At 64.3% G+C, this 228861-nt stretch carries 197 protein-coding genes, 1 tRNA gene, 2 other RNA genes and 6 pseudogenes (1 of these 206 running past the window's edge); 81 read left to right on the forward strand and 125 right to left on the reverse strand.

What is annotated here, in order from left to right:
* Positions 1 to 63 precede the first annotated feature (63 nt).
* Both AC5V87_RS30435 and AC5V87_RS30440 read right to left on the reverse strand, forming a co-directional pair.
* Positions 64 to 1182, reverse strand: coding sequence for a glycosyltransferase family 2 protein (locus tag AC5V87_RS30435; RefSeq protein ID WP_495368689.1), 1119 nt, complete (start codon positions 1180 to 1182; stop codon positions 64 to 66).
* Positions 1145 to 2215 (reverse strand): glycosyltransferase family 4 protein, encoded by a 1071-nt coding sequence (locus tag AC5V87_RS30440; protein ID WP_495368690.1) that lies wholly within the window; start codon positions 2213 to 2215, stop codon positions 1145 to 1147. The genes AC5V87_RS30435 and AC5V87_RS30440 overlap by 38 nt, the downstream gene beginning before the upstream one ends.
* 449 nt (positions 2216 to 2664) lie before the next feature.
* On the opposite strand from AC5V87_RS30440, the gene AC5V87_RS30445 reads away from it, so the two are divergent.
* Positions 2665 to 2943, forward strand: a complete 279-nt coding sequence (locus AC5V87_RS30445) for a hypothetical protein (protein ID WP_495368691.1) — start codon at positions 2665 to 2667, stop codon at positions 2941 to 2943.
* Between the two features lie 81 nt (positions 2944 to 3024).
* Here AC5V87_RS30445 and AC5V87_RS30450 read toward each other — a convergent pair whose 3' ends face one another.
* The 3 genes from AC5V87_RS30450 to AC5V87_RS30460 form a co-directional block, all read right to left on the reverse strand.
* Positions 3025 to 3717, reverse strand: a complete 693-nt coding sequence (locus tag AC5V87_RS30450) for a class I SAM-dependent methyltransferase (RefSeq protein ID WP_456836749.1) — start codon at positions 3715 to 3717, stop codon at positions 3025 to 3027.
* Between the two features lie 79 nt (positions 3718 to 3796).
* A complete protein-coding gene (locus AC5V87_RS30455; protein ID WP_456836748.1) occupies positions 3797 to 5017 on the reverse strand; it encodes a glycosyltransferase family 4 protein in 1221 nt (406 codons plus the stop codon).
* A gap of 97 nt (positions 5018 to 5114) precedes the next feature.
* Positions 5115 to 5957, reverse strand: coding sequence for an FkbM family methyltransferase (locus AC5V87_RS30460; RefSeq protein WP_456836747.1), 843 nt, complete (start codon positions 5955 to 5957; stop codon positions 5115 to 5117).
* Positions 5958 to 6192: 235 nt separating this feature from the next.
* Here AC5V87_RS30460 and AC5V87_RS30465 point away from each other — a divergent pair, with 235 nt between their 5' ends.
* The 8 genes from AC5V87_RS30465 (at position 6193) to AC5V87_RS30500 (ending at position 18785) form a co-directional block, all read left to right on the forward strand.
* Positions 6193 to 8157, forward strand: coding sequence for a hydrolase (locus AC5V87_RS30465; RefSeq protein ID WP_495368694.1), 1965 nt, complete (start codon positions 6193 to 6195; stop codon positions 8155 to 8157).
* Positions 8158 to 8277: 120 nt separating this feature from the next.
* On the forward strand, positions 8278 to 9684 hold the full coding sequence (locus tag AC5V87_RS30470; protein ID WP_495368695.1) for a hypothetical protein: 1407 nt from the start codon (positions 8278 to 8280) through the stop codon (positions 9682 to 9684).
* Complete coding sequence (locus AC5V87_RS30475; protein WP_495368697.1) at positions 9681 to 11738, forward strand: glycosyltransferase; 2058 nt, start codon at positions 9681 to 9683, stop codon at positions 11736 to 11738. Before AC5V87_RS30470 ends, AC5V87_RS30475 begins: the two co-directional genes overlap by 4 nt.
* 100 nt (positions 11739 to 11838) lie before the next feature.
* Positions 11839 to 13260 (forward strand): lipopolysaccharide biosynthesis protein, encoded by a 1422-nt coding sequence (locus AC5V87_RS30480; RefSeq protein ID WP_456836745.1) that lies wholly within the window; start codon positions 11839 to 11841, stop codon positions 13258 to 13260.
* 65 nt (positions 13261 to 13325) lie between these two features.
* On the forward strand, positions 13326 to 14228 hold the full coding sequence (locus AC5V87_RS30485) for a glycoside hydrolase family 16 protein (protein WP_495368698.1): 903 nt from the start codon (positions 13326 to 13328) through the stop codon (positions 14226 to 14228).
* A 9-nt stretch (positions 14229 to 14237) separates the two neighbouring features.
* Positions 14238 to 15389, forward strand: a complete 1152-nt coding sequence (locus AC5V87_RS30490) for a glycosyltransferase (RefSeq protein ID WP_495368699.1) — start codon at positions 14238 to 14240, stop codon at positions 15387 to 15389.
* Between the two features lie 286 nt (positions 15390 to 15675).
* Entirely contained in the window at positions 15676 to 17916 is a 2241-nt protein-coding gene (locus AC5V87_RS30495) for an AAA family ATPase (protein ID WP_495368701.1), read from the forward strand.
* A 179-nt stretch (positions 17917 to 18095) separates the two neighbouring features.
* Entirely contained in the window at positions 18096 to 18785 is a 690-nt protein-coding gene (locus AC5V87_RS30500; RefSeq protein WP_495368703.1) for a sugar transferase, read from the forward strand.
* Between the two features lie 295 nt (positions 18786 to 19080).
* Here the strand turns inward: AC5V87_RS30500 and AC5V87_RS30505 are convergent, their stop codons facing one another.
* The gene (locus tag AC5V87_RS30505) at positions 19081 to 20382 is read right to left on the reverse strand and encodes an NAD(P)-binding protein (protein WP_456836741.1); all 1302 of its coding nucleotides are present in this window, start codon (positions 20380 to 20382) and stop codon (positions 19081 to 19083) included.
* A 608-nt stretch (positions 20383 to 20990) separates the two neighbouring features.
* Here AC5V87_RS30505 and AC5V87_RS30510 point away from each other — a divergent pair.
* On the forward strand, positions 20991 to 22061 hold the full coding sequence (locus tag AC5V87_RS30510; RefSeq protein WP_495368704.1) for an acyltransferase family protein: 1071 nt from the start codon (positions 20991 to 20993) through the stop codon (positions 22059 to 22061).
* Between the two features lie 321 nt (positions 22062 to 22382).
* On the opposite strand, the gene AC5V87_RS30515 is transcribed toward AC5V87_RS30510, so the two are convergent.
* The 7 genes and pseudogenes from AC5V87_RS30515 to AC5V87_RS30545 form a co-directional block, all read right to left on the reverse strand.
* Positions 22383 to 22868 (reverse strand): hypothetical protein, encoded by a 486-nt coding sequence (locus tag AC5V87_RS30515; RefSeq protein WP_456836739.1) that lies wholly within the window; start codon positions 22866 to 22868, stop codon positions 22383 to 22385.
* Positions 22869 to 23045: 177 nt separating this feature from the next.
* A pseudogene (locus tag AC5V87_RS30520) lies at positions 23046 to 23242 on the reverse strand (ParB N-terminal domain-containing protein); the annotation flags it as partial.
* A gap of 248 nt (positions 23243 to 23490) precedes the next feature.
* A tRNA-Lys gene (locus tag AC5V87_RS30525) sits at positions 23491 to 23566 on the reverse strand.
* A 168-nt stretch (positions 23567 to 23734) separates the two neighbouring features.
* On the reverse strand, positions 23735 to 24331 hold the full coding sequence (locus tag AC5V87_RS30530) for a Spy/CpxP family protein refolding chaperone (protein ID WP_495368705.1): 597 nt from the start codon (positions 24329 to 24331) through the stop codon (positions 23735 to 23737).
* Positions 24332 to 24574: 243 nt separating this feature from the next.
* Positions 24575 to 25591: a TRAP transporter substrate-binding protein gene (locus AC5V87_RS30535; RefSeq protein ID WP_495368706.1), complete on the reverse strand. Its 1017-nt coding sequence runs from the start codon at positions 25589 to 25591 to the stop codon at positions 24575 to 24577.
* Between the two features lie 285 nt (positions 25592 to 25876).
* Entirely contained in the window at positions 25877 to 27439 is a 1563-nt protein-coding gene (locus AC5V87_RS30540) for a 2-isopropylmalate synthase (RefSeq protein WP_495368707.1), read from the reverse strand.
* A gap of 518 nt (positions 27440 to 27957) precedes the next feature.
* Entirely contained in the window at positions 27958 to 28221 is a 264-nt protein-coding gene (locus tag AC5V87_RS30545; RefSeq protein WP_495368708.1) for a hypothetical protein, read from the reverse strand.
* Between the two features lie 301 nt (positions 28222 to 28522).
* On the opposite strand from AC5V87_RS30545, the gene AC5V87_RS30550 reads away from it, so the two are divergent.
* The 9 genes from AC5V87_RS30550 to AC5V87_RS30590 all read left to right on the forward strand — a co-directional run bounded on the left by AC5V87_RS30550 (position 28523) and on the right by AC5V87_RS30590 (position 39080).
* Positions 28523 to 29761: an SMP-30/gluconolactonase/LRE family protein gene (locus AC5V87_RS30550; protein WP_495368709.1), complete on the forward strand. Its 1239-nt coding sequence runs from the start codon at positions 28523 to 28525 to the stop codon at positions 29759 to 29761.
* A gap of 95 nt (positions 29762 to 29856) precedes the next feature.
* The gene (locus AC5V87_RS30555; protein ID WP_495368710.1) at positions 29857 to 30960 is read left to right on the forward strand and encodes an NAD(P)/FAD-dependent oxidoreductase; all 1104 of its coding nucleotides are present in this window, start codon (positions 29857 to 29859) and stop codon (positions 30958 to 30960) included.
* Positions 30961 to 31214: 254 nt separating this feature from the next.
* The gene (locus AC5V87_RS30560) at positions 31215 to 32459 is read left to right on the forward strand and encodes an ABC transporter substrate-binding protein (RefSeq protein ID WP_495368711.1); all 1245 of its coding nucleotides are present in this window, start codon (positions 31215 to 31217) and stop codon (positions 32457 to 32459) included.
* Between the two features lie 101 nt (positions 32460 to 32560).
* Positions 32561 to 33436 (forward strand): branched-chain amino acid ABC transporter permease, encoded by an 876-nt coding sequence (locus AC5V87_RS30565; RefSeq protein ID WP_283084867.1) that lies wholly within the window; start codon positions 32561 to 32563, stop codon positions 33434 to 33436.
* Between the two features lies 1 nt (position 33437).
* The gene (locus tag AC5V87_RS30570) at positions 33438 to 34364 is read left to right on the forward strand and encodes a branched-chain amino acid ABC transporter permease (protein WP_456836731.1); all 927 of its coding nucleotides are present in this window, start codon (positions 33438 to 33440) and stop codon (positions 34362 to 34364) included.
* Positions 34364 to 35845 carry an ATP-binding cassette domain-containing protein gene (locus AC5V87_RS30575; RefSeq protein WP_495368712.1) on the forward strand — a complete coding sequence of 494 codons (1482 nt, stop codon included), beginning with the start codon at positions 34364 to 34366 and terminating at the stop codon, positions 35843 to 35845. Before AC5V87_RS30570 ends, AC5V87_RS30575 begins: the two co-directional genes overlap by 1 nt.
* Before the next feature lie 40 nt (positions 35846 to 35885).
* Positions 35886 to 37121, forward strand: a complete 1236-nt coding sequence (locus AC5V87_RS30580) for an ABC transporter substrate-binding protein (RefSeq protein WP_495368713.1) — start codon at positions 35886 to 35888, stop codon at positions 37119 to 37121.
* Between the two features lie 184 nt (positions 37122 to 37305).
* Entirely contained in the window at positions 37306 to 38616 is a 1311-nt protein-coding gene (locus AC5V87_RS30585) for an ABC transporter substrate-binding protein (protein ID WP_495368714.1), read from the forward strand.
* A gap of 281 nt (positions 38617 to 38897) precedes the next feature.
* Positions 38898 to 39080 (forward strand): hypothetical protein, encoded by a 183-nt coding sequence (locus AC5V87_RS30590; RefSeq protein ID WP_495368715.1) that lies wholly within the window; start codon positions 38898 to 38900, stop codon positions 39078 to 39080.
* 182 nt (positions 39081 to 39262) lie between these two features.
* On the opposite strand, the gene AC5V87_RS30595 is transcribed toward AC5V87_RS30590, so the two are convergent.
* The 9 genes from AC5V87_RS30595 to AC5V87_RS30635 all read right to left on the reverse strand — a co-directional run bounded on the left by AC5V87_RS30595 (position 39263) and on the right by AC5V87_RS30635 (position 48230).
* Positions 39263 to 40432: a Gfo/Idh/MocA family protein gene (locus AC5V87_RS30595; RefSeq protein WP_495368716.1), complete on the reverse strand. Its 1170-nt coding sequence runs from the start codon at positions 40430 to 40432 to the stop codon at positions 39263 to 39265.
* A 49-nt stretch (positions 40433 to 40481) separates the two neighbouring features.
* Positions 40482 to 40796, reverse strand: a complete 315-nt coding sequence (locus AC5V87_RS30600; protein WP_456836726.1) for a septal ring lytic transglycosylase RlpA family protein — start codon at positions 40794 to 40796, stop codon at positions 40482 to 40484.
* Positions 40797 to 40900: 104 nt separating this feature from the next.
* A complete protein-coding gene (locus AC5V87_RS30605; protein WP_456836725.1) occupies positions 40901 to 41746 on the reverse strand; it encodes a CmcJ/NvfI family oxidoreductase in 846 nt (281 codons plus the stop codon).
* A gap of 369 nt (positions 41747 to 42115) precedes the next feature.
* On the reverse strand, positions 42116 to 43051 hold the full coding sequence (locus AC5V87_RS30610; protein ID WP_495368717.1) for an ABC transporter substrate-binding protein: 936 nt from the start codon (positions 43049 to 43051) through the stop codon (positions 42116 to 42118).
* The gene (locus AC5V87_RS30615) at positions 43048 to 44142 is read right to left on the reverse strand and encodes an LLM class flavin-dependent oxidoreductase (RefSeq protein ID WP_495368718.1); all 1095 of its coding nucleotides are present in this window, start codon (positions 44140 to 44142) and stop codon (positions 43048 to 43050) included. Before AC5V87_RS30615 ends, AC5V87_RS30610 begins: the two co-directional genes overlap by 4 nt.
* A 24-nt stretch (positions 44143 to 44166) precedes the next feature.
* Positions 44167 to 45339, reverse strand: a complete 1173-nt coding sequence (locus AC5V87_RS30620) for an acyl-CoA dehydrogenase family protein (protein ID WP_495368719.1) — start codon at positions 45337 to 45339, stop codon at positions 44167 to 44169.
* Positions 45333 to 46133 (reverse strand): ABC transporter ATP-binding protein, encoded by an 801-nt coding sequence (locus AC5V87_RS30625; protein ID WP_456836722.1) that lies wholly within the window; start codon positions 46131 to 46133, stop codon positions 45333 to 45335. Before AC5V87_RS30625 ends, AC5V87_RS30620 begins: the two co-directional genes overlap by 7 nt.
* Entirely contained in the window at positions 46127 to 47149 is a 1023-nt protein-coding gene (locus tag AC5V87_RS30630) for an ABC transporter permease (RefSeq protein ID WP_495368720.1), read from the reverse strand. The genes AC5V87_RS30625 and AC5V87_RS30630 overlap by 7 nt, the downstream gene beginning before the upstream one ends.
* Entirely contained in the window at positions 47127 to 48230 is a 1104-nt protein-coding gene (locus AC5V87_RS30635) for an ABC transporter substrate-binding protein (RefSeq protein ID WP_495368721.1), read from the reverse strand. Before AC5V87_RS30635 ends, AC5V87_RS30630 begins: the two co-directional genes overlap by 23 nt.
* 475 nt (positions 48231 to 48705) lie before the next feature.
* On the opposite strand from AC5V87_RS30635, the gene AC5V87_RS30640 reads away from it, so the two are divergent.
* Positions 48706 to 49686 (forward strand): ABC transporter substrate-binding protein, encoded by a 981-nt coding sequence (locus AC5V87_RS30640; RefSeq protein WP_456836719.1) that lies wholly within the window; start codon positions 48706 to 48708, stop codon positions 49684 to 49686.
* A 297-nt stretch (positions 49687 to 49983) separates the two neighbouring features.
* Positions 49984 to 50235 (forward strand): hypothetical protein, encoded by a 252-nt coding sequence (locus tag AC5V87_RS30645; RefSeq protein ID WP_495368722.1) that lies wholly within the window; start codon positions 49984 to 49986, stop codon positions 50233 to 50235.
* Position 50236: 1 nt separating this feature from the next.
* Here AC5V87_RS30645 and AC5V87_RS30650 read toward each other — a convergent pair whose 3' ends face one another.
* Positions 50237 to 50665, reverse strand: coding sequence for a hypothetical protein (locus AC5V87_RS30650; protein WP_456836717.1), 429 nt, complete (start codon positions 50663 to 50665; stop codon positions 50237 to 50239).
* A gap of 334 nt (positions 50666 to 50999) precedes the next feature.
* Here AC5V87_RS30650 and glgC point away from each other — a divergent pair, with 334 nt between their 5' ends.
* The 4 genes from glgC to AC5V87_RS30670 all read left to right on the forward strand — a co-directional run bounded on the left by glgC (position 51000) and on the right by AC5V87_RS30670 (position 55008).
* Positions 51000 to 52262, forward strand: coding sequence for a glucose-1-phosphate adenylyltransferase (gene glgC / locus AC5V87_RS30655; RefSeq protein WP_456836716.1), 1263 nt, complete (start codon positions 51000 to 51002; stop codon positions 52260 to 52262).
* On the forward strand, positions 52259 to 53716 hold the full coding sequence (glgA, locus tag AC5V87_RS30660) for a glycogen synthase GlgA (RefSeq protein WP_495368723.1): 1458 nt from the start codon (positions 52259 to 52261) through the stop codon (positions 53714 to 53716). Before glgC ends, glgA begins: the two co-directional genes overlap by 4 nt.
* A gap of 37 nt (positions 53717 to 53753) precedes the next feature.
* The gene (locus AC5V87_RS30665) at positions 53754 to 54014 is read left to right on the forward strand and encodes a SemiSWEET transporter (RefSeq protein ID WP_495368724.1); all 261 of its coding nucleotides are present in this window, start codon (positions 53754 to 53756) and stop codon (positions 54012 to 54014) included.
* A gap of 316 nt (positions 54015 to 54330) precedes the next feature.
* Positions 54331 to 55008, forward strand: a complete 678-nt coding sequence (locus AC5V87_RS30670) for a nucleoside deaminase (RefSeq protein WP_495368725.1) — start codon at positions 54331 to 54333, stop codon at positions 55006 to 55008.
* Positions 55009 to 55032: 24 nt separating this feature from the next.
* On the opposite strand, the gene AC5V87_RS30675 is transcribed toward AC5V87_RS30670, so the two are convergent.
* Positions 55033 to 55803, reverse strand: a complete 771-nt coding sequence (locus tag AC5V87_RS30675; protein ID WP_495368726.1) for a phosphorylase family protein — start codon at positions 55801 to 55803, stop codon at positions 55033 to 55035.
* A gap of 410 nt (positions 55804 to 56213) precedes the next feature.
* Positions 56214 to 57011: a DODA-type extradiol aromatic ring-opening family dioxygenase gene (locus AC5V87_RS30680; protein ID WP_456836712.1), complete on the reverse strand. Its 798-nt coding sequence runs from the start codon at positions 57009 to 57011 to the stop codon at positions 56214 to 56216.
* A gap of 156 nt (positions 57012 to 57167) precedes the next feature.
* On the opposite strand from AC5V87_RS30680, the gene AC5V87_RS30685 reads away from it, so the two are divergent.
* Positions 57168 to 57347 (forward strand): hypothetical protein, encoded by a 180-nt coding sequence (locus AC5V87_RS30685; RefSeq protein ID WP_456836711.1) that lies wholly within the window; start codon positions 57168 to 57170, stop codon positions 57345 to 57347.
* A 135-nt stretch (positions 57348 to 57482) separates the two neighbouring features.
* On the opposite strand, the gene AC5V87_RS30690 is transcribed toward AC5V87_RS30685, so the two are convergent.
* Both AC5V87_RS30690 and AC5V87_RS30695 read right to left on the reverse strand, forming a co-directional pair.
* On the reverse strand, positions 57483 to 58943 hold the full coding sequence (locus AC5V87_RS30690) for a carboxylesterase/lipase family protein (RefSeq protein WP_495368727.1): 1461 nt from the start codon (positions 58941 to 58943) through the stop codon (positions 57483 to 57485).
* Positions 58944 to 59056: 113 nt separating this feature from the next.
* Positions 59057 to 59233, reverse strand: a complete 177-nt coding sequence (locus AC5V87_RS30695) for a hypothetical protein (protein WP_231164101.1) — start codon at positions 59231 to 59233, stop codon at positions 59057 to 59059.
* Positions 59234 to 59479: 246 nt separating this feature from the next.
* On the opposite strand from AC5V87_RS30695, the gene AC5V87_RS30700 reads away from it, so the two are divergent.
* The 3 genes from AC5V87_RS30700 to AC5V87_RS30710 all read left to right on the forward strand — a co-directional run bounded on the left by AC5V87_RS30700 (position 59480) and on the right by AC5V87_RS30710 (position 62997).
* Positions 59480 to 62170: a flavin-containing monooxygenase gene (locus AC5V87_RS30700; protein WP_495368728.1), complete on the forward strand. Its 2691-nt coding sequence runs from the start codon at positions 59480 to 59482 to the stop codon at positions 62168 to 62170.
* Between the two features lie 132 nt (positions 62171 to 62302).
* A complete protein-coding gene (locus tag AC5V87_RS30705; RefSeq protein ID WP_495368729.1) occupies positions 62303 to 62578 on the forward strand; it encodes a hypothetical protein in 276 nt (91 codons plus the stop codon).
* Positions 62579 to 62691: 113 nt separating this feature from the next.
* Positions 62692 to 62997: a hypothetical protein gene (locus AC5V87_RS30710; RefSeq protein ID WP_495368730.1), complete on the forward strand. Its 306-nt coding sequence runs from the start codon at positions 62692 to 62694 to the stop codon at positions 62995 to 62997.
* Positions 62998 to 63369: 372 nt separating this feature from the next.
* On the opposite strand, the gene AC5V87_RS30715 is transcribed toward AC5V87_RS30710, so the two are convergent.
* The 15 genes from AC5V87_RS30715 to AC5V87_RS30785 form a co-directional block, all read right to left on the reverse strand.
* A complete protein-coding gene (locus AC5V87_RS30715; RefSeq protein ID WP_235544433.1) occupies positions 63370 to 63525 on the reverse strand; it encodes a hypothetical protein in 156 nt (51 codons plus the stop codon).
* A 210-nt stretch (positions 63526 to 63735) separates the two neighbouring features.
* Entirely contained in the window at positions 63736 to 64257 is a 522-nt protein-coding gene (locus AC5V87_RS30720; protein WP_495368731.1) for a septal ring lytic transglycosylase RlpA family protein, read from the reverse strand.
* A 378-nt stretch (positions 64258 to 64635) separates the two neighbouring features.
* Entirely contained in the window at positions 64636 to 66231 is a 1596-nt protein-coding gene (locus AC5V87_RS30725) for an NAD-dependent malic enzyme (RefSeq protein ID WP_495371976.1), read from the reverse strand.
* A gap of 529 nt (positions 66232 to 66760) precedes the next feature.
* The gene (locus AC5V87_RS30730; protein WP_456836705.1) at positions 66761 to 67759 is read right to left on the reverse strand and encodes a tripartite tricarboxylate transporter substrate-binding protein; all 999 of its coding nucleotides are present in this window, start codon (positions 67757 to 67759) and stop codon (positions 66761 to 66763) included.
* Between the two features lie 90 nt (positions 67760 to 67849).
* Positions 67850 to 70180 (reverse strand): mechanosensitive ion channel domain-containing protein, encoded by a 2331-nt coding sequence (locus AC5V87_RS30735; protein WP_495368732.1) that lies wholly within the window; start codon positions 70178 to 70180, stop codon positions 67850 to 67852.
* Between the two features lie 971 nt (positions 70181 to 71151).
* Positions 71152 to 72072: a polyphosphate kinase 2 family protein gene (locus AC5V87_RS30740; RefSeq protein WP_456836703.1), complete on the reverse strand. Its 921-nt coding sequence runs from the start codon at positions 72070 to 72072 to the stop codon at positions 71152 to 71154.
* Positions 72032 to 73051: a branched-chain amino acid ABC transporter permease gene (locus AC5V87_RS30745; protein ID WP_495368733.1), complete on the reverse strand. Its 1020-nt coding sequence runs from the start codon at positions 73049 to 73051 to the stop codon at positions 72032 to 72034. The genes AC5V87_RS30740 and AC5V87_RS30745 overlap by 41 nt, the downstream gene beginning before the upstream one ends.
* Positions 73048 to 73929, reverse strand: coding sequence for a branched-chain amino acid ABC transporter permease (locus AC5V87_RS30750; protein WP_456836701.1), 882 nt, complete (start codon positions 73927 to 73929; stop codon positions 73048 to 73050). The genes AC5V87_RS30745 and AC5V87_RS30750 overlap by 4 nt, the downstream gene beginning before the upstream one ends.
* A 5-nt stretch (positions 73930 to 73934) precedes the next feature.
* Complete coding sequence (locus tag AC5V87_RS30755; protein WP_495368734.1) at positions 73935 to 74639, reverse strand: ABC transporter ATP-binding protein; 705 nt, start codon at positions 74637 to 74639, stop codon at positions 73935 to 73937.
* A complete protein-coding gene (locus tag AC5V87_RS30760) occupies positions 74639 to 75409 on the reverse strand; it encodes an ABC transporter ATP-binding protein (RefSeq protein ID WP_495368735.1) in 771 nt (256 codons plus the stop codon). Before AC5V87_RS30760 ends, AC5V87_RS30755 begins: the two co-directional genes overlap by 1 nt.
* A gap of 31 nt (positions 75410 to 75440) precedes the next feature.
* On the reverse strand, positions 75441 to 76751 hold the full coding sequence (locus AC5V87_RS30765) for an ABC transporter substrate-binding protein (protein WP_456836698.1): 1311 nt from the start codon (positions 76749 to 76751) through the stop codon (positions 75441 to 75443).
* Positions 76752 to 76846: 95 nt separating this feature from the next.
* Positions 76847 to 77551, reverse strand: a complete 705-nt coding sequence (locus AC5V87_RS30770; RefSeq protein ID WP_495368736.1) for an NUDIX hydrolase — start codon at positions 77549 to 77551, stop codon at positions 76847 to 76849.
* Positions 77552 to 77580: 29 nt separating this feature from the next.
* A complete protein-coding gene (locus AC5V87_RS30775) occupies positions 77581 to 78606 on the reverse strand; it encodes an ABC transporter substrate-binding protein (protein ID WP_495368737.1) in 1026 nt (341 codons plus the stop codon).
* A 268-nt stretch (positions 78607 to 78874) separates the two neighbouring features.
* Positions 78875 to 79663: an ABC transporter permease gene (locus AC5V87_RS30780; protein ID WP_456836695.1), complete on the reverse strand. Its 789-nt coding sequence runs from the start codon at positions 79661 to 79663 to the stop codon at positions 78875 to 78877.
* Positions 79663 to 80481, reverse strand: a complete 819-nt coding sequence (locus AC5V87_RS30785) for an ABC transporter ATP-binding protein (RefSeq protein ID WP_456836694.1) — start codon at positions 80479 to 80481, stop codon at positions 79663 to 79665. The genes AC5V87_RS30780 and AC5V87_RS30785 overlap by 1 nt, the downstream gene beginning before the upstream one ends.
* Before the next feature lie 151 nt (positions 80482 to 80632).
* On the opposite strand from AC5V87_RS30785, the gene AC5V87_RS30790 reads away from it, so the two are divergent.
* On the forward strand, positions 80633 to 81415 hold the full coding sequence (locus AC5V87_RS30790; protein ID WP_456836693.1) for an ATP-binding cassette domain-containing protein: 783 nt from the start codon (positions 80633 to 80635) through the stop codon (positions 81413 to 81415).
* Positions 81412 to 82971 (forward strand): glycine betaine ABC transporter substrate-binding protein, encoded by a 1560-nt coding sequence (locus tag AC5V87_RS30795; protein WP_495368738.1) that lies wholly within the window; start codon positions 81412 to 81414, stop codon positions 82969 to 82971. The genes AC5V87_RS30790 and AC5V87_RS30795 overlap by 4 nt, the downstream gene beginning before the upstream one ends.
* Positions 82972 to 83083: 112 nt before the next feature.
* Here AC5V87_RS30795 and AC5V87_RS30800 read toward each other — a convergent pair whose 3' ends face one another.
* The 10 genes from AC5V87_RS30800 to miaA all read right to left on the reverse strand — a co-directional run bounded on the left by AC5V87_RS30800 (position 83084) and on the right by miaA (position 93960).
* Positions 83084 to 84796 carry a sulfatase-like hydrolase/transferase gene (locus tag AC5V87_RS30800; RefSeq protein ID WP_495368739.1) on the reverse strand — a complete coding sequence of 571 codons (1713 nt, stop codon included), beginning with the start codon at positions 84794 to 84796 and terminating at the stop codon, positions 83084 to 83086.
* Between the two features lie 387 nt (positions 84797 to 85183).
* Complete coding sequence (locus AC5V87_RS30805; RefSeq protein WP_495368740.1) at positions 85184 to 85306, reverse strand: hypothetical protein; 123 nt, start codon at positions 85304 to 85306, stop codon at positions 85184 to 85186.
* Positions 85307 to 85809: 503 nt separating this feature from the next.
* A complete protein-coding gene (gene ilvC, locus AC5V87_RS30810; protein WP_495368741.1) occupies positions 85810 to 86829 on the reverse strand; it encodes a ketol-acid reductoisomerase in 1020 nt (339 codons plus the stop codon).
* A 133-nt stretch (positions 86830 to 86962) separates the two neighbouring features.
* Positions 86963 to 87565, reverse strand: a complete 603-nt coding sequence (locus AC5V87_RS30815; protein WP_456836689.1) for a LysE family translocator — start codon at positions 87563 to 87565, stop codon at positions 86963 to 86965.
* A gap of 7 nt (positions 87566 to 87572) precedes the next feature.
* Complete coding sequence (locus tag AC5V87_RS30820; RefSeq protein WP_495368742.1) at positions 87573 to 88448, reverse strand: EamA family transporter; 876 nt, start codon at positions 88446 to 88448, stop codon at positions 87573 to 87575.
* 68 nt (positions 88449 to 88516) lie between these two features.
* Entirely contained in the window at positions 88517 to 89206 is a 690-nt protein-coding gene (locus AC5V87_RS30825) for a class I SAM-dependent methyltransferase (RefSeq protein WP_456836687.1), read from the reverse strand.
* Between the two features lie 3 nt (positions 89207 to 89209).
* The gene (gene ilvN, locus AC5V87_RS30830; RefSeq protein ID WP_027572493.1) at positions 89210 to 89752 is read right to left on the reverse strand and encodes an acetolactate synthase small subunit; all 543 of its coding nucleotides are present in this window, start codon (positions 89750 to 89752) and stop codon (positions 89210 to 89212) included.
* Positions 89753 to 89775: 23 nt separating this feature from the next.
* Positions 89776 to 90747, reverse strand: a complete 972-nt coding sequence (locus AC5V87_RS30835; RefSeq protein ID WP_495368743.1) for a threonine dehydratase — start codon at positions 90745 to 90747, stop codon at positions 89776 to 89778.
* Between the two features lie 4 nt (positions 90748 to 90751).
* Positions 90752 to 92527 carry an acetolactate synthase 3 large subunit gene (locus AC5V87_RS30840; RefSeq protein ID WP_456836685.1) on the reverse strand — a complete coding sequence of 592 codons (1776 nt, stop codon included), beginning with the start codon at positions 92525 to 92527 and terminating at the stop codon, positions 90752 to 90754.
* 491 nt (positions 92528 to 93018) lie between these two features.
* Positions 93019 to 93960 carry a tRNA (adenosine(37)-N6)-dimethylallyltransferase MiaA gene (miaA, locus tag AC5V87_RS30845; RefSeq protein ID WP_495368744.1) on the reverse strand — a complete coding sequence of 314 codons (942 nt, stop codon included), beginning with the start codon at positions 93958 to 93960 and terminating at the stop codon, positions 93019 to 93021.
* A gap of 11 nt (positions 93961 to 93971) precedes the next feature.
* Between miaA and serB the strand changes: the two genes are divergently transcribed.
* Complete coding sequence (serB, locus tag AC5V87_RS30850; protein WP_456836683.1) at positions 93972 to 94880, forward strand: phosphoserine phosphatase SerB; 909 nt, start codon at positions 93972 to 93974, stop codon at positions 94878 to 94880.
* Between the two features lie 95 nt (positions 94881 to 94975).
* Here the strand turns inward: serB and AC5V87_RS30855 are convergent, their stop codons facing one another.
* The 10 genes and pseudogenes from AC5V87_RS30855 to AC5V87_RS30900 form a co-directional block, all read right to left on the reverse strand.
* The gene (locus AC5V87_RS30855) at positions 94976 to 96472 is read right to left on the reverse strand and encodes a Do family serine endopeptidase (RefSeq protein ID WP_495368745.1); all 1497 of its coding nucleotides are present in this window, start codon (positions 96470 to 96472) and stop codon (positions 94976 to 94978) included.
* A gap of 157 nt (positions 96473 to 96629) precedes the next feature.
* A complete protein-coding gene (locus tag AC5V87_RS30860; protein WP_057747247.1) occupies positions 96630 to 96836 on the reverse strand; it encodes a DUF2065 domain-containing protein in 207 nt (68 codons plus the stop codon).
* Positions 96837 to 96938: 102 nt separating this feature from the next.
* A complete protein-coding gene (gene hflC, locus AC5V87_RS30865; protein ID WP_092212557.1) occupies positions 96939 to 97835 on the reverse strand; it encodes a protease modulator HflC in 897 nt (298 codons plus the stop codon).
* On the reverse strand, positions 97832 to 98968 hold the full coding sequence (gene hflK, locus AC5V87_RS30870; protein WP_456836680.1) for an FtsH protease activity modulator HflK: 1137 nt from the start codon (positions 98966 to 98968) through the stop codon (positions 97832 to 97834). The genes hflC and hflK overlap by 4 nt, the downstream gene beginning before the upstream one ends.
* Positions 98969 to 99127: 159 nt before the next feature.
* Positions 99128 to 99637 (reverse strand): dihydrofolate reductase, encoded by a 510-nt coding sequence (locus AC5V87_RS30875; RefSeq protein WP_456843250.1) that lies wholly within the window; start codon positions 99635 to 99637, stop codon positions 99128 to 99130.
* Entirely contained in the window at positions 99637 to 100122 is a 486-nt protein-coding gene (locus tag AC5V87_RS30880; protein WP_495368746.1) for a GNAT family N-acetyltransferase, read from the reverse strand. The genes AC5V87_RS30875 and AC5V87_RS30880 overlap by 1 nt, the downstream gene beginning before the upstream one ends.
* 5 nt (positions 100123 to 100127) lie before the next feature.
* The gene (locus AC5V87_RS30885) at positions 100128 to 100922 is read right to left on the reverse strand and encodes a thymidylate synthase (protein ID WP_456836678.1); all 795 of its coding nucleotides are present in this window, start codon (positions 100920 to 100922) and stop codon (positions 100128 to 100130) included.
* Positions 100923 to 101092: 170 nt separating this feature from the next.
* Positions 101093 to 102075 (reverse strand): annotated as a pseudogene (locus tag AC5V87_RS30890) (tripartite tricarboxylate transporter substrate binding protein BugD).
* Between the two features lie 151 nt (positions 102076 to 102226).
* Positions 102227 to 103741 carry a tripartite tricarboxylate transporter permease gene (locus AC5V87_RS30895; protein WP_027560523.1) on the reverse strand — a complete coding sequence of 505 codons (1515 nt, stop codon included), beginning with the start codon at positions 103739 to 103741 and terminating at the stop codon, positions 102227 to 102229.
* A gap of 7 nt (positions 103742 to 103748) precedes the next feature.
* Positions 103749 to 104510 (reverse strand): tripartite tricarboxylate transporter TctB family protein, encoded by a 762-nt coding sequence (locus tag AC5V87_RS30900; RefSeq protein ID WP_495368747.1) that lies wholly within the window; start codon positions 104508 to 104510, stop codon positions 103749 to 103751.
* A 486-nt stretch (positions 104511 to 104996) separates the two neighbouring features.
* Between AC5V87_RS30900 and ssrA the strand changes: the two genes are divergently transcribed.
* The 7 genes from ssrA (at position 104997) to feoB (ending at position 110548) form a co-directional block, all read left to right on the forward strand.
* Positions 104997 to 105363: a transfer-messenger RNA gene (ssrA, locus tag AC5V87_RS30905) on the forward strand.
* Positions 105364 to 105480: 117 nt separating this feature from the next.
* The gene (locus tag AC5V87_RS30910; protein ID WP_456836675.1) at positions 105481 to 105999 is read left to right on the forward strand and encodes an SspB family protein; all 519 of its coding nucleotides are present in this window, start codon (positions 105481 to 105483) and stop codon (positions 105997 to 105999) included.
* Between the two features lie 89 nt (positions 106000 to 106088).
* Positions 106089 to 107534: a class II fumarate hydratase gene (gene fumC / locus AC5V87_RS30915; RefSeq protein WP_495368748.1), complete on the forward strand. Its 1446-nt coding sequence runs from the start codon at positions 106089 to 106091 to the stop codon at positions 107532 to 107534.
* 276 nt (positions 107535 to 107810) lie between these two features.
* Positions 107811 to 107999 (forward strand): DUF4169 family protein, encoded by a 189-nt coding sequence (locus AC5V87_RS30920; RefSeq protein WP_130364945.1) that lies wholly within the window; start codon positions 107811 to 107813, stop codon positions 107997 to 107999.
* Positions 107996 to 108250, forward strand: coding sequence for a ribbon-helix-helix domain-containing protein (locus tag AC5V87_RS30925; RefSeq protein ID WP_456836673.1), 255 nt, complete (start codon positions 107996 to 107998; stop codon positions 108248 to 108250). Before AC5V87_RS30920 ends, AC5V87_RS30925 begins: the two co-directional genes overlap by 4 nt.
* 112 nt (positions 108251 to 108362) lie before the next feature.
* Entirely contained in the window at positions 108363 to 108638 is a 276-nt protein-coding gene (locus AC5V87_RS30930) for a FeoA family protein (protein WP_456836672.1), read from the forward strand.
* A gap of 38 nt (positions 108639 to 108676) precedes the next feature.
* Positions 108677 to 110548 (forward strand): ferrous iron transporter B, encoded by a 1872-nt coding sequence (gene feoB / locus AC5V87_RS30935; RefSeq protein WP_495368749.1) that lies wholly within the window; start codon positions 108677 to 108679, stop codon positions 110546 to 110548.
* Between the two features lie 287 nt (positions 110549 to 110835).
* Here the strand turns inward: feoB and AC5V87_RS30940 are convergent, their stop codons facing one another.
* The 3 genes from AC5V87_RS30940 to AC5V87_RS30950 all read right to left on the reverse strand — a co-directional run bounded on the left by AC5V87_RS30940 (position 110836) and on the right by AC5V87_RS30950 (position 112415).
* Positions 110836 to 111594 carry an outer membrane protein gene (locus AC5V87_RS30940; protein ID WP_495368750.1) on the reverse strand — a complete coding sequence of 253 codons (759 nt, stop codon included), beginning with the start codon at positions 111592 to 111594 and terminating at the stop codon, positions 110836 to 110838.
* Between the two features lie 162 nt (positions 111595 to 111756).
* The gene (locus tag AC5V87_RS30945) at positions 111757 to 112023 is read right to left on the reverse strand and encodes an uL10 family ribosomal protein (protein WP_456836669.1); all 267 of its coding nucleotides are present in this window, start codon (positions 112021 to 112023) and stop codon (positions 111757 to 111759) included.
* A gap of 173 nt (positions 112024 to 112196) precedes the next feature.
* Positions 112197 to 112415 carry a hypothetical protein gene (locus AC5V87_RS30950; RefSeq protein ID WP_495372042.1) on the reverse strand — a complete coding sequence of 73 codons (219 nt, stop codon included), beginning with the start codon at positions 112413 to 112415 and terminating at the stop codon, positions 112197 to 112199.
* On the opposite strand from AC5V87_RS30950, the pseudogene AC5V87_RS30955 reads away from it, so the two are divergent.
* Positions 112326 to 112603: pseudogene (locus AC5V87_RS30955) on the forward strand (GNAT family N-acetyltransferase). The gene AC5V87_RS30950 and the pseudogene AC5V87_RS30955 overlap by 90 nt on opposite strands.
* 411 nt (positions 112604 to 113014) lie before the next feature.
* Complete coding sequence (locus tag AC5V87_RS30960; protein WP_495368751.1) at positions 113015 to 113248, forward strand: hypothetical protein; 234 nt, start codon at positions 113015 to 113017, stop codon at positions 113246 to 113248.
* A 179-nt stretch (positions 113249 to 113427) separates the two neighbouring features.
* Here AC5V87_RS30960 and AC5V87_RS30965 read toward each other — a convergent pair whose 3' ends face one another.
* From AC5V87_RS30965 to AC5V87_RS30980, 4 genes are all read right to left on the reverse strand, one after another.
* Positions 113428 to 113673: a hypothetical protein gene (locus AC5V87_RS30965; protein WP_495368752.1), complete on the reverse strand. Its 246-nt coding sequence runs from the start codon at positions 113671 to 113673 to the stop codon at positions 113428 to 113430.
* Positions 113674 to 113701: 28 nt separating this feature from the next.
* Positions 113702 to 114820 carry a DUF2336 domain-containing protein gene (locus AC5V87_RS30970; RefSeq protein ID WP_495368753.1) on the reverse strand — a complete coding sequence of 373 codons (1119 nt, stop codon included), beginning with the start codon at positions 114818 to 114820 and terminating at the stop codon, positions 113702 to 113704.
* A gap of 271 nt (positions 114821 to 115091) precedes the next feature.
* Entirely contained in the window at positions 115092 to 118709 is a 3618-nt protein-coding gene (locus tag AC5V87_RS30975) for an AsmA family protein (RefSeq protein ID WP_495368754.1), read from the reverse strand.
* Positions 118710 to 118841: 132 nt separating this feature from the next.
* Positions 118842 to 120068: a cytochrome P450 gene (locus AC5V87_RS30980; RefSeq protein ID WP_495368755.1), complete on the reverse strand. Its 1227-nt coding sequence runs from the start codon at positions 120066 to 120068 to the stop codon at positions 118842 to 118844.
* Positions 120069 to 120210: 142 nt separating this feature from the next.
* On the opposite strand from AC5V87_RS30980, the gene AC5V87_RS30985 reads away from it, so the two are divergent.
* The 3 genes from AC5V87_RS30985 (at position 120211) to AC5V87_RS30995 (ending at position 123468) form a co-directional block, all read left to right on the forward strand.
* Complete coding sequence (locus AC5V87_RS30985; protein WP_495368756.1) at positions 120211 to 120822, forward strand: TetR/AcrR family transcriptional regulator; 612 nt, start codon at positions 120211 to 120213, stop codon at positions 120820 to 120822.
* Positions 120823 to 121089: 267 nt separating this feature from the next.
* Positions 121090 to 121479: a hypothetical protein gene (locus AC5V87_RS30990; RefSeq protein ID WP_456836662.1), complete on the forward strand. Its 390-nt coding sequence runs from the start codon at positions 121090 to 121092 to the stop codon at positions 121477 to 121479.
* A gap of 156 nt (positions 121480 to 121635) precedes the next feature.
* Positions 121636 to 123468 carry a peptidoglycan-binding protein gene (locus tag AC5V87_RS30995; protein ID WP_495368757.1) on the forward strand — a complete coding sequence of 611 codons (1833 nt, stop codon included), beginning with the start codon at positions 121636 to 121638 and terminating at the stop codon, positions 123466 to 123468.
* 267 nt (positions 123469 to 123735) lie between these two features.
* Here the strand turns inward: AC5V87_RS30995 and AC5V87_RS31000 are convergent, their stop codons facing one another.
* Entirely contained in the window at positions 123736 to 124386 is a 651-nt protein-coding gene (locus tag AC5V87_RS31000; RefSeq protein WP_495368758.1) for a MarR family winged helix-turn-helix transcriptional regulator, read from the reverse strand.
* Between AC5V87_RS31000 and AC5V87_RS31005 the strand changes: the two genes are divergently transcribed.
* Positions 124346 to 125245, forward strand: coding sequence for an alpha/beta fold hydrolase (locus AC5V87_RS31005; protein ID WP_495368759.1), 900 nt, complete (start codon positions 124346 to 124348; stop codon positions 125243 to 125245). The genes AC5V87_RS31000 and AC5V87_RS31005 overlap by 41 nt on opposite strands.
* A gap of 68 nt (positions 125246 to 125313) precedes the next feature.
* On the forward strand, positions 125314 to 126117 hold the full coding sequence (locus AC5V87_RS31010) for an isocitrate lyase/PEP mutase family protein (protein ID WP_456843249.1): 804 nt from the start codon (positions 125314 to 125316) through the stop codon (positions 126115 to 126117).
* On the opposite strand, the gene AC5V87_RS31015 is transcribed toward AC5V87_RS31010, so the two are convergent.
* The 3 genes from AC5V87_RS31015 to AC5V87_RS31025 form a co-directional block, all read right to left on the reverse strand.
* Positions 126047 to 126247 carry a hypothetical protein gene (locus AC5V87_RS31015; RefSeq protein ID WP_495371977.1) on the reverse strand — a complete coding sequence of 67 codons (201 nt, stop codon included), beginning with the start codon at positions 126245 to 126247 and terminating at the stop codon, positions 126047 to 126049. The two genes, AC5V87_RS31010 and AC5V87_RS31015, sit on opposite strands and share 71 nt — an antisense overlap.
* A gap of 134 nt (positions 126248 to 126381) precedes the next feature.
* The gene (locus AC5V87_RS31020) at positions 126382 to 127683 is read right to left on the reverse strand and encodes an MFS transporter (RefSeq protein WP_495371978.1); all 1302 of its coding nucleotides are present in this window, start codon (positions 127681 to 127683) and stop codon (positions 126382 to 126384) included.
* Positions 127684 to 127994: 311 nt separating this feature from the next.
* A complete protein-coding gene (locus AC5V87_RS31025; protein ID WP_495368760.1) occupies positions 127995 to 130424 on the reverse strand; it encodes a bifunctional diguanylate cyclase/phosphodiesterase in 2430 nt (809 codons plus the stop codon).
* Positions 130425 to 130715: 291 nt separating this feature from the next.
* Here AC5V87_RS31025 and AC5V87_RS31030 point away from each other — a divergent pair, with 291 nt between their 5' ends.
* Positions 130716 to 131894: an ABC transporter substrate-binding protein gene (locus tag AC5V87_RS31030; RefSeq protein WP_456836657.1), complete on the forward strand. Its 1179-nt coding sequence runs from the start codon at positions 130716 to 130718 to the stop codon at positions 131892 to 131894.
* Between the two features lie 36 nt (positions 131895 to 131930).
* Here AC5V87_RS31030 and AC5V87_RS31035 read toward each other — a convergent pair whose 3' ends face one another.
* The 3 genes from AC5V87_RS31035 to AC5V87_RS31045 are packed head-to-tail and all read right to left on the reverse strand — an operon-like array spanning position 131931 to position 135812.
* Positions 131931 to 132908: a hydroxyacid dehydrogenase gene (locus tag AC5V87_RS31035; RefSeq protein ID WP_456836656.1), complete on the reverse strand. Its 978-nt coding sequence runs from the start codon at positions 132906 to 132908 to the stop codon at positions 131931 to 131933.
* An 11-nt stretch (positions 132909 to 132919) separates the two neighbouring features.
* Positions 132920 to 134773: a TRAP transporter large permease gene (locus AC5V87_RS31040; RefSeq protein ID WP_495368761.1), complete on the reverse strand. Its 1854-nt coding sequence runs from the start codon at positions 134771 to 134773 to the stop codon at positions 132920 to 132922.
* Between the two features lie 7 nt (positions 134774 to 134780).
* Positions 134781 to 135812 carry a TRAP transporter substrate-binding protein gene (locus AC5V87_RS31045; RefSeq protein WP_456836654.1) on the reverse strand — a complete coding sequence of 344 codons (1032 nt, stop codon included), beginning with the start codon at positions 135810 to 135812 and terminating at the stop codon, positions 134781 to 134783.
* A 425-nt stretch (positions 135813 to 136237) separates the two neighbouring features.
* Here AC5V87_RS31045 and AC5V87_RS31050 point away from each other — a divergent pair, with 425 nt between their 5' ends.
* Positions 136238 to 137746, forward strand: a complete 1509-nt coding sequence (locus AC5V87_RS31050; RefSeq protein ID WP_495368762.1) for a caspase family protein — start codon at positions 136238 to 136240, stop codon at positions 137744 to 137746.
* A 151-nt stretch (positions 137747 to 137897) separates the two neighbouring features.
* Entirely contained in the window at positions 137898 to 139583 is a 1686-nt protein-coding gene (locus tag AC5V87_RS31055; RefSeq protein WP_495368763.1) for a SulP family inorganic anion transporter, read from the forward strand.
* Between the two features lie 233 nt (positions 139584 to 139816).
* Here the strand turns inward: AC5V87_RS31055 and AC5V87_RS31060 are convergent, their stop codons facing one another.
* The 3 genes from AC5V87_RS31060 to AC5V87_RS31070 form a co-directional block, all read right to left on the reverse strand.
* Entirely contained in the window at positions 139817 to 140179 is a 363-nt protein-coding gene (locus AC5V87_RS31060; protein WP_495368764.1) for a hypothetical protein, read from the reverse strand.
* A gap of 117 nt (positions 140180 to 140296) precedes the next feature.
* Positions 140297 to 141631 carry a Spy/CpxP family protein refolding chaperone gene (locus tag AC5V87_RS31065; protein WP_495368765.1) on the reverse strand — a complete coding sequence of 445 codons (1335 nt, stop codon included), beginning with the start codon at positions 141629 to 141631 and terminating at the stop codon, positions 140297 to 140299.
* A gap of 90 nt (positions 141632 to 141721) precedes the next feature.
* A complete protein-coding gene (locus AC5V87_RS31070) occupies positions 141722 to 143146 on the reverse strand; it encodes an FAD-binding oxidoreductase (protein WP_456836649.1) in 1425 nt (474 codons plus the stop codon).
* Positions 143147 to 143232: 86 nt separating this feature from the next.
* On the opposite strand from AC5V87_RS31070, the gene AC5V87_RS31075 reads away from it, so the two are divergent.
* Positions 143233 to 143739: a thioesterase family protein gene (locus AC5V87_RS31075; protein WP_456836648.1), complete on the forward strand. Its 507-nt coding sequence runs from the start codon at positions 143233 to 143235 to the stop codon at positions 143737 to 143739.
* Positions 143740 to 143926: 187 nt separating this feature from the next.
* Here the strand turns inward: AC5V87_RS31075 and AC5V87_RS31080 are convergent, their stop codons facing one another.
* Positions 143927 to 144100 (reverse strand): DUF1328 domain-containing protein, encoded by a 174-nt coding sequence (locus AC5V87_RS31080; RefSeq protein WP_008556598.1) that lies wholly within the window; start codon positions 144098 to 144100, stop codon positions 143927 to 143929.
* Positions 144101 to 144339: 239 nt separating this feature from the next.
* Here AC5V87_RS31080 and AC5V87_RS31085 point away from each other — a divergent pair, with 239 nt between their 5' ends.
* The 9 genes from AC5V87_RS31085 to AC5V87_RS31125 all read left to right on the forward strand — a co-directional run bounded on the left by AC5V87_RS31085 (position 144340) and on the right by AC5V87_RS31125 (position 152716).
* Entirely contained in the window at positions 144340 to 146925 is a 2586-nt protein-coding gene (locus AC5V87_RS31085; RefSeq protein WP_495368766.1) for an ATP-dependent helicase, read from the forward strand.
* 6 nt (positions 146926 to 146931) lie between these two features.
* Positions 146932 to 147222, forward strand: coding sequence for a type II toxin-antitoxin system HicB family antitoxin (locus AC5V87_RS31090; protein ID WP_495368767.1), 291 nt, complete (start codon positions 146932 to 146934; stop codon positions 147220 to 147222).
* 88 nt (positions 147223 to 147310) lie between these two features.
* On the forward strand, positions 147311 to 147727 hold the full coding sequence (locus tag AC5V87_RS31095; protein WP_456836645.1) for a hypothetical protein: 417 nt from the start codon (positions 147311 to 147313) through the stop codon (positions 147725 to 147727).
* The gene (locus tag AC5V87_RS31100) at positions 147727 to 148401 is read left to right on the forward strand and encodes an OmpA family protein (RefSeq protein WP_456836644.1); all 675 of its coding nucleotides are present in this window, start codon (positions 147727 to 147729) and stop codon (positions 148399 to 148401) included. Before AC5V87_RS31095 ends, AC5V87_RS31100 begins: the two co-directional genes overlap by 1 nt.
* 152 nt (positions 148402 to 148553) lie before the next feature.
* Positions 148554 to 149090, forward strand: coding sequence for an Mpo1 family 2-hydroxy fatty acid dioxygenase (locus tag AC5V87_RS31105; protein WP_495371979.1), 537 nt, complete (start codon positions 148554 to 148556; stop codon positions 149088 to 149090).
* Between the two features lie 29 nt (positions 149091 to 149119).
* Positions 149120 to 150151, forward strand: coding sequence for an NAD-dependent epimerase/dehydratase family protein (locus AC5V87_RS31110; RefSeq protein WP_495368768.1), 1032 nt, complete (start codon positions 149120 to 149122; stop codon positions 150149 to 150151).
* A 27-nt stretch (positions 150152 to 150178) separates the two neighbouring features.
* Positions 150179 to 150805 carry a methyltransferase family protein gene (locus tag AC5V87_RS31115; protein WP_456836642.1) on the forward strand — a complete coding sequence of 209 codons (627 nt, stop codon included), beginning with the start codon at positions 150179 to 150181 and terminating at the stop codon, positions 150803 to 150805.
* Between the two features lie 278 nt (positions 150806 to 151083).
* Positions 151084 to 151293, forward strand: coding sequence for a hypothetical protein (locus tag AC5V87_RS31120; protein WP_456836641.1), 210 nt, complete (start codon positions 151084 to 151086; stop codon positions 151291 to 151293).
* A gap of 118 nt (positions 151294 to 151411) precedes the next feature.
* The gene (locus tag AC5V87_RS31125; protein WP_456836640.1) at positions 151412 to 152716 is read left to right on the forward strand and encodes a PQQ-dependent sugar dehydrogenase; all 1305 of its coding nucleotides are present in this window, start codon (positions 151412 to 151414) and stop codon (positions 152714 to 152716) included.
* Positions 152717 to 152719: 3 nt separating this feature from the next.
* Here AC5V87_RS31125 and AC5V87_RS31130 read toward each other — a convergent pair whose 3' ends face one another.
* Both AC5V87_RS31130 and AC5V87_RS31135 read right to left on the reverse strand, forming a co-directional pair.
* Positions 152720 to 153544 (reverse strand): aspartate dehydrogenase, encoded by an 825-nt coding sequence (locus tag AC5V87_RS31130; RefSeq protein ID WP_495368769.1) that lies wholly within the window; start codon positions 153542 to 153544, stop codon positions 152720 to 152722.
* 39 nt (positions 153545 to 153583) lie between these two features.
* On the reverse strand, positions 153584 to 154501 hold the full coding sequence (locus AC5V87_RS31135) for a LysR family transcriptional regulator (RefSeq protein WP_495368770.1): 918 nt from the start codon (positions 154499 to 154501) through the stop codon (positions 153584 to 153586).
* Between the two features lie 221 nt (positions 154502 to 154722).
* Between AC5V87_RS31135 and AC5V87_RS31140 the strand changes: the two are divergent.
* Positions 154723 to 155144 (forward strand): annotated as a pseudogene (locus AC5V87_RS31140) (MFS transporter); the annotation flags it as partial.
* 118 nt (positions 155145 to 155262) lie between these two features.
* The gene (locus tag AC5V87_RS31145) at positions 155263 to 156336 is read left to right on the forward strand and encodes a tartrate dehydrogenase (protein WP_495368771.1); all 1074 of its coding nucleotides are present in this window, start codon (positions 155263 to 155265) and stop codon (positions 156334 to 156336) included.
* 50 nt (positions 156337 to 156386) lie between these two features.
* Here the strand turns inward: AC5V87_RS31145 and AC5V87_RS31150 are convergent, their stop codons facing one another.
* Both AC5V87_RS31150 and AC5V87_RS31155 read right to left on the reverse strand, forming a co-directional pair.
* Positions 156387 to 157334, reverse strand: coding sequence for a LysM peptidoglycan-binding domain-containing protein (locus AC5V87_RS31150; protein WP_495368772.1), 948 nt, complete (start codon positions 157332 to 157334; stop codon positions 156387 to 156389).
* A gap of 151 nt (positions 157335 to 157485) precedes the next feature.
* Positions 157486 to 157731: pseudogene (locus AC5V87_RS31155) on the reverse strand (CGNR zinc finger domain-containing protein); the annotation flags it as partial.
* Between AC5V87_RS31155 and AC5V87_RS31160 the strand changes: the two are divergent.
* Positions 157706 to 157822 (forward strand): annotated as a pseudogene (locus AC5V87_RS31160) (alpha/beta hydrolase); the annotation flags it as partial. The pseudogenes AC5V87_RS31155 and AC5V87_RS31160 sit on opposite strands and share 26 nt — an antisense overlap.
* Positions 157823 to 157891: 69 nt before the next feature.
* On the opposite strand, the gene AC5V87_RS31165 reads toward AC5V87_RS31160, so the two are convergent.
* Entirely contained in the window at positions 157892 to 158611 is a 720-nt protein-coding gene (locus AC5V87_RS31165) for a hypothetical protein (RefSeq protein WP_456836635.1), read from the reverse strand.
* 285 nt (positions 158612 to 158896) lie between these two features.
* Here AC5V87_RS31165 and AC5V87_RS31170 point away from each other — a divergent pair, with 285 nt between their 5' ends.
* Positions 158897 to 159820, forward strand: a complete 924-nt coding sequence (locus tag AC5V87_RS31170; protein ID WP_495368773.1) for an ABC transporter ATP-binding protein — start codon at positions 158897 to 158899, stop codon at positions 159818 to 159820.
* Positions 159817 to 160578, forward strand: a complete 762-nt coding sequence (locus AC5V87_RS31175) for an ABC transporter permease (protein WP_456836633.1) — start codon at positions 159817 to 159819, stop codon at positions 160576 to 160578. Before AC5V87_RS31170 ends, AC5V87_RS31175 begins: the two co-directional genes overlap by 4 nt.
* Here AC5V87_RS31175 and AC5V87_RS31180 read toward each other — a convergent pair.
* The gene (locus AC5V87_RS31180; protein WP_456836632.1) at positions 160560 to 160724 is read right to left on the reverse strand and encodes a hypothetical protein; all 165 of its coding nucleotides are present in this window, start codon (positions 160722 to 160724) and stop codon (positions 160560 to 160562) included. The genes AC5V87_RS31175 and AC5V87_RS31180 overlap by 19 nt on opposite strands.
* 278 nt (positions 160725 to 161002) lie before the next feature.
* Between AC5V87_RS31180 and AC5V87_RS31185 the strand changes: the two genes are divergently transcribed.
* A complete protein-coding gene (locus AC5V87_RS31185; RefSeq protein WP_495368774.1) occupies positions 161003 to 161812 on the forward strand; it encodes a L,D-transpeptidase in 810 nt (269 codons plus the stop codon).
* 2 nt (positions 161813 to 161814) lie between these two features.
* Here AC5V87_RS31185 and AC5V87_RS31190 read toward each other — a convergent pair whose 3' ends face one another.
* On the reverse strand, positions 161815 to 163071 hold the full coding sequence (locus AC5V87_RS31190; RefSeq protein ID WP_495368775.1) for a hypothetical protein: 1257 nt from the start codon (positions 163069 to 163071) through the stop codon (positions 161815 to 161817).
* A 273-nt stretch (positions 163072 to 163344) separates the two neighbouring features.
* Entirely contained in the window at positions 163345 to 165624 is a 2280-nt protein-coding gene (locus tag AC5V87_RS31195) for a fused MFS/spermidine synthase (protein ID WP_495368776.1), read from the reverse strand.
* Between the two features lie 268 nt (positions 165625 to 165892).
* Here AC5V87_RS31195 and AC5V87_RS31200 point away from each other — a divergent pair, with 268 nt between their 5' ends.
* Positions 165893 to 167503 carry a phytoene desaturase family protein gene (locus AC5V87_RS31200; RefSeq protein ID WP_495368777.1) on the forward strand — a complete coding sequence of 537 codons (1611 nt, stop codon included), beginning with the start codon at positions 165893 to 165895 and terminating at the stop codon, positions 167501 to 167503.
* Positions 167504 to 167789: 286 nt separating this feature from the next.
* Here the strand turns inward: AC5V87_RS31200 and AC5V87_RS31205 are convergent, their stop codons facing one another.
* Entirely contained in the window at positions 167790 to 167945 is a 156-nt protein-coding gene (locus AC5V87_RS31205; RefSeq protein ID WP_456836627.1) for a Flp family type IVb pilin, read from the reverse strand.
* A 166-nt stretch (positions 167946 to 168111) separates the two neighbouring features.
* Here AC5V87_RS31205 and AC5V87_RS31210 point away from each other — a divergent pair, with 166 nt between their 5' ends.
* The gene (locus AC5V87_RS31210) at positions 168112 to 168999 is read left to right on the forward strand and encodes a 50S ribosomal protein L11 methyltransferase (protein WP_495368778.1); all 888 of its coding nucleotides are present in this window, start codon (positions 168112 to 168114) and stop codon (positions 168997 to 168999) included.
* A 108-nt stretch (positions 169000 to 169107) separates the two neighbouring features.
* Here the strand turns inward: AC5V87_RS31210 and AC5V87_RS31215 are convergent, their stop codons facing one another.
* The gene (locus tag AC5V87_RS31215; RefSeq protein WP_495368779.1) at positions 169108 to 169287 is read right to left on the reverse strand and encodes a hypothetical protein; all 180 of its coding nucleotides are present in this window, start codon (positions 169285 to 169287) and stop codon (positions 169108 to 169110) included.
* A 188-nt stretch (positions 169288 to 169475) separates the two neighbouring features.
* Here AC5V87_RS31215 and AC5V87_RS31220 point away from each other — a divergent pair, with 188 nt between their 5' ends.
* Complete coding sequence (locus AC5V87_RS31220) at positions 169476 to 171305, forward strand: aminopeptidase P family protein (RefSeq protein ID WP_495368780.1); 1830 nt, start codon at positions 169476 to 169478, stop codon at positions 171303 to 171305.
* A 334-nt stretch (positions 171306 to 171639) separates the two neighbouring features.
* Positions 171640 to 172917 (forward strand): multidrug effflux MFS transporter, encoded by a 1278-nt coding sequence (locus tag AC5V87_RS31225; RefSeq protein WP_495368781.1) that lies wholly within the window; start codon positions 171640 to 171642, stop codon positions 172915 to 172917.
* A 116-nt stretch (positions 172918 to 173033) separates the two neighbouring features.
* On the opposite strand, the gene ligA is transcribed toward AC5V87_RS31225, so the two are convergent.
* The 19 genes from ligA to rsmH form a co-directional block, all read right to left on the reverse strand.
* Positions 173034 to 175190, reverse strand: a complete 2157-nt coding sequence (ligA, locus tag AC5V87_RS31230; RefSeq protein ID WP_495368782.1) for an NAD-dependent DNA ligase LigA — start codon at positions 175188 to 175190, stop codon at positions 173034 to 173036.
* Positions 175191 to 175352: 162 nt separating this feature from the next.
* Positions 175353 to 177026, reverse strand: coding sequence for a DNA repair protein RecN (gene recN, locus AC5V87_RS31235; protein ID WP_495368783.1), 1674 nt, complete (start codon positions 177024 to 177026; stop codon positions 175353 to 175355).
* A 25-nt stretch (positions 177027 to 177051) separates the two neighbouring features.
* The gene (locus tag AC5V87_RS31240) at positions 177052 to 177939 is read right to left on the reverse strand and encodes an outer membrane protein assembly factor BamD (RefSeq protein WP_456836620.1); all 888 of its coding nucleotides are present in this window, start codon (positions 177937 to 177939) and stop codon (positions 177052 to 177054) included.
* 243 nt (positions 177940 to 178182) lie between these two features.
* Positions 178183 to 179145 carry a UDP-3-O-acyl-N-acetylglucosamine deacetylase gene (gene lpxC / locus AC5V87_RS31245; protein WP_495368784.1) on the reverse strand — a complete coding sequence of 321 codons (963 nt, stop codon included), beginning with the start codon at positions 179143 to 179145 and terminating at the stop codon, positions 178183 to 178185.
* 363 nt (positions 179146 to 179508) lie between these two features.
* Complete coding sequence (gene ftsZ / locus AC5V87_RS31250; protein WP_456843244.1) at positions 179509 to 181305, reverse strand: cell division protein FtsZ; 1797 nt, start codon at positions 181303 to 181305, stop codon at positions 179509 to 179511.
* An 87-nt stretch (positions 181306 to 181392) separates the two neighbouring features.
* Positions 181393 to 182715 (reverse strand): cell division protein FtsA, encoded by a 1323-nt coding sequence (gene ftsA, locus AC5V87_RS31255; protein WP_456843243.1) that lies wholly within the window; start codon positions 182713 to 182715, stop codon positions 181393 to 181395.
* Positions 182712 to 183737 (reverse strand): cell division protein FtsQ/DivIB, encoded by a 1026-nt coding sequence (locus AC5V87_RS31260; protein WP_495368785.1) that lies wholly within the window; start codon positions 183735 to 183737, stop codon positions 182712 to 182714. Before AC5V87_RS31260 ends, ftsA begins: the two co-directional genes overlap by 4 nt.
* 349 nt (positions 183738 to 184086) lie before the next feature.
* Entirely contained in the window at positions 184087 to 185073 is a 987-nt protein-coding gene (locus AC5V87_RS31265; RefSeq protein WP_456843241.1) for a D-alanine--D-alanine ligase family protein, read from the reverse strand.
* Between the two features lie 74 nt (positions 185074 to 185147).
* On the reverse strand, positions 185148 to 186092 hold the full coding sequence (murB, locus tag AC5V87_RS31270; protein WP_456843240.1) for a UDP-N-acetylmuramate dehydrogenase: 945 nt from the start codon (positions 186090 to 186092) through the stop codon (positions 185148 to 185150).
* 4 nt (positions 186093 to 186096) lie between these two features.
* A complete protein-coding gene (murC, locus tag AC5V87_RS31275; RefSeq protein WP_456843239.1) occupies positions 186097 to 187500 on the reverse strand; it encodes a UDP-N-acetylmuramate--L-alanine ligase in 1404 nt (467 codons plus the stop codon).
* Positions 187501 to 187651: 151 nt separating this feature from the next.
* Complete coding sequence (murG, locus tag AC5V87_RS31280) at positions 187652 to 188752, reverse strand: undecaprenyldiphospho-muramoylpentapeptide beta-N-acetylglucosaminyltransferase (RefSeq protein WP_495368786.1); 1101 nt, start codon at positions 188750 to 188752, stop codon at positions 187652 to 187654.
* A 178-nt stretch (positions 188753 to 188930) separates the two neighbouring features.
* Entirely contained in the window at positions 188931 to 190082 is a 1152-nt protein-coding gene (gene ftsW / locus AC5V87_RS31285; RefSeq protein WP_495368787.1) for a putative lipid II flippase FtsW, read from the reverse strand.
* 197 nt (positions 190083 to 190279) lie between these two features.
* Positions 190280 to 191680: a UDP-N-acetylmuramoyl-L-alanine--D-glutamate ligase gene (gene murD / locus AC5V87_RS31290; RefSeq protein WP_495368788.1), complete on the reverse strand. Its 1401-nt coding sequence runs from the start codon at positions 191678 to 191680 to the stop codon at positions 190280 to 190282.
* Positions 191681 to 191792: 112 nt separating this feature from the next.
* Positions 191793 to 192896, reverse strand: coding sequence for a phospho-N-acetylmuramoyl-pentapeptide-transferase (gene mraY, locus AC5V87_RS31295; RefSeq protein WP_495368789.1), 1104 nt, complete (start codon positions 192894 to 192896; stop codon positions 191793 to 191795).
* 170 nt (positions 192897 to 193066) lie between these two features.
* Complete coding sequence (locus AC5V87_RS31300) at positions 193067 to 194446, reverse strand: UDP-N-acetylmuramoyl-tripeptide--D-alanyl-D-alanine ligase (RefSeq protein ID WP_456843235.1); 1380 nt, start codon at positions 194444 to 194446, stop codon at positions 193067 to 193069.
* A complete protein-coding gene (locus AC5V87_RS31305; RefSeq protein WP_495368790.1) occupies positions 194443 to 195897 on the reverse strand; it encodes a UDP-N-acetylmuramoyl-L-alanyl-D-glutamate--2,6-diaminopimelate ligase in 1455 nt (484 codons plus the stop codon). Before AC5V87_RS31305 ends, AC5V87_RS31300 begins: the two co-directional genes overlap by 4 nt.
* Before the next feature lie 83 nt (positions 195898 to 195980).
* Positions 195981 to 197747: a peptidoglycan D,D-transpeptidase FtsI family protein gene (locus AC5V87_RS31310; RefSeq protein ID WP_495368791.1), complete on the reverse strand. Its 1767-nt coding sequence runs from the start codon at positions 197745 to 197747 to the stop codon at positions 195981 to 195983.
* On the reverse strand, positions 197744 to 198136 hold the full coding sequence (ftsL, locus tag AC5V87_RS31315; protein WP_456843232.1) for a cell division protein FtsL: 393 nt from the start codon (positions 198134 to 198136) through the stop codon (positions 197744 to 197746). The genes AC5V87_RS31310 and ftsL overlap by 4 nt, the downstream gene beginning before the upstream one ends.
* A gap of 3 nt (positions 198137 to 198139) precedes the next feature.
* Positions 198140 to 199129, reverse strand: a complete 990-nt coding sequence (rsmH, locus tag AC5V87_RS31320; RefSeq protein ID WP_495368792.1) for a 16S rRNA (cytosine(1402)-N(4))-methyltransferase RsmH — start codon at positions 199127 to 199129, stop codon at positions 198140 to 198142.
* A gap of 447 nt (positions 199130 to 199576) precedes the next feature.
* Between rsmH and AC5V87_RS31325 the strand changes: the two genes are divergently transcribed.
* Complete coding sequence (locus AC5V87_RS31325; protein WP_456843230.1) at positions 199577 to 200434, forward strand: N-acetylmuramoyl-L-alanine amidase; 858 nt, start codon at positions 199577 to 199579, stop codon at positions 200432 to 200434.
* A 122-nt stretch (positions 200435 to 200556) separates the two neighbouring features.
* On the opposite strand, the gene AC5V87_RS31330 is transcribed toward AC5V87_RS31325, so the two are convergent.
* Positions 200557 to 201789 (reverse strand): RNA polymerase sigma factor, encoded by a 1233-nt coding sequence (locus tag AC5V87_RS31330; RefSeq protein ID WP_495368793.1) that lies wholly within the window; start codon positions 201787 to 201789, stop codon positions 200557 to 200559.
* A 142-nt stretch (positions 201790 to 201931) separates the two neighbouring features.
* On the reverse strand, positions 201932 to 202282 hold the full coding sequence (locus AC5V87_RS31335; protein ID WP_495368794.1) for a YciI family protein: 351 nt from the start codon (positions 202280 to 202282) through the stop codon (positions 201932 to 201934).
* Positions 202283 to 202431: 149 nt separating this feature from the next.
* Here AC5V87_RS31335 and rnpB point away from each other — a divergent pair.
* Positions 202432 to 202863, forward strand: an RNA gene (rnpB, locus tag AC5V87_RS31340) — RNase P RNA component class A.
* 129 nt (positions 202864 to 202992) lie between these two features.
* Here the strand turns inward: rnpB and AC5V87_RS31345 are convergent.
* The gene (locus tag AC5V87_RS31345) at positions 202993 to 203427 is read right to left on the reverse strand and encodes a DUF983 domain-containing protein (protein WP_495368795.1); all 435 of its coding nucleotides are present in this window, start codon (positions 203425 to 203427) and stop codon (positions 202993 to 202995) included.
* A gap of 79 nt (positions 203428 to 203506) precedes the next feature.
* On the opposite strand from AC5V87_RS31345, the gene AC5V87_RS31350 reads away from it, so the two are divergent.
* Complete coding sequence (locus AC5V87_RS31350; RefSeq protein WP_495368796.1) at positions 203507 to 204877, forward strand: aminotransferase-like domain-containing protein; 1371 nt, start codon at positions 203507 to 203509, stop codon at positions 204875 to 204877.
* Positions 204878 to 204882: 5 nt separating this feature from the next.
* Here the strand turns inward: AC5V87_RS31350 and AC5V87_RS31355 are convergent, their stop codons facing one another.
* The gene (locus tag AC5V87_RS31355) at positions 204883 to 205143 is read right to left on the reverse strand and encodes a hypothetical protein (protein WP_495368797.1); all 261 of its coding nucleotides are present in this window, start codon (positions 205141 to 205143) and stop codon (positions 204883 to 204885) included.
* 224 nt (positions 205144 to 205367) lie between these two features.
* On the opposite strand from AC5V87_RS31355, the gene AC5V87_RS31360 reads away from it, so the two are divergent.
* Positions 205368 to 206111, forward strand: coding sequence for a sulfite exporter TauE/SafE family protein (locus tag AC5V87_RS31360; protein WP_495368798.1), 744 nt, complete (start codon positions 205368 to 205370; stop codon positions 206109 to 206111).
* Positions 206112 to 206191: 80 nt separating this feature from the next.
* Here AC5V87_RS31360 and AC5V87_RS31365 read toward each other — a convergent pair whose 3' ends face one another.
* The 4 genes from AC5V87_RS31365 to AC5V87_RS31380 all read right to left on the reverse strand — a co-directional run bounded on the left by AC5V87_RS31365 (position 206192) and on the right by AC5V87_RS31380 (position 213078).
* A complete protein-coding gene (locus AC5V87_RS31365; RefSeq protein WP_495368799.1) occupies positions 206192 to 207598 on the reverse strand; it encodes an MATE family efflux transporter in 1407 nt (468 codons plus the stop codon).
* 64 nt (positions 207599 to 207662) lie between these two features.
* Positions 207663 to 209462, reverse strand: coding sequence for an ABC transporter ATP-binding protein (locus AC5V87_RS31370; RefSeq protein WP_495368800.1), 1800 nt, complete (start codon positions 209460 to 209462; stop codon positions 207663 to 207665).
* 509 nt (positions 209463 to 209971) lie between these two features.
* Entirely contained in the window at positions 209972 to 211555 is a 1584-nt protein-coding gene (locus AC5V87_RS31375; RefSeq protein WP_456843221.1) for a DHA2 family efflux MFS transporter permease subunit, read from the reverse strand.
* 212 nt (positions 211556 to 211767) lie between these two features.
* Positions 211768 to 213078, reverse strand: coding sequence for an HlyD family secretion protein (locus tag AC5V87_RS31380; protein WP_495368801.1), 1311 nt, complete (start codon positions 213076 to 213078; stop codon positions 211768 to 211770).
* Between the two features lie 197 nt (positions 213079 to 213275).
* Between AC5V87_RS31380 and AC5V87_RS31385 the strand changes: the two genes are divergently transcribed.
* The gene (locus tag AC5V87_RS31385) at positions 213276 to 213911 is read left to right on the forward strand and encodes a TetR/AcrR family transcriptional regulator (RefSeq protein WP_495368802.1); all 636 of its coding nucleotides are present in this window, start codon (positions 213276 to 213278) and stop codon (positions 213909 to 213911) included.
* 52 nt (positions 213912 to 213963) lie between these two features.
* Entirely contained in the window at positions 213964 to 214311 is a 348-nt protein-coding gene (locus AC5V87_RS31390; protein ID WP_495371980.1) for a DUF6665 family protein, read from the forward strand.
* On the opposite strand, the gene AC5V87_RS31395 is transcribed toward AC5V87_RS31390, so the two are convergent.
* Positions 214308 to 215510: an extensin-like domain-containing protein gene (locus AC5V87_RS31395; protein WP_495368803.1), complete on the reverse strand. Its 1203-nt coding sequence runs from the start codon at positions 215508 to 215510 to the stop codon at positions 214308 to 214310. The two genes, AC5V87_RS31390 and AC5V87_RS31395, sit on opposite strands and share 4 nt — an antisense overlap.
* Before the next feature lie 486 nt (positions 215511 to 215996).
* Here AC5V87_RS31395 and AC5V87_RS31400 point away from each other — a divergent pair, with 486 nt between their 5' ends.
* The gene (locus tag AC5V87_RS31400; protein WP_495368804.1) at positions 215997 to 216761 is read left to right on the forward strand and encodes a DUF2147 domain-containing protein; all 765 of its coding nucleotides are present in this window, start codon (positions 215997 to 215999) and stop codon (positions 216759 to 216761) included.
* 274 nt (positions 216762 to 217035) lie between these two features.
* Complete coding sequence (locus AC5V87_RS31405) at positions 217036 to 218457, forward strand: FecR domain-containing protein (RefSeq protein WP_495371981.1); 1422 nt, start codon at positions 217036 to 217038, stop codon at positions 218455 to 218457.
* Between the two features lie 183 nt (positions 218458 to 218640).
* On the opposite strand, the gene AC5V87_RS31410 is transcribed toward AC5V87_RS31405, so the two are convergent.
* A complete protein-coding gene (locus tag AC5V87_RS31410; RefSeq protein WP_495368805.1) occupies positions 218641 to 219204 on the reverse strand; it encodes an NUDIX hydrolase in 564 nt (187 codons plus the stop codon).
* 69 nt (positions 219205 to 219273) lie between these two features.
* On the reverse strand, positions 219274 to 220137 hold the full coding sequence (gene asd, locus AC5V87_RS31415) for an archaetidylserine decarboxylase (protein ID WP_495368806.1): 864 nt from the start codon (positions 220135 to 220137) through the stop codon (positions 219274 to 219276).
* A 35-nt stretch (positions 220138 to 220172) separates the two neighbouring features.
* Here asd and AC5V87_RS31420 point away from each other — a divergent pair, with 35 nt between their 5' ends.
* Entirely contained in the window at positions 220173 to 221837 is a 1665-nt protein-coding gene (locus AC5V87_RS31420; protein WP_456843214.1) for an aminotransferase class III-fold pyridoxal phosphate-dependent enzyme, read from the forward strand.
* Between the two features lie 218 nt (positions 221838 to 222055).
* Here AC5V87_RS31420 and AC5V87_RS31425 read toward each other — a convergent pair whose 3' ends face one another.
* The 3 genes from AC5V87_RS31425 to AC5V87_RS31435 form a co-directional block, all read right to left on the reverse strand.
* Positions 222056 to 222715, reverse strand: a complete 660-nt coding sequence (locus AC5V87_RS31425; protein WP_495368807.1) for a hypothetical protein — start codon at positions 222713 to 222715, stop codon at positions 222056 to 222058.
* Between the two features lie 154 nt (positions 222716 to 222869).
* Positions 222870 to 223559 (reverse strand): class I SAM-dependent methyltransferase, encoded by a 690-nt coding sequence (locus tag AC5V87_RS31430; protein WP_495368808.1) that lies wholly within the window; start codon positions 223557 to 223559, stop codon positions 222870 to 222872.
* Between the two features lie 33 nt (positions 223560 to 223592).
* Positions 223593 to 224645 (reverse strand): glycosyltransferase family 4 protein, encoded by a 1053-nt coding sequence (locus AC5V87_RS31435; protein ID WP_495368809.1) that lies wholly within the window; start codon positions 224643 to 224645, stop codon positions 223593 to 223595.
* A gap of 272 nt (positions 224646 to 224917) precedes the next feature.
* On the opposite strand from AC5V87_RS31435, the gene AC5V87_RS31440 reads away from it, so the two are divergent.
* Positions 224918 to 225616, forward strand: a complete 699-nt coding sequence (locus AC5V87_RS31440; protein WP_495368810.1) for a L,D-transpeptidase — start codon at positions 224918 to 224920, stop codon at positions 225614 to 225616.
* A gap of 201 nt (positions 225617 to 225817) precedes the next feature.
* Here the strand turns inward: AC5V87_RS31440 and AC5V87_RS31445 are convergent, their stop codons facing one another.
* Together AC5V87_RS31445 and AC5V87_RS31450 are read right to left on the reverse strand one after the other, a co-directional pair.
* Positions 225818 to 226084 (reverse strand): hypothetical protein, encoded by a 267-nt coding sequence (locus AC5V87_RS31445; protein ID WP_456843209.1) that lies wholly within the window; start codon positions 226082 to 226084, stop codon positions 225818 to 225820.
* Entirely contained in the window at positions 226081 to 226863 is a 783-nt protein-coding gene (locus AC5V87_RS31450) for a DUF899 domain-containing protein (RefSeq protein WP_456843208.1), read from the reverse strand. The genes AC5V87_RS31445 and AC5V87_RS31450 overlap by 4 nt, the downstream gene beginning before the upstream one ends.
* A 153-nt stretch (positions 226864 to 227016) precedes the next feature.
* Here AC5V87_RS31450 and AC5V87_RS31455 point away from each other — a divergent pair, with 153 nt between their 5' ends.
* Positions 227017 to 228237 carry a helix-turn-helix domain-containing protein gene (locus AC5V87_RS31455; protein ID WP_495368811.1) on the forward strand — a complete coding sequence of 407 codons (1221 nt, stop codon included), beginning with the start codon at positions 227017 to 227019 and terminating at the stop codon, positions 228235 to 228237.
* A gap of 30 nt (positions 228238 to 228267) precedes the next feature.
* Positions 228268 to 228861: the 5' portion of a Vgb family protein gene (locus AC5V87_RS31460; protein WP_495368812.1), read on the forward strand. Its footprint extends 45 nt past the window's final position; only the first 594 of its 639 coding nucleotides appear in the window; the start codon lies at positions 228268 to 228270; its stop codon lies off the right edge, out of view.

Here is a 228861-nt window from a genome sequence, read left to right on the forward strand (position 1 = left end):
AATGATCCCTTCGCACTCCTCGGTCACATGGCACAGCCCTGCCATTGAGAGGAGGCCCGACAGCTATTCTCGCGTTAGACTACTGCGGAAAGCAACTGAGATCGCGCGAACATAGGTTTTGGCCGATCGATGTCCGCTGTGGGACCGAATGGCGAGCAATGCCTTGGCTGCCCTGGTCGGCAAAAAAGCCCCGAACACGAAGAACGCGGCCATCGCAAGCTTTCGAGCGTGCCCATAGGGTTCCACGAGAAGCCCTACGAGTAGCGCCGCAACGCTGATGGATCTTCGGGCTCTCCCCGTCACGATCTCAAGGCAATATTCGCGCTCACGATAGTAGAAGGCTTGTTGCGGCTGGATCAGCTCACGTCCGGGCGCGAAGCGCCTCACAATGTCACGGAGGTGCTCTGTGCGAAGCACGAATCGCCTCATATCACGCTCGAGCACGGGTGCCGTCGGAAGCTGCCCGAGCTGAGAGTCATTTCGGCCATGCACGCGATAATGCCCCAGCTCTTCGGAAAGGCTTACAACATCGCCAAACAAGGGCGCAGCAAACAGAATCACCCCGTCAACTGCTTTGTCGTAGTTAACTTCCCGCAGCAGTTCGCACACGTCACGGCGAAATACATTGCCGGAGGTTGGCGGCGTCTTATACACACCGCGCCTGAGCACTTCGTCCAGCACGCGGTCTCGCTCTCGAAACGAATCTAATGAGCAAAATGGACCCAAAGGATTGCCGTCAGCATCGATCAGTGTAAGCCCAAATTGCACCTTCGCAACGCGCTCGTCCAACTTGTCGAGGAGCTTCGTCAGTGAACCTGGCTTCAATTCGTCATCGGCATCGAGGAACAATATGAAGGGTGCTTGCGTGCTTGCCAGACCGTATAGGCAAGCCCCCAGCTGCCCCCGATTCTCGATCTTGAAAGCTTTGACGCCGGAGCGGGAAATAGCCTCCCAAGAATGGTCAGTTGAGCCGTCGTCAATGACCACAAGTTCGCAAGCATCGCACTTCTGGTCCAAAACGCTTCTGATCGCGCGTTCGACGAAAGTTTCATAATTGAAGCAGGTAATGATAACAGCCAGCTTGGGAGCAAGACTTGCACCCGTTCGCGTGAGGGCCTCGAATGGATTGCCCAATGTGTCTGTTTCAAGCGCGTCCATGAACATGCCGGGAAGCTTCTTCATAAATCTGAAGCGTTTCACGGGCCACCCGATCTATTGTAAGAAAATCGAGATTGATTTGACTGTTTTTCTTCCACTCCAGCACGGCTTGTTTGTCCTCCAGCAAGGAGCGCAGCACTACGGCAAGCCCCGCCGGATCGCCCGTCGGAACGAGGATCCCCGCTCTGCCGCCATCGAGCATTTCAGGAATTCCATCCACGTTACTCGCGACAATAGCGCAACCAGCTTCGCGCGCCTCCGATAGTACCAGAGGAGCGGGATCGGCATGCGACGGAAGCACGAAAACATCTGCCCCGAGCAGAAATGGAAAAGGATTGTCTTGAGCACCCATGAAGGTGACCGCCTCCGCACACGCCATCGAGCTCACTTGCGTCAAATACTCGGCCCGGTGCGGACCATCGCCAACGATGTACAAATGCGCGGTATGGATGACCCTGTGCACCGCCTCGAACGCGGAAAAGAGGTCAGCGAGACCCTTTCTCGGATGAAGGCCGCCGACAAAAACCACTGCGGGCGATCGAAGTGAGGCGGGACTACGATCCTGTTTTTCGAGCCGTGCCGCACCGATTGTTCCATTAAGCACAACGCGGATCCGCGATTGTGGGACACCGCGTTTTCGCATTGAAGTCCCGACGGCAGCGCTGACGGCGATTACTCGTGCGCCAAGCCCCATGAGAATTGCACTTCTCTCAAATTCGTTGTGCACGGTTGTGACCAGTGGAATCTTGAGCAGTTTGCAAATTGGCCAGGCAAGCACGGCACTCGTCATCATGTGGGCGTGCACGATGTCCGCTCGCCAATCACGCGCGAGCCGATACAGCAGTGATGCGCCGTCGACGAGCTTCTTCGGTCGACGCTCAATGCTCACCTGCATTGTTTCTACGTTGTTCGAGGCGAGCAGCAGATCAAAATCGCCTCCGCTGCTCGCAACAGCAACCTGATGGCCCAATTTGGCCTGGGCACACGCTAAGTCCACGGCGGCATGAACGTGGCCATTCAGGCGGCGCGTATGGTTGAGCAATTGCAAAATGCGCATCGAAACCTGCTTGAACCCACGTCCCGATCAAGATGAGCCTAATGTTCGGCTTGGCAATGGCAAAGCACAGTTTATAGGCTGAGAGTGCGACGTCCATTTGCATGACCACCCGACGCGCAAATATGCAGCAGCCCGCGAGACGCCGGTTGGCTGCAAGCGAACAGCTCAACCGAGAGAAGAAAGGTACGAGTTCTGTTGCGAGCTACGTGGCTCTGAGGTATCATTATGCCAGGGTCGGGTGGCAAGAGAATGCTGACGCGCTGGAGTACATCCACAGAATCTCCGTTTTCGCCCCAAGTTTAGGCTGTCTAGTATACGGCAGGTGTGATCTTGTCGTGTGGATCAGGTTTCGTTAGACGATCGATCACCGCCGGGCAGAGTTGCTGGCGCGCGGTGACGCACCCACCTCAATTCTTCTGAAGAGGCTTCGCACGCCTCGAAGGCACAGCATGGAATACGCCGCAGTTGGGCTGGCCATTTTCGGAGCGCTCTTTGGACTCCGTTTCCGATTCCGCGTATTACTACCCTTCCTTTTGCTCTTGTTGTTTGTCTCGCTCTTTGTTGCGTTCGGGCAGCGGCTCGGTACGGGTGAAACTGTGCTGCTAATCGCAGCCGCCCAGGTCATTTTGCAAGCCAGCTACGTCATTGGACTCGCAGCTCGCCGCATTTTTCCCGCGACGCACCACAAGCTGCCTGCGACAGACAAGCTTCCAGTGACGGAAAAGTAGTTGACTCCCGATAACGGCGGCCGGTTGAGCCAGTCCGTGGCGTGATAGCCATGATTGCGATGGATGAGGCGGCGCGCATCCTCACGTCGCAACGACTAGCAGCGAGTATCCGCCAAGCAATCGGACTGCAAGATCAGGTTCAGCAGCAAAGAGCAACCGACGCGGCAAGCGCATCAGACGACTGGTCAAGGCTTGGTTCGGCAATTCCAGGCGGCTGGCCGTATAGCAATGGTCTACAATCGTGTAACCGCAATCCTCAAGGGTCGCCAGCGCAGACTGTTTGAAGAAATAATGAATGTGGCCCACGTTTCTTCTGAGTTCAGCAATCGGCCACGCTCGCAGAATGGATTGCGCGGATAAATCCAAAGGGATGTGAAAGACCTTGAATTTACCAAAAGGTCGCAATCGCTTAATGAACGAAATGTAGTCCTCCACATGCTCTATGACATCAATGATAAGCACAACGTCGAATTGCAAGTTGGGTTCGTTCAGCAGGTCCTTCAAGTAGAATTGCGTGTGCTGCGTCGCTTTCGGTGCTGCCCGCCGGAATGCATCAGGTGAGACTTCGTAGCCTGACAAGCGCGCTGTAGGAAACGTTCTTTCTAGATTCAACAGAATCTCACCGGTCCCGCACCCGATTTCGCATATATGCTCGTGCGGCAGGTTGTTTCTTTTCATTATGCGCTCGATTTGGCCGGCCTTCCAAGGCGCATCTTCCTCGTGCCACGTAGGGTTGTTCTTACCATAGCCGTCCCCTTCGTATAGCTCTTTCATTGTAGAGATCCCTTCTTGCTTAAACTGTCACGCATCAAATTCGGCAGATGAAGCAGGGCCGCATATTAGAAGACAAAGCTCAATCAACGCGGAGCCGGTATCGATCGACCGAGCTGCGCAAACTGTCCGCCAACTGAGCATACAGTACCTTGGCGTCATAGTGCGTTCGTACGGTCTCGATGGCGGCCCGACCAAGCAATTGACGATTTTTCCAGGCGTCAAGGATGGCCGCAGCCAATGCCTTCACGTCGCCGACAGGGAACAGAAGGCCATCGACACCAGGCGTCACAAGCTGCTCGAATGCTCTGATCCGGCTGAGAACCACGGCCGCGCCACACGCCATCGCTTCTAGTACTGCGAGAGCGACCGCCTCGTTAGCCGAGGGCATCGCATAAACTCCGCAATTGCGAAGAAACTCGCGCACGTCAGATCGACCGACAAACCCGCGAAATCGAACTCTGCCGGACAATCCGAGACTTACAACAAGCCTATCCAAAACGTCTCTATCCGGCCCTGTGCCCACGATATCCAAGGTCCATTCGTCCGGCAGTTCGGCTAAAGCCCGAATGAGATCGCTGGTCCGCTTTTGCCTGTTCGTCAACCGCGCAATTGTCAGGATAGTCTTGCCCCGCGTTGCGGCGGCGTCCGGAAAGAATTGGGCGACGTCACACCCATTCGGCTGCAGTCGGGATCGACCACCATAATGCCTGACGACGTCGCATTCGCGTTCGGTCTGGCTGTAGCAAAGCGCCGCACTCGAAAACGCCCGGCGCTTGAAGAGCTTTACGACACGGTCCGGCAACCCGCCGTGATCTGCGCCGACTACCGGCACATCGACTCGCCCTACCAGATGATCGAACCTTCCACTCCAGTACTCTTGAACGTACAGAAGATCGATCTCGTCTTCTCTCAAGGCATGGTTAAGGGATTGCATGAAGGCGATCGTGTTCAGCCGTTCCTCGGCATAGAGAGACCAACGCGTCCGGCGGATCAGCCGCTTCACCCATATGCGCTCGATCAGATTGTACCATTCGTCGAGCGGCAAAAACCGGACGGCTATGCCGAGATCCGTGTCATATCTCCCGGCCTCGCGGAGTGACGGAATGTAGAGCAATGGACTGATGCCATTTTGCTTCAAACCGCGCGCGTAGTACCACGCCCAGTCATTTCGGTAGCTCGCAAGATAGCTCGATCGCGTCTGATGCAGGACCCAGCCGAAGAACCCTTCGAACGAACTGCAGCTGAGCAACATTGCAACGTTGATGGAATTTCCCCCACCCATGGGTTCAAGCGCCGACATGGCGAACACACCCCACATGCGTCGCTTGCGCCTGGTTCATCGCAATACACCCCAGCTCATCGACTGCTGCGCATTGGCGGATAGGGCGGACGAGCGATCAAGCGTCGCGGCCGGCCATTGTTCGCGATCCATTTCGGTCGCTCCCCGCACCCGAGCGTACGTACCAGCCATCCCATTGAGAGAACTCTTTGAAAACCCGTGTGTATCCGTGTCTCGTCAAAATCGCGTCAATTGCCGCCTCGGTCTTCCTGTTCTGCTCCACCGAGATAAGATCTATTGCGTACCGCGAGAAGTCGAAGGCACGTAGAATGTCGTATTCGCTGCCTTCGGTGTCGATGGACATGTAGTCGATCTTCGCAGGCGCGTCGTGATCGACAAGAAGCTGATTGAGGGTCACAGTCTCGACTTGTATTTCCTGGCCCGCCGATCGCACCTCTGCGAAATGATCGCCACCAGCGAACTCGGCGACGCCGCTCAGCTCCGGATCAACAGAGTCCGTTATCAAGAAGCGTACCTTCGTACCCGAGCTTGAGCTGACACAGCGTCGATCGATGCTCGAACTGCGATTTTGCATGAGCGCCGAATGCCAGAGTGGATTGGGCTCAGCTACAATGCCTTTCCAGCCGTACTTTTTCTCCAATAGCCAGGTGTTACTATTCAAAATTCCATTGGTTGCTCCAAACTCGACAAAATAGCCTCCGCGCCTCTCGCCAAGCTCGTACCCCACCCAGAGGTCCTGGAGTATCTGTGATCGGGATTGATGGCGGTTCAAGAAGCAATACGCCAAGAACCGAATCTCCTCCATTTGGCTAAAGCGCTCAACCTCAACACGTTGCAGGCGGATCGCATTAAACATCATCCTACGGAGCGAAGGACTTTTCGCCGCCTGACTAGCAAGGGACGCAAGCGCCGAGAGGCCGCGCTTCGCAAAAACTGTCATCGTCTTGCTCTAAAAAATTCGCCCAAACAACTCGTCTTCAACATCGACCAAGCACATCAGCACAACTCTCATCAACGCTACTCAGCGTGGTCGACTTGAATTGGCACGCAAAATGCTACAAGGGATCAGTTGATATGGGCAACAGCTAATTTTGGAACCTTGTAGTGCAGATCATAACTGCAGGCATTCGGTGTTTTGAAGTGAGGTAGTCGTCACCAGTTTGGAGTTTTCGATTATGAGTCCACAGGAACTTGCTGCGTCCATCAGCTCTTCCGGTGCGATCGATCTGATTTCGACTGATGTTTTCGATACGCTTCTCTTGCGAACAACGAGATCCGCTCGCTCACGCATTAGGCAAGGTGAGCATTTATTCAGCAGATCTCTTGCCGCGCGCGGGTGGCAGATTGAGCCATCCTTGCTGATGACCGCGCGAGCTGAAGCGGAGCGGCTGGCATTTAGGGCACTCGAAGTCGGTAGATCCGGCGAGGTCCGATTGACGGACGTCATCGGACGGCAACTCAAAATGTTGGGCCTTCCAACCTCGGAGGTTGCAACGAGATTGGCGATTGAGCTGAACGTCGAAAAAACGTCGCTTATCCTAAACCGCCATTTGGCCAACGTTCTGCTCGCGCAGCGTTATGCAGGTCGTCGTATCGTTGCCGTCAGCGACACCATGCTGTCGTCCGAAAATGTGCGCGAACTAATTCGTCACTTTTACGTCCGGGATCTCATCGACCAGATCTACACCAGCGCCGATTGTGCACGTACGAAGCGGCAGGGCGATCTATTTCCTCATGTTGCGGAAACAGAAGGCGTCTCGTTGAGCCGCATCCTGCATATCGGCGACGACGTCCGAGCCGATGTGAGGAACGCGTCAGCACATGGCATCACCGCCATCCATACACCTCGCCCGATTTGGCTTGGCCATCTTCGCAAGGCAAACGGCGCCTTGGCCATGATGAGGGTCGCCCTCTCGTCCAAGAACCGCTTTGCAAGACGACCGCCGGCGACTCTGGAAAATGCCTATGCGTTTGGACGTTTCGTCCTTGGGCCGATCGTTACGCAATTTTGCCTGCGCATTTGGCTTTATGCCGCCGAAGTTGAGGCCCACGACAGATCTGCGTTGTTGTTCTGCGCCAGAGGGGGTGTCGGAATTAGGGAAGCCTTCGAGCGGGTGCTCGCAAGACTTTCTCTTCCCCTGGGAATGCGGCGGGACAATATCATGGTTTCGCGACTGGTCGCCGCGCGAGCCGCAATTCTAACGCGCAGTTCTTCAGCGGTTGAGGAAATTGCCCGTGAATTCCGCGGTCGCTCGTTTTCAGACGTAGCGAGCGCACTCGGCGGACGCCGGTACAGCCTTCCAGACCGATGGAACAAGCCGTTTGTCGCGAGTGACTTTCTCGAAATGCTTTTTGATAATTCCGCTAAAGAGGTGTTGTCCGACATACGGCAGCAAAATGCCCTGTTCGAGCGCCACTTTTCAACGCTTCGTAACGATTCCTCACGGATACTACTTTGTGACACAGGCCTTTATGGCAGCACTCAGCGCCTGCTGGCGAGCGCCTTCCCCGCACTTAATATCGAAACCATTCAATTCGCGCGGGCGAACTACAAACAACATGGAGAGGAGCATTTCCAAAAGGTCGCTGGCCTAGTGGTAGAGCGGAATTGCTATAGCCCTCTCGACGTTCACTCATGCGTGTTGCGGTACTGGCATCTCATCGAGAGCCTTTTTGAGCCGGCGATTCCTTCAGTTCGGTTGTTCACGGAAGGCGGAGGGGACGAAGTTGCGGCCAACTGCGGCGACATCCGGTACGGGTTCATTGATCCAAGCCACAGAAACGATCTCCTCTCGGGAACACTGACTTACATCGATGAGCTTTCGATCGAAGGCGCAGCCAAAGCATCGGCGGATGCCGAGTTGGCTTGGCTTCGCCTGAAGAAGGCCATCACACGGCCGACCGCCGGAGTGTTGCGTTGCCTCGACCTTCCCGGCCGATCGGTGGACTTTGGCCGGCCAGATGTCCTGAACGTGTTTGGCCCACGTCAAGCTGAACCGACGTTTAGCAGATTGGCATCGCTCCGAGCCGAATTGTGGCGCGAAGGCGCGATAGCTCGGGAATTTCCCATCCTAAAGCATGCTCTCCTGCCTATGCTCGATTCCGTGCACTCAGTGCGAGCGGTGATAGCGCGCCCATGATGAAGGTTGTCACAAATTGAAAAATGACTCAGCGAGTCTGCAACATCGATCTGACCAGAGCACGATTTGATTACCGAGGACGTCATGGGAAGCAGTCAGGACTATCGAGGTTAGCGCGCAATGAGTGTAGAACCGATCGGAGTGTTGACCATCCTGCTCGGTTTGCTTTGCCTGCCTCTCGGCCAGCGAGCCACGTTCAGCGTGCTCATCTGCACAACGCTATTCGGAGCTGCCGCCGCCATTCTCGTCGGCGGTGCGAACATACAACCAGCTCACCTGTTTCTGGTTTTTGTGCTTGCAACGGTGCTTGCCCAGCGGAACGTGGCCGCGGCGGCAATCAGGGCCGTGAGCTTCGGCCAGCCCGGCTTTTGGCTGTTATGCTTGGTTGTTTATGGAGTTGGCTCAGCCGTCCTGCTTCCGCGGCTGCTGGCTGGGGGAACGCCGATTGTTCCGTTGGGAGCGTCGGAATATGCCAACACCGGGTCAACCGTCCCTCTTGGCCCAGTGTCAAGCAATTTTACGCAATCCATTTACATGATAGCCAATCTCGCCTGTTTTGGCATGACAGTTGCGACCGGTTCGAGCCTCGGCGGCTTTCGGACCATTGTCGCCGCGCTGCTGAGCTACTCGGCGGGCAACGTCCTGCTAGCGTTGCTGGACATCGGCACGCACGCTACCGGGACGCAGGCTCTTCTCAGTTTCATGCGTAATGCTCAGTACGCCATGCACTTCGACGATGAGGTGAACGGCGCAAAGCGCATCGTCGGTTCTTACCCGGAAGCATCCGCCTTTGCGCGCGCGACACTGGGTGCCCTCGCATTCACGGGTACGCTCTTTCTCTTCGGCCGCAACATCGCCTTGACCGGCCTTCTGGCTGTCGCCTCATTCGCTCTCGTAATCCTATCTACGTCTTCTACCGGGCTCGCGAGCGCTCCGTTGGTGCTCTTGATCCTATACATCTCGATGCTGTGGCGCACTGGCTTTGACCCTACTCGCCCTTTCAGTTCGGCGGCTGCAATATGCGCCCCTGTCCTTCTGATCACATTGATCCTAGCTGTGCTTCTCGATGAGAGAACCTCGGAAATCGTGCAGCGCTACGCGGACACGCTCATCCTCAACAAGTCGTCTTCGACTTCAGCTATCGAGCGTAGCTCCTGGAATACCTATGCGATGCAGAACTTCTTTGATTCTCTCGGATTGGGTGTTGGGTTGGGCACCGTGCGCACCTCGAGCCTTCCGATCGCACTCCTCTCAAACGTCGGAATCCCCGGAACGGTCTTCTATTTGCTTTTCGTGGCGACAGCTCTGTTTGGGCAACGAAACGCGCCCCATACGATTGAGGCGGACGCTTGCATTGCAGCCCGGACCGCCTGCCTGGCGCTCATGATAGGAGACACTTTGGCTGCTCCGACCGTGGAGCAAGGCCTGCTGTTTTACGCTCTTGCCGGGCTTGCGTGCTCCTCCCCCCGTGATCAGCGTGCACCCGTCCTGCTCGCGTCTTCCCCCGCGTCAGGAGCCAACGCATGAACTCGTCCGCCGGATTCGGAATAAATGGCCGGTTCTTGACTCAACCGCTAACGGGTGTTCAGCGATACGCCCATAACGTCAGTGCCGCCATGAATAGAGGACTCGCCAGGCGGGGCAAAGCGGCGGCGATCATTGCTCCAGCTGATGCCGCCGATCCGGGATTCCAGTCGATCCCCCTCCTAACCGCCGGGCCGCTTGCCGGTCACCTCTGGGAGCAGGTGGTACTTCCGGCGCGATGGCCGGACCGGCTCCTCAATCTTTGCAACACCGCGCCAGCGATCAAGTCCGATCAGGTCGTATGTATCCACGACGCGAACGTCTTTGTTGCGCCGCAGAGCTATCGCTCACTGTTTCGCATGACGTACCGAACCCTGCAGCCGTTGCTGGCGAAGCGCGCTGCCAGGATTGCGACCGTCTCGGCCGCCTCAGCCCGCCAAATTGCTTGTCACCTTCCCGTGCGCGCCGCCGACATTGCGGTCCTTCCAAACGGCCACGAACACGCATTGGCTTGGGAGCCAAGGCGCGCCCACATCGCCCCCTCGTCCGTGCCCGACGGACGTTTTGTATTGGCGCTGGGATCGCGCGCGTCCCACAAAAATCTGCAGCTCGTTCTCAAAATCGCACCGGAACTTGCAGCGATGAATCTCAGCGTGATTATTGCAGGAGGAGGCGCGGATATTTATACCCCCGAGAGCCTGACCAGCGCGCAAGGGGTAAAACTGCTCGGCTACGTTACGGATGACGATCTCGCGTATTTAATGGAACGAGCCTTGTGCTTGCTGTTTCCGTCGTGGACTGAGGGATTTGGACTTCCCATCATTGAAGCAATGGCCCGCGGATGTCCGGTTATTTCATCCAATCGCGCCAGCATGGCTGAAGTGTGTGGCGATGCAGCCCTTCTTGCCGCGCCCGACGATCCTGCCGAATGGGTTCGACAGGTTCGACAGCTCGCAAGTTCGGCGGACCGAAGAACTGAACTGGTCGGAAGAGGACGACAGCGGCTCCGACTGTTCTCATGGGAGAGTACCGCGGCCGGCTATCTCGAGCTCATGCAAGAGCCGAAGCGTTCCCTGAGCGCACGCGTAGCGAAAGAGCAGCCCCTACCGAGCATTGCCGTCGCCGTAGCAACACGAGGCCGCCCTGAAATCGTCACGGCCACCCTTACGCACCTGCTCCGGAATCAGACGCTGCAGCCTAAGTCTGTCGTCGTCTCCAGCGTCGTGCCGGAGGACGCCGGCGAAGCGGCGAACCTGCCGGGGATTCGAGTTGTCCTTGGTCCTCCTGGATTGCCGGCTCAGCGAAATACTGCCCTCGCTGCCCTGGGTAATGCGGCCGAGGTCGTGGCTTTCTTTGATGATGATTTTGTCGCGGATCCGGACTGGTTAGCGGCCGCCGCGATGATTTTTCGCGACGAGCCGGATGTCATCGGGCTTACGGGCTATCTCCTTGCTGATGGCATTCACGGGCCGGGATTAAGCTTTGACGAAGCGCTGAGCATCCTTGCAGCAGAAAGCGGCCCGCAAGCCCCGATACGGATCGAGCCGTTTAGTCCATATGGCTGCAATATGGCTTTTCGTGCCTCGGCGATCGGCGATACGAGGTTCGACGAGCGCCTTGTACTCTACGGTTGGCAGGAAGACAGGGACTTTGGTGCGGCGCTCGCGAAGCGGGGGGGACGCCTGATCAAATCAGCGCGTGCGCGCGGTGTTCATATGGGTGTCAAGGGCGGACGGGTTGCCGGAGACAAGCTTGGCTACTCCCAGGTGGTCAATCCAATTTACTTGGTGGGTAAAGGTACAATGACCGCCCGTCAGGCCGCGAGCCATATCTTTCGGAATGTCGCCAGCAATCTTGCACGTTCCGCGAAGCCTGAACCCTTTGTCGATCGGCGAGGCCGGTTGCGAGGAAATATTCGCGGCCTCTCTGATGTATTGCGAGGGCGCATTGAGCCAGAACGTGCGGCAACGATCATAGGCGCAGGTGACAAGATGAAGTCAGCCTCGCAAGTATCTCTCTCAGCGAAAGGCAATAGCGATGGGTCTGCAGATTTGTAGCGCGGCTCAGTGCGCAACCTTCCGGCGTAATGCGGGCTGGTTTGCGATAAGCGTGCAACGTCCGCAACACGCCACGGTCGTGAAGGACTAGGCGCAGCTCGTGCTGACTCGCAAGACCATCTTGGGGGCGGCGTGGACGGTCTCGTCCAGGTTGTCAGGCCGACTCATCGACTTCTTTACTCTTCTTGTTCTGGCTCGGCTTCTGACACCTGGCGACTTTGGGCTTACGGCAATCGCCGCTACGTTGATTACGATCGCGGACATGGTGCTCGAGGTACCAACGCTCCAAGCCCTTACACGACTGCCCCATGTGAAGAAGTCGCATCTGGATACAGCATTTACCTTGAGCATGATCAGGGGCGTTGTGCTGGGCTCGGTGCTGTTGCTCGCCGCATGGCCGTTTGCACATCTTTACAAGGATCCCCGGCTCGTCGCGCTGATTCTGGCGAGCGGGATCGGACCTTTAGCACGCAGCCTCTACAGCCCGGGCATGGTTGAATACGTCCGCAGCATGAGTTTCAGGCAAGTGTTCGTTGCTGAGATCGCCGGCAAGCTCATCGCTGCTGCAACCGCGATCGCCCTGGTGTCACTCGGAGCCGGTTATTGGGCAATTGTGGCCAGCGGCATGTCTGCGGCCATAGGGGCCACATCGGTGTCATACCTGTTGGCACCTTATAGGCCGCGCCTGACGCTCTCCGAGTTTCAGGAATTCTCGACTTTTCTCGGCTGGCTCAGCGGAGCGCAGATCCTAATTGCCTTGAGCTGGCAATTTGACCGCATCCTCCTCGGGTTCTCATTAAGCAAAGCCGCGCTCGGTCAATACACGATCGCCAGCGATCTCTCAGTCATGCCCACTCAAAGCCTGATTGGCCCGGCCATGCAGCCTCTCATGGCGGCATTAGCACAGATCAATCAAAGCGTGGACCGACTCCGTAACGCATATTCAAAGGCATCCCGCTTTACCATGCTCCTCGCAGCACCAACCTGCATCGGGATGTCTCTGACATCTGATCTGATCGCCGACGTCCTGTTGGGCCCGCAATGGCACGATGCCGGCCTCTATCTGCGGTGGCTTGCTCTCTCGACCGTTCTCAGCGCCTTCTATCAGCCTCTGCATTCTCTAGCGCTTGCGACCAACCAGACCAGTTTCGTGTTTCGTCTGACCTTTGTTGAACTGTGTTCCAAGGTCATTCTGATGTCTCTTGGTCTATATTTTTACTCGCTGATCGGGGTCATCGCCGCGCGCGGCCTGGTCTCCTTCATCTTGTTTGTCCTTTCACTTCTCGCCGCCCGACAACTTGTCGGCACCAGTGCGGCTTCGGAACTAGCCAAGCTCTGGCAAGTGGCCGCTGCATGCGCAGTCATGACCATTTTGGTTATTGCCTTGAGACACACGCTTACTTGGACACGTATCCCTGCTCTGTTGGAGCTGGGGACGGTCTCGCTATTTGGCAGCGCAGTCTACGTGGCCTCGCTGTACGGCTTTGGAATCCGACTCACAAAAAGTTTGAAGGCCGTGTAATTCATGACCGGAATTAGCGCATCTGCTGGTGATATCCGCGGCCACCATCAAACGGAGCCTGTCACATGAATGGCAGTATGCTTGCAGGAGGCGGCGCCCTCCTTGCCCTCGGTGTTTCCATCCGTTGTGTATTGGCAGCCGAGCCGTCACAGTCATGCGAATTCCGCCCCGTATTGCTCGAGGAGTTCGACGAGCTCCGTGCTTCGGCCAACCGCATCGGCCCCGCGCGGTGGACGGCGCACACGCCGTGGGCTGGCGATTTTGGCGACGCTACATTCGCAAACCCCGGACCGAAAGGGCCGTTCAAGGTTGAGAATGGAATTCTTTCCATCACCGCTTCGAAGGATCAAAACGGCCGGTGGACGTCAGGACTTCTGGCCGCCGCCGATGCGTCTGGCGCAGGGACCGGAACGCGCTACGGCTATTTCGAAGCACGAATGAAGATGCCTGCAGGCCGCGGCACTTGGCCGGCATTCTGGCTTGCCGCCTTGAAGCCGGCGGCGATGGCCGAGGGCAATGTCGAAATCGACGTCATCGAATACTACGGGCAATTTCCGTCTGCTTATCAAGCCGCGACGCACATCTGGTACAAGGATCCGCAGAAGACGCGCGGCCAGGCTCAGAGGATCGATATACCCGCCGATACTCTCGTTAACGAGTTTCACACCTTCGGCGTCGACATCTCGCCGCAGGCTATTGTGTTCTTCTTGGATCGCAAGCCGGTATGGACGCAGCCAACTCCTCCCGAGCTCGACGGCCCGCTCTATCCTCTTGTGAATCTTGCGCTCGGTGGAGGGTGGCCGATCGACCAGACCCCCAATCCCTCCACACTGCTCATCGACTATGTTCACGTATTCGCACGCGACGCAGGCCCACCCGAGGGCTGCCCTCCAGGCCCCGCGATGCTCCCCCCTGAGTTCTACGAGTTCTTCGCGACGGCGAGCAGCCGATTTATCTTGCTTGCATGAAGTGACGCCATGAAAGTTGCCATCGTACACTATTGGCTCGTTGGAATGCGCGGCGGCGAGAAAGTCGTTGAAGCGCTGTGCGAAATGTATCCGGGCGCAGACATCTATACACACGTCTATGTTCCGGAGATGGTCTCGGAGACTATTCGCAAGCACCGCGTTGCTTCGACATTCATAAACAGGCTTCCGCGCGCGCGGCAAATGTACAAGTCCTACCTGCCTCTGATGCCGATGGCGCTGGAGCAGCTCGATCTGCGGACATATGACCTGATCATCAGCAGCGAGTCGGGGCCTGCAAAGGGCGTCATAGCGCCGCCCGGCGCGTTACACGTCTGCTATTGTCACACACCGATGCGCTACATCTGGAACATGTTCCACGACTATCGGGAGACTGCAGGTTTCCTCACTCGGTTGGCGATACCGCCACTTGCGCATTACTTGAGGCTTTGGGACGTCTCCTCAGCCGCCCGCGTCGACAGCTTCGTTGCAAATTCCGCAACGGTTGCAGCGCGTATCCGTCGCTACTATGGCAGCGATTCCACCATTATCCACCCTCCCATCGATACCAAGGCGTTCTCACCGGTGCCATGCTCCGAACTGGCGGACTACTACCTGATGGCCGGCGAGCTCGTCTCCTATAAGCGGCCCGATCTTGCGGTACGCGCCTTTAATGAAATGAAGCTGAACTTGGTCGTAATAGGCGGCGGTGAAATGCTTCCTGAGGTCTGCCGCCTTGCCGGTCCGACAGTCTCAGTACTCGGACCGCAGCCGTTTGCAATCCTCAAGCATCACTACGCGCGCTGCCGCGCGTTGATTTTTCCCGGTGAGGAGGATTTCGGAATGGTTCCCGTCGAAGCCATGGCGAGCGGCCGCCCCGTTGTTGCCTTTGGACGCGGGGGCGCGACGGAGACTGTCGCAAGCGACCTGACCGGCGTTTTCTTCCATGAGCAAACCGTCGGTGCGATCGCGGACGCCGTTAGTCGACTTTCCACTATGGAATTCGACTCCGAGGCCATCGTTGCACATGCCGCGCATTTCAACCGCGAGCAATTCGTCCGGAAGATGCGAGCCCACATCGACGCCCTTCTCGCGCAACGCGATCTTGCTGGACAGAACCTGCGGGACCAATCCTCGTTTCGCCGCCAAAGGGCCGCCACTTGAGGGGATAATTGGCCCGTCTTTGTAGCCGCACCATCATGGGGGGCGTCATCAGTCTGTGTTGGACCCGCCCTAGGCTGACGATCGCGGTCTGCTGGCGAAGCATTCGCAGGCACGGGTTCGCTGCAGCCGGCACCGCATTGATCAAGCAGCAGGCAATGCTGCACTTTCTTTGTGCTCCGAACGCGCGAGTTGATCAGCAATACTGGCTTGTACAGAGCTACCCCTAAATGGGCTTGCACTCGGCCCCATTTCTGCAAGCAGGTCTCATTTGAGGATATAATTTCAATTGAGTGAGGGCAGCAGCGCGATGAACATTGCCGGCGACCTTCGGCCCCTCGTTAGCCTAGCAGACAGCGGCTTGGATGCCCAGACGAAGTCGTTGCTCCACTTGCGGGACTTCCTCCGTCGCGAGTGGCGTCTCATCGCTTTTGTGACGGTTTTGTCATCGGCGCTTGGAGCCACCTATGTTGGACTCGCTCCGCGCAAATTCACCGCACAGACCGATATGTTCGTGGACACCAAAGGTATCACCTCGCCCCAGTCCGAAACCTCACAGGAAACCCGCGGAGTAGACGACTCGATCGTCGAAAGCGAGATTGAAACCACAAAATCGGAAAAGGTCGGCAAGTCCGTCATACGCCAATTGCATCTCACCGAGGACCCGGAGTTCGTCGGATCTGGGCACGGACTCCTTGGCCGCGCTGCCGGACTATTTGGACTGGCTACGAAGTCTGATGAGCGCCTCTCCTCTGCCGAGCTTGAGCGTCGAGCACTCGCAACCCTCAGCGACAATTTGCGAGTTACGAGATTGGGCCGCAGCTATGTCGAAGAGATTGCCTATACCTCCTTAGATCCAGATAAGGCTGCGCGAATTGCCAACGCCTTTGCCGAGGCCTATATCGAATATCGGCTGGAGGCCAAGTATGAGGCCACGCGTCGCGCTAGCGTTTGGCTTGAAGAGCGGATCAGCGAGCTTCGCCAACAGGCCAGCAGAGCCTACAAGGCGGTTCAAGATTTCAAGGCCGAGAACGGCATTATCATCGGAGTGGAAGGAAAGCTCGCGAGCGACGTCGAGCTCGACCAGCTCGGCGTGGCGCTTGCAAAAGCCCGCGCTGATACCAGCCAAGCGCGGGCCAAGCTCGATCGGATACAGCTCATACTTGAACAGCGTCCAGAGAAGGAAAATTTCACCATTCCCGATCCGGTTGTCACGGACGCCCTCAACAGCCAGGTCATCACCAAGCTTCGGCAGAAGTTCCTCGAGAATCAAAACAGGCAATCCGAATGGAGCACCCGGTACGGTGTCGACCACGAGGCAGTGAGAAATCTTCGCTCTGAGATGGCGGCGCTGCAGCGTTCGATTTGGGACGAGATTTCGCGTATCGCGGAGAGCTATAAAAGCGAGCTGCAGATCGCGAAATCCCAGGAAGAGGCCATCGATAAGCGAATGATCGAGATCTTCCAACAGTCCGGATCAACGCGACAGGCGCAGGTCAGACTCCGCGAACTGGAGACTGGAGCAAACACATATCGCGGAATTTACGAAGCCTTTTTGTCGCGGTTTACGCAATCGGTTCAACAGCAATCATTCCCGTCGACCGAGGCTCGCGTAGTGACGGAGGCCTCGGCTCCGCGCAAGCCAAGCTCGCCCAAAGTAGCGATCACTATGGCCTTTGCCGTCATGTGCGGATTGGGACTTGGTGCACTGAGCGCAATAGCCCGCGAGCAGTTCATGCATCGTCGGGTCCATACGCGTGATCAGCTTGAAACGCTGTTGGGGACGAGTTGCCTCGCCGCTTTTCCTCAGCTATCCAGACTCAAAGCCAGATTACGCGGTAGACCTTCAGCGTTTCGCCAAATCAACGACGCGCCTCCTTTCTCGGCTACCGCTGAGGCGCTGCGCTATATCAAGGTTGCGATTGACCTTTATCCCGGCGGCGCCAAAATCATTGGCGTCACTTCAGCGCTCCCCGGCGAGGGCAAGACGACGGTCGCGGCTGCGGTTGCAGCTTTCCTGGCAAAGACCGGAGCGCGCACACTCGTTATTGACTCCGACTTGCGCAGTCCCGCTCTGTCGCAAACGCTTGGTTATATCGATGAACGCGGGTTGCAGAGGATGGCCGCAGAGGGCTTGGCAGTGGCCGACGTCGCTATCCCTGATCCCAACTTCAAATTCGATGTCATACCGTCCTCCGCTACCGCGAGGCCCTCGAACAGCTCCGACGTTCTCAGTGCGCCTTCGATCAGGAAAGAACTGGAAAGGGCCCGCCAAGACTACGACTATATCCTATGCGATCTGCCGCCGATCCTACCGATCGTTGACGTAAAGGCGGTCGCGGGGCTGTTCGACGCATTTATCATGGTGGTGGAATGGGGCAACTCGACCGATGAGGTCCTCAAAGCCGTTCGTTCATCGCCTCTGCTTTCGGAGCGACTGGTTGGCGCGGTGCTGAACAAGACTGACGAGACGTTTATGCGTCGCTTCGAGGGCTATTCCGATCGGCGCTACGCCTACTACACGAAATAGCCCACAGCGCCGAAACACTGGTCACAACCTCAAGCTAAAAAAGACGCTGCTGCTGCTAAAACTTTAACCTTGCGTTAACCGATCGGCAGCCGCAAGCTTCGCATTGCACAACACGAGGAAGAAAATCTCGAGCTGTCTATTTTCAAGAGTTCATAAGTTCTGCTTGATGGAGTACCGCAATGGCCGATTTGGTCGATACTCGCGGCAAGCTGTCTTTTATCGGCGAGACGTCTCATCCGGCGCAAACGGTGAAGTGCCCCACAGGTTCAGCAACGAAAAGAGTGCTGGACGTTATACTAGCAAGTTTCGGTGTGCTGCTGTTATCCCCCCTATTCTTGATCTGCTACACAGCCACGGTACTTTCTTCGCCAGGTCCAGCACTTTTCCGCCACCGGCGGGTCGGTTTCAATGGCGAGACTTTCGCTTGCTTAAAATTTCGAACTATGGTCCCGGACGCGGCCGAACGACTCCAGCGATTATTGGACTCTGATGCTGCCGCCGCTGCTGAATGGAACGCCGCTCGCAAACTGCGTTGCGATCCTCGCGTAACGGCCATCGGCACATTGATGCGGAAATCCAGCCTCGACGAATTACCCCAATTGTTTAACGTTTTACGCGGCGATATGAGCATCGTCGGACCGCGGCCGGTGACCGAAGAAGAATTGGTTCGCTATGGGCACAATGTCGGTGCCTACCTTGCGTGCCGGCCAGGTATTACCGGGCTCTGGCAAGTGAGCGGTCGCAGTACCACCACGTATGGCAGGCGCGTGGCGTGTGACACCTATTACGCCCGAAACTGGTCCCTAGTACTCGACACCAAGATCATGCTCGCAACACTACCGGCCTTGTTCGAGGATGGAGCTTACTGACTCGGCGCTTCGAACGGTATTCGATGGGACTGCACGAGGATCGGAGAACAGAGATGAGCGCATATCCTCCAACCTCTATAGGTCCGGCGATCTTCGAGGCCGTTTGCGCTCAATGCGAAACTCTGGCCGTCACATTTCAACGCGCCGAGGGTGCGCTCGATAGCGCGCCGGTCTTTTGCAGCAATTGCGGTCGTCTGCGCGGTCTAATGGGAAGCATCAGAAAAATGGCTCATGAACCTGCGGCTGACCACTCCTCTGGTCGTCTGAACCAGCCCTAGCTGGAACTCTCAGCCGATCAGCGCCGAAGTGCGGCTTCCGCCTTCAAGGTCGAATCCCGAGCCGTTGGTTGATAGTCAAAGCTGCCTTGGCGTCCGATGGACTCAATTCCGAGTTTAGCCAGGACGGCCATCGCATGCTTGGCGTTCTCATCAGCGTTCTCAGTATAAATCGGATATGCGTTAGAAAGCAGGTGAGAGCCCTCCAGGCGAAGGTCACCCGAAAACAGTCGATTGGCTCTTGTATGCTCTCTGAAATCGCGGTCAGCCGCGCCTGCGTCCTGAGCAACATGCTCAGCATTGAGTTCTACTGAGAAGAATTCGCGTCCGCCGCATTTGCCGTAGAAATCGGAGTGCATCGTGAGGCGTTTCCACGCGCCCTTGCTCGAAAAGTTATACAAGATCGATTGCTTGAATCCACGTTGACCCGAATAGCTGTAAAAGAGGCTCATCAAAGTAACCGTTTTAAGCTCTCGTTGCGCCTCTAGACCGCATAGGGCCTGAATCTGAAATAGAGGGATGGTCGACACCAGACGCTCCGCGACAATCCGGCGGTCTCCCACGGCTATCGAAAACCTTCCATCATGGCTCTCAAGGCGGCCCATCTTCACGCCCAACAGAAAGCGCGCGCCCTGAGCCTCGAGCCGCTCCCTTGCCTTGTGATAGAGATATGAAAACCCCTCGCGCGGTCGAGCGAGTTGTTGATTGGGCGGCGACGGGGGAGCGGACGAAACGCATCGCCGAAGGACATTGCGGAGACGTGCGTGCTCCTGGATCCAGAGCATTCTCTTCTCCGCGAACTTTGCGTCTACTTTGTCGGCTGGGAAACCATAAAATCGATCCAAATAGTAGCCAAGGCCCGAGCGCATCAACATCCGCGCGCCAATCCAGAAAGTCGCGAAGTCTTCCGCACTGCGAATGTGGCGACGAGACAGACGGGCCGCGACAACGGAGCCCAAAATCAAAATCCATTCGATCGGACCAGCTCGCAGCAGATCATCTGCGATGGACAGCGGGTAGTGAGTCACAAATCCTTGTGGTGTCAGACGGCCCCACGATGGACTGATCGGGATATAGAGCGACAGCAGCTCCGGAAAGTGCGCCAACAGAGGCGAGTCGTCTTGGAAGATGTAGCTGCCCACATCGAAGGTATAGTCTCCGATTTTGCAGTCGATGTGATTGCCGCCGAGCCAAGAATATTCATCGATGACGAGCACGCTCCGCGCGCCTTGACGCTGTAAAATTGAGGCAGCAACCAGGCCGCTAATTCCAGCTCCCAGAACGACCGCATCAAACCGCTCACAGTCAGTGCTATCAGCCATCAGAGTGACATGTTCAAAAGGATCATCCCTTAAATCAACGTAGTGAACCGCACCTCGAGAAAAAACACCAGCATGATCGATGTAACTCCCAAAGATGCGACAGAGAACTGGCGGCCGAGCCAACGACGAGTAGAACGCGTTTCGCCGTCAGCGTAGGTTCGACTGTTCAAGAACAGCTCGGACCTCTGCGTCCATGAAAGTTTGGAGGCCTCTGCAAAGCAGCAAGCCTGCCAATTCGACTGTTTCGTTGTCGGTAATAACAGCGAATTTGACAAGCTCCGAGCACATCAATTCCGACAAGTCTACAGTAGCTCCGCAAGAAGCCGACGGAAATCCCTATCGATGCGCAATCATTATGCGGTCCGGCGAAAGAAGAAGGGCTGCTCGTTATGGGCGGCGGCGGGATGGCTGGACCACCGCCGAGGAGTGGCTCAATTTTGTGCATCGAGCGCCTACGATATCGCCTAGCCTCTTCGAGAGAGCGAATGCATTCTACCGGAATTTCAAGCTGCAGTCTCGAGGCCGGCGTTGGCCATCACGCCGCGCCTATCGCCTGATGCCGGTAATTTTTCACGAGTACATAGTCGGCCAGAATATCGAGGTATCAATTGACAGAAGAGAGGTTTGAAGTCCTAGACGCACTTCGGGGCTTCGCCGCCATTGGCGTCCTGCTCTTTCACCTTTCGATCGTCGGTGCACCGCAGTTGGCACCTCATGGTTATCTGGCGGTGGACTTCTTCTTCATGCTTAGCGGGTTTGTGCTTTCGCACTCCTATGCGAAGCGTCTTCAGTCTCGCAGACTAACAGTCGCCAAATTCCTTCTAATTCGCATGAAGAGGTTGTTGCCGCTTAGCCTGTTAGGGCTCTTGTTGGGAACTGGTTATTTCTTGCTTCGATTGGCGATGCAGACATATTCGCAGTACGCACTGTCTGACATTCTCGCCGGGACAGCCTTCAACGCGGCTTTGCTGCCTAAGCCCTGGGTAAGTCAGGCTCCTACAGATACGACATTTCCCACCAACACCCCGATGTGGTCATTGTCATTTGAAATCGCCGTAAACGTGCTTTGGGCGGCGTTGATATCCCGGCTAGATGCAAAGTGCGTTTGGACGATCACTGCTGTCACTGGCGGACTACTTACCCTAGTGATCCTCAATAGCGGTACCGCCGATCTCGGGGCTACGTGGACGACTTTTTTTGGAGGTGCTGTTCGCACCCTATTCGGTTTCTTTACCGGCGTCCTTGTTTGGTATTATCGCCCCAAACCATTCCTATCCACATTTCTACTTTGGCCAATCATCCTTCTGCTCGCCACCGTCTTTTGCCTTCCGATCCGAAGTTCTGTGTTCGATGCTGTTTCGATCGTCCTTATCTTTCCACTCCTTATGTGTCTGTCTGTCGCTTACCATCTCCCACAAAAGCAGCGTCTTCTTGGTGTGCTAGGCCGCCTGTCGTATCCACTCTATATCGTTCACGTTCCAATTCTCATGTCGACGGTCGGCCTTCTAAAGGCCACTCATCTTGAGCAGACAGCGTCTTGTTACCTCTTTGCGCTAGTACCAGTTTGCATTCTGGTGGCGATCGGCCTGGACAAGTATTACGATTACCCAATCGCATCGGTTCTTGGAAAACAAAAGGTCCGGATCCGCGCTGTAGCTTCAGACAGTACGCTGCCCTAAGGCCTCCTCCGTCGGCAGAAATGAGATGCTATAACGATGTGAGCGCTCGCATTTGTCGCTATGCCGACTAGTGCAATAGGCGCGTACCCGACGGCGATGGCGACGAAAAGTCCGGCGCTCGGGACCAAGACATTCGACGATAACCCATGCTGATCGGCGATCCTCATCAGACGAGGAACGCCAGCTCGAGTGGCGGTCAAGCTCGTGAGGGTAAGTCCGATAACCCACACTAAAAGCGGGAGGATGGTCTTTCGTGTCTGCTCGACTGACCAAGACCGATTGAGGTCACGAAACGCAATTCGCGGCCGCAGAACTCGGCACTCACTGAGCGCTTCTCGCAAGTAAAGCAATCGTCGCGGCGAATGCGACCTGCGAGCCGATGCCAAATACCCCAGTCAACGCACGCTTGGAGTGTATCCACCAATGAAAGCGTTGGATCGCGTGAACTAGACCACGAGGGTACAGCGTGTGGATGAATTGCAACGCGTCCGGCAACATCGCAGTGAAGGCGCCGATTGCAATCGTCAAAATCGATCCTTCCGCTGCAAACATCCAAAGCGCAAAGCCGAACCCGGCGCACGCGTCTATTCCGATGATTGCGAAATCGATCACCGTCGCTTTACACAAGGACAGACGGCGATTGTTAGCGCCTCGTCCTAGGTTAATTGAGCGAAGGGGGTAGTCCCAGTGCGGGATAGCATCAATTGCAAAATGGCTGGCAAAGCCGGCGAGCGCCGCCAACACCGGATGCGATGGAATCAGACTGGCGATCGCACCACCGACGATTGCATGCGTACTTAGAATCATCAAATCAGTTCTTTTCTTGCTTCGTCGGCTTGGTGCTCCCGTTCAGGGGCAGAGATTGGCAAATGAACGGGAGCTTGGCAACGCGGTCGTCGGATGAGAATGGCTCTCGAATCAACCGGCGGGTCTCATAAAATTGAGAGTTTTACAGACTAAACTGCGAAGCAGAACATCACCCGCGAGCAGCTGGGCAAGCCGCCTGCCCTCGCCGATGGTCACGAGATAGAACCCGGTGGCCGTCCCCTCTCGGTCCAACTCGGGTTCAACGACCAGATTTTGCAGGATGCCTTTGCGGCGATACTTGCCGCACAGCCCTCGACCGCCGTCTCGCTAGGCGGCATCTTGCGCGCATTGTTCGGTGACTTCTTCAACTTGTTGGTGCAGCGCGCACTCCGCGCCTGCGTCCCTGCCCGTCGGCGAAACCGGGGGTAGCAAGTGCCAGGGGTGACCCGAGCGGAGGGGATTACCTGCCCGCCAAAGACCGCTCGAAGAGCGGGTCTGCGCGGGCGCGTGTCAGCCGTTCGCGAGAGCGAGCGAGCTCCGTTCGAAAGCACCGAAGGCCGGGGGAGACTGCTCGGGGCGGCGACGGCGAGGGCCGGCGCCCTTGCGGGCCAACGCCTTAAAATGGTGGGCGCACCAGGGCTCGAACCTGGGACCCGCTGATTAAGAGTCAGCTGCTCTACCAACTGAGCTATGCGCCCGAAAGGCGGTCAAATGCCTTGCGAGGCCGGTCGTTTAGCAAAGCGATCCGGGTCTGGCAAGCGATGTCGCGAAGGTTTTCCAAGGTTCTTCCACAGTCCCCAAAAAGCGAAAAGCCGCTGGATTCCAGCGGCTTCGCCAAGGTTGATCCCCGTAAAATCCGCGCTGGCTCAGAGCCGGCCCTCGCGGTCTCGGTCCGAACCGCTATCGCGGTCGAACCGGTCACGGTGGAAGTGCTCCATGCCGCGCTCCATCATCCGGTCCATGCCCCGTTCCATGAAGTGCCGGGGCGGGCCGTCCTCGCCGCCGCCGAACGGGCCGCGGTGACGGGTCAGCACGGCGAGGCGCCGCTTCTGGCCCTCGTCGAGCGTCTTGTAGAGCGGATCGGCGGCGTCGGCGATCTTCTTCAGGGCCGCGGAACTGGCGCCCATGTCCTCGGCGCGCTGGCGCAGGCGGGCGATCGGATCGTCCGGCTTGTCAGCGTCGCCAGGGCCGGCATTCATCCGCGCGTTGGCGCGGTCGATGCGCAGCTTGGCGAAATCGCGCACGGCGGCCTCGACGGGCGGCCACAGCTTCTCCTGATCGGCGTTGAGCTTCAGCCCGGCATGGACGGCGGCGATCCGCGCGTCGACGAAGGCGGCGCGGTCTTCCGGGTTCATGCGGATGTGGCGGAAGTGCTCCATCCACGGATGATGATATTGGGCATAGACCGCGCCCGAGCCGGCGATGCTGAGCGCGGCGATGGCGGCGACGGTGAACTTCCTCATGGCGGACCTCCTCTGGAAGGATGGGCGTGAGGATGAGCGCCGAGCGGCTGACGCGCAACTTACAACTTGGACAGGGAGCCCGTTCTTACGGAGATGTAACTACCGTGAATGTCCGTTCAGATGCACATTGAAACGATTTGCAACAAAAGGGCTTCCGTGCCGGCACGGAAAGCCCTTTGTTCATGCATGATCTATCCGTGCATGACGCCACTTGGTTTGCCGCGCGGCTCGTTCGTCGCGCTCTTAGTTGGTCGCGCTCTTGGCTTCCTTCTGGAACTCGTCGATCAGCGGCTGGCCGACACGGCTCGCGGCATCCTTGTAGACCGGCTCCATCGCCTTGCGCATCGCGGCATCCTGCTCCGGCGTCAGCTTGATGATCTCGCTCTTGCCGCTCTTCTTGATCTCGGCGAGCGCGTCGTCGTTCTCCTTCTGCGACTGCGCGTTGTTGAAGTCGGTCGCCTCCTTCATCGCCTTCGACAGTTGCTCGCGGATGTCGGCCGGCAGATCGTCCCAGAACTTCTTGTTCACGATCACGACGTAGCCGATGTAGCCGTGATTGGTTTCGGTGATGTACTTCTGCACCTCGTGCATCTTCTGGGTATAGATGTTCGACCAGGTGTTCTCCTGGCCGTCGACGACGCCGGTCTGGAGCGCCTGGTAGACTTCCGAGAACGCCATCACCTGCGGCAGCGAGCCGAGCGCCTTGAACTGGGCCTGGAGCACGCGCGAGGATTGAATGCGGAACTTGACGCCCTGGTAATCGGCGGGAGCGATCAGCTTCTTGTTGGCGCTCATCTGCTTGAAGCCGTTGTCCCAATAGGCAAGGCCGGTGATGCCCTTGGGCTCGAGCAGCTTGAGCAGCTTGGCGCCGAGCGGGCCTTCCGTCACCTTCCGCAGCGTCTTCAGGTCGGGAAGGATGTAGGGCAGATCGAACACCTCGAATTCGCGGATGCCGAGCGGGCCGAATTTGGAGTTGGACGGTGCCAGCATCTGCACGCTGCCGAGTTGGAGCGCCTCGAGCTCTTCCTTGTCCTTGTAGAGCGTCGAGTTCGGGTAGACCTCGACCTTGACCCTGCCGTTCGTGTATTTCTCGGCAAGCTCTTTGAACTTCTCCGACGCCTTGCCCTTCGGCGTGTCGGTCGCGACCACGTGGCTGAACTTGATGATGATCGGCGATTGGGCCGATGTCGGCCCGGTCAAGCCAAGACTCAGACCAAGTGCCAGTGCCGCAATGGACGCGGCGATCGCAAAGCTGCGCATAATCTCTCCCTGTTGTTATTTTGGGCCGCCCGCGGGCGGCCGATCTTGAGCCGGCTGCATCAATAGCGGCTGGGAGAGCGAGCCGCTATTGGCCGTTAGCAGGGCAGCTATTCATCGTGAATGATGCTGCGCCCCCTCTTCCGCTTGCCGGAGAGGATTGGGAAGAGGATGTCTCCACAATGGGACATTCCCTGTGAGGAATCCTCACCCGCCGCGCGCTTCGCTCGCGTCGGCCTCTCCCGCAAGCCAAGCGGGAGAAGCGAAGCCCACGCGCAGCAGCGTTCGTCAGCTCGCCGCCGCCGTCGTCACCGTGTCGCGCTGGCGCTTCATGACGATCTTGTTGAGCGCACCGAGATACGCTTTCGCGGAAGCCACCAGCGTGTCGGGATCCGCCGCGCGAGCCGTCATCGAGCGGCCGTCCTGCGACAGGCGCACCGAGACTTCCGCCTGCGCGTCGGTGCCTTCGGTCACCGCATGGACCTGATACAGCTCGAGCTTGGCCTCGTGCGGCACCAGGCGCTTGATGCAGTTGAACACGGCGTCGACCGGTCCGTTGCCCTCGGCCTCCTCGATCTTGATCTGGCCGTCGACGTCCAGCTTCATGGTCGCGCGCTGCGGGCCATGGGTGCCGGCGATCACGGTCAGCGAGGTCAGCTTGATGCGGTCGTGCGAGGCCGCCATCTCCTCGTCGACCAGCGCCTCGATGTCCTCGTCGTAGATGTCCTTCTTGCGGTCGGCGAGCGCCTTCATCCGCGTGAACGCATCTTCCAGCTGGTTCTGGCCGAGCTTGTAGCCCATCTCCTCCAGCTTGTGCACGAAGGCATGGCGGCCGGAGTGCTTGCCCAGCACCAGCGAGGACTGCTTCAGGCCGACCATCTCGGGCCGCATGATCTCGTAGGTCGAGGCGTCCTTCAGCACGCCGTCCTGGTGGATGCCGCTCTCATGCGCGAAAGCGTTCCGGCCGACGATGGCCTTGTTGTACTGCACCGGAAACGAGGTCGCGGCCGACACGACCTTGGAGGCGCGGGTCAGCTGCGTGGTGTCGATCTTGTTCCAGTACGGAAATTTGTCGTTGCGCACGTTGATCGCCATCACGATCTCTTCGAGCGCGGCATTGCCGGCGCGCTCGCCGATGCCGTTGACGGTGCACTCGACCTGACGCGCGCCGCCGACGATGCCGGCCAGCGAGTTCGCCACGGCCATGCCGAGGTCGTTATGGCAATGGACCGAGAACACCGCTTTATCCGAGTTCGGCACGCGCTCGATCAAGGTCTTCATGAAGTGGGTGTATTCCTCCGGCACCGTGTAGCCGACAGTGTCGGGGATGTTCACCGTGGTGGCGCCCGCCTTGATGACCGCTTCCACGATGCGGCAGAGAAAATCCATCTCGCTGCGGGTGCCGTCCTCGGCCGACCATTCGACGTCGTCGATCTGGTTGCGGGCGCGCGCGACCATGGCAACCGAGGTCTCGATCACCTGCTCCGGGGTCTTGTTCAGTTTCACGCGCATATGCAGCGGCGAGGTCGCGATCACGGTGTGGACGCGGCCGCGTTTTGCAAATTTCACGGCTTCGGCGCAGCGGTCGATATCGGCCGGATGCGCGCGGGACAGGCCGGCGATGACGGAGTTCTTCGAGCGCCGTGCGATCTCGCTGACCGCCTGGAAGTCGCCTTCGGAGGTGATCGGAAAGCCGGCCTCGATGACGTCGACGCCCATATCGTCCAGCAGCTCTGCGACCTCGAGCTTCTCCTCGAATGTCATGGTGGCGCCGGGGCACTGCTCGCCGTCGCGCAACGTGGTGTCGAAAATGATGACGCGGTCCTTGTCGGACTTGTTCGCGGGGGCCATTTCAAATTTCCTTTTGAGCTTTGGCGCCCTTCATCTGCCTTGAGCGCCTGAGGTTGTCCGGTGATCTCGTACTAACCCCTGAGTGCCCAGGCGCGTGGCGCCCAGCCGGCCCTCAGGGGCAAGTAAGAAGAAGGCCGCCAATAAGCAGGGTGGGCAGCAGCGCGGCCGGGATCGTGGCGGCGGCCAGAGCCACCTCCCCCGAAATCCCATCGATTTGGCCGCGAATCAGCATTGCCAGACCCTTTTGAGCCCCGAATCCTCGTTCAAAACCGTTGCCGGCTGGTTGCCGGGAGGCCCGATGCGTCTGTTTTTAGACGACAAACGGGCGCAACTGCAACGCCAAAAGATGGTCAGCTAGGCTGACCTGATTGTAGGTGCGTGGGCGTTGCAGTTCAACCGTACCGCCCGGGCCCCCGTCATCCTGGGTGCGAGGCGCGGGGCGCAACGCGCATCCCAGGGTGACGGTGATGGATCGTGGCGCTTGCGGCGGCCTTCATCGAGCAAGAGACAACGTCACGCTATCCCGCGCGGCGGGCGCGGGCCCGGGTCTCCCAGCGGTTCAGCATCTGGCCGAGCTCGCCGGTGGGCACGGGCGCTGCCGGCCTGGTGCGCGATATCTCGTTGGTGTTGGCGGGCGCGGTTGCGCGGTCCCAGTCCGGCTTTGCGTAGCCGCGCATGCGGCGCGCTTCCGCATGGCGCTTGCGGGAGATCTGGTCGCGCGTGAAATAGCCGGCCGAGAACGCGATCCCAAGCAACACGATCAATATGACAACGCCAGCCACGACCAACTCCGACCTGCGCCCCCAGGACTTTTTGTGCGCGGCAATAAGTGCGAAATCAAGGCTTGAAAAGCTCCGGCCGTATTCGCGGACGAGAACCCATATTCGTTCACACGTCGAGCAACTATATGCAGGTTCCTGCGCAGCGCTGCCCGCGTTTTAGACAGACTTGCGACGAAATCGCGACATCCGCAATCGCGCAGAACATGCAAAGCCGGCTCTCGCAACTAGCTGCGGACCGCATTAACCTCCGCTCCTGCTCGGCCGGATCAACCGGCCAGCCGAACATGATCGGGAGGACGCGATGACACGCCAAGAGGCTCGTGACCACGAGCAGCGTGACCGGGATGCTGCGCTTTCACGACGAACCCTTGTCCAAGGACTTGCATTCGGTGCCGTGGCCACAGCGGCTGCAACCGGCGCCGCGCTGGCACAGACGGGACCAGCCGCACCGCCAACGACGATCACCACACCGCCGCGCGATTTCGGCCCGCGCGGTGCGCCGACCACTTATTTCTGGGACCCCGACATCATCGCGGTCGATCCATCCTTCAACGATCTCGCCCAGCCCAACACCGCGATCAAGCGCCTCTACACCGGCCTGTTGTGGGCCGAAGGTCCGGCCTGGAGCGCGCAAGGACGGTATCTGCTCTGGAGCGACATTCCCAACAACCGGCAGATGCGCTGGAGCGAGGACGACGGCCATGTCAGCGTGTTCCGCTCGCCCTCCAACAATTCCAACGGCAACTCGTTCGACTTCCAGGGCCGCCAGCTCTCCTGCGAGCACCTGACGCGCCGGGTGACGCGCTATGAGCATGACGGCACCGCGACCGTGCTGGCCGATTCCTATCAGGGCAAGCGGCTGAACTCGCCGAACGACATCGCCGCGCATCCCGACGGCAGCTACTGGTTCACCGATCCGCCCTACGGCGGCCAGCTGTACGAAGGCGAGCCCGACGGTCCGGGCGGTCCGAGCAACACGAGCGGCAAGCTCAATCCGCGCATCGGCCAGCCGGCCGGCTTTGCTCCGGGCAAGCGCGAGCTGCCGACCAATTGCTATCGCATCGATCCCTCCGGTCGCATCGATCTCGTCGTCACGGAGGAGCAGGTGCCCGATCCGAACGGCCTGTGCTTCTCGCCCGATTTCAAGAAACTCTACATCGCCTCGACCGGCAAGGGTCCGGGCGACACTGGCCCCGGCGGCAAGGGCGAAATTTTCGTGGCCGACGTCGGCGCGGACAACAAGCTGTCCAACGTCAAGAGGTTCAGCGATTGCGTGATCGACGGCGTGAAGTGCGGACCGGACGGCCTGCGCTGCGATGTCAACGGCAATGTCTGGGCATCCAGCAATGCCGGCCGTGCCGTCGGCTATAGCGGCGTCACGGTGTGGTCGCCGGAGGGCAAGCTGCTCGGCCGCATTCGCTTGCCGGAAGTCTGCGGCAACATCGCTTTCGGCGGCCCGAAGCGCAACCGCCTGTTCATGGCGGCGAGCCAGTCGCTCTATGCAGTGTATACGGCAACACAAGGCGCCGGGCCGGGCTGAGGCCGCACGAGTCTCCAACGCGGCGCCGGCGCGTCTCGCCGGCGCCGCACTTTTGGATAGTCCTTCCGATGCAAATGAGATCATCAGGAAAAAACATGCGCGTCGTGATCTGCGGCGGTGGCGTGATCGGGGCCTGCACGGCGTATTTTCTTCGCCGCCACGGCGTCGACGTCATCGTGGTCGAGCGGGCCGAGGTGGCCGCTGCCGCATCCGGCAAGGCCGGCGGCTTCCTGGCGCGCGACTGGTGCACCGGCTCGCCACTCGATGCGCTGGCCCGGCGCAGTTTCGCTCTTCATGCGCAACTCACGGGAGAGATCGCTGGCGACTGGGGCTATCGCCCGATGAATGCCTATAGCGGCTTCGTTGCTTCCGACGCCGATCCGCGACGGACTGCACCATCCGCGCTAGGCTGGCTCGCCGATGGCGTCGTCATCGCGCAACGCATCGGCACCACAGAGACGACCGCGATCGTTCATCCCCACAAGTTCTCCTCGGCGATGATGGATGCAGCGATCGGGCTAGGTGCTCAGCTTCGCCGTGGCCGGTTCACGGGCATCGTACGCGATGCGGATGGCAGGACCGTCAAGGGCGTCGGGGTAGAAGACAGCATCATCGAAGCGGATGCAGTCGTGATTGCGATGGGACCTTGGTCGCTGCTCGCCGCGACATGGATGAGCCTGCCCGCCCTCTACGGCCAACGCAGCCCCAGCATCGTGTACGATACCGGCACGCATGTTTCGGCCGACGCCTTGTTTCTGGAGATGGAGGTCCACGGCGAGACCGAGCCAATCGAGGTGTTTCCTCGGCCGGACGGCAGCACATATGTCACCGCTTGTCCCGACACGAGCGGGTTTCCGACCGATCCGACCGACGTGAAGCCGGAACCCAACCGTCTGGAGAGCTTGCAGCAAATGTCGGAGCGGCTATCGCCGCTATTCCGGCCGGAGAAAATCATCGCACAGCAGGCCTGCTTTCGTCCGGTGACCAAGGACGGCTTGCCGTTGATTGGCCGCGTACCAGATGATGAAGGCCTCTATGTTGCGACCGGACACAGTGTCTGGGGTATCCTCAACGCTCCCGCGACTGGCGAAGCACTGGCCGAGTTGATCGTCGGAGGCGCAACGCGCAATGTCGACCTCTCGCCGTTCGATCCCGCGCGACTAGAACCACTCAATCTACCTCGGCGGTCATGGCGATGAGCCAGATCGACGGCGTCGCGGCGCGATGACTCGACATCGTGTGCCTTCGACGCTCACGCATGCCCATCGACCAAATCTGCATGTCTGCGCGTGCAGCAGGTCTTCCGCACCTCTCCGGCCTGCAATTTACGCAGCGCTAGACTTTAGTCCCCTTCTCATATTCCTGAACGCGGTTTCACTTGCCGAGAATTCCCTCGCCGTTATAGTCGCGCCCCAATAGCTCAAAGAAGCTTGGTTCAAAGGGAGAGAACAATATGAATAAAGCACTCTCTGTTGCATTGCGAATGACGGTTGGTGCGGCCGCGACGGGCGCGGTGATGGCGGCCTCAGGCGCAGCACTTGCAGCCGATCCGGTTCGGATCGGTGTGATCGCGGAAGCGCAGGCGATTGCCGGCGCCTCAATTCCGCAGGCGGCGCAGCTCGCTGCCGACGAGATCAACGCCAGCGGCGGCGTCGACGGCCGCAAGATCGAGATCATCTCCTACGACAATCACTCCTCCTCGGCGGATTCCGTGCGTGCATTCCAGCGCGCGGTGAACGAGGACAAGGTCAACGCGGTCATCGCCAGCTATATCAGCGAGGTCGTGCTGGCGCTGGAGCCGTGGGCGTCGCGGCTGAAGACGCCGTTCGTGACGCCGGGCGCAGCCTCCAACGAGATCAGCAAGAGCGTTCACGCCGATTACGAGAAGAACAAGTACACCTTCCACGGCTACCTGACCTCGGCGGCGCTCGCGCTCTCGGTCTGCGATGCCGCCAAGGACCTCCTCGTCGACAAGATGCACATGAAGTCGGCTGTGATCATGAGCGAGGATGCCGCCTGGACCAAGCCGCTAGACATCGGCTACGAGGAATGCCTGCCCAAGATCGGGCTGAAGGTGCTCGATCACATCCGCTTCTCGCCTGATACCACCGACTTCACGCCGATCTTCAACAAGATCGAAGGCGCCAAGCCCGACGTGATCATCACCGGCATCTCCCATGTCGGCGTGCAGCCGACGGTGCAGTGGAAGAACCAGCAGGTGCCGATCCCGATGTTCGGCATCTCCTCGCAGGCGACCAACGAGACCTTCGGCAAGGACACCAACCAGGCCGCCGAAGGCGTGCTCTATCAGGGCGTTTCCGGCCCCGGCGTAGCGGTGACGCCGAAGTCGGTGCCGTTCGCCGAAAACTTCAAGAAAAAGTTCGGCAACTACCCGTCTTATGCCGGCTACACCGCCTATGACGAGGTCTACTACATCGCCGACGCGGTGAAGCGAGCGGGCTCGACCGAAGCCGACAAGCTGGTCGCAGCGCTGGAGAAGACCGACTGGGAAGGCACGATCGGCCGCGTCCAGTTCTACGGCAAGGACGATCCGTTCACGCACTCGATCAAATATGGCAAGGGCCTGATCACGGGCTTGATGCTGCAATGGCAGGACGGCAAGCAGAGCGCGGTCTGGCCCAAGGACGTCGCCAAGGTCGACGTCAAGTTCCCTAGCTTCATCAAGCTCTCGAACTAGCAGGAACAGCTCCCGGGACCATCTCCCGGGAGCTTCCACATGCGGGCCCCGCAGCACCTTCCCTCGAAGCGGCAGTTTGACTGCCACCTGGCCAATCATAAATGCGAGTTTTTCAGATCCTGATCGATGGCTTCGCCATCAGCGCTCTCTACGCTCTCGGCGCCACCGGCTTCACGCTGATCTTCGGCGTCTCCGGCGTGCTCAACCTCTCCCACGGCGCCATCATGGTGGCCGCAGCCGTCGCGGCCTGGGCCGCCGCCAGCATCCTCGGCGTCGGCACCTATGCCGGCGCGCTGATCGGCGTCGCAGTCGCCCTCGTGACGGCCTTTGCCACCTATTTCGCGGTGGTGAAGCCGATCCAGGACTCCCGGCGCATCCCGAACGAGGAGAAGGAGATCTTCGTCCTCACCGGAACGCTGCTCTGGGGCATCATGATCCAGGAGCTGATCGCCTATTTCTTCACCAACAACGCCAAGACCGTGCTGCCGATCGTCGAGGGCGTGGTCGAGATCCTCGGCGTCCGCACCCCGCGCAACGAGATCTTCACCGCCATCGTGTGCTGCCTCGTCATCGCGCTATTGTGGCTGCTGGTGAACCGCACCCGCACCGGCAAGGCGGTGCTGGCGGCCTCGATGAACCCGCGCGGCGTCACCCTGCTCGGGCTCGAGCTCACCAACATCTACATCGTGGTCTGGGCGATCTACGGCATCCTCGCCGGCATTGCCGGTGTGCTGCTCGGCATGTTCTTAGGGGTCAGCTCCTACAGCGTCGGGCCGCTGACCGCGAGCGCGTTCTCGATCGTCGTGCTCGGCGGCCTCGGCAGCGTCTCCGGCTCGCTGATCGCGGCCTTCGTGGTCGGCTATCTCGAAACCATCACGGCCTATCTGGTCTCGCCGGCCTATCGCACCATCCCGGCACTGCTGCTGCTGGTGTTCGTGATGTACATCCGGCCCCAGGGCCTCTTGGGGAGACGCTGAGATGTCCACCTTCTTCACCTCGCGCCTGTTCTTCGTCTCGCTGGCACTCGTCATCATCGCGGCGACGCTGCCGCTCTATGTCTCCGGCTATGTGCTCGGACTGCTCACCGTCGCGTTCTATTTCGGCGTGTTCGCGATGGCCTGGGACCTGCTGTTCGGCTTCGCCGGCGAGGTCAATTTCGGCCCGACCTTCCTGATCGGCGTCGGCGCCTATACCGCCGGCATTTTGAACAACCAGTTCGGCTGGTCGGTCTATCTCTGCATCGTGCTCGGGGCGCTTGCCTCGGTCGTCGCCGGCCTCGTGCTGGCGCTGCCGGCGCTGCGGGTGCGCGGGCCCTATTTCGGCCTGACCACGTTGGTCGCGGTCTTGATGCTGCAGAACTTCGTGGTCGTGTTCGCCGATCTCACCGGCGGTGAGATCGGCCTCACCATCCCCGACGTCATCACCATCAATGCCGGCGCAAACTACTGGATCGCGCTCGGCTTCATGACGATCTCGGCGGCGATCCTTTACGGCCTGTCGCAATCGCCGATCGGCCTCGTGCTTCAGGCCAGCGGCCAGGATCCGGTGCAGGCCGGCGCGCTCGGCTTCAATATCGTCAAGCACAAGCTCGCCGCCTTCATCGTCTCGGCGTTCTTCTCGGGTCTGTCGGGAGCGCTCTTGGTGTTCTACTTCGGCACCGCCTCGGTCGGCACCGTCGTGGACGTCGCGGTCGGCGTCAACGTCATCGTCTCGGCTGTGCTCGGCGGCCGCCGCACCGTTCTCGGCGCGGCACTCGGCGCGATCTTCCTGATCGTCGCCGGCGAATTCCTGCGGCCGACCGGCGAGCTCGCGACCTTCATCGTCTCGGCGGTCGCGCTGCTCGTCGTGCTGTTCTTCCCCGGCGGCTTCCTCGGAGCGGCCCTCTCGCGCGAGGCTCGTTCGTGATGGATATGAGGCTTTCAAACCGGGCCGTGCTCGAAGTTCGCGGTCTCACAAAACGCTTCGGCGGATTGACGGCGGTCAAGAACCTCGGCTTCGAGGTCAATGGCGGCGAGATCTTTGGGCTGATCGGGCCGAACGGCTCGGGCAAGTCGACCGCGATGAAGAGCGTGATGGGCATCGAGCGCCCGACCGCTGGCGAAGTCGTGTTCGAGGGCGAGAATGTCGCTGGCCTGCCCGCGCATAAGATCGCGCGCAAGGGCTTTGGCATGGTGTTCCAACACTCGCGGCCGCTCAACCGGCAGACGGTGCTGGAGAACATCATGGTCGCGCTGCTGCCGGACAGCCTGTTCATGCTGTTCCCGGACAAGGCGCTGGTTGAGCGCGCCAAATGGATCGCCGACCGCGTCGGCCTCGGCAACGTGATGAATCGCCGTCCGCCGACGCTGCCGTTCGCCGACCTGCGTAGGCTCGAGCTTGCGAAAGCCATCGCCCGCGATCCCAAGGTCGTGCTGGTGGACGAGCCCTTCGCCGGGCTGACGCGGGCCGAGGTCGACATGTTCTCCGACCTGATCCGCAGCTTCCGCGACGAAGGCCGCGCCGTGATGCTGGTCGACCACAACGTCAAGAGCGTCGCAGCTCTCGTCGACCGCGTGCTCGCGATGTATCTCGGCGAGGAGATCGTCACCGGCAAGGCCGATGACGTCATGCGAAACGAGACCGTGCGCCGGGTCTATCTCGGCGGCGCCATCGAGACTCATGCGCGGCCCGAGACCAGCTTCAAGGACAAGGTGCCGCTGCTCCAGGTCGAGAATGTCAGCGTGTTCTACGGCAAGGCCCAGGCGCTGGAGAACGTCTCGATCCACGTCCACGAGGGCGAGTTCGTCTCCGTGGTCGGCCTCAACGGCGCCGGCAAGACCACTCTGTTCAACACCATCTCCGGCTTCCTGCCCTACACCGGCGAGATCGTCCGCGGCGGCGAAAAGCTGCGCGGCACGTCTCCTGCGAAGATCGCGCGCAGCGGCCTCGTGCAGTGCCCGGAATCGCGCGAGCTGTTCGGCGAGATGAGCGTGCGGGAGAATCTCGACCTCGGCGGCCAGCATCTTTCCGACGACAAGCGCGCCGCGCAGCTCGCCTGGCTGTTCGAGCTGTTCCCGATCCTCAAGGAACGCCAGGGCCAGATGGCGCAGACGCTCTCCGGCGGCGAGCAGCAGATGCTGGCGATCGGCCGCGCGCTGATGATGCAGCCGCAGATCCTAATCCTGGACGAGCCGACGCTGGGCCTTGCGCCGGTCATCCTCGAGCAATTGTCCAAGGCCCTGACCAAGCTGCGGCAGACCACTTCGATCACGGTGCTGCTCGGCGAGCAGAACGTGACCTTCGCGCTGCCGCACGCCGACCGCGTCTATGTGCTGGAGCATGCGCGGATCGTCTGGGAGGGTGATCCCGGCCGCTTCGCGGCGGAGGCCGGCGCCGATTTTCTGTAAGTCCTCGACATCAACAAAAAGCACAGAAAGGGAAACGACCATGCGATCTTCAGTTCTCAGCGGCAGCTTCATCGCCTCGGCGCTGGCGCTGTGCCTTGCCGCCCCCGCCTACGCGCAGTCGAACGATCCGATCAAGATCGGCGTCATCGCCGAGGTGCAGTCGATCGCGGGTGCCGCAACCCCGGGCGGCGCGCAGATCGCCGCGGACGAGATCAACGGCAAAGGCGGCATCCTCGGCCGCAAGGTCGAGATCGTCACCTATGACAACAAGAGCTCCTCGGCCGATTCCGTGCGCGCCTTCCAGCGCGCGGTGAGCGAGGACAAGGTCTCCGCCGTGATCGCAAGCTACATCTCGGAGGTCGTTCTCGCGCTCGAGCCCTGGGCGGCGCGGCTGAAGATGCCGCTGATCACGCCGGGCGCGGCCTCGAACGAGATCACCAAGGCGATCCACAACGATTACGAGAAGAACAAGTACACCTTCCACGGCTACCTGACCTCGGCCGCGCAAGCCCAGCTCGTCTGCGACGCCGCCAAGGATCTCCTCGTCGACAAGCTCAAGTTCAAGACGGTCGCGATCATGAGCGAGGACGCCGCCTGGACCAAGCCGCTCGACGTCGGCTACGAGGCCTGCCTGCCCAAGGCCGGGCTGAAGGTGGTCGAGCACGTCCGCTTCTCGCCCGATACCACCGACTTCACGCCGATCTTCAACAACATCGAGACCAAGAAGCCCGACGTGATCGTGACAGGCATCTCGCATGTCGGCGTGCAACCGACCGTGCAGTGGAAGAACCAGCAGGTGCCGATCCCGATGTTCGGTATCAGCGCGCAGGCGCTGAGTCCGACCTTCTGGAAAGACACCAACGGCGCCGCCGATGGCGTGCCGTCGCTCGCAGTGGCCACCCCGGACGTCGCCGTGACGTCGAAGACGAAACCGTTCGCGGCCGCCTTCAAGGCCAAGTTCGGCACGCCGCCGGCCTATACCGGCTACACCGCCTATGACGAGGTCTACATCATCACCGACGCGATCAAGCGCGCCGGCTCGACCGATCCGGACAAGATGGTCGCCGAGCTCGAGAAGACCAATTTCGAGGGCACGATCGGCCAGATCCAGTTCTACGGCAAGGACGACGAGTTCACCCACGGCATTAAGTCGGGCCCCGGCGCGGTGACCGGCCTCGTCTTCCAGTGGCAGGACCAGAAGCAGGTCGTGGTCTGGCCCGAGAAGATCGCCGAAGGCAGGCTGAAGTTTCCGAACTTCGTGAAGCTGTCGCAATAATCGGATCACAGCGACGCCAGGCCCACCGCTCTGCAGCGAGCGGTGGGCCTTTCTTTGTCTTTCGCAGGTGCGTTGTACGCGCCCGATCCGTATCGACCTTGGGCGATGTTGACTTTCCGCGGCCGCCCTCCCCATACTTCTCCAAAAAAGAACCAATCATAAGACGGATTTGAGGGAGGATAGGATGCCGACTTCACGCAGACAGCTGCTGAAGAATTCGGCGGCTGCCGCCGCCGCACTCAGCCTCGATTGGACGAGAGCCCAGGCGCAAGCCGAGACATTGCGCATCGGCCTGATCTACGACCTCACCGGCCCCTTCGCTGCCGGCGGCTCGGTCGCCTCCTCGGTCGGCGCGCAGATCGCGATCGACCTCGTCAACGAGAAGGGCGGCGTCGGCGGCAAGTACAAGGTTGCCCCGGTCGCCGCGGACTCCCAGAGCAAGCCCGACGTTGCGATCAACGAGGCCGAACGCCTGATCAACCAGGAGAAGATCGACATCCTCAACGGCGTCTATGCGAGCTCGCACGCGGTGCCACTCGCGGCCAAGGTCGAGCAGCAGAAGAAGATCCTCTGGATCACGACGGCGGTCTCGACCGCCGTGTTCAAGGACAAGAACCTGCAATACGTATTTCGCGCGCAGATCCATTCGGACCAATACGGGCAGGCCTTCGCCGCCTTCCTCACCGAACACGCCAAAGCTAAGCTCGGCATGGACCCGAAGGACGTCAAGGTCGCGCTGATCCACGAGGACGGTCCCTACGGCGTCGGCGTCGCCACCGCCGACGAGACCTATGCCAAGCAGGCCGGCATCCAGGTGGTGCTGCGGGAGGGCTACTCGGCCTCGGCGCCCGATCTCTCGGTGCTGGTCACCAAGATCAAGCGCGCCAAGGCCGACGTCATCTCGCATGCCGGCTACAACCCCGACATCACCTTGTTCCTGCGCCAGGCGCGCGAGAGCGGGTTGCGCTTCAAGATGCTGTTCGGCGCCGGGGCTGGCTACAGCCAGCTCGACAAGCTGCGCGCGACCTTCGGCGCCGACATCGACAATTTCTGCAACATCGATCCGGTGCCGGCGCAGCTGCTCGATCCCGCAAAACTCGCGCCCGGCATGGGCGATCTGATCAACGCGATGGTCACGCGCTACAAGGCCAAGACCGGCGCCACTGACGTGCCGCCGCACTGCTCGATGGGGTTCAACCAGACCTGGGTGCTGCTCAACAATGTGCTGCCGGTCGCCAAGGAGAAATACGGCAGCTTCGAGCCGGAGGCGATCCGCAAGGCCGCGCTCGACGTCGACATCCCCGCCGGTGGCACCATCCAGGGCTATGGCGTCAAGTTCTTCCCGCCGGGCACGCCGCTCTCAGGGCAGAACGAGCGCTCGACGCCGGTGGTGATGCAGAATGCCGGCGAGCACATCTCAGTGGTGTGGCCGACCAATATCCGCACGCAGGACCCGGTGTTCCCGCTGCCGAAGGGATCGACCTACGGGGCGTAAGACGATCACGGTGCGCCTCCACCTCGTTGTGGTGAGCGGCTCGCGAGATCAGCGAATTATTGAGAGGTTCTCGTCACGCGCGAACCTCTCGCCCATTGTTCCGCCGAGACGTGCTTTCGTCCGGTGCTCTCCTGCCCGCCTTTATTCGTTTCACGCTGTTTTCACGCCTTAATTCGGTTGACGGCCGACGATCGTCGTCGCGCAGGATCGGCACGCATTGCGCCCGTCCAGCCGGAATCAGAAAATTTCTCAGGTCGTGAGATCCAGCGATGGGGGTGAAAATGCCCGCCATACTCGAATTGCTCTACAGGGAATTCTGCCGCGCCCGCCTGGCGGAAATGCGCAAACAGCTTCTGCTCACCGGCAAGCAGGTCGAACTCGTTCTGCCGGACGACGACTCTGCCGATCCGGAGGCGGAGACGGACGCGCAGCATGAGGCGGAGTTGAACCGCACCAGCAAATAGGCGCCTCTCCTCCCGCCAGCGGCCGTTGAGAACGGCCGCACTTGTTCAGGAGGCAACATTGAGCACAGCCGAATTCTATACTGCGTCGATTGCCTGTCTCTCGTGCATGACCATCGCGATCATGATGGCGATCGGGGCCTGGTGGGCAAGGGCCTCGGCGAGCAGCGGCGCGTGGCAGCGGCCTACAGCACCACACGTCTCCCCTCTTCCGCGGCCCAATAGCCGGCGTAGTTCACCTTGATCGTCTCATAGGCCAGCGCGAGATCCGACAGCGGCTGCCGTCCGCTCGCGGCGCACTCCATGAAGTCCTGAATCTCCTGCAAATAGCCGCGCGTCCATTCCTCCTCGAGGCAGACATATTGCCAACCGGTCTTGCGATCGACCTTCTCGGTGATGTAGACGCCGGCAAGCTTCTCTTCGCTGGTCTGGTAGCTCACCAGATGCGTGTTCGGCGTGATGTTGGCGAACAGCGAGCCGCCGGAGGTGTAGGTCTCGATCAAATTGCGCACGCCGCCCATGATCATGTCGCCGGAGAACACGGTGGCCTTGGTGCCGTCGGAGAAAGTCGCCGTGAGCGTGCCCCAATCCTCGACATCGACGGGATTGGCCTTGATATAGGTACGCTCCTCCGGCTTCAGGCTCGCTGTCACGTTGCCGACATCGCAGCTGACGCTGGCGACATGGATGCTCTCGCCGCGCGCCCGGGCTTCGACCTGCTTCAGATACAGCACGGCTGAGAGCGGGTGGCAGCCCATGCGGATGAGCGAGCCGCCGCCGGTCATCGCCCATTGCGCCGCGTGCGCAGCATGCGAGCCGGAATGGCTCTCCTCGCCCTTCATGAACAGGATCTTGTCCTTCGTTGCCTTGATGATCTCCGCGATCTTGGTCACCGCGGGCGCATAGATCCAGTCCTCGGCATACATGAAGAGCTTTCCGGTCTGCTCGATCGCGGCCCGCGTCTTGTCCATCTCTTCGATCACGCGCTCATACATCAGGGCCTTCGGCACGTGCCTGCCGATCGGTTGCGCGTCCCCCTCGCGGCCGAAATAGCCCGCGAATGGCTTTTCGCAGATCACGTGCTTGCCCGCCTCCATGCTGGCGACGATCATCTCGGCATGGAGGTTGGGCGGGGTGCAGATGTCGACGACATCGAGCTGGCGGTCCGCGATCAATTCGGCAAAGCTGCGATAAACGCGCGGAATATTGTGATGCTGGGCGAACGCGACAACTTTGTCGCCGCGCGCGGCCACCGCCGCGACCTCGACATCGACGCCATAGACGCGCCGGAACGCATACATATGCAGCTCCGACACGAAGCCGCAGCCGACGAGTCCAACCTTGATTTTGGCCATAGCGCCCCCTCCCCCTTGCTTTGGGTGGCACTATAGCGCGCTCGAAAGCCTAATCCACCGAGACCCGCACCACGCCCGCGCTCATCATGCCGAGCGCGCGGGCGGCGGGCACCGAGAGATCGACGATACGGCCGCGGATGAACGGGCCGCGATCGTTGACGCGGCATTGGATCGTGCGCCCGCTGTAGGACACCCGCAACACGCTGCCAAACGGGCGCGTGCGGTGCGCGCAGGTCAGCTCTCCGCCTTTTCCTGCCCTGCCATATCCATAGTAGGAGGCAAGTCCACTTTCGGCCTGTGCAACTGAAATCAAAGGGAGAAATGAAGTCGTCAAACCAAGCAAGAATATCGTTTGCGCTCGCACGGCACCGCTCCCGGTTGGCCCTGCCCGGCGCTGCAAACGTCGTTTTGTTCCCGTAAGTTCCCAAAACACTGCCGCGCAATGCGCGGCAGTGCCATCACACTTTGTTACTGTTTGTGAAAAACCAGCGTCCGGACCTCGATACTTTCGCGCGGCGCCGCATCCGGCGGCGTGGTGGGATCGACGAAGGCCGTGTGCGGCCCGAAGCGCGTGCGGCCGTCGGTTGCGGAATCATAGCATTTGAGCAGCAGCGCCTCGTCCGGCGTCATCTCGGGGAAATAGAACCAGCGATGGTTGGGATTGTATTTCACCGAATAGGTTTCGCCGCGGCGGTTGGGATAGATCAGGTCGGAGGCGACGAGATCTTCAGGCGCGACCGTGGTGCCGTCGGCCATCGCCAGCGGTGAATCGCGTAAAGGTCCACGGATCGGCCGCCATAGGTTGATTACCTGCACGCGGCCCTTCAGCAGCTCGTCGGCCTCGTCGGGCAGATGCTCGCGCACGCGGTTGGCGCCGGAGACGACAGTCTGGTCGACATGGACACGCGTTGCCGGCTGACGCGGCCCGGCGCCGCGGATGTCGGCAGCACCCTCGACGCGCTTGCGCACCGTGTGGTCGAAGATCACGACGCGATCCGCCTTCAGCGCCGCGCGCAGGAACGCCTCGACCGCGGGATAATAGACGCTGCGAATTTCCTCCTCGTCGTAAAAGTCCTTCACCCGGGTCGGATGACGCACCAGCGCAAAACCCTCGCGGTCGAGCGAGAAATTGTCTGCGATCAGGCGCGCATCGAAGATCGGCACCTGATGCGGCTCCGGCAGCGAGGTGCTCTTGGGCTCGCCGGGCGGCGGGTCGAAGGCATAGGTGCGCGGCTTGCCTGATGTCGGCGCGAGATAGTTGAGTTCGGCGGTGACGAAGGGAAGCGACTCGATTTTTGTTTCTTGCAGGCCCATGGCCGGTCTCCCGATGTGGTCGTCGCATTGATTTTTGCGGGAGTGCGGCGTGGCGCAAGGGAGGCGGTGCAAATAGCAATGACGGTGTTGTCGTCAGAGCGAAACGTAGAAGGAACGGTTCGGGAAGGGCGATCGGGCTGGAACGTGTTCTTCCCGCTTCACGGATGCTTGAACGTTTGCGAGAGCCCTTCTTCCTTCTCCCCTTGTGGGAAAAGGTGGCGCGAAGCGCCGGATGAGGGGCATCTATCGGCGATTTCAATAGTGAGTGATGAGCGCGCGGACAGAACCCCTCACCCGTCTCGCCGCTGGCGCGGCGAGCCACCTCTCCCACAAGGGGAGAGGGTTAGATGCAGCGCTGCACGTTGAAGCCTACAGCCCCGCCTTCGCGATCGCATCCGCAAACGAGCGATCCACGATTTCCGCTGCATCCAGCTTCTGCTTGATCAGTCCCCAGCGGAAATAGAGATCGATCGTGCCCTGCTCGTCCGCAACCACGCCGTCGATCGGCGCGATCCGGATCTTGGCGCGGGAGAGCCAGTTTTGCGGCACGGCGGTCGGGATGTTCATCAGCCTGCCCCAGGTCGCGGCATAGCTGTCGATATTGTTCAGCGACCACGCCCGCGCCGCGATCAGGCGCCGGACGAAGTCCGTGAGCTCCGCGCGCTTGTCGCGGATCGCATCAGGCCGCGCCACCTGGAAGCTCAGACCCGGCGTCAGGCCCTCGGAGGTGATAATGCGGCGTGATTTGAACAGCACCTCCTCCTGGCTCACATACGGCTCCCAGGTCGACCACGCATCCACTGAGCCCTGCGTGTAGGCCATCTTGGCATCGGACGGCGCCAGGAACGCGATCTGCACGTCGCTCGCGCTCCAGCCGTTCTTCTCGAGCGCGGCGAGGATGAGTTGATGGCCGATCGAGCCGCGGCCGGTTGCGATCTTCCTGCCGCGCAGGTCGGCGAAGCTCTTGATCGGCGAATTCTCCGGCACGAGAATCGCGAGCCCCTCGCGCGTCTGCCGGATCGCGGCGATCGTCTTCACCGGCGCCCCGGAGGCGGCGGCGAAGGTGAAGGGCGCATCGCCAACGAGCCCGGTCTCGATCGCGCCGGCGCTGAGCGCCTCCAGCAGCGGGGCCGCCGCCGGAAATTCCTTCCACTCGATCTTGTACGGCACGTCCTTGAGCACGCCGGCGGCTTCCATCACCGCCTGCGAATTGCCCTTCTGGTCACCGACACGCAATGTGGTTTGCGCCGCCGCCAGTTCAAGCGAACCGAGCAGCAGCGCGCCGGCCAGCATCAGGCGGATCATTCAGCGGCCTCGCCGCGAACGGCTTTGCGCTCGGCGATCAGCTTGCGCGTCAGCGGGATCAACTCGCGGCCGTACTCGATTGTATCGGGAAGCGGATCGAAGCCGCGGATCAGGAAATGGCTGACGCCGAGATCGTAATAGTCGCCGAACACTTCGGCGACCTGCTCGGGGGTGCCGACCAGCGCGGTGGTGTTGCTGTTGGCACCGGTCAGCTTTGCGATCTCGGTCCACAGCCGCTTGTCGATACGCGCGCCCTGGTCGGCGAGCGCCAGGAGCCGTTTGGCACCGTCGGTGGCGTGATTGGGCCGGCGGTAGCCGGTCTGATCCTGCAGCGCGGTGGCGCGTTCGAGGATCTCGTCGGCCTTCTTCCAGGCGGCCTCCTCGGTGTCGGCGAGGATCGGCCGCACCGACAGGCTGAAGCGCGGCGTCGGCCGCCCGTACCTGACGGCTGCATTATGAACGCGCGCCGTGACGTCGCGCACCTGCGCATAGGACTCGCCCCACAGCGCGAACGTATCGGCATGCTTGCCTGCAACCTCGATCGCGGCATCCGAGCCGCCGCCGACAAAGGTGTAGATGCCGCCCTTCTGAACCGGCTTCACCTGCGAAAAGCCGTTCTCGACGGCGTAATACTTGCCGCTGTAGTTGAACGGCTTCTCGCTGGTCCATTCCAACCGCACCACGTCGAGGAATTCGCTGGTGCGGGCGTAGCGCTCGTCCTTGTCGTCGAGCGTGTTGCCGTCCTGCCTGAGCTCGGTGGCGTTGCCGCCGGTGATGACGTGCAGCGAGACGCGGCCGCCATAGAGCTGGTCGAGCGTGGCGAGCTGGCGCGCCAGCAGCGTCGGCGCGGTGAAACCCGGCCGCTGCGCGATCATCACCTTGAGCTTTTTGGTGATGGTCAGCACATGCTGGGCGACCTGCAGCGCATCGGGCGTCGTCGAATGGAACGCCAGCAGCGCGCGGTCGAAGCCGGCGAGCTCATGCGCCTTGGCCACGGTCTCGATATAGTTCGGATCAAGCACCGGACCCTGTCGCACGATGGTCTCGGAAGCATTGCTGTTCGCGATAAAGCCGATGAACTCGACCGACATCAGGGGAACTCCATTTGTGATTGGTCAGATGCCCAGCGCGGCGCGCCCGGCAGAGATTCTCGTAGAGTCGTCCTGGGGAGTATGGACACGCCCGCAGAGCACGTCGCGATAATGCCGCTCCAGCGGATTCTTGCGCGACAGGCCGTGATTGCTGGTCAGCGACAAAGCGTCCTCCACCGCGGCCACGGCGTTGTTGGTCACCGTCAGCTTGACGATGTTGGACTCGATCGCACTCGCCTGCAAGCCCTCGTCGAAATCGGACGCAAAACTGTCGATCAGACGTGCGTTGACCGCGAGCCGTGCCTCGATGCGGCCGAGAATTTCCTGGGCACGCGGCAGGCTTGCCAGCGGCGCGCCAAGATTGGCCGGCACCCGCGTCTTCAGGAAGCCGATCAGCCAGTCGCGCGCCGCGCGGGCGACACCGTCATAGATCGCCGCGACGAAAATGGTGTGGACGGTTGCCTGCGCAACGTCGGGCGTGCGCCAGTCCGAGGGCTTGCGGACATCGATCTCGGCATCGAGCGGGATCACGACGTCCTCGAAGATGACGTCGTGGCTGCCGCTGGCGCGCAGGCCGTGGTGATCCCAGGTCTCGACGATGCGCGCCCCCGGCAGGCCCGCCGGCACCAGGAATTGGCCGACGCGCGGTTCGGCCTCGTCGGTGCGGGCCCAGACCAGGTACCATTTCAGGATCGGCGATCCCGTCGAATAGATCTTGTGACCCGACAAGCGCCAGCCGGTCTCGGTGCGCCGTGCAATGGTCGCCGGCAGGCCGCCGCGCGCGGGCGAGCCCAGGTCCGGCTCGACGCGGAGCGCGTTGATGAGTGCGAGGCCCTCGACACTCTCGCGCGCAAGCTTGCGCGACAGCCGCGCCGGCCAGGTCGGGCTCCGCGCCATCACGAGATGATTGATGTAGTGCATCGACAGCACCAGCGCGGTCGAGGCATCGGCCTTGCCGATGATGCCGAGGATTTTCGCAGCATATCGTGCGCCCGCGCCGGCCCCGCCATGGGCCGCCGGCACGGTCAACGACAACAGGCCCGCCTCTGACAGCTCGCGAAAATTCTCGAACGGGAAACTGCCCGTGCGATCATGCTCGGCGGCGCGCGCGGCAAAACGATCGGCCAGCGTTTCGGCCCGCGCGATGAAGTCGGGATCGCTATGAGCTGCCCGCCCCTGGGCTGCGGTTGTCACCATGTGGCGTCCAGCCCCAGCAGCCCAAGGATCTGACGGCGCAGATCGGCCAGATACGGATCGCCGCGATGGCGCGGATAGGGCCGGTCGACACGGATGTCGGCCTTCACCCGCGCAGGCCGCTCGCTGAACACGATGACGCGGTTGGCGAGCACCAGCGCTTCCTCGGCATCGTGCGTGACGAGGAGCGTGGTAAAGCCCTTGCGCTGCCAGAGCGAGACCAGCTCGGCCTGCATGGTGATGCGGGTGAGCGAGTCGAGTTTGCCCAGCGGCTCGTCGAGGATCAGGATCTTGGGATCATTGACCAGCGCCCGTGCCAGCGCGACGCGCTGCGCCATGCCGCCGGAGAGCTGGTGCGGATAGGCATTGCGGAACGACGACAGCCCGACGAGATCGAGCGCGTCGTCGACGCGCTGCCGCTGGCTCTTCAAGATGCCCTGGGCCTCGAGGCCCAGGGCGACGTTGTCCCAGACCGACCGCCAGGGAAACAGCGTCGGATCCTGGAACACGACCACGCGCGAGGGATGCGGCCGGGTGATGCGCGCCTCGTCCTCGCGCAGCGTGCCCGCCTTGGGCTTGTCGAGGCCCGCGACCAGCCGCAGCAAGGTCGACTTGCCGCAGCCGGAGGGCCCGAGCAGCGCCACGAACTCGCCCGGCTCGACCGCGATGCTGACATCGCTGAGGACAGGCAATTCGGTGCCGTCGATGTCGAAGGCGTGGCTGACCTGCTCGATGTCGAGCGCGGCGCCGGCGGCCGGATGGGTGATCGCTTCGGCGAGAGCCGCTGCGGCTACCATTTGACTGTCCCCTTCTGCCAGACGAGGAGCCGGTCGCGGATCGCAAACAGCAGCGTGATCGCGCCGGAGCAGAGCAGCGACATCACGATCAGCGCCGCATACATGTTGGCGTAGGCCGCCCAGCCCTGCGCCCATTGCAGATACCAGCCGAAGCCGGCCTTGACGCCGATCATCTCGGCGACGACGAGTACCGCGAAGGACGAGCCGAGCCCCATGAACAGACCGACGAAGACGTGCGGCAGCGCCGCGGGGATCGCGACCTTCAGCACCAGGAAGGACGGCTTTGCGCCCAGCGTGCGCGCGACATCGTAATACGCGTTGCTGACGCTCGCGACGCCGGACCAGGTCAGCACGGTGACCGGGAAGCCGGTTGCGAGCGCGATCAGGAAGGTCGAGGCGCTCCAGCTCGACGGGAACGTGAAAAACGCGATCGGCAGCCAGGCGGTCGCCGGCAGCGGGCCGATGAAGCGCAGCACCGGATGCACCCAATAGCCGACCGCGCGCGACCAGCCGATCGAGACGCCGGTCAGAAAACCGATCGTCGCGCCGATGAGATAACCACCGAGCTGAAGCCTGATCGAGGCGAACACGCTATCCAGCAGCTTTGGCAGATCGTCGGTGTAGACCTCGATGATCGATTGCGGCGGCGGAAAGAACGGCAGCGGCAGCCAGGCGAATTTTGCGGTGGCGACTTCCCACAACGTCAAGAACACGCCGAGCGCGACGAGCCAGGGCGCGCGCTTGTGCAGCGCCGTTCCAGCCGTGCCGAGATAGTCGGCGCCGACGGTGCCGAACAGCGCTATGGCCGCGATGACGAAGGCGGCGATGCCGAGCGAATGTGTGCGCGACCAGTCGCCGACATCCGCCCACCACAGGCAGGACAGGCCGAAGGCAATCCAGGCGATGCTCGCGGCGACTCCGGCGCCGGAGTCGCGCAGCCAACTCGCCAGCAGCGGCGCGCGCGAGGTGCGCGGCGCGCCGGAGGCGAGGCCGTCAGACAGCGAATACGTCGACATAGATGCGCTCCGCGAACTTGGCCGTGTCGGTGCTCTGCTTGAACACCTGCACGCTCTTGAGATCGTCGGCATAGGCCTTGAGCTCGCGCTTCAGCACGTCGCCGACGGGGTGATGTTGATGGGTGTGGTAGCGCACCATGCCCTCGATGTCGGCGAGCGTTGCCGCCTTCGGCGCATAGGGCTGGAACGACTTTGCCGCGACAGCCGGATTTTGCGCCGTGAACATTGCGGCATCGAGCAGCGCCTGCGTGATCGCGCGCGCGACCTGCGGCTCCTCGCGCACGAGGCTGCCGCGCAGGCCGACGATGCAGCAGCTCTTGTCGCGATATTCGCCGTCGAGATTGGAGGCGACCTCCTTGTACTGGCTGTCCTTGAGCCAGAGATAGGCCAGCGGATCGGACGACAGAAAGGCCTGCACCTCGCCCTTCTCCACGGCGACGTTGAGCAGGTTGCCGGGATAGGCGCGCCAGTCGACGTCCTTGTTCGGATCGATGCCGAGCTTGGCGAGCTGGATCGAGAAGAAGTTCTTGTCGGGGCCGCCGAGATCACCGACGGCGACGATCTTGCCCTTGAGATCGGCAAGCTTGGCGACGCCCGAGTCAGTGCGCGTCAGCACGCGCATGCAGCCACCATGGGTGCCGGCGGCGATCTTGACGTCAAAGCCCTGCTCCAGCGGCTTGAGCCAGCGCAGCGCCATGCCCAGGCCGGCATCGCTCTTGCCGGTTGCGATCGCCTCGAGCAGCTGGTCGGTCGAGCCGGAATAATTGACGAGCTCGACGTCGAGATTCTGCTTCTGGAAGAAGCCACGCTCGATCGCGACGGGCAACGGCGCGAGGCACACCGCGCCGGCATTCCACGACAGCTTGAGCTTGCGCGGGGCTCCCGTCAGTGCCGGCGCATCGGATGCGGTCCGGCACAGCGGGAATTCCGCGAAGTCGACGCCGGGCGCGATCGCGCGCGGCGCAAAGGCCTGCGCGGCTCCGAAGGCGCCGAGCGGCGCGGCGAACGCCGCAGCAAGCCCAGCCTGGAGCAGATGACGGCGGTCAAGCCCCGAACCGCTGCGCTTGTTGTCGTTCTCCATCAGTCCCCACTCCTGCGCTGTCACGGCTCCGCCATGTGCGCAACGGTCCACGTTGCGCATGTTCCGTGCGGAGCTGCGTTGAGAGAAATTTGTTCCGTCGGCGTTTGCGCGCCACGTTGATGCGATGCGCAAATCATGCGGCGCACGCGCCGTGTCGTCAATGAAATGGAATTTCGAATGTAGCGCGAGGCGAAGTTATTCTCTCCATCAGCGCGCGCAGGCGCGATGAAACGATTTCTGCCGACGCATCGGCTGGCAGAGCGCAGCACTTCCCCCTCTCCTGCTGCATTTCTGCGCAACTGCATGCCGCACGGATGACACGTTCTCGAAAGCTGCGCTTCGCAAAAACGTCCTTGCCCGATGCGCGCGCAATACGAATGGCCATTTCATTGACTGCGCATCGCGCGATCATAGACTTGATCGTCTCGCTGCATCGTTCGCTCACGCGTTGTGAGCAAAGCAACAAGACAGGCCCATGAGCATCAACTCTGACGATCATTCCATCACCCGCCGGCTCGCCGCATCGCTGCTTGCCGCCGCCATCGCGCTGTCGACCGCCGCGGCTGCATTCGCCGCCGACACGGTGGTGCTGCGCGTCGGCGACCAGAAGGGCGGCAACCGCTCGCTGCTCGACATCTCCGGCTATGCCAAGGACCTGCCCTACAAGATCGAATGGTCGGAATTTCCTGCGGCAGCGCCGATCCTGGAAGCGCTCAATGCCGGCGCGCTCGACGTCGGCTACACCGGCGATCTCTCGTTCCTGTCGGTCTACGCCGCCGGCGCGCCGATCAAGGCGATCGGCGGCACACGCTCGGATGCGAAGACGCAAGCCATCCTCGTGCGCCAGGATTCGCCGATCAAATCGGCGGCCGACCTCAAAGGCAAGCGCCTCGCCGGCACGCGCGGCGGCTGGGGCCAGTTCCTGATCGACGCGACGCTCGAGAAGGCACAGATCAAGCTGGAGGATGCGACCTTCGCCCCGCTCGGCCCGGTCGACGCCAAGATCGCGCTGCTGGCAGGCTCGATCGATGCCTGGGCGGTGTGGGAGCCCTATGTCTCGTTCGCGACCTTGAAGGACAAGGCGCGCGTGATCGCCGACGGTGAAGGCCTGACGCCAACCATCACCTTCATCGTCGCCTCCGACAACGCCATCGCGACCAAGCGCGCGGCGGTGCAGGACATCGTGCAGCGGCTGAACAAGGCGCGGCTGTGGTCACTTGATCATCTCGCCGAGTATGCCAAGAACACCGCCGAGCTGACCAGGCTGCCGGAGGACGTGCTGCTGTCCGCCTACACTGCGCAGCGCACCAGCCCGATCGTGATCGACGAGAACGTGGTGAAGGAAATCCAGCAAGCCTCCGACCGCTCGACGCGCTACGGTATCCTGCCGAAGGTAGTCGACGTCAGCAAAGCCGTTGACCGCAGCTTCACGGCTGCGGCGGCGGGATCGAATTGAACGATGATCTTCGGACCGAGCCGCGGAGTTCGCTTCACGTGTCCCGCTTGCGAGAGAGGTCGGCGCGAGGCGCCGGGTGAGGGCTTTCTCCTCTGGGGGGTTCTCGCTCGTGGAAACACCCTCTCCCCAACTCTCCCCGGCAAGCGCAGGGCTATCGCATATGCGGATAATGCTGCAGGTTCGATGTGTCTTGTGAGCAGCCGATCGCTCCACAAACTCGTCATGCCCGGGCATAGCCGTCCGCAAGGACGGCGTCGCTTCGCTCGCCTATGTCCCTTGCTTTGCAGGAGTGAAGACGTGGATGGCCGGGACAAGCCCGGCCATGACGATGTGGAAACGGTAGCGCCAAAAATCACACCGTTTTCACATGCGATTGTCCTGCGCAAGCGGGGGACGGAGCGCGCCGTGTTCGCGGCAATGGGCAAATCCAACACGCCAAGGGGCACCGAGATGCGCGCACCTCGCCTCCGCGCCGGCGCGCTGCATCTCGCCGCCATCGTGCTCATGCATTTCGCCTGCATGAGCCTGATCGTGTGGCTGTCGCTCTAGCTTACCAATATGCGCGATAATAGGGACGATAGAAGGGCCGGTAGTAGCCGTAGCGATAGCCGTAATACGGGCGATAGGGCCGATAGTATCTGGGGTAAACGTAGGCCGGTCCGTATCCGTAATAGGCCGGCGCATAACCGTAGCCGTAGCCAGGGTAGCCATAGCCGCCATAATACGGGCCGCCGTAATAGCCATAGGCGTAAGGCGCGGTGCTGGCGGCGATGGCGCCGCCGATGATCGCGCCGGCTGCGAGACCGCCGAGGCCCCAGCCCCAGCCGCCGCGCCAATACACCTGCGTGACGTCATCGGCGGCCGCCGCCTTCATGGCCGCGACATTGGTTGGCATCGGCGCCGCATTGGCCTGATCGATTTGGCCCGCCATGACCGCGCTCGCCAGCGAACAGGCAATTGCCGTTTTCCAGATCCTCATCGTCGTGCTCCCTGTCTGACGTTTGCTTGGAAATGGGATCGCGTGGGCATGATCGGGCATCCTTGCGCCAAATCAAAGCCTGTTTATCAAGCCTGGATTCTGCGTGCGGCGCACAAGACGCGGCCGACCGGCGCGCTGAGGCGCGTCCGGCCGAACCGATGTGACAGCGGTACGACGGCGCGGCAGGCCCGGCCCTCGCGGCAAAGCATTAAGCTTCCCGAGTGTTCGCAACCAACAACCACCTTCCCGATTTACTATTCGTACCGTTACTATCGGTTCCAATGCGCGCGGCGGGGGAGCCTCTCGCGAAGCGCCCGAGTTGTGGGAGGATGACATGAGTGCCGCGAGACCCGAGCCGCTTGCCCGCCAGGCGCTGGCCTTCGTCCTGGCCGGCGGACGCGGCAGCCGATTGCTGGAGCTGACCGATCGGCGCGCCAAGCCCGCGGTCTATTTCGGCGGCAAGTCCCGCATCATCGATTTCGCGCTGTCGAACGCGGTCAACTCCGGCATCCGCCGTATCGCGGTCGCCACCCAGTACAAGGCGCACAGCCTGATCCGCCATCTCCAGATGGGCTGGAACTTCTTCCGGCCCGAGCGCAACGAGAGCTTCGACATCTTGCCTGCGAGCCAACGCGTCTCGGAGAACATGTGGTATGTCGGCACGGCGGACGCGATCTACCAGAACATCGACATCATCGAGTCGCACGCCTGCCGCTTCATCGTGGTGCTCGCCGGCGACCATATCTACAAGATGGACTACGAGGTGATGCTGCGCCAGCATGTCGACAGCGGCGCCGACGTCACCGTCGGCTGCCTCGAAATGCCGCGCGCGGAGTCCTCCGGCTTCGGCATCATGCATATCGACGAGGACGGCTGGATCCAGCAGTTCCTGGAGAAGCCGAAGGATCCGCCGCCGATGCCGGGCAAGCCTGACGTCTCGCTCGCCAGCATGGGCATCTACGTCTTCAACGCGAAATTCCTGTTCGACGAGCTCAAGCGCGACGCCGAGGACCCGAACTCGAACCACGATTTCGGCAAGGACATCATTCCCTACATCGTCAAGAACGGCCGCGCGATCGCGCATCAGTTCTCGACCTCCTGCGTCCGCTCCGGGAGCGACCCACGCGCCTACTGGCGCGATGCCGGCACGGTGGACGCCTATTGGGCCGCCAATATCGACCTCACCGACGTCGTGCCGGAGCTCGATCTGTTCGACCGCGCCTGGCCGATCTGGTCCTATGCCGAGATCGCCCCGCCGGCAAAATTCGTCCATGACGAGGAGAGCCGGCGCGGCCAGGCCGTGAGCTCGCTGGTCTCGGGCGGCTGCATCATCTCCGGCGCCTCGCTGCGCCGCTCGCTGCTGTTCACCGGCGTGCGCGTCAACTCCTACGCCAATGTCGAGAACGCCGTGATCATGCCTTACGTCAATGTCGGGCGCGGCGCGCGGCTGAAGAACGTCGTGATCGACCGCGGCGTCGAGATCCCCGAGGGCCTGGTCGTCGGCGAAGACCCGGAGTTCGACACCAAGCGCTTCCGCACCACCGAGCAGGGCATCACGCTGATCACCCAGCCGATGATCGACAGGCTCAATACATGACGCCTGTTCGCGTCCTCGCGGTCGCCTCCGAAGTCTATCCCATCGTCAAGACCGGCGGCCTCGCCGATGTCGCCGGCGCGCTGCCGATCGCGCTGAAGGCGCACGGCGTCGAGATGCGCACCTTGATGCCGGGCTATCCCGACGTGATGCGGCTGCTTACGGGCGCGGATGAGATCCGGCGCTGGCCGGATTATTTCGGCGGCCCCGGACGCCTGCTCGCAGGCTCTCATGACAGCCTCGACCTGTTCGTGCTCGACGTGCCGCATCTCTATGCGCGGCCGGGCAATCCTTACGTCACCATCGACGGCGTCGACTGGGCAGACAACGGCATCCGCTTCGCCGCGCTGTCGCGCATCGCAGCCGATATCGGCCACGGCCTCGTCCCCGCTTTCATGCCTGACGTCGTCCATGCCCATGATTGGCAGGCCGGGCTCGCGCCGGCCTATCTGCACTACGACAATCGTCCGCGGCCCGGCACCGTGATGACGATCCACAACATGGCCTATCAAGGCAAGTTCGACCGCGGGCTGATCGGCGCGATCGGCCTGCCCTGGGAGTCCTCGTTCGACGTCCATGGCCTCGAATATTTCGGCGGCATCAGCTTTTTGAAAGCCGGCCTCCAGCTCGCCGATCGCATCACCACGGTGTCGCCGACCTACGCGCGCGAGATTCAGAGCGACGAAGGCGGCATGGGCCTCGGCGGTCTTCTGCGCGAACGCGCCGGCGTGCTCAGCGGCATCCTCAACGGCATCGACATCGAGGTGTGGAATCCGCAAACCGATCCGCACATCGCCTACCGCTTTGGCGCCGGGGACCTGACGTTCCGGGCCGCGAACAAGGCAGTCCTGCAGCAGCAATTCAATCTGGATTCCTCGGACGAAGCACCGCTGCTCGGCGTCATCAGCCGGCTGTCCTGGCAGAAGGGGCTCGATCTGCTGCTCGAGGCCATTCCGACCATCTTGGCCGAAGGCATGCAGCTGGTTCTGCTCGGCAGCGGCGACCGCGATCTGCAGGACCGCTATCAGGCCGCCGCCCGCGCCAATCCCGGCCGGATCGGCGTCATCATCGGCTATGACGAGATCCTGGCGCATCTGATCCAGGCCGGCTCCGATGCGCTGATCGTGCCCTCGCGGTTCGAGCCGTGCGGCCTGACCCAGCTCTGCGCGCTGCGCTACGGCGCCGTGCCGATCGTCTCCCGCGTCGGCGGCCTCGAGGACACCATCATCGATATCAACGAGGCCGATACGTCGGACCGCGATGCCACCGGTTTCAAGTTCGGTCCCGTGACCGCCGAGGCGCTCGCCGGTACGCTGCGCAAGGCCAACACCGCCTTCCACGACAAGCTCACTTGGCGCCGCCTCCAACTGAGCGGCCTTGCCACCGACGTGTCCTGGCGCAACCGCGCCGGCGACTATGCCGCGCTGTATCGCGATCTCATGGCATCGCGCGCGTGAGGCATGGCCTTCGTCGAATCCATGCTATGGAGCGCGCATGGAACCATTTGTGATCAAGCTGATCGGCTTTGCCGCCGCCACCTGCACCACCGTGGCCTACGCCCCGCAGGCCATCAAGGTGTGGAAAACCCGCTCCACCGGTGACATCTCGCTCGGCATGTTTCTCGTCATGGTGCTGGGCCTAGCGCTCTGGCTCGTCTACGGCCTGCTCAGCGGCGACGCCCCGCTGGTCGCCGCCAACGCCGTCACGATGGTGCTCGCCGGCGGCATCCTGTTCATGAAGCTGAAGTACGGGTGAGCTTGAAGCTGCGTAGGGCGGTTTAGCGCGTGCTCCCATAAATCCGGGATGCCTGCTTTCGAGGCCCCCCGGAGCCGGCATAGACAACCGGCCATCGTGTGGTCAGCGCGGTACTTGTAAGGAAGCGACCTTTGATCCAGATCAAGTCAGATCGTTTGTAGCCCGTTGTTTGATTGCCAATAGGCCAGGCTGCAGGAGCCGCCTCCGTAGCAGCGCCGGAATCATTCTTCGTCGCTCCGGCGCCGGCGCAATTTGAAGGGGCGGCGAGAAACCAAAGCATTCTCAACACCAATTTTGCGTTCCCGAGGGACCGCCCATGAGTAGATCAGAAGCTGACGATCTGCGAATGATGGAAAGATGCATCGAACTCGCTCGGCAGGGGGTGAAGCAGGGAGAGCTGCCATTCAGCGCCGTAATCGCGTGTCGAGGACAGATCATCGCAGAAGCGACCAACCACGTTTCATCGGAATGCGACGTGACCCGACACGCGGAACTCGTGGCTCTTTCAGAAGCGCAGAAGATTCTAAGACAAAAGCGTTTGCCGGATTGCACCTTGTATTCAATCGTCGAACCTTGCCCAATGTGTTCTTTCCCGGCACGGGAGGCGCGGATTGGTCGCGTGGTGTTCGCTATTTCATCTCCGGTCATGGGCGGATTTTCGAGATGGGACGTTCTGTCGGACCACAATTTGTCCAGCAAGCTGCCTGAGGTCTTCGGACCTGCGCCGGAAATCGTCTCTGGCTTGCTATCCCAAAGGGCCGAGCAGGTCTGGCGTGACTGGAACGCACTCGCCTGGCGATTTATGAGACGACGAGGCTGCATCGGACGAGCGGCCGAGCAGACTTCGTGCCATGCGGGGGCGCCTCGGCCAAAGTTTTCCTGGAATTCGCTGGCGGAGATTTTGGCCGCGCCTGCTCTTTCGGTGAGTAACGTCTTGCTGCGCCGGCGCACAGATTCAAACACCATCTCGGACCTGGACAAGCCCGGAGTCTGAGATCGGGAGGGCGCTGCTGCAGGATCAGGCGCGTGCGGCTATCGTTTCGGGCACACCCGTCGGAATGGGGACCGGGTCTCGTGAACACAGGTGCGGGAAAGCAAAGTGAGCTCCGAGCCGTTGCTTGGCGCGGCGCAAAGCCATCACCGCCATGACAGAGTCAACGGCGAGCCGGCCAAAAGCAGGGAGTTGCCCCGGGTCTTGAACAAGCGAACGTCCAATTTTACGCAGTTCAGGCTTACCTGCGGGTCCGATATCTATGAGCGCTGCCCTCGGAAGTTTTCGATGAGCAGGGTTTAGAACAACACGACAGACAGCAAAGGGAATTCTGAGTTCAGAAGCAATTCGAGCGACGATCTGCGACTCCATGTCGGCGGCGACTGCCCCGGTGGTGCCATGGAAGTCCCGCCTCTCTTCAAGACTTGTCATGGGGGAAGCGACACCAGCTATCGCAGAGTAGCTGGCACCCGGGATCATCCGAAGGAGCTCCTCGGCCCAGGGGATGTCAGCTGGATAGGCTTCATCTTTCGCGGCAAATACCGACGAGGCGATGACAATGTTACCTGGTCGAAGCTTCGGATCTAGCCCGCCGCATACCCCGAAACTAATAATGCCACGCGCGCCATGTCTGACGGCGTCCCGCAAGTAAAACGCGGTCCGGTCACCGTCAGCGATCATCGCTGGCGCGCCGGCTATTCTGGCTTCAATCGCAAGTCCAACGACGGCGATGACCGCCTTCACGTCACGGCGAGGGGCGCCAATCTGAGCGTCGTTGACCGCAACATGCAGTGTCATCAGTGGCGTCGATAATCCTGAAACGATCTCCAGACTCGGACAATCGAGAATAAGCCGCCACTAGCACTGCCCGTCTAGACAAAATCGACAGGCCCCCCCGATTGGAAGCCAGTTGTTAGAGGACTGTGCCTCAGACGCCACAGCTGCCGCCTGATCGCGGCAGAGACGCGCACCTTCAAAGGTGCAACGAACCCACAGCGGACTCCTCGCACCCGTGCTCTCGATTTTGATGTGGCCGAGCTAGAGCGATGCCATGATCGAATTTTGCCGCTGTTTGCCCGACGTATCAAACGTTGTCAAAATGCCGCTCCAGCCCCTGCCCACCCGGCGATTTTGCTAAGTAATTCTACTTTGCATGGGCGTCGTTTTCGATATTTTGCCTAGGCTCGGTCACGTGAGGGCATCCAAGCTCAGCCGCCGAACACATACGACGCCATCGCGACGTTTGCGACCTCATCAACGAAAACGCGCTTGCCGACATCGCTGGCGGCAGCGCCGGCGGCCACCATCAGCGGCAGCAGATGGTCCTCGCGCGGGTGCGCAAGGCGCGCGCTCGGCGCATTCTCCCAATCGACCAGCATCGCGTTCCGGCGCGACGCATCCGGGTTGCTGATGGCCTCGTTCAGATAGGCCTCGAAATCATACGAAACGGGCTTGGACTCCGCTCGGCCGAAGCCGCGCATGTTGTGATAGGTCAGCCCGCTGCCGACGATCAGAATGCCTTCGTCGCGCAGCGATGCGATCGCCTGCCCGACCTTGATGTGCTCGGCCGCATCGTAGCTCGATTTCAGCGACAGCAGCACGATCGGCATGTCGGCGTTCGGATACATCAGGCCCAGCGGCACGAAGGTGCCGTGGTCAAAGCCCTGGTTGGGATCCTCCCGGCAATCGATCCCTGCGTGCTTGAGCAGCGCCCTCACCCTAGCTGCAAGCTCGGGCTTGCCCGGCGCCGGATATTTCAGGTGATAGGTATGCTCGGGGAAACCGTAATAGTCGTACACCATCGGCGGATGCGCCGAGGTCGACACGGTGAAGGCGTCGGCCTCCCAATGTCCGGTGATGACGAGCACGGCCTTCGGCCTTTCCGGCAGCAGCTGCGGCAGCCGGCCGAACGCCTCGGCGGTCTTGGCGTATTGCACCCGCCTGTCCTCCATGAACGGCCAGGGGCCGCCGCCGTGGGACAGGAACAAGGTCGGAAATCGCGTCATGGATAAGGGTCCGGCTCAGACAACATGCGCGTGGAGCAGCCGCGCGACCGGCGGCGAGCATAGGCAAACCGGTATGGTTAGCAAGCCGTTAACGATTTGCCGCCCAAAATCGCTGCCGTGTGGCCGAAGAAGTCGGCCGGTTGCCAGGGACGTGAGATGAGGAAGTTTGCGCTGGGGGACGTCGTCAACAGTGACAAGGGCCGCCGCGGCGTCGTTCGCGCCGCCTTCAAGTCGCGGGAAGGCCAGCAGTTCTATGCCGTCGAGAAGGACGGCACGATGGACTATCTGGAGGAAGACCGGCTGAGCCCGGCGCCGCGCGTCGAGCTCGCGGCCTAGGTACTCTTATCGTGCCAAAGCACGATGCGATTAAGTCTGATGCAGCTACGAAGAAGGTGCGCCCCCTCTCCCGCTTGCTTGCGGGAGAGGTTCGAACGAGGCCGCGGCCAGTCGTTCAGCTAAAACCATTTCGTGCTAACGCGCGAGCCGGTCGAGACGCTCCGACAACGGGTCGTCTCCGCTCGCGATGCGCTCGTTCGTGATCAGCAGCAGGCGATCGCGGTCTGCGGCCGCGTCCCAGCGTGGCAGGTCGGGACCGTTGGGATCGCCACTCCTCGCGAAGTTGATCCAGTAGCTGCGCATGCGGCTCGCGATCTCGCGGTCGCGGCGCGAGAAGATGCCCGCACCGGGCACGCCTTCCGCGCCGAAGATGAACTGCAGCTCCCGCCCGTGACCGCCGTCGGGATTTGCACGTCGCGCTTCCGGCACGTAAGCGAAACGATAGCGAAACGTCGGCGCGCCGCTTGCGGCATGCAGGCGGGCCAGCAGCCGCACCGGCTCGGAGAAGACCTTGTCGGTGTAGAACCGCGCTGCGAGGTCCGAAGGCTTGGCGAGATCGGGATAAAGCTTGCGCAGCTCCTCGCTGGTGGCGCCTGACGCTGCGAGCGCCTCCTTGATGTCGAGCTCGGTATCAAAACCCGTCTCGTCATCGTTCGAGCCGATGATCAGGGGAATGCGGCTTTCATGCCCGGCCGCAAAGCCCGCGGCAACATCTCCGGCCACCAGAGCTCCATCGATGAATGGCGCAAAGCCGTGCGGCGATTTTTCCAGCAGATGTTTTTCGGCGGCCAGCAGGCGCCGCGGCTCGGCCGCGCGCAGATCCGCCTGTGACCCGAGCGCCGCTGCGAACTGCCTTCCCACGACTTCCGCCTCCTGCGCCGAGCGCAAGTGGCTACGGCCGGGCACCGATTGCAGGATGGCCTTCTGAAACAGATCGCGCGATGGCGCTGATAGCATCAACAGCGCGATCGACGTCGCGCCTGCATCGCTGCCAAACAGGGTGACGTTGCGGGGATCGCCGCCGAAGGCCGCGATATTGTCGTGAATCCAGTGCAGCGCCACGAGCTGATCCATCAGCCCGTAATTGCCGGAGCCGCCGTCCGACAATGCGGGATGGCTGAGCCAGCCGGGCGCGCCGAGGCGATAATTCACGGTGACCACGATGAGGCCGGCCTGCGCGAGCTTCGCGCCGTCGAACAGCGGATCGTTCGCCGTGCCTGAGACGAAACCGCCGCCATGAATGAAGACCATCACCGGCAGCGGGCCGTCGATCCCAAAGGGACGGAACACGTTCAGCGTCAGGCAATCCTCGCTCGCGCCCGGCAGCGCCGGCTGAAGGCACGGCGCGCCGTAATCATAGACGGTACGCATTTCCGAGCTCTCGACTGTCGCTTGCGGCGGCCGCCAGCGCAGCGCGCCGACCGGCGCCGCCGCATAGGCCAGCCCCTTGAACGAGGCCACCTCGCCTTCGACGACACCGAGCATCTGCCCCTCGCGCGTCAGCGCAAAAGGGAACTGTCCGACCGGCTGGGCCCCGACCGGGCCGCCGAGGCAAAGCAATACGGAAGCTGCGACGAGCGGAAGCACGGACCGCATCTTGGGATCTCGATGCGCAGAGGTTCTCCGGAGGTTACGTCCGTGCTTGACCGCGAGGCAAGCTGTCTTGCCCTCGCTCCGCTTGCGTCACCGCGGCCACATCGCATCCGCAGCTAACCGCTCTTCGCGATGATCTCCGCCAGCGCACGCCTTGCGATGATGCCGAGCTCGCCGAGCGTGGAATGTCCCGCCTTTGCCGCCTCGATCAGGCGCTCGGCGATGAACCTGCGGCTGTCGTGATCGCCGCCATGCGGCAATTGGCGGCACGTCTCCTCCAGGACGACGTCCATGTTCGCTTTGGTTCGCTCACTCAACTCTGTCATGACGCCCTGGGCACGCGTGGCTTGTAACCGCAAGCATACACGGAAGGATGTGCTCTGATTAGCCCGGACAATCCCGGCGGTTGTGCATCGCGGCGCGTGTATCGCCACAACCTTCGCGCGCTGCACCAGACTACCGAAGATTGCACTTGCTCTGATGACAAGCCGAGCCTGCGGGACTAGCCTGCCGGCAAAACAAAGCAGGGAGGAAATGCCATGCCTGACGCAATGGTTGCTACGCGTGCCTCAGGGACGACGCGCGGAACCGCCCAGGAGGTCGATGTTGCCGTGGTCGGCGCCGGCTTTGCCGGCCTCTATTTACTGCACCGCCTGCGCAAGGCCGGCTTCTCGACGATCGGTCTCGAAGAGGCCGGCGACGTTGGCGGCACCTGGTACTGGAACCGCTACCCCGGCGCGCGCTGCGATATCCAGACCATCGACTACAGCTACACTTTCGATCCGGAGCTCGAGAGCGCCTGGACCTGGTCCGAGAAATACGCGACCCAGCCCGAGATCCTGCGCTATCTCGGCTTCGTCGCCGACCGCTACGATCTCAGGGGCGACATCCGCTTCAGGACCAAGGTCACCGAAGCCAGATGGGACGAGGCAGCCGAGCGCTGGCAGCTCACGACCGACAACGGCGCGCCCGTCTCCTGCCGCCATTACATCATGGCCACCGGCTGCCTCTCCGCGCCGAAACCGCCGGAGATCGACGGCGTCAAGGATTTCGAGGGCAAGGTCTATTTCACCGGGCGCTGGCCGCATGACGGGGTCGATCTCGCCGGCAAGCGCGTCGCCGTGATCGGCACCGGATCGTCGGCGATCCAGTCGATCCCGTTGATCGCCGAGCAGGCCGCGCATCTCACCGTGTTCCAGCGCACGCCGAACTTCGCGCTGCCGGCGCATAACGGCCCGCCGCCACAGGATCGCATGAGCCTGCTGCAAGGCGATCGCGCGGCCTATCGCGAGCAGGCGCGCCAATCGATGGCCGGCGTGCCCTACCCGCAGCAGACGGTGGTAAGCTGGCAATTGAGCGATGCCGAGCGCCGCGAGCGCTTCGAACGCGCCTGGGCGGCCGGCGACCTCGTCCACATCCTGACGCAGCTCTGGGCCGATCAGGCCGTTGACATCGACGGCAACAAGATCGTTCAGGACCTGATCCGCGAGAAGATCCGCGCCGCCGTCAAAGATCCCGAGACGGCCGCCGCGCTGACGCCGCACGATCATCCCTTCGGCGCCAAACGTCCGTGCCTCGATACCAACTATTACGCGACCTACAACCGGCCGAACGTCACGCTGGTCAATCTGCGCGAAGAGCCGATCAAGGCGATCACGGCAACCGGCATCACCACGGCCAAGCGCAATGTCGATGTCGACGTCATCGTGTTCGCGACCGGCTTCGACGCCATGACCGGCGCGATCCGCGCCGTGCATCCGATCACCGGGCGCGGCGGCAAGTCGCTGTCCGATGTCTGGGCACAGGGGCCGCAGACCTATCTCGGGCTCACGGTCGCGGGCTTCCCGAACTTCTTCATGATCACCGGGCCCGGCAGCCCGTCGGTGCTCTCGAACATGGCGGTGTCGATCGAGCAGCATGTCGACTGGGTCGTGGATCGCCTCGTTGCCCTGCGCGACGCCGGCTTCACCACGATGGAGCCGACCGAGACGGCGCAAGCCGGCTGGGGCCGGCACATGGCCGATTGTTCGATGCTGACGCTGCACCGGCTCGCCAACACCTGGTACACGGGCGCCAACGTACCCGGCAAGGTGCAGGGCCTGATGCCCTACACCGGCGGCGTCGGTCCCTATCGCAGCATCTGCGACGAGGTCGTCAGCCGCGGCATGCTCGGCTTCAGGCTCACCGGCCCGAACGGCGCGGAGCAGTGCAACGACGGCGAAGTCGTGCGCCTGCAACCCGACGTGCGGCTGGTCATGAACCTGCTCACGTCGCTGAACCTGCCGCCGATCGAGTCGATGGGCGCGACCGGTGCGCGCGCCTTCGTCAACGAGTTCAACAAGGGCCGGCCTGCGGGACGACCGATCGGCGAGATCGTCGACGGCACCCTGCCCGGCGCCGACGGCCCGCTGCCTTACCGCGCCTACAAGCCGGCGACGCCGGGGCCGTATCCGGTCGTGGTCTATTTCCATGGCGGCGGCTGGGTGCTCGGCGACGAGCAGTCGGACGAGCCGTTCTGCCGCGACATGGTGAGGCGGACCGGCATGATGTTCGTCAGCGTCGGCTACCGCCACGCGCCGGAGCATCGTTTCCCGGCCGCGGCCGAGGACGGCTACGCGGCGGCGCGCTGGATCGCCGAGCATGCCACCGAGCTCGGCGGCAGACCGGGGCCGGTGCTGGTGGCCGGCTGGAGCGCCGGCGGCAACATCGCCGCCGTCACCTGCCAGCTCGCGCGCGACCGCGGCGGGCCTGAGATCGCCGGCCAATTGCTGGTATGTCCGGTCACCGACTGCGCTTTCGATCGCCCGTCCTACAACGACAATGCGACCGGCTATTTCCTGACGCGCTCGTTGATGTACTGGTTCTGGGACCTCTACTGCTCACCGGCCGACCGCACCGATCCGCGCGTCTCGCCGCTGCGCGGCAAGGTCGCCGGCCTGCCGCCGGCATTCGTCGTCACCTGTGAGTTCGATCCCTTGCGCGACGAGGGCATTGCCTATGCCGAGGCGATGCAGGCTGCGGGCGTGCCGGTCGAACAGCTCAAGGCGCGCGGCCATTTCCACTCGTCCTTTACGATGGTCGACGTGGTGATCACCGGCGTCCAGGGCCGCGTGCAGATGGCCGAAGCGCTGCGGCGCTTTGCCGGGCTTCCGCCGGGGGTCAGCCGCGGCGATGAGACCAGCCACGGTCATGTCAGTCCGGGGCACAGAATCGCGGCGGCCGCGAGCTGACGGCAACAAGGTGGCCGGGAACCTTTTCCCGGCCGCTGCGTTGAACGCTTGTGGCATTGAGATGCAGCGATAGTTGTGGGCCCCGGCACGCAAACCAGCGTGCTGGGGTGTTTTTTGCGTGAGGGCAGGACGATGAGGGACGCATCAGTTGCAGGTTCAAAGGTCGATTTCAACGCGCTGGCGGTGCTGCACAAATGGCCGTCGCTGGCGAACCAGCGCCGGCCGGACAGGGACTCCTATCAGGTGAGCGAGGGCACGCTCGATCAGTGCATCTCCGCTTTCATGGGCAAGCCGGCGGCGACCAGGCATCTCTATGAGATCCGCACGACGGCGCAGCCGCCGCTGGTGACGGATGTCCTCTCGCCCGAGCACGTCGCCGAGCTGTCGCGCTTGCGGGAATTTCTCTGATTGCGTGCAGGCGCCGAAAGCTGCACGCGCGCGACAAGCTTCCGATCAAGGCAGGAACCTTCTTCCGATTTTTCCCGTTAATATGGATCGGAAGTCAAGACGAGTGCCTCAAGATGCTTGAAGCCAGCGTACCATCTTCCATCGTGCCTTATGGCGCAGATCAGACCCTCTTCGTGGTAATCGATCGCCTCGACCAGGCAACCGAAATTCGTGTCGAGCGCAGCGATCTCGAAGCCACCATCGGCGAGCTCGTCGCCGGCTGCTTCAACGATCCCGTCAAGGTGATTTCCTTCAACACGCTCGAGCACTGGATGAAGGACATCTCGACCGACGTCGCAGGCGAGATCCAGGCGCGCTGCGACATCGATGGCGTGACGCTGCCCGACTATCTCAGCGACTTCGTCGAGAGCCACACCTGATCGCGTCATTTGCTTCTCTGCGCTTCAAATCGCGCGCAACAAAAAAGCGCCGCTCCCGCGGCGCTTTTCGTGTCCCAGCCTTAGAGAGCATGATCCGGAAAAGTGCGTCGCGGTTTTCCGAAAAGATCATGCGCAATCAACAAGCCAAAGCGCGATGACGATTCATCCTGATCTCATCGCGCTTTAGTGGTGCCAGAACAATGCCAGCAGCAGGATAACCGGCAACGGCACGCCAAGCAGCCAAAGCAAAGCACCTCTTCCAAAACCCATGATGTCCTCCTCCTCTTGCCTCGTCCAGACGACGCAGCAGGCGAAAAGAAGTTCCGCGCCTCGAAGAGAGAGGGAATGCGTTCAGTGCATGGATTGCGTGAGTTATGCCCGCCGGTACTTGCCGGCGATGAGTTCGATCTCGCGGCGGCGTTCGCCGGCGAAGGTCAGCAGCTTTTCGATCGTGAGCGTATCCGTGATCCGTTTGGCGAGCCGCTCGGCGCGCGCGGCCTGATCTTCGAGATACTGGATCGTGTTCAAGCGTCCGCTCCCCAACAGCCCCGAATTGTTTGGGCAGCCATGTTGCGCGAGAAGCAGCTAACAGCCGGTTAAGCGCGGCGCGTCTCAGCTCGATGAATCGCGGCTTAATTGTTTGAGCATGATCTCCGCGCAAACGCGTTCCGCGTTTGTCGCGAGGGAAAAGCGCTGCACACTTTGCGCTAACGCGGCCCTTCGGGTCCGGATCATGCTCTATCGCACGACGTCGAGCCGAACATTGGTGATGCCCTTGTCGACCATGCCGAGCGCCTCGGCCGCGGACGGCGAGATGTCGACCACGCGTCCGCGAACGAACGGCCCGCGATCGTTGACCCTGACGGTGACGAAGCGGCCGGAGGAAACATCGGTGACGCGAAGCTTGGTGCCGAACGGCAGGGTCGGATGGGCCGCAGTCAGTTCGTTCTTGTCGAACTTCTCTCCGCTCGCGGTCTCGGTATCCGAATAGAAGCTGGCAACGCCATGCGAGGCGCTTTGCTTTGCCTCGCGAGTTTTATCAGGAACGCGCGCCCGGCTGATCGGCCGCGGATGCAGCGCAGCCACCCGGTGCGGCCGCTCGATCGTGGCCTGCCGGCTGGTACCGAGATCCGCCCTCTGGCGGCCGACCGGCGACTGCGCGCACGCGGCGAGCGAAGCGGCAGCGACGGTGACGAGGAGCAACCGGCTCGAGGTTGCCAGCGACATCCGGGCAGTTTCGGCACTTGCAATGCGAGACATGATGCGCCCTCCGAACAACCCCAAGTTTCGTTGGGCAATGAGGGCAGAACCTTGTCGGAACAAAAGCGGCCTTGCGGCCACGCTCCTTTCGAGCCAGCTGTGACGATTCCACCACAGTCGCTGTCCCAAATCGGGACAAGACGTGCGGAAAGATCAGCCCGATACGACCCGCAAAATCATCGGATGCGCATCCGGGCGGTTTCACCTGGAATAGTGCTGGGCCGACCTGACGGGGTTTCTGAAGGTCGTCATGCCCGGGGCTTGTCCCGGGCATCCACGTTCGTCGTGCCCGGGGAGCAAGGCGTGGATGGCCGGGACAAGCGCGGCCATGACGGTGTGGGAATGTCCACTAAGCGCGTCGCTCTGGGTGTGGCGACGTCAATACGCCGGCTCGTACATCTGCGATTGCACCAGCGCCTTCACATCGTTCGGCGCAGGTCCGTCCGCAAGCCCCCGCTGATAGGCGACATCCGCCACCGCCGCGGCAATCCGCGCCGACACCTCGCGGATGCGAGGCAGCGCGGGGTAGAGACTGCCCTGCGAGAGGTCGTCCTTGCCGACGCAATCGGCGAGCGTATGGGCCGCGGCCATGAACATCTCGTCGGTGACGAGGCGCGAGCGGCTGGCGATGACGCCGAGACCGACGCCGGGGAAGATGTAGGAGTTGTTGCCCTGGCGCGGCACGAAGGTGCGGCCGTTCAGCTTCACCGGATTATACGGGCTGCCACAGGCGAACAGCGCGCGGCCCTCGGTATAACGGTAGGCATCCTCCGCCGAGCATTCCGCCTTCGAGGTCGGGTTGGAGAGCGCGAACACGATCGGCTGCTCATTGAGCTCGGCCATCGCCTTGAGCACGTCGGGTGTGAAGGCGCCGCCGACGGCCGCAACGCCGATGATCGCCGTCGGCTTCAGCGTCTTGATGGCGGTGAGGAAGTCGGCGATCGGTGCCTGGCCAGCATGGGCATAGCGCAGCTTATGGCCGTGAAGGCCGTCACGGCCGCCAACGACCAGACCGCGGGAATCCACCAGCCAGTTGCGGCGGAGCGCTTCGGCTTCCGACGCGCCCTCCGCCATCATGGCGGAGACTACGAGATCGGCGATGCCGGTCGCCGCTTCCCCCGCGCCGAGGAACAGGATGCGCTGGTCCCTCAGCTTGCCGCCGGAGACACGCAGCGCCGAGAACAGGCCCGCGAGCGCCACCGCCGCGGTGCCCTGGATGTCGTCGTTGAAGACGCAGGCCTCGTCGCGATATTTGTGCAGCAGCTTGAACGCAGAATGATTGGCGAAGTCCTCAAACTGGATCAGCACGCCCGGGAACGTCTTTCGCGCCGCTTGCATGAACTCGTCGACGAAACTGTCATAGGCCTCGCCGGTGAGCCGGCGCTCGCGCAAGCCGATATAATAGGGATCGTTCAAGAGCTCTTCGTTATTGGTGCCGACGTCGAGCAGGATCGGCAGGCATTGCTCGGGATGCACGCCGGCACAGGCCGAATAGAGCGAGAGTTTTCCGACCGGAATGCCCATGCCGTTGGCGCCGAGATCGCCGAGGCCGAGGATGCGCTCGCCGTCGGTGACGACGATGAGCTTTGCGGGATACGGCCAGTTTTTCAGGATGTCCACGATCTGGCCGCGATCGCGCGAAGAGATGAACATGCCGCGCGGCCGCTGGAAGATCAGGCCGTATTTCTGACAGGCGAGCCCGACCGTCGGCGTGTAGATGATCGGCTGGATCTCGTCGATATTGTCGACGACGACGCGGAAGAACAGCGCCTCGTTGCGGTCATGCAGCGCATTCAGCGCGACGTATTTTTCGAGATCCGTGGGCAGCGCGCGCAGATTGGTCAGCACGCGCTCCACCTGCGTCTCCATCGTCAGCACGCAAGCCGGCAAGAGGCCGCGCAGGCCGAGCGCAGCGCGCTCCGCTTCGGTGAAGGCGGTGCCCTTGTTGAGCAAGGGATCGCGCAGCAGCGTCATGCCTTGCGCGGCGTCGGATGATGTCGAATGGGCGCTGACCCGAGCAGGTCTATTCACGAATTTCCCCCAGGAAGTTTCTTATTGAAGGGCGGCCATTGTCGGCCAGTGCTCACCCGAGATCAAGGACGCAGGCATCCCTGCGTCGATTGTGATCTCGCACCGCAGCGAGGTTTCCGAGAACGATCCGCCGCGCGCGGGACGATGCTTCGCATCGCCCGGGGCGCGCGATAGCCGAGGCTGCGCCTCGGCGTCCCCTGCAAGGACGGCGGCCGAGGGCGGCCTATGCTCTCCCGCAAGTCTAGGGCAATCGCATAAGGCTTGCACGATGCGGCGGCATCGGCACCGGGCTCCCTCTCCCGCTTGCTTGCGGGAGAGGGTTGGGGAGAGGGTGTCTCCGCAACGGGATAATCTCCCAGAGGAAAGAGCCCTCACCCGCCGCGCTCTGCGAGCGCGTCGGCCTCTCCCGCAAGCGGAAGAGGCGGAGCAAGCCCGCAGACAATTCTCGTGAAATCCATGCGGCGCAGCGCAACTACTCCGGCTTGATGTCGGCAGCCTTGACGATCGGCCACCATTTCTCGACCTCCGCCTTCTGGAAGGCCGCGAGCGCCGCGGGCGTCTGCTGCTCGAGCGGCGGAATCTCCTGCCCGAGTTCGGAGAAGCGCTGCTTGACGGCGGGATCGGCGAGGACAGTGACGATCGCCGCGTTGAGCTTTGTGACGATATCTTTCGGCGTGTTCTTCGGTGCCCAGATGCCGTGCCAATAGGAGATGTAGAGCCCGGGCAGCCCCGCCTCGTCGACGGTCGGAATGTCGGGCGCGGACGCAAGCCGCGTCGGCGATGTCACCGCGAACGCCTTGATCGCGCCGTTCTTGTATTGCGGCAGCGAGTTCGAAGCCTGGTCGAACATGATGTCGATCTGGCCGGCGACGAGATCGATCATCGCAGGTCCTGCGCCGCGATAGGGCACGAACTGGAAGTCGGTGCCGGTCTTCTCCTTGAAGAAGACGCCGGCGACGTGCGCGCCCGTGCCCGCACCGGCGGTGCCGGCGGTGGCCTTGCCGGGGTTGGCCTTCAGCCAGGCGATCATCTCTTTCAGATTGTTGGCCTCAAGCGACTTGCGGCCAACGATGAGCTGCGTGCCCATCGCGATGGTCGCGACCGGCTCGAAATCGGCGAGAAGATCATAGGGCAGCTTGAAGATCGCCCCGTTGAGCACATGCGTGCCCCAATGGCCGATGGTGATCGTCGTGCCGTCAGGCGTCGCGCGCGCGACGCGGGCGCCGGCGATGCTTCCGGAGGCGCCGGCGACGTTCTCGACCACGACCGTGGTGTGCAGCTCGGCCGCGATCCGCTCCGACAGGATCCGCGCCAGCGTGTCGGTCGGGCCGCCCGCCGCGAACGGCACGACAAGGGTGATGGGACGCGACGGAAAGGGCTGCGCGCTGACGGGTGAGCTCCACGCCCCGCATCCGAGCAACGCGCAAATAACGATCACATGACCGCGCAATCCGGCCCACAGCCCCCGCATCGTTCTCTCCCACCCTTTTTGCCACCCGCATGTTGTCCGCGGGCCGGAGCCGGAGTGAACGCTGCCGCACGGGCAGAGGCAAGCCAGAACTTATCCGGCCGCCCGCCGCGGCGTCAGATTGGCCGCGCCATCCGCGGGCGGCGCGATCTGCATCAGGATCGTCTGGACCGGCGATGCGATCTCGACGCCGTGCTGCTGGAAGCGCAGCTTCATGCGGCGGTTGAATTCGCGCTGGACCGGCCAGCGGCCGGCCTCGGTGCAGCGGATCTGACCGACGATCGAGACCATGGCGCCGTCGACCTTGTCGATACCCCACAATTCGAGGTCGCCGCGGATCGCCGCGCGAAACTCCGGCTCGCGCCGCATCTCGTCGACGATGTCCTTGAGGATCTGGCCGGCGCGATCGGTGTCCTCCTTGTAGGCGACATTGACGCTGACCGAGGCATTGCCGGCGCCGCGGCTGGCATTGGTGATGGTGGTGACCGCGCTGAACGGCACGATGTGCACGGCGCCGTCGCCGGCGCGCAGGCGAATGGTGCGGATCGAGACGTTCTCGACGACGCCCGAGAGACCCGAGACGCTGACGGTGTCGCCGACCTGGACCGTGTTCTCCAGCAGCAGGAATAGCCCGGTGATGAGATCCTGCACCAGCTTCTGCGAGCCGAAGCCGATGGCGATGCCGACGATGCCGGCACCGGCCAGCAGCGGTGCGACATTGACGCCGATCTCGCTCAGCGCGGTGAGGCCTACGACGGCGGCGATCAGGCAGAGCAAGGCAGTTCGCAGCATCGGCTGGAAGGTGCGCAGGCGCGCGGCCCGGGCGTAGTGCCCGTCTCGCGACAGCGAATTGATCTGGCGGTCCAGGAGCGCATTGCTGGCTTCCCAGATTGCCGCCGCGATAAACGCGGCCAATCCGATCGTCACCACCGCCGAGATCAGCCGGCTGCCGATCTGGCCACCATAGAACCAGACGATGGCATCGACGCCCCAGACTTCGAGCACGGCGACGAAGCCGATGAAGGCGATCACGCCGGAGACGATCCTGCGCAGCAGCGGCAGATAGCGGTTGGCGCGGACCTCGAGGCCCGGAAAGCGCTGGAGGATCTCCGGCCTGATGCGGAAGCCGCGGTCGATCAGGCTCAGGGTCACCATGATCGCGACGCGCGTGATCAGCGCCACCGCGATGGTGCCGACGAAATATTGCAGCAGCAGCGAATAGCCGTTGCGGATATTGAGCGCCCACACCGCCCACAATGCGAGGTCGAGCGCGATGGCAAGGTAGTGCCAGCCGGCGGCGATGCGGTTGCGCAGGCGGGCGGCGATGCCCTGCCGCTCGGCCGGCGCGCGGATGGCCTCGGCGACCTGGCGGCGGCATTGCAGGATGATGACGACGATGAAGAGATGCACGACCAGCATCACCATGCGCAGCAGCGCGGCATAGCCGGCGCGGTGCAGTCCGAGCAGCAGCGCCACATTGGCAAAGGCGATGCCGGAGACGCCGACGCCGACGATACGGCGCGCCCAGATCTCGATGTAGGCCGCGGTCTCGGCGCGTACCGGAAACAAGCCGAACGGCCCGGCCAACGCCCGAACGACGCAGATGAGCCCGCGCGAGAATGCATAGGCGTTGACGACCGCGAGGATCACGAAACGGACGATGACGGGATCCCCGATCTCGGTGCCGAGCAAGGCGGTGGCGACACCGATGAACACGAACACCGGCAGCAGCTCGAGCAGCAGGCGGCCGAGCACGAAGGGCAGCCGCAGCAGCAATTGCCAGACCCGCGCGAGGCTATGGCATCGCTTCTGCAATTCGGGCGCCGGCGTCACGTCGGCGACCGACGATGGCGGATCGGCGATCGGCAGCGCGTGCACCGGCACGCGCGCGGTTTGCGGCACGCGCCCCTCAAGGAACGCCACCGGACGCCGGATCAGGCGGAAGATCGCCCATTCGGCCGCGAGCGCGCAGCCGAGCACAAGCGCGAGCTTCCAGGCGATCTCGATCAGCAGATTGTAGGCGGCGGGATCATTGGCGGTGCGCACGATCCAGTAATAGAACGCCGGGAAATGCGTCAGCGTCCGCGCCATGCTGGCGATCTCGCGCGAGATCTCGCCGATCTGCTCCGACACCGTGAGCAGGAGCTGCGCGCCGAGACCGTCCGCCGAGAGCGGGATTGGCGATGTCTGCTCGGGCGCGGACTGCTGCGGACCGGATGCGTTCGCGATCACGCGCAACGTGTCGATCATCTGCGCGCGCTTCTTGTCGTCCTGGAGCGTTTCCAGCGCGCGCTTCGCCTCGTCAGGCGACAACGCGGCCGCATGATTGGCGGCCGGACCGGGCGGCTCGGCGTGGGCGACACAGGACGACGAGATCGCGAGGAACAGAGCGGCGAGGAGCGCCGGGACAAGCTTATGCGACACGATGGTTCCCTGGAAAAAATGAATGCGCCGGCGGAGTCGGCATCGCCCCCGCCGAAGCACTGCGTCATGTCGGACCGTCGTCATTCGCCCCGGCGCTGTGTCGGAAATTGGCCAATGAGGCGACTTTCTCTTGGCATTTGCCGCAGTGCAGGAATGGGAACTGCGAACGTCCGCGGCCCGGCTTCGCCGTGCGAGACGCGCCAAATCTCTCCCGTCATTCCGGGGTTCGGCCCGGAATGACGGCGAGGAGGAGGAGAGAAAACAGGATGTCAAACACGCCGGTCGGCCTCGTCACGGCCATCCACAGCGTTCAGCGCGTCATCAAGCGCGATCGAAATACAGCGCCGGGACGGTAGGGGCCTTGCCTCACTGATGCGGCCCGCTAAACCTTGTCCCGGCGTGCCGTTCGCGGTTTTCGCCGCTATGCGATAGTCCGAACGAGCTCCATCGCAATTAACGCGGCTGGATTTGCGGAGGTGGCGTCATAGACCTCCCCTTGCTCTGATGTGGACGTTTGGCGTCGCTTGTTTGCGACCGTGACGATGCTCCTCCCGTGCCACAAAACTGTCAAGCGGGATCAAAGGCGCACGGGATCACATTTAGCGCGAGTTCCTTCGGCCGCAACGTTAGCGGCGCTGCGAACGATCGTCTCGCACAATCGTAGCGTGGGCAAAGGCGCACTTGCTCTGTGCCCACCACTCGTCGAGATAAAAAATGGTGGGCATGCCTCCGCCTTCGCTCTTCGAGTTACGACGGACAAGTCGCTTCGCCCCCCTCGCAAGATCCGAGCTCGACCTGCTGCGATGATGCCATCATGCCCCTGTTTTGCCCGACGCGTCAAGCCAATTTCGTAAAATCCGCAACGACATCACGCCAGTCGGCCAAGCCATTGATTCCGCTGTCACCGGCTACTGTGCATGGGGTTGTTTTCGATTTCTGTTCTCGCATGCTGTCGCAGCCGCCGTTCACCGTCACTTCTTGCCGTCCTTTCCCTCCTTCTCAAGCGCCTTGCGCACCGCCTTGAATTCCTCGAGCGAGGCCTTGTCGGCGCGCGGGAAGCGCAGGTCGAGCTTTTCGAGCGCGGCATTGATCACCGAGCCGATCACGACGCGCGCGAACCATTTGTGGTCGGCCGGCACGACGTACCACGGCGCATGCGGCGTTGCCGTGTGCCGGACGATGTCCTGATAGACCGCCTGGTAACGCGGCCACAGCGCGCGCTCCTTGATGTCGTCCATGGAGAACTTCCACTGCTTGGACGGAATCTCCAGGCGGTCGAGAAAACGTTCGCGCTGTTCGTCCTTGGAGAGGTTGAGGAAGAACTTCAGCACCACGGTGCCGTTACGCGTGAGGTAACGTTCGAACGCGGCGATGTCCTCGAACCGCTCCTTCCAGATGTTCTTGGTCACGAGCTTCTGCGGCAGCTTCTGCTTGGCGAGGATTTCCGGATGCACGCGCGTCACCAGGCATTCCTCGTAATGCGAGCGGTTGAAGATGCCGATATGGCCGCGCTCGGGCAGCGCGACGACGTGGCGCCAAAGGAAATCGTGATCGAGCTCCTTGCTGCTCGGCGCCTTGAAGGCGGTGACCTCGCAGCCTTGCGGATTGATGCCCTCGAAGATCGCCTTGATCGCACTGTCCTTGCCGGCGGCGTCCATGGCCTGGAACACGATCAGCAGCGACCAGCGGTCCTGGGCGTAGAGCTTCTCCTGGAAGTCGACCAGCCGCTTCTTGTTGGCGTCGAGAAGCTCCTGCGCCTTCTCCTTGTCGAGATCGCCCTTCTCGTTCGTCTTGTAGTCCTTGAGGTGAAACTTGCCCGATCCGTCGTAGCGGAAGGGCGCGATGTAGCGGTCAAGTTCCTGGGCGAGCGATCTGGACGGCTTCTTGCTCATGAGCGCGGGGCACCTTGCGTTGGGGCTTCAATCGGTCGAGCAAGCTACCAAGGATGCCCTTGGGAAGGAATATGATGAAGAGCACGAGCAGCACGCCGTAGACGAGGTTGTCCCAGCCGACCGCCTTGGTGCCGAAGCCGATGCGCAGGGTCTCGGCCAGCAGGATCGTGATGATCGCGCCGAAGGTCGGGCCGAGCGAGACGAACAGGCCGCCGACGATGGCGGCGAATACCATCTGCAGCGACACCGCGATGCCGCTGACCGTGTCGGGCGTGATGAACATCTGGTATTGGCAGTAAATCGCGCCGGCGAGCGCCGTCATCAGCGCGCTGAGCAGCGTGATCTTCAGCTTCTCCGCGGTGACGTTGACGCCGGCGGCGGCCGCGGCGTCCTCGTCCTCCGAGATCGCCTCCAGCGCATAGCGCGCCATGCTGCGGTCGATCCAGTGCCAGGCCACGATGCCGAACAACCAGGCCGCGAGCGCGACCAAGTACCAGGTGGTCTTATCGTCGAACTGCAGGGCCAGCAGCTTGTTGCCGGAGGCCCGGTTCGGGGTGTAGCCGAGCGAGCCGCCGGTATAGTCACGCGTCGCCGTGATGACCTGGAGCACGATGCCTGAGAGCGCCAGCGTCACCAGCACGAAATAGTGCCCGGTGATGCGGAAGCGGAAGCAGGGATAGCCGACGATCAGCGCCAGCGCGCCGGCCGCGACCATGCTGATGGGAATGCCGATCCAGGGCGACAGGCCCAGATGATTCCACAACAGCGCGGTGACATAGGCGCCGATCCCCATGAAGCCGCCATGGCCGAGCGAGACGAGGCCGAACCGTCCCATCATCGACCAGGACGTATAGGCGAACGACCAGATCAGGATCAGCACCAGGATGTGCACATGATAGGGGTCGCGATAGACGAACGGCAGCGCGACCAGCACCGCCAGTCCGATCCCCCATGCGGTGAGACGCCCCTGCCCCGTCATCGGCGCCTCGCCAGCAGGCCCGCGGGCCGGATGAACATCATCACGATGAAGAAGGCGAAGGCGAGCACATAGCCCCATTCGAGATCGGAGAACAGGCCGCCGAGCGAGATGATCTCGGCGAACACGAAGGCCGCGATGAAGCCGCCGATGAAATTGCCGAGGCCCCCGAGCACGCAGATCAGGAAGGTGATCGGCCCGAACGAGAGGCCGACAAAGGGATGCACGTCATATTGCAGCACCAGGAGGCAAGCGGCGAGCCCGGCCAGCGCGCCGCCGAGCGCGGAGGTGATGAGATAGATCCGCTTGGTGTCGACACCCATCAGCGCCATGATCTGCCGGTCCTGCGAGATGGCGCGGATCGCGGTGCCGGTGAAGGTGCGTGTCATGAACAGATAGACTGCGACCATGCCGACCAGCGCGGCGAGGAACGAGAGCAGTCGGGCGTAGCTGAAATTCATGTCGCCGAAGGCCAGCACCGGCAGGCGGATGCCGAGATTGCGGAAATCGATGCCGAAGGCGACGGTGGCAAAGCTCTGCAGCACGAACAGCACGCCGCCGGTCGCAAGCAACTGGTTGATTGGTGGCGCTGTGAGCAGCGGTGCGATGACGAGGTAATGCAGGAGCGCGCCAAGCAGCGCGACCAGCAGGATCGTGAGCGGCGCGGCGACGAAATAGCTGACGCCGTAATACTGCACCATGAAGTACATGGCGTACATGCCGATCATCACGAGCTCGGCGTAGCAGATCCAGGTCACGTCGATGACGCCAAAAATCAAGTTGAGCCCGAGCGCGAGCAGCGCCAGCACGCCGCCGAGCAGGATGCCGTTGATCACGGCCTCCAGCAGGTAGATATCGAAAACATCCAGGAACGCCTGCATGAGCCTCACACCCCGAGATACGCTTCCTTGACCGTGTCGCTCGCCAGCATCTCGGCCGAGGTGCCCGACGCCCGGATCGTGCCCGCCTCGATCAGATAGGCGCGATCGACCACCTTCAGCACTTGCTGCACGTTCTGCTCCACGATCAGCACCGTCAGCCCGCTGGCACGGATCCGCTTCACCAGCTCGAACACCTGCTGCACCACGACCGGCGCAAGCCCGGCGGAGGGCTCGTCCAGCAGCAGCAGCTTCGGATTGGACATCATCGCGCGGCCGATCGCACACATCTGCTGCTCGCCGCCGGACATGGTGCCGGCCATCTGATGCCGGCGCTCCTTGAGCCGCGGAAACAGGTCGAACACGACCTCCAGCCGCTCGGCATAATGGCCGCGCGCCTCCTTCATGAAGGCGCCCATCTTGAGATTGTCGTCGACCGTCAGCTGCGGAAACAGCCGCCGGTTTTCGGGAACGTGGGCAATGCCGAGGCTGACGATCTTGTGCGGCGGCGTTGCGACAACATCGACGCCCTCCATCCTGATCGATCCGCGCGTGGGACGGATCAGGCCGGAGATGACGCGCATCAGGGTGGTCTTGCCGGCCCCGTTGGGGCCGATGACGCCGACGGCCTCGCCGGCCTTGACGTCGAGATCGACGTCGAACAGCGCCTGGAAGGTGCCATAGCCGGCATCGACGCCGCGGAGCTCCAGCATCATTGCCCTCCCGCGCGGCGGCGCGCTTCGGCGGCCGCGGCCTGCGTGGTCTCGGCGTCGGTGCCGAGATAGACCTCGATGACGCGCGGATCGCCGGCGACCGCGCTTGGCAGGCCTTCCGAGATCTTCTCGCCGTGGTCGAGCACCATGACGCGGTCGACGACCCGCATCAGCACGCCCATGATGTGCTCGACCCAGATGATGGTGATGCCGAGCTCGTCGCGGATGTTGCGCAGCATGTCGGCCGCCTGGTCCATCTCGGCCTCGTCGAGGCCGCCGAGGCTCTCATCGGCGAGCAGCAGCTTTGGCGCGGTGGCGAGCGCCTTTGCGAGCTCGAGCTTCTTGAGGCCGGCGGCGCCGAGACCATCGACGCTGGCGTGCCGATCGATCGGCAGGCCGACCATGGCGAGCGATCGCTCGGCCGCCTCCTCCGCCCGGGCGCGGCTATGGCGGCCCTGGCCGTAGAAACCGGCGAGCGCGACATTCTCGAAAATGGTCAGCCGGCGGAACGGGCGCGGGATCTGGAAGGTGCGGCCGATGCCGCTGTTGATGATCCGGTGCGGCGCGAGGCCCGCGATCTCGGAGCCGCCGAACAGGATCGAACCGGAGGTCGGCGCCAGCGTGCCGGAGAGCATGTTGAAGATCGTGCTCTTGCCCGAGCCGTTGGGTCCGATCAGGCCGAGGATCTCGCCCTCCTCGACCTTGAACGACACGTTGTTGACGGCGGTGAAGCCGCCGAACCGTTTCACCAGCCCGCTGACTTCCAACACCGACCCGCTCTCCTTGTCAAAAGTATTGCCGCTACTGGTTGCTGTAGGTGGTGCCCTTCGGCAGCGGCAGCACGGCTTCGCGCTGCGCCTGGCTCTTGGGCCACACTACGTAGGATTTGTCGTCGATGTACTGGATCACCACCGGGAAGGAGCGCTCGTTCTGCCCGGCCATCGGCGTTCCCTCGCCGTAGAACTTGACGCCGAAGCCGAGCATGGTGCCGCCTTCGGGAATGTCGGTGTCGAGCGCGGCTTTGCGCAGTGCGTCCGGATCGACGCCGCCATACGTCTTGATCGCGCGCGGCAGCACGTCGTTCATGAAGACGTAGGTGTTGGACGCGCCGATGCCGACATGGGCGGAGCGGATGGCGACGCCGGGCTTGATCTTGTCGAATTCCTCTCCGACCATCTTGATGACGGGCCCGAGCTTCGGGTCCATCGTCTTCTGGTTGGCGAGCCAGATCGAGATCGGGTCGGTGTTGAAGATATAGGTGGCGTCCGCGCCCATGCCCTCCTTGAGCTTCTCATAGACGCCGTAGCCGGCGCCATGTCCCATCAGCGCAGCGAATTTCAGGCCCTGCTCGCGGGCCTGCCGCAGCAGGAGCGTGATGTCGGGGTTGTAGCCGGTGTGGAAGATGACGTCCGGCTTGGCGCGCTTCAGCTTGGTCACCAGCGCGGAGAGATCCGGCGCGGTCGCCGAATAGCCTTCCTTGAGCACGACGTTGAAGCCCGCCTTCTTCGCGCCGGCCTCGTTGCCCTTGGAGACGTCGACGCCATAGGCGCCGTCCTCGTGGATGATGGCGACGCGCAGCTCGCCCGGCTCCTTGCCGAGCTTCGTCTTGGCATTCTGCGCGATGAAATCCATCGTCATCATGCCGAACTGGTCGCCGCTCGCCTGCGGACGGAACACGTATTTGTAGCCCTTCTCGTTGAACACGGCCGACGAGATGCAGGTCGTCATCCACATGAACTTCTTGAGCTGCTCGACGCGCGCGGCGACCGGCACGCATTGCGCCGAGGAGAAGAAACCGAGCACCATGTCGACCTTCTCCTGCTCGAGCAGGCGGACGGATTCGTTGATGGCGATGTCGGGCTTGCTCTGCGCGTCGGCATAGACGGCCTCGACCTTGTAACCCTCGACACCCGTCTTGGCGAAATGGTCGAGGATAATCTTTGTGCCGACATAGTTCAGCTCGGAGCCGCCGCCCGCGAGAGGCCCGGTCAAATCAAAGACGACACCGATCTTGATCTTCTTCTCTTGGGCCTCAGCGGACGCCGCCAAGCCCGTCGCTGCTATCGCGACCAACAGCCCACGTACCAAGCGGGCAGCCATGCGCAGGCGCATCTAAACCTCCCTGGACGATTGTGCATTGCAGTCTTGTTGCTTTTGCTTTTTTGCCCATCACATGGGCTGCGCGCAGCGATGTCAAGCCTCGCGCATCAGCGCGATGCGAACTGCTGCGCGATAAAGGCCGTGACAAATCGCGGCATGGTCGGCGTGAGATCATCCATCCCGCGCACGAGATGAATGGCCGACAGCTCCGGTTCGGCCTCGCGCGCCAGATTGGCCTCGATCCGGGCGCGCGCAACGTCGCCCGGCATATCCAGGTTGAGCACCCGGATCATCGCAATCGTACGGTCGGAGACGACACAGTGCCAATCCGCTTCGGCCCGATAATCGTCGGCCGTGAGCCCGGTCTCCTCCTCGAGCTCGCGAACGACGCTGCCGGGAATATCGAGCCTGCCGTCCCTGACGTCGCCCGGATCGGGTGTCCCCGAGGGGAAATAGATCCGGCCTGCATTGGCGGTGTGGGGCGCCATCTCGCCCATGACGAAAGCACCGTCGGATGCGCGCAGCGCCCCCATGCCGAAACCGTTGAACACGGAGGGGTCCGGAAATCCCCAGTCGCGCCAGGCGAGGAAGCTTGCGAAATCCACTTCGGAATAGGTCGCGGCCAGACGGCCGTCCGCGAACACGGGATCGCGGCCGAGCAGGATGCGGCCGTTCCAGATCTTCGGCCGCTCGCGCTGCTTCTCGGCGAAATGCGCCGCGATCTCGACGCGGCGCTCCTCAGCAAACGGCCAAACCGTCGGCCGCACGGCAAGATCAAGCGTCGTGACGCGATGAATGACAGGTGACGTCATGACGCCTGATTACAACGCGTTCGCGTCAGTTATTTGGCGCTCCCCGTGGTCTTCTTGGCCTGGTCGACGAACTTATTGGTAAAAGTCTTGCTGACGTCGATCTTGGCGTTGGCGACCTCTGGCGAGCCGACGCTGAACACCGCGAGCACGGCGTCCGCGCCCTTCGGGTCCATCTTGCCGGTCTGGGAGAACATCGGAATCGTGTTCTTCAGCGCGGCGAGATAGAGGTCCTTGTTCTTGCCGACCATCTCATCCGGCATCTTCGCCATGATCTCCTCGGGCGAATGTGAATGGATCCAGGCGAGCGTGGCCAGCATCGCGTTGGTGAGCGCCTGCGTCTCCTTCTCGTGCCCATTAACCCAGGCCGCCGTCGAGTACAGCGCGCCGCCGGGATATTCGCCGCCGAACGTCTCGAGCGTATCCTTCTGGGTGCGGGTGTCAGAAAGGATGCGCAGATCCTTGTGGCTGCCCTGGAGCACGGTCACGGAGGGGTCGAGCATCACGGCCGCGTCGATCTGGCCCTGCTCCATCGCGGCGACCGCGGTGGCGCCGAGGCCGACGCCGATCACGGCGGTACCGGCGGGGTCGAGCCCGTTCTTCTTCAGAAGATATTTCAGAAAGAAGTCGGTGGAGGAGCCGGGCGCGCTGACGCCGACCTTCTTGCCGGCAAGATCCTTGATCGATTTGATGTCGTTGGTTCGCGAGGAGGCGACAACCAGCACGAGGCCGGGATAGCGGTCATAGACCACGAAGGCCTGAAGCTCCTGCTTCTTGGCCGCGAGGTTGACGCAATGGTCGAAATAACCGGAGACGACGTCGGCGCTGCCGCCGAGCACGGCCTTGAGCGCGTCCGAGCCGCCCTTGAGGTCGACCAGTTCGACATTGAGGCCAGCCTTCTCGTATTCGCCGAGCTGCTTCGCCAGCACCGTCGGCAGATAGCACAGGCAGGCGCCGCCGCCGACGGCGATGGTGACCTTGCTTTGCGCCGCGGCAAATCCGGTGGTGAGCGTCAGCGCGAGCAGCGCGCCGGCGAGCCTGGCAATCGTGTTCTTCATTGGTTTCCTCCGTTCGGCCCGCCGCACCATAGAGCAGAGGGACGGGCTTGAGAAGCGCAGGCGGAGGCTCTGGCCATCGGCCTTTCGGCGCAATAGCATGGGCCCACAACAATAATCCTTGTGGGGAGGATCACCATGAATCGCCTTGCTGCCGGCCTGTCGCTCGCCGCCGCCTTTGCCCGGCGCTTCGCGCCGCCTCTCTCGCTTGCTTGCGGGAGAGGTTAACTGCCGCCTCAGCTCGCACTAATTCCCGCAAGACGCATTGCGCCTAGCCCCGCCCGTCCGACGCGGTCGGCCGCCATACCAGCAGCCGCCGCTCGACCAGCGTGACCCCGAAGTCGATCAGGATGACGAAGGCCGACAGCACGAACATGCCGGCGAACACGCCAGCGACGTCGAACACGCCTTCGGCCTGCTGGATCAGATAGCCGAGCCCCGCCGCCGATCCCAGATATTCGCCGACGACCGCGCCGACCACCGCGAATCCGACGGAAGTGTGCAGCGACGAAAACATCCACGACAGCGCCGACGGCCAGTAGACGTGCTGCATCAGTTGCCGCTCGCTCATGCCGAGCATCCGGCCGTTGTCGAGCACGGTGCGGCTGACTTCCTTGACGCCCTGATAGACGTTGAAGAACACGATGAAGAACACCAGCGTCACGCCGAGCGCGACCTTGGACCAGATGCCGAGGCCGAGCCACAGCGCGAAGATCGGCGCGAGCACGACGCGCGGCAGCGCATTCACCATCTTCACGTAGGGATCGAACACCGCGGCAACCAGCGGCTGGCGCGCGAACCAGAAGCCGACGAGGACGCCGCCGAGCGATCCGATCACGAAGGCGAGGATCGATTCCGCGAGCGTGATGCCGAGATGCTTCCAGATCACGCCGGAAGCGAACCATTTCACGATCTGGCTGAACACGTCGAACGGGTTGGAGAAGAAGAACGGCGGCAGCAGGATCTTGCCGAACACCGGAACGGTGGACAGCACCTGCCACAGCACGATGCAGATGACCGCGACCAGGACTTGCAGCGCGAACAGCGTCGGACGCGACATCAGACCGCCTCCGCCGCATGGGTGGATTGCGCGTAACCCTTCATCACCTCGTCCTTGAGCACGCTCCAGATCTCGCGATGGAGCGCGTGGAATTCCTTGTCGAGCCGCACCTCGAATATATCGCGCGGGCGCGGCAGGCTCACGCGCCAGTCGCCGATGATGCGCGAAGACGGCCCGGCCGACATGATCACGACGCGGTCGGCGAGCGCGATTGCTTCTTCGAGATCATGGGTCACGAACAGCACGGCCTTGCGGTCGGCATTCCAGAGGTCGAGCAGCAGGTTTCCCATCACCTGCCGGGTCTGTGCATCGAGCGGGCCGAACGGCTCGTCCATCAGCAGGATCTTTGGATCGCGGATCAGCACCTGCGCCAGCGCCACGCGCTTGCGCTGGCCGCCGGAGAGCATGTGCGGATAGCGGCCCGCGAAGGCGCCGAGGCCGACGGATGTCAGCCATTTCTGCGCCCGCGGCAGCGCTTCGGCGCGCGGCGTGCCCTTGATCTCGAGCCCGATCGCGACGTTGTCCAGCGCAGTCTTCCAGGGGAACAGCGCGTCGGCCTGGAACAGGTAGCCGGCGTCCCGGTTCAGCCCCGCCAGCGGCCGGTCGAAAATCTTGACGCTGCCGGCGGCAGGCTTGAGCAGGCCGGCGGCGACGTTGAGCAGCGTCGATTTTCCGCAGCCGGTCGGCCCGACGATGGCGACGAACTCGCCCTGCGCCACCGTGAGATGCGCCTGCTCCACCGCCGTATAGACCCGCCCGTCTGCGAGCCGGAACGCGACCTTGGCATCTTCCAGCGCCACCGCCGTGGGCGTTGTCATGTGTTTCCTCCAGACTTGGTCCGATGCCTTAGCCTCTCGCGCCGCCAAGTTCAATCAAGCCGTCAAGCGTGCTACGCATGGGCTCTTGCCGTGCTCTTACTCTCCCCTGGAGGGTCTCTCCAGGGGAGGTAAGAAAGAATGAGCTCCTCCAATGCATTCCAACGCTGCCATCAGCTACCAGCGTGTCACCAAAAGCTTTGGCCCGCTCAAGGCCGTTGCTGACGTCTCGCTCGACATTGCCGAAGGCGAGTTTGTGGCCATCGTCGGCGGCTCGGGTTCGGGCAAGACCACGCTGCTGCGGCTCGCCAACCGGCTGATCGAGTCCGATGGCGGCACCATTACCGTCGAGGGCGAGGACGTGCGAAACGTCGATCCGGTCGCGCTGCGGCGGCGGATCGGCTATGTCTTCCAGAGCGGCGGGTTGTTTCCGCATCTGAGCGTCGCCGACAATATCGGGATCACGCCGAAGCTGCTGGGCGTGCCGGTGGCGGATATCGCCGCGCGTGTGGACGAACTGATCGAACTCGTACAGCTCGACGGGGCTGCACATCGTGACCGGCTTCCGGAGGCATTGTCGGGCGGTCAGCAGCAGCGCGTCGGCGTCGCGCGGGCACTGGCGGCGCGTCCGCGCATCGTACTGATGGACGAGCCGTTCGGCGCGCTCGATCCCCTCACCCGCGATGCGCTCGGCGACGATTATCGCGCGCTGCACCGCAAGCTAGGTCTGACCACCGTGATGATCACACATGACATGACCGAGGCCATCCTGCTCGCCGACCGCATCGCGGTGATGCGCGGCGGCAAGCTGGTAGCGCAGGGCACACCGGCAGAGCTCTCGAACAGCGGAGACGCCTATGCGCTGGAGCTGCTGCGCACGCCGCGGCGCCAGGTCGAGCGGTTGAACGCGCTATTGTCGCAGAGCGGTCCGGCATGAGCCTCCTCACTGATCCGCGCTGGGGCGAGGCGCTGGCGCATCTGCCCGACTATCTCGGCAATCATGTGCGGGTCAGCCTCGCCGCGCTCGCGCTCGGTCTCGCCGCCAGCCTGCCGCTGGCGATCCTGACGCGAAATCGGCCCGCGCCGCGCGCGGTCCTGCTAGCGCTCGCGAGCATCGTGCAGACGGTGCCGGGGCTGGCGCTCCTCGCGCTGTTCTATCCACTCCTGCTGCTGGCTGCCTCGGTCGCACTCGCCTGGTTCGGCGTCGCCTTCTCGGCCTTCGGCTTCCTGCCGGCGATGCTCGCGCTGGCGCTCTATTCGATGCTGCCGGTGCTGCGCAACGGCATCACCGGCCTCAATGGCATCGATCCGGCTCTGATCGAAGCTGCCAAGGGCGTCGGCATGACGGCACGGCAGTCGCTCGTCATGGTCGAGCTGCCGCTGGCCTTGCCGGTGATGATGGCGGGCATCCGCACTGCCGCGGTGTGGGTGATCGGCACCGCGACGCTCTCGACCCCGATCGGCCAGACCAGCCTCGGCAATTACATCTTTGCAGGGCTTCAGACCCAGAACTGGGTGTTCGTGCTGTTCGGCTGCTTAGCCTCGGCGCTGCTCGCGCTCGCGGTCGATCAATTGCTCGGCCTGATCGAGAGCGGTCTGCGCCGGCGCCGCCGCGTGCACACCGCCCTTGGCGGTATTGGAATCGCGGCGCTGGTCGCCGCGACGCTGGTGCCGACGATGGCGCGCTCGCCGCAGACCTATGTCGTCGGCGCCAAGACATTTGCCGAGCAATATGTGCTGTCGGCCCTGCTCCGCGACCGCCTCCAGGCGGCGGGTCTCCCCGCCACGGCACGGTCGGGCCTCGGCTCCAGCGTGATCTTCGAGGCGCTGAAAGCCGGCGATATCGATCTCTATGTCGACTATTCTGGGACGCTCTGGGCCAATCAGCTGCACCGTACCGACATCAAGCCGCGCGCGGAGTTGCTGGCTGAACTTAAGACCTCGCTCGCGCAGGACAACATCACCCTAGTCGGCGAGGTCGGCTTCGAGAACGCCTATGCGCTGGTGATGCCGAAGCAGCGCGCCGAGGCGCTTCATATCCGCAGCATTGCCGATCTCGCCGTGCATGCGCCGGCGATGTCAATTGCCGGGGACTACGAATTCTTCTCGCGGCCAGAATGGGCGGCGCTGCAAAAAGCCTACGGCCTCTCGTTCCGCAGCCAGCGCCAGATGCAACCGGACTTCATGTATGCGGCGGTCGCCAGCGGCGAGGTCGACGTCATCGCCGGCTACACCAGCGACGGGCTGATCGCGAAATACGATCTTGTCGCGCTCGACGATCCCAAGCACGCGATCCCGCCTTACGACGCGATCCTGCTGCTCGCACCAAAGCGCGCCGGCGATGAGAAATTGCAGGCGGCGCTCACGCCGCTGCTCGGCAAGATCGATATCGCCACGATGCGCGAGGCAAACCTGCGCGCCAGCGGCAATGATGCGAATTCATCTCCGGATGCGGTGGCGAAGTGGCTGTGGGGGAAAGTGGGTGAACGTTAAGCAAGCATCTCGTAGGGTGGGCAAAGGCTCGTAAGCGCCGTGCCCACCACGACGGAATGGTGGGCACGCTTCGCTTTGCCCACCCTACGATTCTGCTTGCCGGTCCTCACAGCTACAGCCCCCGGATCATCCCGGCATTGATCAGCAACCGATTCAACCGCCGCGCCTCGGCGCCGTTCTTACAGCCGTAGAAGATGCCCTTGCAGCGGAGCATGATCTGCTTCTGCTCGGCGAAGGACGGATCGAGCGGGATGCCGGCGGCCTCCTGGATCACCAGGGGCAGATAGGGGCCGTCGACCGTATCCATCACAGCCTCGGTTTTGACCGGCTCGAAATTAACGGCATCGATGGCGTAATAGGTCGCGTAGAGACGCGGATCGTAAGCGTCGAGCTTCTTGCCGATCGCGCCCTCGTCGAGCCCGGGCTCGAGCAGGTTCGGCGCGAATTCCGGCTGGTGATCGCCATAGCGCACGATCAGGAACGGCTCGCTCGGAAAATTCTTCTTCAGGCCCGCGACGAACGCCTTGTATTGCTCGGCACTCATCGCCTGCCGGCGCAGATATTCGTCGATGGACGGCACGTTGCCCGGCGCATGCCAGTTCGGCAGCAGGTCCGGGCGGTAGCGCGTCTCCCAGGGGAAATGATTAGCGCCGAGATAGATGAAGGTGAAGAGCGGCTTGTTCGGCGGCTGCTGGCCCATCAGCTGCAGCGCCTTGTCATAGAAGAAGCTGTCCGGCTCGACGTCCCTGGCGCCAAGGTCTTTTGCGTCGAGGAAGCGCTCGATACCGGTCGTCAGCTGGAAGCTGCGTGCGCCCATGAAGCCGCCATTGGCGGGATAAAGCGACATCGTATCGTAGCCGCAGCGGCGCAGCGCCAGCGGCAAGCCGCGCTCGACCCGGTTCGAGGCGATGCGCGTCACGAAATAGGCGAAGCGGCCGAACGAGCGCGAGGACAGTCCGGCGAGCACGTTGTATTCGGTGAACCAGCTCGGCCCGCCATTGCTTTCGGCGAGGAACGTGCGCTGCCTGCCGTCCCAGGACTTGAAATGGCTGCCATAGCCCTGCGGCACCTTGATGCCATCAGCCGCGCGGATGTCGAAACTCGATTCATCATGGATCATGATGATGTTCGGCCGGCGACCCGCAGGATGGCAGGCATCGATCAGCGGCATGTTGAGCCGCTCATTGGTCGAGCCTGCCGACTCCATGAAACCGTACTGCGCGAAATCGGAGACTGCGGTGACGCCGGAGCGGAAAAACTTCGAGAGATAGCCGTCGTCGTAATAGCCGCGCCAAGCCTCGTCAGGATGATACAGCGAATAGCCGACGAGCGCAGCGAGACAGGCGAGCATGGACGCGAGCGCAGGCAGACGGCGGATCCGGAACGGATCGAGCCACCACAGCGCATACATCAGCGGCAGCGTGACGAGACCGGCCAGGATCACCGACCAACGCAAATTCGGGAAGATGGTGAACAGGAACGCGATGGTATCGCGGTCGATCATCATCAGGTCGATGAAGTTGACCGTCATCTGCACCACGTCGTGCTTGAGCCGCGACAGCAGCACCAGCACGACGACCATGGTGAGCGACAGCGCGCCCGACAGCGCCGGCCGCCGCAGCAGCGTGATCCAGGAGAAGTTGAGGACGCCCCAGGCCAGCGCGAAGGAGAGACGTGAGCCGAAATCGGTCTCGGTTTCGTACATGAGCGCCAGCGCGGCGAGATGCGGCACCGCAACCGCGAGCAGCCGCCAGATGCCGAGCGCGGCGACGCTCGCCAGGACGGAGGTGGAGGCAGAGGGACCTGGATTGGGCGCGGACGCCATCGACGACACGCAAATTCTGATCCGGCGCGGGTGATGCCAAGCCGTCGAGCCGCCCCCGGGACGGCTACGGCGTCCGGCGCAGCCGGAAGCCTGCACCGTGTCATAAAATTGTAACGGAACCGTCACGAGGAGGCAACGCGATCTGGCGTCCGACCTTCGCTTAATGTCAGCGGGCGACGAACGGCCGCACGGGTTGGCGCGTGGCCCAGCGCGATCCCCTCACCTCTGAGGTGCCCACGAAGCGGGCGGCTCGAAGGGGGGAGGCCCGGACGTGCATGTTCGAGACGGCGGCACCCGACTCTTCACCGTGAGGGTCGAGGGAGTGAGTTCGGCTTCGCGATCCCCGCGATGAACAGATTGAGCCCCCCTTCCGCCATGCGATCGACCTCACGGTTCATCCGGGCGCGGCAAGGGCCCGAGCCGCTTGGCACTGATGCGATCGAGCATCCGTTTCGGCAGCACGGCGCCGATCGGATGGCGCAGCGGGTCCGGCGTGATCTGGTAGCGCACCTTGGGGCTTGCCGCGGTGAGCCTCGAACACGTCCCGCAGCGACGGCGCTTTCGGTGCAAGCGAGGGGCGGCAAGAAAGCACGGCGAATGCGGGATCTTAGGATGAAGCGGAACGCGAACCGCGCATAGCGAGATGCAGCGCGCGATGAGACGGCGGATGAAGAGCCGAATCTTTGACTCTGAAGACGCTGACGTTTTGACGTTGAGCTGAGTGCGGAAAAGGTGAGAAACGACGCGAGATCAAGAATGTGGTTTAAGCGTCAGTTCTTGCTGCTCAGAGAGCAATTCAGCTCGCGAAGAATTTGAATGAAGCAGCAATGCTTCGCGCGAGTGGATGTCCGTCACTACACGCAAATATCTATGCCCGGGGGCTTAATTTTTGGTGTTCGGCTTCCCAGACCAATCCTTTGCAGGAGCGGTCTAGGAAGCGTCCCAAAATTCGAACCGGCTCCCGACGGATCGGCAGCCAGCCATCCGATGCAGATGCTGCGCTATGGTCGAGGTCAGTTCTTCGACTTGTCGACCAGCGCGCCCTTCTTGATCCAGGGCATCATGTCACGCAGCTTGGCGCCGACTTCCTCGATCGGGTGCGCGGCGAGCTTGGCGCGGGTGGCTTTGAACGAGGTCTGGTTGACCTTGTTCTCGAGCATCCAGTCGCGGGCGAACTTGCCCCCCTGGATGTCAGCCAGAACCTTGCGCATCTCCTTCTTGGTCTCGTCGGTGATGATGCGCGGGCCGGTGACATACTCGCCGTACTCGGCGGTGTTGGAGATCGAGTAGTTCATGTTCGCGATGCCGCCTTCATAGATCAGGTCGACGATCAGCTTCACTTCGTGCAGGCACTCGAAATAGGCCATCTCCGGGGCGTAGCCCGCTTCGACCAAGGTCTCGTAGCCACCCTTGATCAGCTCGACCAGGCCGCCGCACAGAACCACCTGCTCGCCGAACAGGTCGGTCTCGCACTCTTCCTTGAAGGTGGTCTCGATGATGCCGGCGCGGCCGCCGCCGATGGCCGAGGCGTAGGACAGGCCGAGGTCATGGGCGTTGCCCGAGACGTCCTTGGCGATCGCGATCAGGCAGGGAACGCCGCCGCCGCGCTGATATTCCGAGCGCACGGTGTGACCAGGGCCCTTCGGCGCAATCATCAGCACGTCGAGGTCAGCGCGCGGGTCGAGCAGGTTGAAGTGGACGTTGAGGCCGTGCGCGAACACCAGGGCGGCGCCCTTCTTCATGTTGTCGTGCAGGTGCTCGCGATAGATGTCGCCCTGGAGCTCGTCCGGGGTCAGCATCATGACGAGGTCGGCCCATTTGGCGGCTTCGGCGACTTCCATCACCTTGAAGCCGGCATTCTCCGCCTTCTTGCGCGAGGCCGAACCCGCGCGCAGCGCAATCGCCACTTCCTTGACACCGGAATCCTTCAGGTTGAGCGCATGGGCGTGGCCCTGGCTGCCATAGCCGACGATGGCGACCTTCTTGCCCTTGATCAGGTTCAGGTCGGCGTCGCGATCGTAATAAACACGCATAGTCGTTTCCTCGTTGCGGGCCGAAAATCGGCCGTTGGTCAGTGTCCGAAGGGTGAAATTTGCGGATTTCGGGGGCTGTCTAGAGCATTTCGGCCCCTTAGGGAAACCCGTTTCTGCATGGAAATCCGCGACATCATGCATCCATGAAAACGGGGTAGAGCGAGGCGAGCAGCAGGATCGCCATCAGGACGTTGAAGGCGCGGACCAGCCGCTCGGAGGTCAGGACGGGCCGCAAGGCAGTGCCGAACAAGGCCCAGACCACGGTGGAGACCGTGCCGATCAGCAGGCTGATCAGGGTCTGGATCGCGATGTTCAGGGGGAATTGGGCGATCGCGGCATAAGCGGTGATGGTGCCGATCACGATCACCCAGCCCTTGGCGTTGATCCACTGGAACATGGCCGCGCCCCAGAAGGTCATCGGCCCGCGGCCGTCCGCCTCGCCCGGCTTGGCAGGACCCGACATTGCGATCACCACGGCGAGGTAGATCAGGTAGGCGGCGCCAGCATATTTCAGGATGGTCTGGAGGATCGGATAGGCCAGGAAGACGGTGCCGAGCCCAAGCCCGACGGTGGCGACCATGAAAGCAAAGCCGAGGACGATGCCGACGATGTGCGGGATGGTGCGGCGGAAGCCGTAGGTGAGTCCGGAGGACAGCAGCATGATGTTGTTCGGCCCGGGCGTGAAGTACATCACGACCATGAAGGCGAGGAAGGCGTAGAACAGCGAGTAGGCCATAGGCACCTCAGGCAGTCTTCGGCAGCGCCCGGGGACGCTGCGCCAGCACCATCACCGCGATGCCGGCGATCACGGTCACCATGCCGGCCAGGCGCAGAGGCCCGAACCGCTCGCCGAATACGATGCTGGAGGCGGCCGAGCCGACGAACGGCACGAGCAATGCGAACGGCACCACCTGGGCGGCCGGATAGTCGCGCAAGAGGCGGCCCCACAGCCAATAGGCGATGCTGGTGGAGATGCCGCCCAGCGCCAGCATGCAGAGAGCCGATGTCAGCGACATCTGCGTCAGCGAGGTCCAGGTCGGCGCCGGCCCGTTGGCGATCAGCGCCAGCACGAATAGCGGCACGGCCGAGGCAAGGCACAGCCAGGCGAACAGGTCGAACATCGGCACTCCGCGGGCACCGCGCAGCAGCAGATTGCCGACGGCAAAGCTGACCGGCGAGATCATCAGCACAGCAAAGGCGGTGACGCTGAAATCATAACCGACGGTGCCGCAGATCATCAGGAGGCCAGCGGCGGCGATGACGATGCCGAGCGCCTGCACCGGTGTCGGGCGCTCGCCGAACGCGATCGTGGCAAAGCCGATGGTGAACAGCGCCTGGCTTTGCACGACAACGCTGGTCAGCCCGACCGGCACGCCGTGGGCGATGCCATAGGCCTGCGATAGAAACTGGCCGAGAAACAGCGTGAAGCTGATCGCGATCAACAGGGTCCACGCAATCTTGGGCTTGCGGATGAACAGGCACGGCACCGCGGCGATGGTGAAACGCATCGCCGTCATCAGCTCCGGCGGTAACTCCTCGAGCGCGATCCGGCTCGCCACGAAGGCAAGCCCCCAGATGATCGCCACCATGACGGCGATGAGGATGTCGGCCGGCTTCATTGTTGTTTCCGGTTCTGCCCTGTCGTGCAGCCCTGTTGTTATTCTGGACTAGCCTTGCTCGCCGGCCGTTACGTGGAAGAATTGGGTTTCCGCAGCAGATAAGTGCCATGCATCGGCGCGTGGTAATCGGCCGAGACCAGCGTAAAGCCGACATCGGTCAGCATCCGCTCCATGACCCAGCCGAAAGTGGAATATTCGTCCCGCATATGCGTCACCACGCCCTCGCGGGAAAAATCGTGGTTCTTGATGTGGAAGTCCGCCCATTGCTCGATGTCGCGCTCGATCGCATCGGGCATCGAGGCGTAGACGATGTCGCGCAAATAGAAGCTGCCACCAGGCTTGAGCGCACGATAGATCCGCGACATCGCCACCACCTTCCAAAAATCCGGAAGATGGTGCAGCGTGAACTCGCTGACGATCAGGTCATAGGATTCCGGCCGGTAGGCGAAGCTGAGCAGGCCGGCCGACTGGGTGCGCACGGGCGCCTTGCGGTCGCGGGCGTAGATTTCGGCGAGCGCCAGCATCGCCGGCGAGATGTCGATGGCGTCGACCTCCGCGCCCATCAGCGCGGCTTCGGTGGCAAGCACGCCGTTGCCGCAGCCGATATCGGCGATGCGCCAGCCGCGCTGCACTCCGAGCATTTTCAGCGCGGCGCGCGCCCGCAGGTCGGCATCGTCATCGTTGTCGTAGATCGAGGCCACAGCGGGCTCGATCCCCATCCGGTTCCGCTCGTTATAGTACCAGTCGCGCGCCAGCATGGTTCACATCCCTTCAGGCCCGCGACCGATCGCGGCAACGCCGGTGCGCGACACCTCGACAAGGCCGAGCGGGCGCATCAGGTCGATAAACTGGTTGATCTTGTCCGTGTTGCCTGTGATCTCGAACACGAAGCTCTCGGTCGTGGCGTCGATCACCCGGGCGCGGAACGCATCCGCCAGCCGCAGCGCCTCGACGCGATGCTCGCCCTGGCCGCGCACCTTGACCATCGCCAGCTCGCGCTCGATCGAGCGCTTGGTCTGGGTCATGTCGACGACGCGGTAGACCGGGATCATGCGGTCGAGCTGGTGCTTGATCTGCTCGATCACCATCGGCGTTCCCGTCGTGACGATGGTGATGCGCGACAGATGCTTCTGGGCCTCGGTCTCCGAGACGGTGAGGCTCTCGATGTTGTAGCCGCGGCCCGAGAACAGGCCGATCACGCGCGCGAGCACGCCGGGCTCGTTCTGCACGAGCACCGCGAGCGTGTGCGTCTCGTTGGGATCGTGACGGTCCTCGATGAAGTAGGCGGATGCAGGCTGGTTCATTGTCGTCCCCTCTTGTCTCTCCGTCACGCCATCGCCGGCGCGGCCGCCCCGACCCAACGGCGGAACAGATCGAAATCGATATTGCCGCCAGACAGCACGAGACCAACGCGCTTGCCCTTCAGCTTGCTTTTTTCTTGCAGTGCCGCAGCGAGCGCGGCAGCGCCGGCGCCTTCGGCGAGATTATGGGTGTCGGTCCAGTAGGCGCGAATTGCGGCGGCAACCTCGCCGTCGGTGACCTGCACGATGCGTGAGGCGCCCTTACGGATCAGCGCCAGCGCATCCCCATCAGGGATACGCGTCGCCATGCCGTCGGCGAGCGTATTGGCAGTCTCGGTCGTCACCACCTTGCCGGCCGCGAACGACAGCGCATAGGACGGCGCCTCGGTCGACTGCACGCCGACGATCTCGGTCTTCAGACCCAGAAGATCGCGGGCCATGATGCAGCCGCAGATGCCGGAGCCCTGCCCGATCGGCACATAAAGGATGTCGAGATCGGGCGCCGAGCGGAACAGTTCGAGCGCATAGGTCGCGACGCCCAGCACGAGGTCCGGGTGGAACGACGGCACCATGTGGAGCCCTGCGAACTGCGCGCGGCGCTCGGCCTCCTCGCGGGCGGCCTGGAAATCCTCGCCATGTTCGACCAGTTCGGCGCCGAACGCCTTCATCGCGCGGTTCTTCTCGACCGAATTGCCCCGCGGCACGTAGATCACCGCGGGCACGCCGTGGCGGCTCGCCGCGAATGCGAGGCTCTGGCCGTGATTGCCGCGCGTCGCCGAGATGATGCCTGGCGTATTCGGCCACTCGCGCTTCAGGCGGTCGAGATAGACCAGCCCGCCCCGCACCTTGAAGGCGCCGATCGGCGTATGGTTCTCGTGCTTGACCACGACCTCGGTGCCGAGGCGCTCAGCGAGCAGCGGCCAGCCGCGCGCCGGCGTTGCCGGCACCGCCTGCCCCACGATCGCATGTGCGCGCTCGAGCTCCCTCAGGTCGAACATCGCCTCACACCAGCGCCTTGCCGGCGGCGAAAGCCTTGGCCGTCGCCTCGTCGTTGGCCTGCTCCGGCAACAGCATCTCGTTGTGCGCCTTGCCTGAGGGGATCATCGGGAAGCAGTTTTCGAGCGCGGCGACACGGCAGTCGAACAGCACCGGGCGCTTGACCGAGATCATCTCCTTGATGGCCCCGTCGAGATCAGAAGGCTTGTGCACCTGCAGGCCGACAGCGCCATAGGCCTCCGCGAGCTTGACGAAATCCGGCAGCGCCTCCGAGTAGGAATGCGACAGCCGGTTGCCGTGCAGCAGCTGCTGCCACTGCCGCACCATGCCCATGTACTGGTTGTTGAGGATGAAGATCTTGATCGGCAGCTCGTACTGAACCGCCGTCGACATCTCCTGCATCGTCATCTGCACCGAGGCATCGCCCGCGATGTCGATGACAAGGCTGTCGGGGTGGGCAACCTGCACGCCGACCGCGGCCGGCAGGCCGTATCCCATGGTTCCGAGGCCGCCCGACGTCATCCAGCGATGCGGCTCCTCGAAGCCGTAGAACTGGGCCGCCCACATCTGGTGCTGGCCGACCTCGGTCGTGATGTAGGTGTCCTTGCCACGCGTTGCCTCGAACAGGCTCTGGATCGCGTGCTGCGGCAGGATGACGTCGCTGCTCTTCTTGTAGTAGAGCGAGTTGCGAGCGCGCCACAACGCGATCTGCTGCCACCACGACTTGATGTCCGGCTTCTTCGCCTCCGCCTTGAACACCTGGATGATGTCGCCGAGGACGTTGCCGCAGTCGCCGATGATCGGCACGTCCACACGGATGTTCTTGTTGATCGAGGACGGATCGATATCGATGTGGATCTTCTTCGAGCCGGGCGAGAACGCATCGACGCGGCCGGTGATGCGGTCGTCGAAGCGCGCGCCGACGCACAGCATGACGTCGCAATCATGCATCGTCATGTTGGCCTCGTAGGTGCCGTGCATGCCGAGCATGCCGAGCCAGTTCTTGCCCGAGGCCGGGTAGGCGCCGAGGCCCATCAGCGTGGACGTGATCGGGAAGCCGGTGACCTCGACCAGCTCGCGCAGGAGCTTGGTGGCCTCCGGGCCGGAATTGATGACGCCACCGCCGCTGTAGATCACGGGACGCTTGGCATTGGCGAGCAGAGACACGGCTTTCCGGATCTGCGTCGCATCGCCCTTCACGCGCGGGGCGTAGGAGCGGTGCACGTCGGATTTGCGCGGCGGATGATAGGTGCCGGTCGCGAACTGCACGTCTTTGGGCACGTCGACCAGCACCGGGCCGGGACGGCCCGAGGTCGCGACGTAAAAGGCTTCGTGCAGGACTTTGGCCAGATCATTGACGTCGCGCACCAGCCAATTGTGCTTGGTGCAGGGCCGCGTGATGCCGACCGTGTCGCATTCCTGGAACGCGTCATTGCCGATCAGATGCGTCGGCACCTGGCCGGAGATGCAGACCAGCGGGATCGAGTCCATCAGCGCATCGGTCAGCGGCGTCACCATGTTGGTGGCGCCGGGACCGGAGGTCACCAGCGCAACGCCCGGCTTGCCGGTCGAGCGCGCATAGCCCTCGGCGGCGTGGCCTGCGCCCTGCTCGTGGCGGACCAGGATGTGCTGGACCTCGCTCTGCTGGAAGATCTCGTCATAGATCGGAAGCACCGCGCCGCCGGGATAGCCGAAAATGTCGGTCACGCCGTGATCGATGAGCGCGCGGACGATCATCGCGGCGCCGGTCATCTGGTTCGGATCGTGGCTCTTGTCGCTCATTGGCTTGCTCCGGATGCGCTGTTGCCAGCGGCTTTCGTTCTGGGTTCGGGAAATAAAAAAGGCCCCGAAGAGGGCCCACGCACACCGCCTGTTTTGTGGATGGCAGCTAGCCACCCCCGGCGGTGTGCCTGGGTACGACGGCGATAAGGATTTTGGTAATAATGTTACGCATGGCGGGCGCTCGGCTTCCCAAAGGTTGCGCGAAACATAACGGCGAAAGCCCGGATGTCAAGGCAAAGCGGCCGTTCCCGCGCGATTTTGGCAGTGTAGCGGTGTTCCCGCACTTCGGCGAGAGGTAAATGCGGGAACCCGAGTACAAAAGCGCGTCAACCCGTCATTCCGGGGCGATGCGCAGCACTGAGCCCGGAATCCCTAGCCCACAACCGCTGCTGGGGTCCGCGGTGGCCAAAAGCCGTCGCCCCACGAGTGCTCGAGTGTATGGGTTCGAACTCGCGCTGCGCGCATTTCGGAGCGACGACTGAGCGAGGCTCCTATTCCTCGTCCCGCGCCGCGTTCACGGCCGCCGCCAGCCATCCCCTTGCCTCCTCCAGCTTCACCCATTCGAATTCGGGCAGTTGGTGGCGGAACCAGGTGAATTGCCGCTTGGCGTAGTGGCGGGTGTCGGCACGGCCGATCGTGGCGGCCGCCTCCAGGCTGAGTTCGCCGCGCAGATGCTGGATTAGCGCCGGCACGCCATGGGCCTTCATCGCCGGCAGCAGCGGATCGAGCTGGCGGGCGGCCAGCCGCTCGACCTCCTTCAGCGCGCCGGCAGCCAACATCGCGTCGAAGCGGGCATCGATGCGGGCATAGAGCTCGTCGCGTTCGGGGGCGAGGAACACCGCGCGAAAACTATCTTTCGGCAGCAGCGGCGGCTGGCCCTCATGGTGCCAGTCCAGCAGCGAACGGCCGGTCGCCTCGATCACTTCGAGCGCGCGCGCGATCCGGGTTCGATCGCGCAGATTCAGTCGTTCGGCCGAGCGCGGATCGCGGCGTGCGAGTTCCGCATGCAGCGCCTCGACGCCGTTCTGCTCCAGCCGCGCCCGCACGTCCTCGCGCACCTGCGGAGGAATCGGAGGCACCACGGAGAGGCCTGCCGTCAGCGCCTTGAAATAGAGCCCGGTACCGCCGACGAAGATCGGCAGGCGGCCCTCGGCTTGCGCCTCTTCGAGCGCGTTCGCTGCATCGCTCACCCAGGCGCCGGCCGAGAAATTCACGGCCGCATCGACATGACCGTAGAGCCGGTGCGGTGCGCGCGCTTCCTCGGCATGCGTGGGGCGGGCCGTGATGATGCGGAGATCGCGGTAGACCTGCATGGAATCGGCATTGATGACGATTCCACCCGCGCTGAGGGCAAGCTCCAGCGCCAGCGCCGACTTGCCGCTGGCGGTCGGGCCTGCGATAAGCACGGCCTTGCTCGTACGCCCCTCGCTCACGAAAACCTCAAATGTCCCTCGTCGCCACGCTGATCTGCAACCCCGATAATCCCGCGCTCGACTCCACCATCGTCGACGGCGCCCGCGCCGTGCTGCCGAAGGCGCAACCGGCGCACTGGCTGTTCGACGGGGTTGCGGCCGATATCCCTTTCGGCGGCGCGCAGGATAACCTCGAAGGCGACCGGCACGCCATCGCGCAGCGCTTGCGCGAGCTGCGCGGCGACCTGCCGATCGACATCGTGGTGCAGCCTGTCGGCTTCCGGCGCAAGAAGCTTTTTCTCGCTGACATGGATTCCACCATGATCGGCCAGGAATGCATCGACGAGCTCGCTGATCTCGTCGGGATGAAGGCCCATGTCGCCGCCATCACCGAACGCGCGATGCGCGGCGAGATCGAGTTCGAGCCTGCCCTGCGCGAACGCGTCGCGCTGCTCAAGGACCTTCCCGCCAGCGTGGTCGACGAGGTCATCGAGAAGCGCATCACGCTGACCCCAGGCGGCCGTGAGCTGGTCGCGACCATGCGCAAGCACGGCGCCTACACCTGCCTCGTCTCCGGCGGCTTCACCCTGTTCACCAGCGCAGTCGCCGCCAAGCTCGGCTTCCAGGAGAACCGCGCCAACGAGCTCGTCGTGCGCGATGGCAAATTCACTGGCGAGGTCAAGGAGCCGATCCTGGGCCGCGCGGCGAAGCTGGCGACGCTGGTGGATCTGATGGAGTCGTTCGATCTCGACGACATCGATTCCGTCGTGGTCGGCGACGGCGCCAATGACCTCGCGATGATCCAGGCGGCGGGCCTGGGCGTTGCGTACCACGCGAAGCCTGCGGTCGCTTCGGCTGCAGCGGCGCGGATCGATTACGGCGATCTGACCGCGTTGCTTTATGCGCAGGGGTATCGGCGCGAGGAGTTTGTGGAGACCTGACACAACTGTCGTTCCGGGATGGTGCGAAGCACCGAACCAGGAACCTAGACATTCCGGGTTCGGTGCTTCGCACCGCCCCGGAATGACAAATGACGTTACTGCACGCTCAGCGCGACGAACCGCAATTCACCGTCGCCGTTCGAGACCAGCAGCAGCACCGATTTCTTGCCGTCCTTCTTGAGCTGGTCGACGCGCTTCTGGATGTCGGCGCCGCTGGAGACGGCCTCCTGCGCGACTTCGACGATGACGTCGCCGGCGGAGAGGCGCTTCTCGGCCGCATCCGAATTGGCGTCGACATTTGTGACGACCACGCCCTTGACGCTGTCCTTGATCTTGTAGCGCGAGCGCAGGTCCTTGCTGAGCGCGGCGAGATCGAGGCCGAGCGCCTTCTGCGTCACCAGCTTCTCGGGCGGGGGCTCGTCGGTCTTCACCGCGGCCTGCACCTTGTCGGCATCCTGGAGACGGCCGAGCGTGACCTTCTTGATCTGCTCCTCGCCCTTGCGGATGATGACGACGTCGACCTCCTTGCCGACCGCTGTGTCGGCGACGACGCGCGAGAGGTCCTTGGGGTCCTTGACGTCCTTGCCGTCGAACTTGACCACGACGTCGCCGGGCTCGATGCCGGCGGGCTTGGCGGGGCCCTTGTCGTCGATGCCCGCAACCAGCGCGCCGCGCGCCGGCTTGATGTTGAGGCTCTCGGCAATCTCGTCGGTAACGCTCTGGATGCGCACCCCGAGCCAGCCGCGGCGGAGTTCGCCGAACTGGCGCAGCTGGTCGACGACGCCGGCGACCGTCTTCGATGGCACTGCGAAGCCGATGCCGATCGAGCCGCCGGACGGCGAGATGATCAGGGTGTTGACGCCGATGACGTCGCCTTCGAGGTTAAACAGCGGGCCGCCGGAATTACCGCGGTTGATGGCGGCGTCGGTCTGGATGTAGCTGTCGTAGGGACCCGAGGAGATGTCGCGATTCTTGGCCGAGACGATGCCGGCGGTCACCGTGCCGCCCAGGCTAAACGGATTGCCGATCGCGACCACCCAGTCGCCGAGGCGCAGCTTGTCGCTGTCGCCAAACTTCACCGCGACCAACGGCTTCGGCGGCTTGAACTTGAGCACAGCAAGGTCGGTCTTCTTGTCGACGCCGACCAGCTCCGCCTTGATCTTGGTGCCGTCGTTGAGGATGACGTTGATCTCGTCGGCATCCGCAATGACGTGGTTGTTGGTGACGACGACGCCCGCCGTGTCGACGATGAAGCCGCTTCCGAGCGAGTTGGTCTTGCGCGGCGGCCCGTTGCCGTTATCGCCGCCCTTGCTGCCGCCACCAGGACCCTTGCGGTTCTTGAAGAAGTCGTCGAAGAACTCCTCGAAAGGCGAGCCGGGTGGCAGTTGCGGCATGCTGTTGGCGCCGCCCTTGGCCTCGACGGTCTGCGAGGTCGAGATGTTGACGACCGCGTCGATCACCTTCTCGGCGACGTCGGCAATGCCCTCCGGTCCGCGCGCGTAAGCCGGCGTGCCGAACGCGCTGAATGCACTGACGGCGAGCGCGGCCAGCCCTAAGCGCAAGCGGGTCGGGGCAATGGTGGCAGCGGTCATTAGTTTCTCCAGAGAAAAGGATTCGGCGCCAAGGATTCGGCTCCAAGACTGCGCTCGAACGGGGGGACGGCGCAAGCGCGGAGCTTAACGGGCCCCAGGACCGGGATGATACGGCGAAAACCGATCCTTCGCCTTCACTTTGGCGTTGTCGTGACGCTTAAATCGGGCGGCGCATAACCCAGATCAGGATCAGACCGGCCACAGCCGAGCCGATCCCGACTGCCCGCAGGATGTTGTCCGGCGTGGCGATGGCGCTTTTCATGGCCTTGCGCATCCAGTTCGGACTTGCCGCGAACATCAAGCCTTCCAGCACGAACAGGATGCCTAAGCCGATGAGGAAGTCGGCGAACGCAATGGACCTCATCGGATTGGAACCTCCCGTTATGCTGTTCTTGTCTGGACGAAGGGCGGCAGAGGCGCCGCCTTTCGTCGAGTAGGAGCCCGTCTAGGTCAGGGCTTGTCTAACTCAAGGCTTGGCCGGCGTCTCGGTCGCCGTCTTGCCGGACGGGCTACCGAAATACCGGAAGAAATCCGAGCCCGGCCGCAGCAGGAAGCGGGTGTCGCTCGCCTTCAGTCCGTTCTCGTACGCCGTCATCGACCGGTAGAAGGCGAAGAAATCGGCATCCTTGCTGTAGGCCTCGGCGAACAGGCGGTTGCGCTCGGCATCGCCGGCGCCGCGGGTCTGCTCGGCCTGCGAATTGGCTTCCGCGACAATGACGGTCGCCTCGCGATCGGCCTTGGACTTGATCTCCTGTGCCTTCTGGCCGCCCTGGGCGCGGAACTCGGCGGCTTCGCGCTCGCGCTCGGTCTTCATGCGCAGATAGACCGCCTGGCTGTTCTGCTCCGGCAGGTCGGCGCGGCGGATCCGGACGTCAACCACCTGGATGCCGTAGCCGTCGGCCTCGCGATCGAGCTGGTCGCGGATGCGCAGCATCAGCTTCTCGCGGTCGTCGCGCACCACGTTGATGAAGGTGACCTCGCCGAGCACGCGACGCAGCGCCGCGTTGAGCAGCGTGGTGAGCTGGATGTTGGCGGCCTGGATCGAGCCGACGCTCTGATAGAAGCGCAGCGCGTCCTTGATACGGTAGCGCGCGAAGGCGTCGACCACGAGCCGCTTCTGGTCGGACGCGATCGCTTCCTGCGACGGGTTCTCGAGGTCGAGAATCCGCTTGTCGATGTTGATTACCGAATTCCACGGCGCCTTGAAGTGCAGGCCGGGCGCGGTGACGACGTCAACCGGCCGGCCGAACTGCAGCACGATGGTCTGCTCGGTCTGCTGCACGGTGAACAGCGACATGTAGCCGACGATCACGACGAGCAGGAGTGCGAGCAGCGTGACGATACCTGTGACCGGAGACCTCATCGGTTGCCTCCGCCCGATTGCTGGCCGCTGGTGGGCGGCCGCTTGGTCGCCAATTCGTTGAGCGGCAGATAGGGCACGACGCCCTGGCCCGAGGGACCCCCGTCATAGACGAGCTTGTCCGCGCCGCCGAGCACCCGCTCCATGGTCTCCAGATAGATCCGTTCACGCGTCACGTCGGGCGCCTTCTTGTATTCCTCGTAAACCTTGAGGAAGCGCGCGCTCTGGCCCTTGGCCTCGGCGATCGCCTGCTCCCTGTAGCCTTCGGCGGCCTGGAGGATCTGCGCCGCGCGTCCGCGCGCCTGCGGCACCACCTGGTTGGCGTAGGTCTGGGCTTCGTTCTGCAACTGCTCGAGATTGGCGCGCGCCGCCTGCACGTCGCGGAAGGCAGCGATCACCTCGCCCGGCGGGTCGACCTTCTGCATCTGCACCTGCGTGATCAGAATGCCGGAGCCGTAGCCGTCCAGGGTCCTCTGGATCAGTTCCTGCACGCCCTGCTCCGTGACGTTGCGCGCGCCGGTCAGGATCGGCTGGATCTGCGATCGGCCGATGACCTCGCGCATCGCGCTCTCGGCGACCGCCTTCACAGTGCCTTCGGGGTTCTGGATGTTGAAGAGGAAGTCACCGACGCCGTCCGGCTTGATGCGCCAGAGCACCGTGAAGTCGACGTCGACGATGTTCTCGTCGCCGGTCAGCATCAGGCTCTCTTCCGGCACGTCACGAATGGAGCGGCCTCGCCGCGCCGGATCGTCGATCAGCGTCATGCCGATCGATATGGTGTTGACGCGCAGCGCCTTCGGCAGCAGCACGGTCTCGATGGGATAGGGCAGATGATAGTTCAGGCCCGGCTGCACGGTGCGAACGTGCTTGCCGAAGCGCAGTACGACGCCGAGCTCTTCGGACTGCACGCGGAAGAAGCCCGACAGCAGCCAGAACGCAATGATGATCAGGATGATCAGCGTGATGCCGATGCCGGAGAAATAGCCGCCCGGCATGATCTGCTGGAGACGGTCCTGGCCGCGGCGCAGAAGGTCTTCCAGATCCGGCGGCCTCGGACCGACCGGTTGCGGGCCCGTGCCCCATGGTCCTTTCGGACCCGAGCCCCAAGGGCCACCGCCCTGATTCTTCCACGGCATTCGACGTTCTCCTCGGCAGACCGGGACTAGAACTAACCCGGCCCGCATTGTCCGGTCCGGCTTTATAGGGGACCGGCAGGTCCCTTACAACGCAGCCCTCGCCGTCTTCCGAGCTATGCTCGGGCACGAAAAAGTCAATGTAAACATTGGCGAAAGCGGTTAATGGGACGACCGCCGACGATATGTCACATAGGAGTAGTCGGCGCTGTCGTCGGGCCCGGCCGGATGGCGGACACGCGCCATCTCCTCCCAGTCTGCCTTGTCGATGTCGAAATGGGTGTCGCCGTCGGGGCGCGCATGCAGTTCGGTGATTTCGAGGCGATCGGCGCGATCGAGCCATTGCCGATAGATCTCGGCGCCACCGATCACCGCAATCTCGGCGACCGAACGCCGCAGGGCGTCGCCGCGCGCAACGTCGCCCGCATGCGCGGCCGATGTCGTGACGATGGCACCTGCGGCGCGGTAATCCGGATCGCGCGTGATGACGATGTTGGTGCGCCCCGGCAGCGGCCTGCGCAGCGACTCGAACGTCTTGCGGCCCATGATCACGGGCTTGCCGATGGTGAGCGCCTTGAAGCGCGCCATGTCGGATTTCAATCGCCACGGGATCGCGTTGCCGGCGCCGATGACGCCGTTCTCCGCAATCGCGACGACGAAGACGATCTCCATCATGCCGCGCTCCCGGCAAGCCGCCTCAAGGCAGGACCAGAGACGCGGCACAGCGTCCAGTCATCCATCATGACGGCACCGAGCGATTTGTAGAACGCGATCGACGGCGCATTCCAGTCGAGCACCGCCCATTGCAGGCGCGACCAGCCATTGTCGAGGCATTCCCTGGCGAGATAGACCAGCAGCGCCTTTCCGAGGCCCCTGCCCCGATGTGATGGCCGCACATAGAGATCTTCGAGATAGATGCCGTGCCGGCCGCTGAAGGTGGAGAAGTTCGCAAACCACACCGCGAAACCGACGGCCTCACCGTCCCATTCGGCGATCGCGCAGTAAAGCCGCGGATTGCTGCCGAACAGCGCGTCCGCGATCATCGCCTCAGTCGCCTCGACCTCGTGCGAAAGCTTTTCGTACTCGGCAAGTTCGCGAATGAAGGCAAGAACGAGCCCGGCTTCGTCCGGGCGGGCGCGGCGGATGTTGAGAGACATCCGCGTCAGACCGCGACTTCCGCCTTGATGTGCGGATGCGGGTCATAGCCGACGAGCTCGAAGTCCTCGTAGCGGAAGGAGAAGATGTCCTTCACGTCGGGATTGATGCGCATCACCGGCAACGGACGTGGCGTCCGCGTCAGTTGCAGTCGTGCCTGCTCCAAATGGTTGGAATAGAGGTGGGTGTCGCCGAGCGAGTGCACGAAGTCGCCGGGCTTCAGGCCCGTGACCTGCGCCACCATCATGGTGAGCAGCGCGTAGGAGGCGATGTTGAAGGGCACGCCGAGGAAGACGTCGGCCGAGCGCTGATAGAGCTGACACGACAACTTGCCGTTCGCGACATAGAACTGGAACAGCAGATGGCAGGGCGGCAGCGCCATCTTCTCGACGTCCGCCGGATTCCAGGCGGTGACGATCAGCCGGCGGGAATCCGGCGTGCGCTTGATCATGTCGACAACGTTGGCGATCTGGTCGATGCTGCGCCCGTCGGCGGTGGGCCAGGAGCGCCATTGATGACCGTAGACCGGTCCGAGGTCGCCATTGGCATCGGCCCATTCGTCCCAGATGGTGACGCCATTGTCCTTGAGATATTTGATGTTGGTGTCGCCCTTCAGAAACCACAGCAGCTCATGCACGATCGCCTTCAGCGGCAGCCGCTTGGTGGTCAGCATCGGGAAGCCGGCCGACAGATTGAAGCGCATCTGATGGCCGAACACCGACAGCGTGCCGGTGCCGGTCCGGTCGGTCTTCTCGGCGCCGTCTGAAAGAATTCGCTCGAGCAGGTCCTGATATTGGTGCATGTGCGATAGAGCCTTTGGGGAGGCGGCGAACTTAACGGCGCGCTCCACGCTGCGACAGCGGCGATTCGCTGCTCCCACAGATTATACCCGGAAAAGGTGAGCGTTCCCGCGGCAAACGACAAGGGGCGGAACTTAAGTCCCACCCTCGCCTATCAGGTTGAAAGTGCTGATTAAGTCGCCGGCTTGAGCACCGGGCTCCACTTCACGATCTCGCTTTTGACGAGGCTCGCCAGCGCCTCCGGCGTCCGGTCCCTGGCCGCCGGGATAACGCTGCCGAGCTCGAGCAGGCGCTTCTTCACGGTCTCGTCGTCGAGCGCCTTGATCGCGGCCGCGTTCAGGCTCGCAATGATCGCGGGCGAGGTTCCCTTGGGCGCGAACATCGCGTTCCAGGCCTGGGCCTGGAACGCCGGCAGGCCCGCTTCCGCCGTGGTCGGCACGTTCGGCAGCGACGGATTGCGCTCGGGCGTTGCGATCGCATAGGCTTTGATGGTGCCGGCGTTGATCTGCGGAACCGCGTTGACGATCTGGTCGCACATGTAGTCGACCTGGCCCGCCACCAGCGCGTTCATCGCCGGACCGTGCCGTTGAAGGGCACGCCGACCGGCTTGACGTCGAGGATCGAGTGCAGGAGCTCGCAGGAGACATGCGAGACCGAGCCGACGCCGGCATGCGCTGCGTTCACCTTCTCGGCATTGGCCTTCACGTAAGTCACGAACTGCTGGAGGTCCTTCGGCGGAAAATCCTTGCGCGCGAGGATCAGGATCGGCGTGCCCGCGAGCAACGCGATCGGCTCAAAATCCTTTTCGGGATGATAGGCGAGCTTGAGATAGAGCGGCACGGACGCCGCATGGGTGCCCATATGCCCCGTGATGAGCGTGTAGCCGTCATTGGTGGCACGCGCCGCACGCGTGGTCGCGGTGGTGCCGCCAGCGCCGACCACGTTCTCGATGATGATGCTCTGTCCCAGCGTCTGCGCCATATGCGCGGTGACGATGCGCGAGATGACGTCGGTCGGCCCGCCCGCTGCGAACGGGACGATCATGGTGATGCTGCGCGTCGGATAGTTTTGGGCTTTCGCCGGTGCGACAAAGGGGCACAGCGACGCCAGCGCTGCAGCGCATGCGCTCGTAGCACGCGCGCGAAGAGAGGTCATGTCGTTTTCCCGGGACACGAACAAAAATGCCGGCCACAAGGGCCGGCATTTTCATGTCACGAAGACATCACAGACGTCGATTCGACTTCCGAATGCGGCGCGCGGACGCAGGCCGCCGCGCGGACGCAGCGAGGGTGCCGCAACGACGCGATCAGTTCTCGGATTCGGTGAACACCTCGTCGCGCTTGGCGCGCAGCGTCGGCAACACCGTCAGAACCAGAAGGCCCAGCGAGATCGCCAGCAGCACCGCCGACAACGGACGCGTCAGGAACACACTCCAGTCGCCGCGCGAGATCAGCAGCGCACGGCGCAGGTTCTCTTCCATCAACGGCCCGAGCACCATGCCGAGCAGCAGCGGCGCCGGCTCGAAATCGTGCTTGATCAGCCAGTAGCCGACGAGACCGAACACGCCGGCGAGGATGACGTCGACCGGTGCATTGTTCACCGAGTAGATGCCGATCGCGCAGAAGATCACGATCGAGGGGAACATCAGCCGGTAAGGCACGCGCAGCAGGCGGACCCAGATGCCCACGAGCGGCAGGTTGATGATAATGAGCATGAGGTTGCCGATCCACATCGAGGCGATCATGCCCCAGACGAGATCCGGCTGCTTCTGCATCACCTGCGGACCCGGCACGATGCCGTGGATGGTCATCGCGCCGACCATCAACGCCATCACCGCGTTCGGCGGGATGCCGAGCGTGAGCAGCGGAATGAAGGAGGTCTGCGCCGCGGCGTTGTTGGCGCTTTCCGGCGCCGCCACGCCTTCGATCGCGCCGCGACCAAACCGCTTCGGATCCTTCGCGAGCTTCTTCTCGAGCGTGTACGCCGCGAACGAGGCGATCACCGCGCCGCCGCCCGGCAGGATGCCGAGGATCGAGCCGAGCACGGTGCCGCGCAGGATCGGCGGCGTCGAGTCCACCAGATCCTTCCTGGTCGGCATCAACCCGGTGATCTTCTGCTGCACGAGATCGCGGTTCATCTCGGCGCCGGCATCGAGGTTGCGGATGATCTCGGCGAAGCCGAAGACACCCATCGCCACCGTCGCAAAGCCGAGACCGTCGGCGAGTTCCGGAATGTTGAACGCCATGCGCGAGGCGCCGGTCTCGATGTCCGAGCCGACCATCGAGAGCAGGAGGCCGAATACGATCATCGCGATCGCCTTCAGCACCGAGCCCTTGGCCAGCACGACCGCGAAGATCAGGCCGAGCACCATCAGCGAGAAATACTCGGCCGGACCGAACGCCAGCGCGAGCTTCGTGAGTGGCGCCCCGAGGACGGCGATCAAGACGGTCGCGACGCAGCCAGCAAAGAACGAGCCGATCGCGGCGATCGCGAGCGCCGGGCCGGCACGGCCCTGCTTGGCCATCTGGTGGCCGTCGATGGCGGTAACGACCGATGTCGCCTCACCGGGAATGTTCACCAGGATCGACGTGGTCGAGCCACCATATTGCGCGCCGTAATAGATGCCGGCGAGCATGATCAGCGCGCCGACGGGCGGCAGACCGAAGGTGATCGGCAGCAGCATCGCGACGGTTGCGATGGTGCCGATACCGGGGAGAACGCCGACCAGCGTGCCGACGAGGGCGCCGATCAGACACATCAGGAGGTTGATCGGAGAGAGCGCGACGGCGAAGCCGTGAGCCAGGTTGGCAAAAATATCCATCACGCCCTCACTGGACCAGGAAACGCGGAAACATTGGCATCGGCAGCCCGAGCACGTAGGGGAACAGGATCGCGCAGCCGAGCGTCAGGCAGGCGCCGACGATGGCAGCCTCCAGCCACCGCGTCTCATGCGACCCGGTCGCGGCGATCATGAAGCTGACGAAGGCCGTGACCACGAGGCCGAGCGGCCGGATCGCGAGCGCGAAGAACAGGATCGCGACCATCACGAACAGCGGCCCGCGCCAGGAATAATGAGACATTCCCGGCCCGTCCGCCAGAAGACCGGTCAGGGCGATGCCGGCGGACAGCGCGACAAGCAGCCCGCCGAACATCCGCGGCGCGGTGCCGGCGCCGAAGGAGAAGCCGCGCATGCCCTGCAAATCGCTGGAAGCCCACAGCGCAAACAACGCGACCGCCATCAAAATGACGCCGCCGACATAGTCCTGCGCCGAGCGGATGGTCATGAACAGCGTGACGATCGCCACGGCCAAGACGGGGTAGGAATAGATCAGCGCGAGCAGCACATCGGATGACGCCTTCTTGGTCTCACCGCCGGCCGCTGCGATCAGGGCTGCGGGCGCACCCGCCACCAGCGCGGTGGCGTGGCTGATCAGAACGGTGGCCGGGCCGCGTCCCGCACCCCAGCCGAAGATGGTCCCGATCGACCAGATGAATTCGAAAATCTGCGGCGCAATCGCCAGCAAACAAAAGCCGAGCGCCACCGAAGTGTTTCGGGTGGCTGTCGCTGAGTGGCCCATCGTATCGGCCATGGATGTCTCCTCCGCGACCCGTAAGTCACGAGCACTGTTGTTCAAATCGGCTGGAAAGGGATCCCCGGGCCGCATCACTGCCTAGCGATTTTCATCACACAATGCCAGCAAAACCCAACACGCCGCCGGCAGACAGAAGCGAGAGTCGATTGACGCGCGAGATGGACGCGACCACCGCAACCATCACGTCAGAAGCAATGCATGGATCAAGCCGATCAACGTAACGAAGCACCAAATTCGGGCTGCGGCCGGTGCATGCTGCTACTTTCCGCCGCAGGAAATTAAACGACGCCGACACTGTCGGCGTACGTTCGCTTGAGCGGCAGCCTCATTATGCGCAAGGCCACGGCGATCGAGAGTGCCGGGCAAGAGATGCGCGCAACCATTCGCGCGCACCGGCCCAAGCCTCTCGCAAGACCAAAGCATTGACCAGCCCCGGGGGGTCCGGAACCTATCCAAAGGGAACAGCGGGATCGGTGCTCGAAACCCCTGTTTTTTGAAACCTTTGCCACCTATATTGGGGGTGCCGGTTCGCCGGCTATGGAAATAAACGGTCGTCGTAATAAACCATTCGGACCCGGGGGCGGTACCCGGCGCCTCCACCAAAGCCCACTTCAGGGCTATTGCCAGAGCGGGCTTTGGCGGGGGCGAAATAGGATCGACGAGGGTGTAAAGGGCGAACTTTTTCCCGGTATTGTTCCGCCGTTATCGGGCTACTGCAATAGTTGCCAACGACAACTTTGCTCCGGTTGCTCAGGCTGCGTAACGCAGTTTGAAAGACCACTCTAAAGTCCTAGTGGGTTAAGCTCCGCTAGGCGGGGTTCGGAGGCACCTGGCAACAGAAGCCTCCACTTTACTCTTTGATTTCCTCCCCGGCGGGGGACTCCTGCTGACCCGTCAGGCGCGGTACTATTGCGGCTTGGCGAGTCGGGCCGGCAGGGCCCAACTCCTGGAATGCAACAGGACCACCATGGCGACCGATCATATCCGATACGATGTGCTGGCCCGCGACGCGCTGCGCGGCGTGTTGCGGAAGGTGCTGACCGATGCCGCGGCCCATGGCCTGCCGGGCGAGCACCATTTCTTCATCACCTTCGTGTCGAAGGCCGAAGGCGTGAAGCTGTCGCCGCGGCTGCTCGCGCAATATCCCGAAGAGATGACGATCATCCTCCAGCACCAGTTCTGGGACCTGACCGTGCTCGAGGATCGTTTCGAGGTCGGCCTGTCCTTCGGCGGCATTCCGGAGCGGCTGGTGGTGCCGTTCTGCGCCATCAAGAGCTTCCTCGATCCGTCCGTGAAATTCGGCCTCCAGTTCGACACCTCCGATGTCGCCGAGGTCGCGCCGGAGACATTGCCGGCAGCCCCCGCTCCTTCCGCCGTTTCGGTGCCCGCGCCTGCCGCTGAGAAGGCAGAAGCCGCCGACGAGCCGACCCCGCCGGGCCAGGGTGGCGCCGAGGTCGTGCGGCTCGATCGTTTCCGCAAGAAATGATCTAGGTTGGGCGCGCGGCCGTCGCGCTCGCCCCCACTGCCTATATAGAGAGGCATATCAGAAGGCCGCGCGGCGTTTCGCGCGACAGGATGGATATGCTCATGGCCAAAGCTGCCAACTCAAAGACGACCCGCCCCGCGCGCAACACCCCAACCCGCACCGAGACCGACAGCTTCGGTCCGATCGAGGTCCCCGCCGATCGCTATTGGGGGGCGCAGACCGAGCGCTCGCGCCAGAATTTCCGCATCGGCACCGACCGCATGCCGATTGCGCTCGTGCATGCGCTCGGCATCGTCAAGCTCGCCGCGGCGCAGTCCAACCTCGAGCTCGGCCTGCTCGACGAGCGCCGGGCCAACGCCATCATCCGCGCCGCACGCGAGGTGATCGAGGGCAAGCTGGACGACCATTTCCCGCTTGTGGTGTGGCAGACGGGCTCCGGCACCCAGAGCAACATGAACCTCAACGAGGTGATCGCCAATCGCGCCAACGAGTTGCTCGGCGGCGAACTCGGCGCCAAGAAGCCGGTGCATCCCAACGACCACGTCAACATGAGCCAGTCGTCGAACGACTCCTTCCCGACCGCGATGCACATCGCAGCCGCGAGCCGCATCAACAGCGATCTCGTCCCCGCCCTCGGTGAGCTGCTCGGGACATTGCGCGAAAAAGAAAAGGAGTTTTCGAAGATCGTGAAGATCGGCCGCACCCACACCCAGGATGCGACGCCGCTGACGCTCGGCCAGGAATTTTCAGGCTATGCCGCGCAGGTCGAAAGCGGCATCGCGCGGCTGAAGGTCGCGGTGAAGGACCTCTATCCGCTGGCGCAGGGCGGCACCGCGGTGGGTACCGGCCTCAACTCAAAGCCGCGCTTTGCAAAACTGTTCGCAAAGCACGTTGCCGGGATTACGAAGCTCCCCTTCACCAGCGCCGCCAATAAATTCGAGGCGCTGGCCTCGAACGACGCCTATGTGCTGGCGCACGGCGCGATCAACTCCGTCGCGACCGGCCTGTTCAAGATCGCCAACGACATCCGCCTGCTCGGATCGGGGCCGCGCTCGGGGCTCGGCGAATTGATCCTGCCGGAGAACGAGCCCGGCTCCTCGATCATGCCGGGCAAGGTCAATCCGACGCAGTGCGAAGCGATGACCATGGTGTGCTGCCAGGTGTTCGGCAATCACACCGCCATCACAGTCGCTGGCAGCCAGGGCCATTTCGAGCTCAACGTCTACAAGCCGGTGCTGGCCTACAATATGCTGCACTCGATCCGCCTGATGGCGGATGCGGCGCGCTCCTTCACCGAACATTGCGTCAGCGGCATCCGCGCCGACGAAAAGCGCATCAAGGAGCTGATGCAGCGCTCGCTGATGCTGGTCACGGCACTGGCCCCGAGGATCGGCTACGACAACGCCGCCAAGGTCGCCAAGACGGCGCATGCCAACGGCACCACGCTGAAGGAGGAGGCGCTGCGGCTCGGCTTCGTCTCGGCGGAGGAGTTCGACCGCCTGGTGCGCCCCGAGAGGATGACCAGCCCGGGCTAAATTTCCGAATTCCGATAGTCATCCGTAATGATACGGACGCTCGACGCTCAGAAATATGCGGCTTTATAGGCGGGATTTGATTACCGTCAATGTTCTGGCCGGACGGCGTGTTACGCCGCCGTCTGCCCTTGACGGGCGAAATTCATCGTTTGATGGCCCTAAGGGCCGATTGACGAGGATCAGCGAATGACGATCAAGTCTTGTGGGGCGCAGCGCGCCACCCTGTTTCTGAATGTTTCATCCTGCCTGATGAGGATCGGATGATGGAGACGCGGCATGGGGAACGTCATCAACCTGAATCGTTTCAGGAAGCGCGCCGAGCGGGAAGCCTCGGCGAAGCAGGCGGACGCCAACCGGGCGAAGTTCGGCCGCACGAAGGCGGAGCGGTCGGCGGAGGAGACGCGCGCGGACAAGGCGAAGGCGCATCTGGACCAGCATCAGATCGATCGCGAGGAGCAGCCATGAAGTCGCCCGTCGTGAAACGGTCGATCGTAGTCGCCGGCCACAAGACCAGCGTCAGCCTGGAAGAGGCGTTCTGGAACGGCATGAAGGAGATCTCGGGCCTGCGCAACATGACGCTGTCCGAGCTGGTCGGCGAGATCGACAGCAACCGCCAACAGGGCAATCTGTCCTCGGCGATCCGCCTGTTCGTGCTCGACTACTTCAAGAGCCGCGCCATGGCCACCATGCAGCCGGAAAAGGTCCCGGCCCAATAGACGCCGGCCCGTTTGCCTGGCCCCGGTCACCTGCACTTTAAAATAGCTCTAAGGTGCAGCTTCGGCCGACCCGTGCGCTTGACCTCACTGCCCTGCGTTGAAAATACAGGGCATGACCGATACCCATGACACGCGCCGCGAGATGCCGTTGGGCCTGGCCCAGCGCGGCTATACCGGCGTCATCCAGCACCTTTCCGCCAAGGATGCAGGCTCGGCGCTCCCGGACATCGAGCTGGAGAGCCGGCTGATCGAGCTCGGCTTCGTCGAGGGGGCCCGGGTCGAGATCCTGCACGAGGGGCTGGTCGGACGCGATCCGATCGCCGTGCGGGTCGACAACATCACGATCGCGGTGCGTCGCCGCGAAGCCATGGCCATCATCGTCGCCTAGTTGGCGACCGGACAGCTGCTCCCAAGGCCTTTGATCACATGGAATTACCCCTGCTGCATCTCGCCCTGGTCGGCACGCCCAACAGCGGCAAGACCTCGCTGTTCAATGCGCTGACCGGCAGCCGGCAGAAGGTCGCGAACTATCCGGGCGTCACCGTCGAGCGCAAGGAAGGTTTCTTCGTCACGCCGCTGGGGCGTCAGGTCTCAGTGGTCGACCTGCCCGGCACCTATTCGCTGCGCGGCCGCAGCCCGGACGAGGAGATCACCCGCGACTTCGTGCTCGGCAAGGCTTCCGGCGAGATCGTTCCAGATCTCGTGCTGTGCGTCGCCGATTCCACCAATCTGCGCCTGACCATCCGCCTGCTGCTGGAGCTCAAGCGCACGGGACGGCCGATGATCCTCGTGCTCAACATGTTCGACATCGCGAGCCGCCGCGGCATCACCGTCGACGTCGAGCGGCTCGCCAAGGAGCTCGGCGTGCCCGTGGTCACCTCGATCGCGGTGCGCAAGGGTGGCACCGCCGATCTGCTGGCGCTGACCGACGAGATCTCGGCCAAGCTCTCGGCCGAGCCCGCGGAGAGCAGCTGGCGCGCGCTCAGCGTCTCCGAATTACGCGCCACCCAGCGCGAGGCCGATCGCATCATCGCCGATTGCGTCAGCCTGCCTGCCAGGCCCGACACCTGGACCGCGCGGATCGATGCGGTGGTGCTGCATCCCGTCGGCGGGCTGATCGTGCTGGCGCTGATCCTGTTCGTGATGTTCCAGGCGGTGTTCGCGTGGGCGCAGCCGGCGATGGACCTGCTCAAATCCGGCTTCGACACGCTCGGGGAGCTCGTGCAGGCCACCCTGCCCGACGGCCTGTTGCAGAGCTTCCTGCAGAACGGCGCGATCGCGGGCGTCGGCAGCGTGATCGTGTTCCTGCCGCAGATCATCCTCATCTTCCTGTTCATCCTGCTCCTGGAAGATTTCGGCTACATGGCGCGCGCTGCGTTCCTGATGGACCGCATCATGGGCGGCGCGGGGCTGCACGGCCGCGCCTTCATTCCGCTCTTGTCGAGCTTTGCCTGCGCCATTCCCGGCATCATGGCGACGCGCGTGATCGACGACAAACGCGACCGGCTGACCACGATCCTGATCGCGCCGCTGATGACCTGCTCGGCGCGCATCCCGGTCTACACGCTGATCATCTCCGCCTTCATTCCCGCGAAGGACGTCTGGGGCTTCATCAATCTCCAGGGCCTCGTGATGTTCGGCCTCTACGCCACCGGCATCGTCAGCGCGCTCGCCGTCTCGTTCGTGATCAAGTTCTTCATGATCCGCGACTATGCGCCGGCCCCGTTCATGCTGGAGCTGCCCGACTACAAGATGCCCAGGCTGAAATCGATCGTGATCGGCATCTACACCCGCGCCAAGATGTTCCTCTACCGCGCCGGCACCACGATCTTCTCGATGATGGTGCTGATCTGGTTCCTCGCCTCGTTCCCGCAGCCGCCGGCCGGCGCAACCGAACCCGCGATCGACTTCAGCCTCGCTGCCATGATCGGCAAGGCGCTGGAGCCGCTGCTCGCCCCCGTCGGCTTCAACTGGCAGATCGCGGTGGCGCTGATCCCCGGCATGGCAGCGCGCGAGGTCGCGGTCGCAGCGCTCGGCACCGTCTATGCGATCGAAGGCGGCAAGGAAGCGGCCGAGCAGATCGGTCAGGTGCTGGCGACGAAATGGTCGCTCGCGACCGCGCTGTCGATGCTGGCCTGGTACATCTTCGCCCCGCAATGCGCCTCGACGCTCGCCGTGATCCGGCGCGAGACCGGCAGCTGGGGCTGGATGGCGGCGACCTTCGCCTACATGCTGGTGCTGGCCTATGCTGCGAGCCTTCTGACGTACAACGTGGCGGTCGCGCTCGGGGCGGGATAGCGCCTCGAAACCAAAACTGCGAAAACAACCCCATGCACAGTAGGCGGGGAAGTGTCATCGAGATATTACGAATTATCCGAAATACGTTTGACACGTCGGGCAAAACACCGGCATAATGGCGTCATCGAAAGCTGCCATTAACGGCTTCGCCGTTCTCATGGAGGCAGAAACTCGCGAGCCTCGACCGGCAGAACCGACGTCGTCAGCATCAGGCTCCTTGCGACCTCCCATGAAATGAAAAAGGCCCCGGTCGATGCCGGGGCCTGAGTTCACCGGGAGACTTCAGATCAATAGCGCGCCGTGACCGGCGCACCGAAACCGCCGAAGCGGTAGTTCAGCCGAAGCGTGACCATGTCCACGTCCTGCGTGACCCCGCTGCCGGTAAGGGTGAATCCGCCGGGCGTGACCACGCCTGCGAAGCCGCTGCTGTCACGTCCCATCCAGAGATGGTCGTACTCGATGCCAACCGACCAGTTCGGCGAGAAGCCATATTCCCAGCCGACGCCCAGCGCGCCGCCCCAGCGCGTGTGGCCTGCCGAAGCGAGGCCGACGCCGGTGACGTTGTTGAAGATGTCGAAGCGATTGCGCGTCACGGCGGCGCCGCCCTTCACATAGAGCAGCGAAGCGTTCCACGCCCAGCCGAGCTGGCCGGTGAACAGCCCGATGGCGTCGATCTTGCCCGTGGTCGAGATCAACGGATCGATCAGGCTGACGCGCGTGTTCTTGATCTCGGCCCAATCGCCCTGGGCTTCCAGGCCGAGCACAAATTGATTGGTCTGCCAGCGATACCCGATCTGTCCGCCGGCGAGGCCGCCGGAGCGATCCGCGCAGCCAGCTGCAACGGCCCCTGCGGGCGTGATGAAATCCACGCAACCATGGCTCTGACCCCAGCCCCCATTGGCGCCAATGTAAAATCCGGTCCAGTTGTACACTGCTGCTACCGGAACCGGCGGCGGCGCCGCCTTGACAGCCATATCGGCCGCCATCGCCGGAGCCGCCATGCTCAGCGCCGCGAAGCCGATCGCCGCGATCGAAAGCTTCCTCATCGTTTCGTCCCCTTTGCTCAAATATCTTCTTTCAGAAACGAGCCCTTACGCAGGCTGACGTGCATAAGTGCTGCGAACACCCTGGAGTTTAGCCGCAAGGGGATTCCTGGCCCGTACCAAAATGGCAACACTCGAGCGCGATCGCTATGCACGGAAACGTGCTTAGCCCTTATCCGAACTGCCGGGTGCTGCGGCGCTGTCCTGTTCGTCGGCAAGCCACGCATTGATGCCCGAGGTCGGGATCAGCCGTTTCGGAAGGTGCGGGTTGATCGTACCTGCAAAGACGGAAAGTCCCTCATCGCGCTTGACCCGCGCAAACTCCTTCGCTTCCTGCTCAGTCGCAAAGGTCTTCGTTTCACGCGGGCTTCGTTGCCTCGGCAGAATGCCTCGCTGTTGCACCTCGAAGGTGACGTACCAGGTCGGAATCATTGCGCACCAAAATATCACCAGCCCCTGGAGTCGCGTTGTGGTGCGGCCGCCATCCGCGTGCTTGATTCAGATCAAGCTGCCGATTGACCACATTCATCCGAGCGCCTGAGGCGCCGGGATACGAGCCGGGCGTCGGTTGACCCGCCGGGCGGAATAGGGGCACCATGGCATCATCAAGATCGCGACCGGCTCCAAAGTGACGACCGGCTCCAAAGTGACGAACTGCTTCCATGGATCACTTCAGCACGGAAAGGCTCATCGCCGAGCGGCTGCGTGACGATCACCTCGCGGACCTCATCGCGCTGCATCTCGATCCCGAGGTGTCGCGCTATCTCGACGGCGTGCGGCAGGCTGAGGCGACGAAGCAATACCTCGCCGTCAACATCGCGCATTGGGATCGGCACGGTTTTGGGCTGTGGATGCTGCGAACGAAGACGGGGCGTTCGCCGGACGGGCAGGCATCCGGCACATCGTTGTCGATGACATCGACGAGATCGAGATTGCCTATACGTTCAAGCGCGAGTTCTGGGGCCAGGGACTTGCTAGCGAGATCGCGACCGCGCTGACGGGATCGGTCTGACGCAACTCGAGCTGCCCTCCCTCATTGGCCTTGTCTTCGTCGGCCATGGCGCGTCCCGCCGCGTGCTGGAGAAGGCGAACTACGTTCTCGAGAAGAGCACTATTCATCGCGGCGAGATGTCGTGATCTACCGTATCCGGCGTATATCACCGGCTCGACATTGACCGTCGATGGCGGCGCCAACACGTCGGCGCTCGACAACGGCCGGACCGTGAAGCGGTCCGGCCGTTCAAGCCGAACGCATGCAGCGGAACAGAAGAACTTGCATCTCGCAGTTCCAGTGCAACTCCTTCACTGCAGCGCTTGAACGCAACCGACCTGAACAGACGTTCAAGAAAGTTTCGTCGCTGTTCCTGCAACAGGTGATGGCCGCGGTCGTTGACCCGCGACGATGCAAACCAAGGAGGAACAGATGAAGAAGCTGGCTTACGCTCTTGCGGCGGCAGCGACGCTTGCAGTCGGTGCCCCTGCAATCGCCAATGCGGGCGGCATCGGCGTCTATGTCGGCGGCGACAGAGACTATTATGAGGGCCCGCGCGCGCGCATCTACGAGCATGATCGCGGCTGGCATCATGGCTGGTATCACCGCGATCGCGACTACGACCGCGGCGTCGTGATCCGCCGATATCATGACTGGGACGATTGATGCGGTCCGGCATGATTGAGCAAGGAGGCCCCGCTGCGGCGGGGCCTTTCGCATTTGGGCGAGAGGAGAGGACGCGCCGCAGTCCGGATTGCTTCGTCGCGAGGGCTGTTCGCAATGACGAGGGAAGCAGCCCCGCAACCAGGATGGCTTGCCTTGCGCTCTCGCTCTTCTACGAGGTCCTACCTGAAATACCCCAGCACGAGATCGACGTCCGAGCTGCGGGCCACGGTCCCGGTCAGCTCGGCGTCAATGACGCGCCGGCAGGCTTCGATCGCGGCATGATCGCCGAGATCGTTGGCGGCTTCGAGGACGAGCCAAGCGGCATCGACCGACGCCTTGTCCGGCGCGCCGCCGCCGCCATCGATGGTGACGGTCTTGGTGAGGTTCTTGTTCTTGCGAACCGCGGTACCGAATTGAGGCAACATTGCAATGACTCCCCTCTCGAATTCCCGCTCAGTGAACCTGGAGTTCGGGCTGACGGCCCGCATCGGCACCCGCGCCGGTCTTGCGCGACTGGTAGAACTTCAAGATGCTGCGCGAGGTCTCGATCTTGAGGCGGCCGAACTCGCGTTCATTGTCCTGGAGCTCGCGCGCCGTGATTAGATGATCCTTGGCGCCGAGGAACAGCAGCGACATCGTCGTGTCCCAGGAGAAGTCGAGCGCCTTGCACAGCACCAGAAGCATCTCGCGGTTGCGGTCCATCAGCGCGCGCTCGATCACGTCGACCGGTAGCGCCGACAGCAGCGACAGGCCGATCTGCACCTCGTCGAAGCGATGCTGACGCGCGTAATTCGAGATCGAATCCTGGTTGAGGTTGCCCTGGCGGTACTGCGTCGTCACCACGCGCTTGGCAACGAAATAGCTGCGCGAGGACGGGCCGAACTTGGACTGAAGGTCGCCGGTGACCTCGGTCACCGAGCTCTGGATCTGTGCCATGATCTCGGGACGTTCGGTCTCGAGGCGGCGGCGGACGTCCTCCGACGCCTTCGAGATCAGCTGCTGGAAGATGTGTCGCGGCACGTCCTTGCGCAGGCCGAGCTGCTCGGCGAGGATCGAATCTCCCTCGGCGCGGCGGACCATGTGCAACAGGCCCGAGCCGGAGAAGCGCGCGCCCTCGTTCCTCGCGACCGAGGTCACGACCTCCTGGTTGCCGCGCTTGACCAGCACGTCGGTCACGGCCTCGCCGATCTGCTCGCGCTGCGAGATCGCAAGCAGATGCGCCTGGCCCTTCGTCAGGGCGCTCTCGACCAGCATCTTCTCGTCGATGCGGTTGGAATCGCGCAGCACGGGGCCGGCGACCTCGATCTCGTCGTCGAGGGCGAGCTTCTCGATGACGTTGAGCGGGGCGTGATCGCAGGCTGCCATCAGCTCGGAGAGCTGCGCCCGCGCCGCCACCTCGATCTCGTCGGCGAGCCGGCCGATGACCTCGCCGAACATGCTGATCTCGTCGTCGCTGTAGCGGCCCGTGATCAGGATGTCGGTCGCATGCCACAACGCCTTCGCGCGGCTCTCGTCGGTGCCGCGCGCGATCGCGTCGTCCAGATCCTGCAGAAGCGATTTCGCCCCGTTCATCTCGATCACCCCAATTCTTGGTCGTCCTTTGGCGCGCCGTCCTACCTGTGCTGACAGCACGCCGGATTCTCTGGGGAACAACCCTAGAGCTCAGATGCGAGAATTCAGTAAAATCAGCAAATCAGTTTTGCCGACCAAAATTCATTCAAATCCGAGGGAATGGGTTTACCGGTGCGCAGGACGGGAAGGTGCCGCCCGAGAAGTGCGTCCCCTCTTCCGCCTGCAAGCGGGAGAGGAGCTCGCGGCTCGATCCGTGCAAGCCAAAATCGCCTTACGGATTTGACGGCGTCAGGAGCAGCGGCGGCTTGGGCTTCGGCTTTGCCGGTGGCGGGCCTGGGGCCGGCCTGATCTCGATCGGCGGCGGCAGCGGGGCAACCTGCTGGCTTGCGAGCGGCGGGCTTGGCAATGCGGGTGCGGCCTGCGGCGCTTTCGGCATCGGCGCGGCCTTTGGCTTTGGCGGCGGCACACGACGCGGGTCGCGGCCGGGCAGCGGCACGTCGGTCAGCGACGGCTCCGGCACCGGATCGGGGGACACCAGTGTCGGCAATGCAGCGGTCGCCGGCGGCGGCTCGCCGCGCTCGATGGCGTCCAATCGGCGCGTCTCTCGGTCGATAGTGCGCACCGCGAGCCAGGACGACAGCGGCGCGAGATCGATGGTGCGGCTCAGTCTGTCGGGAGGACCGGCGGCGAACAGCTGGATCTCCGGCGGCGCGCCGGAGAGCCCGGTCATGATCGGCGTCAGGCTGGCGCGGATGTCGGCCTGGTCGGCGGGAATGTCGTAGCCGCCGGAGACGATGGCGCGCGCATTCTTCGCTTCCAGCGGCGTTGCGCCGACCCGCAACCGGCCGTCACGGATCGTGAACGGGATCTGCGCCGAGGCGACCGCGATGGGGGCCGCCGACAAGGCGGGCTCGACCAGCTGCCGCAGGCGGTTGTCGTCGCTGACCTGCCCGCCGTCGCTGGCGCGGATGGCGATCTCGAAGGCGCGCGGATTGAGACCGGATATCTCGGCGGCCTCGAGCGTCACGGTGCCATTGCCGGCAAGCGCGCCGGTCAGCGCCGCGATGCTGCGGCCCTGACTGCTCAGTGCCATCTGCGCCGAGGCGCGTCCCTTCGGCAGCGCGAGATCGCGGTAGCGCAAGCTCGCCGCATCGACATTGCGGAGCTCGATGCGCGCGCTCAGCGCGAGGCCATTGGCGCCATTGCGGGCATCAAAACTCGCCGACATCTCGCCGCCGCCGAGGCCGCCCTTGAGGCCATCGAGCGCGAGCGACTGGCCGTCGCTCCTGATGATACCGCCGACGGGACGCAGCTCGATATCGCCAGGCAAAGTGCCATGCAGCGCCTGGAACGCGATCCGGCCGCGCCAGCCGCTGATGAGCCCGGCGTTGAGCGGCTCGCCGGCATGACGTCCGGCAGCACCAATCGTCATCGCGAATGCAGGCACGAGATCGAGCGTGTCGAGGCCGACCTCGCCCTCGATATTCTTCTCCGGGTCGAGCGTCACCGCGAGATGACCGCGCAGATGCGAGCCGGCCGCGCTGCTGTCGAGATCGTCGAAGGTCAGGCGGCTCCCGGATAGCCCGACGCGCGCGGACAGATTGACGCTCTGCACCGATTTGTCGGCCGGGCTGGTGCCGAACAGCGGCGCCAGATTGACGTTGCGCACGCGCAGATTCACGCTGCCTTTGGGCTCCGACAGTTCGACATTACCTTGGGCATCCGCGTCCAGCCCGCCGCCGCTAAGTCTTGCGTTCAATTGCAGCGGACGGAGCCAGGCGCCGCTGAGCCTGCCTTCGAACTGAGAGGCGCCCTCACCGGCGGCCACGATGTGGTCGAGCCCGAGCAGCGCCAGCAAGACGCCGGCCTGCGGCGTCGAGACTTTCGAGTCCAGCGTGAAGTCGCTGCTGCGCAACTTCTCGATATCGATGCCGTTGACGGCGGCGACCGGTGTCTGCGCGGCCAGCGTCGCGCTGGCCTTGAGCTGCGGCGCGTCGAGATCGAGCACGGCGCGGGCGTAGCTGCGATCGGCATGTTCGGCGTTCTTGTCGAGGCTGAGGTCGAGCTTGAGGCGCGTCACGCCCGATACCGACGGGAGCGCATCGAAGCGTGCGCGCAGCGCAGGCGCAATCGGCTCGATCAGCGCGGTGAGCTCGCGCAGCGAATTGGCCGAGGATTTCAGCGCGAGCTTCCCGGTCGCCTTGGTGCGATCAAAGCTGCCGCTCGCTTCCGTGGTGACGCCGCCGGTCTGGCCGAAGTGCAACTGCTCCAGCGACAGCGCCGCCGGCCCGTAGCCCAGCTTGGCCGTGAACGGCTTCAGCTCCTGGCCGGCGGAGATGGCGCGGCCGATATCGAGCGAAAGCTTTGCTTCCTCCGGCCATTCGCCTTGCGGGCCGGCGAGCGCGCGCACAAAGCTGGCGGCGGCGTCGAGGTCGAGGCGATCGGCCTTGATCTCGGCGTCGATGTGCGAGCCCTTGCTCGCGCCTGTCTGCACGAACGCGATGCGGCCTTCGACGGCGCCGCCCTCGATCTCGGCCTTCAACTTGTCGACGGCGAGATGGTTGGCGGCGATGGTGACGTCGCCGGAAAGGCGCACCGGCCGCGTGCTGCGGCGGTTGACCTCGCTGCGGCCCTGGAGCCAGGACACCAGCGTATCCGGATCGGACGATTCGACGCTGAGGCGGCCGCTGAAACTGTCGGCGCCGGGCGTCGCACCGTTGAGCGAGAGCTGCGTCATGCCGGGCGCACGCAGCTCGAGCTTCTGGAAGGTCCAGGACCGTCCGTCGGTCGAAAGCTCGGCGGCGATGTTCTGGAGCGGACGGCCGCCGAGCATGATCTGATCGGAGTTGAACTCGATCTGCGCCGGGATTGGCGCCTGCGGGATCGCGGCCAATCCCGCACGCAGCGCCGGCAGGATGCGCAGCGGCTCGGCATTGTCCTTGCCCGCGAGCTTGTCGGCATCGACCTGCCGCGCCGACAGCACCGCGCGCAGCAACGGCGAGGCGCCGAACCTGAGATCGCCGACGCCGCCGAGCTTGAGCGCGCTGTCCTCCGCCCCGAAGCTGGCGTCGACCTGCTCGAATTTGGCGCCGGCCGGATCGGCCTTGAGTTTTGTCGTGAGCTTCCACGGCGTCGGCCCGGCCTCGCCCGGCTTCTTCGGCGCCGGCACCGCCAGCATCAGCGCGCCATCGAATTTTGGCTGGCGGTTGTCGAAGGCGAGCACGCCTTCGAGGTCGGCGAGGATGGCGCGCTCGCCGGGATCGACGTTGAGATGCAGTCGCGTCGCGCTGCCGTCGGCGCTCGGGCCGGAGGAGATTCGGAACGGATAGCGCGTGCGGCCGACCGTAAAGCTGCCGTCGCCGCGCACCGAGCCGGCGAGCGAGCGGACGTCGCCGGAGAAGGCGATGTCGTTCAACTCCAGCGTCGAGCGGCTGGCGGCATCGTGCAAGGCAATGCGGCCGGTGAGGTTGAGCCGCTCGATCGCGAGCGAGGCGAGGTTGAAGGTGCCGCTCGCAGTCGAGGGCAGATCGACCCGCCCGCGCGCATCGAGGCCGAGATCGACGGCCATGCCATTGACCGAAAGCTCGGTGGCGCGCCATTCGCCGCGCATCAGCGAGCCGAGGCTGAACTCGACGTCGAGCTTGTCGGCGCGAAGACGGCCGAGATCGTTGCTGCCGCCGAAGGTGACCGAGCGCAGCCGCAGGCTCGGCGCCGGCAACAGCCGCGCGTCGAGCTCGCCCGCCACCCGCACCGGCACGCCGATGATCCGGCTCGCCTCCGCCTCGAACTGGGGCCGGAACTGGTTCCAGTCGATGAAGTAAGGCCCGATCAGCGCGGCCAAAAGCGCAATGATGAAGGCAATCGCCAATCCGAGCAGCGTCGTCTGCACGGGTCTCCCCTCGGCCAAACCGGCCCGGGCCAAGCCTGAGGGCCTCAGGCGCGCCGGAACAGCCCCCTATATAGGGCCAAGTGTGGCGAAGTCACAGCGGCTGTTGCGCGCGGAGGTTAACGCGCCCCGCCCTCACCAGCTCGCCGGTAGCCGCTTCAGGCCGCGCAGCACGAAAGTCGGGCGCCATTCCGGGTTCTCGACGTCGTCAATCCGCAAGCCCGGCAGCCGGCGCAGCAGCGTCGCGATCGCGACCTCGGCCTCGATCCGCGCCAGCTGGGCGCCGAGACAGAAATGGATGCCGCCGCCGAACGACAGCGGCCTGACGTTGAGCCTGGTGACGTCGAGCCGGTCGGGATCATCAGGATAGACCGCCGGGTCGCGGTTGGCCGAGCCGAGCAGGCACAGCACAGACTCGCCCTTGGGGATGGTCTTGCCGCCGAGCTCGACATCCTCCAGCGCGACGCGGCCGGTCATCTGCACCGACGAGTCGTAGCGCAGGAATTCCTCGATCGCACCCACCATCAGCTCCGGCCGCGCCTTGAGCAGCGCGAGCTGGTCCGGATTGCGGTGGAGCGCGAGCAGGCCATTGCCGATCAGATTGACCGTGGTCTCGTGGCCGGCGCCGAACAAGAGGATGATGTTGGCGGTCAGCTCCTCGTTGCTGAGCTTATTGCCGTCCTCCTCGGCCTGCACCAGCTGCGTGGTGAGATCGTCTCCGGGATTGCGGCGGCGCAGCTCGAACAGCTGCTGGAAGTACATCTGCGCCATCATGTTGGCGGCGTTGCCCTTGGCGATCTCCTCGGGCGACATCGGCACCGGATCGAGCAGCCGTCCGCCGTCGCGCGAGCTCTTGTAGAAAACCTCGCGATGGTCCTCGGGGATGCCGAGCATGTCGCAGATGATGGTGACAGGCAGGCGGAAGGCGAAATCCTCGATCAGGTCCATGTGGCCGCGATCGATCACGGCATCGATGGTCTGGTCGACGATCTCCTGGATGCGCGGCCGCATGTCCTCCACACGGCGGGCAGTGAACGCCTTCACGACGAGGCCGCGCAGGCGGGTGTGGTCGGGCGGATCGGCCTGCAGCATCCAGTGGCCCATGCTGCGGAAGATCGGCTCGTCCATGATCTGCGGGCCGTAGCGCCGCTTGGTGGGCTCGACGAAATCCTTGCCGAAACGCTTGTCGCGCAGCACGAGGCTGACGTCGGCATGGCGGCTGGTGACGAACTGGCCGAACGAGGTCACATGGATCGGATCGATCGTGCGCAACCGGTCGTAATGCGGATAGGGATCGCGGATGAAGTCCGGCGAGAGCGGATTGAACAGCGGTCCGCCTGCGGGTTGCACTTGCTCGTTCATGGTGACCTCACATCGGTTGCCGCATGACACGAATACGCCGGCAGCCCCTCTTTTCGCAGCGTAACCATCCCAAGATCACTTACGTGAATTATCAACTCGATACATTCTTGTATCGAGTTGCATTTTGCCCTAAACTGCGCCGATGTCAAGGGTGAGAACCAGGCCGACCAGGGGCGACACGTGCGACAAGCTGTTCGAGGCGGCCGCGCGCGTGTTCGAAGCCGACGGCATCGGCGGCGCCAGCATCGAGGCGATCGCGGCCGCGGCGGGTTTTACGCGCGGCGCGTTCTATTCCAACTTCAAGAGCAAGGACGAGTTGATCATCGCCATGCTCGAGGACCATGTCGAGCAGTCGATCCGCCGCAACATGGACATCCTCGCCCAGCACGATAATCTCGACGACTTCATCGCGGCGCTGAAGGCGATGGACCGCAGCAAGCAGGATCCGCTCGGCCGCTCGCCTCTCCTCCATATGGAAATGATTCTGTTCGTCGCGCGCGCCGAGAAGCGCCGCCCCGAACTTGCAAAGCGGCTGCGCGCGCGGCGCAAGCTGGTGGCCGACATCGTCGAGGCAACCTTGAAGAACAAGCCGAGCGGCGGCACGTTGAACCCGCCCTGGATGGCAAGCGTCGTGCTGGCGCTAGAGGACGGCTTCCGCCTGCACCGGCTGATCGATCCCGAGACCACGCCGGCCGACAGCTTCTTGCGCGCCATCACGGATCTGCGGCGCAGGACGGGATTGGCGTCGGACTAAATCAGACCCCTCATGCGCTGATCCGTCGCAGTCCCGGGAACGATCGCACCGCAACACGATCATGCGAGCCGCCGCGGAACAGCGGAACGCGCGGATCTCTTCAGTCAACGCGACCTGCTACAAGGCCACCGTCGGAACACGCGCAGCCACCGAGATGAACGCGCGTTTATCTTCATGACTCTTTGTCTCTCCCGAACGCCCGCTTGCAACTTTTGCCCGCCGTTGCTGTTGGCCCGGCATCGCAACACCAACTGGGGAGGAAGGCGAATGAAGAAGACCGCGTTGGTTCTGGCAACCGTCGGCACGCTCGGGGTGAGCGCCGTGGCAGCGCCAACGCCCGCAGAAGCGCATTGGCGTGGCGGCTTCGGTCCGGCGCTGGCAGGCGGGTTGATCGCAGGCGCCATATTCGGCGGCCTCGCCTCTTCCGCTTATGCGTATGGTCCGGGTTACGGCTATTATGGCCCGGCTTACGGCTATTACGGCGGCTACGAACCCTATCCCTGGGGCGGCTACACCACGACCTACTACAGCACGGGTTATGCCCCGGCCTATTACGGCTATCGCTATCGCCGCGTCGTGCGTCCCGCTTTCGCCTATTACGGCGCACCGTTCCCGCGGCGGCACTTCTATCACCATCGTTGGCACCATCACTGGTGATGTGAAGCGCCAAGGCAGGCCCAGCGCGGAAGGCTGAGCCTCGTAAGAGACCAAACAACCAGATCGATGCATCCGGCTTCGATCGAGAGCGTTTGTGCGCGCTGTCGCATCGCGGGCAACGCGCAACTGCAACCCACCAAACCTAAGGAGGTTCAGATGAACATAGGAAAGAACAAGTTCCTGCTGACGACAGCGGTGCTACTCGCCGGTGTCAGCCTGGCGTCGGTGCAAGGATCGGCGCAAGGCATGCGTGAAGGTGCCGGCGGCGGGATGAGTGCCGGCGGCAACGCAAGTGGCGGCGCAGCTGGCGGGGCCAGCGGAGGTGCTGCGGAACACTCCGGCGGCGCGACCTCGCACGGCTTAGGTGGCGCCTCGCACAGCGAAGGAATGACACAGGGCCGCAGCGGCGGTGGCCGGGCCGAGGGTTCCTCCGCCGCGCAAGACAGCGGCCGGGCCGCCGATAAGGGCGACAAGCAGACCATCGGTCAGGGCCGCGAGCGCGATAACGCCCGTCAGTCGCAATCCGAGTACGGCAAGCAGGGCAAGGACCAGACGATCGGTCAGAGCCGTGGCGATCGCGATCAGGCGCGTCAGTCCAAGTCCGAGACCGACAAGAGCGGACAGAAGGACCAGACCATCGGACAGAGCCGCAGCGACCGAGACCACGCGCGTCAGTCGCAAGGCGCAGAGCAGAACAAGAGCATGACCACGGGCGCCAATACCAGGGACAACGCCCGGGACAAGGCTGCGCAAGACAAGAACGCGCAGGACAAGAACGCGCAAGGCAAGAATGCGCAGGGTCAGAGCACCACGACGACCGGCGCGAACACCAGGAATGACGCCCAGAGCAAGACCGCGCAGGATCCGAGCAAGTCAACCGGCGCGAACACTGGCAACAACGCCCAGGGTCAGAACGCCCAGGGGCAGAACACGCAAGGCCAGAACGCCCAACGCCAGAACACGCAAGGCCAGAACACACAGGGCCAGAACGCGCAGGGCACAACGACCGGCGCCAACACGCAAGGACAGCCCAACACCCAGGCGCAGACACAAAGCGGAGCTGCGCAGAGCATGTCCGGCCGCGTGCAGGTGAATGCGCAGCAGCAGACCCAGCTGCAGCAGTCGGTGCTGAGCTCGCGCAATGTGGACCGCGTGAGGGTCAACGCCAACTCGATCAACTTCGGCGTCAATGCCGGCGTGATCGTGCCGCGGAACATCTCGGTGGTCTCGGTCGCGGATTATCCCGCGCTGATCGACGTCTATCCTGACTACCGCGACGACAGCTTCTTCGTCGTCGATGACGAGATCGTCGTCACCGACCGGAGCCGCAGGATCGTCGACGTCATTCCCGCCGGGCCGCGGACGCACTATGCCCGGAGCGGCAGTTCGAGCGTTAGCGGTGGCGGCGGCAGCGTTGCGGCGCTGAATCTCAGCCCCGACGAGATCCGCATCGTTCAGCGCGTCCTGATCGAACGCGGCATGCTGTCCGGCGAAGCGGACGGCGTCCTCGGGCCGGAGACGCAAAGGGCATTGATGACCTTCCAGCGACAGGAGGGCTTCCAGGCCACCGGCTCGATCGATACCCGCACGGTCGCTGCGCTCGGCGTGTCCAACCAGATCAGCGCCACGCAGGGCCAGTCGACGACCGTTGGTCAGGGCGGCAGCAACCAGTCGACGTCGACGCCGCAGAACACGACCGGGCAAAGCACCGGCCAGAGCAACGCGCCGGCGCAGCAGAACCAGACCACGGGTCAGGCTCCGCAGAACCAGCCGTCCACAACCGGCGAGGCTCAGCAGAACCAGCCGGCGAACCCGGGCCAGGCCAGCACGCAACCGCCATCGGGCCAGACCACCGGCCAGGCCCCGGCCCAGAGCAACACTCAGTCCAACAGCCAGCCCGGCACCAACCAGAACACGCCGACTGGACAAACCAATCAGAACAATGCCCCGCCGCCTTCGACATCAGGGCAGCCGGCCAAGAAGTACTGACGCGCTTCCGAGCCCCGCCACGGCGGGGCTCTTTTTTGCTGCGGCTCACGGCATTGAAAGCGATGGACCGCAGCAAGCGGGATCTGATGCCAGCGCGCCCTGGGCATCCACACTCGCGTCCGTGGGTACAGGGGGCAAAGCAAAGCCTGCCAACCGTTTCTCTCGCAATTATTTGATGGGCGATGGGCACGGCGCGAGTGCGCCTTTGCCCAACCTACGATTCTGAATTCGCGGAGATGCCCCCTCACGGCGCTCGCAGCAACTCGCCTAGCGGCCGCCTTTGCCCTTGTTCGTGGGCAAGGGGCAATTCGTGCAGACGCTGTCGTCACACATCCGGCAGATCGTGAAGCGATCCATCTCCGATGTGTCCTGCCGCGCCAGCAATTCGTGGATCAGGGTTTCAAGGCGCTTGGTTTCTGCCGGCGACAGCACATCCAGAAGCGATGCGACGGCTGAGATCCGGGACGTCATCAACTCGTTCCGGGTCGCGGCGCCCGTGGCGGTGAGATGCAAGGCGATTTCGCGGCCATCCTTTCCGGCACGGCGCTCGACGAGCCGATCGGAGACCAGACGGTCCACCAAGCGGACCGTGCCGGAATGCGACAGGCCGAGGATACGCCGCAGCTTGTCGTTGGTCATGCCCTGGCCATAACCGATGACGACGAGCGCCGCGGGCGTCTCGCCGCCGCGACCAATGACCTCGCGCGCGCTCTGCTCGATCCGATCTATGACCGCAAGAGAGAGCGCTCCCAGCAGGTTCGCGATTCCCGTTTCCATGACCGCAATAATATGTGCGCTGCGCACAAAAAACAACTTGACCAAATATGTGCGCTGCGCACATATTTGGTCGCAGGAAACGACGACATGGAGAATGACGATGAATCCGAGCAGCGCTGCGCGGGCGACACCAACGGCCACCGTCGGTGGGCCCATCCTGAAATACGTAGAGGCCAATGGCGTGCGGTTCGCCTATCTCGAACAGGGGACCGGCCCCCTCGTGATGTTCCTGCACGGATTTCCCGACAACGCCTGGTCATATCGCAAGCAGCTGCAGGTCTTCGCCGATGCTGGGTATCGTGCAGTCTCGCCGTTCCTGCGCGGCTACGCGCCGACCGGGATTCCCGCGGACGATGTCTTCGACCCCATCGCGCTCGGCAACGACCTTGAAGCGCTCATTGCGGCGCTGAGCGAGGATGGACAAGCCTGCGTGGTCGGCATGGATTGGGGCGGCACCTCGATCTTTCAGGCGCTGGCCACGGCGCCATCGTCGATCAAGGCCGCCGTGGTGATGAACACGGCTCACCCGATCACATTCTCGAGCATCAGGCGGGATCCCGAGATCGTTCGATCCATCTTCCACGTCTACTTCTTCCAGCTGATCGGCGCCGAGTCGGCGGTCAATATCGAGGGACTGCCCTTCGTCGACTATCTCTGGAAGCTGTGGTCGCCGACGTTCGACAACCAAGAGCATCTTCGTCCGGTCAAGGAGACGCTCGGCTCTCCCGGCACCATGGCCGCGGCCCTCAAATATTATGGAGGCCTCACCGAAGCGAGCCGCATGGGCCGACTGCCGATCAACGACATGCACACGCCGACGCTGACGATCTATGGCAGCAACGATCCGACGGCGAAGTATTCGGTGAAAGAAGAGCGGCTGTTCAAGGGGCCACACGAGCGCGTCGTTCTGCCCGACGTCGGGCATTTCCCGCACCTTGAGCGTGAGACCGAAGTCACCGGCCTGATCATGGACTGGTTCAGGACGCACGCATCCGCCTGAAAATAATCGCGGGCGCCGGACGGCGCCGCAGATCGATCCCATGGATTCTCTCAGCAGGAGTGCACGCGATGGACATAAAGACACAGCAGAAATACGCGGAGACGTTTCTCAGTCTCCACAGAACGGGGGATCCGCTCGTTCTGTTCAACGCGTGGGACGCCGCTACCGCCAAGGCCATTGCCAAGTCGGCGCCGGCCATCGCGACCAGCAGCGGAGCGGTCGCCTCCGCCCTTGGTTATGCCGACGGAGAAAATGTCCCGCTCGACTTGGTGGCCGGCCTGGTGTCGCGGATCACCGCGACCGTACCGGTCCCGGTATCGATCGATCTGGAAGCGGGATATGGCGACACCCCGGAGGCCGCCGCGGCTTCGGCGACGAAAATTCTGCAAGCCGGCGCCGTCGGCATCAATATCGAAGACGGGCTCTCCGGCGGAAAGCGCCAGCTCATCAGCCCCGAACAGCACGCCGCGAAGATCAAGGCGGTGCGCAATGCCGCGCAAGATTTCGGCATTCGCCTGTTCATCAATGCGAGGACCGATCCGTTTCTGCTGAAGTTCGGATCGCCGGATGATTGCCTGAACGAAGCGGCGCGCCGCGCGAAGGTCTATGCGGAGGCCGGCGCCGACGGGATTTTCGTTCCCGGCCTCACCGACCTCGCGCTGATCGAGAGGCTGGTTCGGCTTGCGCCGCTTCCCGTCAACATCATGGTGACGCAAGGTGTTCCCGAAATTCCCGATCTCGCCCGCGTCGGCGTTCGGCGGGTGAGCCTCGGGCCGTGGCCCATGATGGCAGCGATGCGCGTCATCGGACAGGCCGCTGCGGGGGTCGCCGCGAGCAAGCAGTACGGCACGTTCCTGCAGCCGAACGCCTGAGCCAACCTCTCACGCCGCGCTCGCGACGCGGTCGGTGTGACAGCCGGCATGAGCTCGCCGGCGCGGCGGCTCTGGCCTCCTCGCTGCTGTAGCCGAACAGCGCCATGAACGCCGAATTGACGTAGACGATGTTCTGCTCGACGTCGGTGAGGTTAACGTCCCCATGGTGTCCAAGACGTTTTTACAACCGGCCCCGAAGCGCCCAACATGCGCCATGCTTAACGTTCCGCGAACAACGCCAAAATATCTTGATATGCACGGAACCTATTCGGCGTCCGTTCCCGCCCGGGGCCGGTGCAGCTGGCCGGCCACGGCCCGCACCTTGCGCGGCGCAGCCTGCCAGATCGCGAGCGCCGACAATCCGCTCACGGCGATGGCGATGGCGAAAGCGAGCGTGTAGTCACCGGCGCGATCATAGAGCAGACCCGTCACCCACGGCCCCGCCGCGCCGCCGGCCAGCGCCGCCAGCATGATCATGCCGAAGATGCTGCCCTGATGCCTGCCCTGGAAGATCTCGAACACCACCGCGCCCATGATCGAGGTGAGGCCGTAGCCGAGCGCGCCTTGCGTGAACACCATGACGTAGACCAGCCACAGGGAGGGCTGGAACTTCAGCGCCATCAGCGCCGCGAAGCAGATCGCGAACCCAGCGCAGCTGATCGCCCAGACCCATTCCCGCCCGATCCGATCGGAGACGTGGCCGAGCCAGATCTGGCCGGGAATGCCGAGCAGGCTGACGATGCCGAGCGCCCACACCGCGACGGAGGGGCTGAAGCCGATATCGAGCAGGAACTTGGTCTGATGCACCTGCACCGCGTACCAGATGTACAGGCCGCAAAAATAGCCGAGCGCGATCCACCAGAAGCGCGCGGTCGCAACGGCGCGGGCGAGCGTCCACTCGGTCGCGACCCAGGCAGGATCGACCACGTTCGAGACCGGCTTGGCAGCGCCGGGCGCCGGCGCAGCATCGCCATCAGGCTGGAGGCCGATATCCTCGGGCCGCTTGTGCAGCAGCAGATTGATCGGCGCCAGCACGATCAGGAGCAGCAGGCCCATCGCGGTGCAGGCGGTGCGCCAGCCGGTCTGCTCGATCATGTGCTGCACCCATGGCAGCAGCGTCACCGAGCCGAGGCCGACGCCGGCAAAGGCAATGCCGATGGCAAAGCCGCGCTTACGGATGAACCAGTTCGGCAGGAACAGCGATTGGCCGGAATAGCCGAGACACACGCTGCCGGCGCCGACCATGACGCCGAGCGTCACGTAGAGGTGCCAGGGCGCGTTGGTCAACGGTGCCAGCAGCAGCCCGCCACCCATCAGAACGACGCCGAGCTCCATCACCGCGCGGGGACCGGCGCGATCCATCAGCCGGCCGATCAGCGGGCTCGCGACAGCGGAGGCCACGAAGCCGAACGAGAACGCACCCGCGGTGACACCGCGCTCCCAACCGAACTCGGAGATGATCGGCGGAAAGAACAATGAGAAGGCGGTGCGCGCGTTGACGCCGATCGCCATGGTGACGAAGGTCACGACGACCACGAGCCAGCCGTAGAAGAACGGAAGCCGCATTGTATGTTTCATCCCTGGACGATCCTTCGGACCATCTGGGGCTGCCTGGGTCAAGCGATTTTCGCGCATGCGCGTTTGAGTGTGGTATTCGCGAATAAGAATAAAGAGAGTGTGGCAAGCAGCGTCATTGCGGCCATCCGTCGAGACGCCCGCTGTCGCGGTCTCCTCAGGATGAGGATGGGAGTGCGCGGCAACGGTTTCAACAGGCACCGCTGCCGCTTAGCCTCATCATGAGGAGACCGCCACCGGGTCCGCGCTAAGTGCGGCCCGATGACAGGCTCCGCGGTCGGCTCGAAGGACGAGGCGCGCGCTCAGGCCGCGTCGCGCTGCGACGGCTGGGCGGCTTCGTCGAATTCGATCTGGCCGACCGGCATCGGGCGGCCGAACAGGTAGCCTTGCGCAAAGTTGACACCGAGCGCGGTCAGCCGCTCGAACTCCTCGGCTGTCTCGACGCCTTCGGCGGTGACCGACATGTCGAGCCCGCGCGCCAGCGTCACGATCGAGGAGATGATGGCCGATGAGCGCGGCTGATGTGTGAGGTTGCGGATGAAGGACTTGTCGACCTTGATCTTGTCGAACGGAAACGCGGTGAGATAGCTCAGCGACGAATAGCCGGTGCCGAAATCGTCGAGCGCAAGCTCGATGCCAATACTCTTCAGCCGCTCCATGAAGGCGTGGTTTTCGACGCCGCGTTCCAGCAGTACCGATTCCGTGATCTCGATCTCCAGCCGCTGCGGCGGCAGGCCGCAATCGGCGAGCGCGGCGCAGATCATCTCGAATAGCTCGGCTTCCTTGAACTGGATCGGCGACAGGTTGACGGCGACCATCAGGTCTGAAGGCCAGCCGGCCGCATCGGCACAGGCGCGCCGCAGCACGAATTCGCCGAGCGGCACGATCAGCCCGGTCTCCTCCGCAAGCGCGATGAACTGATCCGGCGGGATCAGGCCGCGGCCCGGATGCCGCCAGCGCACCAGCGCCTCGAAGCCCCGCCGCGCGCCAGTGAGCGCATCGACGAACGGCTGATAGTGCACTTCGAGCTGGCATTGCGCGATGGCATCGCGCAAGTCGCCTTCCAGCGTGTTGCGCGCCTCGAGCTCGGCCGACATCGCCTCGTCATAGACGGTGTAGCAGTTGCGGCCGGCCGACTTCGAACGGTAGAGCGCAAGGTCGGCCTTCTTCAGCAGCTGCTCCTGATCGGTGCCGTGATCCGGCGCGATCGCAATGCCGATGCTGGTGCCGATCTCGACGCGATGGCCGGGCAAGAGGAACGGCTCGGCCACGAGTTTTGCGATCCGCGCCGCCAGCTCGGTCGCGCAGGCGCGCTGGTCCTCGCACCCTTCCTGGATGATGGCGAATTCGTCGCCGCCGAGCCGCGCCAGCACGTCGCCGGCGCGCAAGGCGGACCTCAGCCGCTGCGCCACTTGGCGCAGCAGCACGTCGCCGGCACCGTGACCGAGGGAATCGTTGACGTTCTTGAAGCGGTCGAGATCGAGCATCAGGATCGAAAAGGCCGCACCGGCATCGTCCAGCTGGCGATTGAGCTCGTCCAGCCGGGCGAGGAAGAAGGCGCGATTGGGCAAGCCGGTGAGGATGTCGGTGTGGGCGAGCTCGAGCACGCGCCGATTGGCCAGCGACAGCCGCCGCGAATTGCGGCTCGCGAGCATCAGGTAGGTCGACAGCGACAGCGTTAGCAGCATGCCGACGACGAGCACCGCGGCCGCGCGGTCATAGGCCGTCTCCAGCGCACCGCCGGCCGTCGGCATGGCGCGCACCTGCCAGTCGGTGTCCCCGATCTTGAGACCGCCCGACCAGTGCAGCGTCCGCGCGACATCGCGCATCGACTGCGGCGCGGTGGCGGCCGACGAAAAATCCGGCAGCATGTCCGCGAGGCTGACGATCTGCCCCGTGAAGGGTGGATAGACGTTGACGCTGACCGCGGGGCTTGCGCCGGTGGTCACGCGGATGGTGTGGAGCAGCAGCGGCAAATCGAAGATGCCGACGACGAAGCCCGTGAGATTGCGGCGCCGATCCGCAACCGTGTCGCGCGACGTCCCCTTGGCATAGACGGGCAGCGCCACGAGCACGTCGGGTTGCGGGCCGCCCTCCTTCGACTCGAAGAGGCGGGTGCGAATGGACGCGCCCCGGTCGTTGTCGCGCGCGCGCTCCAGCGCTGCGCGGCGCTCCGGGATGGTCGCGTAGTCCATGCCGTAGACTTGCGACGTCTTCGGCTGGGTCGAGTAGAACACCGGAAAATATTCGTCTCCCTGCGGCGCGGTCGAAAAGCTCTCGCCTTGAAGCGACTTGATGCCATAGCCGGAGACGCCGTCCGTAATCGCGGCAGCCTCGTATTCGGCGCGCTCCTTGCGGTTGACGCGGGGCAGCCAGGCGATGCGCAGCATGCCGGGATGGCGCTCGAACAGACGGGCGCTGAAAGCCTCGAATTCGCTGCGGGTGATCTCCTCGTTGCTGGATTCGAACAGCGTGCGCAGCGCGACCAGTCGCGAGATGTACTCGCTCATGCCGTTCTGCATGACGATGGCCTCGGTCTCGGCCGCGTTCTCGAACTCGATCCTGTTGACGCGGTCTTCCCAGCGCGCGACGACGGCCGCGCCCACGATCGAGAACAGCAGCCCGACGGCGACGGCGACGAGCGCAGGACGGTAGAGCCCGAGCAGCGGCGCGGCACGCCACCATCCGGTCACACGCTTCCGATCCTGATCGTTCTGATCGCGACCGCCCATCTTGATCCCGCAAGTCCCCCTCGGCGCGCCAGTGCGAACTTCTGGTTGAGCGACCGGCGCGACTATCGGATGGGAAGCGCGGTTAAGAACTGCACAATTTCGGAACCTTCGTGGTCCGCATCACGCGGCTTAGTTAATGATTGCCCCGCAAGTTTCGGCAGTCTGGACATAAGTTGCCGGTTTTCTCCGGAGTCGTACGGACCCCGCTGGTCGTGGGGCAGTTAGCGACCTGTTCAGGGGCGCAGACCTATCCTTCCGCCAGGCGCCTCCAACATCCGGCAAAGCACCCTCATGACACGATCGCGATCCGCGACATCCGTCGCCCTGGTTATCGCATGGCTGGCCGCGTTCATGCTTCCGGCCAAAGGCGAGAAGACCGACGAGGAGGCCGGCGTCAGCGCGGACACGATCCTGTTCGGCCAGGCCGCCGCGCTCGAAGGCCCCTCGTCTGCGCTTGGTCTGCGCATGCGACAGGGCATCGTCGCCGCGTTCACCGAGATCAACGCCAAGGGTGGCGTGCACGGCCGCAAGCTCCAGCTCATCAGCCACGATGACGGCTACGATCCCGACCGTTCGGTGGCGCAGACGCTGCGCTTGCTCGACGAGGACAAGGTGTTCGCACTGATCGGCGCGGTGGGCACGCCGACGGCAATGGCGACGATCCCGATCACCAGTGCGAGGAACATTCCCTTCATCGGCCCGTTCAGCGGCGCTGAATTTTTGCGCGATCTCGAGCTTCCGAACGTCGTCAACATCCGCGCGAGCTATGGCGCGGAGGCCGAGGCCTGGATCAAGCACCTCACCGAGGATCGCCACTTCACCCGCATCGGCATCTTCTACCAGGACGATTCCTTCGGCCGCGACGGTCTTGCCGGCGTGAAGCGCGCGCTCGCCAAGCGCGGCCTGGAGCTCGCCGCCGAAGGCACCTTCGAGCGCAACACCCGCGCGGTTGGCTCGGCCTGGCGCACGATCAAGCGCGCCGAGCCCGAGGCCATCATCATGGTCGGCACCTACGGTCCCTGCGCGGAGTTCATCAAGCTCGCGCACCGCAGCGGCTCCTATCCGACCTTCGTCAACATCTCCTTCGTCGGCGCTAATGCGCTCGCCAAGGAGCTCGGCCCCGAGGGCGACGGCGTGATCGTTTCGCAGGTCGTGCCGTTTCCCTGGGATCGCTCGCTCAAGCTCGTCGCCGATTATCAGGCGGCGCAGAAAGCGATCGATCCGACGCTGACGCCTGACTTCGTGTCGCTCGAAGGCTATCTCTCCGGCCGCCTCGCCGCCGCCGCGCTGGAAAAGGCCGGGCCGCAACCGACGCGCACGGGCCTCCTGCGCGCCATCAACGACGTCGGCAGCTTCGAGATCAGCGGCAGCATCGTCACCGTCGGCCTGCGCGCACTCGACGCGCCGCCGAAAGTGTTCTTGACGGTGATCCAAAAGGACGGGACGTTCAAGGCGGTGGACCGGCTGTAGGCCGCGGGAGATCGAACTTGCGACGGCGCAGACGATTCATGGCCGCCGCGTCCAGCGGTCGGCGTTGACGGCGCCCTGAGGCACCTCGCCTTTGACGATCGCTTCGACCTGCCGGACGGTTTCCAGCGACTGGTATTCGATCGCCTGCGGCGTCAGGCCGCCGACATGGGGCGTCGCGATGACGTTTGGCAGTTTCGCGAGCTCCGGCGACGGCATCTGGTCGGGCGCGCGGCCGACATCCATCGCCGCGCCGGCGATGCGGTTCTCCAGCAACGCCTTGGTGAGCGCGGCCTCGTCGACGAGATTGCCGCGCGAGAGATTGATGAAGACGGCGTGCTTCTGCATACGGGCGAGCGCCGCCTCGCCGATCAGATTCTCGGTCTGCTCGTTGGCGATCGCAAGACAGACCACATAGTCCGATGCGGACAGAAGCTCGTCGAGGCTGACGTGCCGGATTGCACTGTCGCTGACGGTTGCGAAGGGATCGGCGACCAGCACCTCCATGCGCAGCACCTTGGCGATCTCGGCGAGATAACGCCCGATGCTGCCATAGCCGATGATGCCGATACGGCTAGCGGCGAGCTGGCGGCCCATCCGCGCCTCCGGCTTGCGGCCGGCCTGGTAGTCCGCCGTCGTCCGCGACACGCCGCGGGAGAGATCGACCATGAAGCCGAGCGCGAGCTCGGCAACAGCCTGGACGAAGCCGGGCCCTGCGCGGGTCACGAGCACGCCAGCCGCTGAGGCCGCTTCCACATTGACGTTGCGGATATCGACGGCGCAGCGGACGAAGGCGCGCAGGCGCGGCAGCTGCGCAAAGATCTCGCCGCGCCCCTCGGTCATGCGATCGGCGACGATGATGTCGGCATCCTTGGCGGCGCGCACGAGGCCGGCCGAGTCGAGCGCGTCATCGCCCTCGTGCAGGATCACCTCGGCGGCCGCGCGCAGGCCGTTCAGGCTGCGGTCGCCGTAGTAGTTGCGGCGCATCTCCGGCGTGTGAGCGAGCAGGACCTTCACGGCAGACTCCTTCAGTAGCCGAATGCCCGCGGCAGCGCGGTCGAGAGCCATGGCACAAAGGCGATGACGAGCAGGCAGAGGAACAGGAGGCCAAGGTAGCCCATGATGGGCTTCACGGTCTGCTCGATCGGCACATTGCCGATCAGGCAGGCGCCGTAGAGCCCAAGGCCCAGCGGCGGCGCGAACAGGCCGATGCCCATCGCGATGACGAGCACGACGCCGAAATGCAGGGGATCGACGCCGAGCTGCACCGCAACCGGCAGCAGCAGCGGCCCGAAGATGATCAGCGCGGCGGCGCCCTCCAGCACCGAGCCCATCACGATCAGCACGACGATCGCGAGCAGGATGAACAGCCAGACGCCCGAGGTCTTGGACAGGCCGAGCATGACATCGCCGACCGCATGCGGCACCTGCTGCAAGGTCAGCGTGAACGCCAGCGATTGCGCGGCGGCGACGATGAACAGCACGAGGCCTGCGCGCGTTGCCGCCTGCACGAAACTATGCGCGGCCGATCTGAAGCCGAGCTCGCGGAACACGACGCTGCCGACGACAAGCGCATAGGCGACCGCGAAAGCCGAGATTTCCGTGGCTGTGGCAAAGCCGCTCTTGAAGCCGAAGAAGATCATGAAGATCAGGCCGAACGAGGCGATCGCACCCGTCCAGAGGCCCGACACCGGTGCCTGCGGCGCGATGTCCTCGGCCTCCGCCGGCGGCTTGCCGAAGATGATGGAGACCGCGATCAGCACCAGCGCCATCAGCGCCGCCGGGAGCAGTCCCGCCATGAACAGGCCACCGATCGACAGGTTTGCGACGAAGCCGAGGATGATCAGGTTGATGCAGGGCGGAATTGTCTCGGCCATCACGGCGGATGCTGCGAGCAGCGCGACCGCGCCGCCCGGATTTTGCCTGGAGCGGCGCGCGGCCGGGATCAGCACCGAGCCGACCGCCGCAACGTCGGCCATCTTCGAGCCTGAGATGCCCGAGAACAGCACCATCGAGGCCACCATCACGACGTTGAGGCCGCCGCGCATGCGGCCCACCGCGCGCTGCAACAGCTCGATCAGCCGCACCGACATGCCGTTGGCTTCCATGAGGTAGCCGACCAGGATGAAGAAGGGAATCGCGAGCAGGACGAAATTGTCGATGCCGCGCGCCATCTGCTGGGCGAAGATGACGCCCGGCAGCGCGCCCTCGACCCAGATGAAGATCAGCGCGGCCAGCGCCAGCGCAAAGCCGATCGGCAAGCCGCCGAACAGCGTCGCGAAGAAGCCGATCAGCATCAGCGCGCCCGCCGAGGGCACGGACGACGGCGACAGGTAATCCCAGGCGAGATAAAGGCCGGTGACGATGACGATCGCCATGAGTCCTCTGATGATGTCAGGAAGCAGCCTTGCGCAGAGATGATCGACGGCGAACACCGTCATGAACGCCGCGCCGACGCCCATCGGGTAGAATGTCAGCTCCAGCGGCAGGCCGGAGCCCGTGGTCTGGCCGGCCGTGAGCGAGCCTAGCTTGATCGCGTTGTAGGCGACATAGCCCGAGATCAGCACGATCAGCAGCGCGCTGGCGGCATCGACCAGCGAGCGCAGCCGCACCGGCAGGAGGTCACGGAAGAAGGACACGCCGACGTTCTCGCCGCGCGCGAGCGCGCTTGCCGCGCCGAAGAAGCCCGAGCCGACCATCAGGCCGCGCGCGACATCATCGGACCATTCGACCGGCGCATTGAAGAAGAAGCGCAGCAGCACGGAACCGCAGACGACGATGAGATCGGCGGCAAGCAGGATCGCCGCAATCGCGTCGCTGACGCGAAGCAGCAGGGTGATACTCCCGTGGCGGCCGCCCGAGACGGGCACGGCGGCGGTCATCGTCATCTCAGGCTTGAGTCGCGCGGATCATGTCGATGACGGGCTTCGATTCCGGCCGCGCCTTGATGAAATTCTCGATCTGCGGCGCGACGCGCTTCTTGAAAGCCTCGCGGTCGCATTCGGCCACCGTCACGCCCTTCTCGGTCAGGGCCGTCAGCGCCTCCTTCTCGACCGCGAGCCCATGGGCGCGCGTGTCGGCCGCGGCCTTCTTGGCGGCATCGAGGAAGCCTTCACGCAGCTTCGGATCCATGCGGCTATAGGTCATGTCGCTGAAATAGATCGCGAGCGGCGAGAAATTGTGCTGCGTCAGCGCGTAGAACTTTGAGGTTTCGAAGAACTTGCTGGCGAGGATCGTCGGCGGGTCGTGCTCGAGGCCGTCGAGCACGCCGGCCTGCAACGCCGTGTAGATCTCGCCGAAGGCGAGCGGCGTCGCGGCGGCGCCCATCAGCCGCAGGCATTCCGTGATGACGGGATTTGGCAGGGTGCGGATCTTGAGGCCGGCGAGATCCTCAGGCGTCTTCACCGGCTTCTTCGCCAGCACGCTGCGCGAGCCGAAATTATAGGCCCAGGCGATGATGCGGATGTTGCCGCCCTTGAGCAGCGCGTCCTCGATCGGCTTGGCGGCACCGGAATCGAACGCCTTGGTCTGCTGCGGGAAGCTCGAGAACAGGAAGCCGAGATCGAAGGTGCCGACCAGCGGCACCAGATTGGCCGAGATCGAGGAGCCCGACACCATGAGGTCGATGACGCCGAGCTTCACCGAGTTGATGACGTCGATCTCCTGGCCGAGCTGGTTGTCCGGAAAGAAGGCGACCTCGACCTGCTCGCCGAGGCCGTTGCCTTTCAAATTCTTGACGAGATTGTCGTAGTAGACGCGGCCATTGGCGTATTTGGGATCGTTCGGCAGCGAGGAGGAGCATTTCAGCTTCAGCGTCGCAGCTTCGGCGCGGCCGATTATCGCGGGAGAGAGCACAAGGCCGGCGGTGACCGCCGCCGATGACTTGATGAACGCGCGACGGTTCACGGGCACGATGGTCATGGTGCGGTCTCTCCCAAGCATTCTTGTTTGCGGCCGCGATCGTTGTCGCGGCCTGTTGCGCAGACTGTATGGCCAAAGCGACGGGGCAGGCAAGGGTTGCGCCCGGACCTCGCAAAGCCGCGCGGCGAATGGCGAGGACACGGACGCACAGCGAAACGGTCATGTTTGTGCGGGATTCGCGGTGCGGATAGGCCCGCGGCGGGGGACGCGAGAGAGCACCTCCCGCATCAGCGCAGATCGATCCAATTGGCGCATGGATCAATGCGCAATTCACATGGATTGCGCCGCAACGATGCTTTCCCCTTCGGCAGATGCCCTGCCCCATTTGCCGCAGCGGGCAGAGTGATCCAGCGCACAGACTGTGTCATGGCACAGACGTAGAAAAGGTGACATCATCGCGCGCATTGCCGATGGAGGTGACACCCATGCGCCGTCCCGTCCTTTGCAATCTGCTCCTTGCATCCGGCCTTCTTGCATTCACACAATTGATGACGCCGACGGAGGCCGCCGCCGAAGCGCGGCTTGCACTCGTGATCGGCCAGTCCGCCTATCGCACCGTGCCGGAACTGCCGAACGCCGCCAACGATGCCAAGGGCATGACCGAGTTGCTCGGCAATGCCGGCTTCACCGTCACCACGGTGGCCAATCTCGGTCAGAACGAGATGCGCGCGGTGATCTCGGATTTCGCCGGCAAGGTCAGCGCCAGCGGCGCCGATACCGTCGCCCTGGTGTTTTATGCCGGCCACGGTCTCCAGATCGACGGCGAGAATTATCTCGTCCCTGTCGACCTCGATCCCAAGCGCGAGGCTGACATTCCGCTGCAGGGCGTGCGGCTGAACGACCTGCTCAACACCCTCGGCGCGCTGCCGACGCGGGCGCGCATCTTCATGCTGGACGCCTGCCGCAACAATCCGTTCCCGGCGCTGAGCGGCGCCGGCCACGGGCTTGCGATCGTCGACACCAAGGCCGGCGCGCCCGGCTCGTTCATCTCCTATTCCACCTCGCCGGGTGCCGAAGCCGAGGACGGCAACGGCGTCGACAGCCCCTACACCACCGCCGCACTGAACATCGCCAAGCAGCCGAACCTGCCGATCGAGGAGGTGTTCAAGCGCATCCGCGTCGCCGTGGCGCAATCGACCGACGGGCGGCAGATCCCCTGGGAAAGCTCCTCGCTGACGGCCGATTTCAGGTTCTTCGGCGATAGCGGCAGTTCGTCCCTGCCGGGCGCATCATCGATGGCGCTTGCCAGCGGCACACGCAGCGTCGAGGACTGGCGCAAGCATCTGCAGGGCAAGGACGCCAGGGCGGCCTATGAGATCGTGATCGCTGACGACACGGTCGAGGCCTATCAGGCCTATATCGAGCTCTATGCTCTGGACGTCCGCACACCGCGCTTGCGCACCGTGCTGGAGCGCCGGCGCCAGATGCTGGCCTGGGAGCGCGCAGTCGCCATCAATACCCGCGCCTCGTTCGAGGCCTATCTCGCCAACTGGGACAACAGCGACCTGGCTGCGACCGCCCGCCGGCTGCTGCTCCGCGTGCAGAACCGCAACTATGCCTTGCCGGTCGCGGCCGCGGCGACCCCTGCCCCGATCGCCGTCGCATTGGCGCCGACCTGTCCGTGCTCGACGCCGACGCCGCCGGCGAGCCCGGTCAACCCGGCCGTCGCGCCCATCATCAAGAAACGGGTCGATGACACGCCGCCAAAGCGAAAGGTCGACGAGACCCCGCCGAAACGCAAGGTGGTCGAGACGCCACCAAAGCCGCGCCGGCCGGCGCCCGATGAAGTAGTTTACGAGCGCGCACCGCCGCCGGATCGCGGCCCGCCGCCTGGCGCGATCATGGAAGGCATCGGCATTGGGATCGGCATCGGCATGGGCATGGGTGGTGGCGGCCGCGGCGGCGACTACCACAACGACCGCGGCCGGTACTGAGGTGTCCACTGCACTGCGAAGAGGTATCCGCAAGCCTTGGCTTGCGGACATTCTTGTTGATGACGAAGAAGTGGCTCGATCCGCCGCTCTCCTCTCCTGAAATGCTGTAGTCTGATCGATCGACGCAGGCCTTTCGGGAGACGACACATCGATGCCGCACGACGCTCATGCCAAGGATTCATCCAAGCACGCATGGCCGTTGTTCGGCTCGCTCGCGTCCTACTCCCTGCCGGGCGACCTGATGGCGGGGCTGACGCTGGCGGCGATTGCAATCCCCGAGCAGATGGCGACCGCGCGGCTCGGCGGCTTTGCACCGCAAATCGGCTTCTTCGCCTTCATGGCGGGCTCGCTCGGATTTGCGCTGCTCGGCGGCAACCGCTTCCTGTCCTGCGGCGCCGACTCCACCATCACGCCGATCTTCGCCGGCGGGCTCGCGGCGCTGGCGGCTGCCGGCTCACCTGAATATCAGAGCCTTGCGATCGCGCTGGCGCTGATGGTCGGCGCCATGATGCTGGCGGGTGGCGCGTTCCGGCTCGGCGGCATCGCCAACCTGCTGTCGGTGCCGGTCATGGTTGGCTTCCTCGCCGGCATCTCCGTCCACATCATCGTCTCGCAATTGCCGGGGGTGCTCGGGTTGGAATCACCGGGCGGACCGACGCTCGATCGCATCGGCGTGCTCGCAAGCGAGATCGGCCGTACCAATCCGATCACGTTCTGCATCGGTTTTGGTGTGCTCGCCGTGGTCTTCATCTCCGAGAAGATCAGCGCGAAAATTCCGGGTGCACTGATCGGGCTGGTCGGCGCGACGCTCGCCACCATCGCGCTCGGCCTCGAAAGCAAGGGCGTCAGCGTCGTCGGCAGCGTGCCGGGCACGCTGCCGCGGCCGACCTTCCCCGAGCTTGCGCCGGAACTCTGGGTGCGCCTCGTCCCGCTCGCCTTCGTCATCACGGTCGTGGTGATGGTGCAGACCGCCGCGACGACGCGCTCGTTCCCGTCCGATCCCGATGAGCCGGCCGATGTCGACCGCGACTTCCTCGGTGCGGGCGCCGGCAGCGTTTTGGCGGGCCTGTTCGGTGCGTTTCCGGTCAATGCAAGCCCGCCACGCACCGGCATTGTCGCCGAGACCGGCGGACAATCGCAGCTCGCCGGCCTTGCCGCAGCAGTGATCGTGCTGGCGCTGCTCGCGTTCGGTACCGGGCTGTTGCGGCACGTGCCCGACGCTGCGCTTGGCGGTATCCTGCTGTTCGTCGCGCTGCGGATCATCCGCGCCAGACAGATCGCCACGATTTACCGGCAGTCGTTCAGCGAGTTCCTGCTGATCGTCGCCACCGCCGCACTGATCGTCGTGGTGCCGATCCAGCAGGGCGCCTTCCTCGGCATCGTGCTGTCGCTGCTGCACGGCATCTGGAGCACCACGCGCGCCAGGCTGGTCGAGTTCGAGCGCGTGCCGGGCACCACGATCTGGTGGCCGGCGCATCCGCATATCACCGGCGAGCGCATCGCGGGCGTTGCGGTGATCGGACTGCAGGCGCCGCTGTCCTTTCTCAACGCGCCAGCTTTCCGCAGCGACGTGAGCAAGGTGCTGGGCACATCGACACCGCAATTGCTGGTGCTGGAAGCGAGCGGAATGGTCGAAATCGACTTCACCGCCGCGCAGATCTTACTCGATCTGTTCAAGACATGCAGCGAGCAAGGCGTCACGGTCGCGCTGGCGCGGCTGGAATCGTTGCGGGCGCAGGACGCGTTCGAGCGGTTCAGACTGTTCGATGCCCTGCCCCGCGAGCACGTCTTCCACAGCGTGGATGAGGCCGTGCGGAAGCTGGCGAAGTGCCGATAATGCTGCAGGTTCGATGTGTCTTGTGAGCGGCCGATCGCTCCACAAACTCGTCATGCCCGGGCTTGTCCCGCGCTTCCAGTTTTGCAGGAGTGAAGACCGTGGATGGCCGGGACAAGCCCGGGCATGACGATGTGGAAACGGAAGCACCAAAAATCACGCCGTTTTCATATCCAATAGCCCTCGGCCGCAGGCGCGGGAGGGAGCGCACCTTCGATGCAGCGGCGGTTTGCCCTCTAGGACGCCAGCGTGGGATGATCCCGCTGCACCGTCTCGCGGATCCAACTGGCGTGAATGGCGCGGAACAGGATCTGCGCGGTCCTGAGGTCGTCCGCCGTCATGCAGAGATCGACGATGCGGCGGACCGCGTCGTCGCGCATCAGATCGTCCGAGATCCTCATCGCGATCTCCATCGCCACCTTGGCGGCGCGCTCGTAGCGTTCGCTGTCGCGCTTGTCGTTACGCGTCGAGCCGGCGGCGCTCGGAGCCGCAGCGTCACAGATCGCGCGGATGCGCGCGGCGGCCTCGATGTCGCCAAGTGGTCCCTCGATCGCCTCGTCCCAGATCTCCTGTCGCGTCTTGCGCGCGAACCACCTCATCGCCCCACCATCTGCGATCTTCTAGACGCCATATCGCCCCGCTTCAGCGTCCCGAGCATAGGGGGGCCAATCGATATCGGCGAGGCGATTTTTTCCGCACGCTCCATCTTGACGTCTTTAGGACGTCCGACGTGGTCCGATAGCCTCGAACTGCGCCTTCTGCTCGTCGTTCAGCGTGGCGTAGAAATCCTCAAGCGCCGCGCGCACCGACTTGACGCCGTCGAGCATCACATCGAGCCGCTTGCGGACCGCGGCCATTCGCGCCGGCGGCGTCATCACCTCGCTCGGCTGGCAGGCCGCCTTGAGCGATGCGCTGACCCTGGCGCTGGTGTCCTGGAGCACCTGTAGCGCCGCGCGCTGCGTGTCGTTGGGATGAAGCCTCGCCTCGATGTCGCTGCCAGGCCATTCAAGCGCGGCAGGCGCGCACGTCTGGACCAGCGATCCCCCGCTGCCGCTAGGAGCCGTCGCGCGGCGCTGATCTTCTGCCAGCGCATTGAACCGCGCCTTCTGCTCGTCGGTGAGCGAGCTATAGAAACTGTCGAGGGCGGGCTGAACGAGTTCGACGGCTTTCACCATAGCCTCGACACGCTGCTGCATTGCCGCCAGCCGGCTGGGTGCGGTTGCTGCGACCTGGGACGGACAGGACGCGCGGATCAGCGCTGCAGCGTCAATCGAGGCATTGCCGAGTGCATCGAGATTGGCGCCTTGCGCCTCGGTCGGCTGCACCGCGGCGGCGATCTGATCGATCGGCAGATCGACGATTTCGCGGCGGTCGCTGCCGCAAAGCTGATCCAGCGCAACGCCTCGCGCTTGCCGCCGTCCCTGCGGACGCTGCGGCAGATAGGCCGACAGGCCGTCATAGCCGTAAGGCCCGAACAGGCCGGCGTAAATGTCCGGATAGCCGTAGCCCCAGAAGCCGAGGCCGTCGCCCCAGATCGTGTAGTCGTAGACATCGTTATAGGCGAACGGCCAGAACAGCGGTCCGACCCAGCCGTAACCGCCGCCCGCATGTTGCCACCATCCACTGCTGGCGCCATGCCAGCCGGCGAGCGCGGCCGCGGCCGTGATCTGGGCGCGCGCCGCCGGATTGCTGATCAAGCGGCCGTTGCGGAAGGCACGGGAATGCGCGTTGAACGCGTGGCGGAAATGCGCAGGGCGGATGGACGCATTGCGGATCTGACCGAAATTCGAACCGTGTCGGGCGCTGGTTGCAAACCGCATCGCGCGGTGATGGCCGCCACCATGCACATGCCCGAAGCCGTGGCCATGGAAATGGCCGCCACTGCCATGCCCGCCGCCGTGACCACCGCCATGACCACCGCCATGACCACCGCCATGACCACCGCCATGACCACCGCCATGGCCGCCACCGTGTCCGCCCTTGCCCAGAGCCGTCCCTGCCAGCATGCAGGTGAGCGCCATCACCGTAATTCCAATGACCGGTCGCAACATCGCACCCTCCCGCAAAGCCGCGCCATAGAGGCATCGGAAATTGTCGGGAATTGGAACCGGCTTGGTTGCCGAAAGTTCCCGGACCGCGCGCTACGCCTCCGGCACGATCTTGCCGGGGTTGAGGATGTTGAGCGGATCGAACGCCTGCTTCAGCGCGCGCATCGCCTCGATCGCCTCGGGGCCGAGTTCCGCCTTGAGATATTTCTGCTTGCCCTGGCCGATGCCGTGCTCGCCAGTGCAGGTGCCGTCCATCGCCTGCGCGCGCTCGACCAGACGATGCATGAACTCCTCGCCGCGCGCCATCTCGGCGGCGTCGTTGGTGTCGCAGACCAGCGAGCAGTGGAAATTGCCGTCCCCGACATGGCCGACGATCGGCGACAGCAGATTGAGGCGCTCGAGGTCCTCCTCGGTCTCGCTGACGCAGTCGGCAAGGCGCGAAATCGGCACGCAGACGTCGGTCGCAACCACGCCGATGCCGTCGCCAGGACGCAGCGCCTTCACGGACCAATAGGCGTCGTGCCGCGCCTGCCACAATTTCGTGCGGTCCTCCGGCTTGGTGGTCCAGGAGAAATCGCCGCCGCCGCACTCCTTGGCGATCTCGCCGAACGCCTTCGACTGCTCGGCGACCTCGACCTCGCTGCCGTGGAATTCCATCAACAGCAACGGCGTCTCCGGCAGCGTCAGCTTGGAATAGGCATTGCAGGCCCTCACCTGCGCGGTGTTGAGCAGCTCGATGCGCGCCACGGGAATGCCGGTCTGGATCGCCAGGATCACGGCCTGACACGCCCCATGCACGGTCTCGAACGACACCGCGCCGGCTGCGATCGTCTCGGGAATACCGCGCAGGCGGATGGTCAGCTCCGAGATAATGCCGAGTGTGCCCTCGGCGCCGACGAACAGATGCGTCAGGTCGTAGCCCGCGGAGGATTTCCTCGCGCGCGTGCCGGTGGTGATGATCTCGCCGTCGCCGCGCACCACCTTCAGCGCCAGCACGCTGTCACGCATGGTGCCGTAGCGCACCGCATTGGTGCCGGAGGCGCGGGTCGAGGCCATGCCGCCGAGGGAAGCGTCGGCGCCAGGGTCGATCGGGAAGAACAGGCCCTGGTCGCGCAGATGCTCGTTGAGCGCCTTGCGGGTGACGCCGGGCTGGATCACGCAGTCGAGATCCTCAGCATGCACGGCGAGCACCTTGTTCATGTCGCGGAGGTCGATCGAGATGCCGCCGGCGGGCGCGTTGACCTGGCCTTCGAGCGAGGTGCCGGTGCCGAACGGAATGACGGGGACGCGGTTCTTGGCGCAGATCCGCACCACGTCCTGGATGTCGGCGGTCTCCTGCGCCATCACCACGCCGTCAGGTGGCTGGTTGACGATCCACGTGGTGGTATGGCCGTGCTGCTCACGAACGGCCTGCGAGGTGATGAGGCGGTTGCCGAACCGCGCGGCAAGCTGCTCCAGCGCGCTTGCAAGGGCTTTCGGCTCGACCCGCGGCGGATTATTGGTGATGGTCGTACCCACGGACATTCCTCCCGACAGAAGAACCGTGGCAAAGGACATAAAGCCGGTCAAGTCAAGCGACCGGACGCATAGCCAGGGAAGGACGCATGCCGGAGAGTGCCGCTTCAAAGCCCGCCGCCGAGCCGTTCCGCGCCTCGATCATGCAGATCGAGCCGCAATGGATCGACTATAACGGCCATCTCAACATGGCCTATTACAACGTGATGTTCGACCGGGCGATCGACGAGCTCTGGCTCGAGCTCGGAATGGGGCCGGCGTACAAGAAGGAGCGTCATGGCTCGACCTTCACCGCCGAATGCCATGTGCGGTATTTGCGCGAGATCCATCTCGGCGATCCCGTGCAAATATTCGTCTGGCTGCTCGCCGCCGATGACAAGCGCCTGCATACGTTCGAGGAGATGCGGCACGCGACCGAAGGCTGGCTGTCGGCAACTTCCGAGAACATGTCGCTGCACATGGACATGAACGCGCGACGCGTTGCGCCGTTTCCGCCCGACATCCGCGAGCGCATTGCGACCGTGGTCAAAGCCCACAGCGCCGTGCCGCGGCCCGAGGGCATCGGTCGCAACGTGGCGATGCCCTCGAAGCGGTAAGCTCAGCAAAATCGTTTACTGCGTTACAGCAACTGAGCGCGCCTCGTCCTTCGAGACGACCGCTTCGCGGGCCCCGCAGGATGGGGCTAAGCGGCATCTGTGCCCATTGAAACTGCTGCCCACGCTCCGCCCTCATCCTGAGAGCCCGCCGGAGGCGGGCGTCGCAGGATGGGCCGCAGGGAAGCACCTATATCCTGTTGCGGCCGCGGGCGAGGCCGACCACGGCCGAGACCAGGAACAGAACGACCGCGATGAAGAAGATGATCTTGGCGATCTCGATCGAAGCGCCGGCGATGCCGCCGAAACCCAGGATGCCGGCGATCAGTGCGATAACCAGAAACGTCACAACCCAGCCTAGCATGGCGAAAACCTCGTCTTGATGTCTCTCTGCGATCGGCGCAGCTGACCGCGCCACCTGCCCAGACAATCTCGACGTGGGAACGATGGTTCCGGACCCGGACAGGTGGAAATTCGCCCCTCTTTCGGGAACAAATCGGGCCGCCGCGTACGTGGAAAACCACGTCCCGGTGCCCCATATAGGCAGCAATCCCTGTTAAGAAGGCTCCCTCCCGTCACCCCGCGGTGCCATCGTGGGGCCAAATGATTCGCATGACCGAGCCGAGCAAGATCACCAGCGTACCCGACCACCAGCCCGCAGCCGGCGGCATTGCCGCGCGTGCGCGCGCCTCGGTGGGTCCGAAATACCTGTCGGGCCTCAATCCGGAGCAGCGCGAGGCAGTGGAGACGCTGGATGGCCCGGTGCTGGTGCTGGCCGGCGCCGGCACCGGCAAGACGCGCGTGCTGACGACGCGCATCGCCCATATCCTGAGCCAGGGCCGCGCCCGCCCCGCCGAGATCCTGTCGGTGACCTTCACCAACAAGGCCGCGCGCGAGATGAAGCACCGGCTGGGCCAGATGCTCGGCCACGCCGTCGAGGGCATGCCGTGGCTCGGCACCTTCCACTCCATCGGCGGCCGCATCCTGCGCTTCCATGCCGAGTTGGCGCAGCTCAAGTCGAACTTCACCGTGCTCGACGTCGACGACCAGGTGCGGCTGCTCAAGCAGCTGCTGCAGGCCGAGAACATCGACGACAAGCGCTGGCCCGCGCGCATGCTGGCCGGCCTGATCGACGGCTGGAAGAACCGCGGCCTGATGCCGTCGCAGGTGCCCTCCGGCGAAGCCGCGATGTTCGCCAACGGCAAGGGCGGCAAACTTTATGCGAGTTACCAGGAGCGGCTGAAGATCTTGAACGCCGCCGATTTCGGCGACCTGCTGCTGGAGAACATCCGCATCTTCCGCGAGCATCCGGATATCTTGCGGCAGTACCAGCAGCGCTTCAAATTCATCCTGGTGGACGAGTATCAGGACACGAACGTCGCGCAATATCTGTGGCTGCGGCTTTTGTCGCAGGCGCCGGCGAATCCTGCTGCTGCAAATGCCGTCATTCCGGGGCGCGTCGAAGACGCGAACCCGGAATCTCGAGATTCCGGGTTCGATGCTGCGCATCGCCCCGGAATGACGGAGCATGTGGTCAGCGCGCCTTTGACCACGCCCCACGTCAAAAACATCTGCTGCGTCGGCGACGACGACCAGTCGATCTATGGCTGGCGCGGCGCCGAGGTCGACAACATCCTGCGCTTCGAGCACGATTTCCCCGGCGCAAAGGTGATCCGCCTCGAGCGCAACTATCGCTCGACCGGCCACATCCTCGCCGCGGCCTCGCATTTGATCGCGCATAACGAAGGCCGGCTCGGCAAGACGCTGCGCACCGAGGATGTCGAAGGCGAAAAGGTCACGGTGACCGGCTCGTGGGATTCGGAAGAGGAAGCCCGCGGCATCGGCGAGGAGATCGAGCAGCTCCAGCGCCAGGGCGAGAGGCTCAACGAGATCGCCATCCTGGTGCGCGCATCCTACCAGATGCGCGAATTCGAAGACCGTTTCGTCACGCTCGGCCTGCCCTATCGCGTCATCGGCGGCCCCCGCTTCTACGAGCGCGCGGAAATCCGCGACGCGCTGGCTTACCTGCGCGTCATCAACTCGCCGGCCGACGATCTCGCCTTCGAGCGCATTGTCAACGTGCCCAAGCGCGGCCTCGGCGACGCCACCATTCAGATGCTGCACGACCACGCCCGCAAGCGCCGCATCCCGCTGTTCGAGGCGGCGCGCGCGGTGGTCGAGACCGATGAGCTGAAGCCGAAGGCGCGCGGAAGCTTGCGCGACGTCGTCGCCCAGTTCGACCGCTGGCGCGCCCAGCGCGAGGTCACCTCGCACACCGAGCTGGCGCAGATCGTGCTCGACGAGAGCGGCTACACCGAGATGTGGCAGAAGGACCGCTCGGCGGATGCCGCGGGCCGGCTGGAGAACCTCAAAGAGCTGGTGCGCTCAATGGAGGAGTTCGAGAACCTGCAGGGGTTCCTGGAGCACATCTCGCTGGTGATGGACCGCGAGGGCGGCGCCGAGGACGATGCGGTGTCGCTGATGACGCTACATTCGGCCAAGGGTCTCGAATTCGACAACGTGTTCCTGCCCGGCTGGGAGGAAGGCCTGTTCCCGAGCCAGCGCACGCTGGACGAGCAGGGCCGCGCCGGGCTCGAAGAAGAGCGCCGGCTCGGCCATGTCGGCCTCACCCGTGCCCGCCGCCGCGCCATGATCTATTTCGCCACCAACCGCCGGATTCACGGCACCTGGTCGACCACGATCCCCTCGCGCTTCCTCGACGAGCTGCCTGCGGCCAATGTCGAGATCACGGAATCCAAGGGCGGATCGGCCTGGGGCGGCACCGGCGGCTACGGCGCCTCGCGCTTCGACAACATGGAGGCGTTCGGCTCCAGCTATTCGACGCCGGGCTGGCAGCGCGCCCAGGCCAACCGCAACCGCGGCAGCGGCAGCAGTGGCGGCGGCCGAAGCGGCGGTTTCGAGGAAGAGACCGCCTCGTTTTCGTCCGCCGCGTCATCCGGCCCCGATTTCGGCAGCTTCTCCTCGCGCCGTCGCGGCCCCCTGACCATCGAGGGCGAGCTGGTCGCCAAATCGACCGGCACGACCTCGGAATTCTCGCTCGAAGACCGCGTCTTCCACCAGAAATTCGGCTACGGCCACGTCACCAAAATCGACGGCAACAAGCTCACCATCGCCTTCGACAAGGCCGGCGAGAAGAAGGTCGTGGACAGCTTTGTGCAGCGGGCGTGAGGCGGCATGCCTCACTACGTCGCCATCCTCGAAGACAATGGCCCGGACGAAGCCGTCGGCTTATGGTTTCCCGACCTGCCCGGCTGCATGTCCGGCGGCGATGACGTCGACGAGGCCCTGGAGAATGCGCCCGAGGCGCTCGCCTTCTACGCGCAGGAGCTGATCGCGGATGGCCAGCAGCTTCCGCCGCCGCGGACACTGGACGAGCTCAAGGCCGATCCGAAGTTTGCCGAGGGCCTCAGGAAACACACGGTGGTCCTGATCGAATTTCCTTCCAGCGACGACGCCGTGGAGTGAGGACTGTTCGCCGCACTGGCCGAACTCTCGACAGTTCTCGCCCGAACGCCCCTTGACCATGGCGAACTTCCCCGTATCAGATGCACGTATGGTCCGGGGCTCCATCACACTGATCTTGCTGGCATTGGGGATGCCGTCGCTTGCGGCGGCGGAGACCATGAGCTTTGGCGATGCGATCGGAAAGCTGGCGGCGAGCTGCGGCGCCGAGATCGTCGCCAATTGCCGCGGCGTCAACCCGGATTCGACCCGCCTGAAGGAGTGCCTGTCGCGCAACCGCGACGTGCTCTCCCAGCAATGCGCGAGCGACTATCTCGGCGTCTTCGACGCCATCCAGAAACGTATCGCCGCGCGCGTCACCGTGGCCAACGCCTGTCAGCGCGAGATCGTCAAAGTCTGCGGCGGCTCGACCAAGGAGACCAGCAAGTCGGTCCCCTGCCTAGTCTCGACGCCCAAGGGCATCAGCAACAACTGCCTGAAGGCCGTCGACGACGCGGGGTATCGCTGATGCGCGCGTTGAGCTTCTCCACCGCCGGAATCGGCATCGCACTCGGTCTCGCCTTGTTCGCGGGCCCGGCCCACGCGCAGACGGCGGCGGCGCCGACCCGGGACGAGATCGTCGCCAAGCTCAACCATTTCGAAGAGGCGGGAGAGGTCGATCTGCCTGCGCTGAAGCAGCAGGTGATGGAGCGCGCCAAGGCCAGGATCAAGAACGATCCGGGTCCGGTGAATCGGCCGCTGATCGCGCCCGATCTCGCCAAGCTGCCCGCCTTCAATGCGCAGATCCAGTTCGACGCCGACACGCCGATCATCCAGCCGGCGTCCTACCAGACCGTCGGCCGCATCGCCGACGCGCTGGTTCATTCCTCGTTGCTGCCCTACACTTTCCTGATCGTCGGCCATGTCGAATCCAACAGCAAGACGCGCGAGGCCAACGCGATCCTGAGCCAGCGCCGGGCGGATGCAATCCGTGACGTGCTGGTGAACACGTTCAAGATCTCGACCAAGCGGCTGCATCCGATCGGCCTCGGCGAGGAGCAGTTGCTCGACCGGGCGAAGCCGACCTCGGCAGTCAACGGCCAGCTGCAGATCCTGACCTTCGCTAAGGTGCCGGAGGAAGCGCCCGCGCATCCGGCTGCGGCGCCTGTACCTGCGGCGAAAAAGCCCGCCAAGAAGCGCTGAGGATGAGCATCTCGGCACCTGGCGGAACCCCTTGAAGTTCTTCCGTTTTGTGACCTGTCTCGCAGCGCGACAACACGGTTTTGCGCGACGATAGGGCCGGTTTGTGCACCGCCCTGTCAGGTGCTATAGCCTGTTCTCGCCTTCCCAACCCCATGATGCACGAGACCGAGATGGCCAGTTATTTTCAACGCCAACTGGCGGACTATGTCGAATATCATCGCGATCCCTGGAACTGCGCGATGCACGTGGTCGGTATCCTGCTGCTGTTCACGGGCGCAGTGCTGCCGCTCACGCTCGTGCATTTCAGCGTGTTCGGGGTCGAGGTGAGCCTCGCCGTAATCCTGGCACTGCCGGTGCTGGTCTACTGGGCGATGCTGGACGCCGGGATCGGGCTCGGCATCCTCGCCGCGATGATCGTGCTGCTTTCGGTCGCAACCGCGATCGGCAATCAGGTCTCGATCGTCATGATGTGGTCGATTTTTGTGGTGCTGATCGGTTTTGGCGTCGCGGCGCAGATCGTCGGCCACAGGGTTTTCGAGGAACGGCAGCCGTCGATGGTTGACCACCCCGCGCATTTCCTGCTTGGACCGATGTTTGTCATGGCGAAATTGTTCATTGCATTGGGCTTCCGTCGCGACCTTGCCGCGATTCTGGCGCCTGTTCCGGCCAATTCCCTTTCAACCCGATAGCTCTAGAAGCGAAACAGTAAACCTTCTGCATGGCTCTCGTACTGGTTACCGGTGGCAGCGGCTTCATCGGACATCACCTCGTCGAAGCGCTCCGCGCCCGTGGGCAGCGGGTACGCGTTCTCGATGTCCGTGCGCCGGCCGCGGCGAATGCCGACATTGAATATGTCCATGGCTCGGTGCTTGACGGCGCCGCGGTCGACGCTGCCGTCGCCGGCGTCGATCAGGTCTATCACCTCGCGGGCCTGCCCGGCATGTGGGTCGCCAACAAGCAGGATTTTCACGACGTCAATTGCCGCGGCACCGAGGTGGTGCTCGCAGCCGCGATGAAGCGCGGCGTGTCGCGTTTCCTGCACTGCTCGACGGAATCGATCCTGTTCCCCTATTCCGACCTGGGCGGCGTCGCCGCGGAGGAGGCGCTGCAGCCGGCCGATGCGATGCCCGGCGCCTATACGCGCTCGAAGTCGCTCGCGGAGCATTTTGCGGCGAAGGCTGCGGCCGACGGCTTCCCGCTGGTGATCGGCACGCCGACCATGCCGATCGGCGCCGCCGACCACAATCTGACGCCGCCGACCGCGATGCTCTGGTACTTCCTCCAGAAGAAGGTGCAGCCGCATCTCAACTTCCTGGTCAATCTCGTCGACGTCCGCGACGTCGCCATGGGCCTCGTGCTGACCATGGAGCGCGGCCGCATCGGCCAGCGCTACATCCTCGGCGGCGACTGCGTGCCGCTCGGCCGCATCCTGCGCATGATGTCGGCGATGAGCGGCCGCCGGCAGTTTCCGGTGGTCGTGCCCGGCAAGATCGCCGAACTCTCCGCGATCATGCTCGAATACATCTCCGACCACATCACGCGCCGGCCGCCGAACGGCACCGCCGAGGGCGTGCGCATCGCACTTGCCGCGAGCGATCTCTCGATCGGCAAAGCCCGCAACGAGCTCGGATATTCGCCGCGCCCGATCGAGCCGGTGCTGCGCGAAACCATCACCCATCTGCTCGCCCGCAACGGCCAGCAGCCCTCCGGCGCCATCGAGCATCACGCGCTGTCCTCGCGCGCGGGCTGAAGCCGCCGCCTAACGCAAAGAACCTTCATGTCCTTTGATTTCAGCAAGCTTCTCTCTATCGCCTGGGGTGGCTGGACCACGACCTGGCCGACGCAACTGCTCGCCCTGATCTGGCTCGCCTGGCTCGCCAGCTGGGTCGGCGCCTCGTTCTGGCAGGGCCGCACCCAGAAGCAGGTGATGACGCTGGAGTCGGGCCGCTATCGCATCCCGATCCTGGTCGGCGGCATCCTGTTCACGCCGTGGACCGCGGAAGTGCTGAACGAGAAGCCGCTCTGGGTGTTCAGCAATCTCGGCGTCTACATCGTGGCGCTGATCGTGCTCGCCGGCATCTCCTTCACCTGGTGGGGACGGCTGCATCTCGGAAAATTCTGGTCGAACACCATCACCCACAAGGAAGACCACCGCGTCATCGACACCGGTCCCTACGGCATCGTCCGCCATCCGATCTACACCGGCCTGATCGCCGGCATGCTCGCGACCGGCATCGCGGTCGGCACGGTGACCGCGATCCTCGGCGCGATCCTGATCTCGCTCGGCATGTGGCAGAAGGGCCGGATGGAAGAGGTGTTCCTGTCGAAGGAGCTCGGCGAAGATGCCTACGGCGCCTATTGCCGCCGCGTGCCGATGATCATTCCGTTCCTGTCGCCGCGGTGACGGCGTAGCAGCTCGCCTCACTCTTGTGTCCCGGACGCGCGGCAGCGTGCCAAGAGCGCGTTCACGCGCGTCTTCGACGCGCTATGACTGCTGCGCAGAGCCGGGGCCCAGATAGCCACGCATTGCGTGGCGGTGGGATAGGCCCCGGCTCTGCAGCGCAGCGAAGGCGCACCGCGCTTGCGTCCGGGGCGCGAGCGCATAGTCCGACGCGCCACGGAACCGCCCCTCCGCTCGTCCGTTAGCCTTCGACACCTGCACCACCCGCAGAGCATCAAACCATGTCGGACGCCTACGATTATTTCCGCGCGCATGCGATCGCCGCCGTCCGCAAGGCGCGGGCGTTGCCGCCAGGGCGGCCGAAGCAGAAGCAGCGTACGGTCGCGCGGGTCTATCATCTGCTCTCCAAAGAAGCCGCGCTGGCGCCCAACGTCCATCATCTCGACGATTTCCGCGCGGCCCGGCGGCTGGAGCGGCAGATCGGCGGCTGACCTCTCCATGCAAATTTGGTCGGCAGCCATTCCGCGGGAATGGGCCCCGGCGGTGCACCGCACAGGTTGACGTCCGCCTCATCAGCCAGTTGGATGCGCGCGCAAACAGGGGCGTCTCATGACTTTTTCCAGCATCTTCGCGCAGTTCGTCGCGTTCCTCGGCGGCATCGCGCTGCAATGGCGAAAACTGTCGGGCACCGAGCCCGCGCCGGCCTGGGGAGAGAAGCCCGCGATTCCCGAAGCCAAGCCGCAAGGCGCGATCCCGACCCTGAAGATGCCGACCGCGCGCGGCTGGAGCGAAGGGCAGAAGCCGACTGCAGCGCCCGGACTCAAGGTCAATGCGTTCGCAACCGGCCTCGACCATCCGCGCTGGATCGAGGTGCTGCCCAACGGTGACGTGCTGATCGCGGAAGCGACGCAGGTCGCAGGTCCCCCGCGCACCGTGTTTCACTATGCGATGCAAGCGACGATGCGGCGCGCCGCCGCGCTCGGCGTCTCCGCCAACCGCATCACGCTGCTGCGCGACAAGGACGGCGACGGCATTGCTGAAGTCCGCGGCGCCTTCATGAAGAATCTCAACCAGCCGTTCGGCATGGCGCTGGTCGGCGATACCTTCTATGTCGGCAACACCGACGGCGTGATGGCCTTTCCCTACGTCGCCAATGCCGACGGCATCACCGCGCCGGGCAAGCGCCTCACCACCTTCAAGCCGAGCGGCCACTGGACGCGCAGCCTGCTGGCGAGCCCCGACGGCAAGAAGCTCTATGCCGGCGTCGGCTCGCTCAGCAACATCGCCGAGATGGGCATGGAGGTCGAGGAAGGCCGCGCTGCAGTCTACGAGCTCGATCTCGTTGCCGGCACACACCGCATTTTCGCCGCGGGCCTGCGCAACCCTGTTGGTCTCGCCTGGGAGCCGAACACGGGCGTGCTCTGGACCGTCGTCAACGAGCGCGATGGCCTCGGCGACGAGACCCCGCCGGATTATCTCACCTCGGTGCGCGACGGCGGCTTCTACGGCTGGCCCTATTGCTACTGGGGCAAGACGGTGGACGACCGCGTGCCGCAGGATCCCGCGATGGTCGCCAAGGCGCTGCAGCCCGACTACGCGCTTGGCGGCCATACCGCTTCGCTCGGCCTGTGCTGGATGCCCGCGGGTACCCTGCCCGGCTTCCCCGACGGCATGGTGATCGGACAGCACGGCTCGTGGAATCGCAGCAAGCTGTCCGGGTACAAGCTGGTATTCGTCCCGTTCGAGAATGGCAAGCCGTCCGGCCCGGCACGCGACATCCTGTCGGGCTTCCTGTCCCCGGACGAGAAGGAATCCTACGGCCGCCCGGTCGGCGTCGTGATAGGCCCCGACAAGAAGTCGCTGCTGATGGCCGACGACGTCGGCAACGTGATCTGGCGCGTGACGGGCGCGTAAAGCTCACGTCCCCACACAGAGCGTGGCGCGCTGCTTCTTCAGCAGCGCGATCACGGACAGCGCGGTGATCATGCCGGTCTTGGGATTTTCGGACGGGACGTTCTCGATGCCCATCGAGAACCGCGCCGAATCCGCTTCGACCTCGATGCGATGAACATTGCGCGTTACTGTGGGGTCGGCCCAGACCTGCATCTGGGTGCGATCGGGCCCGATGCCCGCCAGCGACAGCGCAACGGCCACATTGACGTTCGCCGGAAAGCCTTTCGCGGCTTCGCGCGCGCTGCCCTCGAACAGTTTCAGCGGCTCGCGCAGATTGTCGATGTCGATCTTGTTCTGGACGATGAACGGCGCCCCCCTGAGCCCGTCGATCGGCTTGCGCGTGACCATCTTGACCGAATGGATAGTCCCGACCGCGGCGGCGTTGACGGCATCGAGGCCGATCAGCGCGCCGGTCGGCACGAGGATGCGGCCGCCATTGGCGCGGGCGAGATCGACCAGATCAAAATTGTCGAGCAGGCCACCGACGCTGACCACGACCGCAGCCTTGCCGCGCTTCACCGCGGGCTCGACGATGGAGCGCAGATGGCTGCTCGGCGCGCATTCGACCACGATGTCGGCGGCGGCGCCGAGCTGGTCGACTGGCATGACTTCCGGCGAGCGGCGCAGGCCGCTCAGGAAGGCCAGGTGCTTGGCGGGATCGCGCACGGCCACCGCAGACAGCGCCAATCCCTCGATGCCCTGATCGAGTGCCGTTGCGATCTTGGTGCCGATCGAGCCCAGCCCGGCGATGGCAACCCGCAACTCGTTCGGCGCTTTCTGTTCAGTCATCGCATTCACCTTCTGGTCCGCCCTTATGTCCATAGCCGCTCACGCCTCCCGTGCATAGCTGCGCAGGCGCGCATGCAGCACCGCCAGCATGGCATCGCGGGCCGAATCGCGCGATCCGCGCAGCCATGCGGCGGCAAGCGGCAGCCGGCCGACAGGGCCGCTCTGCCTCGGTCGGAGCGGCACGAAGCGCACGCCCGACACCGCCATCCGCATGGTCCAGCGCGGTACGATGGCAACGCCGAGCTTGGTTGCCACCAGATTGATGATGGTCTGCTTCTCGTCGGCGACCTGCACGATGCGCGGCGTGAGGCCAGCCTGCTCGAACAATTTGATCGTGAGGTCGTGGCTATGCGGCCGCGAGCGGCGGTCCGGCACCAGCATCGCCTCGTCGGCGATGTCGGCCAATGTGATCGACTTCTTCGCGGCCAGCGCATGCCGCTGCGGGAACGCCACGATGGCCGTTTCCTGGAGCAGATCGCGGAATTCGAGCCGCTTGTCGGCACGGCCGGGCGGACGAACGAAGGCGAGATCGAGCGTGCCGGTCAAAATCTTCGGCAACAGCCGGACGGTCTTGTCCTCGAGCAGCTGCACCGCAATCTCCGGATGCCTAGCGCGGAAATCGCGCAAGAGCGGCGGCAGGAGCCCGGCTGCCGCACTGTCGATGGCGCCGACGCGGAGCCGCCGGGCAGTGCCTGCACGCGAGCGGTTGCGCAAATTGCTTTCGACCGCCTCGACCTTGGCGAGGATGGCGCGGGCATCGCGCAGCAGCGTCGTGCCGTCCTCGGTGAGCGACACCGCGCGCGTGGTCCGCGCGAACAGCCGCGTGCCGAGGTCTTCCTCCAACAGCCTGATCTGCCGGCCGAGCGCCGAGGGCAGCATCTGAAGCTGCTGCGCTGCGCGGCCGAAATGCAATTGCTCGGCCGCCGCAACGAAGCATCGAAGCTGATGCAATTCCATTCAAGGTCCTTGCGTCTCGCCTAGGCAATCACATTGTATGAGGACGTCATAGCCGCCATGAGGTTATGGAAGCTTCAGTGCGTCCAACGCTCACCTCACACGGCGGCTGCCGTGCGATGATTATATCATTTTTTTGTATAAACCAGCGCCAATTGAGCCCCTCTCCTGCCGCCGCTTAGGCTCCACCGCATAACGAAGAACCGGAACCTGAGGAGGCCAGGGTGGCGAGCGAGATTCAGACGCGCGTGCTGCGCAAGGTCACCTGGCGCATCGTTCCCTTCATCATGCTGCTGTACTTCGTGGGGTTCATCGACCGCGTCAATGTCGGCTTCGCCTCGCTGACGATGAACAAGGACATCGGCCTGTCGCCGGCGGTCTATGTTTCGGCGCCGGCATCTTCTTCTGGGGCTATTTCCTGTTCGAGGTGCCCTCCAACATCATCCTGCACAAGATCGGCGCGCGGATCTGGATCGCGCGGGTGATGATCACCTGGGGCCTCGTCTCCGCCGCGATGGCGTTCGTGCAGGGGGCAGCCAGCTTCTACATCCTGCGCTTCCTGCTCGGCGTTGCCGAGGCCGGCTTCTTCCCCGGTATCATCCTCTATCTCTCCTACTGGTTCCCGGCGCGCCAGCGTGCCGCTGTCCGACCCTGTTCCTGTCCGGTCCCGCGACCGCGGCCGGCATCGCAACTGTCGCGCGCGAAAACCGCGCCCGCCGAACCCGTCCCGCAATCCCACTGACATCCCAAACCGGAGCTTTCCCATGCGCACCCATTCGATCGCAGCCATTCCCGCCGACGGCATCGGTCCCGAGGTCATCTCAGCCGGCGTCCGTGTGCTGGAGGCGCTGGCAAAGCGCAGCGGCGACCTCGCCTTCCACGTCAAGGCGTTCGACTGGGGCTCGGACTATTACAAGAAGCACGGCGTGATGATGCCGGCCGACGGCCTCACCGAGCTGAAGAAGTTCGACGCGATCTATTTCGGCGCGGTCGGCGCGCCTGACGTGCCCGACCACATCACGCTGTGGGGCCTGCGCCTGCCGATCTGCCAGGGTTTTGACCAATACGCCAATGTGCGGCCGACTAAGATCCTGCCCGGCGTCGCCTCGCCGCTGAGCAATGTCGGCGTCGGCGATCTCGACTGGGTGATCGTGCGCGAGAACTCGGAAGGCGAGTATGCCGGCATGGGAGGCCGCGCGCACAAGGGTCTCCCGGAAGAGGTCGGCACGGAAGTGGCGGTGTTCACCCGCGTCGGCGTCACGCGCATCATGCGCTATGCGTTTCAGCTCGCGCAGTCGCGGCCACGCAAGCTCCTGACCGTGGTGACCAAGTCGAACGCGCAGCGCCACGGCATGGTAATGTGGGACGAGATCGCCGCCGAGGTCGCAACCGAATGCCCCGACGTGACCTGGGACAAGATGCTGGTCGACGCCATGACGGTGCGCATGACGCTGCATCCGAAGAGCCTCGACACCATCGTCGCAACCAATCTGCACGCCGACATCCTCTCCGACCTTGCCGGCGCGCTCGCGGGCAGCCTCGGCGTGGCACCGACCGGCAACATCGATCCGCAGCGCCGCTATGCCTCGATGTTCGAGCCGATCCACGGCTCGGCCTTCGACATCACCGGCAAAGGCATTGCCAACCCGGTCGCGACGTTCTGGACCGGCGCACAGATGCTCGAGCATCTCGGCGAGAAGGACGCGGCTGCGCGCTTGATGAAAGCGGTTGAACGCGTCTGCGCGGCCGGCGTGTTGACGCCAGACGTCGGCGGCAAGGCGACGACGAAGGAAGTGACTGACGCGGTGATCGACGCGATCCACGGGTCGAATCTTTAGAGCGCGATGCCTTTCCCTCTCCCCGCAAGCCGGGGCGAGGTAAACCAAAACTACTTCCGCCCCGACGGCGGCGGCGGCGGCGCTGCCATCGCGGCGGCAGGCTCGGGCGGCGTCAGATGGCGCGGGACGATGATGGTCTGGCCGGGCGTGAGCTGCGTGTTCTCTGCCAGCGAGTTGCTCTGCGCGAGCGTCCACAGCGGCACGCGGTTGGCTGCGGCGATGCTCTCCAGGGTGTCGCCGCGGCGCACCGGCACACGTACGCCGCTGTCCCATAACTCCACCAGCGTATCGCCCGGCACGAGATAGCGCAGCGGCACCGCGTTGGCCTGGGTCTGCGGCGGAATGCGCGGCAGCTGCGTCACCATCTCGACGATCTGGCGATGGATGTCGTCGGACTTCTCGATGTTGATGTGCGAGACGCGGGCGTTTTCCTTGAGGTCGTAACTCGCATAATGACCGCGATAGCCGGGCACCGCCACGACGTCGCCGCCGCCGAGCACGCTGTCGGAGAGAAAGATGTTGATGAAGCGCTCGACATTGAGCGGCACGTCGCCGGTCGCGTGGGCGGGATCGATGGCGATGACAAGGCTGATCGGGACGTTCTCCTTGGCCGCCATCTCGGAGATCACGATCGAGCACAGCCCGCCCATGGAATGGCCGATCAGCACGATCGGCGCCGGGCTCTCCTTGTAACTGGCGATGGCGCGGTTACCGATCAGCCGGCAGATGGTGAACTCGTAGACGTCGGCCGAGAAGCCGGCCTTGGTCAGCTTCTCACTGAGCCGGTCCATACCGGTCGAGAAGATCGGGCCCATGGCGCCGCGAAACAGATAGATCTTTGGCGGCGGCAGCGGCTCGAAGGGCGCGGCAGGCGGCGCGGCGGGCACGGCCGGGACCGCCGCCGGCTTCGACTTCGCCGGTGACGCCGCAGCCACGACGGGATTCAAGGCGAGCAGCGCAAACGCTGCCAGCACGACAACTCGCCTCAAGTCGATCATCAGTTCAGCAGTCCCGCCACGGGAGGTACGGACCTCCTCCAAACCGTCTCATTGACAACCGATTTGGCGGTTTTTGGGGCGCGGGAACAGGGCCGCGGCGTACCGGCACCCGGGATCAAAGGTCCGTGATCGGCTGGACGAGCAGAGCTCGTCACTGCCGGCTCCTGACCCGGCTGCGATGCGCGGCCTGCTTGGCGCGGTTGCCGCAGATCGCCATCGTGCACCATCGCCGTGCGCGCCTGCGGGTGTGATCGACGAACAGCATCGTGCAATTGTCGCCCTCGCACGCCTTCACATCGGAGAAGTCTTCGTCGCAGACGAACTTCGCCATCGCCTCGCCGATGGGCTGCAGCAGGGACTCCGGTGTTCGCCAGCGCCTTAAGCGCGACAATCCCAATGCGGTGGTGCAGTTCTTCGATACCGGCCATTTCGCGCTGGAGACGCATACGCGCGAGATCGCGGACGCGATCCGCGTGTTTCTGGCGTAACGGAAGCCGATGCGAAGCGGCCGCGGCGTAGCAACGCCGCGGCCGCCGAACATCACGGGAGAAGAGACGTCAGTTCCTCGCCGGAGCCGTTGCCGCCGCCGAGCGCGCGGGTCGCGGCGCGCCGGGTTCGGCAACGGGAGCCGCCGGTGCGCGCGAGCGCATGATCGCGGCGTCGATCTCGGCGATGACGCGGCGCTGGATCGCCTCGTTCTTGTCGATCGAGATGTGGCCGACGCCGGTGCCGCGGACGTCGACATTGTCGAGCCTGCCGCGCAGGCCTGCGGCGGCCCGCACCGGCTCGCCGGGACCATCGCCGATATAGATGTTGATGTAGCGCTCGGCGCCGGTCGAGAGCTGGGTCTTGAACACGGAGTCGAGGCCGATCGCGAGCTTCACGGGCACGCCGAGCCGGTTGAGCTTGGCGATCATGTCCGGCAGCGCGGTCGCGCCGGAGGAATGGCCGACCAGGATGATGGTCTTGAGGCGGCCGGCCTTGTAGGCGGTCGCGGCTTCATCGGCGAGTGAGGACCAGGAGACGAAGTTGGCGACGGTCACCGGGATGCCCTGCGCCTGGAGCCGGGCGCCGATCGTGTCGAGACCGAGCGAGAAGATGTTGAGCACGCCGCGGAGCAGGTAGACATGGGTCGTCGCGGCCGCGGCCTGGCTCGGCGCCGCCCGGGCGGTGGTCGGGCTCATGGCAACAGCTGACAGCAGAAGCAGGGCCAGCGCCCACGCGCGGAGGGCGGACGACTGGCTGGCGCCGGCGGTGTGACGGCCGTTCGGTCTCATCGATGTTTTCCCTGGGGACGATACGCTTTGCGATTGTCCGGAATCGTAGCCACGGCCCGCTCGCAGACGCAACAAAGAGGCGCGTGAACGGCAATCTTCGCCGCAAGCCGTGACCATCGCGCAACACTCGCCCGGAACCTGCCACTCGACGGCCCGTTTTGAGGCCATTTTTCTCCGGGCAATTGCGACCGGGCAAGGGCCTTCCTATCTCAGGGCACCGCTGACCCGCCTCCCAGTGGGTCCAGCCTTCCTTCCCCAGCCTTTGCCCCCAGCTTTGCGGCCATCATGTCCTCCATCATTTCCGTCGCCAATCTGTCGAAGACCTATGGGTCCGGCTTCAAGGCGCTCAAGAACGTCAATCTCGACATCAAGCGCGGCGAGATCTTTGCGCTGCTCGGGCCGAACGGCGCCGGCAAGACCACGCTGATCTCAATCATCTGCGGCATCGCCAATCCCAGTGAAGGCAAGGTTCTGGTCGGCGGCGAGGACATCCAGACCTCCTACCGCAAGGCCCGCTCGCTGATCGGGCTGGTGCCGCAGGAACTGCACACCGACGCCTTCGAAACCGTGTGGGCGACGGTGAGCTTCTCCCGTGGCCTGTTCGGCAAGCCGAAGAATCCTGCGCATATCGAGAAGGTGCTGAAGGATCTCTCGCTGTGGGACAAGAAGGACAACAAGATCATCACGCTCTCCGGCGGCATGAAGCGCCGCGTGATGATCGCGAAAGCGCTGTCGCATGAGCCGCAGGTGCTGTTCCTGGACGAGCCTACCGCCGGCGTCGACGTCGAGCTGCGCAAAGGCATGTGGGAGGTGGTGCGCACCCTCCAGCAGTCCGGCGTCACCATCATCCTCACCACGCACTACATCGAGGAAGCCGAGGAGATGGCCGACCGTATCGGCGTCATCAACAAGGGCGAGATCGTGCTGGTCGAGGACAAGACGACCTTGATGCAGAAGCTCGGCAAGAAGCGGCTGACGCTGCATCTGCAGGGCAAGATCGCCTCGCTGCCGGAGAGCCTCGCGCATTACGAGCTCGACCTTTGCGACAGCGGCGCGACCCTGGTCTACGACTACGACACCAAGGGCGAGCGCACCGGCATCACCAGCCTGCTCAGCGACCTCCGCACCGCCGGCATCCGCTTCAACGATCTCGACACGACGCAATCGTCGCTCGAGGACATCTTCGTCGACCTCGTGAGGACGTCATGAATCACCGCGCGATCCGCGCCATCTATCTGTTCGAAATGGCGCGCACCTGGCGAACGCTGCTGCAAAGCATCGTCTCGCCGGTGGTGTCGACATCGCTCTATTTCGTGGTGTTCGGCGCCGCGATCGGCTCGCGCATCAGCCAAGTCGAAGGCGTCAGCTACGGCACCTTCATCGTGCCGGGCCTGATCATGCTCTCGGTGCTGACGCAGAGCATCGCCAACGCCTCGTTCGGCATCTATTTCCCGAAATTCACCGGCACGATCTACGAGATCCTGTCGGCGCCGATCTCCTACTTCGAGATCGTGCTCGGCTATGTCGGCGCCGCCGCGACCAAGTCGATCATCCTCGGCCTGATCATCCTGGCGACAGCGGGTCTGTTCGTGCCGCTGCACATCCATCATCCGATCTGGATGCTGGCTTTCCTGGTGCTGACGGCGGTGACGTTCAGCCTGTTCGGCTTCATCATCGGCATCTGGGCCGATGGCTTCGAGAAGCTGCAGATGATCCCGATGCTGGTGGTGACGCCGCTGACCTTCCTCGGCGGCAGCTTCTATTCAATCGACATGCTGCCGGCGGGCTGGCGCACGGTCGCGCTGCTCAATCCGGTCGTCTATCTGATCTCGGGCTTCCGCTGGAGCTTTTACGAGATTGCCGACGTCAGCGTCTCCGTCAGCATCGGCATGACGCTGGCATTCCTGGCGATCTGCCTCGCCGTCATCTGGTGGATTTTCCGCACCGGCTACCGGCTGAAGAATTGAGCTGTCATTCCGGCCGCCCGAAGGGCGAGCCCGTGGCCGGCGTGCGGCAGCGCCAACAGAGCAAGCAGCATGGCCGCGGCTGCGAACAGCAGGCGGGCGGGCAGACCGGCCGGCAGGTCTGCGGCGGCGATACGGGCTTTGTTCATCTTCGATTCCAAAGGGTATTTGGCGGCGGACGCCGCCTGTCGAGGCGGGCCACAGTCAATGTTCGAACCGGCCAGATGGTTGCGCCTTTGTGACAAATTGTCGGCGTTGTGAATGCGCGTCCGCTCGCGAAAATGTCAGCATCGCCGCTCGCCACGCGGCACAAAGCGGCCTTGCTTACATCACGCGTCACGTTAACGATGGGCGGCTAGGCCGCTGGAACGAAAGCCGGATTGCAGGCATATTGCACGCCGGGGGACGGAGAGCCGCGGCGCGTTGCATGAACAGGCCGGAGGCCAGACGTCAGATGCGTTCATATTTAATCGCGTTCACTTCCCTGATGCTTTTGAGCGCGGGTACCGCGCAGGCCAAAGTCGACATTACCATCGACAAGGACAATCAGCAGATGACCGTCGTCGTCGACGGCGTGACCCGCTATCACTGGCCGGTGTCAACCGGCATCCCCTCGCGCGAGACGCCGAACGGCGCCTTCCGCGCCTTCCGCATGGAAGAGGATCACTTCTCCAAGGAATTCGACGACGCGCCGATGCCGCATTCGATCTTCTTCACCAAGGTCGGACACGCCATTCACGGCACCGACTCGGTCGGCCGTCTCGGCTCGCCCGCGTCGCATGGCTGCGTTCGGCTGTCGCGGCAGAACGCCTCGACGCTCTACGCGCTGGTGCAGCAGCAGGGTGTGCTCAACACCACGGTGACATTGACCGGCTCGGCGCAGGTGGCGCTGGCGCGCAATCCGCGCGGCCGCGCCAACACCGCAGTGGCGCGCGCCCCGCAGCAGCCTGCTGAAGAACAGTACGCCACCACTGGCGATCCCGTGAACCTGGCGCCGCCGGCGCAGCCCGCCCGCCGCTACATGCCGCAGGACGACAACTACATTTATCCTGCCGATGGCAGCGACACCGGCGCGCGCTATCCGGCACCGCGCTCGGCCGGCCGCCCGCTCTATGATGCGCAGGTCTATCAGCAGCAGCCGCAGCCGTACTACAATCAGGGCTATGGCCAGCAGGGCTACTATCAGCCGCAGCCGCGGCAATATTATCAGCCGCGCGGCTATTACTATCAGAATTGAGGTTATCTGAACGCGCCCTCGCCGCGTTCGACGATCTTTCGCGCCGCGTCGACGAAGGCGCGGGCGACCGGCTCGAGGATGTCGGGGCCGGTCGCAGCGAGATCGTCCGAGGGCGTGTGGAACGTCCGATGGCGGCCGGCCATGCCGAGGAAGTTGGCATAGCCCGCCGCATGCACGTCGCGCAGCTCGCCGATCGCCTGCTTCTCCGTCACCAGACGTTTGGCATCGACCCTGACGAAGGCCTCGTCGGCGAGCGCGACGGCCGATTTGCTCAGCACGAGATAGCGTTCTTCCTCAGGCCGGTCGGTGCGGGCTCCTTCCGCAAAGGCATAGCAGGCGTTCGACGAGCCGAAGTGAATCCATGCCAGCGTGTCCTTCGGCGCCGGTGCGCCGTGCTTCAGGAACAGCTCCATGCCGCCATGGCCGATCTCATGGCCCGCGGTGACGATGAAAACGAAATGCGCCGGCCATTTTTCCGCAGCGACAGTGCGCGCGAGCGCGAGGAAATTGGCGATGCCGGGGCCGCGCTCGCACACGCAGCTGTACCAGCCGGTCATCGGCGTGGAGACGACCATGGTCGGGCCGGTGCCGATCGAGGCGATGACGTTGCGGCCTGCGACATCGCGCTCGTAATGGCCCTTGACGTCAAGGCTGACAGGCGCGCCTGACACCAGCGCGCGCTCGAACGTCGCGCGCGATTTGGCGCCGACCACGATCACCGGCACCGGCCATGGCGCGTCCTCCTGCGTGACGTTGTAGGCGAAGCGGTCGTCCGCGGGATTGCCGATCGTCAGGAGGATCGCTGCAGGCTTCCTCGCCACCGCCTCGCTGATCGCCGCGCGGTGGGCGGGGCCAAGATAGGCGCCGCGATCGAACGGCAGGTCGAGCAAGAGGATCTTTCCGACGACATCACCATCGCGCGCGAGCGGCGCTGTGAGATGGAAGCTCGCTTTGTCTTCCGGCGGCCACCAGAACGGTGTCGCCTCCACGCGCGCGCCGCCGGCATCGACGCTGGCCTGCTCGACAACGTATTGCCGCCCGAGCACGACGGGCTGGAAGCTGACGTCGAACCCCGCCTGCCTCATCTCGCCGGCGATCCAGTCCGCGGTGGCGCGGTCGCCGGGCGAGCCGAAGCGGTGCAGGCCGAAGGAGGCGTAGCGATCGACATCGGCATAGAGAACAGCACCCGAAAGCACATCCTTTGCCGCCGCCTGTCCAACCATGAAAGCCGCCGCCATCGCGATGAAGATGCGCTGCATCTAAGTCGTCCCGAATCCGATCCCGCCCGCGGCCCGTCTCGGCCTTCCGCCACCGCCGTCAACAGCCTTCGCCGGCGGGCATGAACGGCTCGATCGTGGGAAATCGCGCCGTCTCGTGTCCCGGACGCGGCGCGGCATGAACTGACGCGACGCAGAGCCGGAACCCGGATTGTGGGCCCGCGGCTCTGCAGCGCACCGCGATAGCGTCTCGAAGGGGCGCGGAAACGCGCTTATGGCGCTGCGTCCGGGGCACGAGAGATGCTCCAGCGTCGACTATTCGCCGTCCCTTATCCGCCGGTACAGCGCACCCAAAATGTTGGAATAATCGTCGGTCCAGACCTGCACCCTGTCGTCGGCTTCGGTCTCCTCCCATTGCTTGGAGGATGCGATCCTGCCGACGTCGTCCGCATCGCGCGCGGAGATGACGACGTCGGTCGAGAAGATGTAGTCGGAATCGCGCCCCGAATCCTCGTTGTAGACCCAGCTCTTCAGATCGTTGGCATCGGCGATGCCGACCACGACCGGCTCTAGATCGAGATGCCGGTTGGAGACGTGCATCACCACGGCGCCGTGCGGGGCGAGCTTGTCCTTGTAGATTTTCATCGCCTCTTGGGTCGCCAGATGAATCGGGATCGCATCCGACGAATAGGCATCGACGATGATGAGATCGTAGGCGCCGTCGGGCTCCTTGGCGAAAGTGAGACGCGCATCCCCGATGACAGGCTTCAGGTCGGGCAGGCAGCTCGATATGTAACGGAAATTCCTCGGATCGCGCGCAGCATCCACCATCGACTGGTCGATCTCGAAGAACTTCCAGTCCTCGCCAGGTTCGGCGGCGCAGGCGAGCGTGCCCGAGCCGACGCCGATCGCGGCGACCTTCAGCGGCCCGCCCTTGCGCTCGCGCATCGCGGTGACAGCCTGACCGATGCCGCCATCCCGGTGATAATAGGTGATCGGCTCCGGCCGTCCGGCGACGGGCGTGCCGTCATTGTTGAGGAAGCGCTCCGCGCCGTGGATCGTGGTGCCGTGCATCAGCACGTGGAAATAGCCGCCGGGCGTCACAACGATCTTGTGCACGCCGAAAAAGCTGCGCACCGTTGTGACGCGGCCCTCGTCCGCGGGATAGATTCGGATCAAGGCCAGCGCCAGCGCGACGGTTGCAAAGGTCTTCCAGCGGTCCGCATTGAATGTCAGTGCGAGCAGCGCGGCAAGCACACCGACGCCGCCGGCGACCCAGACGCGGTGATCCTCGAACCAGGTCGTCAGATCGCCCGTGGTGGTGGACGGCACAACGAGCGCCATCGCGAGCGCGGCGAGCACCAGCCAGTACCATTTGACGACAGCGGCGAGACGCTCGCTGGCGGGCGGCCGGCACAGCGCGGCAAGCGCGACCAGAATCGGATATTCGGCGATCCACGAGAAGGTGAAGGGAGCAACGAGACCGGCAAACAGGCCGCCGACCATGCCGCCGAACGACAGCGCGACATAGAAGCCCGTGAGATATTTGGCGGCCGGCCGGGTCCGCGCCAGCTCGCCATGGCAGGCCATGGCGATGACGAAGAAGCACAGCTGGTGACCGCCGAGCGTCAGCAGCAGGTTCTGCTCGCCGCCGAAAGCCAGCAGCACGATGACGCCGGCGATGGCGACCGGCTGAAGCATCAGCATCCATTTGTGCGGCAGCAGCGGCCGCGACTGGAACACCACCACCCAGGTGAGCAGATAGAGCGAAAGCGGCAGCACCCATAGCAGCGGCGCCGCCGCGACGTCGGTCGAGATGTGCGCGGTGACGGCGATGAGCAGGCCCGACGGCACCGCCGCAAGGAGGATCCAGCGTAGCCGCGTCAGCAGACCCGGGGCCGGTGCGTTGATCTCCTCGGCTTGCGCATCGACCACGGGCAGCCTCGGCGAGCGCAGCAGCAGCGCACCGCAGCCGCCAATCAGGAGGATCAGAAGGCCATAACCGCCGGTCCAGAACCGGTTCTGCGTATGCAGCGTGAACATCGGCTCCAGCAGGAACGGATAGGACAACAGCGCGAGGAAGCTGCCGATGTTGGAGGAGGCATAGAGGAAATAGGGATCGTGGCCGGCAGGATGGCCGGTGCGGACGAACCAGGCCTGCAGCAGCGGATTGTTGGCGGCGAGCGCGAAGAACGGCAGGCCGATCGAGACGACGAACAGGCCAAGCAGCCAGAATGCGTAGCCCGAGGCCGGCGGCTCGCCATAGGCAGAGGCGATGCCAAGCGGCAGGGTGGCGAACGCCGCGATCAGCAGCACCAGATGCACCGCAACCGGAATGACACGGCTCTTCACCTGCACCAGCAGATGCGCATAGGCGTAGCCGGCGAGCAGCAGCGACTGGAAGAACACCATCGCCACCGACCACACCGCCGGCGAGCCGCCGAGCCGCGGCAGCACCATCTTCGTGAACAGCGGCTGCACCGAGAACAGCAGCAGCGCGCTGACGAAGATCGCGGCGGTGTAGACCGTCAGCAGCAGCCGGTTGCGTGACGACGACGGCTGCTCCGTGGCGGCGGGTTGCACGATCGAATCCATGAAAGCTCCGGCAAAGCGTTTTCCAGCGAAGTGGGCACCGGCTCGCGCGAGAGAACGCGTCGAACAAAACCCTCCGGCGGGCGCCGGACCGCGCGCAATGGAGCACAGCGCGCCTGAACGGGCAATAAAGGCGCACGTGATGTTGCAGAGGGGAATGCTTGATATAAGAGAGTCGTTCCGGGGCCTCGAAGAGGCGAACCGGAACCTCGATTCCGGGTTCTCGCTTCGCGAGCCCCGGAATGGCGGTAGACTGGGCCACGAATCCTTCATGACCGAAACCGACGTCGTCATCATCGGCGCTGGCCATAACGGCCTCACCTGCGCGGCCTATCTCGCGAGCGCAGGCCTGCGCGTGCGCGTGGTCGAGCGCCGCAAAGTGGTCGGCGGGGCCGCGGTGACCGAAGAGTTTCATCCGGGCTTCCGCAATTCGGTCGCGGCCTACACGGTGAGCCTGCTCAATCCGCAGGTGATCCGGGATTTGGGCCTCGCCGACCACGGCCTGCGCGTGGTCGAACGGCGCGCGCAGAATTTCCTGCCCGCGCCGGACGGCAGCTATCTCCTCACCGGCGAGGGACGGACCAAAGCGTCGGTCGCGCGGCTCAGCGCGCATGATGCGGAGGCACTCGACGGGTTTTCGCGCGAGCTGGAGGAGATCGCCGACGTGCTCAGGCGATTCGTGCTGCGCGCGCCGCCGAACCTGCTCGATGGGTTTGGCCCGGCTGCGATCCGCGAGGCCGTCAACGCATTGCAGAGCGCCAATATCCTGCGCGGGCTCACGTTGGAACAGAGCCGCAGCCTGCTCGACCTCTTCACCCGCTCGGCCGGCGAGATGCTGGATGAACGCTTCGAGCAGGATCTGGTCAAGGCGCTGTTCGGCTTCGACGCGATCGTCGGCAATTACGCCAGCCCCTACGCCGCCGGCTCGGCCTATGTGATGCTGCACCACGCCTTTGGCGAGGTGAACGGCAAGAAGGGCGTCTGGGGTCACGCCATCGGCGGCATGGGTGCGATCACGCAGGCGATGGCGCGCGCCGCGCAGAGCCGTGGTGTCGTGATCGACCTTGATGCCGGCGTGCGCGAGGTGATCGTCGAGCGCGATCGCGCTGTCGGCGTGGCGCTGGAAAACGGCACGGCCATTCGCGCGAAATACGTCGCGGCCAACGTCAATCCAAAGCTGCTCTACACGCACCTGATCGCGGCCGATGCCCTGCCGGCGGATTTCCTTGCGCGCATAAGGCATTGGAAGAACGGCTCCGGCACCTTCCGAATGAACGTGGCGCTGGACCGCCTGCCCTCCTTCACGGCGCTATCCGGCGACGGCGATCACCTCACCTCCGGCATCATCATCGCGCCAAGCCTTCCCTACATGGACCGCGCCTATCTCGATGCGCGCGCGCAGGGCTGGAGCAGGTCACCCGTCGTCGAGATGCTGATCCCCTCGACGCTCGATGACACGCTGGCGCCGGAGGGCAAGCACGTCGCGAGCCTGTTCTGTCAGCACGTTGCGCCGGAACTGCCCGACGGAAAGTCCTGGGACGAGCATCGCGATGAGGTCGCCGATCTCATGATCGCGACCGTGGACAACTATGCGCCGGGCTTTGCGGCAAGCGTGCTCGGCCGCCAGATCCTGTCGCCGCTCGATCTCGAACGGCAGTTCGGTCTCCTCGGCGGCGACATCTTCCACGGCGCGCTGACCCTGAACCAGCTGTTCTCGGCGCGGCCGATGCTGGGCCATGCCGACTATCGCGGCCCTCTCAAAGGCCTTTATCATTGCGGCTCCGGCGCCCATCCCGGCGGCGGCGTCACCGGTGCCCCCGGCCACAACGCGGCGCAGGCGATCCTGAGGGATCACCGCTCGCTGTTCGGTAGCCGTGGATAGGTGTGTGGATGGGCTGTGGACAGGCCGCCGGCAAAGCTGTGGCACGCCGGCGGGCCCCCGCGCTGCAAGCCGGGCAAACCCCTGTTGAAAGGCCGTGGACAAGCTGGGGATGACCGGCGGGATAACGGCGTGGACAGCGTCAGGCATAAGGACGGGACAGGCTGTGGCTTTCTTGTGAGAATCAGCCTTCAAAACGACCTCGCCCGCTAGGGGGCATTTCCCCAGCGGGCGGGTTGTCGAATGAGTCTATGAAGAAAGGTGCCCCGCTGGAAATCGGAGGCGGAAATTACTTCAAGGAGCTGCTAATCGAACCGAACTTATCGTTCATCGAGCTGCCGAGGCCGTTCACCACAGTGATGATCGCCAGCGCAATACCGGCTGCAATCAGGCCGTATTCGATCGCGGTCGCCCCCGATTCATCGGACCAGAACTTCGAAACCATGGACTTCAAGACTCGCCTCCGTTTCCATTTCAAGCTGCGTTGGTCAGCCCCAACATCCGCAAATCTACGGTGGCGCAGCCTTCAGTCGGGTTAATTGGCGAATTGCAAGTTGTACGCAAAATTGGGAACAAAAGTTCCATAAATTGAACGTGACGGGAACCGTAGGATGCAGCTTTCCCCCACCCACCGCGCCAGCTTTTCGATTGCCGACGAGGCCTCGGCAAAGCGCGTCGTCGATGTCCTCACCGAGATATTCTTCGAGGGCGATGCGGCGGTCGCCGCATTCGAGCGGCCCGACGGACAATGGGACGTCACGCTGCATTTCGCCGACGCGCCGGATCAGGAATTGTTGCGCGAACTCGTTGCAACTTCAGCAGGAAATGAGATCGCGGCGACTCTCGTCTTCGACACGGTCGAGGCCAAGGACTGGGTCAAGGCAAGCCTGGAAGATCTCGTCCCGGTGCCGGCCGGACGCTTCGTCGTGCATGGCAGCCACGATCGCGACCGCGTCGCGCCGAACAAGCTCAAGATCGAGATCGAGGCGGCCCTCGCCTTCGGCACCGGCCACCACGGCACCACCCGCGGCTGTTTACTGTTGCTTGACCATGTCCTTAAGAGTTCCCAGCCGCGAAGCATTCTCGACCTCGGCACCGGGACCGGCGTGCTCGCCATCGCGGCGGCGAAGGCGCTGCATCGCGCGGTGCTGGCCACCGACATCGACCCGCCCTCGGTGCGGGTGGCGGCCGAGAACGCGGCGCTGAACGAAGTCGGCACCTGCGTCCGGGTGATCCGCGCGACCGGCTTTGTCGCCCCCGATTTTGCCAGATCCGGCCCGTTCGACTTGGTGCTGGCCAACATCCTTGCCAACCCGCTCCGGCAACTGGCCGGCCCAATGGCGCGGCACCTTGCGCCTGGCGCGCGCGTCATCCTCTCCGGCCTGCTCACGCACCAGGCGCCCGCCGTGATCGCCGCCTACCGTGCACGCGGCCTCGTACCGCTCAGGCACCTGCGGATCGAAGGCTGGAGCAGCTTGTTGCTGCGGAAGGTGGATTGAGCGAGGTGCCGTAGGTTGGGCCAAGCGAAGCGTGCCCACCATCTGTCGCCGCTGGAGAAAGGCCGTGGGCATGGCGCTTCGCGCCTTTGCGGCAGCATCGCTGCCGCCCTACTTCGCCGGCTTCTCGTCCCGTTGCATCGCGCGCTTGCCCCGCAAGGCGCGCTTGGCGCGGCGTTCGGCAAAACGGTCGATCATCTGGCTGATGAGGCCGCGCGGCTTCTCAGGCTGTGTTGCGGCCGGGGCGCGGCGGACCGGCGGCGTGATCTTTTCAAACGTGAACGCTGGCATCGTGTGTCCCCTCGCCGTTGAGATGAACCACTTGCTCGAATTTCCCTGTTATCCGGACGAAGCGCAACTGCTGCATCCTGTACTCCACTCAATTCGAATGGCACATTTTCAAGCACAGTCCATGCCAGATGCGGCGCAATTGCGTCCGGATTGCGGACCGATCCCCATGGTCCTAGATTGAGCCCGTCATGTTCGAAGCGCACTTCCAGACGTTCGAGGAGCCCGAGGCCGGCGTCGCATTGACGGCGCGCCTTGCCGCGCTCCGTGAAGAGCTCGCCCGCCGCAAGCTGACCGGCTTCGTCGTTCCACGCGCCGATCAGCAGCAGAACGAATATGTGGCCCCGTCGGAAGAGCGGCTCGCCTGGCTGACCGGCTTTACCGGCTCGGCGGGAGTGGCCGTGGTGCTGACGCACGAGGCCGCGGTGTTCGTCGACGGCCGCTACACCATCCAGGCCGCCAAACAGGTCGACGCAAAAGCCTGGGCGGTGGAATCGCTGATCGATCCGCCGCCGGAGAGCTGGGTTTCCGCGCACCTAAAAGCCGGCGACCGCCTAGGATTTGATCCGTGGCTGCACACTTCTGCGGCAGCCGAGCGCCTCGCGGCTGCCTGCGCCAAGGCCGGCGCCGAGCTGGTTGCCGTCGACAGCAATCCGGTCGATGCGATCTGGCCGGACCGGCCGCCGCCGCCGCTCGCCCCGGTCGCTGTCCACGGCCTGCAATATGCGGGGATCGCCGAGGCCGCGAAGATCGCGCAGATCAGGACGGAGATCGACAAGCTGGGCGTCGATGCACTGGTGCTGTCCGACAGCCATGCGGTGGCCTGGACCTTCAACATCCGCGGCGCCGACGTCGCCCACACGCCGCTGCCGCTGTCCTATGCGCTGGTGCCGAAGGACGGCCGCCCCACCGTCTTCATCGATCGCCGCAAGCTCTCGAACCTGACGCGCGACCATCTCGAGCAGTCCGCCGACGTACGCGAGCCCGACGCGATGGCGCCGACCTTGATGGCGCTGGCTCGAAACGGCGTGGCCATCGCACTCGACAATGCCACCGCAGCCGATGCGCTGAGCCGATTGATCGCAGGCGCCGGCGGCAAGCCGGTGCGCGGCAACGATCCGATCGCACTGCTCAAAGCGATCAAGAACGCGACCGAGATCGCCGGCACGAAAACCGCCCATGTGCGCGACGCCGTGGCGCTGGCGCGTTTCCTCGCATGGATCGACCGCGAGGCGGGAAGCGGCAAGCTCACCGAGATCGACGCCGTCGAGGCGCTGGAGACGTTCCGCCGCGACACCGGCGCGCTGAAGGATGTCTCGTTCCCGACCATCTCCGGCACGGGTCCCAACGGCGCCATCGTGCATTACCGCGTCACCCGCAAGAGCAACCGGCGCATCGCGCCCGGCGATCTCCTGCTGATCGATTCCGGCGCGCAATATGAAGACGGCACCACCGACGTCACCCGCACCATGGCGGTGGGGCAGCCGACGGAAGAGATGCGCGACCGCTTCACCCGCGTGCTGCGCGGGCACATCGCGATCGCGCGCGCCGTGTTTCCCGACGGCACCACGGGCGCGCAGCTCGACACCTTGGCGCGGCAATATCTCTGGTCCGCCGGCGTCGATTTCGAGCACGGCACCGGCCACGGCGTCGGCAGCTACCTCAGTGTGCATGAAGGGCCCGCGCGCATCTCGAAGCTCGGCACCACGCCGCTGAAGCGTGGCATGATCCTCTCCAACGAGCCCGGCTACTACAAGACCGACGGCTTCGGCATCCGCATCGAAAATCTCGAGCTCGTCGTCGCAGCCGACATCAAGGGCGCCGAGAAGCCGATGAACGCGTTCGAGACATTGACGCTGGCGCCGATCGACCGTCGGCTGATCGATGTGGCAATGCTGAGCCGTGGCGAGCTCGACTGGCTCAACGCCTATCATGCACGCGTACGGGCCGAGGTGCGGCCGGCGCTGGATGAGGCGACGAAGGCATGGCTCGATCAGGCGACGGCCGAGCTGAAGGCGTAGCGCGCCTGCCGGACGATGCATGGCACTACGCGATTAGCGCAACGCTGCTTCTCCACATATCGCTGTCATTCTCCACGAAGGCGGAATCCAGTATTCCCAGAGGTAGAACACGTATGCGGAGTGGCCGCGGCGCACTGGATCGCCTGCCTCAGTGCGCAACCGCGCACAAGGCAGGCGATGACGCCGCTTTTGCGGAATGAGGCGCGCGATCAATCGGCCACCCTCGCGCTGTTATTATAACCGTCCCGGAATCCGAATAGCCGCATTCCGAAACGCCGATATCCGTCTTGCGTGAGCACGCTACAGTCGATTCGAATTCGAAAGACGGACATCTATGCATGGCATGATCAGCAGGCCGCCGGACGCGGCGACGAAGAGCATCGCGACCTCGCGCATGGTGTTGCTGCTGCTGGTCGCCATGACCGGGATCGCGCCGATCTCGCTCTACATGCTGGTTCCGGCGCTGCCGGTGCTGGCGACGACCTTCGGCAGCGACATCTCGGTCGCGCAGATGACGGTGTCGCTCTACATGGTCGGCATCGCGCTGTCGCAGCTGATCATGGGGCCGCTGTCGGACCGGTTCGGCCGCCGCCCGGTGCTGCTCGGCGGCCTGACGCTGATGGTCGCGGCCAGCGTCGCCTGCATCTTCGCGCAGACCCTGCCGCAGCTGATCGCCGCGCGCTTCTTCCAGGCGCTCGGCGGTGCCGCCGGCATGGTGGTGAGCCGCGCCATCATCCGCGACATCTACGAGCGCGATCGCGTCGCCTCGATGATCAGCCTCGTGGTTGCGGCGCTTATGATCGGACAGATGGTGTCGCCGCTGACCGGCGGCCTGATCGAGACCGCGTTCGGCTGGCGCGCGATCTCCTATGCCATCACGATCGGCGCGCTCACCGTCGCCGTCGGTATCGCGATCGCGCTGCCGGAAACGCGCCGCACCCGCGCCCCCGGCAGCGGCTTTCGCCGCGACGTCGGCATTCTGATCCGCAACCGCGCCTTCGTCGGCTACGTGATGTGCCAGGTGCTGGCCTCGCAGATCATCTTCACCTTCGCCGGCGGCGGCCCCTACATCGTGGTGACGCAGATGGGCCGCTCCAGCGCCGAATACGGCGCCTGGTTCGCAACAACCGGCTTTGCGTATCTGGTCGGCAACCTCCTCTGCGTACGCTTTGCGCCCAGGCACTCGCTGGAGCGGCTGATCTGGCTCGGGCTCGGCCTGCAGCTCTGCGGCAGCTTATTGAACCTGGTCTGGAGCTTGACCGGATGGAACGAGGCGCCCTTCTGGCTGTTCGGCACTCAGATGATCGTGATGCTCGGCAATGCCTTTGTGATGGCGAACTCCGCCGCCGGCGCGATCAGCATCCGCCCCGAGGCGGCCGGCACCGCCTCGGGCGCGATGGGCTTCCTCCAGCAGGGCATCGGCGCGCTGATGTCGCAATTCGGCGCCTATCTGGGCGGCCATTCAGCAACGACGCTGCCGCTGATCTCGGCGGTGCTGGCAATCTCGCTGCTCTGTGCCTGCATGATGATCTTCGTCGTCCCCCGCCGCGAGGTGATGGTGAGCGAGGAATTGATCGAGCAGGCGGAAGGGGAAGAGAGCGGGATGATGTGAGCGGCGCAAAGCGCGTGCCCAGCCGTCATTGCGAGCGAAGCGAAGCAATCCAGACTACCTCAGCGGTGACAGTCTGGATTGCTTCCTCGCTTCGCTCCTCGCAATGACGGGTGAGCTCACTCCCCGATCAGCTTTAGCCACTCGTCCTCGGTCAGCACCTTGACCCCGTGCTTGTTCGCGTCGGCGAGCTTCGAGCCGGCGCCGGGGCCGGCGACGACGAGATCGGTCTTCTTCGACACCGAGCCTGACACTTTCGCGCCCAGACGCTCCGCGGTCGCCTTGGCCTCGTCGCGCGTCATCTTCTCCAGCGAGCCGGTGAACACCACCGTCTTGCCGGCCACCGCCGAGTTGCTCTTCGGCTTCTCGGCGTCGATGATCTCGACCTCTTTCGTCAGCCGCTCGACGATGCCGCGATTGTGGCTCTCGCCGAAATAATCGGCGATGCTCTTGATCACGGTGTCGCCGATCTGGTCGAGCGCATCCATCTCCGCCATCGCCTCCTCGTCGCCCTTGGCGACCTTGAGACAGGCATCGTGGAACGCGTCCCAGGAGCCGTAGCCGCGCGCCAGCGCCAGCGCAGTGGTCTCGCCGACATGGCGCATGCCGAGCGCATAGACGAAGCGCTCCAGCGCGATCCTGCGCCGGCTCTCGATCGCGCCGAATAGGTTGCGCACCGAGGTCGCGCCGTAGCCTTCGATCTCCTCGAGCTTCAGTTTCGAATTGCGCTTCTCCAGCGTGAAGATGTCGGCGGGCTCCTTGACCCATCCTTCATCGAAGAAATACTGGAGCTGCTTTTCGCCGAGACCATCGATGTCGAAGGCGCGGCGCGAGACGAACAGCTTGAGGTGCTCGATCTTCTGATAGGGGCAGGCGAACTCGCCGGTGCAGCGGGCGCGCGAGCCCTCCTCGCCGGTCGCCGTCTCCTCACGCGTGACGTCGGTGTGCAGCGGGCATGGGCACTTCTTGGGGAAGTGGAATTCCTTGGCGGTCTTTGGCCGCTTGTCGAGGACGACGTCGACCACCTGCGGAATGACGTCGCCGGCACGCTGGATCACGACGGTGTCACCGATCCTGATGTCGCGGCCCTCGCGTAGCACCTCGCCCTTGTTGCCGACACCCCTGATGTAGTCCTCGTTGTGCAGCGTGACGTTCTGCACGATCACGCCGCCGACGCCGACCGGCTCGAGCTTGCCGACCGGCGTGAACGAGCCGGTCCGCCCGACCTGGATCTCGATGTCGCGTAGCACCGTCATGGCGCGCTCGGCCGGGAATTTGTGCGCGATGCCCCAGCGGGGCGTGCGCGAGACGAAGCCGAGACGCTCCTGCCAGTCGATGCGGTCGACCTTGTAGACGACGCCGTCGATATCGTAGTCGAGCCGTGCGCGCTGCTCCTCGATCGAATGATGGAAGGCGAGCAGCTCCTCGACGGAGTGGCACAGCTTGGTCAGCGGATTGGTCTTGAAGCCGCAGCGTTCGAACCAGCCGATCATGCCGCTCTGCGTGCCCTCGGGCATCGCGCTCATCTCGCCCCAGGCATAGGCGAAGAAGCCGAGCGGACGCGAGGCGGTGATGTTCGGGTCCTTCTGCCGCAGCGAGCCCGCGGCCGAGTTGCGCGGATTGGCGAAGATGGTGTCGCCGGCGGCCTTCTGCCGCTCGTTGAGCGCGAGGAACGCCTTCTTGGTCATGTAGACCTCGCCGCGCACCTCGCAGATGTCGGGGATGTTGCGCCCCTTCAGCTTCTGCGGCACGTCTTCGAGCGTGCGGATGTTGGCGGTGACGTCCTCGCCTTCCGCCCCATCGCCGCGCGTCGCCGCGGTGACGAGCTCGCCGCCCTCGTAGCGCAGCGACATCGACAGGCCATCGATCTTCGGCTCGGCGGAGAAATCGACCTTGCCGTCGTCGAGCTTCAGGAAGCGCACGATGCGGCCGACGAAGTCGCGCACGTCCTCTTCGGCAAAGGCGTTGTCGAGCGACAACATGGGAAGCGAGTGACGCACCTTCCTGAACCGTCCCGACGGCGCGGCGCCGACCTTCTGCGAGGGCGAGTCCGCGCTGACGAATTCCGGAAAGCGCTTCTCGATCGCGTTGAAGCGCTGGCGTAGCGCATCGTACTCGGCGTCGGTGATGGTCGGCGCGTCCTCCTGATAGTAGCGGCGGTCGTGCTCTTCGAGCTCGAGCGCAAGCCGCGTGTGCTCGACCTTGGCCTGCGCCTTGGTGAGTTCAGTGACGTCGCGAAGCGGCGGCCTTGCCTGGGATTTTGCTGCTCTTGCCATGGTGCTTGGATACGACGGAGGGGGTAGCACGGTAAAGGCGTGTGGAAATCTCGTGCCCCGGACGCAGCGCAGCGCTTCTTCAGCGCTGCGCTGCAGAGCCGGGGCCCATGTCGCGACGTTCTGGGTCCCGGCTCGCGCTGCGCGCGTCCGGGACACGGAAGCCTATGCCGTCGCCGCCTTGAGCAACCTCTCCGCGGCCGCCCTCGCCTCCGCGGTGATCTCGGCGCCGGCGAGCATGCGGGCGATTTCCTCGCGGCGATGATCGGCGGCGAGCGCGTTGACGCGGGTGGCGACGCGCTTGCCCTTGTCAAGCGCATCCTTGGAGATCAGCAAATGCTGGTCGGCGCGGGCGGCGACCTGCGGGGCATGGGTCACGGCCATCACCTGCACCTTGCCGGCAAGGCGCGCCAGCCGCGCGCCGATGGCGTCCGCGACCGCACCGCCGACGCCGGTGTCGATCTCGTCGAAGACCAGGGTCGGCGCCGAGCCGCGGTCGGACAGTACGACCTTGAGCGCCAGGAGGAAGCGCGACAACTCGCCGCCGGAGGCGACCTTCATCAGCGGTCCCGGCCTCGTGCCCGGATTGGTCTGCACCCAGAACTCGACCCGGTCGAAACCCTGCGGGCCTGGCGCGGCCTCGTCGGTGTCGACCTGGGTCATGAACTTGGCGCGTTCGAGCTTGAGCGGGGCCAGCTCGGCATTGACGGCCTTGTTGAGCTTCTCCGCGGATTTCTGTCGCGCCAACGACAGCTTCTTGGCGGCAGCCGCATAGCGCGAATCGGCCTCGATCGCGGCCTGCTCCAGCTTCTTGAGCTGCGAGGCGCCGGCGTCGATCAGCACGACGTCGGCGGCATATTTGGCGGCCAACGCAGCGAGTCCATCGACCGGTGTCGAATATTTGCGCGAGGCGGCGCGAAGTGCGAACAGCCGTTCCTCGATGCGTTCGAGCTCGGCCGGGTCGAAATCGGTCGCGGCAAGCGCGGCCTGGAGATGCTGATCGGCCTCCTCCAGCGCGTTGATCGCGGCGTCGATCGCCCGCACGGCAGGCTCGACCAGCGCCGGCGAGTTCACGCCGCGGCGCTCCAGCCGGCGGACTGCGGCTGACAGCGCCGCAACCGGCGAATGATTGCCGCCGACCGCCTCCTGCGCCTCGCGCAGATCGGAGGCGATCTTCTCGCCCTGCATCATGGTGGTGCGGCGCGAGGCCAGCGCGGTCTCCTCGCCGTCCTTGGGCGCGAGCTGCTTCAATTCGTCGGAGGCATGGCGCAGATAGTCGGCCTCGCGCGCGGCGCGCTCCATGCCGGCGCGGTGCGCTTCCAGCGCGGTGTTGGCGGTGCGGCGGGCCTCCCAGAGCGATTCGACGGCGCCGACGTCCTTCTCCAGCCCGGCAAAGGCGTCGAGCAGGCGGCGGTGAGTGGCGGCATCGACCAGCGCGCGCTCGTCGTGCTGACCGTGGATCTCGACCAAGGCGGCACCGACCGCCTTCAGCGTCTGCACGCTGATCGACTGGTCGTTGATGAAGGCGCGGGTGCGGCCGTCGGCGAGCTGCACCCGGCGGAGAATCATCTCGCCGGTGTCCTCAAGGCCGTTCTCGGCAAGGATTTTTGCCGCTGGGTGATTCTTGGCGATATCGAAGACGGCGGTGACCTGCCCCTGCTCGGCGCCGTGACGCACGAGGCCGGCGTCGCCGCGGCCGCCGAGGGCCAGCGCAAAGGCATCGAGCAGGATGGATTTGCCCGCACCGGTCTCGCCGGTCAAAACCGCAAGGCCGGTGGCGAATTCGATATCGAGCCGTTCGATCAGGACGATGTCACGGATCGACAGACGCGCCAGCATGGAACCAGATTTCCTAGCCGAGGACCTACAGACCTATCTTCTTGAAGGTCCGGCTGATCCAGGACCCCTGATTCTCGCTCGGTTCGAGACCGCCCGATTTTACAAGATTATAGGCGTCCTTGTACCAGCGGCTGTCAGGAAAATTGTGGCCGAGCACGGCGGCCGCGGTCTGCGCCTCGCCGACGATGCCGATCGCCATATAGGCCTCGGTGAGGCGGAATAGCGCCTCCTCGACGTGGCGCGTGGTCTGGTACTGCGTCACGACGGTCTTGTAGCGGTTGATCGCCGCAGTGTAGTCGCGCTTCTGCGCGTAGTAACGGCCGACGCTCATCTCCTTGCCGGCGAGTTGGTCGCGCGCACCCTCGATCTTGGCCTTGGCCGAGGTCGCATATTCCGAGTTCGGATATTTGCGCACCACCTCCTCCAGCGCGGCGATCGCCTTCTCGGTGCGGGCCTGGTCGCGGCTGACGTCCGGAATCTGGTCATAATGGGAGGCGGCGATCAGGTACTGCGCATAGGCCGCGTCCGGGCTGCCGGGATGCAGGGTGACGTAGCGGGTGGCGGCGCCGATGCAGCCGTCATAGTCGCCGCCCTGGTAGGAGGCGTAGGCCGACATCAGCAGCGATTTGCGGGCCCAGTCGGAATAAGGATGCTGGCGGTCGACCTCTTCGAACTTCTTGTTCGCCGCCTTCATGTCCTTCTTCTCGTTCATGAGGTACAGGCCCTCATTGTAGATCTTGTCGGCGGGCTCCTCGACGAAGGTGTCGTCCTTGGCGGTGAACTTATCCCAGAGCCCGCCGGTGCCGCAGCCGGCCAGCGGCAGCGCGAGCAGGACGAAGGTGGCGGCGTGGAGCAGCCCGCGGGCGCCAGACGAGACCGAGAGATATCCGCGCGTCGTACGCTGTGCCGACATGAATTTAAGACCTGACGCCCTGTGATGCGGTGCCCGCCAGCCCATGAACCCGGTCATGGGCGCGAAATGTGACCGTGGTGCCTGCCATGCGACCACGCAGGAGTAACCGAAAACGATCGCTAGCCCACCCGATAGGCAGGCATTCCGCCCGGATTAAGGCGAAATTGCCGCAATGCTAGCCGATCATGGTTACCAGGAGTTTCCCGGGGAGAAGGCAGTCGCGCACCTGCGACAGCGGTTTGTTCAGGACACGTCCGGTCCGTAGGCCGCCGCGATCCGGCCGCCGACGATACCGCCACCGACTTCGCCCAGCGGGCGCGTGGTGCGGCGAGCCGCCTCGCCCTCGATGACGCGCCAAGCCGTTCGATCGGCGAGCAGCGCGCTCAGGACGGCATGGTTGAGCTTGTGACCGCCGCGAACCGAATGATAGGCGCCGAGCAGCGGCAGGCCCGCCAGCGCGAGGTCACCGATCACGTCCAGCACCTTGTGGCGGGCGCATTCGTCGGAGTAGCGCAGGCCTTCGGTGTTCAGGAGCCGCTCGTCGTCGAACACGACAGTATTGTCGAAGGAGGCGCCGAGCGCGTAGCCCGCGCTCCAGAGACGGGCGACATCGCACATCTGGCCGAAGGTGCGGGCGCGGCCGACTTCGCGGCGGAAGCGTTCCGGGCTGAGCTCGAAGGAATAGCTCTGCTGGCCGATGACGGGATTGGTGAAATCGATCTCGACTTCGGCACGGAAGCCGTTGGCATAGGGCCGGATCTCGCCGAAGGAGTCGCCGATCTTGACCGAGACCGGCTTCAAAACCTGGATGAAGCGGCGCTGCGCCGGCTGGGTGACGATACCGGCCTGGTCGATCGCGGCGATGAAGGCTGCGGCGCTGCCGTCCATGATCGGCACTTCCGGCCCGTCGATCTCGATGGTGGCGTTGTCGACGCCCATCCCCCGCAGCGCAGCAAGCACATGCTCTGCAGTCGACACCAAAGGACCACTGCGATCGCCGAGGACGGTGGCGAAATCGGTCGCGATCACCTGCTCGGCGGTCGCCTGGACTTCGCGGTCACTTCCCTCAAGGCCGGTGCGGACAAAAATAAAACCTGCGTCGACAGGCGCAGGCCCGAGCGTGAGAGTCACGGGAAGACCGGAGTGAACGCCTACGCCTGCCACGGTGGCTTGCGCACGAAGCGTTGTTTGCCGGCTAAATTTCATCAGGAACCGCCCCACTACGACCCACTGCGACTTATACTAGACCCGCTCGGCCGGCCAGCGCCGACGGTTGCGAATCTCCGTATCCCCAAGTCACGGCAAACCATAGTTGCTGCCTCAAACAGCGCCAACTCACGCTTTTTTACCGATTGTTACCCCAAACCTGCCGTATTCGCGCCAAGGCTTAACCAAATTAGCTTTGGGTTTTGGGCCGTTATCGGCGGCTTTAATGAACCACCGACTACGTAATTAATGATTTAAAATCAGTTGTTTGGCTGCACAATCCAGGCATGCACGGGAGAAAAGGAAAGGTCCCGGCAAGCTTCTCGCCGGGACCTCTTTTCGTCTGCCTGATGGTAACAATCCTCAGGTCGCCTGCCGCCGCAGGAAGGCCGGGATATCAAGATGGTCGTCGCCCTGTGGCGCCGGCGCAACAGGTGCCGGGCGGCCATGCATGTCCAGACCCTGCGGCGCGGGACGGCGCGCATACTCCGATACCGGCTCGCTGGCCGCGATTTGTTGCGCCACGGTCTTCTGCGGGCGGCGGTCGGGCAGCGGCGGCATCCCGGGACCGGCGGTGCGGGCGGCGACCGGCGGCTCGCTCTCCTCGTCGCGACGGCCGAGGCCGACATTGGCGAGGCGCTGGAGCAGCGACAGCCGGCTCTTCTGCGGGGTCTCTTCCTCGACCTCGCCGCGGGCCTGGCGAAGCTCGGCCTGGGCCGGCATCGGCAGTTCCTCGAGACGCGGCATCCGCGGCGCACGGACCGGCGGGCGCTCGGCCTGCGGCGGGATGAAGTTTTCGGGCGTCATCGGCTCCTGCATCGCGATCGGGCCCTGCTCAGGCTCCGGGAACAGGGTCGGCTTCTGCGCGATCGGGCGCACGGTGACGTCGCCATAGGTCTGCGGCGCCGGTGCCTGCGGCACGTCCGAGACCGCGGCGGCGATCGCGGCCAGCGCGGCGCGCTCGACGTTCGCACGCGGCGCGGCGGGGGCGGCAGCAACCGGGACCGCCGCGGTGGCCGGGATCTGCGCTTCCAGCTTCTGGGCCCGTTCGGCCAGGCGCTGGTTATCGGCACGGAGGCGCGCGGTCAGGTCGGCGAGACGGCTCTCGGCAGCCGCGGCCGGAGCCGCGGGAGCCTGCTGCGGCGCCGGATTGGCAACCGGTGCGGAAGTCGCCTGGCTGTTGCGGGCAATCGCCGCCTGCTCGATGCCGGTGGCGACGACCGAGACGCGGATCAGGCCGTCGAGCGCTTCGTCGAAGGTCGCGCCGACGATGATGTTGGCGTCCTGGTCGACTTCCTCGCGGATGCGGGTCGCGGCTTCGTCGACCTCGAAGAGGGTAAGGTCCTTGCCACCGGTGATGGAGATGAGGAGGCCTTTGGCGCCCTTCATCGAGCTATCGTCGATCAGCGGGTTGGCGATCGCGGCCTCCGCGGCGGTCAGCGCACGCTTGTCGCCGGAGGCTTCGCCCGTGCCCATCATCGCCTTGCCCATCTCGCGCATGACGGCGCGAACGTCAGCGAAGTCGAGGTTGATCAGGCCTTCCTTGACCATCAGGTCAGTGATGCAGGCAACGCCCGAATAGAGCACCTGGTCGGCCATCGCGAAGGCGTCGGCAAAGGTGGTCTTCTCGTTGGCGACCCGGAACAGGTTCTGGTTCGGGATGATTAGGAGCGTGTCCACGACCTTGTGCAGCTCGGCGATGCCGGCTTCGGCGGTGCGCATGCGGCGGCCGCCTTCGAAGTGGAAGGGCTTGGTCACGACACCGACGGTGAGGATGCCCATGTCGCGCGCGGTCTTGGCGATGACGGGAGCAGCACCCGTCCCGGTGCCGCCGCCCATGCCGGCGGTGACGAACACCATGTTGGCGCCCGAGAGATGGTCGCGCAGCTCGTCGATCACCTCTTCCGCAGCGGCAGCGCCGACGTTCGGCTGCGAACCTGCGCCGAGACCTTGAGTGACGGCGGTGCCCATCTGCACGATGCGCTGCGCCTTCGACATCGTCAGCGCCTGCGCGTCGGTGTTGGCGACCACGAAGTCGACGCCCTGGAGGCCCGCCGTGATCATGTTGTTGACGGCGTTGCCACCGGCGCCACCGACGCCGAACACGGTGATCCGGGGCTTCAGTTCGTGAATATCAGGAACATTGATGCTGATGGTCATGGTTGCCTCTCGATCACGCGCGCGTGGGTTCGCCCCGGCCGGTGGCCGCGGGAGTTGGTGAAAATCGACACTTGCGGAAATGAGTCATCAAAAGCCCTCGCGTAGCCATCGTCCGACCTTTCCGAGATAGCCGCCGGTCCCTGTCTTGACCTGCTGCCGCGTATGCCGCGGTTCGACATGTTCGAGATGAACATATTGCGGGTAGACGAGAAGTCCGGCCGGCACCGCGAACGCGGCGTTCTTCGCCTCGTTGGGCAGCCGGCCGAAACCGAGGGGGCGACCGACCCGCACGGGCCGGCCGAGAATCTGGGTGCCGAGTTCGACGAGGCCGGTCAGCTGGGAAGCGCCGCCCGAGAGCACGACGCGGCCGTTGGGCTCTGAGGCGAAGGGCGAATCCTTCAGCTTGTCCCGAACCATTTCGAAGACTTCCTCGGCACGGTGCTTGACGATGTTGGCGATGGTGGCGCGGGAGACGATCTGCGGCAGATCCTGCTCGTCACCGGCTGTCGGTACAGACATCAGCTCACGCGAGTCCGATCCGCCGGTGATGACGGTCCCGTATAAGGTCTTGATTCGCTCGGCATCGGCAATGGTCGCGGAGAGTCCGCGGGCGAGATCCATCGTGATGTGTTGCCCGCCGACCGCAAAACCGGCCGCATGCACGAACCGGCCGCCGGAGTAGACCGCGATGGTGGTGGTGCCTGCACCCATCTCGACCACGGCGGCGCCGAGATCGGCCTCGTCATCGGTCAGCACGGAAAGTCCGGCCACATAGGGGCTCGCCGCCATGGCTTCGACGTTGATGTGGCAGCGCTCCACCGCCAGCATGAGGTTGCGCGCCACCGTGGCGTCGCAGGTGACGACGTTCATGTCGACGCCGAACTGATGCGCGACCATGCCGCGGGGATCGCGGATGCCCTTGACGCCGTCGAGCGTGTAGCCGACCGGCAGCGCGTGCAGCACGGTGCGGCCCTCGCCGGTGGCGTGGCGCATGCCGGTGGAGGTGACGCGGCTGACATCGGCCGGCGTCACGGCGCCGCCGCGGATGTCGGCGGCGGCTTCGACCAGCTGGCCGGCGAGCCGGCCGCCGGCGACCGACAGCAGCACGGAATCGACCCGCACCTTGGCCATTTTCTCGGCGAGACCGACAGCCTGGCGCACCGCCTGCTCGCATTCGGCAAGATCGATCACCGCGCCGGCCTTCATGCCGCGCGACTGGATCTGGCTGTAGCCGATCAGCTCCACCGCATGGGTGCGGCCGCGCAGCGCGTCGCTCGGCGGCGACGGCTTCAGCCGCGCGATCATGCAGGCGATCTTGCTGGTGCCGATGTCGAGGCAGGCGACGAGGCCGCCGCGCTTGTGCGGCATCGGGCGCGTCTTCGGCGTCTGGGTGCGATCAAGACCGGTCATGCGGCGTCCCCGGCCTTTTTCTTCTTCTTGTCCTTGAACTGCTCCTCGCGCGCCTTGGCGGCGTCGTCGGACAGCTGTACCACCAGGCGATCGGGCAGGCGCAGATCGATGGCAACGATGTCGCGGGAGAACAGCCTGTCCTCCTTGTCGAGCCGGGACAGCATCGCCAGCGCATTGCCGACGTCCTGCTCGGGCAGGCGGATGTCGAGACCGTCCTTGAGCCGCAGATTCCAGCGCCGCTCGCCGACATAGATCGCGGCCTTGGTCACCGAATTGATCTGCGGATAGCGCGCCAACAGCGCCAGGAAATCGCGCGCCTGGGTGTCGGCGCCCTTGCCGACCACGAGCGGCAGCGACAGGAAGCGGCGCGAGACATAGGGTTCGAGCACGGCGCCGTCGTCGGCGATCACGGAAAGCCGGCCGGCCTCCTGCCACAGCGCGAAGGCCTGGCGCTCGGTGATGTCGATCATCAGCCGGCCCGGATAGAGCTTCAGCACGGTCGCATCCGCGATCCAGGGATTGGCCTTGAGCTTGTCGCGCACGGCGTCGGCGTCGAGGAACAGCAGCGAGGAACGGCCGCTGACGCCGCCGATCGCGAGGATCTCGTCCTGGGTGAGCTGCTTGCGGCCGTTGATCGCGACCGAGGTGATGCGGAAGCCGGCGGAATTGGCCAGCGCGTTGCGGGCATCGCTGACCGCGGTGATGAAATCCTGGAGATGGCCGCCCTTGACGATGCCGAAGCCGCAGCTGCCGAGCAGCAGCAGCGCAGTCATGGTGATCCCGACCCGGCGCGGCAGATAGCGCTCGACCAGCGCGACCACGCGCGGCGGAGGCTCGCGCTCGACGAGCTGCTTGGCCTCCTTGGTCCTGATCTTGTCCTGGGCGGCAGCGCGCGCCTCGGCTCGCTTGTCCTGCACCCACTCGCGCAGAAGCACGACCGCTCCGATAGCGGCCGCCTTCAGGTCAGCTTGGGGCCTCAGCGATCTGAAAAGCGACCGAGTGAGGCTTCCTGCACCATCCATTGCACGAACTCGTCAACAGTTAGCCCGCAACATCGCGCGGGTCCTGGCGAACATGACGTCTCGGACTTGCCGGGCCGGGTGCTGGTCTTCAGCAGAAGAAACCTCTCCCGTTCAAAGCGTTCGCTGGAGGTGACATCACCCAGGACAGCTCACGCGCCGGCAGCCAAAACGCCATATGCGCCGCCAGCGTTAACCTTCGGCTGTCCTGGTAAACAAAAGGTAAAATTCGTTAACGCGGGATGCTTTTTGCCCCACGATGTGAGGCATTTGTGCCGCGATCTCCGGCAATTTACCGGATTTGGCCCCCAAACCGGCCCATTTCGGCTGTTTGGCCGTTAACCAGTCCTAATTATTTTCGCACACCCCGCCCGGCGAGCTCGACCAGGCCGCGCAGGAAGTCGACGAACGCGATGCCTTCGGCTTTCAGCGCCTTGGGGTAGAGCGAAGACTTGGTCAGCCCGGGCAGCGTGTTGGTCTCGAGATAGACGAGGCCCTTCTCCGAGACGATGAAGTCCGAGCGGGAATAGCCGGTGCAGGACATCGCCCGGTGCGCCAGCATCGCCTGCTCCTTCAGCGCGGCAGTGATCTCGGGCGCGAACCGGCCGGGACAGATCTCCTGGGTCGACTTCAAAAGATATTTTGCCGCGTAGTCGAAATTGCCCTCGCCCGGAATGATCTCGATCGGCGGCAGCGAGACGATCGAGCCGTCGGTGCGCTCCAGCACGCCGCAAGTGGCCTCGACGCCGGCGATGTAGGGCTCGATCACATATTCTTCATGCTTGGCCGCGTTGCGGACGGCGATGAGATCCTGCTTGGCGTTGACGAAGATCAGGCCGTAGCTCGAGCCGTCGCGCGCGGGCTTTGCGATCAGCCGGCCATATTCGGCGAAGGCTTCGTCAATGGCCTCGAGCGCAATGTTGGCCGGCGGCGTCACGCCGCCGAGCGCGGCAAAACGCTTGGCCGCGATCTTGTCGAAGGCGAGATGCGAGGAGGCCGAGCCCGATCCGGTGAACGGCACGCCGCGCGCCTCGCACATCACCTGCAATTCGCCGTTCTCCGCGCTCCCGCCATGCAGGCCGAGCACCAGCACGCGGCCTTCGGCCTTGGCCTGGTCGAGCGCCTGCGCCAGCGGAATGCCTGTCGTGCCGGGCTTGAATTCGTCCTCGAACGGGCGGGCATGTTCGAGCAGCTGTTTCGACTGCACCACATGCACCTTGTCCTCGACGTCCCACCACCAGAGATCGGCCTCGGGCAGCGCCTGATGCAGCGCCTGAGCCGAGGCGACCGAAACCAGACGCTCGCGGTTGGAGCCGCCGAAGAGGATGGTGATGCGCATGTGTCCTCGCATTTCGTCATTCCGGGATGGTGCGCAAGCACCAGACCCGGAATCTCGAGATTCCGGGTTCGATGCTAACGCATCGCCCCGGAATGACTGTTAATAGGAACCCCGATCCGCTTGATTTCCCAGTGTAGCTCTATTCCGGAATTCGCCTTCACGCGTTCGCGCACGGTCTCGCCCAACGTCTCGATGTCATGCGCCGTGGCATCGCCGGTGTTGATCAGGAAATTGCAGTGCATCTCCGAGACCTGCGCGCCGCCGACGCGCAAGCCCCGGCAGCCGGCGGCGTCCACCAGCTTCCAGGCGGAATGGCCGGGCGGGTTCTTGAAGGTCGATCCACCAGTCTTCTCGCGGATCGGCTGCGCGGTCTCGCGGTGGGTCTGCACCTCCGCCATCCGCGCGCGGATCGCCTCGGCATCCCTGATCTCGCCGCGGAAGCGCGCGGAGGTGAAGATGATGGAGGGATCGACGCCGCTATTGCGATAGACGAACTTCATGTCGGCGTTGGAGAAGAGATGCCGGGTGCCGTCGCGCGCCACGCCGCACGCCTCGATCAGCACGTCCTTGGTTTCGCCGCCATTGGCCCCCGCGTTCATGCGCAGCGCGCCGCCGATCGTGCCGGGAATGCCGAAATAGAATTCGAGCCCGCCGATATTGGCACTTGCCGCGACTTCCGCCACACGCTTGTCGAGCGCGGCAGCGCCGGCGGTGACGATGTCGCCGTCCGCGGCCGCATCGCCAAAGGCGCGCGGCGCAAGGCGGATCACCACGCCGGCAATGCCGCCGTCGCGCACGATCAGGTTCGAGCCGACGCCGACGACATAGACGGGGATGTCGGATGCGAGATGCGCGAGGAAATAAGCGAGATCGTCCTCGTCCGCCGGCGTGAACAGCACCTGCGCCGGACCGCCGACGCGAAACCAGGTGAGCTCGGCGAGCGACTGGTTGGCGAGCAGCCGACCGCGAAGGTTAGGCATCGCGGCTTTGAGTGTGGGGGTGATGTCGGGGAAGCTCACCGCCCTACCCCAGCGCCTTCAACTGATCCGGCAATGCATACGCCCATTGCGTGATGTTGCCCGCGCCAAGGCACACGACGAGATCGCCGGACTTTGCCAATCCCTTGACGATACCCGCGAGCTCCGTCGCCGCCGGCAGCGGCAGCACCTCGCGATGTCCATGCGCGCGCAGGCCCGAGACGAAATGATCCCGGTCGACGCCGTCGATCGGCGCTTCGCCCGCGGCATAGACGTCGGCGACGACCACCGCGTCGGCGTCATTGAAGCAGGTGCAGAATTCCTCGAACAGCGATTGCAGACGGGTATAGCGATGCGGCTGCACCACGGCGATGATCTTGCCGTTGGTGGATTCCCGCGCTGCCTTCAGCACAGCCGCGATCTCCACGGGGTGATGACCGTAATCGTCGATCACGGTGACGCCGTTCCAATCACCGGTTTTGGTGAAGCGGCGCTTGACGCCGCCGAAGCCGGCGATCGCTTTCCGGATCGCGTCATCGGAGACACCGAGCTCGCGCGCGACCGCGATCGCAGCCGTTGCGTTCGAGGCATTGTGACGGCCCGGCATCGGCAGCATCAAATCTGGGATCTCATGCACCGCACCCGTTTTGCGATCGCGAAACGCGACCTTGAATTTTGATCCGCCACCCATCGGTGTGAGGTCGAACAGCCGCGCGTCCGCCTGCGGATTCTCGCCGTAGGTGATGATGCGTCGATCCTCGATCTTGCCGACGAGGCTCTGCACCACGGGATGATCGATGCACATCACGGCAAAGCCGTAGAACGGCAGGTTCTCGACGAAGTTTCGGAACGCGTCCTGCACGGCGTCGAAGGTCTTGAAGTGGTCGAGATGCTCGGGGTCGACGTTGGTGACGATCGCCACGTCTGTCGGCAGCTTCAAGAACGTGCCGTCGCTCTCGTCGGCTTCCACCACCATCCAGTCGCCGGCGCCGAGACGCGCGTTGGATCCATAGGCGTTGATGATGCCGCCGTTGATCACGGTCGGATCGAGCCCGCCGGCGTCGAGCAGGGTTGCGACCATCGTGGTCGTCGTGGTCTTGCCGTGGGTGCCGGCAATCGCGACGCAGCTCTTGAGCCGCATCAGCTCGGCCAGCATCTCGGCACGGCGCACCACGGGAATGCGGCGCTCGCGCGCCGCGATCAGTTCCGGATTGTCGCGCTTGATCGCGGTGGAGACCACGACGACCTCGGCGCCGTCGACATTCTCGGCCTTGTGGCCGACCGAAACCTTCGCGCCCTTCTTGCGCAGACGGTCGAGATTGTAATTGTCGGCGGCATCAGAGCCCTGCACAGTGTAGCCGAGATTGACCAGCACCTCGGCGATGCCGCTCATGCCGATCCCGCCGATCCCGACGAAGTGGATGGGTCCGATCTCGCGCGGCAGTCTCATGTGGTTTCCTTGGGGTCATCGTCCGCGAAGGCGGACGATCCAGTATTCCGCGACGCCTGAGATTCAAATCAAGCTGCGTCATGTACTGGATGCCCCGCTTTCGCGGGGCATGACAAGGGGCTTTTTTGGCCATTCCGGGGCGGAACAGGCGTCAGATTCCAGCGACTTTGACCACCAGATCGGCCAACCGCTGGGCGGCATCGAGCCGGCCGGCCCCTTTCGCCGCGGCAGCCATGGCGGCAAGTCGCGCGGGCTCGGCGGCGAAAGCGGAAATCTCGGACGCAAGACGATCCGAGGTGAACTCGGTCTGGGGGATGCGGATCGCGCCGTCGACCTTGGCCAGCACGCCGGCATTGGCAAACTGGTCCTGGTCGATCGAGCCCGGCAGCGGCACCAGGATCGAGGGCCGGCCGATCGCGGCGAGCTCGGCCACCGTGCCGGCGCCGGAGCGCGACACCACCAGATGGTTGGACGCAAGCCGCGCCGGCAGATCGGTGAAGAACGGTGCGAGCTCCGCCTTGATCTTGAGCTTGCCGTAGACCGCACGCACGCGCGTCATGTCCTCGTCGCGGACCTGCTGGGTCAGGATCAGCCGGCTCCACAACGACGACTCCAGCCGCTCGATCGCGCCCGGCACGATGTCGGCCATGATGCGCGCACCCTGGCTGCCGCCGACGACGAGCAGCCGCAGCGGGCCGTTCACCTCGGGCGCGACATACGGCACGGCGGCTGCGGCGAGGATCGCCGGGCGCATCGGCGTGCCGACGGTCGTGGTCTTGCCCGCCAGGGCCGGATCGCGATCGAGCACGCCGGGCAACGACGTCGCGATGGCGCGGACGCGGCTCGACAGAAACCGGTTGGCGCGGCCGAGCACGGCATTGGCGTCGTGGATGATGCCGGGCACGCCTGCAAGCTTCGCCGCGACCAGCGGCGGCAGTGTCGGATAGCCGCCGAAACCGACGATGGCGACCGGCTTCAACCGCTTGATCAGGCGATACGCAGACAGCGTGCCGGTAGCGAGGGTGAGGCCGGCATAAGCTAGCTGAAACGGATTGCGGCCGCGCGCAGTCTCGCTGGCGACGACATCGATCATGTCCTTGCTGAACAGCCCGCTATAGCGCAGCGCGCGCTCGTCGGTGACGAGACGGACGCGAAAGCCGCGCCGGATCAACTCGACGCCGAGCGCCTCGGCCGGAAACAGATGGCCGCCGGTGCCACCCGCGGCGAGAAGAATCAGGGGGGAAGTGTCCATGGTGGAGGCGTTTTACAGCGAGTTTTTCGTCATTGCGAGCGCCGCAAGAAAGTGTCCGTGCCCCGGGCGCAGCGCAGCACGCTGCCCTTGGCAGCGTGGTGCGCTGCTGAACCGGGGCCCATTGGTTGCGGCGTTCTGGGTCCCGGATCGGCGCTTCGCTTGTCCGGGACACGAGAGTTCACGCGTAGCTGCGCATCGCCTCGGCGCGGCCGCTGGCCTCGACCTCGGTGCGCGGGCGCAGCCGCGTCAGCGCGAGCATCATGCCGACGCCGTAGGCGAGCGACACGATCGAGGAACCGCCGTACGAGATGAACGGCAGCGTCATGCCCTTGGCGGGGACGAGCTGGAGGTTCACCGACATGTTGATCGCCGCCTGCACGCCGAACAGGATCGCAAGACCCGAGGCAGCGAAGCGCGAGAACATGTCCTCATTGGCATAAGCGCGCGACAGCGTACGGATCACGACGAAGGCGAACAGCGCCAGCATCGCAAGGCACAGGATGATGCCGAACTCTTCGGCGGCGACCGCGAACACGAAATCGGTGTGACTGTCCGGCAGGCTGCGCTTTGCGATGCCCTCGCCCGGCCCGAGGCCGAACCAGCCGCCATTGTAGAAGGCTTCCATGGCGGTATCGACCTGGAAGGTATCGCCGGAGGCCGGATTCATGAAGCGCTTGATGCGTCCTGCCACGTGAGGAACAAAGAGATAGGCGCTGAACAGGCCGGCGGCGGCGGCGCCCGCAAGGCCGAACACCCAGATCATGCGCATGCCTGCGATGAAGAACAGCGAGCCCCACACCATCAAGATCAGCATGGTCTGGCCGAAATCCGGCTCCATGACCAAGAGCGAGACCAGCATCAACAGCAGCACCAACGCCATCGAGGTCGCCGGCATCTCCGGCCGCTTGGTGGATTCCGCGAACAGCCAGGCGGCGATGACGACGAAGGACGGCTTGGCGATCTCGGAGGCCTGGATGTTGACGCCGAGCAGCGTGATCCAGCGTCGCGAGCCCTTCACCTCGGGGCCGATCGCGAGCGTCACCACGATCAGGATGATGCTGACGGTGAAGATGATCAGCGCGCTCCGCCGGATCGACCGTGGCGACAGGAAGGAGACCCCGAGCAGCACCAGGCAGGACGGGAGCAGGAACATCACGTGGCGGCTGAAGAAATGGAACGGATCGAGCCCGATGCGGGTCGCAACCGGCGGACTCGCCGCCAGCGACAGGATCACGCCGGTGAGCATCAAGGCCAGGATCGCGCCCATCAGCGGCTTGTCGACGGTCCACCACCACTCGGAAAAGGGGGTGCGTTCTTCACGGGAGAGCATGGGCGGCCGCTTTCGGACAGAGGTCCGTCCATTGGTCGCCGAGGTTGGTTACCGGGGGGTTAAGGAAACGTTCAAGTTTTGAAGAGTCTCGTGCCCCGGGCGCACCGCAGCACGCAGTGATGCGCTGCAGAGCCGCGGGCCCATCGTGGCTCCTAGGTCCCGGCTCGCGCTACGCGCGTCCGGGACACGAGAGGCCCTCACACCAGCGGCTTCACTCCCGGCAGCGCCTGCACCAGCTCGCGGAACTTGGTGCCGCGGATCTCGAAGTTGCGATACTGGTCGAACGACGCGCAGGCGGGCGACAGCAGCACGACAGCGTCGGCGAGCCCTGACGCCTCCGCATCGCGCGCGGCGTGCTCGACGGCGACGTCCAGCGTCCGGCTGATCTCGTGCGCGACCTCGCTGCCCAGCGTCCCCGAAAACTCCTGCGCGGCCTCCCCGATCAGATAGGCTTTTCGGATGCGCGGGAAGAAGCCGGTGAGGCCAGTGATGCCGCCGGCCTTCGGCTTGCCGCCGGCGATCCAGAAGATGTCGGAGAAGGACGACAACGCATGCGCTGTGGCATCCGCGTTGGTGCCCTTGGAATCGTTGACGAACAGCACGTTGCTGCGGCGGCCGACCTGCTCCATGCGATGCGCAAGGCCGGGAAAGCTGCGCAGGCCGTTCTGCAGCAGATCGAGGCTGATGCCCATCGCGAGCGCGGCAGCGGCCGCGCAAGCCGCGTTCTGCGCATTGTGCTGGCCGCGCAGCGAACCGATGCCGCCCAGCTTTGCGACCTCGTTGCGCGCGCCGCCGGCGGTGCGCACGATGGTGCCGTGCTCGACATGGATGCCGGAGGCGAGCGGGTTCCTGACGGAAATGCGCACCACGTTCTTGCCGGCGCGGTCGAGCCGGTCGGCGATGTCACGGCAATAGCCGTCGTCGACGCCGACGATCGACGTGCCGCCGGCCTGCACGCCGGCGACGAGGCGCTCCTTCACTGCTGCGTAGTGCTCGACGGTGCCGTGACGGTCGATATGATCCTCGCTGACATTGAGCAGAATGCCGACCGTGGGATCGAGCGAGGGCGTGAGGTCGATCTGGTAGGACGACATCTCAATGACGTGGACGCGGCCCATGCGCGGCGGCTCCAGCGACAGGATCGCAGTGCCGATGTTGCCGCCCATCTGGGTATCGTAGCCGGCGACCTTGGTCAGATGCGCGATCAGCGCCGTCGTGGTCGACTTGCCGTTGGTGCCGGTGACGGCGACGAACGGCGCGTCCGGCGCGTGGCGGCGGCGCTCGCGGCAGAACAGCTCGATATCCCCGATCACCTCGACGCCCGCTTCGCGCGCTCTCAGCACGCTCCAGTGCGGCACGGGATGGGTCAGCGGCACGCCGGGCGCGAGCACGAGGGCGGCGAAATTGGCCCAGGAGACGTTGCGCAAGTCAGCGGTGATGAAACCGGCCTGCGCCGCCTTGGCGACGTTCTCGGTGTTGTCGTCGGCGCCGATCACCTCGGCGCCACCCGCCTTCAGCGCGTGGCAGGAGGCGAGTCCCGAGCCGCCGAGCCCGAACACGGCGACCGTCTTGCCGGCGAAGGATGTGATGGGGATCATGATGATTTCGTCTCCGTCGTTCCGGGGCTCCCGAATCGAGAACCCGGAACCTCGAGATTCCGGATCGCCGCTTCGCGTCGTCCGGAATGACGATCCTGGGCAGACGCCATCATCAGCGCAGCTTCAGCGTCGATAGACCGGCGAGCGCCAGCATCACCGAGATGATCCAGAACCGGATCACGATTTGCGGTTCGGTCCAGCCGAGCTGCTCGAAATGGTGGTGGATCGGCGCCATCCGGAAGATGCGCTTTCCGGTGAACTTGAACGACACCACCTGCACGATGACGGAGACCGCCTCCAGCACGAACAGGCCGCCGATCACCGCGAGCACGATCTCGTGCTTCACCGCGACAGCGATCGCGCCGAGCATGCCGCCGAGCGCGAGCGAGCCGGTGTCGCCCATGAAGATCGAAGCGGGTGGGGCATTGAACCAGAGGAAGCCGAGACCGGCGCCGAGCAGCGCGCCGCAGAGCACCGCAAGCTCGCCGGTGCCCGCGACATATTTGATCTGGAGATAGTCTGCGAACACCGCGTTGCCGGCGAGATAAGCGATCATCGCAAAGCTCGCGGTCGCGATCATCACGGGGACGATGGCGAGGCCGTCGAGGCCGTCGGTGAGGTTCACCGCATTGCCGGCGCCGACGATGACGAAGGCGCCGAACACGACGAAGAACCAGCCGAAATGCAGCACCGTGTCCTTGAGGAACGGAATGGTCAGCGCGGTCGACGCGGGATCGCGGTTCAGGCGCACCAAGGCGTAGCAGGCAACCAGCGCGATCGCCGCCTCGATCAGCAGGCGCAGCTTGCCGCCGAAACCGGTCGTGGTCTGCTTGGTCACCTTGAGGTAGTCGTCATAGAAGCCGACGAAGCCGAAGCCGAGCGTCACCGCCAGCACGATCCAGACATAGGGGTTGAGCGGATTGGCCCACAGCACGGTGCCGACCGTGAGGCCGGACAGGATCATCAGCCCGCCCATGGTGGGCGTACCCTTCTTGCTGAGATGCGATTGCGGGCCATCGGTGCGTATCGGCTGGCCCTTGCCCTGGCGGATGCGCAGATGGTCGATGATCCAGGGCCCGAACAGGAACACGAACAGCGCGCCGGTGACGATGGCGCCGCCGGTGCGGAAGGTGATGTAGCGGAAGACGTTCAGGACGGTGCGCACCGCACTGAAGCTCGGAAATGTGTTGGATAGCTCGATCAGCCAGTAAAACATTCAGACGGTCCTATGGGCCTTGCGCACGCGGTCTTGACCTTGTTCTCGGCCCTTCACCTCGACCTCACCGTGTCTCACGCGCATTCGCTGGTCTTCATCACGGGTCGGGCGACCCTGGTAAAACGATCCGCGCCGCAAGGAGGGATTCGGAACAGCGCCTTCCAAGCAGTTTACGCCTTTGCCTGCAAGGCGGCCACCAGGCCCGGCACAAACTTGTTGACCCAGAACATCTTCTTGCTGCCCTTGACAACCACGATGTCGCCTGCCTTCAGCAGGTTCGCGACCTCGCCCGGTTGCAGCGTGGCGGGATCGTCGTGCCAGCCGAGGGCCTTTCCTGCGGGCAACAGCTCGAAGAGGTGGCGCATCAAGGGGCCGACACAATAGACGCCGTCGATGCCGTCGAGATGCTCGGCGAGGCCGGTGTGATAGCGAGGTGCGTCATCGCCGAGCTCGAGCATGTCGCCGAGTACCGCGATGCGGCGGCCGCCGGTCATGCTGCGCGCCTCCAGGCTTTGCAGCGCAGCGGCGACGCTGGCCGGATTGCCGTTGAAACTGTCGTCGATCACGGTGACGCCGCCGACCATTTGCTCGACGCCGCGGCCGGTCATGATGCCGACCCGGTCGAGCTTGATCGCAAGCGTCGCCGCATCGAGATTCGCGGCGCGGATCGCGGCGAGCGCGGCGAGCGCATTGTGCACGCGGTGCGGCGCGCCCGGCGTCAGGCTGAAGGCGATCTCCTTCCTGCCGATCATGGCGACGATCTGCCAGCTCTCGCCATGGGGCGCGTGCGCGACCTCGTGCACTTCGGCATGCTCGCCGAAGCGCACCACCTTGCCTTTCCATTCGGGCGCCTTGAGCCCGGCGGGCAGCACCAGCACGCCGTCCTCGGGCAGGCCGAGCGCAATCGAAACCTTCTCGCGGCGGATGGCCTCGAGCGAGCCGAGCTTTTCCAGATGCACCGGCTGGACATTGACGACGAGCGCGACCGTCGGCCGCGTCAATTCGCTGAGCCGCGCGATCTCGCCGGTCTGGTTCATGCCCATCTCGACGACCCAGAGGCTGGCATCGGGCCGTGCATTGCACAGCGTCAGCGGCACGCCCCAGAAATTGTTGAAGCTCGCCGGGCTCGCATAGGCATTGGGATAAGCCGCCAAAAATTCCTTGGTGCTGGTCTTGCCCGCGCTGCCGGTAAGCCCGATCACGGGCCCGCTAAAGCGCGCGCGGGCGGCGCGCGCGAGGCCCCAGAGGCCGTCGATGAGCGTGTCCTTCACGACGATCTGCGGAATGCGGATGCCCGCGATCTCGTGCGGCACGATCATCGCGGCCGCGCCGGCGGCTTCCGCCTTGTCGGCAAACTCCCAGCCGTCGCGCGCGCTGGCAAAGGCCGAGACGAAGCCGCCGCTCGGCGTGCCGCTCAGCGCGACGAATAGGCTGCCTGGTTTCACCAGGCGGCTGTCCTGGGTGACGAAGTCGATCGGGGTGTCCGGGAACGATCCGGCAGCGCCCAGTGCGCGCGCGACCTCGGCCACAGTCCAGATTGGCGCGCTCATGCTGTCCTCGACGTCAATGCGGCGGCGACCGCCTCGTGATCACTGAAGGGCAGAACCTGGCCGCCGACGATCTGTCCCGTCTCGTGGCCCTTGCCGGCGATCAGCAGCGCATCGCCCTCCTGCAGCTCCTCGATCGCAGTGCGGATTGCAGCTTCGCGGTCGCCGATTTCCCGGGCGCCCTTGGCGGCGGCGAGGATCTCGGCGCGAATGGCTTCCGGCTTCTCGCTGCGCGGATTGTCGTCGGTGATGATGACGCCGTCGGCGTTCTCGGCCGCGATCTCGCCCATGATCGGCCGCTTGCCGGCATCGCGATCGCCGCCGGCGCCGAACACCACGATCAACTTGCGTTTCGCATAGGGACGCAGCGCCTGCAACGCCTTCGCCAGCGCGTCGGGCTTGTGCGCATAGTCGACGAAGATCGGCGCGCCGTTGCGCTCGCCGACGCGCTCGAGCCTGCCCTTGGCCCCTTCGAGATGCTCGAGGCTCGCGAACACGCCTGCCGCGTCACTGCGGGTGCCGATGGCGAGGCCGGCCGACACCAGCGCGTTCTCGATCTGGAATTCGCCGACCAGCGGCAGGCGAACCGCGTAGCGCTTTCCGCGATGCTCGATCGCGAGCACTTGCGAAAATCCTTCGACCTTGGCGTCGACGAGACGAACACCTTCACCACCGTCCCCGTTGCGACCGACCGCCATCACGCTCAGCCCGCGCGACTTCGCAGTATCGATCGCTTCGGCCGAGCAATCGTGATCGGCCGAGATCACCGCCGCGCCACCCGGCTGCACCAGCTCGCGGAACAGGCGGAGCTTTGCGGTGAGATAATGCGCGACGCTCGGATGGTAATCCATGTGGTCGCGCGAGAGATTGGTGAAACCGCCGGCGGCGATGCGCACGCCGTCGAGGCGATACTGATCGAGCCCGTGCGAGGAGGCTTCGAAGGCGAGATGCGTGACGCCCTCGCGCGCGATCTCGTCCAACTGCCGGTGCAGCGCGATCGGATCGGGCGTCGTCAACGAGCCGTAGACGGTGCGTTTCGGCGAGACGAGGCCGATGGTTCCGATGCTGGCGGAGGCATGCCCCAGCCGCTCCCAGATCTGGCGCGTGAAAGCGGCAACCGAAGTCTTGCCGCTGGTGCCGGTCACCGCCGCAATCGTCGCAGGCTGTGCGGGGAAGAAGCTTGCCGCCGCTAGCGCCAGCGCGCGGCGCGGATTAGGGACAGTGACGAACGGCACCTTGATGCCATCAGGCGCATGATCGCCGACAACCGCCGCCGCGCCGGCAGCAATCGCCGCGTCAATGAAGCGCGCGCCGTCCGTCTTGCTGCCCGCGAGCGCAAAGAAGACATCGCCGGGCCTGACCACGCGGCTGTCGAGCGCAACGCCGGTCACATCCAGCGCCGCGACGGCGGGCTCGATCGCGGCGTCATTGCCTAGAAGTTCACGCAGCTTCATGGTCGTCCAGTCGACATGCCGCGCCGGAGAGCCGAATAGTCAGGAAAAGCCGAATCAGCACCGGCGATGGCCACCCCAGTTGATTACTGGGTTGTCCTGGATGCTGCAAGAATAAGGCGGTCGGACGGCGGCAGGTCGAACCGCGGTTCGACGCCCAGAAGCGGGGCGATCCGCTCGATCACCTTGCCGCCGGTCGGCACCGCGTTCCAGCCCGAAGTGATGAAACCCTTCGTTTCAGGGATCGCCTGCGGCTCATCCAGCATGATCAGGATCTGATATTTCGGATCGTCGCAGGGCATGATCGCGGTGAACGAGTTCAGCACCCGTTTCTTGGCATAGCGGCCGTTGATGACCTTCTCCGACGTGCCGGTCTTGCCGCCGACATAGTAGCCCTTGACGTCGGCGGTCTTGGCGGTGCCGATTTCGGCATTGAGCCGCATCAGGAACCGCATCTTGTCGCTGGTCTCCGGCTTGATGACGCGCTTGGCCATCGCCGCCGCTTCTTGTTCGCTGCGCTTCATGAAGGTCGGCGGAATGAGGTAACCGCCGTTCACCAGCGCGTTGATGCCCATCACCGCCTGCAGCGGGGCCACCGAGATGCCCTGGCCGAACGCGATGGTCACGGTGTTCAATTCACCCCAGCGCCGCGGCACCAACGGCGCCGCGCTCTCCGGCAGCTCCGTGCGCAGCCGCGTCAACTGGCCCATCTTAGCGAGGAACGCCTTGTGCGCCTCGACGCCCTGGCCCAGCGCGATCCGCGCCGCACCGATGTTGGAGGAGTAGGTGAACACTTCCTTGGTGTTGATGAAACGGCCGAGCGGATGGCTGTCGTGGATGGTGAACTTGCCGTAGTGCAGATTGCCGCGCGCGTCCCACGACGAGTTCAGATTGATCTTTCCGGAATCGAGCGCCATCGCCAGCGTGAACGCCTTGAAGGTCGAGCCCATCTCGTAGACGCCGGTGGTCAGGCGGTTGATGCGGTCAGGGTCGTGCGCTTCCTTCGGATTGTTGGGATCGAAATCTGGCAGCGAGACCATCGCCACGAGCTCGCCTGTCTTGACGTTGGAGACGATGCCCGACGCCGCCTTGGCGTGGAACTTCTCCTTCGCCTTCAGCAGCTCGTCGCGCAGCGCGTGCTCGACGCGCAGATCGATCGAGAGCTCGATCGGCTTTTGCAGCCGGTCGGTGGCGAAGCCGGCGCGGTGCAGGTCGGCGAGGCCCTGATTGTCGAGCCATTTCTCCATGCCGGCGATGCCCTGGTTGTCGATGTTGACGAGACCGATGAGGTGGGCGACCTCGTTGCCGGTCGGATAGACGCGCTTGTTCTCGCGCAGGAAGCCGATGCCGGGAATGCCGAGCTTGTGAATGTCCTGCTGCTGCTTCGCCGTGATCTCGCGCTTGAGCCAGACGAAGCCCTTTCGTCCCGACAGGCGCTCGCGCACCTCGGCCTCGTCGAGGTCGGGCACGGTCGCGGTCAGAAGCTCGATCGCCTCGTCCTTGTCGATGATGCGGCGCGGTTCGCCGAACAGGCTCGACGCCTTGACGTCGGTCGCGAGGATCGCGCCGTTGCGGTCGACGATGTCGGGGCGCGCGGTCGCGACCACCTCCTGCGCCGCGGCACGGCGCGCGCCATGGGCGTCGGCGCCGATCGCGAACATCACGAGCCGACCGCCGATCAGGAGATAGACCGAGGCAAAAGCAAGCATCGCGAGGCCGACGCGCGCACGCGCCTTCGCGGCGCGGTCGACGTTGCGCCCGTAGAGCAGGCTGCGGATCAGCCGCTGCCGCCAAGGCTCAGTGGGCCGCGCGGTCGGCTTTTGCATTGGTTTTGCAGACGTCGCCGGGCTCATTGCTTGTCCTCGGGGCGGGGCACGGAGCCCGTCACGGCATCGGGATCGCTCGCGGCTTCGATGGTGTTGAGCATGGCCCCGATCGGATCGGGTTCGCCCGGCCTGAACATCCGCGGCGGACGCTCCGGCAGGTTCTTCAGGGAGTCGTATTGCGTGCCGTTGACGGGCTTGAGCGGCAGATGGCGCTCGGCGAGGCCCTGCAGGCGCAACGGCGCATCGAGCTTGGCCCATTCGGAGCGGAGCGCTGCAATCGCGTCGCGCTGCTCGCGGATCTCCGCATGCAGGCGCAGCACCCTCTCGGTGCGCGCCGTCGAGTCCATCTTGATCCGGTAGACATAGGCCGCCGCGAAGATCAGCGCGCCGATGACGAGGAGGTGGATGATGCGCATGCGCTAGCCGCCCCTCATCACGTCGGAGAGCTTTGGCCAGGGCGATGGCTCATCGTCGTCATGCGCGGGCGCCGAGGTGCGCTCGGCGGCGCGCAGCTTTGCCGACCGCGCGCGCGGATTATTCGCGAGCTCCGCTTCGCCGGCGACTACGGGACGACGCGTCAGCAGCTGGAAGCTCGGCGCGGACTGCGCCACTTCCGGCAGATGCCGCGAGCCGCCGCCGGTCTTGCTACGTTCGGCGAGGAAATTCTTGACGATGCGGTCTTCCAGCGAATGGAACGAGACCACGACGAGACGGCCGCCGGGCTTGAGCACGCGCTCAGCCGCGGCGAGCGCCGTCTTGAGTTCCTCGAGCTCCTCGTTGACGAAGATGCGCAGCGCCTGGAACGTCCGCGTCCCCGGGTGAATGTCGCCGGGCTTGGAGCGCACCACCCTGCCGACGAGATCGGCCAGCGCGCGTGTGGTCGTGAACGGCGTCTCTTGCCTGTCGGCAACGATAGCGCGGGCAACGCGGCGCGCATGCCGCTCTTCGCCGAAGAGATAGATGATGTCGGCGAGATCGCTTTCCGAGGCGCGCGCAACCACATCGGCTGCGGTCGGGCCCGCCTGCCCCATCCGCATGTCGAGCGGCCCATCGACGCGGAACGAGAAGCCGCGGCCGGCCTGGTCAAGCTGCATCGAGGACACGCCGACATCCATCACGACGCCGTCGACGGCCTCGATGCCGTGGGCCGCGCAGACCTCGGCGAGGTTGGAGAAGCGGTCTTCGACCAGCGTCAGCCGGCCCGCGGAGCGCTCGACCAGCTCGGCCCCGCCAGCGATCGCAGTGCGGTCCCGATCGATCGCGATGAGGCGGGTTCCCGGCACATCGAGAATGGCGCGGCTGTAGCCGCCGGCGCCGAAGGTGGCATCGACATAGATCCCGTCCGCGCGCGGTGCGAGATGATCGATCGCCTCGCGGCCGAGCACGGGAATGTGAGGAGCGGTGCTCATGCGCCACGCCTGCCGAACGACCATGCCAGATCGGGGGCGAACCAGCCCATTACGCCTCGAATGATTACGCGTCGCGGCGGTTCCACGACCAAGCCCCAGTCCAACATGGTTACCGAGCCCCGTCGTCCCGGGCTGCAAGCCCAGAGTTCCCAGTGGAATGTGTCGGGCAGCCATGGGATTTCGAGCCAAAATACGCTTTGGCCGCCTCCGGACGCGGGTCGGCTCTTCATCCCTCAGTAACGGCTCTTAGCGTTAAGAAAGCGTTGAGCGGCCCGTTACAACTCGAAAAGGTGTCCGGCGTAAGATAGGGCGGCTTGACGGTGATGCTGCATCCACACACCCGGCCAAAATGCATCCGTTAACCGCGCCATGCGATTGCGCACGGCCGAGGGTAAAGGAATAGTAAAGAGAAGGGCTTGGCCCACTCTCCATTCTTTTGAGCTGTCCATGCCGTCCGGTTCGTCCACACCGTCTGATTCGAAGCGTCAGCGCGTTCTCCCGGTTCCCAAGGCCGCGGCGAACATGCGGACGTTCGATCCGGATTCCTCGATCGTCTCCGACATCATTCCCTCGCCGAACTATGGCGAGCGCAACAAGGGACGGCAGCCAGACATGATCGTGCTGCACTACACCGGCATGCCCGATGTCGAGGGCGCGCTGGCGCGGCTATGCACGGCGGGCACCGAAGTGTCGGCGCATTACGTCGTGCTGGAGGACGGCCGCATCGTGCAATGCGTGCCCGAGGCGAAGCGCGCCTGGCACGCCGGCGTCTCATCATGGGCCGGCGAGGACGACGTCAATTCCTGCTCGATCGGCATCGAGATCGTCAATCGCGGCCATGACTGGGGTTATCCGGAATTTCCGCTGCGCCAGATCGCCGCCGTGATCGCGCTCTGCCGCGGTATCATGCTGCGGCGAAAAGTGCCGCCGCACCGCGTGCTCGGCCATTCCGATGTCGCGCCCGCACGCAAGAAGGATCCCGGCGAGAAGTTTCCGTGGCACTCGCTGGCCAATTCCGGCGTCGGTCACTGGGTGACGCCCGCACCGATCGTGCGCGGCGAGAGCCTGATGCTCGGCACCATCAGCGATGCGGTGCTCAGCATGCAGCAGGCCCTCGCGAAGTACGGCTACGGCGTTCCGCTCACCGGCAAATACGACGCTGCGACGATGGAAGTCATCACCGCGTTCCAGCGCCATTTCCGCCCGGCGCGGCTCGACGGTGTCGCGGATCACTCGACGCTCTCGACCTTGCAGGCGCTGCTGGCGAGCTTGCCGGCCGAGGGGACGACGATCGCGTCGAAATAGAAGACGCTTCGAGCATGTGACCTCCTGCTCCGTCACGCCCGGGCTTGTCGCGGGCATCCACGTCTCTGTCTTCGCGCGCAAAGGACCCGGATGGCCGGGACAAGCCCGGCCATGACGGGAACTCAATCCATCTCCCTCACCCTTCGCGCATAGAGCCGCCGCAGCGGCTCGAGCTGCGTCGCCTCCGTCGCGGCGCGATAGGCCGTGCGTGCCTCATCCTTCCGCCCCAACCGCCGCAGCAGATCCGCGCGCACGGCAGGCAGCAACTCATAGCCGTTGAGCCCGCCGCGCGCGGTGATCGCGTCGACGAGATCGAGCGCACGTGCCGGGCCATCGACCATCGACACGGCCGCGGCGTGATTGAGCTCGATCACCGGCGACGGGCTGATGCGCAGCAGCACCTCGTAGAGTCCGGCAATCTGCGGCCAGTCGGTCTCCTCAAAACTTGCCGCGCGCGCATGCAGCGCCGCGATCGCGGCCTGCACCGCATAGGCCTGCGGCCGGCCGGCAAGGCGCAGCGCGTCGTCAACCAGGCGCAGGCCCTCCTCGATCTGTGCGCGGTCCCACAGCGCGCGGTCCTGCTCCTCGAGCAGCACGATGTCGCCGGCCGCCGTCTCACGCCCGGCGCGGCGCGCATCGTGCAGCAGCATCAGGGCCAGCAGGCCCTTGATACCGGCGCGCTCCGGCATCAGCCGGTCGAGCAGGCGGCCGAGGCGGATGGCTTCAGCCGCGAAATCGGGCCGCATCAGGTCTGCGCCCGAGGTCGCGACATAGCCTTCGGTGAAGACGAGATAGATCACGGTGAGCACGCCATCGAGCCGCGACACCAGGGTGGCGCGCTCGGGCACCTCGTAGGGAATGCCGGCGAGCCTGATCTTCTGCTTGGCGCGGACGAGGCGCTGCGCCATCGCCTCTTCGCTGATGAGAAAGGCGCGCGCGACCTGCGCGGTCGAGAGCCCGCAGACGGTGCGCAGCGTCAGGGCGACCTGGACCTCGGGCGCGAAGGCGGGATGGCAGCAGGTGAAGATCAACCGCAGCATGTCATCGTCGAGCATCGCAGGCGGCTCGTCGTCGCCCTGCGCGTTCAGCTCGAGCTCGTGCACCAGTGCCTGCTGCTTGCCGCGGAAGACGGCCTGACGGCGGATGCGATCGATCACCTTGTTGCGCGCGACATTCACCAGCCAGGCGCGTGGATTGTCGGGAATCTCGCACGCGCTCCAGCGCGCGAGCGCGACGGCAAAGGCATCCTGAAGCGCGTCCTCGGCGAGATCGAAATCGCCGACGAGGCGGATCAGCGTGGCCAGCGCCCGCCCCGCCTCGTCGCGAAAGATTTTGTCGATCTCGCCTGGGGTCATTGCATGATGCTTTGCACGTCATTCCGGGGCGCGACACGGTCGCGACCTCTGGTGCGCAACTGCGCACCTGAGAATCTCGAAGTCGTGGCGCGAGATTCCGGGTCCTCGCTTCGCGAGCCCCGGAATCACGGCTGCGCCGTCATTAATCGTACACCCAGATCGGCCGCACCTCGATCGAGCCGATGCGCGCGCTCGGAATCCGCGCGGCGATCTCGATCGCTGCGTTCAGGTCCTTGGCCTCCACCAGATAGTAGCCGCCGAGCTGCTCGCGCGTCTCCGCAAACGGACCATCGGTCGTCAGCGTCTTGCCGTCGCGCACGCGCACGGTCGTCGCGGTCGATGTCGGCCGCAGCCGATCGCCGGCCTTGAAATTGCCGCTCTGGATAATGGACTGCGTGAAGGCCTGGTATTCGGCCAGCATCTTCTGGCTGGTCGCCGCGTCGTTCTTCGCGTACTCGACCTCGTTCTGGTAGATCATCAGCAGATATTGCATCGCTTCACTCCTGTTGTTCGGCTGCGTCGCCGACATCCAGTCGAACGGGGCACGCTCCAAACGACATCTTCAGGATAAATTATTCGGCCGCGGCGCGCGCGGCGATATCGGCTTGACGGAACCGTCACGAATGCTCCATGCGTTATCGGTCAGTCGGCCGGACGGCCGCTCCGGCAGGTGCCGAAAGGCCGCCGGGGAGGAAAGTCCGGGCTCCCTTGACATGCGGTGCCGGATAACGTCCGGCGGGGGCAACCCCAGGGAAAGTGCCACAGAGAACGGACCGCCCGCCTTCGCCCCTAACGGGGCTTCGGCGAGGTAAGGGTGAAAAGGTGCGGTAAGAGCGCACCGCGGATCCGGCAACGGACCCGGCATGGCAAACCCCACCGGGAGCAAAACCGAATAGGGACGGCGTAGCGGGCTGTTCGCGAAAGCGATAACGCCGCGGGGCGATGTCAGGCCCGCCGTCCGGGTAGGTTGCTCGAGGCCATGTGCAAACATGGTCCCAGAGGAATGGCCGTCACGTATCGTTCGCGCAAGCGGACGATGCCCTACAGAACCCGGCTTACAGGCCGGCTGATATTCTAAAGCGTTTTCGAGCGAAGTGGTTTTCCGGTTCGCGTGAAGAAAACGCGAAGAAGTGACGAGGGGTTCGATGCTGACGCATCGGACCCCTCACCATTTTGGCACGCGCGCGATGTAAACGTGCCGCTTCAGGCGGCGCGCGTATTCACTTTCGCGAGGACTCGCGCAAGCTGACTTGCATCGCGCCGCAGCTTGCCAGCCTCGAAGCCGTGCATGCCGATCTGCCATTGCAGGCCGACGATGGCGCCCTTGGTCGGCTGCAAGAGCGCGAGCGAGGCGAACAGCGTCACCGGCAGCCACACGGCCAGTTGCAGCCAGACCGGCGGCGCGTAGGCCGTCTCGATCGCGAGGATCGCCGGCACCACGAGATGGCCGAGCACGACCATCACGAGATAGGCCGGGAAATCGTCGGCGCGCTGGTGGAACAACTCCTCGCCGCAATGATCGCAAGCGTCAGCGACCTTCAGGAAGCGCCCGAACATATGTCCTTCGCCGCAGTTCGGGCACTTGCCGCGAAAACCGCGCCACATCGCGTTTGCCAGAGAAACCGAACCGGTTGTCATGACGACACCTCTTCCGTTTTGTTGATCCATACAATACTATCTTGTATCCATACATTCAAAGCATATGGGCCTAAATTGCATGGATTGGACCCCTACAATCTCGGAGCTGAGCGGGCCGCGCTACCAGCGCATCGTCGAGGCCATGGAGGCCGACATTGCCGCCGGCCGTCTCGTGCGCGGCCAGCAATTGCCGACGCAGCGCGCGCTGGCAAAAGCGCTCGGCGTCGACCTCACCACGGTGACGCGCGCCTATACCGAGGCGCGCCGCCGCGGCATCATGGAGGCGCGCGTCGGTCAGGGCTCGTTCGTGTCGGAGACCAGCGCGCGCCGCGCGGTCGACCTGCCGCATCCCGTCGCGATCGACCTTTCGATGAACGTGCCGCCGCATCCGCTGGAAGCACAGCTCGACGAGCGCATCATCGCTGGGATGGAGGCCCTCCGCGCCCAATCGGGCCTGACCGCATTCCTGAACTATCAGCCGCCCGGCGGCAGCGCGCATGAGCGCGAGGCCGCGGCGCGCTGGATGCGCGCACGTGTGCCGCACGTCCATGCCGACAGGCTGGTGATCTTTCCCGGCGCGCAGACGATCCTGTTCAACCTGCTCGCTCGTCTGGCGCGGCCCGGCGATGTCGTGCTCACCGAGGCCCTCACCTTCCCAGGCATCAAGGCCGCCGCGGCGCGGCTCGGCGTCAAGCTCGTCAGTGTCGCCATGGACGACGGCGGCATTCTGCCCGATGCGCTGGCAAAGGCCTGCCGCATGCACTCCCCGAAGGCCGTCTATCTCATCCCGACGCTGCACAATCCGACCACGGCGACGCTTGTCCCCGAGCGTCGTGAGGCTATCGCCAAGATCATCCGCAATGCCGATACTACGCTGATCGAGGATGATGCCTACGGCTTGCTCGACCGCTCGGCATTGCCGATCGCCAATCTCATTCCCGAGCGGACATATCTCGCGACCACGCTGTCAAAATGCATCGCGCCGGCGCTGCGGGTCGCTTATCTCGTGACGCCCGACAACGACGCCCAGCTGCAGATGCGCAGCTTGTTGCAGGCGACCGTGCAGATGCCGGCGCCGCTGATGGTCGCGCTGGTGACGCACTGGATCGAAGCCGGCATTGCCGACCGGATCATCACCGCGATCCGCAACGAAGCCATCGGGCGCCAGCAGCTGGCGCAGCGCGCGCTGAAAGGTTTCCAGTTCCTGGCCAAGCCCGCCGCCCATCATCTGTGGCTTCGGCTGCCGCAGGGCCGGCCCGACATCGCGGCGCATCTGTTGCGCAATGGACTTGCGGTCGTCGCCGGCGATGCCTTCACCGTGGACGGCATGCCGCCGCATGCCGCGCGCGTCTCGCTCGGCGCGGCGCGCAACAGGGCGGAATTGACGGAGGCGCTTCGCATTCTGGTCGGCGCGCTGCACAAGCCCGCCGACACCAGGCAGATCGTCTAGGCTCGTTACTGATGGTGACGGCGATGACGCGGATGCACCACCGGCGCAACGGCTGACGGATAAGCCGCATAGGCGTCGCTCGGCGTTCCCTGCTGGCCAAGAGCCGTCCGCGCTGCAGGCGTGAGCTGGCCGCCATTGAGCACGTCGCGGTCGGGATGTGCGGCCTGATAGGCCGCGGGCTCCGAAAACTGTGCCTGCGCCAAGGTCGGCATCAAGGCCATCGCCGACAGCAGCGCGGCCGAGACGGCCATCTTCGTGCGGGTCATGATTATGCTCCATCATCTAAACGGGAATAGGCCGATCGAGGCGCAGCTCGCGTCGGGGCCCCAATTGCAGTACGACCATCATGTAGGCCGGTCTTTCGCGGACGCCCGCAGCTCAGGATCACGCTTGCGTGCGGTTTTGAAATTGACCGCCCCGGCCGCGGCTGTGCTATGCGGGCAGTGGCGATCAACAATCCGGCATCGCCCATTGCAACAAGGACAATTCGTTGGAAACGCTCACCTACGTGCTGCTGCTGTTCGGCGCGCTGGCTGGAGGCTTCGTCTCGGGGCTGGCCGGATTCGGCACAGCGTTGATGGCGCTCGGCATCTGGCTCTACGTGCTGCCGCCCTCGCTCGCGGTGCCTCTGGTGCTGATCTGCTCGGTGATCGCGCAGAGCTCGACGTTGCCGTCGATGTGGAAGAGCTTTGATCTCTCGCTGGTCTGGCCGTTCCTGATCGGAGGATTGATCGGCGTGCCGCTCGGCACCATGATGGTCGCCTCAGCCGATCCGAAAGTGTTCAAGCTGAGCGTCGGCGTGCTGATCCTGATCTTTTCGTCGGCGCTCTATCTCAATAGGAGGCCGCTTGCCGTCAAATTCGGCGGCCGCATCGCCGACGGCGCGATTGGCTTTGCCGGCGGCATTTTGGGCGGCCTCGCCGGATTGTCCGGGCCGCTGCCGATCCTGTGGGCCAACCTCCGTGGGTGGAACAAGCATGAGCGGCGCGGCATCTTCCAGCTCTTCAATTTCACCGTGCTCGCCACCGCGCTGGTGTTGCAGACCGCCTCAGGCCTGGTCGCATTCAAGGTGGTCTGGCTCGCGGCAGTGGCGTTTCCCGGCACGCTGATCGGCGCATGGGCCGGCGCCCGCGTCTATCATGCGCTGAACGACAAGCATTTTGGCGACGTCGTGCTCGGCCTGTTGTTCCTGTCAGGCCTGACACTCGTCTGGAACAGCATTGGCGCAATCTAGCTTGCGGCCTTATTGGCGGCGAGCGCCGTCCCCACGGCGCCGCAAATTAGCCGGAGCCGTGGGGAGGTCACAAGACGTTGCTACGCGGGCTCACGCACGAGCGGCGCGACCGGTCGAGCCTCCGCCTGCCCGCAAGCCGCCTCCTTGAGCGGCACCCCGAGGCGTTTGCTGAACTCGCGGCGCAGCAGCCACACGTTCAAAGCCGCCTGCAGCGTGGTTGTCACGATCGACAAATACCAGACGTGCTCCATCCGGAAGCCTGGCCACGTCGACAGCCAGATCGACGGCAAGGAATAAGTGAGGACCCGGATCACCGAGGTGCACAACACCGGCTTGGTGTTGCCAAGTCCCTGGAACATGCTGGAGCAGGTGAAGATCAGCGCCTGTGCCACCATGTTGAGCGAGATGATGCGGACGAAGAGCGACGCAACCGCCATCGTCTCCGGGTCGTTCGAGAAACCCGCAAGCAACAGACCCGGCGCGGCCTGTGCAAGTATCAGGAAAACGATCGTCACGGCGGTCGCGACCAGCGCCGCCTTGACGAAGGTCTCGCGCACGCGCGCGCCATTGCCGGCACCAAAGTTCTGGCCGGCGATCGGCCCTGCGGCGAGGGCCACGGCGAGCGCCGGCATCTGGATCAGGCCAAGGACACGCGTCCCGATGCCAAATCCTGCCTGCGCGGCCGGGCCAAAGACGCTGAGCACATAATAGCCCACGGCCATGATGATGAAGACCATCACGAACTCTCCGCCGGCGGGCAGGCCGACATTGAATATACGCTTCCAGTGCCGAACCTGCGGCCGCCACTGCGCCGGGTTGAAGGTGACGTAGCGCTCGACCTTGCGGAAATAGGCCAGCAGCATCAGGACGCCGATGGCGACCGCGATCGAGCTTGCGAGCCCCGCGCCGGCAACGCCGAGCGCATAGCCGGTGAGCCAGCCCGAGATCAGAATCGGCGCCAGTGCAATGTTGATCGCGACCGCGACCGCCCGCACGAGCATCGCCGGGCGCACGATACCGGTTGCGCGCATCGCGGAGGCCAGCACCTGCATGGCGAACTCCAGCGCGAGCGCCGGCGTGAACCACAACAGGTATGTGGTCCCCGCCTCGATCGTGGCCTGGTCCGCGGCGACCGAACGCATGTAGAGACGCGACAGCGCCGCGCCGATGACCAGGGTCAACAGGCCGAACAGCATCGACATCGCGATTGCCTGGTTGAAGATCAGATTGGCATCGTGCCGGTCCTTGCGTCCCACGGCATGCGCGATCAGCGCCACCGTCCCGACGCCGAGCACCTGCAACAGTGCGTTGACGAGAAAGCCGGCATTACCGGCTGCGGCGACGCCCGCCACGGCCGCTTCGCCGAGACCCGAGACGAAGTACAGATCGACCAGCTGGCAGATCATGATCGTGACCATGCCGAGCATGATCGGCGGCGCCATGGCCAGGATGTGTCTCACGATGGAGCCGTGCGTCAGGTCTTTCATCTCATTCCATCCTCTGGCGTCGTGGCCGGCGATCGTCCGTCGGCCACGCGCCATTCCACGTCCTTTACTCCGCTGCCGCGATGTGCCCGAGCTCCACCACCTGGCGCTCGAACAGGCCGCGATAGATACCGCCCGGCTTGCCCGCGAGCATGGGGTGGGTGCCTTGCTCGACGATCTCGCCGCGGTCGAACACCAGGATCCGATCGAGACTCCTCACCGTCGACAGCCGGTGGGCGATCACGATCGAGGTGCGGCCCTTCATCAACCTCTCCATCGCCTGCTGGATCAGCGCCTCCGATTCCGAATCGAGGCTCGAGGTCGCCTCGTCCAGGATCAGCACCGGCGCATCCGCCAGGAAGGCGCGCGCCAGCGCCACGCGCTGCCGCTCGCCGCCCGACAGCTTCACGCCGCGCTCACCCACAAGCGTGCCGTAGCCCTTGGGCAGGCGCAGGATGAAGTCGTGCGCATTGGCGAGCCGCGCCGCCTGCTCGATCGCCTCCAGGCTGGCACCGGGCCGGCCATAGGCGATGTTCTCGGCGAGCGAGCGGTGGAACAGGATCGGCTCCTGCTGCACGATCGCGATCTGGCTGCGCAGCGATTGCTGCGTCGCCTTCGCGATGTCCTGCCCGTCGATCAGCACGCGCCCCCCGGAGACGTCGTAGAGCCGCTGCACCAGCTTGACGAAGGTCGTCTTGCCCGAGCCGGAGCGGCCGACAAGGCCCACGCGCTCGCCGGCGCGGATCGTGACCGACAGCCCGTCATAGAGCGGCGCACGATGGCCGCCGTAGTGGAACGTGACATCGTCGAACACGATCTCGCCGCCCTCGATCGCGATCGGCCGGGCGCCCGCGGCATCGACGATCCCGATCGGCTCGCCATGGATCGCCACGAGCTCGTCCATGTCGTTCACGGCGCGCTGCAGGTTGTTGATGTGCATACCGACGTCGCGCAAATAGGCGTGGATGACGTAATAGCTCGTCAGCACATAGGTGACGTCGCCGGGCGAGGCGTGCCCGTACATCCACAGCAGCACCGAGCCGCCGATCACGGACGCCCGCAAGCATAGGAGCAGCGCAAGCTGCGCCATGGCGGTGTAGTTGTAGCGGAACCAGGTCCGCCGCACCCGCACGCGCCAGCGATTGATGACGCGGGCGAGCCGCGCATCCTCGCGCAGCTCCGCGCCGAAGGATTTCACCACGGCGTTGCAGGTCAACGCATCCGCCAGCGTGCCGCCGACCTTGGTGTCCCAGGCATTGGAGACGCGCGCGGCCGGCGCGATGTACCGCGTCGAGAACACCACGGTGATGGTGACGTAGAACAGCGCGCCCACCGCGATCACCACGCCGAGCGAGGCCCAATGCAGGCCGATCAGGACCATGGAGCCGATCAGCACGAGCAAGGACGGCGCCAACGCCATCAGGATGGTGTCGTTGAGCAGGTCGAGCGCCCACATGCCGCGCGTGATCTTGCGCACGGTGGAGCCGGCGAAGGAGTTGGCATGCCAATCGGTCGAGAAACGCTGCACGCGCATGAACGCGTCCTGCGCCACCTCCGTCATGATCTTCAGCGTGAACGGCACGATCGCCTGGAGACCGATCAACCTCAGCACCACGGAGGCTGCACCGAGCGCCACGATGGCGCCGAATGCGACCAGCGCGGCGTGGCGCGCGTCGGGGTCGGACGAACCGCGCGTCAACGCATCGACCAATTGTCCGGAGAAGACCGGCATGAACAGGTCGGCGACCGTCGCGCCCAACAGGCCGCCGGCGACGATCAGCGTGCGCCCCGGCTGCTTCAGCCAGTGGCGGAACACGAAGGGCAGCACCACGCGTATCGCCGCGGGCTTCTTTGATGGAACGGTCATGACATCATCCGGCCGCTTGGCGCGGGCCAGCTCCATCGATGGACGCAAATCGGCCGCGAGGGCCGAGACGGCGTCACTTCAAGGTGGCTTTGACTTGGGAAGAGGAGCGATCGGGACGATGTGCCCAATCGAATCTGGCGGAAGAGGCCTCTAACAGGCCGCGTACATACCGAGCCAGGCGAACATCGAGCGCGGGCGTGCGATCTGCGACTGCGACGAAATCATGCAAATCCCTCCCGGTTCGAATGAATGAGGTGCGCTTTATAGATGCGTCACGGGTGATTTGCAACGGGGCCCACGCGAGATCACGGATGAGTGTTGCAATATTGTGCGCGGGGGAGCCGCTGCCTCATACTCTCCGTCATTCCCCGCGAAGGCGGGGAATCCAGTACGCCGCGGCGGATGTGGTGAGAGCGAGCCCTCCGACGAGGGCCTCTGGAATACTGGATCGCCCGCCCCAGTGCGCAATTGGCGCACAAGTGGGCGATGACGCCGCGTTCTTGGCTGGCCTAATGCGCGTCGCCGCCGCCGGTCAGCGAGGCCGGCTTGTTCAGCAGCGTCACCAGCACGCTGAGGCCGAGATAGAACAGCGTCAGCATGAAGAATGCGTCGCCGAAGCTCATCACCACGGCCTGGCGGTGCACGATCTGGCTCAGCTGCTTCATCGCCATCAGCGTGGAGTCACCGAGTCCCTGGAATTTCTGCTGGAGCATGGTCAGCGTCTCGGTCGCGGTGGCGTTGCCCCAGTGCACGCGCTCCTGCAGGCGCGTGATGTGCAGATCGGTGCGGTCGTTGAGCACGGTGTTGATGACGGCGAGCCCGACCGCACCGCCGAGGTTGCGCATCAGGTTGAAGAGGCCGCTCGCGTTCTTGACCCGGTCGGGCGCCAGCGTGCCGAGCGCGATATTGTTGGTCGGCACCATCGCGAACATCATGCCGATGCCGCGCAGGATCTGCGGCACCAGCAGCTCGTAGAAATCGTAGTCGCGGGTGATCCAGGTCATCTGGTAGGAGCCGATCGCGAACACGACCAGACCGAACGCGATCATGTAGCGCATGTCGAACTTCACCATGAGCCGGCCGACCAGCGGCGCGACCAGGAACATGGTGATGCCCGAGACGAACATGGTCTCGCCGATCATCAGCGCGCTGTAGCCGCGCACCTCGGCGAGGTAGCGCGGATAGATGTAGGTCAGACCGTAGAGACCGATGCCGATGCAGAACTGCAGGAGGCAGCCGATCGCGAAATTGCGGTTGGAGAAAGTGCGCAAATTGACGATCGGCTCGGCCGCGGTGAAGACGCGCCAGAAGAACGCGATCGCGGAGATGGCGCAGATCCAGGCGCAGATCGCAACGGACGTGTCCTGCATCCATTCATATTGCGGGCCTTCCTCCAGCACATATTCCAGCGTGCCGAGGAAGCCCGCCATGAACAACAGGCCCCACCAGTCGAAGCGGTCGAGCAATTCGAAATGCGGCTCGTCGAAATCGACCAGCGCCAGCACGCCCAGCGTGATGGCAACGCCGGGCACGACGTTGATGAAGAACAGCCAGTTCCACGACATCAGGTCGGTGATGTAGCCGCCGACGGTCGGTCCGATGGTCGGCGCCAGGGTCGCGACGAGCCCGATGATGGGGCCGACGATGTGGAATTTCGTGCGCGGGAACACCGTATAGGCCGAGGCGAACACGGTGGGGATCATGCCGGCGCCGAGAAAACCTTGCAGCGCGCGCCAGAGGATCATCTCCTCGATCGTGGTGGCGAAGCCGCAGAGCAGGCTCGAGAAGGTGAAGCCCGCCGCCGAGATCGCGAACAACAGCCGCGTGCCGAACGCGCGCGACAGGAAGCCCGACAGCGGGATCGCGATGACTTCGGCGATCAGATAGGCGGTCTGCACCCAAGAGACTTCGCTCGAGCTCGCCGACAGGCCGGCCTGGATTTCACTGAGCGATGCCGAGACGATCTGGATGTCCAGGATCGACATGAACATGCCGAACACCATGATGATGAAGGCGAACAGCCGCTTCGGCGCGATGCGCTCCGAAGCGGCTGATGCCATCATGGCGGGGGAAGCGGTCGTGGCGGTGGCCATGGCGTCAGCTCAGGTTGGAGCGGGCTGCGAGTGGGGTACACCTCTCCCAATTGCGGGAGAGGTCGGATCGCATCGAAGATGCGATCCGGGTGAGGGCTTTCTCCTCTTGGGGAGCCTCCCTGGAGGAGACACCCTCTCCCCAACTCTCTCCCGCAAGCGGGAGAGGGAGCGCACCTGCACGAGAGGCTGCGCCGCGGCTCATCTCACCCATCCTACTGCGGGTGGATCGCGGTGGGATCGTCGAGATCGACCTCGCTGTCGGCGTCGGCCGCGCCCTTGTTGGTGTCGACGGTCGCATAGACCGACATGCCGGCGCGGAGCAGGTTCTGCTTGGAGACCGATTTCGGCACGCGGATGCGGACCGGCACGCGCTGCACGATCTTGGTGAAGTTGCCGGTGGCGTTGTCGGGCGGCAGCAGCGTGAACACCGAGCCTGCGCCCGCCGCGATGCTGTCGACCACGCCGGAGAACTTGCGCATGCCATAGGCGTCGACCTTGATCGTCACCGGCTGGCCGGCGCGGATGCGCTTGAGCTGCGTCTCCTTGAAATTGGCGTCGATATAGACGTCATCGAGCGGCACGATATTGCCGAGGCGCTGGCCGACCGCGACGAAGTCGCCGGCGTTGACGAGACGGTTCGAGAACGTGCCGTTGACGGGCGCGCGCACCGCGGTGAAGGCGAGATCGCGCTCGGCTTTCGCCAGCGTTGTCTTGAGCTCGGCGAGCTGCGCCTGCGCTTCGGCCTGCTGGGCCTTGGTGACGTCGACATTGCTGACCGCGACGTCGTAGGCGGCCTGCGCGGCCTTCACCGCCGCGGCGCCCTGGTCGCGTCCAGCTTCCGAGCTTTCGAAGGTGGCGCGCGAGGCAAAGCCCTTGCTGCTCAGCGCCTGCTGGCGCTCATAGTCGAGATCGGCGCGCTTGAGGCCGGCCTCGGCCGAGACCAGCTGCGCCTTGGCCTGGACGACCTGGCTTTCGAGCGCCGCGATCTGGCGGCCGATGCGATCGATGGTGGCCTGCTGGGTTGCGATCCGGGTCGCGGCAGCGTCGACCGCGATCTTGTAGTCGCCGTCATCGATGCGGAAGACGATGTCGCCGGCTTTCACCGGCGTGTTGTCGCCGGCGAGGATCGCCGAGATGTGGCCCGCCACGCGCGCGCCCAGCATGGTGTTGTTGGCGCGGACGTAGGCATCGTCAGTGGAGACATAGAAGCGGCCGACCAGCATGTAATAGCCGGCATAGCTTGCGGCCGCGAGCGCCAGCACAAGGCCGACGCCCATCAGCACGAATTTGCGCTTGCCCGATTTCGGCGCATCGGCGGCTGCAGGTGCAGCCGGCTTGTCGGTCACCGGCTTCTCCGGCGCCTCGTTGGTGCGGCGCTTGGTTTCTTCGGCGACATGAGAGCGCAACTGCTCGGCAAGGGCGGCAGGGTTTTCAGTCGCAGCTTCGCTGCCTGCCCGCTCCGGCGTCCTCTCCACCGTGTCCTGGCGAAGCACGCGCGCAGCCTGGTCTCTCGATACGGCCATGACGGCCTCCCCACAAAAAAGCACGACCAGGGACCGCCGTCGTGCAGACGGTTCCCTCTCGTACATTCCAAATATCATTGACCGAACCGTTCGGTCAATATACATATTTTTCCCGGGTCGACCTTATCGCCCCGAATCCTTTATTTGGGCTTCATGGCTCTGGACCCGATCCAAAAACCTGCTGAGACCCTGAACCAATGGTTGTAGTCGACCGCGAACAGCTCCGTGTTGTCCAAGAGGAGGACAGCTCGAAGCGCCGTCAGATCCTGGACGGGGCGCGCAAGGTGTTCATGGATCTCGGTTTCGACGGCGCCAGCATGGGCGAGATCGCACGCGCGGCGCAGGTGTCCAAGGGCACACTCTACGTCTACTTCGCCGATAAATGCGCGCTGTTCGAAGCCATCCTCGAGCAGGAGGCGCTCCAGCACGGGCAGGTCGTGTTCAATTTCGATCCCTCGCGCGATGCCGAGACCACGCTGAAGGATTTCGGCCAGGCCTATATCCACCTGCTCTGCCGCCCCGGCGGCGGATCGGCGATCCGCACCGTGATGGCGATCGCCGAGCGCATGCCCGACGTCGGCCGCCGCTATTATGCGCGGGTGCTCGAGAAGACGATCAACCGCCTCTCGGACTATCTCAAAGTCCATGTCGCCTCCGGCAATCTCAGGATCGACGATTGCGACCTTGCGGCCTCGCAGTTCATGGAACTGTGCAAGGCCTCGCTCTTCCTGCCCTTCGTCTTCCAGGCCGCGCCCGCGCCGTCGGAAGCGCGCATGACCGAGGTCGTCGACAGCGCGACGCGGATGTTCCTGGCGGCGTATCAGGCGAAATAGCGGCAAGCGCGCCGCGTTGCGCGAGCCGGTGACGCGGCACTATATTCGCGCCATGTCCCGTGATCTTCGCCCGCCCGTCGATGTCCTCCATTACGAGATCGTCCAGGAACAGGCCTCAGCGCTTGGACGGATGGGCCGCGCGCTCGAACAGGCGCTGACGCGCCTGCGTGAATTCGACGCCGCGCACGCGCTTCCCGAGACGCCCGCCTCGCAACCGGCAAGGCGCAAGCTGGTGGCGGAAGCAGGTCACGCACTCTGGATGTTCGTGGTGCAACGCGAGGCGTCGGGCCTGCGCGACAGCCGCCACATCATGCGCACCTACAACGTTCCCGCCGAGGTGCAGCGCTGCATGGGGCTGGCCCCCACTCCTTCGAAGCCAAGCTCGAAATCCAGACCTTAGTCGTCGGCGTAGTCGTCCTCGTCCTGCTTGCGCGCCGTGGCCTTGCGCGCGCCGAGCGAGCCGGTCACGTAGGGATCGCGCGAGCTCGCATAGGGGCTGCGCCGCTGCGCGCGCGAGGCAACCTCGTCGCCGGAGACGGCGGCCGGCTGGCAGATCAGGCGCCGGCTGGCGCGGCGCATCAGATCCACGTGGATATGATCGTAGTGATAGACGTTGGACCCCGGCGCCAGCACCGTCGTGAAATGCGCGCATGCCCCCGACTGTACGTCGCGCAGAAAACCCTGCTCTTCCGGCATGCCGCGCCAGCCGTCCTTCACGGTGACGCGGCGGCCGTCAGCGAGCACGAAGGCCGAGATGTCGAGCGCGTTGCCGAAGGCGTGCTCGGAGATGTGCGCGTGCGGATTGCCGTTCATGCCGCGGCAGGAATAGGCGGAGATCTGCTTGATCTCGACGACGCGCGCGCCGAACCAGCGGATTGCCGACGGCTGCACGGTGTCCGCGAGCCAGCGATCGAGCTCGGACACGATCGGACAGGCGAGCGTCGCGGTCGGCTTCACCGCGACGGGACCGACCACGGTGACGGGATTGCCTTGCGCGGGACCAAGGCGTGGCAGCGGCTGTTGCGCCGGCGGCTGCGAATAGGGCGCCGGCCGCGCCGGATAGCTCGGCGCATTCATGTAGCGCGCCGCGCCCGCGGCATCGGTGCCCTCGGGCGGCAGGTCGATCTCGTCCTCCTGCGGCGCCACGCCGGGCGCGTTCAGCGACATCGGGCCGGATGAGGCGCCATATGCGGACGGCTGGCGCGCCGCGCTTTCGGGATAGTTCGAGCGTTGCGGATAGGACGACGGATAGTTCTGGCCTTGCGGATAATTCGATTGCGGCTGCGTCACCGGCCAGCGCGGCTGGTTACCGATGCTGCCGGGCGGACGCAGTTCTTCGTCAGCAAAACCATAGGTGCCGGAGGCATCGCCAAGGGCCGCGACCTTGAGCGGAAACTCGGCGCCGCACATGCCGGGGCCGGAGATCGGGTCGATGCGGACGATATCCGCGCTTTCCTTGACCGCGCCCGATTTCAGGCACGCGGCCTCGGCCTCGGCTCGCCACGGTTCACGTTCGGCCTGGAAAAAGCCGCGTCCGCAACCCGCAAGCGAAACAAGGACGATGGAGCCGACGAGATACAAACGAACTCCGCGCGTCATGCACGCACGTTCGGTGAATTTACTTAAAGACTCTTCAACGTGTCGGCTTCAGCGTTCTTTGACCGTGGCGGCCCGCATGCGCGCGGAACGAGCGACAGCGAGGCTGACTTTTTCGAGTGGAGACTCTCTGTTAACCATGATGTTGGCGCGCAAAGCGGCGCGCATGGAGACATCTCATGACGTTCGCTGGGAGACTGAGCGTCATCACCGCGTACCTCGCCATGGCCTTTGTCGGCGCCATCGTGCTCGGCGTGATCTAGACGTGATCTAGAAACGACACCGACCGCATCACCCGGCTCACCCGCCAGCGCTGGATCATCCAGGCGCGGGACTTTTTGCTGCATGTGTGCTGCCTCACCCAGTCACCCACCGGCGTTATGACGTCCATCACGGAAGGCGGGGCAGGCGCGGCGTAGGGTCGAACCACGCTTCATCCACCAGCGACACCAGTCCATTACCGGGACCGCGCCATTTTCGGAGGTTGTCATGAACAAGCTCACCATCGCGGCCGCCGCGCTCTTCCTCGCGTCGAGCGCGGCCGCGCATGCCGGCAACTCGATCGCGTTCCAGATCGACGGCCAGCACATCCGCATCGAGACGCCGCGCAACTGCGCTTCGCTCGACTGCGTCACCATCGTCGCGCCCGGCCTGTCGAACAAGCCGATCAGGCTGAACAACATCAACCTCAACGGTTTTGGCGGCTCCAAGGACGATGACGTCGACACCACGGTCCCGGCGACGACGGTTCAGCCCGCCCCGGCTCCGGTGCAGCAGCAGCCCGTGCAGCAGGCGCCGGTGCAGGCGACCGCGCCTGCTCCGGCCACGACGGTTGCCGCCGCGCCGGCTACCGGCTACGACAACATGACTGAGCCCGCGCCTGCTGCAGCTCCCGCTCCCGTCGCTGCGCCCGCGCCCGTTGCTGCTGCTCCCGCACCGGCTCCGGTGGCCGCCGCACCCGTGGCGGCGCCGAACTCGCCGATCGGCGTGTGGGCGACCGAAGAGAACAAGGGCAACGTCCGTGTCGAGCAGTGCGGCCCCAATCTGTGTGGCTACGCCGAGAAGACCAACGAGCGCATCCTGATCAACATGAAGCCCGATGGCACGAAGTGGAGCGGCCGCATCCACGATCCCGACTCCGGCCGCAATTACGACTCGACCATCGCGATGAAGGGCGCGAACGCACTGCGCGTGCAGGGCTGTGCCTTCGGCGGCATGTTCTGCGGCGGCCAGACCTGGAAGCGCGTGAGCTGACGCTCGAAGCGCGTCATCCCGGGGCGATGCGAAAGCATCGAACCCGGGATCTGGAGCGACAAGCTCGTACCACATCCTTTAGATTCCGGGTTCGCGACTTCGTCGCGCCCCGGAATGACGAGCATGAACAGACCGCCACGTCGCCGACACCGGAACGCGCCGTTCGAACGCTCTCCCCTCCCGCGCGACTCACGTTCATCCGCCATTCAGCTCCCTCCGGCTGATATCGGCCGATCTCGCCTCGCGTTCTCACCGGGACCTCCTCGTGACTTCATTGGTGGCTTGGCGCCGCTTCATGTTCGCGCTTGTGCTGGCCTTGCCGCTGGCCGGCGCGCGGGTGGCTTGTGCATCCGATGCAATCGAAATCGCGCAGGCGCAGCCGGCACCTGCGGCCTCCCCGACACCCGCTCCCTCGCCGACACCATCAGCTTCGCCGGCTCCGGCGGCAGACGCGCAGACCACCGCCGTCGAGCCGATCGGCAACGTCGCGACCGTGACGGGGATCGCGACGGTAATCCGCGACAGGAATTCCTATCCGCTGCGTGTGCGCGACGACATCTATCTCAACGACGTCGTGCAGACCTCGTCGAACTCCGCGCTCGGGATCACCTTCAACGACGCGACCACGTTCAACCTCTCCGCCAGCGCCAAGATCACCATCGACAATTACGTCTATGAGGACGGCGGCAAGCAGAACTCGGCGATTTTCGATATCGGAAAGGGTACTGTCGCGTTCGTCGCAGCGGCGGTGGCGAAGAGCGGCGACATGAAGATCACGACGCCGACCGCGACGCTCGGCATCCGCGGCACCACCGGTGTCGTCGATGTCCCCGAGGGCGCGGCGGCGAACAGCGCGAGCAACGTTAACATCAAGCTCTATCCCGACGCCGACGGCCGCGTCGGCCACATCGACGTCGACGACCGCACCAGCGGCACGCGGCTCGGCGCGCTGACGCGGGCCGCGAGCGGCTTTGCGATCCGCCCCGGCGCCGCCACCGCCGGTGTCATGCGCTTTGCCGCGGTGCCGATCACGATTCCTGCGCAGCAGATCGCGCGCGACCGCGGTTTCGTCAGCCAGGTGCATCTGGCGCAGGCCACGGGCCGGCAGATCGTCAGCGAGCAGCGCGACTTCCGCCGCGCCAATCCAACTGCGATCAGCCGCATTCCGCGGCCGGCGCAGCCGCCGCAACAGCAACAACTGCGCCCCACGACAGCGCCGGCTCAACAGCCGCAGCGGCCGAACGGCCAGCCCGGCCAGAACAACCGTCCGGGCCAGCAGCAGCCGGGCACGCCGGGCCGCCAAGGAACACAGACGCCGCAGCGCCAGGGACAAGGCGGCGCGACGCAGCCGGGCACGCCGCGCGCGGGTCAGGGTCAGCAGCAACCCGGCAAGCCGCGCACGAGCCAGCCGCGCGCGGGACAGGGCACGCAACCCGGTGGCGCACCGCAGACGCAGCCACAGCGCAGCGGACAATCTCCGCAAGCGCCAGGAGCCGCCACGCCTCAGCCTGGCGCGACGCCGCCGCACACCGGATTACGGCCCGGTCAGCCCGGCGCGCCGCCGACTGCCCAGCCGCAACAAGGCGCCGTACCACTCCAGCCCGGCTTCCAGCAGCACCTGCCCGGCGCGCAACGCCCCGCCGCGCCGCGCAGACCCGCGCCAGTTCAGGTTCCGAAGGAAAAGAAGAAGCAGTAGGTTGGAAGGCTCCGCTCTTCGTCGCGGGCGAATTTTCTCGTAGCGGGTGGGCAAAGCGAAGCGTGCTGCTCCCTCCCCGTCATTGCGAGCGCAGCGAAGCAATCCAGAGTCCCTCCGCGGAAAGATTCTGGATTGCTTCGCTGCGCTCACAATGACGGCGTGGAGAGAGACGAACGGAAAAACTCACGCCTCGCCGCGCAGCCAGGCCCGTACCTTCTGCAACAGGCCGTGCCGCAGTTCATCGACAGAAGCAGCCTCGGCCGGTGTCAGCGTCTGCAACGTTGCATCGATGTCGTCGGCGGCCAGCGTCGGCTCCGGAGCGGGTGACGGTGCAGGTCCCGCCGCGGCGATCGCGATCGGGCCGACCTGGGTGAGGAACGCGCGCTCATATTCGCGCGACAGGCGCGCGAGCGCGTCGTCGAGTGTCAGCCAGTCCACCGCCTTGATGTCGTTCATCAGCTTGCGGACGGGACCGCCCTCGGCCTCCATCCGCCAGAAATGCACGACCTTCGAGCGCCCGCCCGACTGATAGACCAGCGTGCCCAAAAACTCGTGCATCGCCACGTCATGGCCGGTCTCTTCCAGCACCTCGCGGTGCGCGGCCTCTCGCGGCGTCTCGCCGTCGTCGAGCTTGCCCTTGGGGAGGACCCATTCGTTGCGCTTGCGCTGGCGCACGATCGCGATCAGCGGCGTCGAACCACGCCGCAGCACGATACCCCCCGCCGCCATCACCGGCGCTCGCGCCATTACCTAAACCCGTCGTCGTCAGAGTGGTCCCCGCGGACGATATAGGCGACGGCCACGGCAGATTGAAGGCTACTTTCTTTTCAACAGCGCTTGACCTGCGCGAATGCGCGTGCCCTCGGCAATGCCGTCGCAGAAGGTAAAATCGCTGGGCGCCAGGATGATGATGGTCGAACCGTGCTCGAACCAGCCGAGCTCCTCACCCTTGGTCACGTTGACGTCGCAGGGGAAATTGACCGGGCCGCGGGTCTGCGCGTTCAGCACCATGTCGAGGAAGTGCAACCGGATGCTTGCGACCAGGATCGCAGCAACCGGCACGAGCGTCACCGCCTCGCCGGTCGAAAGATGCGTGCGGATCACCGCGCGCTCGTTCTTGCAGAACAGCCGCTCCACGCGCTTGAGCGCGATCGGGTTGACGTTCCAGACGTCGCCATGGATCAGCGTGACGCGCTCGATATGCGCGTCATAGGGCGCATGGAAGCGGTGATACATGCTCGAGGTCAGCCGCAGCGTGACGAAGCTTCCGTTGCGATGCTGGTCGACCAGCGCGGAATCACCGACGAGGTCCAGCAGCGAATACGGCGCACCCTTGACCTGGAACAGCTCGGTGTCGGCGATCCGCCCATGGGCGCCGACGATGCCGTCGGAGGGACTCGCGACGACGGAAGGGTCCGGGTCAAATGGCCTGAGGCCTGGCTTCAGCTCCCGGGTGAAGCAGTCGTGCAGACTCCTAAAATGAGTCTTGCGCGCTTCCGACAGATCGAGGTCGGAGAACAGCCTCCACAGCGCGATCGAGAAGTCCCGCACCAGTGGATTCTCGATCTTGGAGAACCAGCCCATGAACCGGGTCAGGGCCGCGCGCGGGATGCGGTTGGTCAAGAGGAAGTTGAGGTCTTCCTGCTGGGTGAAAGAGGCGATCAGGGCTTTGACTGTCATGAATCTGTCAGCTCACAGGGTTAGCGCTTGTTGTCATGGAAACGACACTCCCGATTCTCTCGATGTCCGTGGCCGCCGCAGCGTCCGCTGCCGCCGTCCTCCCGAAGATCAAGGCGCGGGTCGAATTGTCCCGCGCCAAGCACCGCTCGCTTGCCGGACACTCCAAGATGTCGCGGCGGGTGGCAAAGCTGCTCCCGTTCTACGAGTTCGAGGGCGACGAGTATTTCGGCTGCGACGGCGCGCCTGACAACGTGGTGAAGCAGCGCAAGGACGCCTTCTTCCGCCTCGCCCAAATCTACGCCGAGCGCTACCCCAAGGGCCGCGCGATGACGAAGGAAGCGGCGGAGACGATCTCCGACCTCAACTTCACCGAGAGCTACCGCGTGCCGTTCCAGTTCTCGCGTCTGGTCCGCGAGCATCTGGGCACCTCGACCTTCATGGAATCCTCCAGCGGCGTCACCGTCACCGATGTCGACGGCAATACCTCCTACGACCTCACCGGATCCTACGGCGTCAACATCTTCGGCAACGACTTCTACAAGGAGTGCATCGAGAGCTCGGAGAAGCGCGCGCATGCGCTCGGCCCGGTGCTCGGCCCCTACCACCCCGTCATCCTCGAGAACGTGCAGCGGCTCTGCCAGATCTCGGGTCTCGACGAGGTCTCGTTCCACATGTCCGGCACCGAAGCCGTGATGCAGGCGGTCCGCCTTGCGCGCTACCACACCAAGCGCACGCATCTGGTCCGCTTCGCCGGCGCCTATCACGGCTGGTGGGGCGACGTGCAGCCCGGCGTCGGCAATCCGATCCCCGCGCACGAGACCTACACGCTCTCCGAAATGTCCGAGAAGACGCTGCACGTGCTGCGCACGCGCAAGGACATCGCCTGCGTGCTGGTCAACCCGCTCCAGGGCCTGCATCCGAACGTCAACGCGCCCGGCGATTCCTCGCTGGTCGATTCCTCGCGCGGCGGCAATTTCGATCGCGCGGCCTATACCGAGTGGCTGAAGAAGCTGCGCGAGGTCTGCGACCGGCGCGGCATCGTGCTGATCTTCGACGAGGTCTTCGTCGGCTTCCGTCTCGCTGCCGGCGGCGCCCAGGAATATTTCGGCGTCAAGGCCGACATGGTGACCTACGGCAAGAGCCTTGCCGGCGGCCTGCCGGTCGGCGTGGTCTGCGGCAGACGCGAATTGATGCGCCGCTTCCGCGACGACCGTCCCGCCGACATCTGCTTCGCGCGCGGCACCTTCAACTCGCATCCCTACGTCATGACGGCGATGGACGAATTCTTGAGCCGGCTCGCCAGCCCGAACTTCCGCGCCATCTATGATGGGCTGGATGCGACCTGGAACGGCCGCGTCCAGAAGCTCAACCAGATGATGACCGACGCCGAGCTGCCGGTGCAGTTCGCCAACCTCTCGTCGATCTGGACGGTGAAATACACCACACCGTCCCGCTACAACTGGATGCTGCAATATTATCTGCGCGCCGAGGGCCTGGCGCTGAGCTGGGTCGGCACGGGACGGCTGATCTTCAGCCTCAACTACACCGATGCCGACTTCGCTGAGGTCGCCGACCGCTTCGTCCGCGCCGCCGAGAAGATGAAGGCCGACGGCTTCTGGTGGCACGACGGCGTGCTCACCAACAAGCGCATCAAGCGGCAGATTTTGAAAGAGATGCTCGCCAAGCGCTTTAGGCGCTGAGGCTCGATCTCCGCGCCGCACAGCCACTCGCCGCACAGCCACTATCATTCCGTGGCGGCTCGAAGAGCCGAACCCGGAATCTCGAGTATCCGGGTTCGATGCTTCGCATCGCCCCGGAATGACAATGCTTGCGGCATCCCCCAAGACCTGGATGCCCGGGACAAGCCCGGGCATGACGCAACCATCAGACATCGGAGTATTGGGTGTTAGCCGCGTGCTCAGGCGTGCTGCTCTTCGAGCGCGGGCTCGGCAATGAGGCCCAGCGTGTGCTCGGGGTTGAGGTGCAGGCCGGGGTCCATCAGCTCGCCGCGCATCAGCGCCAGCGGAGCAGAGCGATAGAGCATCAAATCGTGGAAGGGGTCGGTCAGGATCTTGGTCATCCAGACGAGGCCGGTCTCGACATCGCGGATGAAGAACAGGTGCACGGTGCGGAACAAAAGGCCGCCACCGCCGATCACCAGCCAGATCTTGGCGACCTGACGCATGAAGTCGGTCGCGGTCGCCCAGGGCGTGAACAGGCCGAACAGCGTCGGATCGACCACCAGCACCAGCGGCGAGAGCGCCCAGATCGCCATCAGCACCACCTTACGCTGAAGGTTGTAGCCGACCTTGATCTCTTCCTTGTACTCGTGCGTCGCCTGGTTGATGTGGTCGTAATCGTGCGGCTCGAAGAAGAAGTGACCGGCCTGGCGCGAGGTCATCGAGACCAGCCAGCCGACCAGCGCCGAGATCACGGGGTCGACGAACAGCCAGACATAGGCAAAGAGAAAGCTCAGCGCGCTGACGAAGTGCAGGCTCTGATTGATGCGGCTGTGGTGATAGTAGCGATGGTCGTCCCAGCGCTGGATCCGCAGCTGCTCGAGATAATTCTTGATCATGCTCTCTCCCAAAATGCTTCGGGTTCTGGATTTACAGGGATTCGATGTAGGCCGTGTGACATCATCATTTTGTCATATGACGATGTGCAGCGGCGCGATGACGCACGCAAACGCGTGAGCGGCGGAGCGAGCCGCCGCTCCTACGCAGCCTTGCTCAGGCTGCCTTGGCGACGTCGACCTTGCGGAAGCGCACCAGCGAGAAGTGGCCGAGCGGCGGAATCAGGCGGCGCTCGGCGAGCTCCATGCCATGCGCGCCGGCCAGCCATTTCGCGTAACGCGACCAGGCGAACTCGGCGGTGCGGAAGCCGAGCGGACGCACCACCGGCTGGAGTTTCTGCTCGATGAAGCGGCGCATGCCGGTGTCGGCGCTGACGCGGGTCAGGATGATCAGCTCGCCGCCCGGACGCAGCACGCGGGCGAATTCGTCGAGCGCCTTCTCCGGATTCGGCACGGCGGTGACGACGTACTGCGCCATCACGACGTCGAAGGAATTGTCGGGGAATTCCAGCTTCTCGGCGTCCATCACCGCAAGGCCCTCGACGTTCTTGAGCTTGCCCTCGTTGACGCGGCGGCGCGCCTTGTCGAGCATGGCTTCCGAAATGTCGGTGCCGAAGATGCGCAGATGCGGCGCGTAGAGCGGCAGCGAGATGCCGGTGCCGACGCCGACCTCGAGCACGCGGCCGCCGATCTTGTTGGTGGCCGCGATGGCGGCCTGGCGGCCCTTGGCGAACACGCCCCCGAACACGAGATCGTAGACGGGCGCCCAGCGATCATAGGCCTGCTCGACCGTGCCACGGGTGAGGTCGAGCTGCTGGGTGCCGTCAAGGTTCATGATCTTAGCCATCGATGAGGTTCTCGCTATGGTTCAAAGGGGTGATCAACCGCGCACCGGCCGCCGCGCCATGCGAGGCGAGGCGCGCAGGACGCGGCTGGGCTGAAGTGAGGTGAGATTGCCGACGAACTGGCGCGCGCTGTTCTCCCAGGAGCGCTCCAGCGCGAAGTTGCGGCAGGTCTCGCGCGACATCGTGAGCGCGCGCAGGCACGCGGTACGCAGATCATGGTCGATCGCGCCGATCGGATGATCGGCGATGACATCCTTCGGGCCCGTCACCGGAAACGCCGCAACCGGCGTGCCGCAGGCGAGCGCCTCGAGCTGCACCACGCCAAATGTGTCGGTCAGGCTCGGGAAGACGAAGACGTCGGCCGCGGCGAGATGCGCGGTGAGATCCGCGCCCTTCTTCTCGCCGAGAAATACCGCGTCGGGATATTTCCTTTCCAGCGCCGCCTTCTGCGGGCCGTCGCCGACGACGACCTTGGTGCCGGGCAGGTCGAGGGAGAGGAAGGCTTCGAGATTCTTCTCCACCGCCACGCGGCCCACGGTCATGAAGATCGGGCGCGGCAGGTCGAGCTTGGCGGGGCTGTCGGGATGGAACAGCTCGGTGTTGACGCCGCGCGTCCAGAAGCCGAGCCGCTTGAAGCCGCGTTCCGAGAGCTCCTGGCGCAGCGAGGGCGTCGCCACCATGGTCATTGCGGCGGCATCGTGGAAGTGGCGCAGCACGGCATAGCCGACCGCGGCCGGGATGCCGGTCCGCACCGAGACATATTCGGGAAAACGCGTCGTATAGGAGGTCGTGAACGCCAGGCGGTTGCGGCGGCAATAGGCGCGCGCGGCCCAGCCGATCGGCCCCTCGGTCGCGATGTGCAGCGCGTCCGGCGCCGCCTTCTCGATCCGCCGCGCGATCTCCTTTCCGCTCGGCAGCGCGATGCGCAGGCCCGGATAGGTCGGCAGCGGCCAGGACGGAAAGCCGTCCGGGGTGAGGAAGTCGATCTCGACATCGAGCGCCTTGGCGGCGTTGGCCAGCGAGGTCAGAGTGCGGACCACACCGTTGACCTGCGGATGCCAGGCGTCAGTCGCGATTAATACCCGCATGGGAAAATCCCGAGAGGTTGATGATTCTCGGCTTACGACCATCAACCACGGATATTTCAGGCGTGTGACGTCACATAAATGTCGGCCCGCTGTTTTGTTGGTTAACAGGCGCGCCGGGCCACGAAACTGTCATGAAACAATCCTTGCCGCGAAGAAACCGTTTTCGGTTTTCCGCGCAAACGTCCCGAAACTTCTTTCCGTTAGGAATTTAGGCAACGGAGCACCGAAACGGTGCCGCGGTGGTCAACACACCGAGCAAACAGGGGCGATCAATGTTCAATCTGGACACGTTCAAGGCGTATTCGCGCGCCGTTGCTTTTGGCGCAGCCGCGATCTCCGCAATCGCATTCGCCGGCCCGGCCAAGGCCGCGCCCGTGCAGCTCTTCCCGTTCTTCCAGCCGCTGCCGCCGATGTCCGCACTGCAGCCCTACCAGGCGCCGACCTATCAGACCGCGCCATCCGAGGATCAGGACGCGGTCGAGATGCCGGCGCGCTTCCGCCGCCAGACCGTCTCCTACGCGACGCGCGAGGCGCCGGGCACCATCATCATAGATACGCCGAACACCTATCTCTATTACGTGCTCGGAGGCGGCCAGGCGCTGCGCTACGGCATCGGCGTCGGTCGCGACGGCTTCACCTGGTCGGGCATCCAGTCGGTGAGCAAGAAGGCCGAGTGGCCGGACTGGACCCCGCCGCCGGAGATGATCGCCCGCCAGCCCTATCTGCCGCGCCACATGGCCGGCGGCCCCGGCAACCCGCTTGGCGCCCGCGCCATGTATCTCGGCGGCACCATCTACCGCATCCACGGCACCAACGCCCCCGAGACCATCGGCAAGCACGTCTCCTCCGGCTGCATCCGCATGACCAATGAAGACGTCACCGACCTCTATTCCCGCGTCAATGTCGGCACCAAGGTCATCGTGCTGCCGATGTCGGAACGCCGCGCGGACCTCGGCGCCGCGACGCGCTAAACGACGGGACAGGATAGAGATGTGAACGGCCCCGGCGAGACCGGGGCCGTTTGCGTTCGGCGTCGGCGTTTGCGGCACATCCCCTTCGAGACGCCCGCCTATGGCGGGCCCTCAGGATGAGGGCTGAGTGTGCGGCTCCCGGCTGCACCACCTGCTTCGCGAATGCCTGCCGCGACGGACGAAATGTGCGCACGATAACCGCTAACCACCCCACCGCCCCGCAATCAGGCGCAGCCACGCCGCCGAATGAAACGCGCTCATCAGGAGATACATCGGCACCATCCCGCCGAGCACGGAGCCGTGTCCGGCGACGCACAGCATGTCTGCCGGGCCGCCGAGCACTGCCGTCAGCACGGCCATGATCGCGAAGGTCGGTGTGGCCGCTAAGGCCAGCCATCTGGCGAAGTGGCGCGCGGCGGCGACGCCGTCACGGCTGTCATTGGGGGTCGCGCTGACGGGGCTGCTCATTTCCGTTCGCCCGCAGCCGCCTCGCGAAATGCCCTCTCGCCGGCGTCCGAGACCTCCACCCATTTCTCGTCGGGCGCGGCGCCTTCCTCGTAGCTGTCGTGCCAGTTCCACCATTTGTAGGTCGGCGTCTGCGGATAGCCGGGAGGCGAATCCTCCCAGACCTCCTGCCGGCCGAGCGGCGTGATGTCGAGATAGTTCCAGGTGCCGCCCATCTGCTCGTCGCCGCGGCTCTTGACGAAATAGGTGCGGAAAATGCGGTTGCCGTCGCGGAAGAACACGTTGGTGCCGTGCCATTCGTCGACGCCGAAATCCTTGTCGAAGCTGTCGGTGATGGTGACCCAGGGCATGGTCCAGCCCATCCGCTTCTTCAACCTGGCGATCTCGGCCTGCGGTGCGCGCGAGGCGAACACCAGCGTGGTGTCGCGCGCATTGAGGTGCGCGACATGCGCGACCTGGTCGGCGACCATCGAGCAGCCGCGGCAGGCATGATCGGGCCAGCCGAACACGCCCGGCTCGAAGAAGGCGCGGTAGACGATCAGCTGCCGCCGGCCCTGGAACAGATCGGCCAGACTGATCTTGCCGCCGGGCCCCTCGAACGCGTAGGCTTTGGTCACTTCCATCCACGGCATGCGCCGGCGCTCGGCGGCCAGGGCGTCGCGGGCGCGGGTAAGCGCCTTTTCCTTCACGAGCAATTGCAGTCGGGCGGCCTCCCAGTCCTGCGGCGATACCACCGGCGGTGTTTGCATCCCGTTCGTTCCTGCGTTGTCGGCTGATGTCATGATAGCTCTCCAAATCTCTCGTCCGGGCGCCCGGTCCGGATCCCGCCAAGGCAGGTGCGGAACCGTTCGCCCCTCGCCGCACATCGTCGGCCCTCGACGATTTCTGGCACCGAGCCGTTGCGCGGTGGGAGTAACAAGTGTGGCGGGATTTGAATGGAATCGCTGATCACGGCTGCGGCGCGCGCGCTGGAGGCCGGCGATCCGCTCGGCGCTCTGAACCGCGTGGCGCTGCGCAACGATGCGCCATCGCTGGCGCTGCGTGGCATCGCGATGGCGCAGCTCGGCGATCTCGCCAAGGCGAAGACACTGCTGCGGAGCGCCGCACGCGCATTCGGTCCGCGCGAGGCGGTGGCGCGGGCAAGATGCGTCGTGGCCGAGGCCGAGATCGCGCTGGTCTCACGTGACCTGAGCTGGCCCGTGAAAGCGCTCGCGGCCGCGCGCGCAACGCTGCAGAAGCACGGCGATCTCGCCAACGCCGCGCATGCGGGCCATATCGAAGCGCGGCGCCTTCTCCTCGTCGGACGTGTCGACGAGGCCGAGCAGACGCTGGCCGGGCTCGGCGCGCCCCCGCTCCCGCCTGCGTCCCAGGCCATCCGCGAGCTCGTCGCCGCCGGCATCGCAATCAGGCGGCTCAGAACCGAAGATGCGCGCGCGGCGCTCGGCCGCGCGGCGCGCGCAGCACGGCAGGCAAAGATCCCGGCGCTCCTGGCCGAGGTCGAGAGCGCGAACCTCATCCTCGACACGCCGGCCGCACGGCTGATCGCGGGCGGCAGCGAACACCCGTTGTTGCTCGGAGAAGTCGAAAGACTGGCGACCTCGACGGCGCTGGTCGTGGACACCTTCCATCACGTCGTGCGCCGGCAAGGCGTTGCCGTGTCGCTCGGAACGCGGCCGGTGCTGTTCGCGCTCGCGCGCCTGCTGGCGCAGGCGTGGCCCGCGGATGTCTCGCGGGAGATGCTGATGTCAGGCGCATTCCGGGCGAAGCACGTCGACGAATCGCATCGCGCGCGATTGCGCGTCGAGATCGGGCGGCTTCGCACCAAGCTGAAGCCGCTGGCCGACATCAGCGCGACGAAGCAGGGCTTTGTGCTGGCACCGCGCAAGACGCGCGACATTCTCGTGCTGGCGCGGCCCGTCGAGGAAAAGCACGCCGCCGTTCTCGCCTTTCTTGCCGACGGCGAGCCGTGGTCGAGCTCGGCGCTCGCGCTGGCGCTCGGAACCAGCGCGCGCACCGTGCAGCGGGCGCTCGACGAGCTGGCGCGATCGAACAAGGTGCAGTCGTTCGGACACGGACGGGCGCGGCGCTGGATGACCCCGCCGGTCCCGGGATTCCCGACAGGCTTGTTACTCCCCACGCCGCTGCTGAAAACGTAAGGTCGGCGGCACCTCACAGGGACCACGCACATGAAACGTTCAGCCGCCGAGATCGTCAGGGAGTACGGGCCGTTTGCGGGTGTCGAGGCCGTGCACGGCGTCACCTATGACGGCACTCATGTCTGGTTCGCCTCCGGTGACAGATTGAATGCGCTCGATCCCTCCAGCGGCAAGGTCGCGCGCACGATCGATGTCGCCGCGCATGCGGGAACGGCGTTCGATGGCCGCCACCTGTTTCAGATCGCCGAGGACCGCATCCAGAAGATCGATGCCGCGACCGGCAAGGTGCTCGGCACGATTCCCGCGCCCGGCGGCGGTGGCGATTCCGGGCTTGCCTGGGCAGAGGGCTCGCTCTGGGTCGGGCAATATCGCGAGCGCAAGATCCATCAGATCGATCCCGCAACCGGAAAGGTTCTGCGCACGATCGAGAGCAAGCGCTTCGTCACCGGCGTCACCTGGGTCGACGGCGAGCTCTGGCACGGCACCTGGGAAGGCGAGGACAGCGACATCAGGCGGATCGATCCCCAGACCGGCAAGGTGCTGGAGCAGCTCGACCTGCCCGCTGGGACGATGGTCTCTGGCCTTGAGTCTGACGGCGCTGATCGCTTCTTCTGCGGCGGTGGA

This window comes from Bradyrhizobium sp. SOJA106 (assembly GCF_059448745.1).

What these genes read in the sequence shown, in the direction of transcription:
- AC5V87_RS30435 (WP_495368689.1), bottom strand. Translation starts at nt 1,182, where the DNA reads ATGAAGAAGCTTCCCGGCATGTTCATGGACGCGCTTGAAACAGACACA.
- AC5V87_RS30440 (WP_495368690.1), bottom strand. Translation starts at nt 2,215, where the DNA reads ATGCGCATTTTGCAATTGCTCAACCATACGCGCCGCCTGAATGGCCAC.
- AC5V87_RS30445 (WP_495368691.1), top strand. Translation starts at nt 2,665, where the DNA reads ATGGAATACGCCGCAGTTGGGCTGGCCATTTTCGGAGCGCTCTTTGGA.
- AC5V87_RS30450 (WP_456836749.1), bottom strand. Translation starts at nt 3,717, where the DNA reads ATGAAAGAGCTATACGAAGGGGACGGCTATGGTAAGAACAACCCTACG.
- AC5V87_RS30455 (WP_456836748.1), bottom strand. Translation starts at nt 5,017, where the DNA reads ATGTCGGCGCTTGAACCCATGGGTGGGGGAAATTCCATCAACGTTGCA.
- AC5V87_RS30460 (WP_456836747.1), bottom strand. Translation starts at nt 5,957, where the DNA reads ATGACAGTTTTTGCGAAGCGCGGCCTCTCGGCGCTTGCGTCCCTTGCT.
- AC5V87_RS30465 (WP_495368694.1), top strand. Translation starts at nt 6,193, where the DNA reads ATGAGTCCACAGGAACTTGCTGCGTCCATCAGCTCTTCCGGTGCGATC.
- AC5V87_RS30470 (WP_495368695.1), top strand. Translation starts at nt 8,278, where the DNA reads ATGAGTGTAGAACCGATCGGAGTGTTGACCATCCTGCTCGGTTTGCTT.
- AC5V87_RS30475 (WP_495368697.1), top strand. Translation starts at nt 9,681, where the DNA reads ATGAACTCGTCCGCCGGATTCGGAATAAATGGCCGGTTCTTGACTCAA.
- AC5V87_RS30485 (WP_495368698.1), top strand. Translation starts at nt 13,326, where the DNA reads ATGAATGGCAGTATGCTTGCAGGAGGCGGCGCCCTCCTTGCCCTCGGT.
- AC5V87_RS30490 (WP_495368699.1), top strand. Translation starts at nt 14,238, where the DNA reads ATGAAAGTTGCCATCGTACACTATTGGCTCGTTGGAATGCGCGGCGGC.
- AC5V87_RS30500 (WP_495368703.1), top strand. Translation starts at nt 18,096, where the DNA reads ATGGCCGATTTGGTCGATACTCGCGGCAAGCTGTCTTTTATCGGCGAG.
- AC5V87_RS30505 (WP_456836741.1), bottom strand. Translation starts at nt 20,382, where the DNA reads ATGGCTGATAGCACTGACTGTGAGCGGTTTGATGCGGTCGTTCTGGGA.
- AC5V87_RS30515 (WP_456836739.1), bottom strand. Translation starts at nt 22,868, where the DNA reads ATGATTCTAAGTACGCATGCAATCGTCGGTGGTGCGATCGCCAGTCTG.
- AC5V87_RS30530 (WP_495368705.1), bottom strand. Translation starts at nt 24,331, where the DNA reads ATGAGGAAGTTCACCGTCGCCGCCATCGCCGCGCTCAGCATCGCCGGC.
- AC5V87_RS30535 (WP_495368706.1), bottom strand. Translation starts at nt 25,591, where the DNA reads ATGCGCAGCTTTGCGATCGCCGCGTCCATTGCGGCACTGGCACTTGGT.
- AC5V87_RS30540 (WP_495368707.1), bottom strand. Translation starts at nt 27,439, where the DNA reads ATGGCCCCCGCGAACAAGTCCGACAAGGACCGCGTCATCATTTTCGAC.
- AC5V87_RS30550 (WP_495368709.1), top strand. Translation starts at nt 28,523, where the DNA reads ATGACACGCCAAGAGGCTCGTGACCACGAGCAGCGTGACCGGGATGCT.
- AC5V87_RS30555 (WP_495368710.1), top strand. Translation starts at nt 29,857, where the DNA reads ATGCGCGTCGTGATCTGCGGCGGTGGCGTGATCGGGGCCTGCACGGCG.
- AC5V87_RS30560 (WP_495368711.1), top strand. Translation starts at nt 31,215, where the DNA reads ATGAATAAAGCACTCTCTGTTGCATTGCGAATGACGGTTGGTGCGGCC.
- AC5V87_RS30565 (WP_283084867.1), top strand. Translation starts at nt 32,561, where the DNA reads ATGCGAGTTTTTCAGATCCTGATCGATGGCTTCGCCATCAGCGCTCTC.
- AC5V87_RS30570 (WP_456836731.1), top strand. Translation starts at nt 33,438, where the DNA reads ATGTCCACCTTCTTCACCTCGCGCCTGTTCTTCGTCTCGCTGGCACTC.
- AC5V87_RS30575 (WP_495368712.1), top strand. Translation starts at nt 34,364, where the DNA reads ATGGATATGAGGCTTTCAAACCGGGCCGTGCTCGAAGTTCGCGGTCTC.
- AC5V87_RS30580 (WP_495368713.1), top strand. Translation starts at nt 35,886, where the DNA reads ATGCGATCTTCAGTTCTCAGCGGCAGCTTCATCGCCTCGGCGCTGGCG.
- AC5V87_RS30585 (WP_495368714.1), top strand. Translation starts at nt 37,306, where the DNA reads ATGCCGACTTCACGCAGACAGCTGCTGAAGAATTCGGCGGCTGCCGCC.
- AC5V87_RS30590 (WP_495368715.1), top strand. Translation starts at nt 38,898, where the DNA reads ATGCCCGCCATACTCGAATTGCTCTACAGGGAATTCTGCCGCGCCCGC.
- AC5V87_RS30595 (WP_495368716.1), bottom strand. Translation starts at nt 40,432, where the DNA reads ATGGCCAAAATCAAGGTTGGACTCGTCGGCTGCGGCTTCGTGTCGGAG.
- AC5V87_RS30605 (WP_456836725.1), bottom strand. Translation starts at nt 41,746, where the DNA reads ATGGGCCTGCAAGAAACAAAAATCGAGTCGCTTCCCTTCGTCACCGCC.
- AC5V87_RS30610 (WP_495368717.1), bottom strand. Translation starts at nt 43,051, where the DNA reads ATGATCCGCCTGATGCTGGCCGGCGCGCTGCTGCTCGGTTCGCTTGAA.
- AC5V87_RS30615 (WP_495368718.1), bottom strand. Translation starts at nt 44,142, where the DNA reads ATGTCGGTCGAGTTCATCGGCTTTATCGCGAACAGCAATGCTTCCGAG.
- AC5V87_RS30620 (WP_495368719.1), bottom strand. Translation starts at nt 45,339, where the DNA reads ATGGTGACAACCGCAGCCCAGGGGCGGGCAGCTCATAGCGATCCCGAC.
- AC5V87_RS30625 (WP_456836722.1), bottom strand. Translation starts at nt 46,133, where the DNA reads ATGGTAGCCGCAGCGGCTCTCGCCGAAGCGATCACCCATCCGGCCGCC.
- AC5V87_RS30630 (WP_495368720.1), bottom strand. Translation starts at nt 47,149, where the DNA reads ATGTCGACGTATTCGCTGTCTGACGGCCTCGCCTCCGGCGCGCCGCGC.
- AC5V87_RS30635 (WP_495368721.1), bottom strand. Translation starts at nt 48,230, where the DNA reads ATGGAGAACGACAACAAGCGCAGCGGTTCGGGGCTTGACCGCCGTCAT.
- AC5V87_RS30640 (WP_456836719.1), top strand. Translation starts at nt 48,706, where the DNA reads ATGAGCATCAACTCTGACGATCATTCCATCACCCGCCGGCTCGCCGCA.
- AC5V87_RS30650 (WP_456836717.1), bottom strand. Translation starts at nt 50,665, where the DNA reads ATGAGGATCTGGAAAACGGCAATTGCCTGTTCGCTGGCGAGCGCGGTC.
- glgC (WP_456836716.1), top strand. Translation starts at nt 51,000, where the DNA reads ATGAGTGCCGCGAGACCCGAGCCGCTTGCCCGCCAGGCGCTGGCCTTC.
- glgA (WP_495368723.1), top strand. Translation starts at nt 52,259, where the DNA reads ATGACGCCTGTTCGCGTCCTCGCGGTCGCCTCCGAAGTCTATCCCATC.
- AC5V87_RS30665 (WP_495368724.1), top strand. Translation starts at nt 53,754, where the DNA reads ATGGAACCATTTGTGATCAAGCTGATCGGCTTTGCCGCCGCCACCTGC.
- AC5V87_RS30670 (WP_495368725.1), top strand. Translation starts at nt 54,331, where the DNA reads ATGAGTAGATCAGAAGCTGACGATCTGCGAATGATGGAAAGATGCATC.
- AC5V87_RS30675 (WP_495368726.1), bottom strand. Translation starts at nt 55,803, where the DNA reads ATGACACTGCATGTTGCGGTCAACGACGCTCAGATTGGCGCCCCTCGC.
- AC5V87_RS30680 (WP_456836712.1), bottom strand. Translation starts at nt 57,011, where the DNA reads ATGACGCGATTTCCGACCTTGTTCCTGTCCCACGGCGGCGGCCCCTGG.
- AC5V87_RS30685 (WP_456836711.1), top strand. Translation starts at nt 57,168, where the DNA reads ATGAGGAAGTTTGCGCTGGGGGACGTCGTCAACAGTGACAAGGGCCGC.
- AC5V87_RS30690 (WP_495368727.1), bottom strand. Translation starts at nt 58,943, where the DNA reads ATGCGGTCCGTGCTTCCGCTCGTCGCAGCTTCCGTATTGCTTTGCCTC.
- AC5V87_RS30695 (WP_231164101.1), bottom strand. Translation starts at nt 59,233, where the DNA reads ATGGACGTCGTCCTGGAGGAGACGTGCCGCCAATTGCCGCATGGCGGC.
- AC5V87_RS30700 (WP_495368728.1), top strand. Translation starts at nt 59,480, where the DNA reads ATGCCTGACGCAATGGTTGCTACGCGTGCCTCAGGGACGACGCGCGGA.
- AC5V87_RS30705 (WP_495368729.1), top strand. Translation starts at nt 62,303, where the DNA reads ATGAGGGACGCATCAGTTGCAGGTTCAAAGGTCGATTTCAACGCGCTG.
- AC5V87_RS30710 (WP_495368730.1), top strand. Translation starts at nt 62,692, where the DNA reads ATGCTTGAAGCCAGCGTACCATCTTCCATCGTGCCTTATGGCGCAGAT.
- AC5V87_RS30720 (WP_495368731.1), bottom strand. Translation starts at nt 64,257, where the DNA reads ATGTCTCGCATTGCAAGTGCCGAAACTGCCCGGATGTCGCTGGCAACC.
- AC5V87_RS30725 (WP_495371976.1), bottom strand. Translation starts at nt 66,231, where the DNA reads ATGACGCTGCTGCGCGATCCCTTGCTCAACAAGGGCACCGCCTTCACC.
- AC5V87_RS30730 (WP_456836705.1), bottom strand. Translation starts at nt 67,759, where the DNA reads ATGCGGGGGCTGTGGGCCGGATTGCGCGGTCATGTGATCGTTATTTGC.
- AC5V87_RS30740 (WP_456836703.1), bottom strand. Translation starts at nt 72,072, where the DNA reads ATGAGCAAGAAGCCGTCCAGATCGCTCGCCCAGGAACTTGACCGCTAC.
- AC5V87_RS30745 (WP_495368733.1), bottom strand. Translation starts at nt 73,051, where the DNA reads ATGACGGGGCAGGGGCGTCTCACCGCATGGGGGATCGGACTGGCGGTG.
- AC5V87_RS30750 (WP_456836701.1), bottom strand. Translation starts at nt 73,929, where the DNA reads ATGCAGGCGTTCCTGGATGTTTTCGATATCTACCTGCTGGAGGCCGTG.
- AC5V87_RS30755 (WP_495368734.1), bottom strand. Translation starts at nt 74,639, where the DNA reads ATGCTGGAGCTCCGCGGCGTCGATGCCGGCTATGGCACCTTCCAGGCG.
- AC5V87_RS30765 (WP_456836698.1), bottom strand. Translation starts at nt 76,751, where the DNA reads ATGCGCCTGCGCATGGCTGCCCGCTTGGTACGTGGGCTGTTGGTCGCG.
- AC5V87_RS30770 (WP_495368736.1), bottom strand. Translation starts at nt 77,551, where the DNA reads ATGACGTCACCTGTCATTCATCGCGTCACGACGCTTGATCTTGCCGTG.
- AC5V87_RS30775 (WP_495368737.1), bottom strand. Translation starts at nt 78,606, where the DNA reads ATGAAGAACACGATTGCCAGGCTCGCCGGCGCGCTGCTCGCGCTGACG.
- AC5V87_RS30780 (WP_456836695.1), bottom strand. Translation starts at nt 79,663, where the DNA reads ATGTCGCGTCCGACGCTGTTCGCGCTGCAAGTCCTGGTCGCGGTCATC.
- AC5V87_RS30785 (WP_456836694.1), bottom strand. Translation starts at nt 80,481, where the DNA reads ATGACAACGCCCACGGCGGTGGCGCTGGAAGATGCCAAGGTCGCGTTC.
- AC5V87_RS30790 (WP_456836693.1), top strand. Translation starts at nt 80,633, where the DNA reads ATGCATTCCAACGCTGCCATCAGCTACCAGCGTGTCACCAAAAGCTTT.
- AC5V87_RS30795 (WP_495368738.1), top strand. Translation starts at nt 81,412, where the DNA reads ATGAGCCTCCTCACTGATCCGCGCTGGGGCGAGGCGCTGGCGCATCTG.
- AC5V87_RS30800 (WP_495368739.1), bottom strand. Translation starts at nt 84,796, where the DNA reads ATGGCGTCCGCGCCCAATCCAGGTCCCTCTGCCTCCACCTCCGTCCTG.
- ilvC (WP_495368741.1), bottom strand. Translation starts at nt 86,829, where the DNA reads ATGCGTGTTTATTACGATCGCGACGCCGACCTGAACCTGATCAAGGGC.
- AC5V87_RS30815 (WP_456836689.1), bottom strand. Translation starts at nt 87,565, where the DNA reads ATGGCCTACTCGCTGTTCTACGCCTTCCTCGCCTTCATGGTCGTGATG.
- AC5V87_RS30820 (WP_495368742.1), bottom strand. Translation starts at nt 88,448, where the DNA reads ATGAAGCCGGCCGACATCCTCATCGCCGTCATGGTGGCGATCATCTGG.
- AC5V87_RS30825 (WP_456836687.1), bottom strand. Translation starts at nt 89,206, where the DNA reads ATGCTGGCGCGCGACTGGTACTATAACGAGCGGAACCGGATGGGGATC.
- ilvN (WP_027572493.1), bottom strand. Translation starts at nt 89,752, where the DNA reads ATGAACCAGCCTGCATCCGCCTACTTCATCGAGGACCGTCACGATCCC.
- AC5V87_RS30835 (WP_495368743.1), bottom strand. Translation starts at nt 90,747, where the DNA reads ATGTTCGACCTGAGGGAGCTCGAGCGCGCACATGCGATCGTGGGGCAG.
- AC5V87_RS30840 (WP_456836685.1), bottom strand. Translation starts at nt 92,527, where the DNA reads ATGAGCGACAAGAGCCACGATCCGAACCAGATGACCGGCGCCGCGATG.
- serB (WP_456836683.1), top strand. Translation starts at nt 93,972, where the DNA reads ATGTCCCTCGTCGCCACGCTGATCTGCAACCCCGATAATCCCGCGCTC.
- AC5V87_RS30855 (WP_495368745.1), bottom strand. Translation starts at nt 96,472, where the DNA reads ATGACCGCTGCCACCATTGCCCCGACCCGCTTGCGCTTAGGGCTGGCC.
- AC5V87_RS30860 (WP_057747247.1), bottom strand. Translation starts at nt 96,836, where the DNA reads ATGAGGTCCATTGCGTTCGCCGACTTCCTCATCGGCTTAGGCATCCTG.
- hflC (WP_092212557.1), bottom strand. Translation starts at nt 97,835, where the DNA reads ATGAGGTCTCCGGTCACAGGTATCGTCACGCTGCTCGCACTCCTGCTC.
- hflK (WP_456836680.1), bottom strand. Translation starts at nt 98,968, where the DNA reads ATGCCGTGGAAGAATCAGGGCGGTGGCCCTTGGGGCTCGGGTCCGAAA.
- AC5V87_RS30875 (WP_456843250.1), bottom strand. Translation starts at nt 99,637, where the DNA reads ATGGAGATCGTCTTCGTCGTCGCGATTGCGGAGAACGGCGTCATCGGC.
- AC5V87_RS30880 (WP_495368746.1), bottom strand. Translation starts at nt 100,122, where the DNA reads ATGTCTCTCAACATCCGCCGCGCCCGCCCGGACGAAGCCGGGCTCGTT.
- AC5V87_RS30885 (WP_456836678.1), bottom strand. Translation starts at nt 100,922, where the DNA reads ATGCACCAATATCAGGACCTGCTCGAGCGAATTCTTTCAGACGGCGCC.
- AC5V87_RS30895 (WP_027560523.1), bottom strand. Translation starts at nt 103,741, where the DNA reads ATGGATATTTTTGCCAACCTGGCTCACGGCTTCGCCGTCGCGCTCTCT.
- AC5V87_RS30900 (WP_495368747.1), bottom strand. Translation starts at nt 104,510, where the DNA reads ATGGCCGATACGATGGGCCACTCAGCGACAGCCACCCGAAACACTTCG.
- AC5V87_RS30910 (WP_456836675.1), top strand. Translation starts at nt 105,481, where the DNA reads ATGGCGACCGATCATATCCGATACGATGTGCTGGCCCGCGACGCGCTG.
- fumC (WP_495368748.1), top strand. Translation starts at nt 106,089, where the DNA reads ATGGATATGCTCATGGCCAAAGCTGCCAACTCAAAGACGACCCGCCCC.
- AC5V87_RS30920 (WP_130364945.1), top strand. Translation starts at nt 107,811, where the DNA reads ATGGGGAACGTCATCAACCTGAATCGTTTCAGGAAGCGCGCCGAGCGG.
- AC5V87_RS30925 (WP_456836673.1), top strand. Translation starts at nt 107,996, where the DNA reads ATGAAGTCGCCCGTCGTGAAACGGTCGATCGTAGTCGCCGGCCACAAG.
- AC5V87_RS30930 (WP_456836672.1), top strand. Translation starts at nt 108,363, where the DNA reads ATGACCGATACCCATGACACGCGCCGCGAGATGCCGTTGGGCCTGGCC.
- feoB (WP_495368749.1), top strand. Translation starts at nt 108,677, where the DNA reads ATGGAATTACCCCTGCTGCATCTCGCCCTGGTCGGCACGCCCAACAGC.
- AC5V87_RS30940 (WP_495368750.1), bottom strand. Translation starts at nt 111,594, where the DNA reads ATGAGGAAGCTTTCGATCGCGGCGATCGGCTTCGCGGCGCTGAGCATG.
- AC5V87_RS30945 (WP_456836669.1), bottom strand. Translation starts at nt 112,023, where the DNA reads ATGATTCCGACCTGGTACGTCACCTTCGAGGTGCAACAGCGAGGCATT.
- AC5V87_RS30950 (WP_495372042.1), bottom strand. Translation starts at nt 112,415, where the DNA reads ATGCGCGATGTTGACGGCGAGGTATTGCTTCGTCGCCTCAGCCTGCCG.
- AC5V87_RS30960 (WP_495368751.1), top strand. Translation starts at nt 113,015, where the DNA reads ATGAAGAAGCTGGCTTACGCTCTTGCGGCGGCAGCGACGCTTGCAGTC.
- AC5V87_RS30965 (WP_495368752.1), bottom strand. Translation starts at nt 113,673, where the DNA reads ATGTTGCCTCAATTCGGTACCGCGGTTCGCAAGAACAAGAACCTCACC.
- AC5V87_RS30970 (WP_495368753.1), bottom strand. Translation starts at nt 114,820, where the DNA reads ATGAACGGGGCGAAATCGCTTCTGCAGGATCTGGACGACGCGATCGCG.
- AC5V87_RS30980 (WP_495368755.1), bottom strand. Translation starts at nt 120,068, where the DNA reads ATGAACGAGCAAGTGCAACCCGCAGGCGGACCGCTGTTCAATCCGCTC.
- AC5V87_RS30985 (WP_495368756.1), top strand. Translation starts at nt 120,211, where the DNA reads ATGTCAAGGGTGAGAACCAGGCCGACCAGGGGCGACACGTGCGACAAG.
- AC5V87_RS30990 (WP_456836662.1), top strand. Translation starts at nt 121,090, where the DNA reads ATGAAGAAGACCGCGTTGGTTCTGGCAACCGTCGGCACGCTCGGGGTG.
- AC5V87_RS30995 (WP_495368757.1), top strand. Translation starts at nt 121,636, where the DNA reads ATGAACATAGGAAAGAACAAGTTCCTGCTGACGACAGCGGTGCTACTC.
- AC5V87_RS31005 (WP_495368759.1), top strand. Translation starts at nt 124,346, where the DNA reads ATGAATCCGAGCAGCGCTGCGCGGGCGACACCAACGGCCACCGTCGGT.
- AC5V87_RS31010 (WP_456843249.1), top strand. Translation starts at nt 125,314, where the DNA reads ATGGACATAAAGACACAGCAGAAATACGCGGAGACGTTTCTCAGTCTC.
- AC5V87_RS31020 (WP_495371978.1), bottom strand. Translation starts at nt 127,683, where the DNA reads ATGCGGCTTCCGTTCTTCTACGGCTGGCTCGTGGTCGTCGTGACCTTC.
- AC5V87_RS31025 (WP_495368760.1), bottom strand. Translation starts at nt 130,424, where the DNA reads ATGGGCGGTCGCGATCAGAACGATCAGGATCGGAAGCGTGTGACCGGA.
- AC5V87_RS31030 (WP_456836657.1), top strand. Translation starts at nt 130,716, where the DNA reads ATGACACGATCGCGATCCGCGACATCCGTCGCCCTGGTTATCGCATGG.
- AC5V87_RS31040 (WP_495368761.1), bottom strand. Translation starts at nt 134,773, where the DNA reads ATGACCGCCGCCGTGCCCGTCTCGGGCGGCCGCCACGGGAGTATCACC.
- AC5V87_RS31045 (WP_456836654.1), bottom strand. Translation starts at nt 135,812, where the DNA reads ATGACCATCGTGCCCGTGAACCGTCGCGCGTTCATCAAGTCATCGGCG.
- AC5V87_RS31050 (WP_495368762.1), top strand. Translation starts at nt 136,238, where the DNA reads ATGCGCCGTCCCGTCCTTTGCAATCTGCTCCTTGCATCCGGCCTTCTT.
- AC5V87_RS31055 (WP_495368763.1), top strand. Translation starts at nt 137,898, where the DNA reads ATGCCGCACGACGCTCATGCCAAGGATTCATCCAAGCACGCATGGCCG.
- AC5V87_RS31060 (WP_495368764.1), bottom strand. Translation starts at nt 140,179, where the DNA reads ATGAGGTGGTTCGCGCGCAAGACGCGACAGGAGATCTGGGACGAGGCG.
- AC5V87_RS31065 (WP_495368765.1), bottom strand. Translation starts at nt 141,631, where the DNA reads ATGTTGCGACCGGTCATTGGAATTACGGTGATGGCGCTCACCTGCATG.
- AC5V87_RS31075 (WP_456836648.1), top strand. Translation starts at nt 143,233, where the DNA reads ATGCCGGAGAGTGCCGCTTCAAAGCCCGCCGCCGAGCCGTTCCGCGCC.
- AC5V87_RS31080 (WP_008556598.1), bottom strand. Translation starts at nt 144,100, where the DNA reads ATGCTAGGCTGGGTTGTGACGTTTCTGGTTATCGCACTGATCGCCGGC.
- AC5V87_RS31085 (WP_495368766.1), top strand. Translation starts at nt 144,340, where the DNA reads ATGATTCGCATGACCGAGCCGAGCAAGATCACCAGCGTACCCGACCAC.
- AC5V87_RS31090 (WP_495368767.1), top strand. Translation starts at nt 146,932, where the DNA reads ATGCCTCACTACGTCGCCATCCTCGAAGACAATGGCCCGGACGAAGCC.
- AC5V87_RS31095 (WP_456836645.1), top strand. Translation starts at nt 147,311, where the DNA reads ATGGTCCGGGGCTCCATCACACTGATCTTGCTGGCATTGGGGATGCCG.
- AC5V87_RS31100 (WP_456836644.1), top strand. Translation starts at nt 147,727, where the DNA reads ATGCGCGCGTTGAGCTTCTCCACCGCCGGAATCGGCATCGCACTCGGT.
- AC5V87_RS31105 (WP_495371979.1), top strand. Translation starts at nt 148,554, where the DNA reads ATGATGCACGAGACCGAGATGGCCAGTTATTTTCAACGCCAACTGGCG.
- AC5V87_RS31110 (WP_495368768.1), top strand. Translation starts at nt 149,120, where the DNA reads ATGGCTCTCGTACTGGTTACCGGTGGCAGCGGCTTCATCGGACATCAC.
- AC5V87_RS31115 (WP_456836642.1), top strand. Translation starts at nt 150,179, where the DNA reads ATGTCCTTTGATTTCAGCAAGCTTCTCTCTATCGCCTGGGGTGGCTGG.
- AC5V87_RS31120 (WP_456836641.1), top strand. Translation starts at nt 151,084, where the DNA reads ATGTCGGACGCCTACGATTATTTCCGCGCGCATGCGATCGCCGCCGTC.
- AC5V87_RS31125 (WP_456836640.1), top strand. Translation starts at nt 151,412, where the DNA reads ATGACTTTTTCCAGCATCTTCGCGCAGTTCGTCGCGTTCCTCGGCGGC.
- AC5V87_RS31130 (WP_495368769.1), bottom strand. Translation starts at nt 153,544, where the DNA reads ATGACTGAACAGAAAGCGCCGAACGAGTTGCGGGTTGCCATCGCCGGG.
- AC5V87_RS31135 (WP_495368770.1), bottom strand. Translation starts at nt 154,501, where the DNA reads ATGGAATTGCATCAGCTTCGATGCTTCGTTGCGGCGGCCGAGCAATTG.
- AC5V87_RS31145 (WP_495368771.1), top strand. Translation starts at nt 155,263, where the DNA reads ATGCGCACCCATTCGATCGCAGCCATTCCCGCCGACGGCATCGGTCCC.
- AC5V87_RS31150 (WP_495368772.1), bottom strand. Translation starts at nt 157,334, where the DNA reads ATGATCGACTTGAGGCGAGTTGTCGTGCTGGCAGCGTTTGCGCTGCTC.
- AC5V87_RS31165 (WP_456836635.1), bottom strand. Translation starts at nt 158,611, where the DNA reads ATGAGACCGAACGGCCGTCACACCGCCGGCGCCAGCCAGTCGTCCGCC.
- AC5V87_RS31170 (WP_495368773.1), top strand. Translation starts at nt 158,897, where the DNA reads ATGTCCTCCATCATTTCCGTCGCCAATCTGTCGAAGACCTATGGGTCC.
- AC5V87_RS31175 (WP_456836633.1), top strand. Translation starts at nt 159,817, where the DNA reads ATGAATCACCGCGCGATCCGCGCCATCTATCTGTTCGAAATGGCGCGC.
- AC5V87_RS31180 (WP_456836632.1), bottom strand. Translation starts at nt 160,724, where the DNA reads ATGAACAAAGCCCGTATCGCCGCCGCAGACCTGCCGGCCGGTCTGCCC.
- AC5V87_RS31185 (WP_495368774.1), top strand. Translation starts at nt 161,003, where the DNA reads ATGAACAGGCCGGAGGCCAGACGTCAGATGCGTTCATATTTAATCGCG.
- AC5V87_RS31190 (WP_495368775.1), bottom strand. Translation starts at nt 163,071, where the DNA reads ATGCAGCGCATCTTCATCGCGATGGCGGCGGCTTTCATGGTTGGACAG.
- AC5V87_RS31195 (WP_495368776.1), bottom strand. Translation starts at nt 165,624, where the DNA reads ATGGATTCGATCGTGCAACCCGCCGCCACGGAGCAGCCGTCGTCGTCA.
- AC5V87_RS31200 (WP_495368777.1), top strand. Translation starts at nt 165,893, where the DNA reads ATGACCGAAACCGACGTCGTCATCATCGGCGCTGGCCATAACGGCCTC.
- AC5V87_RS31205 (WP_456836627.1), bottom strand. Translation starts at nt 167,945, where the DNA reads ATGGTTTCGAAGTTCTGGTCCGATGAATCGGGGGCGACCGCGATCGAA.
- AC5V87_RS31210 (WP_495368778.1), top strand. Translation starts at nt 168,112, where the DNA reads ATGCAGCTTTCCCCCACCCACCGCGCCAGCTTTTCGATTGCCGACGAG.
- AC5V87_RS31215 (WP_495368779.1), bottom strand. Translation starts at nt 169,287, where the DNA reads ATGCCAGCGTTCACGTTTGAAAAGATCACGCCGCCGGTCCGCCGCGCC.
- AC5V87_RS31220 (WP_495368780.1), top strand. Translation starts at nt 169,476, where the DNA reads ATGTTCGAAGCGCACTTCCAGACGTTCGAGGAGCCCGAGGCCGGCGTC.
- AC5V87_RS31225 (WP_495368781.1), top strand. Translation starts at nt 171,640, where the DNA reads ATGCATGGCATGATCAGCAGGCCGCCGGACGCGGCGACGAAGAGCATC.
- ligA (WP_495368782.1), bottom strand. Translation starts at nt 175,190, where the DNA reads ATGGCAAGAGCAGCAAAATCCCAGGCAAGGCCGCCGCTTCGCGACGTC.
- recN (WP_495368783.1), bottom strand. Translation starts at nt 177,026, where the DNA reads ATGCTGGCGCGTCTGTCGATCCGTGACATCGTCCTGATCGAACGGCTC.
- AC5V87_RS31240 (WP_456836620.1), bottom strand. Translation starts at nt 177,939, where the DNA reads ATGTCGGCACAGCGTACGACGCGCGGATATCTCTCGGTCTCGTCTGGC.
- lpxC (WP_495368784.1), bottom strand. Translation starts at nt 179,145, where the DNA reads ATGAAATTTAGCCGGCAAACAACGCTTCGTGCGCAAGCCACCGTGGCA.
- ftsZ (WP_456843244.1), bottom strand. Translation starts at nt 181,305, where the DNA reads ATGACCATCAGCATCAATGTTCCTGATATTCACGAACTGAAGCCCCGG.
- ftsA (WP_456843243.1), bottom strand. Translation starts at nt 182,715, where the DNA reads ATGACCGGTCTTGATCGCACCCAGACGCCGAAGACGCGCCCGATGCCG.
- AC5V87_RS31260 (WP_495368785.1), bottom strand. Translation starts at nt 183,737, where the DNA reads ATGGATGGTGCAGGAAGCCTCACTCGGTCGCTTTTCAGATCGCTGAGG.
- AC5V87_RS31265 (WP_456843241.1), bottom strand. Translation starts at nt 185,073, where the DNA reads ATGCGCATCACCATCCTCTTCGGCGGCTCCAACCGCGAGCGTCTGGTT.
- murC (WP_456843239.1), bottom strand. Translation starts at nt 187,500, where the DNA reads ATGAGACTGCCGCGCGAGATCGGACCCATCCACTTCGTCGGGATCGGC.
- murG (WP_495368786.1), bottom strand. Translation starts at nt 188,752, where the DNA reads ATGGACACTTCCCCCCTGATTCTTCTCGCCGCGGGTGGCACCGGCGGC.
- ftsW (WP_495368787.1), bottom strand. Translation starts at nt 190,082, where the DNA reads ATGCTCTCCCGTGAAGAACGCACCCCCTTTTCCGAGTGGTGGTGGACC.
- murD (WP_495368788.1), bottom strand. Translation starts at nt 191,680, where the DNA reads ATGATCCCCATCACATCCTTCGCCGGCAAGACGGTCGCCGTGTTCGGG.
- mraY (WP_495368789.1), bottom strand. Translation starts at nt 192,896, where the DNA reads ATGTTTTACTGGCTGATCGAGCTATCCAACACATTTCCGAGCTTCAGT.
- AC5V87_RS31300 (WP_456843235.1), bottom strand. Translation starts at nt 194,446, where the DNA reads ATGAGCGCGCCAATCTGGACTGTGGCCGAGGTCGCGCGCGCACTGGGC.
- AC5V87_RS31305 (WP_495368790.1), bottom strand. Translation starts at nt 195,897, where the DNA reads ATGAAGCTGCGTGAACTTCTAGGCAATGACGCCGCGATCGAGCCCGCC.
- AC5V87_RS31310 (WP_495368791.1), bottom strand. Translation starts at nt 197,747, where the DNA reads ATGAGCCCGGCGACGTCTGCAAAACCAATGCAAAAGCCGACCGCGCGG.
- ftsL (WP_456843232.1), bottom strand. Translation starts at nt 198,136, where the DNA reads ATGCGCATCATCCACCTCCTCGTCATCGGCGCGCTGATCTTCGCGGCG.
- rsmH (WP_495368792.1), bottom strand. Translation starts at nt 199,129, where the DNA reads ATGAGCACCGCTCCTCACATTCCCGTGCTCGGCCGCGAGGCGATCGAT.
- AC5V87_RS31325 (WP_456843230.1), top strand. Translation starts at nt 199,577, where the DNA reads ATGCCGTCCGGTTCGTCCACACCGTCTGATTCGAAGCGTCAGCGCGTT.
- AC5V87_RS31330 (WP_495368793.1), bottom strand. Translation starts at nt 201,789, where the DNA reads ATGACCCCAGGCGAGATCGACAAAATCTTTCGCGACGAGGCGGGGCGG.
- AC5V87_RS31335 (WP_495368794.1), bottom strand. Translation starts at nt 202,282, where the DNA reads ATGCAATATCTGCTGATGATCTACCAGAACGAGGTCGAGTACGCGAAG.
- AC5V87_RS31345 (WP_495368795.1), bottom strand. Translation starts at nt 203,427, where the DNA reads ATGACAACCGGTTCGGTTTCTCTGGCAAACGCGATGTGGCGCGGTTTT.
- AC5V87_RS31350 (WP_495368796.1), top strand. Translation starts at nt 203,507, where the DNA reads ATGGATTGGACCCCTACAATCTCGGAGCTGAGCGGGCCGCGCTACCAG.
- AC5V87_RS31355 (WP_495368797.1), bottom strand. Translation starts at nt 205,143, where the DNA reads ATGACCCGCACGAAGATGGCCGTCTCGGCCGCGCTGCTGTCGGCGATG.
- AC5V87_RS31365 (WP_495368799.1), bottom strand. Translation starts at nt 207,598, where the DNA reads ATGAAAGACCTGACGCACGGCTCCATCGTGAGACACATCCTGGCCATG.
- AC5V87_RS31370 (WP_495368800.1), bottom strand. Translation starts at nt 209,462, where the DNA reads ATGACCGTTCCATCAAAGAAGCCCGCGGCGATACGCGTGGTGCTGCCC.
- AC5V87_RS31375 (WP_456843221.1), bottom strand. Translation starts at nt 211,555, where the DNA reads ATGGCCACCGCCACGACCGCTTCCCCCGCCATGATGGCATCAGCCGCT.
- AC5V87_RS31380 (WP_495368801.1), bottom strand. Translation starts at nt 213,078, where the DNA reads ATGGCCGTATCGAGAGACCAGGCTGCGCGCGTGCTTCGCCAGGACACG.
- AC5V87_RS31385 (WP_495368802.1), top strand. Translation starts at nt 213,276, where the DNA reads ATGGTTGTAGTCGACCGCGAACAGCTCCGTGTTGTCCAAGAGGAGGAC.
- AC5V87_RS31390 (WP_495371980.1), top strand. Translation starts at nt 213,964, where the DNA reads ATGTCCCGTGATCTTCGCCCGCCCGTCGATGTCCTCCATTACGAGATC.
- AC5V87_RS31395 (WP_495368803.1), bottom strand. Translation starts at nt 215,510, where the DNA reads ATGACGCGCGGAGTTCGTTTGTATCTCGTCGGCTCCATCGTCCTTGTT.
- AC5V87_RS31400 (WP_495368804.1), top strand. Translation starts at nt 215,997, where the DNA reads ATGAACAAGCTCACCATCGCGGCCGCCGCGCTCTTCCTCGCGTCGAGC.
- AC5V87_RS31410 (WP_495368805.1), bottom strand. Translation starts at nt 219,204, where the DNA reads ATGGCGCGAGCGCCGGTGATGGCGGCGGGGGGTATCGTGCTGCGGCGT.
- asd (WP_495368806.1), bottom strand. Translation starts at nt 220,137, where the DNA reads ATGACAGTCAAAGCCCTGATCGCCTCTTTCACCCAGCAGGAAGACCTC.
- AC5V87_RS31420 (WP_456843214.1), top strand. Translation starts at nt 220,173, where the DNA reads ATGGAAACGACACTCCCGATTCTCTCGATGTCCGTGGCCGCCGCAGCG.
- AC5V87_RS31425 (WP_495368807.1), bottom strand. Translation starts at nt 222,715, where the DNA reads ATGATCAAGAATTATCTCGAGCAGCTGCGGATCCAGCGCTGGGACGAC.
- AC5V87_RS31430 (WP_495368808.1), bottom strand. Translation starts at nt 223,559, where the DNA reads ATGGCTAAGATCATGAACCTTGACGGCACCCAGCAGCTCGACCTCACC.
- AC5V87_RS31435 (WP_495368809.1), bottom strand. Translation starts at nt 224,645, where the DNA reads ATGCGGGTATTAATCGCGACTGACGCCTGGCATCCGCAGGTCAACGGT.
- AC5V87_RS31440 (WP_495368810.1), top strand. Translation starts at nt 224,918, where the DNA reads ATGTTCAATCTGGACACGTTCAAGGCGTATTCGCGCGCCGTTGCTTTT.
- AC5V87_RS31445 (WP_456843209.1), bottom strand. Translation starts at nt 226,084, where the DNA reads ATGAGCAGCCCCGTCAGCGCGACCCCCAATGACAGCCGTGACGGCGTC.
- AC5V87_RS31450 (WP_456843208.1), bottom strand. Translation starts at nt 226,863, where the DNA reads ATGACATCAGCCGACAACGCAGGAACGAACGGGATGCAAACACCGCCG.
- AC5V87_RS31455 (WP_495368811.1), top strand. Translation starts at nt 227,017, where the DNA reads ATGGAATCGCTGATCACGGCTGCGGCGCGCGCGCTGGAGGCCGGCGAT.